Source organism: Rhizobium sp. BK275 (genome assembly GCF_014193555.1).
Lineage (GTDB): Bacteria > Pseudomonadota > Alphaproteobacteria > Rhizobiales > Rhizobiaceae > Rhizobium.
Genome location: NZ_JACHZL010000001.1, coordinates 1,087,126 through 1,288,558 on the forward strand (window position 1 = coordinate 1,087,126; position 201,433 = coordinate 1,288,558).

185 protein-coding genes, 1 tRNA gene and 5 pseudogenes are annotated in these 201,433 nt (G+C 59.5%); 90 read left to right on the plus strand and 101 right to left on the minus strand.

Annotation, left to right across the window (positions count from 1 at the left end; genetic code table 11):
- Positions 1-173: 173 nt before the first annotated feature.
- A complete protein-coding gene (locus FHT82_RS04965) occupies positions 174-1,106 on the minus strand; it encodes a bifunctional enoyl-CoA hydratase/phosphate acetyltransferase (RefSeq protein ID WP_183726846.1) in 933 nt (310 codons plus the stop codon).
- A 369-nt stretch (positions 1,107-1,475) separates the two neighbouring features.
- Here FHT82_RS04965 and FHT82_RS04970 point away from each other — a divergent pair, with 369 nt between their 5' ends.
- Positions 1,476-2,804: a trypsin-like peptidase domain-containing protein gene (locus FHT82_RS04970; RefSeq protein WP_246698053.1), complete on the plus strand. Its 1,329-nt coding sequence runs from the start codon at positions 1,476-1,478 to the stop codon at positions 2,802-2,804.
- A gap of 43 nt (positions 2,805-2,847) precedes the next feature.
- Here FHT82_RS04970 and FHT82_RS04975 read toward each other — a convergent pair whose 3' ends face one another.
- Entirely contained in the window at positions 2,848-3,084 is a 237-nt protein-coding gene (locus FHT82_RS04975) for a hypothetical protein (RefSeq protein ID WP_183726850.1), read from the minus strand.
- A gap of 144 nt (positions 3,085-3,228) precedes the next feature.
- Between FHT82_RS04975 and FHT82_RS04980 the strand changes: the two genes are divergently transcribed.
- Together FHT82_RS04980 and FHT82_RS04985 are read left to right on the plus strand one after the other, a co-directional pair.
- On the plus strand, positions 3,229-3,600 hold the full coding sequence (locus FHT82_RS04980; protein WP_183726852.1) for a hypothetical protein: 372 nt from the start codon (positions 3,229-3,231) through the stop codon (positions 3,598-3,600).
- 230 nt (positions 3,601-3,830) lie between these two features.
- Positions 3,831-4,478, plus strand: a complete 648-nt coding sequence (locus FHT82_RS04985) for a BON domain-containing protein (protein WP_183726854.1) — start codon at positions 3,831-3,833, stop codon at positions 4,476-4,478.
- 69 nt (positions 4,479-4,547) lie between these two features.
- Here FHT82_RS04985 and FHT82_RS04990 read toward each other — a convergent pair whose 3' ends face one another.
- From FHT82_RS04990 to FHT82_RS05015, 6 genes are all read right to left on the minus strand, one after another.
- Positions 4,548-5,330, minus strand: coding sequence for a sulfite exporter TauE/SafE family protein (locus FHT82_RS04990; RefSeq protein WP_246698054.1), 783 nt, complete (start codon positions 5,328-5,330; stop codon positions 4,548-4,550).
- The gene (locus FHT82_RS04995; RefSeq protein WP_183726857.1) at positions 5,327-5,758 is read right to left on the minus strand and encodes a YeeE/YedE family protein; all 432 of its coding nucleotides are present in this window, start codon (positions 5,756-5,758) and stop codon (positions 5,327-5,329) included. The genes FHT82_RS04990 and FHT82_RS04995 overlap by 4 nt, the downstream gene beginning before the upstream one ends.
- Complete coding sequence (locus FHT82_RS05000; protein ID WP_183726859.1) at positions 5,755-6,165, minus strand: YeeE/YedE family protein; 411 nt, start codon at positions 6,163-6,165, stop codon at positions 5,755-5,757. Before FHT82_RS05000 ends, FHT82_RS04995 begins: the two co-directional genes overlap by 4 nt.
- Positions 6,162-6,509 carry a sulfite-sensing transcriptional repressor BigR gene (bigR, locus tag FHT82_RS05005; protein WP_183726861.1) on the minus strand — a complete coding sequence of 116 codons (348 nt, stop codon included), beginning with the start codon at positions 6,507-6,509 and terminating at the stop codon, positions 6,162-6,164. Before bigR ends, FHT82_RS05000 begins: the two co-directional genes overlap by 4 nt.
- A complete protein-coding gene (gene blh, locus FHT82_RS05010) occupies positions 6,500-7,798 on the minus strand; it encodes a bifunctional sulfur transferase/dioxygenase Blh (RefSeq protein ID WP_183726863.1) in 1,299 nt (432 codons plus the stop codon). Before blh ends, bigR begins: the two co-directional genes overlap by 10 nt.
- Before the next feature lie 345 nt (positions 7,799-8,143).
- Complete coding sequence (locus FHT82_RS05015; RefSeq protein ID WP_183727316.1) at positions 8,144-8,977, minus strand: universal stress protein; 834 nt, start codon at positions 8,975-8,977, stop codon at positions 8,144-8,146.
- 319 nt (positions 8,978-9,296) lie between these two features.
- On the opposite strand from FHT82_RS05015, the gene FHT82_RS05020 reads away from it, so the two are divergent.
- Both FHT82_RS05020 and FHT82_RS05025 read left to right on the plus strand, forming a co-directional pair.
- Complete coding sequence (locus tag FHT82_RS05020; protein ID WP_183726865.1) at positions 9,297-9,587, plus strand: hypothetical protein; 291 nt, start codon at positions 9,297-9,299, stop codon at positions 9,585-9,587.
- Positions 9,588-10,074: 487 nt separating this feature from the next.
- On the plus strand, positions 10,075-10,524 hold the full coding sequence (locus FHT82_RS05025; RefSeq protein ID WP_183726867.1) for a host attachment family protein: 450 nt from the start codon (positions 10,075-10,077) through the stop codon (positions 10,522-10,524).
- Between the two features lie 588 nt (positions 10,525-11,112).
- On the opposite strand, the gene FHT82_RS05030 is transcribed toward FHT82_RS05025, so the two are convergent.
- The 3 genes from FHT82_RS05030 to FHT82_RS05040 form a co-directional block, all read right to left on the minus strand.
- Entirely contained in the window at positions 11,113-11,640 is a 528-nt protein-coding gene (locus FHT82_RS05030) for an Hsp20/alpha crystallin family protein (protein WP_183726868.1), read from the minus strand.
- Positions 11,641-12,075: 435 nt separating this feature from the next.
- Entirely contained in the window at positions 12,076-12,252 is a 177-nt protein-coding gene (locus tag FHT82_RS05035; protein WP_183726870.1) for a hypothetical protein, read from the minus strand.
- A gap of 320 nt (positions 12,253-12,572) precedes the next feature.
- A complete protein-coding gene (locus FHT82_RS05040; RefSeq protein ID WP_183726872.1) occupies positions 12,573-13,055 on the minus strand; it encodes a CBS domain-containing protein in 483 nt (160 codons plus the stop codon).
- A gap of 519 nt (positions 13,056-13,574) precedes the next feature.
- On the opposite strand from FHT82_RS05040, the gene FHT82_RS05045 reads away from it, so the two are divergent.
- The 3 genes from FHT82_RS05045 to FHT82_RS05055 all read left to right on the plus strand — a co-directional run bounded on the left by FHT82_RS05045 (position 13,575) and on the right by FHT82_RS05055 (position 16,871).
- Complete coding sequence (locus FHT82_RS05045; protein ID WP_183726874.1) at positions 13,575-14,006, plus strand: hypothetical protein; 432 nt, start codon at positions 13,575-13,577, stop codon at positions 14,004-14,006.
- Positions 14,007-14,183: 177 nt separating this feature from the next.
- Positions 14,184-14,936: a cyclic nucleotide-binding domain-containing protein gene (locus FHT82_RS05050; protein WP_183726876.1), complete on the plus strand. Its 753-nt coding sequence runs from the start codon at positions 14,184-14,186 to the stop codon at positions 14,934-14,936.
- Positions 14,937-14,969: 33 nt separating this feature from the next.
- Complete coding sequence (locus tag FHT82_RS05055) at positions 14,970-16,871, plus strand: PAS domain-containing sensor histidine kinase (protein WP_183726878.1); 1,902 nt, start codon at positions 14,970-14,972, stop codon at positions 16,869-16,871.
- Positions 16,872-16,986: 115 nt separating this feature from the next.
- Here FHT82_RS05055 and FHT82_RS05060 read toward each other — a convergent pair whose 3' ends face one another.
- The 8 genes from FHT82_RS05060 to FHT82_RS05095 all read right to left on the minus strand — a co-directional run bounded on the left by FHT82_RS05060 (position 16,987) and on the right by FHT82_RS05095 (position 27,929).
- Complete coding sequence (locus FHT82_RS05060; protein ID WP_183726880.1) at positions 16,987-17,820, minus strand: universal stress protein; 834 nt, start codon at positions 17,818-17,820, stop codon at positions 16,987-16,989.
- A 203-nt stretch (positions 17,821-18,023) separates the two neighbouring features.
- Positions 18,024-20,708, minus strand: coding sequence for a cation-transporting P-type ATPase (locus FHT82_RS05065; protein WP_183726882.1), 2,685 nt, complete (start codon positions 20,706-20,708; stop codon positions 18,024-18,026).
- Between the two features lie 126 nt (positions 20,709-20,834).
- Positions 20,835-21,359 carry a universal stress protein gene (locus FHT82_RS05070; protein ID WP_183726884.1) on the minus strand — a complete coding sequence of 175 codons (525 nt, stop codon included), beginning with the start codon at positions 21,357-21,359 and terminating at the stop codon, positions 20,835-20,837.
- Between the two features lie 131 nt (positions 21,360-21,490).
- On the minus strand, positions 21,491-22,459 hold the full coding sequence (locus FHT82_RS05075; protein ID WP_183727318.1) for an ABC transporter ATP-binding protein: 969 nt from the start codon (positions 22,457-22,459) through the stop codon (positions 21,491-21,493).
- A 478-nt stretch (positions 22,460-22,937) separates the two neighbouring features.
- Positions 22,938-23,465, minus strand: coding sequence for a sarcosine oxidase subunit gamma family protein (locus FHT82_RS05080; protein WP_183726886.1), 528 nt, complete (start codon positions 23,463-23,465; stop codon positions 22,938-22,940).
- Positions 23,458-26,391, minus strand: a complete 2,934-nt coding sequence (locus FHT82_RS05085) for a sarcosine oxidase subunit alpha family protein (RefSeq protein ID WP_183726888.1) — start codon at positions 26,389-26,391, stop codon at positions 23,458-23,460. Before FHT82_RS05085 ends, FHT82_RS05080 begins: the two co-directional genes overlap by 8 nt.
- Entirely contained in the window at positions 26,388-26,666 is a 279-nt protein-coding gene (locus tag FHT82_RS05090; protein WP_183726890.1) for a sarcosine oxidase subunit delta family protein, read from the minus strand. The genes FHT82_RS05085 and FHT82_RS05090 overlap by 4 nt, the downstream gene beginning before the upstream one ends.
- Before the next feature lie 12 nt (positions 26,667-26,678).
- Positions 26,679-27,929, minus strand: a complete 1,251-nt coding sequence (locus FHT82_RS05095; protein WP_183726892.1) for a sarcosine oxidase subunit beta family protein — start codon at positions 27,927-27,929, stop codon at positions 26,679-26,681.
- A gap of 88 nt (positions 27,930-28,017) precedes the next feature.
- Between FHT82_RS05095 and FHT82_RS05100 the strand changes: the two genes are divergently transcribed.
- From FHT82_RS05100 to FHT82_RS05165, 14 genes are all read left to right on the plus strand, one after another.
- A complete protein-coding gene (locus tag FHT82_RS05100) occupies positions 28,018-28,977 on the plus strand; it encodes a GlxA family transcriptional regulator (RefSeq protein WP_183726894.1) in 960 nt (319 codons plus the stop codon).
- A gap of 71 nt (positions 28,978-29,048) precedes the next feature.
- A complete protein-coding gene (locus FHT82_RS05105) occupies positions 29,049-29,732 on the plus strand; it encodes a helix-turn-helix domain-containing protein (protein WP_183726895.1) in 684 nt (227 codons plus the stop codon).
- 90 nt (positions 29,733-29,822) lie between these two features.
- The gene (locus FHT82_RS05110) at positions 29,823-30,719 is read left to right on the plus strand and encodes a glutamine amidotransferase family protein (protein WP_183726897.1); all 897 of its coding nucleotides are present in this window, start codon (positions 29,823-29,825) and stop codon (positions 30,717-30,719) included.
- Between the two features lie 55 nt (positions 30,720-30,774).
- Positions 30,775-31,461 carry a GXGXG domain-containing protein gene (locus FHT82_RS05115; protein ID WP_183726899.1) on the plus strand — a complete coding sequence of 229 codons (687 nt, stop codon included), beginning with the start codon at positions 30,775-30,777 and terminating at the stop codon, positions 31,459-31,461.
- A gap of 18 nt (positions 31,462-31,479) precedes the next feature.
- Positions 31,480-32,808, plus strand: a complete 1,329-nt coding sequence (locus FHT82_RS05120; RefSeq protein WP_037098381.1) for an FMN-binding glutamate synthase family protein — start codon at positions 31,480-31,482, stop codon at positions 32,806-32,808.
- Positions 32,809-32,889: 81 nt separating this feature from the next.
- Positions 32,890-34,197 (plus strand): type III glutamate--ammonia ligase, encoded by a 1,308-nt coding sequence (gene glnT, locus FHT82_RS05125; protein ID WP_183726901.1) that lies wholly within the window; start codon positions 32,890-32,892, stop codon positions 34,195-34,197.
- 101 nt (positions 34,198-34,298) lie between these two features.
- Positions 34,299-35,183 carry a formyltetrahydrofolate deformylase gene (purU, locus tag FHT82_RS05130; RefSeq protein ID WP_183726903.1) on the plus strand — a complete coding sequence of 295 codons (885 nt, stop codon included), beginning with the start codon at positions 34,299-34,301 and terminating at the stop codon, positions 35,181-35,183.
- A gap of 3 nt (positions 35,184-35,186) precedes the next feature.
- Positions 35,187-36,086 (plus strand): bifunctional methylenetetrahydrofolate dehydrogenase/methenyltetrahydrofolate cyclohydrolase FolD, encoded by a 900-nt coding sequence (gene folD, locus FHT82_RS05135; RefSeq protein ID WP_183726905.1) that lies wholly within the window; start codon positions 35,187-35,189, stop codon positions 36,084-36,086.
- A gap of 114 nt (positions 36,087-36,200) precedes the next feature.
- Positions 36,201-37,334: an aminomethyltransferase family protein gene (locus tag FHT82_RS05140; RefSeq protein WP_183726907.1), complete on the plus strand. Its 1,134-nt coding sequence runs from the start codon at positions 36,201-36,203 to the stop codon at positions 37,332-37,334.
- Positions 37,335-37,346: 12 nt separating this feature from the next.
- Positions 37,347-37,952: a dimethylamine monooxygenase subunit DmmA family protein gene (locus FHT82_RS05145; protein WP_183726909.1), complete on the plus strand. Its 606-nt coding sequence runs from the start codon at positions 37,347-37,349 to the stop codon at positions 37,950-37,952.
- Positions 37,949-38,914 (plus strand): PDR/VanB family oxidoreductase, encoded by a 966-nt coding sequence (locus FHT82_RS05150; protein ID WP_183726911.1) that lies wholly within the window; start codon positions 37,949-37,951, stop codon positions 38,912-38,914. Before FHT82_RS05145 ends, FHT82_RS05150 begins: the two co-directional genes overlap by 4 nt.
- Before the next feature lie 28 nt (positions 38,915-38,942).
- The gene (locus FHT82_RS05155; protein WP_183726913.1) at positions 38,943-39,983 is read left to right on the plus strand and encodes a DUF3445 domain-containing protein; all 1,041 of its coding nucleotides are present in this window, start codon (positions 38,943-38,945) and stop codon (positions 39,981-39,983) included.
- A 65-nt stretch (positions 39,984-40,048) separates the two neighbouring features.
- The gene (locus FHT82_RS05160) at positions 40,049-41,386 is read left to right on the plus strand and encodes an NAD(P)/FAD-dependent oxidoreductase (RefSeq protein WP_183726915.1); all 1,338 of its coding nucleotides are present in this window, start codon (positions 40,049-40,051) and stop codon (positions 41,384-41,386) included.
- A 117-nt stretch (positions 41,387-41,503) separates the two neighbouring features.
- Positions 41,504-42,103: a PAS domain-containing protein gene (locus FHT82_RS05165; RefSeq protein ID WP_183726917.1), complete on the plus strand. Its 600-nt coding sequence runs from the start codon at positions 41,504-41,506 to the stop codon at positions 42,101-42,103.
- A gap of 5 nt (positions 42,104-42,108) precedes the next feature.
- Here the strand turns inward: FHT82_RS05165 and FHT82_RS05170 are convergent, their stop codons facing one another.
- Positions 42,109-44,478, minus strand: coding sequence for a DUF1989 domain-containing protein (locus FHT82_RS05170; protein ID WP_183726919.1), 2,370 nt, complete (start codon positions 44,476-44,478; stop codon positions 42,109-42,111).
- A gap of 246 nt (positions 44,479-44,724) precedes the next feature.
- Here FHT82_RS05170 and FHT82_RS05175 point away from each other — a divergent pair, with 246 nt between their 5' ends.
- Positions 44,725-46,509, plus strand: coding sequence for an APC family permease (locus FHT82_RS05175; protein ID WP_183726921.1), 1,785 nt, complete (start codon positions 44,725-44,727; stop codon positions 46,507-46,509).
- 247 nt (positions 46,510-46,756) lie between these two features.
- On the opposite strand, the gene FHT82_RS05180 is transcribed toward FHT82_RS05175, so the two are convergent.
- The 5 genes from FHT82_RS05180 to FHT82_RS05200 form a co-directional block, all read right to left on the minus strand.
- The gene (locus FHT82_RS05180) at positions 46,757-47,371 is read right to left on the minus strand and encodes a DJ-1/PfpI family protein (RefSeq protein WP_112972442.1); all 615 of its coding nucleotides are present in this window, start codon (positions 47,369-47,371) and stop codon (positions 46,757-46,759) included.
- Between the two features lie 63 nt (positions 47,372-47,434).
- Entirely contained in the window at positions 47,435-48,382 is a 948-nt protein-coding gene (locus FHT82_RS05185) for a substrate-binding domain-containing protein (protein ID WP_183726923.1), read from the minus strand.
- Between the two features lie 53 nt (positions 48,383-48,435).
- Entirely contained in the window at positions 48,436-49,428 is a 993-nt protein-coding gene (locus tag FHT82_RS05190) for an ABC transporter permease (RefSeq protein ID WP_183726925.1), read from the minus strand.
- Positions 49,425-50,993, minus strand: a complete 1,569-nt coding sequence (locus FHT82_RS05195; RefSeq protein ID WP_183727320.1) for a sugar ABC transporter ATP-binding protein — start codon at positions 50,991-50,993, stop codon at positions 49,425-49,427. The genes FHT82_RS05190 and FHT82_RS05195 overlap by 4 nt, the downstream gene beginning before the upstream one ends.
- 22 nt (positions 50,994-51,015) lie before the next feature.
- Entirely contained in the window at positions 51,016-51,696 is a 681-nt protein-coding gene (locus FHT82_RS05200; protein WP_112972443.1) for a GntR family transcriptional regulator, read from the minus strand.
- Between the two features lie 211 nt (positions 51,697-51,907).
- Between FHT82_RS05200 and FHT82_RS05205 the strand changes: the two genes are divergently transcribed.
- The 3 genes from FHT82_RS05205 to FHT82_RS05215 are packed head-to-tail and all read left to right on the plus strand — an operon-like array spanning position 51,908 to position 55,473.
- Positions 51,908-53,134: an iron-containing alcohol dehydrogenase gene (locus FHT82_RS05205; RefSeq protein WP_183726927.1), complete on the plus strand. Its 1,227-nt coding sequence runs from the start codon at positions 51,908-51,910 to the stop codon at positions 53,132-53,134.
- A 16-nt stretch (positions 53,135-53,150) separates the two neighbouring features.
- A complete protein-coding gene (locus FHT82_RS05210) occupies positions 53,151-54,638 on the plus strand; it encodes an NAD-dependent succinate-semialdehyde dehydrogenase (RefSeq protein WP_183726929.1) in 1,488 nt (495 codons plus the stop codon).
- A gap of 16 nt (positions 54,639-54,654) precedes the next feature.
- Positions 54,655-55,473 carry an alpha/beta hydrolase gene (locus FHT82_RS05215; protein WP_183726931.1) on the plus strand — a complete coding sequence of 273 codons (819 nt, stop codon included), beginning with the start codon at positions 54,655-54,657 and terminating at the stop codon, positions 55,471-55,473.
- A gap of 171 nt (positions 55,474-55,644) precedes the next feature.
- Here FHT82_RS05215 and FHT82_RS05220 read toward each other — a convergent pair whose 3' ends face one another.
- The 15 genes from FHT82_RS05220 to FHT82_RS05290 form a co-directional block, all read right to left on the minus strand.
- The gene (locus tag FHT82_RS05220) at positions 55,645-56,637 is read right to left on the minus strand and encodes a dihydroxyacetone kinase subunit DhaK (RefSeq protein ID WP_183726933.1); all 993 of its coding nucleotides are present in this window, start codon (positions 56,635-56,637) and stop codon (positions 55,645-55,647) included.
- A 59-nt stretch (positions 56,638-56,696) separates the two neighbouring features.
- Positions 56,697-57,107: a hypothetical protein gene (locus tag FHT82_RS05225; protein ID WP_183726935.1), complete on the minus strand. Its 411-nt coding sequence runs from the start codon at positions 57,105-57,107 to the stop codon at positions 56,697-56,699.
- Position 57,108: 1 nt separating this feature from the next.
- On the minus strand, positions 57,109-58,689 hold the full coding sequence (locus FHT82_RS05230) for a putative PEP-binding protein (RefSeq protein ID WP_183726941.1): 1,581 nt from the start codon (positions 58,687-58,689) through the stop codon (positions 57,109-57,111).
- Positions 58,673-59,017, minus strand: coding sequence for an HPr family phosphocarrier protein (locus FHT82_RS05235; RefSeq protein WP_183726943.1), 345 nt, complete (start codon positions 59,015-59,017; stop codon positions 58,673-58,675). Before FHT82_RS05235 ends, FHT82_RS05230 begins: the two co-directional genes overlap by 17 nt.
- Entirely contained in the window at positions 59,017-59,415 is a 399-nt protein-coding gene (gene dhaM / locus FHT82_RS05240) for a dihydroxyacetone kinase phosphoryl donor subunit DhaM (RefSeq protein ID WP_183726945.1), read from the minus strand. Before dhaM ends, FHT82_RS05235 begins: the two co-directional genes overlap by 1 nt.
- Positions 59,412-60,002 (minus strand): dihydroxyacetone kinase subunit DhaL, encoded by a 591-nt coding sequence (dhaL, locus tag FHT82_RS05245; RefSeq protein ID WP_183727322.1) that lies wholly within the window; start codon positions 60,000-60,002, stop codon positions 59,412-59,414. The genes dhaM and dhaL overlap by 4 nt, the downstream gene beginning before the upstream one ends.
- A 48-nt stretch (positions 60,003-60,050) precedes the next feature.
- Entirely contained in the window at positions 60,051-61,691 is a 1,641-nt protein-coding gene (locus FHT82_RS05250) for a dihydroxyacetone kinase subunit DhaK (RefSeq protein WP_183726947.1), read from the minus strand.
- 38 nt (positions 61,692-61,729) lie between these two features.
- A complete protein-coding gene (locus tag FHT82_RS05255) occupies positions 61,730-62,737 on the minus strand; it encodes an ABC transporter ATP-binding protein (RefSeq protein WP_183726949.1) in 1,008 nt (335 codons plus the stop codon).
- Positions 62,730-63,827, minus strand: a complete 1,098-nt coding sequence (locus FHT82_RS05260; protein ID WP_183726951.1) for an ABC transporter ATP-binding protein — start codon at positions 63,825-63,827, stop codon at positions 62,730-62,732. The genes FHT82_RS05255 and FHT82_RS05260 overlap by 8 nt, the downstream gene beginning before the upstream one ends.
- Positions 63,828-63,830: 3 nt before the next feature.
- Positions 63,831-64,046, minus strand: coding sequence for a hypothetical protein (locus FHT82_RS05265; protein ID WP_183726953.1), 216 nt, complete (start codon positions 64,044-64,046; stop codon positions 63,831-63,833).
- Entirely contained in the window at positions 64,043-64,996 is a 954-nt protein-coding gene (locus tag FHT82_RS05270) for a carbohydrate ABC transporter permease (protein WP_183726955.1), read from the minus strand. Before FHT82_RS05270 ends, FHT82_RS05265 begins: the two co-directional genes overlap by 4 nt.
- Positions 64,993-65,961 (minus strand): sugar ABC transporter permease, encoded by a 969-nt coding sequence (locus tag FHT82_RS05275; RefSeq protein WP_183726957.1) that lies wholly within the window; start codon positions 65,959-65,961, stop codon positions 64,993-64,995. The genes FHT82_RS05270 and FHT82_RS05275 overlap by 4 nt, the downstream gene beginning before the upstream one ends.
- Positions 65,962-66,062: 101 nt before the next feature.
- Positions 66,063-67,388 (minus strand): ABC transporter substrate-binding protein, encoded by a 1,326-nt coding sequence (locus tag FHT82_RS05280; protein WP_183726959.1) that lies wholly within the window; start codon positions 67,386-67,388, stop codon positions 66,063-66,065.
- 391 nt (positions 67,389-67,779) lie between these two features.
- Positions 67,780-69,039 carry an MgtC/SapB family protein gene (locus FHT82_RS05285; RefSeq protein WP_183726961.1) on the minus strand — a complete coding sequence of 420 codons (1,260 nt, stop codon included), beginning with the start codon at positions 69,037-69,039 and terminating at the stop codon, positions 67,780-67,782.
- A gap of 32 nt (positions 69,040-69,071) precedes the next feature.
- Complete coding sequence (locus FHT82_RS05290) at positions 69,072-69,428, minus strand: SPW repeat protein (RefSeq protein WP_183726962.1); 357 nt, start codon at positions 69,426-69,428, stop codon at positions 69,072-69,074.
- A gap of 180 nt (positions 69,429-69,608) precedes the next feature.
- On the opposite strand from FHT82_RS05290, the gene FHT82_RS05295 reads away from it, so the two are divergent.
- Complete coding sequence (locus FHT82_RS05295) at positions 69,609-70,592, plus strand: zinc-dependent alcohol dehydrogenase family protein (protein WP_183726964.1); 984 nt, start codon at positions 69,609-69,611, stop codon at positions 70,590-70,592.
- Positions 70,593-70,601: 9 nt separating this feature from the next.
- Here FHT82_RS05295 and FHT82_RS05300 read toward each other — a convergent pair whose 3' ends face one another.
- Complete coding sequence (locus tag FHT82_RS05300; protein ID WP_183727324.1) at positions 70,602-71,447, minus strand: 3'(2'),5'-bisphosphate nucleotidase CysQ; 846 nt, start codon at positions 71,445-71,447, stop codon at positions 70,602-70,604.
- 137 nt (positions 71,448-71,584) lie between these two features.
- Between FHT82_RS05300 and FHT82_RS05305 the strand changes: the two genes are divergently transcribed.
- Positions 71,585-73,177 carry a bifunctional aminoglycoside phosphotransferase/ATP-binding protein gene (locus FHT82_RS05305; protein ID WP_183726966.1) on the plus strand — a complete coding sequence of 531 codons (1,593 nt, stop codon included), beginning with the start codon at positions 71,585-71,587 and terminating at the stop codon, positions 73,175-73,177.
- Positions 73,178-73,209: 32 nt separating this feature from the next.
- Here FHT82_RS05305 and mgtA read toward each other — a convergent pair whose 3' ends face one another.
- The 10 genes from mgtA to FHT82_RS05355 form a co-directional block, all read right to left on the minus strand.
- Positions 73,210-75,828: a magnesium-translocating P-type ATPase gene (mgtA, locus tag FHT82_RS05310; protein WP_183726968.1), complete on the minus strand. Its 2,619-nt coding sequence runs from the start codon at positions 75,826-75,828 to the stop codon at positions 73,210-73,212.
- Positions 75,829-76,236: 408 nt separating this feature from the next.
- Positions 76,237-76,953, minus strand: coding sequence for a Bax inhibitor-1/YccA family protein (locus FHT82_RS05315; protein WP_183726970.1), 717 nt, complete (start codon positions 76,951-76,953; stop codon positions 76,237-76,239).
- 20 nt (positions 76,954-76,973) lie between these two features.
- The gene (locus tag FHT82_RS05320) at positions 76,974-77,741 is read right to left on the minus strand and encodes an anti-sigma factor (RefSeq protein WP_183726972.1); all 768 of its coding nucleotides are present in this window, start codon (positions 77,739-77,741) and stop codon (positions 76,974-76,976) included.
- The gene (locus tag FHT82_RS05325; RefSeq protein ID WP_183726974.1) at positions 77,728-78,267 is read right to left on the minus strand and encodes a sigma-70 family RNA polymerase sigma factor; all 540 of its coding nucleotides are present in this window, start codon (positions 78,265-78,267) and stop codon (positions 77,728-77,730) included. Before FHT82_RS05325 ends, FHT82_RS05320 begins: the two co-directional genes overlap by 14 nt.
- Positions 78,268-78,448: 181 nt before the next feature.
- The gene (locus FHT82_RS05330; protein ID WP_183726976.1) at positions 78,449-79,699 is read right to left on the minus strand and encodes an oxalate decarboxylase family bicupin; all 1,251 of its coding nucleotides are present in this window, start codon (positions 79,697-79,699) and stop codon (positions 78,449-78,451) included.
- A gap of 31 nt (positions 79,700-79,730) precedes the next feature.
- Positions 79,731-82,847 (minus strand): efflux RND transporter permease subunit, encoded by a 3,117-nt coding sequence (locus tag FHT82_RS05335; RefSeq protein ID WP_183726978.1) that lies wholly within the window; start codon positions 82,845-82,847, stop codon positions 79,731-79,733.
- 3 nt (positions 82,848-82,850) lie between these two features.
- Complete coding sequence (locus FHT82_RS05340) at positions 82,851-84,038, minus strand: efflux RND transporter periplasmic adaptor subunit (protein WP_183726980.1); 1,188 nt, start codon at positions 84,036-84,038, stop codon at positions 82,851-82,853.
- Positions 84,039-84,378: 340 nt separating this feature from the next.
- A complete protein-coding gene (locus FHT82_RS05345; RefSeq protein WP_183726982.1) occupies positions 84,379-85,995 on the minus strand; it encodes an MFS transporter in 1,617 nt (538 codons plus the stop codon).
- Positions 85,992-87,134, minus strand: coding sequence for an HlyD family secretion protein (locus FHT82_RS05350; RefSeq protein ID WP_183726984.1), 1,143 nt, complete (start codon positions 87,132-87,134; stop codon positions 85,992-85,994). The genes FHT82_RS05345 and FHT82_RS05350 overlap by 4 nt, the downstream gene beginning before the upstream one ends.
- Before the next feature lie 8 nt (positions 87,135-87,142).
- Positions 87,143-87,976, minus strand: a complete 834-nt coding sequence (locus FHT82_RS05355) for a formate/nitrite transporter family protein (RefSeq protein ID WP_183726986.1) — start codon at positions 87,974-87,976, stop codon at positions 87,143-87,145.
- A gap of 529 nt (positions 87,977-88,505) precedes the next feature.
- Between FHT82_RS05355 and FHT82_RS05360 the strand changes: the two genes are divergently transcribed.
- From FHT82_RS05360 to FHT82_RS05370, 3 genes are all read left to right on the plus strand, one after another.
- Positions 88,506-88,976, plus strand: coding sequence for a DUF992 domain-containing protein (locus FHT82_RS05360; RefSeq protein ID WP_183726988.1), 471 nt, complete (start codon positions 88,506-88,508; stop codon positions 88,974-88,976).
- A 347-nt stretch (positions 88,977-89,323) separates the two neighbouring features.
- Positions 89,324-90,019 carry a dimethylsulfonioproprionate lyase family protein gene (locus FHT82_RS05365; RefSeq protein ID WP_183726990.1) on the plus strand — a complete coding sequence of 232 codons (696 nt, stop codon included), beginning with the start codon at positions 89,324-89,326 and terminating at the stop codon, positions 90,017-90,019.
- Positions 90,020-90,156: 137 nt separating this feature from the next.
- The gene (locus FHT82_RS05370; RefSeq protein ID WP_183726992.1) at positions 90,157-90,426 is read left to right on the plus strand and encodes a hypothetical protein; all 270 of its coding nucleotides are present in this window, start codon (positions 90,157-90,159) and stop codon (positions 90,424-90,426) included.
- 115 nt (positions 90,427-90,541) lie between these two features.
- Here FHT82_RS05370 and FHT82_RS30280 read toward each other — a convergent pair.
- From FHT82_RS30280 to treY, 5 genes and pseudogenes are all read right to left on the minus strand, one after another.
- A pseudogene (locus FHT82_RS30280) lies at positions 90,542-90,896 on the minus strand (type II toxin-antitoxin system RelE/ParE family toxin).
- A gap of 2 nt (positions 90,897-90,898) precedes the next feature.
- Positions 90,899-91,149: pseudogene (locus tag FHT82_RS30640) on the minus strand (transcriptional regulator).
- A 97-nt stretch (positions 91,150-91,246) separates the two neighbouring features.
- The gene (gene cueR / locus FHT82_RS05380; RefSeq protein ID WP_183726994.1) at positions 91,247-91,639 is read right to left on the minus strand and encodes a Cu(I)-responsive transcriptional regulator; all 393 of its coding nucleotides are present in this window, start codon (positions 91,637-91,639) and stop codon (positions 91,247-91,249) included.
- 12 nt (positions 91,640-91,651) lie between these two features.
- Positions 91,652-94,201: a heavy metal translocating P-type ATPase gene (locus tag FHT82_RS05385; RefSeq protein ID WP_183726996.1), complete on the minus strand. Its 2,550-nt coding sequence runs from the start codon at positions 94,199-94,201 to the stop codon at positions 91,652-91,654.
- A 108-nt stretch (positions 94,202-94,309) separates the two neighbouring features.
- The gene (gene treY / locus FHT82_RS05390; RefSeq protein WP_183726998.1) at positions 94,310-96,919 is read right to left on the minus strand and encodes a malto-oligosyltrehalose synthase; all 2,610 of its coding nucleotides are present in this window, start codon (positions 96,917-96,919) and stop codon (positions 94,310-94,312) included.
- Positions 96,920-97,098: 179 nt separating this feature from the next.
- Here treY and FHT82_RS05395 point away from each other — a divergent pair, with 179 nt between their 5' ends.
- The 3 genes from FHT82_RS05395 to FHT82_RS05405 are packed head-to-tail and all read left to right on the plus strand — an operon-like array spanning position 97,099 to position 98,077.
- Positions 97,099-97,482 (plus strand): type II toxin-antitoxin system RelE/ParE family toxin, encoded by a 384-nt coding sequence (locus FHT82_RS05395; RefSeq protein WP_246698055.1) that lies wholly within the window; start codon positions 97,099-97,101, stop codon positions 97,480-97,482.
- Complete coding sequence (locus tag FHT82_RS05400) at positions 97,479-97,802, plus strand: helix-turn-helix transcriptional regulator (protein WP_183727000.1); 324 nt, start codon at positions 97,479-97,481, stop codon at positions 97,800-97,802. Before FHT82_RS05395 ends, FHT82_RS05400 begins: the two co-directional genes overlap by 4 nt.
- Before the next feature lie 41 nt (positions 97,803-97,843).
- Positions 97,844-98,077, plus strand: a complete 234-nt coding sequence (locus tag FHT82_RS05405) for a hypothetical protein (RefSeq protein WP_183727346.1) — start codon at positions 97,844-97,846, stop codon at positions 98,075-98,077.
- Positions 98,078-98,441: 364 nt separating this feature from the next.
- Here FHT82_RS05405 and FHT82_RS05410 read toward each other — a convergent pair whose 3' ends face one another.
- From FHT82_RS05410 to FHT82_RS05420, 3 genes are all read right to left on the minus strand, one after another.
- Positions 98,442-99,548: an acyltransferase gene (locus FHT82_RS05410; RefSeq protein WP_183727002.1), complete on the minus strand. Its 1,107-nt coding sequence runs from the start codon at positions 99,546-99,548 to the stop codon at positions 98,442-98,444.
- A gap of 331 nt (positions 99,549-99,879) precedes the next feature.
- The gene (gene pbpC / locus FHT82_RS05415; RefSeq protein ID WP_183727004.1) at positions 99,880-101,961 is read right to left on the minus strand and encodes a penicillin-binding protein 1C; all 2,082 of its coding nucleotides are present in this window, start codon (positions 101,959-101,961) and stop codon (positions 99,880-99,882) included.
- Positions 101,958-107,438: an alpha-2-macroglobulin family protein gene (locus FHT82_RS05420; protein WP_183727006.1), complete on the minus strand. Its 5,481-nt coding sequence runs from the start codon at positions 107,436-107,438 to the stop codon at positions 101,958-101,960. Before FHT82_RS05420 ends, pbpC begins: the two co-directional genes overlap by 4 nt.
- Before the next feature lie 204 nt (positions 107,439-107,642).
- On the opposite strand from FHT82_RS05420, the gene msrA reads away from it, so the two are divergent.
- From msrA to FHT82_RS05445, 5 genes are all read left to right on the plus strand, one after another.
- On the plus strand, positions 107,643-108,353 hold the full coding sequence (msrA, locus tag FHT82_RS05425; protein ID WP_183727008.1) for a peptide-methionine (S)-S-oxide reductase MsrA: 711 nt from the start codon (positions 107,643-107,645) through the stop codon (positions 108,351-108,353).
- A gap of 228 nt (positions 108,354-108,581) precedes the next feature.
- Complete coding sequence (locus FHT82_RS05430; protein ID WP_183727010.1) at positions 108,582-109,025, plus strand: response regulator; 444 nt, start codon at positions 108,582-108,584, stop codon at positions 109,023-109,025.
- A 280-nt stretch (positions 109,026-109,305) separates the two neighbouring features.
- The gene (locus FHT82_RS05435) at positions 109,306-110,385 is read left to right on the plus strand and encodes a nucleotidyltransferase family protein (protein ID WP_183727012.1); all 1,080 of its coding nucleotides are present in this window, start codon (positions 109,306-109,308) and stop codon (positions 110,383-110,385) included.
- A gap of 20 nt (positions 110,386-110,405) precedes the next feature.
- Positions 110,406-111,671, plus strand: a complete 1,266-nt coding sequence (locus FHT82_RS05440) for a polysaccharide biosynthesis protein (RefSeq protein ID WP_183727014.1) — start codon at positions 110,406-110,408, stop codon at positions 111,669-111,671.
- A gap of 5 nt (positions 111,672-111,676) precedes the next feature.
- Positions 111,677-112,831: an aminotransferase class I/II-fold pyridoxal phosphate-dependent enzyme gene (locus tag FHT82_RS05445; RefSeq protein ID WP_183727016.1), complete on the plus strand. Its 1,155-nt coding sequence runs from the start codon at positions 111,677-111,679 to the stop codon at positions 112,829-112,831.
- Positions 112,832-112,854: 23 nt separating this feature from the next.
- On the opposite strand, the gene FHT82_RS05450 is transcribed toward FHT82_RS05445, so the two are convergent.
- The 3 genes from FHT82_RS05450 to FHT82_RS05460 form a co-directional block, all read right to left on the minus strand.
- Positions 112,855-114,243 (minus strand): hypothetical protein, encoded by a 1,389-nt coding sequence (locus FHT82_RS05450; RefSeq protein ID WP_183727018.1) that lies wholly within the window; start codon positions 114,241-114,243, stop codon positions 112,855-112,857.
- Between the two features lie 141 nt (positions 114,244-114,384).
- Positions 114,385-115,401 (minus strand): Gfo/Idh/MocA family oxidoreductase, encoded by a 1,017-nt coding sequence (locus FHT82_RS05455; RefSeq protein ID WP_183727020.1) that lies wholly within the window; start codon positions 115,399-115,401, stop codon positions 114,385-114,387.
- 84 nt (positions 115,402-115,485) lie between these two features.
- Positions 115,486-116,286 carry an acylneuraminate cytidylyltransferase family protein gene (locus FHT82_RS05460; RefSeq protein ID WP_183727022.1) on the minus strand — a complete coding sequence of 267 codons (801 nt, stop codon included), beginning with the start codon at positions 116,284-116,286 and terminating at the stop codon, positions 115,486-115,488.
- Positions 116,287-116,288: 2 nt separating this feature from the next.
- Between FHT82_RS05460 and FHT82_RS05465 the strand changes: the two genes are divergently transcribed.
- From FHT82_RS05465 to FHT82_RS30645, 21 genes are all read left to right on the plus strand, one after another.
- The gene (locus FHT82_RS05465) at positions 116,289-117,332 is read left to right on the plus strand and encodes a Gfo/Idh/MocA family oxidoreductase (protein ID WP_183727023.1); all 1,044 of its coding nucleotides are present in this window, start codon (positions 116,289-116,291) and stop codon (positions 117,330-117,332) included.
- Between the two features lie 17 nt (positions 117,333-117,349).
- The gene (gene neuC / locus FHT82_RS05470) at positions 117,350-118,513 is read left to right on the plus strand and encodes a UDP-N-acetylglucosamine 2-epimerase (RefSeq protein ID WP_210277792.1); all 1,164 of its coding nucleotides are present in this window, start codon (positions 117,350-117,352) and stop codon (positions 118,511-118,513) included.
- Positions 118,514-118,545: 32 nt separating this feature from the next.
- The gene (locus tag FHT82_RS05475) at positions 118,546-119,220 is read left to right on the plus strand and encodes a NeuD/PglB/VioB family sugar acetyltransferase (protein WP_183727033.1); all 675 of its coding nucleotides are present in this window, start codon (positions 118,546-118,548) and stop codon (positions 119,218-119,220) included.
- A 5-nt stretch (positions 119,221-119,225) separates the two neighbouring features.
- Positions 119,226-120,260 (plus strand): N-acetylneuraminate synthase family protein, encoded by a 1,035-nt coding sequence (locus tag FHT82_RS05480; RefSeq protein ID WP_183727035.1) that lies wholly within the window; start codon positions 119,226-119,228, stop codon positions 120,258-120,260.
- Between the two features lie 74 nt (positions 120,261-120,334).
- Entirely contained in the window at positions 120,335-121,663 is a 1,329-nt protein-coding gene (locus tag FHT82_RS05485; RefSeq protein WP_183727037.1) for an N-acetyl sugar amidotransferase, read from the plus strand.
- Positions 121,627-122,451, plus strand: a complete 825-nt coding sequence (locus FHT82_RS05490) for an imidazole glycerol phosphate synthase cyclase subunit (RefSeq protein ID WP_246698056.1) — start codon at positions 121,627-121,629, stop codon at positions 122,449-122,451. Before FHT82_RS05485 ends, FHT82_RS05490 begins: the two co-directional genes overlap by 37 nt.
- On the plus strand, positions 122,448-123,101 hold the full coding sequence (hisH, locus tag FHT82_RS05495) for an imidazole glycerol phosphate synthase subunit HisH (RefSeq protein ID WP_183727039.1): 654 nt from the start codon (positions 122,448-122,450) through the stop codon (positions 123,099-123,101). Before FHT82_RS05490 ends, hisH (FHT82_RS05495) begins: the two co-directional genes overlap by 4 nt.
- Before the next feature lie 114 nt (positions 123,102-123,215).
- On the plus strand, positions 123,216-124,283 hold the full coding sequence (locus FHT82_RS05500) for a Gfo/Idh/MocA family oxidoreductase (protein WP_183727041.1): 1,068 nt from the start codon (positions 123,216-123,218) through the stop codon (positions 124,281-124,283).
- Complete coding sequence (locus tag FHT82_RS05505; RefSeq protein ID WP_183727043.1) at positions 124,276-124,746, plus strand: acyltransferase; 471 nt, start codon at positions 124,276-124,278, stop codon at positions 124,744-124,746. The genes FHT82_RS05500 and FHT82_RS05505 overlap by 8 nt, the downstream gene beginning before the upstream one ends.
- Complete coding sequence (locus tag FHT82_RS05510; RefSeq protein WP_183727046.1) at positions 124,743-125,840, plus strand: DegT/DnrJ/EryC1/StrS family aminotransferase; 1,098 nt, start codon at positions 124,743-124,745, stop codon at positions 125,838-125,840. Before FHT82_RS05505 ends, FHT82_RS05510 begins: the two co-directional genes overlap by 4 nt.
- 4 nt (positions 125,841-125,844) lie before the next feature.
- A complete protein-coding gene (locus tag FHT82_RS05515) occupies positions 125,845-127,128 on the plus strand; it encodes an oligosaccharide flippase family protein (RefSeq protein WP_183727048.1) in 1,284 nt (427 codons plus the stop codon).
- A complete protein-coding gene (locus FHT82_RS05520; protein WP_183727050.1) occupies positions 127,125-128,561 on the plus strand; it encodes a hypothetical protein in 1,437 nt (478 codons plus the stop codon). The genes FHT82_RS05515 and FHT82_RS05520 overlap by 4 nt, the downstream gene beginning before the upstream one ends.
- Positions 128,558-129,181, plus strand: a complete 624-nt coding sequence (gene hisH, locus FHT82_RS05525; protein ID WP_183727052.1) for an imidazole glycerol phosphate synthase subunit HisH — start codon at positions 128,558-128,560, stop codon at positions 129,179-129,181. Before FHT82_RS05520 ends, hisH (FHT82_RS05525) begins: the two co-directional genes overlap by 4 nt.
- Complete coding sequence (locus tag FHT82_RS05530; RefSeq protein WP_348647577.1) at positions 129,105-129,950, plus strand: AglZ/HisF2 family acetamidino modification protein; 846 nt, start codon at positions 129,105-129,107, stop codon at positions 129,948-129,950. Before hisH (FHT82_RS05525) ends, FHT82_RS05530 begins: the two co-directional genes overlap by 77 nt.
- A gap of 24 nt (positions 129,951-129,974) precedes the next feature.
- Positions 129,975-131,081 (plus strand): N-acetyl sugar amidotransferase, encoded by a 1,107-nt coding sequence (locus FHT82_RS05535; RefSeq protein ID WP_183727332.1) that lies wholly within the window; start codon positions 129,975-129,977, stop codon positions 131,079-131,081.
- Between the two features lie 9 nt (positions 131,082-131,090).
- The gene (locus tag FHT82_RS05540) at positions 131,091-133,109 is read left to right on the plus strand and encodes an acyltransferase family protein (protein WP_183727054.1); all 2,019 of its coding nucleotides are present in this window, start codon (positions 131,091-131,093) and stop codon (positions 133,107-133,109) included.
- 10 nt (positions 133,110-133,119) lie between these two features.
- Positions 133,120-134,328 (plus strand): glycosyltransferase family 4 protein, encoded by a 1,209-nt coding sequence (locus tag FHT82_RS05545; protein ID WP_183727056.1) that lies wholly within the window; start codon positions 133,120-133,122, stop codon positions 134,326-134,328.
- Positions 134,329-134,341: 13 nt separating this feature from the next.
- Positions 134,342-135,373: a polysaccharide biosynthesis protein gene (locus FHT82_RS05550; RefSeq protein ID WP_183727057.1), complete on the plus strand. Its 1,032-nt coding sequence runs from the start codon at positions 134,342-134,344 to the stop codon at positions 135,371-135,373.
- Positions 135,370-136,479: an NAD-dependent epimerase/dehydratase family protein gene (locus FHT82_RS05555; protein WP_183727059.1), complete on the plus strand. Its 1,110-nt coding sequence runs from the start codon at positions 135,370-135,372 to the stop codon at positions 136,477-136,479. The genes FHT82_RS05550 and FHT82_RS05555 overlap by 4 nt, the downstream gene beginning before the upstream one ends.
- 1 nt (position 136,480) lies before the next feature.
- Positions 136,481-137,620 carry a UDP-N-acetylglucosamine 2-epimerase (non-hydrolyzing) gene (wecB, locus tag FHT82_RS05560; RefSeq protein ID WP_183727061.1) on the plus strand — a complete coding sequence of 380 codons (1,140 nt, stop codon included), beginning with the start codon at positions 136,481-136,483 and terminating at the stop codon, positions 137,618-137,620.
- An 11-nt stretch (positions 137,621-137,631) separates the two neighbouring features.
- Positions 137,632-138,867, plus strand: coding sequence for a glycosyltransferase family 4 protein (locus FHT82_RS30645; protein WP_183727062.1), 1,236 nt, complete (start codon positions 137,632-137,634; stop codon positions 138,865-138,867).
- A gap of 374 nt (positions 138,868-139,241) precedes the next feature.
- Here the strand turns inward: FHT82_RS30645 and FHT82_RS05570 are convergent, their stop codons facing one another.
- A complete protein-coding gene (locus tag FHT82_RS05570) occupies positions 139,242-140,636 on the minus strand; it encodes a hypothetical protein (protein ID WP_183727064.1) in 1,395 nt (464 codons plus the stop codon).
- Between the two features lie 180 nt (positions 140,637-140,816).
- Here FHT82_RS05570 and FHT82_RS05575 point away from each other — a divergent pair, with 180 nt between their 5' ends.
- A complete protein-coding gene (locus FHT82_RS05575; protein ID WP_183727348.1) occupies positions 140,817-141,224 on the plus strand; it encodes a hypothetical protein in 408 nt (135 codons plus the stop codon).
- An 821-nt stretch (positions 141,225-142,045) separates the two neighbouring features.
- Here FHT82_RS05575 and FHT82_RS05580 read toward each other — a convergent pair.
- Positions 142,046-142,121, minus strand: a tRNA-Val gene (locus FHT82_RS05580).
- Between the two features lie 159 nt (positions 142,122-142,280).
- On the opposite strand from FHT82_RS05580, the gene FHT82_RS05585 reads away from it, so the two are divergent.
- Entirely contained in the window at positions 142,281-142,895 is a 615-nt protein-coding gene (locus FHT82_RS05585; RefSeq protein ID WP_183727334.1) for a class I SAM-dependent methyltransferase, read from the plus strand.
- 14 nt (positions 142,896-142,909) lie between these two features.
- Here FHT82_RS05585 and FHT82_RS05590 read toward each other — a convergent pair whose 3' ends face one another.
- The 4 genes from FHT82_RS05590 to FHT82_RS30530 all read right to left on the minus strand — a co-directional run bounded on the left by FHT82_RS05590 (position 142,910) and on the right by FHT82_RS30530 (position 146,184).
- Positions 142,910-143,935, minus strand: coding sequence for an NAD-dependent epimerase/dehydratase family protein (locus tag FHT82_RS05590; RefSeq protein WP_183727066.1), 1,026 nt, complete (start codon positions 143,933-143,935; stop codon positions 142,910-142,912).
- A gap of 221 nt (positions 143,936-144,156) precedes the next feature.
- Positions 144,157-145,131 (minus strand): HEPN domain-containing protein, encoded by a 975-nt coding sequence (locus FHT82_RS05595; protein WP_183727067.1) that lies wholly within the window; start codon positions 145,129-145,131, stop codon positions 144,157-144,159.
- Positions 145,132-145,405: 274 nt separating this feature from the next.
- Complete coding sequence (locus FHT82_RS05600; protein WP_183727069.1) at positions 145,406-145,777, minus strand: hypothetical protein; 372 nt, start codon at positions 145,775-145,777, stop codon at positions 145,406-145,408.
- Positions 145,778-146,061: 284 nt separating this feature from the next.
- The gene (locus tag FHT82_RS30530) at positions 146,062-146,184 is read right to left on the minus strand and encodes a hypothetical protein (RefSeq protein ID WP_281411203.1); all 123 of its coding nucleotides are present in this window, start codon (positions 146,182-146,184) and stop codon (positions 146,062-146,064) included.
- A gap of 446 nt (positions 146,185-146,630) precedes the next feature.
- Here FHT82_RS30530 and FHT82_RS30285 point away from each other — a divergent pair.
- Together FHT82_RS30285 and FHT82_RS05605 are read left to right on the plus strand one after the other, a co-directional pair.
- Positions 146,631-146,747 (plus strand): annotated as a pseudogene (locus FHT82_RS30285) (type IV toxin-antitoxin system AbiEi family antitoxin domain-containing protein); the annotation flags it as partial.
- A pseudogene (locus FHT82_RS05605) lies at positions 146,716-146,964 on the plus strand (nucleotidyl transferase AbiEii/AbiGii toxin family protein); the annotation flags it as partial. The pseudogenes FHT82_RS30285 and FHT82_RS05605, both read left to right, overlap by 32 nt.
- A 116-nt stretch (positions 146,965-147,080) precedes the next feature.
- On the opposite strand, the gene FHT82_RS05610 reads toward FHT82_RS05605, so the two are convergent.
- Complete coding sequence (locus FHT82_RS05610) at positions 147,081-147,608, minus strand: GNAT family N-acetyltransferase (protein ID WP_183727072.1); 528 nt, start codon at positions 147,606-147,608, stop codon at positions 147,081-147,083.
- Complete coding sequence (locus FHT82_RS05615; protein ID WP_183727073.1) at positions 147,605-147,883, minus strand: DUF1778 domain-containing protein; 279 nt, start codon at positions 147,881-147,883, stop codon at positions 147,605-147,607. Before FHT82_RS05615 ends, FHT82_RS05610 begins: the two co-directional genes overlap by 4 nt.
- A 969-nt stretch (positions 147,884-148,852) precedes the next feature.
- Between FHT82_RS05615 and FHT82_RS05620 the strand changes: the two genes are divergently transcribed.
- Together FHT82_RS05620 and FHT82_RS05625 are read left to right on the plus strand one after the other, a co-directional pair.
- A complete protein-coding gene (locus FHT82_RS05620; protein WP_183727075.1) occupies positions 148,853-149,731 on the plus strand; it encodes a DUF3313 domain-containing protein in 879 nt (292 codons plus the stop codon).
- Between the two features lie 315 nt (positions 149,732-150,046).
- Positions 150,047-150,625, plus strand: coding sequence for a hypothetical protein (locus tag FHT82_RS05625; RefSeq protein ID WP_183727077.1), 579 nt, complete (start codon positions 150,047-150,049; stop codon positions 150,623-150,625).
- A gap of 83 nt (positions 150,626-150,708) precedes the next feature.
- Here the strand turns inward: FHT82_RS05625 and FHT82_RS05630 are convergent, their stop codons facing one another.
- From FHT82_RS05630 to adhP, 6 genes are all read right to left on the minus strand, one after another.
- Entirely contained in the window at positions 150,709-151,470 is a 762-nt protein-coding gene (locus FHT82_RS05630) for an ABC transporter ATP-binding protein (protein ID WP_183727080.1), read from the minus strand.
- Positions 151,467-152,507 carry an iron ABC transporter permease gene (locus FHT82_RS05635; protein ID WP_183727082.1) on the minus strand — a complete coding sequence of 347 codons (1,041 nt, stop codon included), beginning with the start codon at positions 152,505-152,507 and terminating at the stop codon, positions 151,467-151,469. Before FHT82_RS05635 ends, FHT82_RS05630 begins: the two co-directional genes overlap by 4 nt.
- A complete protein-coding gene (locus FHT82_RS05640; protein WP_183727084.1) occupies positions 152,504-153,526 on the minus strand; it encodes an ABC transporter substrate-binding protein in 1,023 nt (340 codons plus the stop codon). The genes FHT82_RS05635 and FHT82_RS05640 overlap by 4 nt, the downstream gene beginning before the upstream one ends.
- A gap of 293 nt (positions 153,527-153,819) precedes the next feature.
- On the minus strand, positions 153,820-154,149 hold the full coding sequence (locus FHT82_RS05645; protein WP_183727086.1) for a chaperone modulator CbpM: 330 nt from the start codon (positions 154,147-154,149) through the stop codon (positions 153,820-153,822).
- Between the two features lie 2 nt (positions 154,150-154,151).
- Positions 154,152-155,066, minus strand: coding sequence for a DnaJ C-terminal domain-containing protein (locus FHT82_RS05650; RefSeq protein ID WP_183727088.1), 915 nt, complete (start codon positions 155,064-155,066; stop codon positions 154,152-154,154).
- Between the two features lie 221 nt (positions 155,067-155,287).
- Positions 155,288-156,343: an alcohol dehydrogenase AdhP gene (adhP, locus tag FHT82_RS05655; RefSeq protein WP_183727336.1), complete on the minus strand. Its 1,056-nt coding sequence runs from the start codon at positions 156,341-156,343 to the stop codon at positions 155,288-155,290.
- 461 nt (positions 156,344-156,804) lie between these two features.
- On the opposite strand from adhP, the gene FHT82_RS05660 reads away from it, so the two are divergent.
- From FHT82_RS05660 to FHT82_RS05670, 3 genes are read left to right on the plus strand one after another with little or no spacing between them, the layout of a single operon-like run.
- Complete coding sequence (locus FHT82_RS05660) at positions 156,805-157,677, plus strand: HlyD family efflux transporter periplasmic adaptor subunit (RefSeq protein WP_246698058.1); 873 nt, start codon at positions 156,805-156,807, stop codon at positions 157,675-157,677.
- Positions 157,674-160,394 carry a ribosome-associated ATPase/putative transporter RbbA gene (rbbA, locus tag FHT82_RS05665; RefSeq protein WP_183727092.1) on the plus strand — a complete coding sequence of 907 codons (2,721 nt, stop codon included), beginning with the start codon at positions 157,674-157,676 and terminating at the stop codon, positions 160,392-160,394. The genes FHT82_RS05660 and rbbA overlap by 4 nt, the downstream gene beginning before the upstream one ends.
- A 1-nt stretch (position 160,395) precedes the next feature.
- Positions 160,396-161,517, plus strand: a complete 1,122-nt coding sequence (locus FHT82_RS05670) for an ABC transporter permease (protein ID WP_183727094.1) — start codon at positions 160,396-160,398, stop codon at positions 161,515-161,517.
- Between the two features lie 128 nt (positions 161,518-161,645).
- On the opposite strand, the gene FHT82_RS05675 is transcribed toward FHT82_RS05670, so the two are convergent.
- A complete protein-coding gene (locus tag FHT82_RS05675) occupies positions 161,646-162,107 on the minus strand; it encodes a universal stress protein (RefSeq protein ID WP_183727096.1) in 462 nt (153 codons plus the stop codon).
- Positions 162,108-162,384: 277 nt separating this feature from the next.
- The gene (locus tag FHT82_RS05680) at positions 162,385-162,939 is read right to left on the minus strand and encodes a threonine transporter RhtB (protein WP_183727098.1); all 555 of its coding nucleotides are present in this window, start codon (positions 162,937-162,939) and stop codon (positions 162,385-162,387) included.
- 304 nt (positions 162,940-163,243) lie between these two features.
- On the opposite strand from FHT82_RS05680, the gene FHT82_RS05685 reads away from it, so the two are divergent.
- On the plus strand, positions 163,244-163,456 hold the full coding sequence (locus tag FHT82_RS05685) for a hypothetical protein (RefSeq protein ID WP_183727100.1): 213 nt from the start codon (positions 163,244-163,246) through the stop codon (positions 163,454-163,456).
- Positions 163,457-163,857: 401 nt separating this feature from the next.
- Here FHT82_RS05685 and FHT82_RS05690 read toward each other — a convergent pair whose 3' ends face one another.
- From FHT82_RS05690 to FHT82_RS05710, 5 genes are all read right to left on the minus strand, one after another.
- Entirely contained in the window at positions 163,858-164,043 is a 186-nt protein-coding gene (locus FHT82_RS05690) for a twin-arginine translocase TatA/TatE family subunit (protein ID WP_183727102.1), read from the minus strand.
- Between the two features lie 338 nt (positions 164,044-164,381).
- Positions 164,382-164,804, minus strand: coding sequence for a hypothetical protein (locus FHT82_RS05695; protein ID WP_183727104.1), 423 nt, complete (start codon positions 164,802-164,804; stop codon positions 164,382-164,384).
- Positions 164,801-165,718 (minus strand): U32 family peptidase, encoded by a 918-nt coding sequence (locus tag FHT82_RS05700; RefSeq protein ID WP_183727106.1) that lies wholly within the window; start codon positions 165,716-165,718, stop codon positions 164,801-164,803. The genes FHT82_RS05695 and FHT82_RS05700 overlap by 4 nt, the downstream gene beginning before the upstream one ends.
- A gap of 3 nt (positions 165,719-165,721) precedes the next feature.
- Complete coding sequence (locus tag FHT82_RS05705) at positions 165,722-166,699, minus strand: peptidase U32 family protein (protein ID WP_183727108.1); 978 nt, start codon at positions 166,697-166,699, stop codon at positions 165,722-165,724.
- The gene (locus FHT82_RS05710) at positions 166,690-167,196 is read right to left on the minus strand and encodes an SCP2 sterol-binding domain-containing protein (RefSeq protein WP_183727110.1); all 507 of its coding nucleotides are present in this window, start codon (positions 167,194-167,196) and stop codon (positions 166,690-166,692) included. The genes FHT82_RS05705 and FHT82_RS05710 overlap by 10 nt, the downstream gene beginning before the upstream one ends.
- Before the next feature lie 101 nt (positions 167,197-167,297).
- On the opposite strand from FHT82_RS05710, the gene FHT82_RS05715 reads away from it, so the two are divergent.
- Both FHT82_RS05715 and FHT82_RS05720 read left to right on the plus strand, forming a co-directional pair.
- Complete coding sequence (locus FHT82_RS05715; RefSeq protein ID WP_183727112.1) at positions 167,298-168,806, plus strand: UbiD family decarboxylase; 1,509 nt, start codon at positions 167,298-167,300, stop codon at positions 168,804-168,806.
- The gene (locus FHT82_RS05720) at positions 168,790-169,428 is read left to right on the plus strand and encodes a UbiX family flavin prenyltransferase (RefSeq protein WP_183727114.1); all 639 of its coding nucleotides are present in this window, start codon (positions 168,790-168,792) and stop codon (positions 169,426-169,428) included. The genes FHT82_RS05715 and FHT82_RS05720 overlap by 17 nt, the downstream gene beginning before the upstream one ends.
- Here FHT82_RS05720 and FHT82_RS30650 read toward each other — a convergent pair.
- A complete protein-coding gene (locus FHT82_RS30650; RefSeq protein WP_348647582.1) occupies positions 169,383-169,847 on the minus strand; it encodes an NnrU family protein in 465 nt (154 codons plus the stop codon). The genes FHT82_RS05720 and FHT82_RS30650 overlap by 46 nt on opposite strands.
- Between FHT82_RS30650 and FHT82_RS30290 the strand changes: the two genes are divergently transcribed.
- Positions 169,829-170,392 (plus strand): hypothetical protein, encoded by a 564-nt coding sequence (locus tag FHT82_RS30290; RefSeq protein ID WP_246698059.1) that lies wholly within the window; start codon positions 169,829-169,831, stop codon positions 170,390-170,392. The two genes, FHT82_RS30650 and FHT82_RS30290, sit on opposite strands and share 19 nt — an antisense overlap.
- Positions 170,393-170,497: 105 nt before the next feature.
- Here the strand turns inward: FHT82_RS30290 and FHT82_RS05735 are convergent, their stop codons facing one another.
- The 3 genes from FHT82_RS05735 to nirK form a co-directional block, all read right to left on the minus strand.
- Positions 170,498-171,193, minus strand: coding sequence for a Crp/Fnr family transcriptional regulator (locus tag FHT82_RS05735; protein ID WP_183727116.1), 696 nt, complete (start codon positions 171,191-171,193; stop codon positions 170,498-170,500).
- Positions 171,183-172,145, minus strand: a complete 963-nt coding sequence (locus FHT82_RS05740; protein ID WP_183727124.1) for an SUMF1/EgtB/PvdO family nonheme iron enzyme — start codon at positions 172,143-172,145, stop codon at positions 171,183-171,185. Before FHT82_RS05740 ends, FHT82_RS05735 begins: the two co-directional genes overlap by 11 nt.
- Positions 172,146-172,227: 82 nt before the next feature.
- Positions 172,228-173,376: a copper-containing nitrite reductase gene (gene nirK, locus FHT82_RS05745; RefSeq protein ID WP_183727126.1), complete on the minus strand. Its 1,149-nt coding sequence runs from the start codon at positions 173,374-173,376 to the stop codon at positions 172,228-172,230.
- 200 nt (positions 173,377-173,576) lie between these two features.
- Here nirK and FHT82_RS05750 point away from each other — a divergent pair, with 200 nt between their 5' ends.
- Positions 173,577-174,794: an NnrS family protein gene (locus tag FHT82_RS05750; RefSeq protein ID WP_183727128.1), complete on the plus strand. Its 1,218-nt coding sequence runs from the start codon at positions 173,577-173,579 to the stop codon at positions 174,792-174,794.
- 245 nt (positions 174,795-175,039) lie between these two features.
- Here FHT82_RS05750 and FHT82_RS05755 read toward each other — a convergent pair whose 3' ends face one another.
- The 5 genes from FHT82_RS05755 to FHT82_RS05775 form a co-directional block, all read right to left on the minus strand.
- The gene (locus FHT82_RS05755; protein WP_183727130.1) at positions 175,040-175,477 is read right to left on the minus strand and encodes a CBS domain-containing protein; all 438 of its coding nucleotides are present in this window, start codon (positions 175,475-175,477) and stop codon (positions 175,040-175,042) included.
- Positions 175,478-175,771: 294 nt separating this feature from the next.
- Positions 175,772-176,077 carry a metal-sulfur cluster assembly factor gene (locus tag FHT82_RS05760; protein ID WP_183727132.1) on the minus strand — a complete coding sequence of 102 codons (306 nt, stop codon included), beginning with the start codon at positions 176,075-176,077 and terminating at the stop codon, positions 175,772-175,774.
- Positions 176,064-176,591 (minus strand): DUF2249 domain-containing protein, encoded by a 528-nt coding sequence (locus tag FHT82_RS05765; RefSeq protein WP_183727134.1) that lies wholly within the window; start codon positions 176,589-176,591, stop codon positions 176,064-176,066. The genes FHT82_RS05760 and FHT82_RS05765 overlap by 14 nt, the downstream gene beginning before the upstream one ends.
- Positions 176,575-177,948: a hypothetical protein gene (locus FHT82_RS05770; RefSeq protein ID WP_183727136.1), complete on the minus strand. Its 1,374-nt coding sequence runs from the start codon at positions 177,946-177,948 to the stop codon at positions 176,575-176,577. The genes FHT82_RS05765 and FHT82_RS05770 overlap by 17 nt, the downstream gene beginning before the upstream one ends.
- A 15-nt stretch (positions 177,949-177,963) precedes the next feature.
- Entirely contained in the window at positions 177,964-178,248 is a 285-nt protein-coding gene (locus FHT82_RS05775) for a DUF2249 domain-containing protein (RefSeq protein WP_183727138.1), read from the minus strand.
- 260 nt (positions 178,249-178,508) lie between these two features.
- Between FHT82_RS05775 and hemN the strand changes: the two genes are divergently transcribed.
- A complete protein-coding gene (gene hemN, locus FHT82_RS05780; protein WP_183727140.1) occupies positions 178,509-179,861 on the plus strand; it encodes an oxygen-independent coproporphyrinogen III oxidase in 1,353 nt (450 codons plus the stop codon).
- Between the two features lie 148 nt (positions 179,862-180,009).
- On the opposite strand, the gene FHT82_RS05785 is transcribed toward hemN, so the two are convergent.
- From FHT82_RS05785 to FHT82_RS05810, 6 genes are all read right to left on the minus strand, one after another.
- Positions 180,010-181,896, minus strand: a complete 1,887-nt coding sequence (locus FHT82_RS05785; RefSeq protein WP_183727142.1) for a VWA domain-containing protein — start codon at positions 181,894-181,896, stop codon at positions 180,010-180,012.
- A gap of 7 nt (positions 181,897-181,903) precedes the next feature.
- The gene (locus tag FHT82_RS05790) at positions 181,904-182,716 is read right to left on the minus strand and encodes a CbbQ/NirQ/NorQ/GpvN family protein (protein ID WP_183727144.1); all 813 of its coding nucleotides are present in this window, start codon (positions 182,714-182,716) and stop codon (positions 181,904-181,906) included.
- Positions 182,717-182,743: 27 nt separating this feature from the next.
- Entirely contained in the window at positions 182,744-184,084 is a 1,341-nt protein-coding gene (locus FHT82_RS05795; RefSeq protein ID WP_183727146.1) for a cbb3-type cytochrome c oxidase subunit I, read from the minus strand.
- An 18-nt stretch (positions 184,085-184,102) separates the two neighbouring features.
- On the minus strand, positions 184,103-184,555 hold the full coding sequence (locus FHT82_RS05800; protein ID WP_183727148.1) for a cytochrome c: 453 nt from the start codon (positions 184,553-184,555) through the stop codon (positions 184,103-184,105).
- A 205-nt stretch (positions 184,556-184,760) separates the two neighbouring features.
- Positions 184,761-185,042 (minus strand): cytochrome C oxidase subunit IV family protein, encoded by a 282-nt coding sequence (locus FHT82_RS05805; RefSeq protein ID WP_183727150.1) that lies wholly within the window; start codon positions 185,040-185,042, stop codon positions 184,761-184,763.
- Positions 185,039-185,581 (minus strand): cytochrome c oxidase subunit 3, encoded by a 543-nt coding sequence (locus FHT82_RS05810; protein WP_183727152.1) that lies wholly within the window; start codon positions 185,579-185,581, stop codon positions 185,039-185,041. The genes FHT82_RS05805 and FHT82_RS05810 overlap by 4 nt, the downstream gene beginning before the upstream one ends.
- Before the next feature lie 160 nt (positions 185,582-185,741).
- Between FHT82_RS05810 and FHT82_RS05815 the strand changes: the two genes are divergently transcribed.
- Together FHT82_RS05815 and FHT82_RS05820 are read left to right on the plus strand one after the other, a co-directional pair.
- Positions 185,742-185,897: a hypothetical protein gene (locus FHT82_RS05815; RefSeq protein ID WP_183727154.1), complete on the plus strand. Its 156-nt coding sequence runs from the start codon at positions 185,742-185,744 to the stop codon at positions 185,895-185,897.
- A gap of 217 nt (positions 185,898-186,114) precedes the next feature.
- Positions 186,115-186,366, plus strand: coding sequence for a hypothetical protein (locus FHT82_RS05820; protein ID WP_183727156.1), 252 nt, complete (start codon positions 186,115-186,117; stop codon positions 186,364-186,366).
- Positions 186,367-186,428: 62 nt separating this feature from the next.
- Here FHT82_RS05820 and FHT82_RS05825 read toward each other — a convergent pair whose 3' ends face one another.
- The 3 genes from FHT82_RS05825 to FHT82_RS05835 all read right to left on the minus strand — a co-directional run bounded on the left by FHT82_RS05825 (position 186,429) and on the right by FHT82_RS05835 (position 189,806).
- On the minus strand, positions 186,429-186,881 hold the full coding sequence (locus tag FHT82_RS05825) for a pseudoazurin (protein ID WP_183727157.1): 453 nt from the start codon (positions 186,879-186,881) through the stop codon (positions 186,429-186,431).
- Between the two features lie 253 nt (positions 186,882-187,134).
- Entirely contained in the window at positions 187,135-189,060 is a 1,926-nt protein-coding gene (locus FHT82_RS05830) for a PAS domain-containing sensor histidine kinase (RefSeq protein ID WP_183727159.1), read from the minus strand.
- Positions 189,061-189,077: 17 nt separating this feature from the next.
- Positions 189,078-189,806, minus strand: coding sequence for a helix-turn-helix domain-containing protein (locus FHT82_RS05835; RefSeq protein WP_183727161.1), 729 nt, complete (start codon positions 189,804-189,806; stop codon positions 189,078-189,080).
- 234 nt (positions 189,807-190,040) lie between these two features.
- Here FHT82_RS05835 and ccoN point away from each other — a divergent pair, with 234 nt between their 5' ends.
- The 13 genes and pseudogenes from ccoN to FHT82_RS05895 form a co-directional block, all read left to right on the plus strand.
- A complete protein-coding gene (gene ccoN / locus FHT82_RS05840) occupies positions 190,041-191,663 on the plus strand; it encodes a cytochrome-c oxidase, cbb3-type subunit I (RefSeq protein ID WP_183727163.1) in 1,623 nt (540 codons plus the stop codon).
- 8 nt (positions 191,664-191,671) lie between these two features.
- Positions 191,672-192,406 carry a cytochrome-c oxidase, cbb3-type subunit II gene (gene ccoO, locus FHT82_RS05845; RefSeq protein ID WP_183727165.1) on the plus strand — a complete coding sequence of 245 codons (735 nt, stop codon included), beginning with the start codon at positions 191,672-191,674 and terminating at the stop codon, positions 192,404-192,406.
- 8 nt (positions 192,407-192,414) lie between these two features.
- Positions 192,415-192,567 carry a cbb3-type cytochrome c oxidase subunit 3 gene (locus tag FHT82_RS05850; RefSeq protein WP_112546975.1) on the plus strand — a complete coding sequence of 51 codons (153 nt, stop codon included), beginning with the start codon at positions 192,415-192,417 and terminating at the stop codon, positions 192,565-192,567.
- Between the two features lies 1 nt (position 192,568).
- Positions 192,569-193,432, plus strand: coding sequence for a cytochrome-c oxidase, cbb3-type subunit III (gene ccoP / locus FHT82_RS05855; RefSeq protein WP_183727167.1), 864 nt, complete (start codon positions 192,569-192,571; stop codon positions 193,430-193,432).
- Positions 193,433-193,444: 12 nt separating this feature from the next.
- Positions 193,445-193,630, plus strand: a complete 186-nt coding sequence (locus FHT82_RS30295; protein ID WP_246698060.1) for a hypothetical protein — start codon at positions 193,445-193,447, stop codon at positions 193,628-193,630.
- A gap of 262 nt (positions 193,631-193,892) precedes the next feature.
- Positions 193,893-195,461 (plus strand): cytochrome c oxidase accessory protein CcoG, encoded by a 1,569-nt coding sequence (gene ccoG, locus FHT82_RS05860; RefSeq protein ID WP_183727169.1) that lies wholly within the window; start codon positions 193,893-193,895, stop codon positions 195,459-195,461.
- Positions 195,458-195,943, plus strand: a complete 486-nt coding sequence (locus FHT82_RS05865; protein WP_183727171.1) for a FixH family protein — start codon at positions 195,458-195,460, stop codon at positions 195,941-195,943. The genes ccoG and FHT82_RS05865 overlap by 4 nt, the downstream gene beginning before the upstream one ends.
- The gene (locus FHT82_RS05870; protein ID WP_183727173.1) at positions 195,940-198,222 is read left to right on the plus strand and encodes a cation-translocating P-type ATPase; all 2,283 of its coding nucleotides are present in this window, start codon (positions 195,940-195,942) and stop codon (positions 198,220-198,222) included. Before FHT82_RS05865 ends, FHT82_RS05870 begins: the two co-directional genes overlap by 4 nt.
- A complete protein-coding gene (gene ccoS / locus FHT82_RS05875; RefSeq protein ID WP_132658459.1) occupies positions 198,219-198,377 on the plus strand; it encodes a cbb3-type cytochrome oxidase assembly protein CcoS in 159 nt (52 codons plus the stop codon). Before FHT82_RS05870 ends, ccoS begins: the two co-directional genes overlap by 4 nt.
- 343 nt (positions 198,378-198,720) lie before the next feature.
- On the plus strand, positions 198,721-199,458 hold the full coding sequence (locus FHT82_RS05880) for a response regulator (protein WP_183727175.1): 738 nt from the start codon (positions 198,721-198,723) through the stop codon (positions 199,456-199,458).
- A 63-nt stretch (positions 199,459-199,521) separates the two neighbouring features.
- Positions 199,522-200,691 carry a c-type cytochrome biogenesis protein CcmI gene (gene ccmI, locus FHT82_RS05885; protein WP_183727177.1) on the plus strand — a complete coding sequence of 390 codons (1,170 nt, stop codon included), beginning with the start codon at positions 199,522-199,524 and terminating at the stop codon, positions 200,689-200,691.
- Entirely contained in the window at positions 200,688-201,212 is a 525-nt protein-coding gene (gene ccmE, locus FHT82_RS05890) for a cytochrome c maturation protein CcmE (protein ID WP_183727179.1), read from the plus strand. Before ccmI ends, ccmE begins: the two co-directional genes overlap by 4 nt.
- Positions 201,209-201,433: pseudogene (locus FHT82_RS05895) on the plus strand (heme lyase NrfEFG subunit NrfE); the annotation flags it as partial. The gene ccmE and the pseudogene FHT82_RS05895, both read left to right, overlap by 4 nt.

The window sequence follows — 201,433 nt, forward strand, 5'->3', positions numbered from 1 at the left end:
GCTTGCTGAGACCCGCAAGCCAAACGGCCCTGCAAGGCAAGCTCCGGTTACGGATGCCAGCCCGGAGGATCGAAGTCAGCCTCTGTCTTGCCTTCCAACCAAAGAAGGGTCTTCATTCGCACGTTTGCGATAAGGGTGGAGGAAGCGGGGGCTGCGCCATCGCTGATCCTGCTTCAAGGACTGTCTGATCTGGCGGCGGCCAGGAGTTTAGCCAAGGCCGCTGAAGCGGTGCGCACTTTGAGCGGATCGGCTCGGCTGGTCACGATGATGGGAACACGAGCACCAAGCACCAGGCCGGCGGCATCGGCCCCGGCGAAATAGATGAGCTGCTTGGCCAGCATATTGCCGGCCTCCAGATCCGGTACGAGGAGAATGTCTGCCTGACCGGCCACCGGAGAATCGATAGATTTTGCCCGGGCGGCTTCGGCGCTGATCGCATTGTCGAAAGCGAGGGGGCCATCGACGACCGCACCATTGATCTGGCCGCGTGCCGCCATCACAGTCAGTGCAGCGGCGTCAAGCGTCGCCTGCATCTTGCTATTGACCGTTTCGACCGCCGCAAGCACGGCAACACGGGGTTTTCCGATGCCGAGCGAGCGCAGGAGATCGACGGCATTTTGACAGATGTCGCGCTTCTGGTCGAGATCCGGCTGAATGTTGATCGCCGCGTCGGTAACGACGAGGAGTCTGTCATAAAGCGGAATATCCATCACATAGACGTGGCTCATCCGCCGTTCCGTTCTCAGTCGCGCCAATGCCATGACTGCCGACAGAAGCTCATCCGTATGCAGACTGCCCTTCATCAAGGCTGCGACCTCGCCCTCGCAAGCCAGCGCTGCGCCTCGTTCGGCGGCGGCATGGCTGTGTTCGACCGGGACGATTTCAATGTCGTCGAGCAGTATGCCGGCTGCATCCGCGATTGCCCGGATCTTGCGTTCAGGGCCGACCAGAACCGGCGCCAGAAGCCCCTGCGCCTTCAACTCCGCTGCAGATCGCAACGTGTCGGCAGAACATGGGTGGACCACGGCCGTACGCATCGGCGCAATGGTGCTGGCCAGGTGGATATAGCCTTCGTAGCGGCCGTTATGTCTTAGCGTCGTTTCCACGATGACCTCCTGGATACCGATCGGGCCTTCTCTAAACCGCTGGCGGTCACTGTGCTTTGATGCAGCGCAATCTGTGCCGTTTTGTGCTTGAGGAAACGTGAGGAAACCGCGCGCGGATCGAATGCGTGCGTCGGTTCGTGCAAGCGGGCACCTGATTGTACGCCGCCCCCATGCCCTGACGTTGAGGGCATCGTACTTTCGGCGATGCTCCACTGTCTTGCAACGAAGGATAACCGAGATTGCGCTTGGTCAATGTCGCGATGTCGGATCGCCTCTTATCCTCGGCGAAGCTGCAAGGAAAGTTGCTGGGGAGGACCAGTCATGCCGGCGCCTGCAAGTCATTGTCCGAATATTAGTCGCTATGCGCCTATGGTTTATGGAAAAGCCCTTCTCAGACTCCTGCAGGTCGCCGTATTTCTCGCCTGGGCATCCAGCACTGCAGCATCCGCCCAGGGCCAGCCCTCCTTGGCGCCGATGCTCGAGCGCGTCCTTCCAAGCGTGGTATCCATCAATGTCCAAGCGTCCGCCGGTGCCGACAGCGCGTTAGAGGAGGACGGGGCGTCCGATCCAACCCAGACGACCGGCTCGGGCGTCATTATCGACGCCGGGCAAGGCTTTGTTCTGACGAGCTATCATGTCGTTGCAAATGCGACGAAGATTACCATCCGGCTTTTCAACGCCGACACCTATGATGGCGAACTTGTCGGCAGCGATCCTCAAACGGATCTCGCCGTCGTAAGGATCAGGGCCTCGGGTTTGACGGCAATGGCGCTCGGCGATTCCGGCGCGCTGCATGTCGGTGACTATGTCGTGGCGATCGGTAACCCATTCGGCCTGGGAGAGACTGCCACCCTTGGTATCGTCGGCGCTCTCGGGCGCGGGGGATTCGGTCTTGAAGGCTATGAGGATTTCATTCAAACCGACGCCTCGATGAACCCGGGAAACTCGGGCGGCGCTTTGGTCAACCTCGACGGCGAACTGGTCGGTATCAACACGGCGATCATGGGACCATCCGACACGAATGTCGGCGTCGGTTTCTCCATCCCGGTCAACATTGCCGGCGGTGTCGTCAAACAACTGGTTACCTATGGGGAAGTTCGCCGTGGACAGCTCGGCGTTGCAGTTCAAGACAATGATCGTGACTTCGAACGGGCGCTTGCCATCAGGACTTCAACCGGGGCTCTCGTCGGCGAGGTTGTACCGGGTTCGCCTGCGAGCCGGGCAGGTGTCCAGGTTGCCGACGTCATCGTCGGGATCGACGGTGCTCCCGTTCATACAGCGCGCGAGTTCCGGACGAAGGTTGCCTCCTATCCACCCGGCGCCACGGTGACCGTTTCCGTCTTTCGGCGAGAGGGGAAATTCGATCTGCGCGCCACGCTCGCCGCTGAAAGCGAACCCCCTCCAGCTCCGCTTCCCTTGACCATGGAAGGCGACGGCCTTCTTTCCCTCGTCACCCTACAGGTTCTCGATCAAGCTTCGGATGCTTATGGCAAGGTTGAAGGGGCGTTGGTGAAATCAATGAGCGATCGCAGCCGCGCCTCAATTGCCGGCCTCGAAGCCGGAGACGTTATCGTCAGCGTCGACCGCAAGCCGGCAAAATCACCGCAAGCCGTCGTGGACCTCACCCGGCGTGCAAAGGATCTTCTACTGCTTGGAATTTACAGGGACGGGCACACGCGCTTCATCGTGATCAGATAAACCGCCCAAGTCATCCCGGGATTTGTCAGGTCGAGACCACAGATCAAAAGCCGTTGCCTTTTGTCGGCGGAATGAAAAGGTTCGGATAGCCCGTCTTCGGAGGTTTCTTGTCGGTCTGGCTGTCGGCGTTGGCTTGCTTTTGGCCAACCGGTTTCGTTGCGCCGGCATAGCCAATCAGAACGGCCGCCGCGATCATAACCCCTGCTGCAAAAACCCTCAGCATTGTTCCGCTCCTTTCATCTTCGAAAGGATAGTTCCACAAAGTATTGGCGCATTTCATTGCGGCGGATCAAAGTGGCGTGTGAATGTGCGGATATATTTGCATGTGCAACGCCACGCTGGCTCGGCCCTTGACAGGAATCTCGGTTGACCGAGATCAATGATCTTTGGCCTTTCGCGTCAACCTTGTTTTGGAGGATTGTCGATGTCTAAAACCGCCTTTCCACTTTCTGCACAAATGGACACCCCTCTCGCGGTAAATCCTCTTGTCGTACAGGCGAGACTTTTCGTTCTGTCATACAGGATCGGCTTGCGCTGTCAGGCCGAGCTGCTGGGATTCCTGCAGCATCGAACGAAGCTGTTCGACACCTGTCTGCGCGACTTGGTCGAGAGTATCGAGTTGAACGACTCATTCGATGTGCTGACGGACTATTTCCAGAGCGCTTTTGCGGACTATCCGCGCGCGTTTGCGAAGATGGCTGCTGTTACTTCAAGTATGGAAGCGGAAGGCGCTCGCTTGGCTCGAAAGCTCGCCGATGATGTCGCCGATGACATTGGAGCAAAAACGGTATCGTGATGCTCTTCCATGAACGGCACTGGGTGCCTCTTCAGCGCTCGCTTCAGTTATCGGGTATCGTCTCATGCGCACCGTTTTCTGGCTCGGCTGGAGTATCTTTTCGCCGGTCATGTCGCTGAGCAACCCTCCTGACTGTATTGCGCTATTGGTCCTGCCGATCTTGATAAGGGTCAACGACGCCGGCTCTGCCTATGGCACTATAGGGCGTCGACCATTCCAAGGAGGGCGTTATGAACGATCTTTCACTCCGTCAGCATATTCTGGATGAACTGGAGTTTGATCCCAGGGTCAACGCCGCCGAAATCGGCGTGATCGTCGAGAAGGGCATCGTTACGCTGACAGGCCATGTTGGCAACTATGCCGAGCGGGAATCGGCCGAGCGGGTCGTTAGCCGGGTCAAGGGCGTCAGGGGGATCGCGCAGGAAATCGAGGTGCGGATATTCGGCGCGGCCGTGACTGACGACGATGACATCGCCGCCAGAGCCGTCAAGATGCTCGATTGGGACGTGTGTGTGCCGAAGGACGCCGTCCAGGTGAGGGTTTTCAAAGGCTGGATCACGCTCACCGGCAAAGTTGAGTGGCAGTATCAAAAGGACGCGGCCTACGCCTCCGTGAAGAGCCTTGCCGGTGTTGTCGGCGTCTCCAATCTCATCGAAATCAAGCCGAAACTGAGCGCTACGGACGTAAAGAAACGCATCGAGGATGCCTTCGAACGGGACGCGGAAATCGAATCCAACCATATTAGCGTCGATGTGCAGGGCCGAAAGGTCATCCTGTCGGGCAAGGTCGCCACCTGGTCCCAACGCCGCGCGGCCGAGCGTGCCGCTTGGTCGGCACCCGGTATCAGCACGTTGGAAGACCGCCTGACGATCGCATGATCGGCCTCGGCAAGTGGTCTCCCGTCGGAATGCCGCGCCAAGCGCCGCCATTCCGACGTCGGCGCCTGCTCAGCTGTGCATCAGCGTTCCCCAGTTCCGATAGAAGATGTAAGCGGCGACTGCGAAGATCAGCACGGCGAACAGGCGGTTGAGGATGTTCTTGTAGCCGCTTAGTCGTGTGGCGACCAGCATGCCGAGCAAACCGCCGGTGATGCCGCCCCCGATGAACTCCGCGGCAAGCCACCAGTCCACCAGTCCTGAACTAGCATAATTCAACGCCGTCGCTAGTCCGAACGCACCGACGGAGAGCAGAGATGTCGCGATCGCGTTGATCATCGGCATGCCTGTCGCCAGCATCAGGCCGGGAACGATCAGGAAGCCGCCGCCGATTCCGAAGAAACCGGATGCAGCGCCGGCGGCGAGTGCCACGGCCGCAGTGGCGAGGCACATCTTGAGGTCGACCGGCCGGCATTCTGCCGTCACCGCCTTGCGGGGCTTGAGCATCAAGGCGCCGACGACGACCATCAGGACTCCGAACAGGAAGATCAGACGGCCTCCGTCCATCGCCTTGCCGAGGCTGGATCCGGCGAGCGCTCCGAGAACGCCAAGTGCCGAGAAGACGGCTGCGCAGCGCCACCAGACATGCCCCTTGATCGCGTGGCTTGCAAAGTTCGCGAACGCGTTCACCGAGACCGCAAGCGCGCCCGTTCCGATTGCGATATGAGGCTGGCTCACACCAACGACGTAGAGGAGCAGCGGAGTGGCCAGAATGGAGCCTCCGCCGCCGAGCAGGCCGAGCATGAACCCGACGATCCCGCCGGAGCCGACTACCGTGAGGATGGAGGTGCTCATGCCCGTCTGCTCCATACTCTGTCGTACAAGGTCATCCCGACCAGCATGGCGATGACGAACAGGACGGTTTGCGGAATACCGACCGACAGGGAGGCGACGGCCGGGCCGGGACAGAAGCCGCCGATCCCCCAGCCCAGGCCAAATAAGGCCGAGCCAACGACCAGCGGCGCGTCGATCCGCCGGCTCGTCGGAACATGGAAGCTGTCGTCGAAGGCAGGATGCCGTATCCGGTTCATCACCTGCACGCCAACGAAGGCGATGGCGACGGCGCCGCCGAGAACGAAGGCGAGGCTCGGATCCCATGCGCCGAAGACGTCGAGGAAGCCTTGGATGCGAGCCGGGTTCAGCATGCCGGAGAGCGACAGGCCTAATCCGAAGACGACGCCGGAGACGAGAGCGGCCGCGAACCGGTAGATGTTCCTGTTCATATTCCAAGGCTCCGCAAAACTGCGACGGCGACCACGCCGGCCGTCAGAAAAGTAGCGACGGCCACCATGGAGCGCGGCGACAAGCGGGCGAGACCAAGCACGCCGTGCCCGCTCGTGCAGCCGGAGCCCATCCGCGAGCCGAAGCCGACGAGCAGCCCCGCGACGATGATGAGCGGCCAGCCTGCGGTGATTTCGACCACTGGCCAATCGCCGAAGACGAGCAGGTAGGCAATCGGCCCGAGCAGCAGCCCAAGCACGAAGGCAAGATTGGTGGTCATTCCGACGCCCTGAGCGAGATGCCCGACAATCCCGCTGATCCCAGCGATCCGACCGTTGAGAAGCAGAAGCATGGCAGCGGATAAACCGATCAGCATGCCGCCGGCCAGAGATGGGAGATAGGTGTTCATTCTTCTTCCTTCACGCAGAAGATGTCATAGAGGGCGGCGACCAGTCGGGCAGCCTTTGCCTCGGTCAGGCGGTAGAAGATCTGCTTTCCTTCCCGCCGCGTTTCGACGATGCCGGAGCCACGCAGCACGGTCAGGTGCTGCGACAGATGCGGCTGGTGCACGTCGAGTTTCTCTTCAAGTTCGCTGACCGAATACTCGCCCTCAATGAGCGTGCAGACGATCATCAGGCGGGCCGGATGGGACAGCGTCTTCAATAGATCCGCAACTTCGCCGGCCCGGCTGGCCATTTCGGCGCGGCCAAGCCCCGCCTTCATCACCGCCTTCAGATCGGACGTCATTCCCATGCTGCTCCCTCCAATGCATCGAGTGGAAATTTGAGGTAGCGCTTGCCGTTGGCTTCAGGCTCCGGCAGGCGGCCGCCGCGGATGTTCACCTGCAGGGCGTGCAGGATGAGCTTCGGCATTGGCAGCGTCTTGTCCCGCTTCGTCCTGAGCGCCACGAATTCTTCCTCCGTCACGCCGGCAAGATGCGGGTTGGACTTCTTCTGGTCGGCCACCGTGCTTTCCCAACGGGGTGCACGGCCCTTTGGCTGATAGTCGTGGCCCGTGAAGATCCGCGTCTCGTCGGGGAGGGTGAGGATCTCCTGGATCGAGTTCCATAAAATGCGGGCATCGCCCCCGGGGAAGTCGGCGCGCGCCGTGCCGCTGTCGGGCATGAAGAGCGTGTCGTGCACGAAGCCTGCGTCGCCGATCACATAGGTGATGGAGGCGAGCGTATGTCCGGGCGAGAACAGCACCTTGGCATCGATCGAGCCGACCTTGAAGGTTTCACCGTGGGCGAATAAACGGTCCCATTGCGAGCCGTCGGTCGCAAGTTCAGGCCAGTTGTAGATGCCCTTCCACAGCTTCTGGACGTCGACGACGCGCTCGCCGATGGCTGTCGGAGCCCCGGTCTTCTCCTTAAGATACTGGGCGGCCGAGAAGTGGTCGGCATGCGGATGGGTATCAAGGATCCACTCGACGGTCAGCCCCCGGCTGCGGACGTACTCGAGGATTGCGTCGGCATTGGTGGTCGCTGTCGCGCCCGCCTTCTCATCGAAGTCCAGGACCGGATCCACGATGGCGCACTTGCCGGTCGCCGGATCGGACACCACGTACTGGACGCTCCAGGTGCGCTTGTCGAAAAAGCCCTTCACCTGCGGTCGGCGCGCGGCATGTGACTTAAGCCAAGCTGCGGCGCCGCTTGCGTCAAAACCCCGGACGCGTCCGAACTCGACGACCGCGTCTGCAGACATCCGGCCGTCAAGAACCTCACCGATCAGGTAGAGGCTGAGCGATCGGGTGCCGGTCTTGCAATGGGCGAACACCGGCCCTTCGGATTCGTCGACTGCGCGCTGAAACGCACGGACGTCCGCCTCGGTGATCGTGCCAAGTGTGACCGGAATGAATGCGTAGGACAGGTTGCAGTGCTTTGCTTCCAGGCTTTCGCACTGCGTTCCCGGCTGGGCAGAATCGTCATCGTCCGGCCGGTTGTTGATCAGTGTCCTAAAGCCTCTGCCATAAAGCGACTGGATGGTCTCGATGCTCGGTTGCGGCGAGACCGACAGTTTCTCGGATATTGCGGTGACAGGCATTGCCAACTCCGTGTTAGGCTTCATTATATATTATAATAAATTATATAATGAGACATCTTCAAGGTCGGGCGCGGAACTTTTTTTGTCGCCTCGTGATTCCCATGCGCCGAGAGGAGAAACCGGCCGAACTTGTCGTCCCAGTGCTCAAGGTCGCTAGGCGATGCCGTCCTTTGTCAGTAAGAGCGACAGTGCAACCACGCCATGTCAGCGTGTTAGGAGCGATTTCGTTTAAGACGACGATGTCGATCCGCTGGCGCACACGACAAAGCAGCCCCCGTAGAATTCGGTGGTTTTAGTCTTGTCCATCGCGACGATGCCGTGATCGAACTTTCTTTCCGGCCCGCCTCAGTGCGCCATGAGAATTGGGATGCGGGTCTCCTCGATCATGCTACGGGTCACCCCGCCAAACAGCGTTTGCTGCCAGCGTGGATGGCTGAAGGCGCCCATGACGATAAGATTGGCGGCAACATCGACCGCGTGTTGCCTTAGGACTTCGTCCGCGCTCCGCCCGCCGCTGGCCAGGCGATCCACCTGCACTTTGACACCGTGGCGGGCAAGGTAGGCTGCAATGTCGGCTCCCGGCTCCTCGCCATTCGCCCTCATGCTGGCGACCGGGTCGATCAGCGTGATGTAAACCACGTCCGCCTGTTTCAGAAGCTCGAGCGATTGGCGCGCCGCACGAGAGGCTTCATTGCTGGAGTCCCACGCGACGAGGATTGATTTTGCAGCTGAGGAGATGGCGCGCGGGCCGCGATTGATGAGGATGGGAGTTGGCGTTTGGAAGAGAGCGCCGTCGAAGACCCGCTTGCGAAGGTCTTCGTCATCGGCGGCCTGCCGACCGACGAGCACGACATCCGCGTAAAGCGCCCGTTCCGCTATGTCCTGGTCGGCCCATGCAAATTCCGTATAGACATGGTCGACATCGCAGGACAGGTCCGCGCGGCCAAGTATGTCTTTCACCCTGTCTGCGGCTTCTACAAGTTCCTCGATCTCGCGCTGCCGTTCGTCGAGCCAGACGGTCGACATGGCATTGTATTCGCTTATCGCCCCCGCTGAACCCATTGAAATGACGAGCGCGCTGAGATGCGCTCCGTAGATCTCACAGAATGCGGCCGCCGCCTTCAGATCTTCATCGAAATGTTCGACGTTGAGAATGCTCAATACCGTCTTGATTGTCATCGCGATCACCTCTTGGCTGAATGCGATGAGAATATTCTCTTCTGCTGGACGGTCTTTGACCTTCATCAACGTTTGCGCGCCGCACTACGGATATCGTTGTGGGACTAAGGAAGCGATGTCGTATCGCCATCTGAAGGCTGGACGAACCCAGGTTTCGTCAAAAGTGCCTCTCGCTCGCGCATCTGAAGATCGAGGTGCGCGGTGCCAGGTGGAGATTACAGGATCATTGTGCCGTGTCGAAAGCGATTGCCGGCAGCCGAGCCAGCAAGGGGCTTGCAGATGCAGGATTCGATCATCGCCGGACAAAGGGAGATGCGCTATGCTGACTGTTGAACGAGACAACAAGCGCGGAGGCGAGTGCTTCGCGGTGCCGACAATCGGAGAAATCGAGGGCAAGCTGCTGGTCTACGAAACGATTACCGTCGCCTGCCTGCAGGAAATCCTCAAGCACCCGGACACGCACGACCTTTCCGCCTTCCGCGAAACGATCGCCCGGAAGGTTTCCTCCGGATGCAAGAACTTGAAGCTTTGCGGCGACGACATGAGCGCCACTTGCGAATATGCGCTCCAGGTGTTTGATGAAGCTGCAAGGCGGGCGGCTGGCAAATGATATGAAGAGCGCGGGGTGAAGCACGTCGGCCTGACAATTGCTGCGACGGCTTCGGCTAAACGCGCTGGCATCTAAGCGGCGCGCCGCCGGGGTCTGTCGTCTTTCGAAGATTCACGCCCGGCGGAGGCACTGGCGCAAGATCGGCGGCCGGATCGGTTGAGATTGACTGCAATCCTCAGCTTGCGTTTTCGGCCTCGAGTTGCGCGGCGGCCTCGAACATCATTTCATTCGTCACCGCACGAAGCTCCTCTTCGTCAACGGCTTGGCGTGGGAAGCTGGATGGAGCGGTGTCATCACCGCTCAGTATTGGTCGGTTCAGGGACGGGAAGCCCAAAAGAGCAAGCCGAACAAGCGGCAGTAACCAGAAAGAGCCTCGTCACATAGCCTTAGCCAAACGCTGCGAACTTCGTCCCCTTTTTGACGCTGGTCAAACTGCGTTTTTCCTGCACGTCTACAATAAAAAAATACTCAAAGGCAGGAGGGCTCAATGAAGAGCGAGATCATTCCCCACGACGCATGTGTTTTGGTTGCCGACGGAAAGAAGGCTCTTTTGTTGCGCAACATCGGGACAGCTTATCAGCTGATGCTCGAAGTCGAGCAGGTCATTGAAGCGAGCGCCAACCCGCCCAGCCATGAACAGGGAACGGACCGGCCAGGTCGGACCTGGGCGGGGAGCCATCGCAGCAGCGTCGATGAGACCGACTTTCACGACTTGGAGGAGCAGCGTTTTTCGACAATCGTAGCAGAGCGGCTTGAGACCATCTGCGCGGAAGGGGCTATCGGCAAACTCGTCATCGCCGCGGCTCCCAAGTCGCTGGCCAACCTGAGACACGCCATGTCTGAAAGCCTCAGCAAGCGCGTCATTGCCGAATACGACAAAGACCTCGTCAATCTGCCAATCGACGAAATTCAGAGGCACCTTGTCTCAGAGCGCTGACGAACGGAATAACGGCTCGTCGGCGAGTTGTCGGGGGCGCCAATAAGGATGCTGTCCGCTTGGCGAGGTTGCCGGTCGGCGGCAGATGGTCGTGTGATTGTTGACGGATCTTCCGAACGAGCTGCATCTGGCTCCGCTGCCGGTTTCAATCTGACAAGAGCAGATGCTAACTCGTTGGAAATGCGTGCTGGCGCGGACCCGCTCCGTTTCAAACGGCGGCGGGAATTTCCAGCCATGTTTCAGCGGACTATTTCTCAGGAATCCGGCTTGGGTCTCGACATCGACGCCGGATATTGTGGGATAAAGCCAAACGGCAGGCCGCAAACAACTTCTGACGGTGAGTACTTTCATCGCCCGCGCCTTGTCCGGCGCGTGATTCTACCGGTGTTGCCACCTTGCTGGATGAGCTCTCTTAAACGATCGACAGCAACGCTGGCGCGTTTGCGTTTCTCGGTTGATAGCATATCGATTCCGGAACGCCGCCGAGTGCCCTGCTTTGGTGCCACCATGCTCGATTGCGTGTTGATGAGCCTCCTCGGCTAAAGCGGCGCGCGATATCTGTGCGCCGCCTTCGAAGGCACTATTGGATCACGAGGCCTTGATCTCGATCTTCCGCTCATTCTTTTTCGCTTCGGCACTCTTCGGCAGTTTGACCTTCAGGATGCCCTTGGCAAAGCTCGCTTCCACTTTTTGGGCATCGACGCCGTCAGGAAGTTGGAAATTGCGCTGGAATGAGCCGAAGCGGCGTTCGGAGATGTGATATTCTTTCTCTTTTGTCTCCTTTTCTTCCTGCTTCTCGCCGCGGATCGTCAGCATGCCGTTGGACAGCTTGACCTCGATGTTCTTCTCATCGAGCCCGGGCACCTCGGCGGTGAGCTCGAACGCATCGTCCCTCTCGATGACATCGACCGCGGGAACCGTCGGCCAGGCGCCAAGCGCCGGCAGAACGCGCCCGAACAATGGGCGGTCGGACGAACGGCGCGAAAAAGGCGTGAAATCGTCAAACAAGCGGTCGATCTCCGAGCGAAATGCTTCAAACGGGGACCAGAGGTTGCCGGTCGGCAATGCCGACTTTTCCTCGTTCTTGACCGGAAGCTTCGTTGCTGTGTCAGCCATGATTTTCTCCTACGTTTGGCAAAGGAGACTGCATCAAAGCGTCCCAAGGACCTGGTGCAGTCCATGTTCACTCATTAGCGAGCCATTGCATTAGAGCGATGGAATGGGACAACGACATTGACGCGCATCAAACTGTTTGAATAAGACCACACGGCAAACGGGCTCCGAGCGGTCAACCTCCAGCGGAAAGCGATTTTGCATCTTTGGCGGGCATCCCGGTTCCGGCATCGTTCCCGGCGCTCGCCTTCTGCTGGAGCGGGAGACGATCACACCCGCCGATTTTCCCGCAATTCGGCGCGAGGCGGCGGCGATCCTGCCCGTCCAGGGCCAATCTGTGGCATCAAACCGACCGTGACCGAGGAGATGCCATCGGATTGGGTAAGCCAGCCCGCTGTCGGCTCAACGGCTTTCATCAGCATCGGCGTCGACAGGCCGTCACCGAAAGCGCGGTGGTAGCTCCACATTGGATAAGAATTCCTGCCTCGTGAGGAATTCGCCGAAAAGCGTCTTCAACTCTTGTTCCTGTTCATCTCGGATATGCAGCGCGCGGGCGAGCTCGGTAACCTTATAGACCTTCTGAGCGGGCATGCGGGCGATATGGTCCATTTGCATGTCAATCTCCCTCGAAAGAACACCTAAAGTCACGACGCGTATCGCTGACCAGCATGAATCGCGTCATGCAATCTCATTGGGAAATTGAGCTAAATCGTTTGCGGGGGGGCGTCGTTGATCGATCTCAAAGAGCCGGCGCTATCTGACGTATTGTCGATTTGACCGGCATCAATGCTGTCGGCGTCATCGAGCGCAACAGCCGAAAAGACCCGCACAGGCTCATCTAAACCGGTAAAGCCAAGGACTCGCGGCCTCAGTGATCAGGAAAAACTGGAGAAGAGATGATGGTCGAGTAGGTTTGCCTATAGCAGCTTCCGGCGCTAGTCCGTCGGCTCAAGCAAGTCGTCCAGTTTTTCAACCACGGCCCGAACCACATCGGCACGGCTGACGATGCCAACCAACACGCCGTCACGCAGGATAGGAACGCGCTTGATCCCATGTTTCAGCATCAGATCAGCCAACTCTGCAAGAGAGGTTTCCTGATCAGCGGAGATGATGGTCGTGTGCATAATCTCGCGGACGTGCTGCTTGTTGAGGCGGATTTCGGCAAGAAACTCGGGCGCGAGTGTCTCGCCTTCCGCCAGCAGGCGTAGCCATTGCGCTCGCTTACTTTGAAACTGCGCGCCGAAGTGGCGCATCACGTCGCCTTCGCTGACCAATCCAAGCGGCCGGTTATCGGGATCCACCACCGGTACAGCGGTGACGTGATGGATCAGCATGCGCCGAGCGGCTTCGGCCACGGTGGTTTCAGGCGACACCGTAACTAAATCCGTTGTCATTACCGACTTGGCGGGGATCGTCATGTGTACGGCTCCAGCTAAAAGAGAATGAAGGATATCGGATCGGATCGGCGGCCGCCTTGACATACCTCAATGTGCGATGACATGGCGCCCTTCGCGACCGTCGCGCTCCTGCCAGTCCTCGCAATCCGTGGATTGGCGTGCCGACTTTGATGCGGGTCAACGCAGTAGGCTCACCGTCGGTCTAACGTCCTTGTACTGCTGTTGGCAAAGTCTCACAGGTGCAATGAAAGGAGCCTCCGGAGCATATCGATCTTAGCGAGATTGGCCGCCTCGAACGGGCTGGGATGAGGCTGATCGAAGGGACGAACCAGGCAGACGCTTCGGCATGTGGTTCAATCACGCCGATAAAACCTTATGAGAAAAGGGAGGGTTATCACCTTCAAGACATTAGAGGTGCTGCAGTTGGTGCTGGCGATGTTCTTCGGCAGGTGGCGGCATTTTTCAGACCATCGAAAACGGAGCGTCACGTCCATCACCGGCAAAGCGCCAGGGTGTAGTCCAATGTAACGGAGACCTCAGATGACGCCTAACAATAGCGGTTTTGTCATCGGCCCTCTGCGGAAAGACCAGATTGACCGTACTTACGTCATAGCGCAGGCGGCAATGCCTGATCTGACACTTGATTCCTGGCGCCGTGTAAGCGGCGGCTCGGAGCGGCGCAACTTTATCGTGGCGACCGACACCAGGGGGTACTCTCGCGGCCTTTGCCATATTCGCCTCGAAAAGCACCCTGTTGCCGGGCCGCTGTTCGACGTAGCGATCTTCATTGTCATAAGCCCGCTCCACGAACATGAAATCGCGGCAGCCTTGTTTGCATGTATCGAGAGACAGGCGATCGATGAGAAGAGCAAATATCTGCGGTTTTGGACCCTTCGACCCGAGACTTGGAGCCTGCTCGACGATCAGGAGTTCCGTCATCGATGGGACCACGGCGTCATCTATCGCCTTTGATTGCCTTTCCGGGCGGTTCTGATCGTCTGGCAGATGGGAAGGTCGTTACGGCAATACATCGTTGCGCCGACACTTGTTACAAACTGTTACAAATTCGCATTGTCTTTTACACACGCGGCATCCGCATGTCACCCTGAGCCCTTTTATTGGCCTCATCCACAGCGCGGAGGGACGAAGATGCTGCAGAGCGCCACTTTTCATCACGACAAGCAGATCAACAATGCGGTGCTCCTTGGCTCCGAGCCGAATTGCATTCAGGAGCTCTTCAGGAGACAACCTGTCGAGCGTCTGGTCGCCGGCCAGTCCCTTTTTTTCGAAGGCGACGCTGCCAAGCACCTTTTCGAGGTCGTCGAAGGAACCCTCCGCATCTTCAAGATCATCTCGGATGGCCGCCGCGTCATCACAGGATTTCTGCACGCCGGCGACATCGTCGGCGTTTCACTGAAGGACCACTATCTCTACAGTGCCGAAGCCATTACCAACACGAAGGTACGACGTTTCTCGCGCAAGGCATTCGATAGCGAAGTCGCCAGTTCGTCGGAGTTGCGGCCGGAGGTCTTCGCCCGTCTTTGCGACGAAATGGCCGCTGCCCAGGACCAGATGGTCCTGCTGTCCTGCAAGAGCGCCGAAGAGCGGATTTGCACTTTTCTTCTAAGAGAGCTTCTTCGCGCGGTCTCGGAAGGGCAGGCCGATTTCGTGATCGAGCTGCCAATGACCCGACTGGACATCGCCGACTATCTCGGCCTCACCATCGAGACGGTTTCCCGTTCCATCACGAAGCTGACGAATAAAGGCGTGCTTGCGCCTGTGGGACGTCATTCACTTCGTGTCGTGAAGCGGTCTGCGCTTGTGCAACTGTCAGGAAGTGACGACGAATCAGCGGGGGACGGGTGGAAGCTGGCTGCATGTGAAAGGCGGCCGCGCCACTGAGAGCGTCAGCGATGAAGGGAGAACGGCGAGGAGATGACGACTGAGACGGAGCTTGACCAGATTGCCCTGATGTTCGACGGGGCAAACGTGGTCGTTCACGGTTTCGACGGGATAATCGACCGCTGGACCAGTGGCTGCGAGGCTCTCTACGGCTGGCCACGAAAGGAGGCCGTCGGAAAGGTCGTCCACGAACTTCTCGCAACGCAGTTTCCGACACCCTTGGAAGAAATCCGCGAAACCGTTCGAAGGCAAGGGGCGTGGGAAGGGGAGGTGACGCACCGACACAATAACGGGCAAACGCTTTTCATTGCCACGCGCTGGTCTCTCTTCAACCCATCGCTCGGCACAAGAGCGATGATTATCCAAATCAACAACGATGTAACCGGCATGAAGAGAATGCAGGATGATCTGGCGGGGAGGGAAGCACATCTGCGCTCCATCCTGGCTACGGTTCCCGACGCGATGATTGTCATTGACGATGCCGGCAGGATCTCCTCCTTCAGCGCTGCGGCAGAGCGGCTTTTCGGTTATCCCTCCGCGGAAGTCTGCGGGCGCAACGTCAAGATCCTGATGCCGCAGCCGGATCGCGACGCCCATGACGGTCACCTCTCCCGATACTTCATGACCGGCGAGCCCCGGATTATCGGTTATGGCAGACTGGTGACCGGGCAGCGTAAGGATGGTTCGGTCTTTCCGATGGAGCTTTCCGTCGGCGAGGCGGTCACCAATGGCAAACGCATCTTCACCGGCTTCATCCGCGACCTCACGAGCCGCCACAAGACCGAGGAGGAGTTGCGCCAGTCGCAGAAGATGGAAGCGATCGGCCAACTGACCGGCGGGCTTGCGCATGACTTCAACAATCTGCTTACCGTCATCAGGGGCAATCTCGAGATGATCGAGGACAAACTGACCGACGAAAGGCTGCGGCCGCTGCTGCGTGAGGCGCAGGAGGCGGCGGAGGACGGGGCGAAACTTACGGGCCAGTTGCTCGCCTTCGGCCGGCGCCAGCCGCTCAATCCGAAACTCGTCGAGGTCGGGCAGCTTATTTCCGGTTTTTCCGACCTGCTGCGTCGTACGCTCGGCGAGGCGATCGAATTCCGCACCACCGTGATTGGCTCGTCCAATAGTGCGCTGGTTGATGGATCGCAGTTACAGAACGCTCTTTTGAATCTTGTGCTCAACGCTCGAGATGCCATGCCGCGCGGCGGCAAGCTCTCGATCGAGATCTCGCGCGTCAAGCTCGACGCCGATTATGCGCAGATGTATCCACAGGTGCGCACTGGCGACTACGTGCTGATCTCGGTGACGGACACCGGCAGCGGCATGACGGCGGAGGTCAAGCAGCGGGCCTTCGAACCCTTCTTCACGACCAAGGGCCTTGGTTCCGGCACGGGGCTCGGCCTTTCGATGGTCTACGGATTCGCCAAGCAATCCGGCGGCCATATTCAGCTTTACAGCGAGGTGGGCCAGGGAACGACTGTGCGCATCTTTGTTCCGGCAGTTCCCAAGGTGGCAGAGGATGGCGCGGATGAGGAATCGCAGGCTGAACGGTCCCACCCCAACATTCCACGCGGTGTTGAGAGGATCCTTGTCGTGGAGGACGATGCGCGCGTGCGCCGCGTTGCCGTTTCACGCCTCATCAGTGCCGGTTACGAAGTCGTAGAAGCGGCAAACGGTCACGAGGCACTGGACCGGCTTGAGAATTATCCTGATGTCGCGCTGCTGTTCACCGATATCGTCATGCCCGGCGGCATGACCGGCGACGAGTTGGCGGATATCGTGCGGACGCTGAAGCCGGGTATCAAGATCCTTTTCACATCTGGTTATGCCGAGCCGACGATCGCCGGCCGCGAGCTTTCCCTCGCTACAAGCTTGCTGAAGAAGCCCTACACGGCCCGCGAACTTGCGATCCGTCTGCGCGAATTGCTTGATTAATCTCATGGTGAGCATCGGCGAAGGCTCGGTGAAGATCGGCTAAGACTTCCGGTGCAACGGCAATTTTCCGCCTGAGCCGCAAAGGGTCGGATAGGGAAACCTATCCTCCCGTTCGTCAATGGGACATGAGAACTGGCAAGGCCGGTTCGTCCAAGACCCCACCGGTTGCTCCGCCCAAGACAAAGTCTCGCAATCGAGAATGCCCGAATGCTCCCATGACCAAAAAATCGCCGCTCAGATCCAGCGCGGCCTGCTGGATGCTCTGGCCGATGGATGACCCGCTACCTTGGGCAAGCGTTGCCTTGGCATTGATGCCACTCGACCTCAAGATTTCAGCAAGGTGCGTTCCGCTGTCGGCTGTAAGCGATTTTTCGCCAGTGACCGACAGGACCGATACGGTCCGGGCCATCCGGATGAGCTGGTTCGCATCGCTGACGGCGCGAGCGGCTGCGCGGCTCCCGTCCCATGCAATCACCAGATGATCGATCTTGCCGGCGACAGTCCTATTGGGAAAAATGACGGCCGGTCGGCCTGAGCCGAATATGACGGCTTCAGCGACGATGCGGGTGTCCGGAATACTGGCGATACATTCGAGGGTTGCGAGATCGAAGAAACGTGCTTGCGTGGCCGCTGTTTCGTGCAGCGAAGGCAAAGCAGTCTTCAACATTCGAGTAAACACCTTAATTTCCGTGCCTGCGCTCAGATTTTCCGCCGCGGCGATCAGCGTTGCAGCACGGTCACGGCTCAAACTTTCGGCTTGCTCGATCATCTTCGGCGTATCGAGCAGCAGCGACGACCAGGCGTCGGGGATGTGCGGAATCTCAATTCTTTGGGCGCAGACGTGAAGATTTGCGCCGCAGAACTCGGCGAACGCGATGGCATTCGAAATGATCAATCCCGAACTCGGATCGGGATACGTCGCCAGCGGAAGAAAATACTGTGGTGTCATGTCTTCTCCACCTCTCCATCTTTCGCAGTATAATATCTATTTCTCTTCGTTGTCCGCATTGATCTAACGCATGCGCGGACGCCGGTTATGTGTGACCATGGGAGCAATACGGAGCGCTGGAAGCGCGCGCAGTTGCCCATTGACAGGGCCAAGCTCACAATGCCGTTCAGCATGAGCTCGACCCGGAAATACGGCCTGCCAGCTCAGGAGCGATTGGGTCTCGTTCCGGATCGTGCGAGCATGACGATCTGTGTCGCGATCAGCGGCGCGGTGCTGGAAAACAGGACGACAAGCCACATCTGAGCAGTTGGCGGGACGAGTTGCAGTAGGTGAGCTGCCGGACCCACATAAGGGGGGAGAGCCAATAATAGGGTGCAAAGGCCAATGGCAGACCAGAGCCAACGGTTCCCGGTCATCTCATTGACAAAAATGCTCGTTCCACGACTGCGCAAGTTGAAGACATGCCATAGTTGAGCAAAGGCAAGGGTTAGGAATGTCACGGTCACGCTTGCGCGTTGATCGAAGCCTAGCCATTTTCCTATGCCGAGAGCTGCAAAGGTGGCGGCGCTCAGCGCCATCGCGTGGAGGATGACTGCGCGCCATTGGGTGCGGCCAAGAATAGCCTCCTTCGGATCGCGGGGCGGTCTGTTGAGCACTCGGTGCTCTCCTTCGCCCATCGCGAGCGCGAAGGCCGGAAACACGTCGGTCACGAGGTTCAGATAGAGAATCTGCAGCGGCAGCAAAGGCAGTGGCAGAGATCCGGCAACTGCCAGACCGATCACCATCAGTTCACTGAGATTGCACGATAGTAGATAGGCGACAAGCCGGCGAATATTGGCAAAGATAATGCGGCCTTCACGGATTGCCTTGACGATCGTCGAAAATTTGTCGTCAAGGAGGATCATTGCCGCCGCTTCGCGGGCGACGTCTGTGCCGCGCAGTCCCATCGAAACGCCGATATCGGCCTGCCGCAAGGCTGGAGCGTCATTGACGCCATCCCCCGTCATCGCCACGATATCGCCGGCATTCTGATAGGCTCGCACGAGAGTGAGCTTTTCAGAGGGATCGACCCGAGCAAAGATGCCGACATCGCGTAGAGCAGGTGTCCCTGTTCTCAGCATCTCGTGGAGTTCTCGCCCCTCAACCACATTGCCTTCAGATGTGTCGAGGCCTACGGCGCGACCAATGCTTCTGGCCGTTGCAACATGATCGCCGGTCACCATGACCACCCGTATTCCGGCATTCTGGCAGTCTCGGATCGCTTCCGGTACGTCTGCACGAGCAGGATCCTGAAGGCCGATCAGGCCGACCAGGACCAGTTCATGAAACGGATCATCGGGCTCTTGAGGCGGGTGTCTGACAGCGCAGGCGAGCACGCGCAGGCCGTGGTCGGCGAGACGTCCGACGTAATTGTTCCATTTCGAACGCGTTTCTTCGTCAAACCGGATTTCGCTTCCCTCGTGCAGCACCCCGGTTGCAGAATTGATAATCGGCTCCGGCGCTCCTTTGACTGCGATGAGAATGCCATCTCGACTGGAATGGATCGTTCCCATCATCTTCGTAGAGGGATTGAAGGCGTGTTTGCGCAGAAGCGGGTATTTGAACAGGAGGTCGGACCGGCTCATATTCGCTGACAGACCGGCGCGCAAAAGTGCGATTTCCATTGGATCGCCTGTCCCCTCGGCGTCGGCATTCTCAAGATCTGCGTCATTGCACAGCACAGCCACCGTCAACAACAACGAGAGTTCCTGATCGGCGCCGGCTCGCGAAAGAAGTGCGTTGTCCGGCGGATTCGCGCTGACCACGACTTCTCCAGAAGAGGTCAAAAGCTGCTGGACGGTCATGCGGTTTTCCGTCAGCGTTCCGGTCTTGTCCGTCAGGATGACGGTCGTGGCGCCGAGCGTCTCCACAGCCGAAAGGCGCTCGATTAGGGCGTTCTGCTCCGCCATGCGCCACATTCCTCTCGCCAAAGCGAGCGTTGCGACAATCGGAAGTCCTTCTGGAATAGCGGCGACCGCAAGAGCAATTGCGGCCTCAATGACCAGGAGTTCATCCTGGCCAGAGATGAGGCCAAGAGCTGCGATTACGGAGGCGACAACCAGTGTGGCTCCGACAAGCTGTGTCGAAAGACGAGATAGCTTTCGCTCCATTGGTGAGTTGCCGGCGTCAACCTCCATGATCAGTCGCGATACCTTGCCGAGTTCGGTGGCGAGCCCCGTCGCCGTCACGACGCCTCGGCCGCTTCCTCGCGTGATAGTTGTTCCTTTGAACAGCATCGACCGACGCTCCGAAAGCCGTGCGCCTTGCGAGACGGACTGGACATCCTTTTCCACAGGCACAGATTCGCCTGTCAAGGTCGACTCATCCACGGCCAGCCTGGAAGCTTCAATCAGCCGGAGGTCGGCGCAGACCGCTTCGCCCGCTTCAATGACCACAACATCACCTGGGACCAGATCCTCCGCCGGCACACGGCTGACAACTCGGTTACGAAGTACCCGGACGGTATGGGCTCCCAGGGCACGTAACGCTTCGATTGAACGTACCGCTTTGAGCTCGGTATAAAACCCGATGACAGCATTGACGGCAAGGACGGCAACGATGGCGCCGCCTTCTTCCAGCTCGTTGAAATAAAAGGCTAATCCAGCTGCACCCGCCAGCAAATAAACCACAGGGGTCTTGAACTGGTGCAAAAGAAGTGCGAACCACGTTGCGGCAGGTCGCGCTTCAATGGCGTTCGAGCCAACGGCTCGCCGTCTTTTCTCAGCGTCTTCACGAGACAGCCCCACCTCTTCCGACACGCCAAGCATGGCGGTCAGCGCCTCTGGCGGCAATGCGTGAGGGGTTTCGGGCAACCTTAGTGGTCCATTGGCGAAATGAACGTTCACCATGCGGGCCTCCTGATGCACCCGACGCTATCGCGGCATCAAGATGCCCCGGATTGAGATCGAATGCTGGTCTCTTCTTTCGATCGACCTGGATCCGTCGCAGATTGTGTGGAGCCGACGCGATCACCATCAGCGAACCGTGACGCAGGTCACAGGGCAAAGCTGCGCGATCTTGTTGGATACGCTGCCGAGGAGCAGCGCCGAGAACCTGGAAAGGCCGCGAGCGCCACAGATAACGACATCGGGCTGCACGTCGGTGATCGAGTTGAGGATTTGCTGCGCAGGATTTCCTTCCAACAGCAGCGTTGAAACCTGATCAACGCCTTCCGCTTTGACGACCTTAATGGCCTGCTCAATGATTTGATCGCCCAAGATGCGAAAAATCCGGTAGGAGGTCGCCCGATGAAGAGAAATATCAAAACGCGGCGCTGCCAGCCTCGTGCTCATGATGTCATCGGCCGAGCCCAGGGCTGGTTCTGCTCCCGGAAATTCAGCGTCGATCATCCGCTGTACATCGGTATCGATCTCTCCGACGAGGAGAACATGCACGAGAACGACCTGCCCGCCACTCCCCGCCGCAAGAGACGCCCCTAACTCAACGGCTTTTTTCGAATGTTCAGAGCCGTCAGTTGCTATGAGAATGTTCTTGAACATGTCAGGTCCCCTCAACGCCGCCGCGATGGATTGCGATAGTCCCGCCGAGCATCTTCTATCTTTTGGCGCGGTCGTCTTTGAGCTTCATCAAAGCAGCGTCCCGCGAGCGCCATTATGACGAGCTTCCAGAGCTATGTGATCGTCCGTTGCTTCGCCCCGGCATCATTCTGATCCTTTGACGCCTCCTGATCGGCGTTTGCATCACGGATCATCGCGTATTTGACCTGAGTAACCGTGAGGTCGCGGTACCAGTCGATCAGAGCCCCCCAAGGGTCGGTTATCTTCGACAGGCCTGACACGAACGCAACGATCGTGCCGATCTCGGTCTTTCCGGTGACGACGTAATAGCCACCGAGCGCGAAAATGCCGGCGTAACCCAGCTGCGTCATCAGGTTCATCAGGAAATTCATCGAAAACTTGAATTTGTAGATCGTCATGTTGGTGACGAAAAGCGATTGCACGCGATCGGCCTGGACATCACTCAGATCGCTGCCAGTGACATGCTCGATCATTCCCTCGCTGACATGCCGCATAATAGCGATCTTGCTTGCAACGAGCCGGTTAATGGCGTGCTGCATGAGCGGCACGAAGCCGACCTGCGGCAAGAAGACAACGGCGACGGCAAGTGCCATGAGCGGCTGCAGGAAGATCATGTAACCTCCGACCGCACAGAGAATGCCGACCTGTAAAAGCGGCTCGGAAATACTCGTGCCGACGAAGCCGCCGACCGGCTCGGCTTCGGCCAGAACGATTGATAGCTGCACGCCCTCTGCCAATGCGTCCGGAGGACGCCTGCGCGACTGATCGGAGGCTGACAGTACCGTCATCCGCAGCCAGCGGATCGCCACCTCACCGATCCAGCCGCGATAGAGGTTCAAGCCGAACTTAGTCAGTCCTTCCAGCAAGACGAGGCCGAGATAAGCAAGGACAAGAGCGAAGATGGTCGCGTAGGCGCCGCCCTGCGTTGCCGCATTGATCACTCGCCTCTGAATTTCCAGGGGCGCTGTTCCGGCAAGAAAGAGAAGCACCGAAATTGCAGCCAAAGCCAGTTGATGGGATCGGCCCATCAGAAGCACGAAACCGAGCAGGTTCCGCGGCATCGACTCCTTGGGAGGGATTTCGACATAATTGTCAGGATTGGCGTCCATGAAGCATGTCCGCGGACGAAACCTGCAGCCTGTCGGTGTAGCGGGTGACGCCGCGCATCCCGTCCGTCGTGCGAAAGCCTACATAATGCGAAGGCGTCAGTTTGGTCACATCTCGAGTCGTCGCTCCGGTCCTGTTTGCGGAATGATTGTACGCCATTATTGACTGGGCCGGCATGACGTTTCCTTTCCTCCAGTGTGATCCTTCACTCTTCATGGCCATTTTCGCACATGCCAAGGATGATGCTTTGACCAGCATCAATCTTCGACGCGATCAGATAAAACCGGCTGCGCTCATTTATGCCCTCGGCCGGTTGATTTGCAGCCGAAAAGCCCCTTTTTCATAGCTGACAAATCGAGATGCAATAACGCAGCCCGCGCAGGGCTGCTGAGCCTTATCGGAGGGCTGTCGTCATCGATCCGACCGCTGGGCTTACGCTGAGGCGAGGGCGGCACGTTCGAGCATGTCGTAGAGATTTTCGGCAAAGCTGCGCAGCACCGCGAACTCGAAGCGTGTGGCATGCGTGCGCGTCAGTTGCACCGAGATATGTCCGAAGAGTGTGACTGCCGAGTGTCCGACGGGGAAGGCTGTGGGGTCGAGATCGACTGCGGTCCCCTGGGAAAGCAGTTCTTGGGCGCGGAAACCGGACAGAGCGATGCGGACGCGGCCGTGGCTCTGGTCGCAGACGAAACCCTTGCCTCTCAAGTGATCGGCAAGCAGCGCGATTTGCGCGGGTGGGAGGCTTTCATCACCTGTTACGCACCATTGTTGATAGCCCGCCCGTTGGATCGCGCTCTTTGCTAGTCCAGCCGCAGAGAGCGATTCTGCAAGCGTGTCGCCGTCGAATGCGCCCATGACATGCAGAAGGTGGCCCTCCGGCAATGGCTCCAGCCGGATGCCGGACCCTTCAGTTGTGGCTTTGCCGGCAAGGGCCGGCTTGTGTTCGGGGTGTTCAGACATGGAGTTTCTCATTGCCGGGATCGACGAAGACGGGATCGCAGAGCACCGCTTCGGTGAATTCATTTCTGAGGCCGTTCCAAACCACGACCTTTTCCCCCAACCGCTCCGGCCCGCGCCTGACGAGCGCAAGGCCGATCGTGTGGCCAAGGCTTGGCGAGAATGCGCTCGAGGTCACGTAACCCTGGTCGTTTTCAAGGGTCGCAGTGGCATGTTCGGCAAGGATATGCGAACCGGTGCGGAAGCTCGTCGCCGGATCGAGTGGCTTGACGCCGACGAGGCGGGGGCGGTCCTCGGCCTGCAAACCTTCGCGGGCGAGCATCGCCTTGCCGATAAAGTCAGGCTTGGTGGTGGAAACCATGCGGGCGAATCCGAGGTCGCCAGGCGTCACCGTGCCGTTGATCTCGGCATGGGTGACATGGCCCTTCTCTATGCGCATGACACCGAGGGCCTCGGCGCCATAAGGGCAGATACCGTGTTTTTCACCAGCCTGCATGATCCGATCGGCGACCCATTCGCCGTAGCCGGCCGGCACGGCAAGTTCATAAGCGAGTTCGCCAGAGAAAGAGATCCGAAAGAGCCGGCCTTCGAGCGCGCCGCCGAAGAGCGAGACCGTGCGAGCACTCATGAAGGGAAAGGCGGCATCGGAAATATCCTCGTCGACGATCTCGGAGAGGATCGCGCGCGATTTCGGGCCGGCAACCGCCATTTGCGCCCATTGGTCGGTCGAGGAGGCAAGGCGGACGTCGAGCTCCGGCCAGAGCGTCTGGGCGCAGAATTCGAGATGGGTCAACACGCCGGCGGCGAGCGCCGTCGTCGTCGTCATGAAGAAATGGTCGTTGGCGAAACGGCTCGTCGTGCCGTCGTCATAGATCATGCCGTCCTCGCGCAGCATGATGCCGTAGCGCGCCCGGCCGACCGGCAGTTTGGCAAAGCCGTTGCAGTAGACGCGGTCGAGGAAGGCAGCGGCATCCCTGCCGAAGATCTCGATCTTGCCGAGGGTCGAGACGTCGCAGATGCCGGCATTCTGTCGGATGTTCAACACCTCGCGGTCGACGCTCTCGCGCCAGTTCGTCTCCCCGGCGCGTGGAAACCAGGAGGAGCGGTACCAGAGCCCCGTCTCGACGAAGACGGCGCCATTCTTCTTGGCCCAGCCGTGTAATGGCGACCTGCGCACTGGCTGGAAATCGCGGCCGCGCGAGGCGCCCGTCAGGGCGCCGAAGGAGACAGGCGTATAGAAGGGACGGAATGTGGTGGTGCCGACTTCGGCAGGCGACACGCCGCGGGCCTCGGCCAGGATGCCGATCGCGTTGATATTGGAAAGCTTGCCCTGATCGGTCGCCATGCCGTTGGTCGTGTAGCGTTTGGCAAGCTCGACATGCCCATATCCCTCGCGAACGGCAAGGCCGAGATCCTTGAGGTGTACGTCGTTTTGATAGTCGACAAAGGCCTTGCCCTTTCCGCCCTTGACGAACCAGAGCGGCTTCGATGCCGCCGCTGTTTCCTCGACGGGCGCGAAGGCGGCCGCGACCTTGACAAAGCCGATCGCCTGTAGCGCCTCGACTGCCTTGGCCGCGCCGTCGCCGAGGCAGACTTCCGTCGAGCCGCGCCCCGCCGCAGAGCCGGCGATCGACAGGCCCTGCTGGCGTTCCGGCGCCAGGAAGGCTGCCCTTTCGTCCGACCAGACCGGCCTGGCGCCGCGATGGCAGGCAAGGTGGATGATCGGGCTCCAGCCGCCGGACATGGCAAGCGCATCCGCCTCGATGCGCTGTGTTGCCGAAGCGGTCTCGATCGTGACATGGCGCAGGCGTTTGCCGCCATGTGCGTCGCGCACCCGGCTGCCGTTCAGCACGCGGGCGCGTCCCGACCAGGTTATGTCGGCCGCATCGCGGCTATCGACGATGGCGGCGACATCGACACCGGCGGCTTCGAGTGTTGCCGCCGTGCGATAGCCGGACGCATTGCTGGTGAAGACCACGGTGCGGGCGCCGGGCGTCACCGCTTGCCGGCTGAGATAGCTGTGCATCGCACCGGCCACCATCACGCCGGGAATATCGTTGCCGCCGAAGACGAGCGGCCTCTCTTCTGCACCCGAGGCGAGGATTGCCTGTTTGGCGATGATGCGCCAGAGCCGCTCGACGGGCCGATGCGGATCCGGCAGTGCCACATGTTTTTGCACGCGCTCGACAGCGCCGAAGACATTGTCGTCGTACCAGCCGACGACGGTGGTGCGCGCCAGGAGACGGACGTTCGGCAGGCCTTCGAGCTCATTGAGCATGTCCTGCAGCGCGGTGCCGCTCTCGAGAAGCAGGCTGCCGCCGAGCGCGAAACCTTCGTCGGCGAGGATGACGCGGGCACCGGCGCGTCCAGCCGTCAGCGCCGCGGCAAGGCCGGCAGGCCCGGCGCCGACGACGAGCAGGTCGCAGTGAGCCCAGCGTTTTTCGTAGGAATCCGGATCCGGTTCGTAGGAAGCCTTGCCGAGGCCGGCGGCCTTGCGGATCAGCGGCTCGTAGAGCTTTTCCCAGAGGGCGGCCGGCCACATGAAGGTCTTGTAGTAGAAACCGGCGCTCAGGAACGGCGACAGCAAGCCGTTGATGGCGCCAATGTCGAAGCCGAGCGAGGGCCAGCGGTTCTGGCTGCGGGCGATGAGCCCCTCGTGGAGTTCGATCATCGTCGCGCGCGTATTGGCTTCCATGCGGCCGCCCGTACCCGTCGTGACCAGCGCGTTGGGCTCGGCCGCGCCCGCCGTCAGGATGCCGCGCGGCCGGTGATACTTGAAACTGCGGCCGACGAGCTGGATGCCGTTGGCAAGAAGGGCGGAGGCGAGCGTATCACCGGGATGACCGGTCAGTTGTCTGCCATCGAAGGTAAAGTTCAGTGTGCGCGACCGGTCGATCCGGCCACCGCTGGGAAGCCGCGAACTCGTCATGCCGCACCTCCAAGCTTGGCAAGCGCGGCATCGCAGACGGTGTGAACGGCGTGGGTGACGGTGTCGCGCTCGACAATCAGCCAGCGCCGACAGCCGGAGGAGTGGTGCCAGTACTCCTTGTGCCGCCCCCTCGGATTGTCGCGCAGATAGACATAGTCGTACCAGGCGTCAGCGCCGGCATCGGCTGCCGGCCGGGTCAGGCTCGCATCACCCCGGATGGTGAATTCTTCCTTTGGGCGGATGCCGCAATGAGGGCAGGAAATCAGGCTTGCCATGGCGTCAGGTCCTTAATGCAGGTTGGGCTGGGCGCCGACGCCCTTTTCGTCGATCGGATAGCCGCGCCGGAAGCGGTCGAGGCGCAGCTCGCGCGCCGTCTCGTGCGGCTCGTTGCGGGCGATCAGATGGGCGTAGCAATAGCCGGAGGCGGGTGTCGCCTTGAAGCCGCCATAGCACCAGCCGGCATTCAGATAGAGATTGTCGATATGGGTTCGGTCGATGATCGGCGAGCCGTCCATGCTCATGTCCATCACGCCGCCCCAGCTGCGCAGATATCTGACCCGCGTCAGCGAGGGAATCATAGCGACGCCTGCTTCGGCGACGTGCTCGACAGTGGCGAGATTGCCGCGCTGGGCATAGGAATTGTAGCCGTCGATATCGCCGCCGAAGACGAGGCCGCCCTTGTCCGATTGCGAAACGTAGAAATGGCCGGCGCCGAAGGTGACGACGGTATCGATGAAGGGCTTCAGCCCCTCGGTGACGAAGGCCTGCAGCACATGGCTCTCGATCGGCAGGCGCAGGCCCGCCATGTCGGCAACCACGGTGGAATTGCCGGCGGCAGCAAGCGCCAGCTTGCCGCAACCGATGAAGCCCCTGGTGGTCTCGACGCCTGTCACCCTGCCATTTTCGCTGCGAATGCCGGTGACCTCGCACTGGGTGATGATGTCGACGCCGCGGCTGTCGGCGCCGCGCGCATAACCCCAGGCGACCGCATCGTGGCGCACCGTGCCGCCGCGCGGCTGACGGAGGCCGCCCATGACGGGGAAGCGGGCATTGTCGAAATCGAGGAACGGCAGCATCTTGCGGACCGCAGCCCGGTCGAGGAGTTCTGCATCGACGCCGTGCAGGCGCATGGCATTGCCGCGCCTTGTGTAGGCATCGCGCTGCGCATCGGAATGGAAGAGGTTCAGCACGCCGCGCTGCGAGACCATGGCGTTGAAGTTGAAATCCTGTTCCAGCCCTTCCCAGAGCTTCATTGAAAGCTCGTAGAAAGGGTTATTGCCGGGCAGCAGGTAATTGGAGCGGATGATCGTCGTGTTGCGGCCGATATTGCCGGAGCCGAGATAACCCTTCTCCAGCACGGCGACATTGGTGATGCCGAATGCCTTGGCGAGATAATAGGCCGTCGAAAGGCCATGGCCGCCGCCACCCACGATAATCACGTCATAATGTGGCTTCGGCGAAGGCTGGCGCCAGGCGGGCGCCCAGTCCTTGTTGCCGCGAAGTCCGTTTAAGAAGATGGAAAGAGCGGAATAGCGCATGGGTGGATCCGGTGGGAGCTGGTGCCATGATGCCAGAAAGGCGAGACGCGACTTGCCTGTTTGGGACATTTATCGATAAGAATGGGACATGGCATTGATCGAAGCAAAAAACCTGCATTCCATCGGTTTCATCCTTCTGCCGGGATTTGCCCTGATGTCCTATGCCTCGGCGAGCGAGCCGCTGCGGGCCGCCAATCTGCTTGCCGGGCGGGAAATCTACCGCATCTCGTGCTTTTCGCCTGAAGGCGGGTCGGTGTTGTCTTCCGGTGGCGTCCCCGTTCCGGCCGCACCGCTTCCCGGTCGCGGTTTTGGGCTCGGCACTGTCTTCGTCTGCGCCGGCGGTTCGCCGCGCGACTGGCACTATCCGACTGTGCTTTCCTGCATACGGCAGCTTGCACGCGAAGGCGTGCGCATCGGCGGCATTTCGGGCGGCCCCTATCTGCTGGCCGAGGCCGGGCTGCTGACAGGCCGTGACTTTACAATCCATTGGGAGCATGCGTCGGCGCTCCTCGAAGCCTTTCCCGACCTGTCGCCGCGTCAGGCGCGTTTCGTCGTTGACGGCAACCGCATCACCTGCGGCGGCGGCATTGCGCCGCTCGACATGATGCATGCGCTGATCGCAGAGCGCATGGGGCCGGATTTCGCCCGCCGCGTCAGCGACTGGTTCCTGCATACCGAGGTCGGACAGTCGACGGCACCGCAGCGCGCTTCCCTTGCCGAGCGTTACGGTGTGCATCATCCGGGGCTGCTCAGCGTCCTGGAAAAGATGGAGGAAACCATCGAGATGCCGCTCAACCGCGCAGCCATGGCCCGCATTGCCGGGGTGACGCCGCGCCATCTCGACCGCCTGTTCACCGCCCATCTCGATACAACCTTTATCGAGCAATACAGACGCATCAGGCTGCAGCATGCCCGAAGGCTCATCGAGCAGAGCCCGCTGTCGATTTCCGAGATCGCCATTGCGACAGGTTTTTCCGGCGCCGCGCATTTTTCACGCCTCTTTCGCGGCTTCTACGGCACCAGCCCGAGTTCAGTCCGCAAGCTCTGACTTTCTTCAGGGTTGAGAAGATTTCACTCTGGCGATAGGGTATTTGCAAAGAAGCCACCGAAGGACCGTGAATGAAGACCAAGCTGGATGAAACGTCGAGCCAGGAGCATGCCCATGCGGTGCGTCAGGCCCTGTCCCAGAATCCGCATGCGGTGCGCGAGCCGAAGGAAAACAATCTCGAAATGGCGATCGGCCATGAGGTGCGCGCCTATCGCAAGAAGCTTGGCATCACCGTCACCGACCTTGCGGCAGCGACCGGCATTTCGCTCGGCATGCTGTCGAAGATCGAAAACGGCAATATCTCACCGTCGCTGACGACCTTGCAGTCGCTCTCGCGTGCCCTCGGCGTGCCGTTGACGGCCTTCTTCCGCCGCTACGAGGAACCGCACAACGCCGTCTTCGTCAAGGCGGGCCAAGGCATCGAGCTTGAGCGGCGCGGCACGCGCGCCGGCCATCAGTATAATCTGCTCGGCCATATTGACAACAACAGCAGCGGCGTGGTCGTCGAGCCCTATCTCATTACGCTGACGACGGATTCGGATGTTTTTCCGACCTTCCAGCACGAGGGCATGGAGCTGATCTACATGCTGGAAGGTGAGGTCGTCTATCGCCATGGCGACCAGCTTTTCCCGATGCAGCCGGGCGACAGCCTGTTCTTCGATGCCGATGCGCCGCACGGGCCGGAAGAACTCGTGAAACTCCCGAGCCGCTACCTTTCCATCATCAGCTATCCGCAGCGCGGCAAGAATGACTGACTTGCCTTAAAAGAAAAAAATATTCCTGCAGGTTGAAAACACAAAACAGACCTGATAGTCATTTTGCAGACGCGAAATGGAGGGTCTGTCATGTGCGGAATTGTGGGTCTCTTCCTGAAGGATAAAAGCCTGGAGCCGGAGCTCGGCGCGATGCTGTCGTCCATGCTGGTGACGATGACGGACCGCGGGCCTGATAGCGCCGGCATTGCGATCTATGGCGCAAGCAGCGGCAATAGCGCCAAGATCACCATCCAGTCGGCCAGACCGAAGAAGGATTTCTCCGGTCTTGAAGCCGAGCTCATGAAGGAACTCGGTGCAGGGGTCTCAATCGATATCAAGAGCACCCATGCCGTCGTCACCCTGCCGAAGGACATGCTCGAAGAAGGCCGCACTGCCATCGCCGATCTGCGTCCCGACATCCGTATCATGAGCAGCGGCGACGCGATCGAGATCTACAAGGAAACCGGCTTGCCGAAGGACGTCGTTTCCCGTTTCGCCGTCAATACCATGGCCGGAACACATGGTATCGGCCACACCCGCATGGCGACGGAATCGGCAGTCACCACGCTCGGTGCTCATCCTTTTTCCACCGGCTCCGACCAGTGCCTTGTCCACAACGGCTCGCTCTCCAACCACAATAACCTGCGCCGCGAATTGAAGCGCGAAGGCATGACTTTCGAGACCGAGAACGACACGGAAGTCGCCGCCGCCTACCTGACCGCCGAAATGGCCAAGGGCAAGAATCTCGGCGAGGCGCTCGAGGGTGCCGTCGACGATCTCGACGGCTTCTTCACCTTCGTCGTCGGCACGAAGTCCGGCTTCGGCGTCGTGCGCGATGCCATCGCCTGCAAGCCGGCCGTCATGGCCGAGACCGACCGTTACGTCGCCTTCGGCTCGGAATACCGCGCGCTCGTCAATCTGCCCGGCATCGAGGCCGCACGCATCTGGGAGCCGGAGCCTGCGACTGTCTACTTCTGGGAACGCTGAGGGCTGCTTTTTCTGCCTTCATCCCATCGGCTCGATTTCATTTCAGGACGATTTCATGCCCACATTCGATCTTGCGGTGACCCCGCTTCGTGACCTCAACCAAGCCCTGCATGACGTGGCGTCAGGCGACAACGACCTGCAGTTCGATGTCGTCAATCCGCGTGGCCACCATGCCGTCGCCGCCGGCGTGCATGCGCCCGTCAGCATCGATATCCACGGCAGCGTCGGCTACTATTGTGGTGGCATGAACGAGGAGGCGGTCATCACCGTGCATGGCTCGGCCGGGCCGGGCGTTGCCGAAAACATGATGTCCGGCCGCATCACCATCAAGGGTGACGCCAGCCAGTATGCGGGCGCCACCGGCTGCGGCGGCCTGCTCGTCATCGAGGGTAATGCCTCTTCGCGCTGTGGCATCTCGATGAAGGGCATCGATATCGTCGTGCGTGGCAATATCGGCCACATGTCCGCTTTCATGGCGCAGGCCGGCAACCTCGTCGTGCTCGGCGACGCCGGCGATGCGCTCGGAGATTCCCTTTACGAAGCCCGTATCTTCGTACGTGGCAAGGTCGAGAGCCTTGGTGCTGACTGTATCGAGAAGGAAATGCGGGCAGAACATATCGAGCTTCTGTCCGCTCTGCTCAAAAAGGCCGGCATCACCGATGCGCGGCCGGAGGAGTTCAGCCGCTACGGTTCCTCCCGCAAGCTCTACAATTTCAACGTCGACAATGCCGACGCCTATTGAGTCTTATCGAGGTTTTCCATGAGCTATCACAACCCGCCCACAAAGCCTCGCCTTTCGGCAACCTTCGACGAATACACGATGTCGGAAATCCGCCGCGCCGCGGCGACCGGCATCTATGATATCCGCGGCGGCGGCGCCAAGCGCAAGCTGCCGCATTTCGACGATCTCCTGTTCCTCGGCGCCTCGATCTCGCGTTATCCGCTCGAAGGTTACCGCGAGAAATGCGGCACAAACGTCGTGCTCGGCTCGCGTTACGCTAAAAAACCGATCGAGCTCAAGATCCCGATCACGATTGCCGGCATGAGCTTCGGCTCGCTTTCCGGCCCGGCCAAGGAAGCGCTTGGACGCGGTGCCACGATTGCCGGTACCTCGACGACAACAGGCGACGGTGGCATGACGGAGGAGGAGCGCGGTCATTCTGAGACGCTCGTCTACCAGTATCTGCCGTCGCGCTACGGCATGAACCCGCGGGATCTGCGCCGCTGCGACGCGATCGAGATCGTCGTCGGTCAGGGCGCCAAGCCCGGTGGCGGCGGCATGCTGCTCGGTCAGAAGATTTCCGACCGCGTCGCCGAGATGCGCACGCTGCCGAAGGGTATCGACCAGCGTTCGGCAAGCCGTCATCCCGATTGGACCGGCCCCGACGACCTCGAGATCAAGATCCTCGAACTGCGCGAGATCACCAACTGGGAAAAACCGATCTATGTAAAGGTCGGCGGTGCGCGCCCCTATTACGACACGGCCCTTGCCGTGAAGGCCGGCGCCGACGTCGTCGTGCTCGATGGCATGCAGGGCGGTACTGCGGCAACGCAGGAAGTCTTCATCGAGCATGTCGGCATGCCGACGCTCGCCTGCATCCGCCCGGCCGTGCAGGCGCTGCAGGACCTCGGCATGCACCGCAAGGTGCAGCTCATCGTTTCGGGCGGCATCAGGAACGGCGCCGACGTGGCGAAGGCGCTCGCGCTCGGGGCCGATGCGGTCTCCATCGGTACGGCCGCCCTCATCGCCATCGGTGAGAATGACCCGCGCTGGGCGGCCGAATATGAGGCGCTGCATACGACGGCGGCAGCCTATGACGACTGGCACGAAGGCAAGGACCCGGCCGGCATCACCACGCAGGATCCGGAACTGATGAAGCGCGTTGATCCGATTACCGCAGGTCGCCGCCTCGCCAATTACCTCAAGGTCATGGCACTGGAGGCGCAGACGATCGCGCGCGCCTGCGGCAAGAATCATGTCCACAATCTGGAACCGGAAGATCTCTGCGCATTGACGATCGAGGCTTCCGCGATGGCACAGGTACCGCTCGCGGGAACGAGCTGGATACCGGGCAAGGGAGGTTACTGATTTCTACCGGCCGGGCAAAAAAGTCCGGCCGCTTCGCATCCATAACCAAAGTGTCTCTGAGAAATCCAAAGGGGAACGAGAATGACACTGGACCTTGCTGCTTTTGCGAAAGACAAAGGCATCAAATATTTCATGATCAGCTATACCGACCTCTTCTCCGGCCAGCGCGCCAAGCTGGTGCCGGCGCAGGCGATTGCCGGCATGCAGGAAGAGGGCGCGGGTTTTGCCGGGTTCGCCACCTGGCTCGACATGACGCCCGCCCATCCCGATCTCTTTGCCGTTCCCGATGCCACCTCCGTCATCCAGCTTCCCTGGAAGAGGGACGTCGCCTGGGTAGCCGCCGATTGCATGATGGAAGGCACGCTCGTGGCGCAGGCGCCGCGCAATGTGCTGAAGAAACTTGTCGGTAAAGCCGAAGCGGCTGGCAAGCGGGTCAAGACCGGTGTTGAGGCCGAATTCTTCCTGATCACCGCCGACGGCGAACAGATTTCCGATGGCCGCGACACGGCTGAAAAGCCCTGCTACGACCAGCAGGCGGTCATGCGCCGCTACGACGTCATCGCCGAGATCTGCGACTATATGCTGGAGCTCGGCTGGGGCGCCTACCAGAACGACCACGAGGATGCCAACGGCCAGTTCGAGATGAACTGGGAATTCGACGATGCGCTGAAGACGGCCGACAAGCATTCCTTCTTCAAGTTCATGGTCAAATCGATCGCCGAAAAGCACGGACTTCGCGCCACCTTCATGCCGAAGCCCTTCAAGGGCCTGACCGGCAATGGCTGCCATTGCCATATCTCGGTCTGGGACAATGATGGCAAGGTCAACGTCTTCGCCGACAGGACAGCCGAATTCGGCCTGTCGGCGGAAGGCAGGCACTTCCTCGGCGGCATCATGAAGCACGCTTCGGCGCTTGCCGCGATCACCAATCCCACCGTCAATTCCTATAAGCGCATCAACGCGCCGCGCACGACCTCGGGCGCCACATGGTCGCCGAACACGGTAACCTGGACCGGCAACAACCGCACCCACATGGTGCGCGTGCCAGGCCCCGGCCGCTTCGAGTTGCGCCTGCCTGATGGTGCGGTCAACCCCTACCTGCTGCAGGCAATCATCATCGCCGCCGGCCTCGACGGTCTCGAGGATCGGGCCGACCCAGGCCCGCACCACGACATCGATATGTATGCGGAGGGACATCTCGTGAAGAATGCGCCGCGTCTGCCGCTGAACCTGCTCGATGCGCTGCGTGCTTATGATGCCGACGAGGGTCTGAAGGCTGCGATCGGAACCGAGTTCTCCGCCGCCTATCTCAAGCTCAAGCACCAGGAATGGAATGCCTTCTGCTCGCATTTCACCCAGTGGGAACGCGACAGCACGCTCGATATCTGAGCCGACCGGTTGAGGTTTTGACATCATGCGCCACGGGCCGGAGCACTAACGCACCGGCCCGGCTGGTGGCCTATGCTTCAAGTGACGAAGGAAGAGATGGCATGAAGAGTTACGTACTCACGGTATCCTGCAAGTCGACGCGCGGCATCGTTGCGGCGATCTCGGGTTATCTCGCCGAACAGGGCTGCAACATCGTCGACAGCTCGCAATTCGACGATCTGGACACCGGCCAGTTCTTCATGCGCGTCTCCTTCATTTCCGAAGAAGGCATCTCCGAGGCCGATATCCGCGCCGGCTTCACCAGCATCGCCACGCGTTTCGGCATGACTTACGATCTCTATGACAGCGAGAAGCGCATGAAGGTGCTGCTTATGGTGTCGCGCTTCGGCCATTGTCTCAACGACCTGCTCTACCGCTGGAAGATCGGCGCGCTGCCGATCGATATCGTCGGCGTCGTCTCCAACCATTTCGATTATCAGAAGGTCGTCGTCAACCACGACATTCCCTTCCACCATATTCCCGTCACCAAGGCCAACAAGGTGCAGGCGGAAGCCCATATCATGGAAGTGGCTGAGCAGACCGGCACGGAACTGATCGTGCTGGCCCGCTACATGCAGATCCTGTCAGACGAGATGTGCCAGAAAATGTCGGGCCGGATCATCAACATCCACCATTCGTTCCTGCCGAGCTTCAAGGGTGCCAATCCCTATAAGCAAGCCTATGAGCGTGGCGTGAAGCTGATCGGTGCGACGGCGCATTATGTGACGGCCGATCTCGACGAAGGCCCGATCATCGAGCAGGACACCGCCCGCATCACCCATGCGCAGAGCGCCGAAGACTACGTTTCGATCGGCCGCGATGTCGAAAGCCAGGTGCTGGCGCGCGCGATCCACGCGCATATCCATCACCGTACCTTCATCAACGGCAACCGTACCGTCGTCTTCCCGGCAAGTCCGGGCAGCTACGCCTCCGAGCGCATGGGCTGAGCCATGGTCGAGGTCATCGACGGCAAGCAGGTTGCCGCTTCCTTAATCGAAACCGTGAAATCGGCAAACACCGCACTGGAAGCCGCCAAAGGCATCAAGGCCGGGCTTGCCGTCATCATCGTCGGCGATGATCCGGCGAGCCACACCTATGTCAGCTCCAAGAGCCGCATGGCCAAGGAATGCGGTTTCAAATCCGTCCAGCACACGCTGCCGGCCGAGACGACGCAGGAGGAGCTTGCCGCGCTCGTCGCTTCGCTCAATGCCGATCCCTCGATCCATGGCATTCTCGTGCAGCTGCCGTTGCCCAAACATCTCGACAGCGAGCCGATCATCCAGTCGATCCTGCCGCAAAAGGATGTCGACGGCTTGAGCGTCGTCAATGCCGGAAAGCTTGCGACCGGCGATTTGAAGACCGGCCTCGTCTCCTGCACGCCAGCCGGCGCCATGGTGTTCGTCCGCCGCACCCACGGCGAGGACCTCTCGGGCTTGAACGCTGTCGTCATCGGCCGCTCCAACCTGTTCGGCAAGCCGATGGCGCAGCTTCTGCTCACTGCCAATGCGACGGTCACCATCGCTCATTCGCGCACGAAGAACCTGGCCGAAGTCTGCCGCAACGCCGATATCCTGGTGGCGGCCGTCGGCCGTCCGGAAATGGTCAAGGCCGACTGGATCAAGCCCGGGGCCACCGTCGTCGATGTCGGCATCAACCGCATCGATGCGCCGGAGCGGGGTGAGGGCAAGACCCGCCTTGTCGGCGATGTCGCCTTTGCCGAGGTCGCCCCGGTTGCCGCCGTCATCACCCCGGTGCCGGGTGGCGTCGGCCCGATGACGATCGCCATGCTGATGGCCAATACGGTGATTGCCGCCCATCGCTCGGCAGGGCTTGCGCCGCCGGCATTCTGAGGAAAATGCCGTTGGGACAGCCGACAAAAATCACCGGGATCGGCTTGCCACAGCGTGAAAGACGAATATAGTCAGGAAATAAATATTCCGTAGAGGAAATAAGAGGGAACGGAAATGGCATTATCTTGGCGTTTCTCCGCCTTGGCGGATCGGCACCGCGCTCTGGGATCGAAGCTTGAGGACTGGAGCGGCATGGGAACCGCCTGGACCTACGACAAGAACATGTCAGACGAGCATGTCGCGGTCCGCACCAAGGCCGGCATCATGGATGTCTCGGGCCTGAAGAAGGTGCATCTGGTCGGCCCGCACGCGATCGCCGTGCTCGACTATATCACCACCCGCGACATGACGAAGATCTATCCCGGCCGCTCGGTCTACGCGACCATGCTGAACGATCGCGGCCACTTCACCGATGATTGCATCGTCTACCGCACCGGCCCGAATTCCTGGATGCTGGTCCACGGCTCCGGCTCCGGCCACGAGGAACTCGTCAAGCAGGCGACCGGCCGCAATTGCGCCGTGCTCTTCGATGACGACCTGCATGACCTCTCGCTGCAGGGGCCGCTCGCGGTCGACTATCTCGCCAAGTATGTGCCCGGCATCCGCGACCTCAAATATTTCCATCATATGCAGACGACGCTGTTCGGCGCTCCGGTCATGATCTCGCGCACCGGCTATACCGGCGAGCGCGGCTACGAGATCTTCGTGCGTGGCCAGGACGCCGTCATGGTCTGGGACCGCATCGTCGCAGAAGGCGAAGAGATGGGCATCATTCCCTGCTGCTTCTCGGTGCTCGACATGCTGCGCGTCGAGAGCTACCTGCTCTTCTATCCCTACGACAACTCGCAAATGTATCCCTTTGCCGACCAGCCGCCTGGTGACAGCCTGTGGGAGCTCGGCCTCGATTTCACAGTCAGCCCCGGCAAGACCGGCTTCCGCGGCGCCGAGGAACATGCGCGGCTGAAGGGCAAGGAACGCTTCAAGATCTTCGGCATGCTGATCGATGCCGACGGTCCGGCCGATCTCGGCGACGAAGTCTATGCCGACGGAAAGAAGGTCGGCGTCATCACCTGCCCGAGCTATTCTGCGCTGACGAAGAAGTCGATGGCGATCGCTCGTCTCGACGTCGACAAGGCTGTGCAGGGCACGAAGCTCGAGGTGCGCGGCAAGACCCTGAAGACCAGCGCGATCGCCCATGCGCTGCCCTTCGACGATCCGGAAAAGAAGAAGAGGACGGCGGTCGGTTAAGGAGGTGCAGGCATGCTTGTCGAAGGCATCAAGAGCCGGCCGGTCTACAAGGGTCTGACGATCCAGCCGCAGGCCCGGCATCATATCTTCGCGCTGGAGGGAGAGGGTGCGAATGCCCTTCTCGACCAGGCGGCGGGGCTCGATACAGGCATCCTTTCCCGCAGCGAGATCCTCTATGTCGCCCGCGGTTCACAGGGAAAGGGCCATGACGAGGCACTTCGCCGCCTCGACGCCGACATGTTCTTTGTCGCCCCGACGATCCCCACGCTGCTCTTCCGGCTGAAGGGATCGCTGACGACTGCCCGCATGGGTACGCGGCTCTATCTTGCAGGCACCGAAGGCTTCATCGGCCAGGCGATGATGGTCGCTTTAGACTATGGCATGGATTACGCATCGATCATCACGGAACATCGCGGCTCGTTGGCGCGGCGGGTGCAATGCGTCCACTGCAAGGGCATCACCGAGAACGTTACGCATAGCCCGTTCACCTGCAGCCATTGTGGCCTGCCGCTCCTCGTGCGCGACCATTATTCCCGCCGGCTCGGCGCCTTCCAGGGCGTCAATATCGATGCTGAAGAGCCGGGCAGCGCCCCTGATCCGGAGGAATTGTTCCTGTGAGCGGTGGTACAGAAATTCCCGTCTGCGTGACGAAGGTGACGCCTGTCGCCGACCGCATCAAGCGCTTCCGTTTCGAACGCCTCGATGGTCGGCCGATGCCCTATTTTTCCGGGGGCGCGCATGTCATCGTCTCGATGAATGACGAAGGCCATATGCGGCGCAACGCCTATTCGCTCATGTCGCCGCCGCAGGATTGCTCGGCCTATGAGATCAGCGTGCTACATGTCGAGAATTCGCGCGGCGGCTCGACCTTCATGCACGAGAAGGTGCGCGAAGGAGACGAGATGAAAGTCTCCTATCCGGTCAACCTCTTTCAGCCGGACTGGCGTGCCCGCAAGCATCTTCTGATCGCCGGCGGGATCGGTATCACACCCTTCATCGCCATGATGGAGCAGTTTTCCCGCGAGGGTGCCAATTTCGAGCTGCATTATGCGGTGCGCTCCCACGATCGCGGCGCTTATTGCCGGGAACTGATCGACCGCTACGGTCCGCATCGGGTGAAGATCTATTGCGATGCCGAGCGCAATTTCATTCCGATCGCCCGCCTGCTCGACAGCCAGCCGCTCGGCACGCACCTTTATGTCTGCGGCCCCTCCGGCATGATCGACGGCGTGCTGAAGGCAGGGCTTGAGGCCGGCTGGCCGGAGCAGAACCTGCATTCGGAACGGTTTCTGTCCTCCCAGCCCGGCAAGCCTTTCGACATCGAGCTGCTTCGCTCCGCCAAGACGGTCCATGTGGGGCATCACGAGAGCATGCTGGAGGCGATCGAGGCGGCGGGGGTCGACGCGCCCTTCCTTTGTCGGGGCGGCGCCTGCGGACAATGCGAGACCGCGGTTGCGGCCTGCGAGGGCAGGCTCCTGCATCACGACGTCTATCTGAGCGATGAAGAAAAGGCCTCCGGCCGCAAGGTGATGATCTGTGTCTCCCGCTTCGAGGGGAACAGGCTCAGCCTCGACCTCTAGAGCTGAAAGCGGAACAAGGAGAACGGACATGGCCATCGTCTTCAAACAAGAAACCTTCCGCGACGATTTCACCTATCGCAACAGCCCGGAAAACATCCGGCGCTTTCCGTTTCCCTTCGATCGCGACGAATACATGTATTCGGTCAACATGGAGCCGCATGTGAAGGGCCGCGAGGGCACCGTGTTCGAAAGCCTCATCGATGTCGACGAGCATTACGTCGCCGAGATGCAGGACAGGGCGCTGGTGCTGAAGGAGGATCCGCTGCGCTACCAGGCGCTGCCGCATATGATGACGGCGCAATGGGATACGCTGGAACTCCTGATGGAGGAGCAGGCTGCCGGCTATCCCGAGCATTTCACGCTGATCAGGAACGGCGACCAGTGGCGCTGGATCAACCGGCCGCTCGGCATTGACGACACATTCACCTTCGGCGACCGTTCGACACTGCCATATGAGCCGCTCGAATACATCACCCGCCAGGCTCAGGGAGATTTCTGCATCGTCGACCAGCGTGACGGCAATCTCTGGATGGATGCCGGCATGGTGACGACCCAGGCCGACTGGTCGCTCGATTTCGATATCGGCATGAATTTCATGGAATGGCACGGTCCGGTGCCGCTCGCCCACCAGATCGGCGTCTTCGACCGGGCTTTGAAGTTCCTCCTGAACCTGCAGCAGGGCAAGCCGACGCGCCGCTTCAACTGGACGATGACCATCAACCCCAGGCTCGATACCAGTCCGGAGAACTATCACAAATGGGGCCCGGACCGCACGACGGTGACATCGGAGAATGTCGGCGAGAAGGTGCATCTTCGCGTCGAGCTGCAAAGCCTCTGGCGCCTGCCGCGCTCGAACGCGATTCTCTTCGTCATCCGCTGCTACCTGATGAACATGGATGAACTCGTCACCGTGCCGAAATGGGCGCGCCGCTTTCCGCGCGTGCTGAAAACCCTGCCAGCAGAGCTCGTCGACTACAAGGGACTGACCCGCTACCGCCAAACGACCATCGACTGGCTTTCCGGATATGACGACGGCGCGCCGACGAGCCCCGGCATCTTTCCGGACTGATGCCTGATGAGTGGCGAACGACTGCATGAGATAAAACGTCGATACAATCGAAAGGGGAATGCTTCATGACAAGAGTTGCCGTCATCGGCGCCGGTCCTTCCGGGCTTGCCCAGTTGCGGGCCTTCCAGTCGGCCGCCCAGAAGGGTGCGGAGATCCCGGAGATCGTCTGCTTCGAAAAGCAGTCCGACTGGGGCGGGCTCTGGAACTATACCTGGCGCACCGGGCTCGACGAATATGGCGAGCCGGTTCACGGCAGCATGTATCGTTATCTCTGGTCGAACGGACCCAAGGAATGCCTGGAATTTGCCGATTATTCCTTCGAGGAACATTTCGGAAAGCCGATCGCCTCCTATCCGCCGCGCGCCGTGCTCTGGGATTATATCAAGGGCCGCGTCGAAAAGGCGAATGTCCGCCATTGGGTGCGCTTCAATACGCCGGTGCGCATGGTGCGTTTCGATGAGGACACGAAGAAATTCACGGTCACCGCACACAACCGCCTCGAAGACCATATGTACGACGAGGAATTCGACTATGTCGTGGTGGCGAGCGGCCACTTCTCGACACCGAACGTGCCTTATTTCGAGGGCGTGAAGACCTTCAACGGCCGCGTCCTGCACGCCCACGACTTCCGCGATGCGCTGGAATTCAAGGGCAAGGATATCCTCATCGTCGGCCGCAGCTACTCGGCCGAGGATATCGGCTCACAATGCTGGAAATACGGCGCCAAGTCGGTCACCACGAGCTATCGGTCAAAGCCGATGGGTTTCAACTGGCCGGATAATTTCGAAGAGCGTCCGCTGCTCACCAGGCTCGAAAACCGCACCGCCCATTTCCTCGACGGTTCGACGAAGGAAGTGGATGCGCTGATCCTGTGCACGGGATACCAGCATCACTTCCCCTTCCTGCCCGATGAGTTGAGGCTCAAGACTGCCAATCGTCTCTGGGCCGACCATCTCTACAAAGGCGTGGTCTTCGACAGGAACCCTCAGCTTTTCTATATCGGCATGCAGGATCAATTCTACACCTTCAACATGTTCGACGTGCAGGCCTGGTGGGCACGCGATGTCATGATGGGCCGCATCAAATTGCCGCCGGAAGAGGAACTGAAGGCGAATTTCGACATGTGGCGGACCCGCGAGGAGATGCTCGAGGATGCCGAGCAGATGATCTGGTATCAGGGTGACTATGTGAAGGAACTGCTCGCCGAAACCGACTATCCGAGCTTCGACATTGAAGGAACCAACAGGACCTTCATGGAATGGGAGCACCACAAGGCGGAAAACATCATGGGCTTCCGCGATCACGCCTATCGTTCGCTGATGACCGGCAACATGTCGCCGACGCACCACACGCCTTGGGTCAAGGCGCTCGACGATTCCATGGAGGAATATCTGCGCAACTGATCTTTCCCAAGCTCCCGTGTAACCGAGAAGGGTCGTCCGTCGCGGCCCTTTCCGGCGTGTTTGAAATGAGACGAAGCAACCCCGATCTGCAACTCATTTTCTCAAGGCGTGGTCCTCATGGATTTTCAGAGCAGTGTTCTCGGCCGTATGAGCGGTTTCCTCTATCGCTGCCGTGCGGACGAAAACTACACGATGCTGGAGATGACCGATGGCATCGAACGCATTTTCGGCTATCCGGCCGAAGAGATCATCGGCAACAGCACGCGCACCTTCACCTCGATCATGTGCGAGGAGGACGTGCCGCTGATGGACAAGGTCGTCGGCATCGCGCTGGAAAGCCGCACCGACTGGACGATGGAATATCGTATCCGCCACCGTGACGGGCATTATGTCTGGGTGACGGAGACGGGCGGCGGCGTCTGGAACGAAAATGGCGAGCTGCTCTATCTCGAGGGCAGCATCATCAACATCGAGTCGCTCTACCAGCGCATCGACGAGCAGACTGCCGGTATGCGCATCACTGCCTCGAAGACCAACGAGATCCTGCACTCGCTGCGCTACCTGAAGCTGCTCGCCGTCAATGCCGGCATCGAGGCGGCAAGGGCAGGGACAGCGGGATCCGGCTTCGCCGTGCTCGCCGCCGAGATGCGTCAGCTCGCCAATTCCTCCGAAGAGGCCGCAAGGGCGATCACCAGCGCCCAGCGCAGGGCGGAATAAGGTTTCTACGAACGCGGCCGGGTCTTCTGCGGGTCATAGTGTGACAGAGGCACCACCACCGCCGGCAGGCGCTTCTGCTGGCCATCGAGCTTGCCGATCTCGACCTCGGTGCCAACGGTGGCATGGGTGACATCGATGCGGGCGAGTGCGATCGTCTTGCCGAGGATCGGAGAGCGCGTCGCGCTGGTGACGACGCCGATCTGGGCGCGGCCGAGATGGATGCAGTCGCCGTGGCCGACAGCTTCGTTTGCCTGCACGTCCAGGCCGACCATCAGGTGGCGCGGATGTTCCTTGCGCCGCTGAAGCGCCTCGCGGCCGATGAAATCGTCCTGCTTGGATTTCAGCGGCACGGTAAAGCCGATGCCGGCCTCGAACGGATCGGTCTGATCGTCGAATTCGTGATGGGCGAAGACGAGGCCCGCCTCGATGCGGACCATGTCGAGCGCTTCAAGCCCCATCGGCTTCAGCCCGTAGGGCTCACCGGCCTTCCAGACAGCATCGAAGACGGTCAACGCATCCTTCGGATGACAAAAGATCTCGTAGCCGAGTTCGCCGGTATAGCCGGTACGCGAGACGACGACGGGAGCTCCTTCGAAGCCACCGACGCGCCCGACAGTGAAGCGGAACCATTCGAGCTCGCCGATATCGGGCTGGCGCGGGGCCGTCCAGATGATCTCCTTGAGGATGTCGCGGCTCTTTGGTCCCTGCAGGGCGATATTGTGCATCTGGTCTGTCGAAGAGCGAACCCAGGCCTTGAAGCCCTTCTTCTCGGCCTGTTCGCGCAGCCATATGCCGCTGTAGTCGTCGCCACCGATCCAGCGGAAATTCTTGTCGCCGAGGCGAAAGAGCGTGCCGTCGTCGATCATGCCGCCGTGCTCGTAGCACATGGCGGAATAGACGACCTGTCCGGTCGACAGCTTGCGCACGTCGCGCGTCAGGCAATATTGCAGCAATTCCTCCGCATCCGGACCCGTGACCTCGAATTTGCGCAACGGCGACAGGTCGATGACAGCAGCTCTTTCACGGCAGGCCCAATATTCTTCGACCGGACCTTCGGAGGAAAACCGGTTCGGCAGCCAGTAGCCGCGATATTCGGTGTAATCCCGCGTCAGTGCCGCAAGGCGAGGGTGAAAGGCGGTTTCCCGCGTCAGTTCTGCATCGGCGTCAGGGGTCATGCGATAGGCTACCGCTCTTGAGAAATTTTCTTTTCCGGAGAAGGTGCGGACATGGATGTCGGTCGGGTCCCAGCCATTGGCCGCATCGATATCGTCGGGGCAGGAGGAGGAGACGCAGACGAGATCGGTCAGTGCCCGCATCAGCACATAATCGCCCGGCCGAGACCATGGCTCGTCGAGGTAGAGCTGGTTGTTGTGGTCGATATTCGTATTGTAGAAATAATTGAGCGCCTCCCAGCCCTTGCGGCCGGGTATGCCGTAGGGCGCGAGCGCCGCATTGAAATTGTCGGTGCAATTGACATGGCCGGGATAACCCATGTCGTCATAGTAGCGCGAATTGCAGGCGGTCGCGAATGCGTCATGGCGGCCGACCGTGTCCTGGACGATCTCCACCAGCGGCTCGAAGTCGCGGTCGAAAGCCTTGGACGGCAGACCGGGGGCAGGATAGCTGCGGCCAAGCAGGGTGCGAGTGACGGTGGAATCCAGCGCAAGATCGAGGCCCTTGTCGACCTTGCGGGCGGCAAAGGCCTGGAAATCAGTGCATTGCCTCCCGTAGACGTCGATGATCTGGATGAACTCTCCGGCACGGACGAAATAGGCCGAGGCGGTCGCCGCCCTGATGCGGATGTCTTCGATGGGATCGGCCATCGGCTCGGGGAGGGCCGCGGCATAGTCGCGGATCAGCCTGCTGCGCCGGATACGGATCTCGATCGGTGTTGCCGTATCCTGGGCGTCAGGCGACATCGCTGCTGCAGGGGCGGCGGCAATCAGCAGACCCTTCATCGTGATCGCAAACTCCGCCCTGCTGCCCGCAATGGAAGCTTCGCTGAAAATGCGGATCGCTCCTGCCGTGCCGAGGTCGGCACCGCGTCGCTCAATCGCCGTGCGGGTGCGGGCGGCGCCCTCATCGCCCGAAGAGAGAATGGCCTTCAGTCCTTCGGCCGAGCCGGTGAAGGCTGCGCCGAGGCCGGCCGATTGAAACCGGCCGTTTTCGTCGAGGAAGGAAAGCTCGCAGGCTTGTCCACCTTCGCTGTCGATCAGGGTGACGTGGTCGCCTGCCTCGACGCGAACAACAAGGGATCCGCCGCCCTTGCAGCGGTAACGCTCGACACCCTCGGGCAGCGTGGGGATACCGGGATAGCGGATGATGCTTGCCGACACCGGTCGCACCCCTGATATCCCGGGATGGAGATCTCGCATGTGGTCCTCATGGGATTGATGTGCCCTCCGGCACGCAAATCATGCTGACAAAATGCCACCCGAAAGTAAAGGGATATTGACTAAAAAGAAAATATCTTCACTATGCATAAAGGGTCGAGACTCGGAAATCCGCTCGGGAACGCGGATCGAGAAAATGCCGGGCAGCCCATGCATGCCACGGGAGGCGCGTTCAGGGAGACGTACGCAAAGCTACGTCCCGAACAAATAGAATGGGGAATTTCATCGATGACGGATATCGTGGACGCCGGCGTTGCCGCCGGCACCGAAGGTAAGCTTATACGCGCGCTTGACTGGAAGGGCGCGTTCTGGGTGGCAGCCGGCGTGCCGCCGCTTGTTCTCTTCTCCATCGGCGGTATTGCAGGCACGACCGGCAAGCTCGCCTTTGTGGTCTGGATCATCTCGATGATCATGGGCTTCCTGCAATCCTTCACCTATGCCGAAATCGCCGGCATGTTCGGTAACAAGTCGGGCGGCGCATCGGTCTATGGTGCCACGGCCTGGCTGCGTTACTCGAAATTCATCGCGCCGCTGTCCGTCTGGTGCAACTGGTTTGCCTGGTCACCGGTGCTTTCGCTCGGTTGCGCCATTGCGGCCGGCTATATCCTCAATGCCTTCTTCCCGATCCCGGCAGCGGATTCGCAGGCGGTCCTCGCCTGGATCAGCACGCATGCCGCTTCGATTACGGCCGATAGCCCCCGCGTCGCCGAATATATTGCCGCCCACGCCGGCACTTCGCCTGAGGATGCAGTCAAGGCGCTGCTGAGCGCGGACGGTGTCGCCGCGCTGACGCCGGCAATCCGCAGCTGGTCACTCCTCAGCTTCAGCATTCCTTTCCTCGCCACCGCCAATATCAACGCCACCTTTTTTATCGGCGGCATCCTGATGCTGATCATTTTTGCGATCCAGCATCGCGGCATCTCCGAAACGGCGAGCGTCCAGAAATGGCTGGCAATCATCGTGCTGGTGCCGCTGCTCGTCATCGGTCTCTATCCGATCATCAGCGGCCAGATCGTCAGCGCCAACGTCACCGGGCTGGTTCCGCCAACGGCGGCCTATGCTGGCACTGACGGTACCTGGAGCAATGGCGGCTGGACGCTCTTCCTCGGCGGTCTCTATATCGCCGCCTGGTCGACCTACGGTTTCGAGACTGCGGTCTGCTATACGCGCGAACTGAAGAACCCCAAGACGGATACCTTCAAGGCGATCTTCTATTCCGGCCTTGCCTGCTGCCTGTTCTTCTTCCTCGTGCCTTTCGCCTTCCAGGGCGTGCTCGGTCATGCGGGCATGCTGGCGCCCGGTATCGTCGACGGGACGGGTGTCGCCGAAGCACTCGGCGGACTGATCGGCGCCGGCCGTGTCGTCACCCAGCTTCTCGTCGTGCTGATGATCATGGCGCTTTTCCTCGCCATCATGACGGCGATGGCAGGCTCCTCGCGCACGCTCTACCAGGGCTCGAAGGATGGCTGGCTGCCGAAATATCTCGACCATGTCAATGAAAACGGCGCCCCGACCCGGGCGATGTGGACAGACTTTGCCTTCAATCTTTTCTTGTTGGCGATCGCGTCCGATGCCGGCGGCTATTTCTTCGTGCTCGCCGTCTCCAATGTCGGCTACATCATCTTCAACTTCTTGAACCTGAATTCCGGCTGGATCCATCGCATGGATTCCGGTCATGTCGAGCGCCCCTGGAAGGCGCCCACCTGGCTGATCGGCGTCAATACCGTGCTTGCCTTCGTCAACGCTCTCTTCCTCGGCGCCGGCGCCAAGGTCTGGGGCTATGCCAATGCGCTCTGGGTCGGCTTCATCTTCGCCGCGCTCATCCTGCCGGTCTTCGCCTATCGCCACTATGTGCGCGACGGCGGCAGGTTCCCGCCCGGCGCCATGGAAGACCTCGGCCTCGTCGGCCAGGACCTCGGCGTCAAGAAGGCTGGCATGCTGCCGTACCTCGCACTGGCCGCGGGCCTCGCCATCGTACTGATCGCCAACTGGATCTTCCAATTGCCGGCTTAAAGACCGCCAGCCCGGGCATTCCGACGGATGTGTTGGGTACTCGGGCAAACCATATGCGCGCAGATCGGCGTCAGTTTGAAAGGACTGACGCCTTGCGCTTGCGCCGCCGCCATGACTTTGCTGCCGGCAGATGATGCAGAGCATCTATCTGCTATCTGCCTCCGCGGGCAGGAAAGTCGTTCCTGGAAAGGCAACCCCCGCGTTTGGCGAGCGTTGCCTGATCATAAGCCGTCGCAGGAGTGAGAGCTCAGGCAGCCTTGGCGATATCATCGCTGTGGCGGATTTCCGTGCCCAGCACCTTCAGGCATTCGCGGATGAATGCTGCAAGTGCGGTCCATCCCTTCGCAGAGACCATGGTGCCGTCGACATAGGCTTCCGTCGGCGACAGATCGATATAGGTGCCACCTGCAAGCGTGACTTCCGGCTCGCAAGCCCCCAGGGCACCGACCTTCTTGCCGCGAACCACACCGTCAACGGCAATCAGAATCTGGACGCCGTGGCAAATCGTAAAGATCGGCTTTTGCTTCTCGTGAAAATGCCGCACGATTGCCTGGACGCGTTTATCGGTGCGGATATATTCGGGGCCGCGACCGCCTGCGCAATAGACTGCGTGATATTGATCGAGCTGCGCCTCGGCCTCCGAGAAGGTCTTGTTGATCGTGAAGAAGTGCCCGAGCTTCTCCGTATAGGTCTGATCGCCTTCGAAATCGTGGAGCGAGGTCTTGATCAGATCGCCAGCCTTCTTGTCGGGGCAGATCACGTGGACCGTATGGCCGACTGCCTCCATCGCCTGCTGATAGACATAGATTTCGTATTCCTCGGTAAACTCACCGGTCAGCATCAGTATCTTCTTACCAGGCATGATTTACTCCTCTTCTTCATGCAATGGGGCGGCGGCTGTGGCCGCCCCCGGTTTCAGGTTTTGTCAGAACGGAGAGTCGGGGAAATAGTATTCCTTGGCATTCTCCTGCGTGATCAACGGCGCATCCAGCTTGACAGTGCCTCGCACCGGCGCCTGGCCGACAATATTGGCAACGGTCATGTAGATGGCGGTCTTGATCATGGCGGGCGGATAAGGTGTCTCGACCGGCGTCATCTGATCGCCGTCGATGACCTTCTTGACGATATCCTTCATGCCATTGCCGCCGAGGGCGAGCTTGATGTCCTTGCGACCCGATTCCTTGACGGCCTCGAGCACGCCAAGAAGCATGTCATCGTCATTTGCCCAGACAGCGTCGATCTGCGGGTATTTGGCAAGATAGTCCTGCATCAGCTTGAAGGCGTCATCACTGTTCCAGTTCGCATACTGGATGTCCAGAACCTTGAGATCGGTTCCCTTGATGGCATCCTGAAAGCCCTGGATGCGCTCATCGTCGATGACGGTCGGAATGCCGCGCAAGATGACAAGGTTGCCTTTGCCGCCCAGCTTGTCGATCATGAATTTCGCCGTATTGCGGCCAACCGCGATGTTGTCGCCGGCAAGGTAGAGGTCCTGGATGGACTGGTCGTTCAGGCCACGATCCACGACGGTGATGAAGGTGCCGGCATCCTTGACCGCCTTGACCGGCGTCGTCAGTTCCTCCGACGTATAGGGCAGGATGACCAGCGCATCGAGCTTGCGTCCTGCGGAAAGATCTTCAAGCGCGCTCACCTGCGCCGTTGCCGAGGGCGAAGTCTTGACGACGACCTCGACATTCGGAAAGGCGGCATTGACTTCCTTGGCGGCAGCCTGTGCGTGATAGACGATGCCCGCCGTCCAGCCATGATCGGCTGCCGGGATCGACACTGCGACAACCTTTTTGTCTGCCGAAAGGGCTTGGCCGGCGAGCAGCACCGTACTGACGGCCAGGGCCGCAATCCATTTTCTAGACATTCATTCCTCCCAGAATCGGACCACAAACATCAATCCGCGCGGTCCGGACGCGGTTACTTCGAGAACCTCTGAATGAGCATGGCGATGATGATGATGACGCCCTGGACACCGGCGACGAGATATTCGGATACGAAATCCGAGAGCACCATCAGGTTGGCGATGAGTTCGAGGATGACCGCTCCGGCGACCGTGCCCCAGACATGGCCCTTCCCACCCCGCAGGGCAGTTCCGCCGATGACGACCGCAGTGATGACCTGCAATTCCCACAGCACGCCGGTGGTCGGAGTCGCCGCTCCGAGGCGCGGCACATAGCAGATCGCAGCGATCGCAACGCATACGCCCTGGATCGCGTAGGCAATCGTGCGCGTCTTGATGATGGAAATGCCTGAGTAGCGGGCCACGTCCTCATTCGCCCCAACGGCAGCGCATTTGCGGCCATATTTCATCTTGTAGAGGATGAAGGATGCGATGGCGGCAACGGCAATCGAAATGAGGATCGGAAAGGGAATACCGCCAAGGGTCCCGAAATAAACAGGCCGATAGGCGTCGCGGAGGCTGCGATCGATCGGGATCGTTCCACCATCCGACATATAGGTGATGAGGGCACGGAAGATCCCCATGGTACCGAGTGTCGCGATGAAGGGCTCGATCTTTCCGACGGTAACGATGAGCCCGTTCATCAGCCCGCAGAGGAGCCCGACGACGAGCGCGATGGCCATGCCGGCGGGAATTGCCAGGACACCCCAGTCGGGAGCCATCCTGTTCATGAACATGATGGTTATGCCGGTGATGAAGGCGGCCATCGAACCGACTGAAAGATCCAGTCCGCCGGACGAGATGACGAAGGTCGCACCCACAGCGATGATTGCGATGAAGGCGCTTCGTGTGATCACATTGCCGAGATTGGTTGCCGAGAGAAAATCCGGGTTGATCGAAAAACCGATCAGCAGCAGCGCCAGAAGCGCAAGGAACGGACCGACATCCGACCAGCCGATGTTCCATTCCCGCTCCGGCCGAACCGGCGTCGAACCCGTAATCACAGTCATTGTCTTCCTCCCTGCTTCGCCGCAACCTTCGTTTCGCTGGTGGCAAGAAGCGCAATCTCATGTTCCGTCATTTTCTCGCCCGTCACCTCTCCCGTGATGCGCCCCTCCCGCATCACAAGAATCCGGTCGCAGATCCCGATCAGTTCCTGCATTTCGGACGAGATGACGATGCAGGTCCTGCCCTCTGCGACGAGGCGCTCGATGAAGGCATAGATCTGGGCCTTGTTGGCGATGTCGATCCCGCGCGTCGGCTCGTCGATGACCACGACCGAAGGGTCGGTGAGAAGCACCTTGGCGAGCAGAAGCTTCTGCTGGTTACCGCCGGAAAGCTGGCCCGCCTTGACTGCGTAACTTTTCAGGCGGATGTCGTAGGTGTTGACCGCTTCGACGAGCGCGCTCTGCTCACGACGGCGGCGCATCATAAGGCCGGGGTGAAATCTGCCGAGGGCGGACAGCGTGAGGTTCGGGGCAAGTCGCTCCTGCAGCAGCAGCCCCTTGCCCTTGCGATCTTCGGTCAGGTAACCAATGCCGGCATCCATCGCCGCCCGAGGGCGCCTGATGTCAATCGCTCTGCCCTGCAATTTTACGGTTCCGGCAGCAGGGCGCAGACCCATGATGCCCTCGAACACTTCGGTGCGTCCGGCACCGATCATGCCGGCGAATCCGAGGACCTCGCCTTTGTGGGCGTTAAACGAGATATCGCTTGCGAAGCCGGGAACGCTGAGATCCTGGACTTCAAGCATCGCCTGCAGGGCTGGCTTTACGGTCTTCTCGGGATAAAGTGCGGCGAGATCGCGCCCGACCATCAGCCGCGCCATGTCCATCTGCGTGAGGCTGTGACCGGGATATGTGCCGACCATCTTGCCGTCTCTGAGCACCGTCACCTTGTCGGCAAGCCGTTGGACTTCATCGAGGCGATGGCTGATGTAGAGCACGGCAGCACCCTGCTCCCTCAGCTGCAGGATGATGGCAAGCAGTCGCTCGACCTCCTCACCCGTCAGCACTGCCGTCGGCTCATCGAAAATGACAAGCTTGTAATCGTCGAGGAGTGCACGCGCGATCTGTACGAGCTGGCGATCGGCAAGCGAGATGTCACGTACCAGGGCGTTTGGCGATGCGTGGCATCCAAGGTCGTGAAGTTTTTCGACGGCCAGACGCCGCATCGTCCGATCATCGACCAAGCCATGACGCATCAGTTCGCGGCCGAGGAAAAGATTTTCGGCGACGGTCAGGGCGTCCGCAAGCAGGATCTCTTGGTGCACCAGGACAATACCCGCCTCCTGCGCCTGCTCGGGCGTTGAGAAGCCGACCTTGCGGCCGCCCATCGACAGCGTTCCTGCAGTGGGTTCGGCATAACCGGAAAGGAGCCGCATGAATGTCGACTTGCCGGCGCCGTTCTCGCCGATGATGGCATGGATCTCGCCGGCCAAGATATCGAGCGTGACTTCCGAGAGTACGGTGACCGGTCCGTACTGCTTCGACATGCCCTCTGCACGAAGGACCGGATGAGAGACAAGGCCGTCGGTCTCGGACACCACGCTCCTCCCCTTCCTCTCGATGGTCATGACGCTCGACATTGCCCGCCTCTCAATCGAAAGCCGGCACGAGCCGGTCCCGTGAATGTTCGAGATGGGTTCTCATTGCCTTCTCGGCAGCCGATGGGTCACCTGCGGCAAAGGCGGAGAGAAGCGCCTCGTGCTCATCCAGCGCTTCTTCGGTGACGCGGGAATGGAACATCAGTCGAAAGATGTGAAAATGCGTGTGCTGGTGGCTGAGGGTTTGGCGAATGAGCTCGTTGCCGGCAAATTCCATGATCCTGTCATGGAAAACGGCGTCCTGCCGCGCGAAGGTAGAATAGCGTAGCCGTTCATCGGCTCCTTCCCGGCGCCCCATGACACCGGCCGCCTCCCTGAGGATGGCGAGCTTTTCATCGTCCATGGCCTTTGCCGCCCTCGCAGCACCGTCGGGCTCGAGCAGCAACCGCAAGTGATAAAGCTCATCGAAGCGCCGGTGGGTGATCTGCGGGGCGGCGCTGTAACCGATGAGGTGCGTCTTGACGACAAGCCCTTCTCCTTCGAGGCGGCCGAGCGCTTCGCGGATAGGGGTCTGGGAAACATTGAATTCCTTGACCAGATTATCGACGGTGATGCGCGCACCTGGAGCGATCTTCAGGGACATCAGCTGCGCAAAGATCACCTCGTAGACGCTGTCCGCGAGACTGTTGCTGCGCTGTATGAAACCACTCGGATCAGGCGTGGCATTGAGCATCATCGTATTCCGGCCCTGTATTTCTTTTGCCTCTTGACAGGAACAATCGCTAACACGATGCTCGGCGATATGCAATCCCATATCCTATAGGATTTTATATCGGAGGTTTCATGAGAGTCATTTGGATGAGCGCAAAAGAAATCGCGCGCCAATTTTGCGACGCTTCCTCAAGGTCTTTCTTCATCCCACAACTGGTGAGAAGGTCAGCACAATGACCCTCTTTGCAGCTATCCGGCTCCCGAAAGAAATCCTGTTCGGCAAGGGCCAACGTTTTGCGCTGCCGTCGGTCGCCAAACGGCTTGGCCAAAAAGCGCTGATCTGCACGGATGAACGCTTCGCAGGAACTTCCATTTTCGCTGAGCTCGTCACCGCGTTGAATGCGGCATCGATCGAAACACTGGTCCATGACCGGGTCCTGCCGGATGTCCCGCGCGACACCGTTGCGCTATGCGTTGAGGAGGCGCGGAGCTTCGCGCCCGACATGGTGATAGGGATAGGCGGGGGGAGTTGCCTCGACATGGCAAAATGCGCCGCCCTGCTTTTGAGCCATGGCGGAAGCCTTGCGGACTACTATGGCGAGTTCAAGGTTCCCGGTCCGACAATCCCGATCATCGCTGTCCCGACCACGGCGGGAACCGGGTCGGAGGTGACGCCGGTTGCCGTTATCTCCGATCCGGACCGAACGCTGAAGGTCGGCATATCGAGCCCTCATCTCATCGCCGCAGCGGCTATCTGCGATCCGGAGCTGACGATGTCCTGCCCGCCGGGTCTGACCGCTGTCGCTGGCGCGGACGCATTGACCCATGCAATCGAGGCATTCACGGCCGCCCGGCGCGGCACCGACCCGTTGCTGCCTCAAAACCATGTCTTCATAGGTAAGAGTGCGCTTACCGACCATTTCGCGCTTCTCGCCGTCAAGCTCCTGGGACGCAGCCTGGAGACGGCGTGCAAGGAGGGAGCGAACGAGGATGCGCGCGCCGACGTCATGATGGGGGCGCTGGCTGCCGGCTGCGCATTCGGCACGGCCGGCACGGCAGCAGCGCATGCCATCCAGTATCCGGCAGGCGCATTGACCCATACGGCCCACGGGCTCGGCGTTGCGACGATGATGCCCTACGTCATGAACTATAACCGCGCCGCCTCGACGGCCGAGCTGGCCGAGATCGGCCAGGCGCTGGGCCTCGATTCAATGGGCAGGACGAAGCAGGAGATGGCGGGGGCGGCGATTGAGGAGATCCGCAGGCTCTTTCAGGCCATCGGCATCACGCCGACACTCGCCGATCTCGGGCTTTCCGCCGACAAGCTCGACTGGACTGCCGAACAGGCGCTCAGCATCGACAGATTGATCAAGAACAACCCGAGACCCTTCGACATCGACGCCATGAAGCGTCTCGTTCGTGCAGCCTATGACGGCGATCTTGCCGCCTCCGCCCTTTAAACACTCGAGGAATAAAATGACCATTGCCCAGCAAATGCAGCAGATCGACCCCCACCTGCCAGACATTGAGGCCGCAGCCCGCGGCCTCTATATCGATGGGAGCTGGCGGCAATCGAAAAGCGGGCGCAAGATCGATGTGACCGACCCCTCGACCGGGATGCTTCTTGCTGTTGTAGCGGACGCCACCATCGAGGATGCGCAGGCGAGCGTCGAGGCCGCATCCCGGGCTGCGCCTGGCTGGCGGTCGACACCGCCGCGCAAGCGCTCGGAGATTTTGCGACGCTGTTTCGAACTGATGATCGAGCGTTCCGAAATGCTTGCCACCTTGATCTCCCTGGAGAACGGCAAGGCGCTGCGCGACGCCCGCAGCGAGGTCGCCTATGCCGCCGAGTTCTTCCGCTGGAATGCGGAAGAGGCCGTGCGTATAACGGGAGAATTCGGTATCGCTCCGTCAGGAGCCAACCGGATCATTGTCGATTACCAGCCGATCGGCATCTGCCTGCTGATCACGCCCTGGAATTTCCCGGCTGCAATGGCCACGCGAAAGATCGCCCCGGCGCTTGCTGCTGGCTGCACCGTCATCCTGAAGCCGGCAAGCGAGACGCCACTGACGGCCTACGCACTGGCCTCGATCTATGAGGAGGCCGGCGTGCCGTCAGGCGTCGTCAACGTCTTGACGACAAGCACTCCCGCCCCATTCAGCGCCGCCATTCTCGCGGATCCGCGCGTCAGAAAACTCTCGTTTACAGGCTCCACAGGCGTTGGCCGCCTGCTTCTCGCTGAAGCGGCCAAGCATGTCATCTCGTGTTCTATGGAACTCGGTGGCAACGCTCCGTTCATCGTGTTTGACGACGCCGATCTGGAGGCAGCACTCGACGGCGCAATGGTTGCGAAGATGCGCAATGCCGGCGAAGCCTGTACCGCCGCAAACCGTCTCTACGTCCAGTCGGGAATCTACGAGTCTTTCGCAGAGGGGCTGACCAAAAGAATGGCAGCTCTCAACGTCGGTCCCGGTGTCGATGCCCTCACCGAATGCGGGCCGATGATCACGCCAAAGGCGGTGGAGAAGATTGATCGCCTGGTGGATGATGCGAAAGCAAAGGGTGCGCGCGTCACCTGCGGCGGCGAGACCCCTGCCGGGCCGGGTTACTTCTACCCACCGACAGTGCTCGTCGACATGCCCGATGGTGTCGAGATGTCGCATGAGGAAATCTTCGGACCGGTTGCACCTCTTTACAGGTTCAAGACCGAAGACGAAGTGATAAGGCGTGCCAACGACACCGAATACGGTCTTGCCGCCTATGTCTTCACGCGCGACATAGCACGGGGATTGCGTGTTTCCTCCGCTTTGGAGGCAGGCATGATCGCGCTCAACCGGGGTCTGGTTTCCGATCCGGCAGCGCCCTTTGGCGGCGTCAAGCAGAGTGGTCTCGGCCGTGAGGGCGGGCAGCATCATGGCATCGCCGAATTCATGGAAGCCAAATATATCGCAACGAGCTTCTGACGCGGAGGAGACATTTTTGGAGACCGATCCGTTTCGCATACGGGGACATGTGCGCGAATTCGACGCCATCGTGTCGGAGATCAGGGCAAGGAGTGCTTCGACGCGGGCGAGGCTCCGCATGAAGGAAATCTCCTACGGAGACGATGCAAGCGAAACCCTGGACATCTTCTACCCGGAAGGCACGCGTGACGGGCTGCCGGTGCACATGTTCATCCACGGCGGCTACTGGCGGATGTTTTCCAAGCGCGACTACTCCTATGTCGCCGACACCATTACCGGCACAGGCGCGATCGCCGTCATTGTCGATTACGCCCTGATGCCGCATGTCCGGATGGAGGTGCTCGTCGATCAGGTTCGGCGGGCCAAGCAATGGGTGCTCGAACACATCGCGAGCCACGGCGGTGACGCCTCGCGCTTTACGGTCAGCGGTCATTCCGCCGGCGCGCATCTTGCGAGCTTCCTGTTTCATCGACAGGAGGCTTTCTCGGGCGTGTCGGCAGCCCTCCTGCTTGGGGGACTTTACGACCTGAAGCCCCTGCAATCATCGTTTCTGCGCTCCGAGATCGCCATTACCGATAGAGAGGTTACTGACTTTTCCCCGATGCTGCATTCCTTTGACGAGGGCTGTCACACCGTCATCGCGGTGGGTGCCGAAGAAACGCCGCCGTTTCATCAGCAGGCGGACGCCTTCTCATTGCGCTTGCGACAACAAGGACTGTCGGTCGCCAGCGAAAGGCTCGAAGGCTCCAATCATATGAGCAGCGTTCGCGATCTTGGCCTTCCCGAAACGGCTATCGGTCGAATCCTCGGCAAAACGATTGCATATACCCGTTGACGTCCAAAAACCGATCTTGATCGGGATCACGAGATTTCCGCACCGGAAAACCGGCTGATCGCGGGACGCCTAAAGCGTGTCGCGATCCCCAGGATTCGCTTGCCACGCTTTAAGCTTTTGTTTTCGCATGTCGTTATCGCGAAACCGCTGCACAGTTTTGCGCGACATGCATTAGCACCTCCAGCGCAATGCCGCTGTAGCAATGGGCGAATCCCATAGAGAAAGCTCCTCGTCCGTGAGGAATGCGAGCGTGATGGAAAGGCCCTGCATGTCGAGCGAAGTGGCATAGGTGCCAACAAGGGAACGCTCGATGTGAAGGCCGTATTCCGACATGATGCGAAGGGCTGAATTATAGGCAAGATAGAGTTCAGCAGGCGGTGTGCCGCCAAGTCCGTTCACGAAGAGAAATGCTCTGTCTGTGCTGCGGCTGGTATCGTTGAGAATTGCCTCGCTGAGATACCTGACGATCGTGTCAGCATTGGAGAAACGCTCTCTCGAATGGCCAGGCTCCCCATGAATGCCGACGCCCATTTCCACCTCGTTCGGCCCGAGTGCGAAGGTCGTGCGCTGGGTGTCCGGCACCGCGACACCGGTCAGGGCAACGCCCATCGACCGGATGCGTGAGGAGAGGCTGTTGCCGAAGGCTTTTAGTTCCGAAAGGGACCGGCCCTCCTCGGCGGCCGCTCCAAGCAGCCTTTCTACAATCAGAGTACCGGCAACCCCGCGTCGCCCACGACTGTCGCCGCCCCTCGTCGTTTCGATGTCGTCGCAGGCAAGGACCATTTCAATTCTATGCCGGTGCGACGCCATCTCTGACGCCATTTCGAAGTTCATGACGTCGCCATCGTAGTTCTTGACGACAAGCAGGCAACCGGCGCCGGTGTCTGCTTCCTCTATCGCGCTAACGATCTGGCTGGGCGTGGGCGACGTGAAGATATGCCCTACGCAGGCGGCATCGAGCATGCCGCGACCGATGAAGCCGATATGCATCGGCTCATGGCCTGCCCCGCCACCCGAAATGATGGCGACCTTGCCAGGAACCAGCTCACGGCGGCGGATACATTTGCGGTCGGTGCCGAACACAACGAACTCCTGATGGGCGCGCACAAAGCCTTCGATGCTTTCGGCGACCATAGTCTCCGCTGTGTTCATGAATTTCTTCATCAAGCCCCTCCCAAGGCGATGATCATGCCAATCCTTTTGCGTCCGCCACAAGGGCTTGCTTAATCCGACAGCCCGGAAATTGCGGCAATCTTCTGCACCAGATCGCCAATCGCTTCCTCCAGCAGCCGGTTGCGTCTCTCGTCGCCGAAATCGGGCACCATCAGCGAAAGATGCCGCAGTTTTTCCGAGGCGCCAAGTTCAGGCAGCTTGCCCGGATGTGCAGCTTGATAAGCATCCAGAAAGCGCTCCTGTTCAGCAGCACTGAAATGGCACACCCGGAAGATCGTGGCGAGATGGCGCGCAGGAAGAGGTGTCGCGTAGGTCGGGCTTGTAATTTGCGTGACGAAACTGCGATGCTTGCCAAGTTCCGTCGCGAGCCGCTGGCGTGTTCCAGAAGGCCTGTTGTCGATGATTTGCGCCAGAATGGACTTGTAGGCGATAATGGCGTCTTCCGTGTCTTCGCGCGCCATCCTATTCTCCGGCTGCCTTTGTCCCATCTGCCTTCAGGCCGACGATTGCCGATCTTATCGCGGGAAGTTGAGCGGGTGCCACGGAAAAATGCCGTATGCCTGCGGCAAGCAGATCCCCGGTCAGAGAGGGATCCCCTGCCATGTCGCCGCAGATGCTGACCGGTTTGCTTCCGGCGAGTCTCATGGCCTGGGTCAGCAGGCGCAGTACGGCCGGCACTGCCTTGGCCTGATAAAGCGCGAACTCGGCATCCTCGCGCGGCGATGCGACGAGATATTGCGCGAGGTCGTTCGTCCCAAACGAAAAGAAGTCGGCGCTCCCGAACTCGTCCAGCATGAGAGCGGCGGCCGGGACCTCTACCATGATGCCGACGGGAGGCATGCGATGCGGCACGCTCCGTCGGGCGAGCGCATCGGATTCTTCGCGATAGATCTGCCTGATCTCGTCGACGTCGGACGGAAACATCACCATCGGCAGCATGACGCGAAGATTACCGAAGACTGCCGCGCGCAAGAGCGCGCGGGCTTGAACACGCGCGATCTCCGGCCGGGCAAGCAGAAGACGGATACCGCGTAGCGAGGGTACTTCGGTCAGTCCGGCGAGCGGCTTGTCGCCGCCTATATCCAGCATGCGAATTGTCGTTGACCGGCCATCTGCCCAATCCAGCAGACGGCGATAAATTGCAAACTGCTTATCTTCGTTCGCGGCATCCACAAGCGACGTCAGGGCAAATTCCGAGCGCATCAACCCGATGCCCGCGGTTGTCGCGACGTCGATCGGATCGATCTCCTCAGGAGCATTGACATTGATGGTCAGCAGGACCTGGCAACCGTCTGCCGTCTGCAATATGCCGTTGTCGGCTGCCGATGCCATGCTTGTCAGGCGATGGTCGAGCGGAGCCGCCGTCGCGCTCTGCTTGGCTACCTTAAGCATGACGATACCAGAATCGCCATCAACCCCGATCTGTTGTCCCTTCTCCGTCGCGAAGCGACCGGCGCCAATGACCATCGGGACCGAACGAGACCTGGCAAGCAGTGCCACATGGCCGACTGCGCTGCCCGCATAAAGAGCGATACCCCCACCAGCCGACCAGTCATGGGCGAGGAATCGACTGGGCTCCATGTCTTTTCCAACATAGATGGAGCCGGCCGGAAAGTCGTCGATCGGCGCCCCGGTTAGGATCGACAGCACACGATTCTTGACATCGAGAATGTCGACGGCACGTGCCTGCAATTGGTCTTCCTCTGCGCATTCCAGTTCGCGAATATAGCCGTCGAGTGTCCCGACCCACGCAAACACTATATTTTCGCCCGCGTCGATCCGCGCCCCGGCCATCTCCATCAACGTCGGGTCTTGAAGCACTTCGATCTGGAACTCGATGATTTCACCACTCTCAGGGTCTTTCCCGGCCGCAAGGTCGCGTAGTTCGCGGATAGCCTTCTCGATGGCATCGCCGAGTTCGGTATGGCCGGAAAGGCTTGATGGCGGCGATGCGGCAGCGGCCATCGGCTTTGCGACATAGGCCGGTCCAGTCGCAACGCCTGGCGATGCACTCGTGGCTTTCAGTCTAGGCGGTGCGGCCATGCTTCTTTTCCTCATCGAAGTTACGTTCGACGAGACCCTTCAATGAGCGAATCGCTTCCTCGGCGAGAATCCCCTCGGCGCGAATCTTGAGCAACGATCCCTTGCGGATCCTGGCACCCATGATCTTGATGATGCTCTTGCCATTCAGCCAGGCATCGCTGCCGTCGATCGCAACTTCGATCGAGCAGGGAAACGACTTTGCAAGCCGCGTGAATGTAACCGAGGGCCGAGCATGCAGTCCAACAGCATGCTTGACCTCGACTTCCGTCTGGCAGCTGTCATGCATCTGCTCGCCCTCACGGCTCCCCATGCGCAATCCGCCGCTCATCAGGGTGATAGCTCCTCTGCCGTTGCAATGACCTTGGTCAGCGATGCGCCGCCGGAGGCCTCGGCCGCCGCGATAACGGCTCCCTCCACGACGGGTGCATTGCAGATCGATACCTGTTTCGACCGCGGCAGCCCGAGCATCTCAACCGCCATTTCACTGTTGGTTTCAGCTCCCCCAAGATCGACGAAGACGGCAACGCCTGCGTCCGACCAGGCCTCCTCGATGGCTTTGAGAATGCCGCGGGCATCCGTCCCAAGTTCGCCATGACTGTTGCCGCCCGACCAGGCAAGCGGCACACTGTCGCCGACCATCTGCCGCACCATGTCGGCGGTGCCGCGTGCAACCAGAGGCGAGTGGGAAACAATCACAATCCCAACGTTAGGCCTGTTCCCATTCATACCGGTCGGTACTCCTCGAGGTAGCGGCAGATCGCAGTTGTCAGCAGCGCACAACTTGAGGCGCCCGGATCGACATGGCCGATCGACCTGTCTCCGAGATAGGAGGCACGCCCGCGCATCGCCCTCATCGCAGCAGTCAGCTCGGCAGAAAGTTCGGCCTGGCGTGCGATGTCCGTCAAAGGCAATCGATGTGCGAGCGCGTTCTGAACGGGATAGAGAACATCGAGAAGCGTCTTGTCCCCGGCATGTGATCGGCCACGACGGGCGACGGCGTTGATCGCCTGTTTTAGTGCCGACGGAAAATCCTTCTCCTCGTCCTGGGCACGGAGCTCGCGGCCCATCTCCATAAGCAGCGTCCCGTAAAGCGGACCTGCCGCTCCGCCGATGTTCATCACGAGCGTAAGGCCAATTTTCTCAAGCGCGTCAGGCAAGGGAGCGGCTGAAACCGAGGCCTCCTCTGCGCTCACCGCTTCGCAGCCACGTCGCATGTTCGTTCCATGATCGCCATCACCGATGGCGCGATCAAGCGCGCACAGGTGCTCGCTGTTTGCCGCGATCGTCGCACGGCAAGCTTCGATCAATCCCATGAGAAGTACCGGTTCTGCCTGCACCCGAAACCCTCCCGCGTTCAGAGCTCATACGAGCGCTGCCGCCACTTCGAAAACGCCTGCCACGGCGACAGCACCGGGATCGGGCACGCCTTCAAGATCCTTTTCGCCAACGTAGGAGGCACGACCGGCCTTTGCTTGTCGCATCGCCCTTGTCGACTGAGCCCCTGCGGTCGCCGCTCTTGCCGCGGCTGCAACACCCCCCGATGAAAGGGCGGCAAGCGCGGGAGCCAGTGCGTCGACCATTGTGCGGTCGCCCACAACAGCGCCTCCATAGAACGTCATCCGATCAAGACCGGCAAGCAGGGCAGCGGCAAAATCGCCCTTTTCGGCCATGGACTTGGATGCGGCCGTGAAGAAGATAGAGAGAAGGACACCGCTGGAGCCGCCCATGCTCGTACCCAGGATTTCACCGATGGAGCCCATTGTCGCGGCAGGATCTTTCAGCGGAAGTGTATCGATGCGGGCAAGAATGCTGCGGGCTCCGGTCGCAACGGTGGAGCCGGTATCGCCATCACCAACCCGGCCATCCAAGCGGTTAAGCTCGCTCTCGAGGGAAATCAGATGCTCGCAAAGCGCAGTCAGGAGGCGACGATTGTTCCTGTTGTCGCTGGCGGGTGCCGCTTCGCTCTGTCGCGACGCCCGTTGAGGCACAGGAAGGATAGCGATCTCGTGCCGTTCGGTCGCGGGCGGCCAAGCATGGGGTTCGACGGCGGCCCTAAGGGCGGCTTCACGGTCGGCGTCCAGTCGAATGAGCGACAGGGAAAAGCCGTTCATGTTGAGAGCGGTCATCATCGGTGCCGGCCCGATGATCAGCCGGACACGGTTGGCGATCTGAGACGACAGCACAGCATTGGCGATGACGCCCATTTCGAGCGGGGGCACGGCGCCGAGATTGTTGATCAGCAGCGCATGATCTGCCGCCCCCTCGAGTTTCGCCGCCAGTCGCTCGGTCATGGTTGCGACCAAATCGGCAATCGGCTGTAGGGAAATACGCTCGACCCCGGGCTCGCCGTGAATACCGAGACCGAGTTCGCCTTCATTGGCGCCCAGTCGATCCTCATGCGTTTGGCCAGGCACGCTGCACGTTGAGAGCGACATGCCGAGCGAGACGATGCTGCCCGCTGCGGCGCTCGCTAGTTCCGCCACCGTCTTGAGCCCGGCGCCGGCCTCGGCGTGATAGCCGGCGATCTTGTGCACAAACAGCGTACCGGCAACGCCGCGGGGCTGGATGATGCCGGGGATCGCGATATCGTCGGCAACGATGACCATCTCGACGTCGAAACCTTCGGCACGTGCCTTTTCGGCGGCGAGACCAAAATTAAGGCGATCTCCCGTATAGTTCTTGACGATTAGCAGGACGCCCTTGGGGCCGGTTACGGCGCGGATCGCCATCAGCACCGCATCGACGCTCGGCGAGGCAAAGATTTCGCCGGATACGGCCGCAGTCAGCATGCCCCTACCGACGAAGCCCGCATGTGAGGGCTCGTGCCCCGCCCCTCCGCCCGAGATGATTGCCACCCTCGACTTGTCCCAATCGGCCCGCAGGATCACCTTGATCTCCGGAAACGCGTCGAGACGGGCTAGCCGACCGGCGCTGCTCGTTTGGAGCAGGCCGTCCAAGGCTTCGGTAACAATGGTTTCCCGGCGGTTGAAGAAGTGTTTCATGGAGACAGACCCGTCTTTTATGCCGTTTCGTTTGCTGCTTATCCAAGGCGCTGGCCGCTTGCGTCGAAATAGAGTGGATCGCGCAGTGTCAAGCTTATTCGATCACCCGGCCGGATCGCGAGATATGGATCGGCAAGCGTAACCAGCTTGTAGTCGCGCACCTTGATGTGAAGGTGGTTCTGGTCCCCCAGATGTTCGATCCAGTCGATCTTCGCACTGGCGTTCTGATCGACGACAATATCAAGGTGCTCGGTTCGCGCGCCGATCGTCTTCGTTCCCGGCGGCGGATTGGCACCGGGAAGAAGATCGGCGGGCAGCAAATTGATGTGTGGCTGGCCAAGGCGCGCGGCGACATGAAGGCTGGCCGGATTGCCATAGATCTCGCGCGGCGTTCCGACTTGCAACAGCCGTCCTTCCGAGACAATGCCGATCCGATCCGCCATGGTCATCGCCTCGACCTGGTCGTGGGTTACATAGAGCAGGGTCGAGCCGAGTTCTGTCTGGATGCGCTTCAGTTCCAGGCGCAGTTCTGCGCGGAGTTTCGCATCAAGCGATGAGAGTGGTTCGTCCATCAGATAAATGGCAGGCCTGCGCACCAGCGCCCTGCCGATCGCAACGCGCTGCATTTCGCCGCCCGACAGACGCGTCGAACGGTTCTCCAGCTTGTGATCGATCCGGACCATGCGCGCAATTTCCCGGACACGGCGGTCGATTTCTTCGCTCGCAAGCCGGCGCGCCGGGGCTCGCAGCGGAAAGGCAAGGTTGTCGTAAACCGTCATATGCGGATACAGCGAATATTGTTGAAAGACGAAGGCGACATCCCGTTCAGCGGGAGCTTCGCCTGCGACATTGCGGCCGCCGATTTCGATGCGCCCACCGTCGGGCTGTTCCAGCCCTGCGATAAGGCGCAACGTGGTCGTCTTGCCAGCACCCGTCGGGCCGAGCAGAACGACGAATTCACCGTCACGGATGGAGAGGTTGAGATCGGCCAGAGCCTGAGTGTCGCCGAAACGCTTGTCGAGCCCCTTGAGAACGACGTCAGCCATGTCGAGCCTCCGAATAGAGTGCCGAGGCAATAGCGCGGCCCGACTTGCAGTCGAACAGCGCGAGCTTGCCCGGATTGAATTCAAGGCCAACAGTCTCGCCAATACGGAAATCGCGGTTTGCCGGAACGCGTGCCTTGATCACGCCGCTCGATGTCTCGATTGCCACGACCTGATTGGTTCCGAGATATTCGCTGCCATAGACGGCTCCGCGCAACGGTGACGCGTCGCTGAGGCGGATATGTTCGGGCCTGACGCCGAGCGCAAGCTCCGACTCGGCCATATCCTGGTGCACCTCGGGAACGCTGACGTCGACACCGTTGAGCGATATCGACTGCGCTCCCGATTGGAGGCCCGACGTGAAGCGCATGAAATTCATTGGCGGCGAGCCGATGAAATCCGCGACATACATGGTGGCCGGCTTGGTGTAGATTTCCTGCGGCGTGCCGAATTGTTCGATAACGCCATGGTTCATGACCGCGATCTTGTCGGCCATCGCCATCGCCTCATGCTGATCATGGGTCACGTAAACCGTCGTCGCGTGGATGCGATTATGCAGTTCGCGCAGCTCATGGACCATCACCTCGCGGAATTCGGCGTCCAGCGTACCAAGCGGTTCATCCATCAGGAAACACTTCGGACGACGCACGATCGCGCGGCCGAGAGCCACGCGCTGGCGGTCGCCGCCTGCAAGCCCGGAGACGGACCGGTTCAAGATATGATCGATCTGCAGTAGCCGCGCAGTCTCCTCGACGCGCTGACGGATCTCAGCCTTCGGCATGCCTTGTGACAGGAGTGGGAAGCCGATATTCCTGCGCACATTCATATGGGGATAGAGCGCAAAAAGCTGGAAGACGAAGGCAATGTCGCGGGCACTGGCGCGATTGAAGGTGACGTCCTCCCCATCGAGGTAGATCTTGCCGCTGGTCGGCAATTCCAGGCCTGCGATCATCCGAAGCGTCGTCGTCTTACCGCAGCCAGAGGGGCCGAGCAGTGCCAGGAATTCGCCGTCATGAATGACGAAACTCGAATCCTGCACCGCCACGAAGCTGCCGAATTGCTTGCGAAGATGTTCTATCCTGATGTCCGCCATGGTTCACTCCGGAAACTTCGAGACGATGATGAATATGGCAGTGCCTGCGAGCAGCGTTACCAGCGAATAAGTATAGAGCACGAGAAAAAACGGCTGGAAGAGCATGAGGAAACCAACGGCAATCAGGGCGGTCGCGATGTTCTCCATAGGCCCTCGGCGTAAAAAGAAGGGGCGCTTCGGGCGGGAGGATGGGCGCGGGGTCTCGATGAGATGGGTCATTTGCGAACCGCTCCGAAAGTGATGCCGCGCAGGAGCTGCTTGCGCAGCAGGATGGTAAAGACGAGGATCGGGATCAGGAAGATCGTCGTTCCCGCAGCAACGGCGGGCCAGTCCTGGCCGCCTTCGCCGATGATGGTCGGAATGAATGGCGGTGCCGTCTGGGCTTCGCCCGAGGTCAGCAATGCCACAAAGGCATATTCGTTCCAGGCAAAGATCAGGCAGAAGATAGCAGTGGCGGCGATGCCGGTGGTTGCCTGCGGCAGGACGACTTTCAAGAAGGCCTGCAGTCGGGTGTAGCCGTCGATCATCGCAGCCTCTTCGTATTCGCGCGGGATCTCGTCGATGAAGCCTTTAAGCAGCCAGACGGCGAGCGAGACGTTGACTGCCGTGTAGAGCAGGATCATGCCCAGCGCCGTGTCGGAGAGGCCAAGCTCGCGGTACATCAGATAGATCGGTATGGCGACCGCGATGGGCGGCATCATGCGCGTCGACAGGATGAAGAACAGAAGGTCGTCGGCGAGCGGCACCCTGAAACGGGAGAAACCGTAGGCGGCCAAAGTTCCCAACGATACGGCCAGAAACGTCGAGCCGAAGGCAATGACCAGAGAATTGGCAAAGCGCGGCAGGAAATTCGAGGGACCCGCAATGACCATGTTTCGTTTGCGAGTCACCTCATCACAGGTGCCGGTCGGCGCAGGCAGGGAGGCGATGTATTCCGGCGTCTGGCGCGTTCTCGTCGTCAGCAGATTGCAGTAGCCTTCCAACGTCGGCGCAAAGACGATCTTCGGAGGATAGCTGATGGAATCCGGCGGAGATTTGATACTGGTCAGGAAAATCCAGACGAGCGGGATCATCGTGATCAGAGCGTAGAGGATCACGATCGTGCCGGCGATCCGCTTGCTGGTCGGGCTCGGCTCGACGACCGAATGGGCTGAGGTAACCGAGCTCATCGCTGCTTCACCTTGTTGAGTGCCTTGACGTAGATGTTCGCGAGACCGAACACGGCAACGAAGAGGACGATGGCAAACGCCGACGCCCGTCCGGTTGCCCAGCTCTCGAAGGCGGCCCGCTTCAAGGTGATGGAGGCAACCTCCGTGGTCGAGCCCGGGCCACCGCCTGTCAGCAGTGTCACCATGTCGAACATCTTGAAATTCTCGATGCCGCGAAACAGCACCGCAAGCATGATGAAGGGCAGCGCCATCGGCACGGTGATCGACCAGAATTGCCGCCAGGCGGAAGCGCGGTCCACCTCGGCTGCCTCATAGATATAATCGGGGATGGAACGCAGGCCTGCGAGGCAGATCAGCATGACGTACGGCGTCCACATCCAGGTATCGACGATAATGATCGCCCATGGTGCCAGCGATACGCTGCCGAGCATCTGGATGTCGGCTGTCGGAATACCGGTGACCAGGGAAACGGCATAGGCGAAGAGACCGATCTGCGGCTCGTAAAGGAAGCGCCAGAAGTTGCCGACGACGGCTGGAGACAGCATCATCGGAATGAGGATCAGCGTCGTCCAGAAGGCGTGGCCGCGAAACTTGCGGTCAATCAGATAGGCGAGCGCAAAACCGATGACCGTCTGCAGCAGGATCGTCCAGAAGACAAAATGCGCCGTCGTCTGCATTGCCTGCCAGATGTCTGGGTCGCTGAGCACCCGCTCGTAGTTGCCCAATCCAACGTTCTGGACCGGCGCGTTCGGTCGGTTGGCGCGATAATTCGTAAAGGACAGATAGATCGCCCAGATCAGCGGAAAGATGTTGATGGCGAGAAGCAGGATAATGGTGGGCGCGATAAACACCCAGGCGATCGCTCGATCGGACAGTCCGCGGACGCGGCGGGCAACCGATGTCGGTGTCGCCCTGGCAGTCGCATCTGCAGCTTTCTCGACCATGGAGGAAGAGGAAATGTTCAAGGTATCACCTGGTCCTTGCGTATGTGAGACATGTGGCGGCCCGGTAGTCTTGGCGATCCGGGCCGCCATTCTGGCAAGAAATTTGCGCATCCACCCGGACACTAGATCTTGCCGTCGTCCTTAAAGACTTCGGTCCAGTCCTTCACCAGGCCATCAAGCGCCTCCTGCGCGGTGCCGTTGCCGGCCACGACATAGTTATGAACGCGCTTCTGCATGTCCTGTAGAAGGGTCGCGTAGCTTGGCTCGGCCCAGAAATCCTTCACGATCGCCATCGAGTCCAGGAATGCCTGGGCATATGGCTGGCTAGACGCAAAGTCAGGAGCGTTCACCACCGATTTCAGGCAGGAATAACCGCCGAGCTGCCACCATTTTGCCTGAACCTCCGGCTGGGCGAACCATTTGATGTATTGCAGGGCGGCATCCTTCTTGTCGGAATAGGAAACGACCGAAATGCCCTGTCCGCCGAGCTGAGCAAAATGTTTCTTTTCAGCAGGGTTGGGGAAGAAACCGATCTTGTCGCCACCCACTTTCTCATCCTTATAGAGGCCAGGCCAGGTGAAGGCGAAATTCATCTGCATCGCGACCTGGCCGGATTTGAAGGCATCGGCCGACTCGACCATGTAGACATTGGAGCTGCCGGGCGGAGTGCAGCAATCATAGAGAGACTTGTAGAATTCCAGGCCCTTCACCGCATCGGGAGAATTGACGAACCCCTGCATTTCGTAGGGCTTTTCAGGGTTGTCGTACTGGAAACCCCAGTCATACAGCACGTTGGTTACCCCCATCGTGATGCCTTCGGAACCGCGCTCGGTATAGATCGAAGCACCGTAGACGGTCTTCCCGTCAATTTCGCGCTTCTGGAAGAACTCGGCAATCTGCTTCAGTTCGTCGTAGGTCTTGGGTGCTGTGAGCTCGCGGCCGTACTTTTCCTTGAATTCCTTCTGCAATTCCGGCCGCTCGAACCAGTCTTTGCGATAGGTCCAGCCGACCACGTCGCCCATGGCAGGCAGCGCCCAGTAGTTCGGCGTATTCTTCGGCCATTCCGAATAGCCAACCACCGTCGCCGGCACGAAGTCATCCATCTTGATGCCTTCCTTGTCGAAGAAGTCGTTGAGCTTGACGTAGTGGCCGTTTTCCGCCGAGCCGCCGATCCACTGGCTGTCGCCGATGATCAGGTCGCAGAGCTTTCCGTGAGAGTTCAGCTCGTTGAGAAAGCGGTCGGCATAGCTGGTCCACGGCACAAACTCGAACTTCATTTCGGTGCCGGTTTTGGCGGTGAAATCTTTCGAGAGTTCGACCAGCGCGTTGGCCGGGTCCCAGGCCGCCCAGCAGAGTGTCAGTTGGTCAGCTTTTGCGAGATTGGGCAGCGCCGACGACATGACGAATGCCGAGGCCAGCCCGAGAAGGGCTTTCGATTTCTTTTGCATACGTTCCTCCCAGAACCAAAGCCGGCTCCCCGCCGACATGAAAGTCCACCAATTTCAGAAAATGCCTACATGAACTCCTCAACCCTCATGTTTAGCAATATGTTTAGTAATAGACGTTTTTATAAACATTGCAAGTAACAATCGTCGCGGTCCGGTCATCCACCTCGTGATGATGCAGATTGCCGGCCTGCCGAACAGTTCAGGACCCTGACGTGCCGCGCCGGCGGGCTGCCGACATGATGCCTCGAGGTCGGAACGACGCTATGGGCAGGAGGGAACGCGCCGCATATGATCAATCAATTGAAGGGAGATCGACTGGTGTGCGCGCAGATGGATCGCGGCCGGGATTGCGGGTTGAGAGAGAAACGGGCCGCAAGGTCTGTGTCCGCGCTCATACCAAAAGAAAGCCAGCCATTCCGGCAAGAGCGGCGACGATCGTTGCGATCGCCAGTCGGACTGCAAAGGCGAAACTGCCGATGCTTGCTGCAAGCACTGCTTTCGCAAGAAGATTGGCGAAGGCGGCGACCGCGATGGCGTAAGCAGCCGCATCCGCGGACAGTTGGCCCGATGACAGTTTTGCGACCGAGAGGGTTATTGCGTCGAGATCCCCGAGACCGGTGATGAAGGCAAGGGCAAGCAGCGATTGCGTTCCAAAGACGATAAGCGTCGCCCGCGTCAAGATTATTACAATGGCCAGAACAAGGGCAAAACGCAGCGCGACCATGATCTCCAGCGGGTTTTTCGGTGAAAAATCGGGAGTATCGTCGCTACGCCGCAACGATCCGATAAGGCCACCGGCGATGGCGAAGACGACGGCCGCTGGAGCGACCAACGGTGCAAGCTCCTTCAGAACGGCTGGCCCAACGACGCCGCAGATCAGAAGCGTGCGGGTGAGGGAGACCGCCCCCGCCAGCATTGCGCCGGCCGAAAGCAGATGGGATAGTCCAGGCGTCTTCGACGACTGGCGGGCGAAGGAAAGCGTCAAGGCTGTCGAGGAGACGATGCCGCCGCTTGCGCCCGTCATCAAGATGCCGGCACGTGCGCCGGTGAGCCTGATCAGCACATAACCGGCGAAGGATACGGCTCCGACGAGGATCGTCATCATCCAGAGCTCGAAAGGATTGATCGTCTGCCAGCGATCGATCGGGGCGTCGGGCAGGATTGGTAAGACGACGACCGTCATCGTCAGCAGGATCAAGGCCGCCCTGAGCTCAAGCCAGGTCAATCGTCGAAGGAACCCATGCAGCGGTTCGCGCGCCGCAAGAAGGGCCGTTATCGCAACGGCACCTGCCGCGGTCACCGTCATGTCGGCAACGACGGCGGAAAAACCCAGTACGAAGACCATGATTGCCGCAATGGCAGCCGTTGCGCTGTAATCCTCGTCGCGGGAGGACTGCAGGGTGCTGAACACGAGGATCGTGATGCAGAAGAACGCAAAGATGGCAACGGGCAGGATCGGTCCTGTCATAGGCTGGAGGAATCCGCACAGGCCGCCGAGGAAACTTGAGAGGCCATAGGTTCTGATGCCTGCGACCCTTTTGCCCGGCGCAGCCTCGCGCTCCTGCCAGCCGCGCTCGATGCCGACGAGGATTCCGATCGCAAGCGCCAGACTGAGGCGCTGAAAAGCTTCCATCATTACCAGTGCCGACATGTCTGAGGGTCCGATCGCCGCCGTACGTTTCTTCAGAGGTCTTCTCGCGCCTTCGCGTTGCGAAGAACGGATATGCCGAGAACCATAAGAAAGAGGCCGCAGATCACTGCATTCCAGACGAAGAGCGGCCTTTCGGCGTTTTGCAGCATCCATGGCGAAACAACAAGCCAGATACCGATCAGGAGATTACCCCACTCCTCCCATAGACGGTAGGAGGCGAATGCTGCAGCGCTGAGGATGGCGACGGCGATGCCGCAGACGAGGACATTCCAGGCGTCAACGCCAAGCGGCACGGAGTCCGGACTGAAGCTTCCAAGTGCCCAAGGGGAGGCGATAAGCCATACCCCGATGATGAAGGCGCTGTGGTCTTGCCAGCGACGACGGTCCATTTCTCGATCTCCCTGTTTTTCACGAAAGCCAATCACACCTGGCGGCCTGCCTCATTGCGCCGGATCAAAATCTTCGCGGTGAAGAATTTCTATGGGCGCAAATGGCCTGTTTTTGACAACCGTCAATGACCGTTTGCCGTGGTTTCAGGATCATGACATCCTCAAGATAAGGAGCAGCTTATGAAGGCAATGATCCTGGAAGCGATCGGTGTGCCCCTGCGTGCGGTGGACCGGCCTGATCCGGTGCCGGCAGCGGGGCAACTGATGCTGAAGGTCGAGGCCTGCGCCGTGTGCAGGACGGATCTTCATGTCTGCGATGGCGATCTCGTCAACCCGAAGCTTCCGCTCATTCCCGGCCATGAGATCGTCGGCATCGTCGAGGCGGTGGGGGAGGGGATCGCGCCGTCGCGCATCGGTCAAAGGGTCGGCGTGCCCTGGCTCGGCCACACATGCGGTTGCTGTTCCTTCTGCCGGAGCGGAGAGGAAAACCTCTGCGATGAGCCGCAGTTTACCGGCTACACGCGTGACGGGGGCTTTGCCACCCATGTCGTTGCGGATGCCGATTATGCCTTTGTGCTCGATAGTGCAGCCGATCCCGTTGCCCTTGCTCCGCTCCTCTGCGCCGGCCTCATCGGCTGGCGTTCGCTGAAGAAGGCCGGTGACGGCAGGAGGATCGGGCTCTACGGGTTCGGCGCGGCCGCGCACATCATCGCGCAGATCTGCCGCTGGCAGGGCCGCGAGGTCTACGCGTTCGCACGTCCGGGCGACGAGGCAGCGCAACGCTTCGCGCTCGAACTCGGCGCCGTCTGGGCAGGAAGCTCTGATGAGCCGCCGCCGGTCACGCTCGATGCGGCGATCATCTTTGCGCCCGTCGGCGAACTCGTGCCGGCCGCATTGAAGGTGGTGCGGAAGGGAGGCCGGGTCGTCTGCGGAGGCATCCACATGAGCGACCTGCCGGCAATGCCTTATGCCCTGATATGGGGCGAGCGAGCCGTGGTTTCGGTCGCCAATCTGACGAGAAGGGACGCTGAGGAATTTTTCCCCGTCGCTTATCAGGCAGGTGTCCGGACCCACACGAAAACCTATCCGCTTGCCGACGCCAATGCGGCGCTCGACGATTTGCGCGCCGGTCGTTTGAGCGGGGCGGCCGTCCTGAAGCCTTGAGTGGCGGCGCTATCGGGATGTGGCGACGCCGGTTCCGGTTTCGAGCGCCTTCATGGCGGCAACCACGCGCGCCGCAAGCTGTGGCGTGCGTGCACCAATGAAACCGTCCACTTTTGGTGCGCGATTGGAGCGGTAGGCGAGCGACGATCCGTCAGCCTGCAGGACCGTGCCGCCCGCCGCCTCGATGATCGCCTGGCCAGCAGCGCAATCCCAGATCATCGTCGGACCGAGTCGCAGATAGAAATCGGCCTCGGCGGCAGCCACCAGCGCGAATTTCAGCGACGATCCCATTGCTTGCACGTCGCAGGGCTGCAGTGCCGCGAGAAGGGCTTCGGTCCGTGGATCGCAATGGGAACGGCTGACGAGGGCAATCGGCTGAAGCCTTGGCGCGAGGGGGTACGGGAGCTTGCGTCGAAGGCCTGCGGCTGTCTGTTCGAAGGCAAGCCCGGCACCCCAGGAGAAGAAGAGCCGGTCGCGAGCAGGCGCGTAGATCAGACCGGCGCTGACGCGCCCGTCTTCAACCAGAGCAATGTTGACGGCAAATTCGTCGCTGCCTTTTATGAACTCCTTGGTGCCGTCGAGCGGATCGATCAGGAGGATTGCGGCATTCGTATCCTGACCGGCCCCGGCGGTAGGAGTATCCTCCTCGCTGATAACGGGGATTGCCGGGAATGATGCCAGGCATGCTGCGCGAAGGATCGCGTGGCTGGTAAGATCGGCGGTGGTAACGGGCGTGCCGTCTTCCTTGGTTCTGGTGGCAAGGTCATCCTTCTGCAGCTCGAGCGCTGCCTTGCCCGCCTTCCGAATGATCGGGATCAGTGTTTCGACAAGCTGCCTTCTTGAAGACAGGTCCATCATATCTCCCCGCCAGCTGCACGATGTCGATTCTTTCCTATTCTGCGACGACGATCCGATCATTGATGCGGGTCAATGCGTTGTCCCGGGAGGATCGCAATGCTGGCAAGGCTATATGGCGATTGAAAGGTCTGCAGATGATCACCGAAGACCAGTCGGCAACCATTTCCTTTCTGAAGGACGCGTTGTCCCGGAATGCAGCGCCCGTCGAAACGATCGAGACGCATATATCGCGGATCTTCCTGGCAGGAGAGCGGGCCTACAAGATGAAGCGCGCCGTGAAGCTGCCCTATGCCGATTTCTCCTCCCCGGAGATACGGCTGGCGGCATGCCGCAAGGAAGTCGAATTGAATACGCCGACCGCGCCCGGCATCTATCTCGGCGTCAGGACGATCACGCTGGAGGGTAGTGACAATCTTGCGCTCGACGGCCAGGGCCAATTGGTCGACGCGCTGGTGGAGATGCGGCGTTTCGATCAGTCGCTGTTGCTCGACCGCATCGCCACGTCAGGCGGACTGACACCATCGATGGTGACCTCGCTGGCGAAGGCGATCGTCCGGTTCCACCGTCTCGCCCCGGTCATCCATGATGGTTCGGGCGCGGCCAATATGGCTGCCGTCCTGAAGGTCAACGAGGCCGGTTTTGCGACCAGCCATGTTTTTTCACCCGACGAGGTTGGCGAACTGACAGCGGCCTTCGACCGCCGTCTGACCCAGCTTGCCGGCCTGCTGGACCAGCGTGAACAGGCGGGCAAGGTTCGGCGTTGTCATGGCGACCTGCATCTTCGCAATATCTTCCTGCTCGATGGCGAACCGTGCCTGTTCGATTGCATCGAGTTCAACGATCAGATCGCAACGACCGATATCCTCTATGACCTCGCCTTCCTGTTGATGGACCTCTGGCATCGCGGGCATCCCGAATTCGCAAACCTGGTGATGAACCGTTATCTCGACGAGATGGATGAGGAAGACGGCTTTGCCGCGCTGCCGTTCTTCATCGCCGTGCGCGCTGCCGTGCGGGCGCATGTCACCGCCACCCAGACGGAAGACGCGGGCGAGCGGGCGGCGATGCTGGCCGGCGAGGCGCGCTCCTATTTCCAGCTTGCCCGCTCCTTGCTGCAGCCGGTGGCAGGACGGCTCGTGGCCATCGGCGGCCTCAGCGGGTCGGGAAAGACGACGCTTGCAGAAGCGCTGGCGCCGCGCATTGGTCAGGCGCCGGGCGCGCGCATTATCGAAAGCGACCGCATTCGCAAGGCGATGCATGATGTTCCAGCCGAGACCAGGCTGCCGCAGGCCGCATATCGGCCTGAAATTTCCGCAAAGGTCTATGAGGAGATGGCCTGGCGAGCCCGCCTCATCCTTGCGGAAGGCGGTTCTGCGGTGGCCGATGCGGTCTTCGACAAGCCGGCCAACCGGCGTATGATCGAGGACGCGGCAGAAGAATGTCACCATCCCTTCTCAGCCTTCTGGCTCGAAGCTGATCCGGCATTGCTGCTGCGGCGCGTTGCGGCACGGAGCGGCGGCCCCTCCGACGCGACGGTTGATATCCTGGCGCATCAGCTTGCGCATGATACAGGTGCCGTTGCATGGCCGCGTCTCGATGCCACTCGGCCTGCGGAAAGGATCGTCGATGAGATCATCCATCTCATCGGGACGAATGGCTCAGAACCTGCCCCCGCAAATGCCGAAGCCCGCGCGGTTTCTCCAAGCCATCCGAATACTGTTCTTTGACCGGCTGCAATGAGGATCCGCAGGGGTCGGCTTCACGTCGTTGGTGAACTATGCAGCGGCCCCCGCCGTGAGATATGTTTGCCGTCGCTCCGGTGAAAAAAGAGGCGCTTGGCAATTTCGAGGGTGACGGCAAAGGCCAACGAAATGCCGAGCAGGCTGCCAAGCAGGGGCAGCGGAAGGGGTACGAACCCGAAAGTGCCGGCAAATGGCATATAGGGCAGGGCAATGGCGACAATGCCGATGAGCATCGTCGTTCCGAAGAGCAGCCGGCTCGGCCGGCTCTTCCAGCTTGCGGCAGCGGTGCGCACGATCAGCATGGTTGCAAGTTGCGTGACTAGCGATTCCACGAACCAGCCGGTGCGAAACTGATCGACGGTCGCCCCGATGTAGAACATCAGGAAACCGAAGGTCAGGAAATCGAAGAGCGAGCTGATCGGGCCGAAGCAGAGCATGAAGCGCTCGATAGCGGCGATATTCCATCGCTTCGGGCGCAGCACGTCGGCATGTTCGACGCGGTCCGTGGCAATTGCCATGGAGGGCACGTCGGCCAGAAGATTGTTGAGCAGGATCTGCTTGGCGAGCAGCGGCAGGAAGGGCAGGAAAAGCGAGGCGACCGCCATGCTGATCATGTTGCCGAAATTGGCGCTGGTGGCGATCGAGATATATTTCAGCGTATTGGCGAAGGTCCGCCGGCCGTCGTCGATACCGCGCGCCAGCACGTCGAGATCACGGCGCAGGAGCACGATATCGGCCGCCTCACGGGCGACATCGACGGCGCTGTCGACGGAGATGCCGATATCGGCCTCGTGCAGCGCCGGCGCATCATTGATGCCGTCGCCGAGATAACCGACCACATGGCGGGCGCGGCGCAGGGCCTTGATGATCCGCTCCTTCTGATTGGGATCGATCTCCACGAAGAGATTTGTCTTCTGCGCCCGGGCAAAAAGCGCGTCAGTGCTCATAGCGGCGATCTCGCTGCCGGTCAGGAGATGGGTCGATTTCAGGCCGATGGTTTCGGCCAGGTGCCGGACAACGTAACGATTGTCGCCGGAAATGATCTTGATGTGGATGCCGCGGTGCTTCAGACCGGCAAGAGCCTCCTTCACGCCGGCTTTCGGCGGATCGAGGAACAGCAGGAAACCCTCCAGGCAAAGCTCGGCCTCGTCGTCCTTGCCGAACCCCGTTTTTTCCGACGGGAACCGGCGTGTGGCGATGGCGATCACCCGGATGCCGTCCTCGCTCCAGTTCCGGTAGCGTTTCTCGATGGCGTCGCGCAACGGCGCGTCAAGCGGCCGTGTCATCGCGCCCGCCTTGGCCGATGTGCAGGCGGCGAGGACATTGGCGACGGCACCCTTGCAGATGAGGTCGGTCCCGTCTTCTCCTCCGGTGACGACGGAAAGTCGCTTGCGGGCAAAGTCGTAGGGAATTTCGTCCACCTTGCGGTAGTGCGCCATCTCGTCCGGAGCATTGCCCGATGCAAGGATCGCATCGTCGAGCGGGTTTTTCAGGCCGGTCTGCAGGCTTGCATTGAGGGATGCGAGCAGGCGCACCCGGGCGGACGCCTCCCCGGCAATGTCGACGCAGCTGTTGAGCTGGATGACGCCTTCCGTCAGCGTCCCTGTCTTGTCGGTGCAAAGCAGGTCCATGCTGCCAAGATTTTCCATCGCCTCCAGGCGGCGGATGATGACGCCTTGCCTGGCCATCACCCGGGCCCCCCGCGCCAGCGTGACGCTGATGATCGCCGGCAGCAGCTCCGGCGTCAGACCGACGGCGAGCGCCAACGAAAACAGCAGCGAGTCGATCAGTGGTCGATGCAGCAGGAGATTGGCGACGAAGACGACGAGGACGATCGCCAGCATGATCTGTGTCATCAGATAGCCGAAGCGGCGGATCCCGCGGGAGAATTCCGTCTCCGGCAGCTGACGCGTCACCGCGTGGGCGATCGTCGCGAATTCGGTTCGGCCCGCGGTGGCGACGACGAGGGCGGTCGCCGTACCGCTCCGCACGGAGGTGCCGGTAAAGATGCAGTTGAGGCGGTTGCCGATCTGGGCTTCCGGCGGCGAGATGCCGGGAGCCTTGCCGACCGGAAAGGTCTCGCCGGTCAGTGCTGCCTCGCTGACATTCAGATCCCGAGACGACAGGATCACCGCATCCGCCGGCACGAGACTACCAGCCGAAAGACTGATGACATCGCCCGGCACGACCGCTGCGGCCGGAACTGCCCGTTCAGTGCCGTCACGCAGCACGGCCGCCGACAGCGATATGCTTTTCCGCAGGGATTCGACGGCACGGCTTGCCCCGTATTCCTGGGTGAATCCGAGCAGGCAGCTTGCGAGGACGATGCAGCCGATGATCAGTGCATCATGCAGTTCCCCGACGCTTGCCGCGACGATAGCGGCAAAGATCAGGATGAGGACGAGCGGACTGACGAATTGCTTGAGCAGTGTGCGGAACGCGCCCGCGTCGCCGGCGGCATCGACGGTATTCGCTCCATATACCTGCAGCCGCGCTTTCGCTTCCGCCGATGTGAGGCCGGAGGGCTTCGATTTGAGCTCTCGAAGAAGCTCCGGCAGCGGCAGCGCCCAGTAGGGCCGCTGATTGCCTGTGCTCCTGTCGAGATAAGTGGTGCCGGAATCAGCCGAATTGTCCATGTCGCCGCTCCCTGGATCGCCGGGAGAGCTTGCCCTCAGCACAGGTTGCGACATTGACCCGCGTCAATTCTACGATCACGGATCGTGCGGCATTTTACCCTTGCCGCACCGCTTGCGGGCGCTCCGGCATTTGTCGGCTTCCAGGAACACGAAAAGCGGACAGGCGAGTGCCAGAAGCGTCATCCACGAATCGTTAGCGGAAAATCGACCTTGATCGCGGGAGCCGTGATGGCGGCAAGACCGCGTCCGAAAAATTCTCGATCCCCGCACCAAAGTCGGGAGACAAACGAAAACGGCCGGACATCCAGCCCGGCCGTTTTCGTTTAGGGTAAGCACCCGATCTGCCATCCTGTCACAGATTTCAGACCGGGCGCTCTTGCGCTTCCATTGCCCCCAGAAGCGCAGTCTTTATTCCCGCTCGCCCGTGAAATTGAGCAGAAGCTGGAAGAGGTTGACAAAGTTCAGGTAGAGCGAGAGCGCGCCGAAGACGGCCAGCTTCTGGTTCGATTCCTGATCGTAGTTTTCCGAATACTGTTCCTTGATGTTCTGCGTGTCATAGGCGGTGAGACCGACGAAGACGACGATACCGATCACCGAGATCGCGAACTGCAGGGCAGACGAACCCAGGAAGATGTTGACGATGCCGGCAATGATGATGCCGAACAGGCCCATCATAAGGAATGAGCCCATCTTCGAGAGGTCACGCTTCGTGGTGTAGCCGTAGAGGCTGATCGCGCCGAACATGGCAGCAGTGATGAAGAAGGTCTGCGCGATGCTCGTCTTGGTGAAGACCAGGAAGATCGAGGCGAGCGAGAGGCCCATGACGGCGCAGAAGGCCCAGAAGGTCATCTGTGCGGTGCTTGACGACATGGTCTGGATGCGGAACGAGAAGAAGAACACGAAGGCGAGCGGCGCCAGCATCACCACCCACTTGAGCGGTGTGCTGAAGATCGGCACGTAGAGCGCCGGCGTCGAGCCGACGATGAAGGCGACGATGCCGGTGATGACGAGGCCGAGCGCCATGTAATTGTAGACGCGCAGCATGTGCTGGCGCAGGCCCTCATCGAAAAGGGCCTGTGTTTGGGCGCCGGAGCCGTAGCCATAGCGGGGATTGATCGGGTTCATGACTGATCTCCTCGGTTGAACTAGTAGAGCGATCGGGCAAGCCGTTCGGCTGCCTGATCGAGGTTGGCGTCGCTGTTGTCGGCGATCAGCGCGTAAGCAACGTCGCCGATTTGCCAGTAGGCGGCTTCTGTCTTTTCAAGCGCGATATGGCTGACCGGCTTCACCTCGAAGGCACCCGGCCGGACGGCGAAGAGCGACAGGCGCTTGCCGTCGGTCTCCTCGATTGCCATTTCGACGCTCGGGCCAAAATCCGACGGGAAGATCTGCAGATCGGCAACCTTCCAGCCTTTTGGCAATTCGGGCATCACGATTGCGGTCGCAGCGCGGATTTCCTCGGCGCTGTAGGCCGGCGCCGTCTGCGACGGGATGGTTTCGCGAAGGGCTGCCGTGCGATAGGCGCGCACCGCATCCTCGACATACGCTGGTGTAGGAACCGAAGCGGCGACTTCCGTTGCCGTGAAGGCGCCGAAGGAATTATGCGCCACCCAGCCGGCGGCGAGCAGCACACCAACGGCAGCGATGCGCTGCATCGAATGCAGGATGCGGCCATAGGAAAGGCCACGTTCCAGCCTGCGGGCGGCATCGCGCGTCTCGGGGTGGCCGAAGGCGCTTTCGCCGGCGAGCGCCAGGCGCAATTCGCCCTTCACGCTGAGATCGGCCATGACCTTTGCGGCAATCGCCGGGTTCTCGGAGAGGTAGGATTCCACCTGAATGCGCCGTGCGACATCGAGCTCGCCGTCCACATAGGCGTCGAGATCGGCATCGATGATTGGATCAATCGCCTTCATTGCCGTTCCCTCCAACTAATTTCAGATGCGCAATGCGCGGCATTTTCTCCTCGAACTCCCGCAACTGGGCGCGGGCGCGGGAAATGCGCGACATCAGCGTGCCGACAGGAATGCCGAGCGCATTGGCCGCTTCCTGATAGGATAGGTCCTCGATCGCCACGAGATGCAGCGCTTCACGCTGCTCTTCCGGCAGATCGAAAAAGGCGTTGCGCACCTGCTGCAGGCGCACCGCATGCTCCTGGCCTGCGGGCAGCGACTGCTCCGCCTCGACTGCCGCTTCATCATGGCGGCGTGTCAGCGAGCGGGACTGCCGCACGCGGTCGATATGCGCGTTGTGCAGAATGGAAAGCAGCCACGTGCGCAGGTTTCCGCCGCTGCGGAAGCTCTTGCGCTTCTCGAAGGCCCGCACCAGTGCATCATGCACCAGATCCTCCGCCTCGTCCGAATTGCGCACCAGCGAGCGCGCGTAGCGACGAAGCGCTGCGAGCTGACCGATGACATCGAATGGGCGTTCTTTCCGTTCCATGATTGAGTATACGAAAGCATCGCAGATTTTATTCCGTGCCGATGCGGAATTTTTTTCGAGCGGCCGGAAAGGGCATGCCGGTTTTCCGTAAACGCCAAAAACCTCCGCCACTTGCCATGGCGGAGGTGGTGTTTTGCAGCCTCAATACAAGGGATCAGCCCTTGGGCATGATATTCCGGGGTCAGCCCTCGGGCATGATCCCCGGCTGGTCGGCGGGGAATTTCGCAATATCCTGGACGCTGACATTGAGGTGCTGGGCAACGAGGGCGGCCGGCGTATGGGTCAGCCACGAGGAGAGCCCGACTTCCTGATATTCGGCGACCTTGAAGACGGCAACGAATTGCAGGTCGGTCTTGCCGGTATTCTCGATGATATGGCCCTGGCTTCTTTTGACATAGCCAATGTCGCCGGGCCGGAAATCGGCGGTCTGGCTGCGTGGTCCGGCATCGAACACCGTCATGCGGCCTTCGCCCTTGATCCAGTACTGCCATTCGTCGGCATTCGGATGCCAGTGCATTTCGCGCACGCCGCCGGGCTTGATCGTTTCGATCGCAGCGGCAATCGTCTTGGAAACCTTGAAGATGCTGCTGTCGGCAAGCTGGATCGTGCCTGATGCATTCTGCTTCAGCGGCGCCGATGCCGCCAGCCGATAGGTGAAGGGGTAGGGCGGCAGGCCGGCGGAAGCTACGGCCTCCTGGTCGGCCGAAAGCGGACCTGGCTCCTTGCCCTGGAAGATCCAGAGATCCTGCAACGGGATGTTCTTGAACGTGTCCTGCGGCACGCCGAAATTCTTGGCGAGCAGTTCCGGCGAGGTATGCGCCAGCCAGTCGGTCAGGAGCAGGGTGCCATATTCGGACTGCTCGCCCTCATCGAAGACGAGGACGAATTCGGCGCCTTCAGGCCCGAGACCTTGCAGCGAGTGCGGGTAACCTGCCGGAAAATACCAGAGATCGCCGGCCTCGACGTCCTGCACATAGGCCCGCCCCTGCGGATCAAGCACAGTCACCCGGCAGCGGCCGTTTGTCATGATCGCCCACTCGGCAGCCCGGTGCCAATGCATCTCACGGATGCCGCCGGGGCCAAGGCGCATGTTGACGCCGGAGACCGCTTCGGAAATTGCAAAATCGGATTGCGTCACTTGCCGTGCCCAGCCGCCGTTCTGAATGCGCTTCGGCGCATTGTTGAACGACCCCCAGAAGAGCTGCATATCGCCGACATCGGTTGCCGGCGGATTGCCGAATGAGGGGAACTGGTCATTAAGGGCGGGGTTCTTCGGACCGGGATCGGAGAGCCCGGCAGGATTGGCGTTGATTGCGCCTTCTGCCGGCTGATCGGGATTGCCGAAGCTCGCTGCGTGCGCCGCACCCGCCGCAAGTGCCGTTCCGCCCATCGCTCCGAGCGCTAGAACCGTGCGTCTAGAAAGAGGTTCCATGGTTTTAATCCTTTCGTGTCGATTGGGAGGGTTATTCCGCCGGGGCTTGGGTTGGGGCGCCGGTGGTGGCGTGCCGTCTGCGGCTGACGAATTCGCTCAGTTTTTCCAGGTAGAGGTAGACGATAGGGGTGGTGTAGAGCGTCATCACCTGGCTGATGAGCAGGCCGCCGACCATGGCATAGCCGAGCGGCTGGCGCAGCTCCGAGCCGGTGCCGTGGCCGAGCATCAGCGGCAGGCCGGCAAGAAGTGCCGCCGATGTCGTCATGATGATCGGGCGGAAGCGCAGGAGACAGGCCTGGCGGATCGCGTCTTCCGGCGACAGTCCCTGCTCGCGCTGGGCGGCGATGGCGAAGTCGACGATCATGATGCCGTTCTTCTTGACGATGCCGATCAGCAGGATCACGCCGATCAGCGCGATGACGGTAAAGTCGAAGCCGAAGACCCAGAGCATGGCGAGGGCACCAAGACCGGCAGAGGGAAGCGTCGACAGGATCGTCAGCGGGTGGAAATAGCTCTCGTAGAGCACGCCGAGGATCAGATAGATCACGGCAATGGCTGCAAGCACGAGCAGCGGTTCGCTTGCAAGCGAACTCTGATAGGCCTGCGCATTGCCCTGGAAGGTGCCGATGACGGTTGCCGGCTTGCCGAGATCGGTCTCCGCCTTTCCGATGGCGGCGACCGCCTGGCTGAGTGCGGTACCCTTTGCCAGGTTGAACGAGAGTGTGACGGCCGGGAACTGGCTCTGGTGGTTTACGGCAAGCACAGCCGTCGGCTCCGTCGTCTGCTTGACGAGCTGGTTCAAGGGAACCTGCTCGCCGGTCAGCGGCGATTTGATATAGAGACCGTTGATCGCCAGCGGCGACTTCTGGAACTCGGGGGCGAGTTCGAGAACCACATGGTAGCTGTTCAGGTCGGTGAAATACTGGGTGACCTGGCGCTGACCGAAGGCATCGTCAAGCGTGTCGTCGATTGTTTGCGGCGCAATGCCGAAGCGCGATGCTTGGTCACGGTCGATCGTAAGCGTGACAGTAGCGCCACTATTTTGCTGGTCGGTGGCGACATCTGTCAGTTCCGGCAGCGTCTTGAATTTTGCGAGCAGCTTTGCTGCCCAGTCGTTCAGCTCGCCGGCATCACCGTCCTGCAGCGTATATTGGAACTGCGTGGCCGATGCGCGTCCGCCGACATTGATATCCTGCGCCGGCTGCAGGAAGAGTTCTGCACCCTGCATCTGCGCGAGTTTCGGACGAAGCCGGTTGATGATCTCGCTTGCCGAGGCATCTCGTTGATCTTCAGGCTTCAGCGTGATGAACATGCGGCCGTTATTGATAGTCTGGCCTGCGCCGCTGCCGACGGCCATGCCGACGGTCGCAACCCCGGGATCGCTGGCAACGATATTGCCTGCCTCGAGCTGGTGACGCGACATTTCGGCGAAGGAAATATCCTGCGCGGCTTCTAGTGTACCGGTGATCAGGCCGGTGTCCTGGATTGGGAAGAAGCCCTTGGGAATATTGACGAACAGGAAGCCGGTTGCCGCAAGCGAAGCGATGAAGACTGTCATGGTCAGCCGGTGATGGCGCAGCGCTATATCGAGCGTGTAGCGGTAGGCGGCAAGAAGCCCGTCAAACGCCTTCTCGCTCATTGCATAAAGCCTGCCATGGTTGGCGTCTTTTTCCGGCTTCAGGAAGCGTGAGCTCATCATCGGTGTGATGGTCAGCGAGACGATTGCCGAGACGACGATCGTCATCGTCACGGTGATTGCGAACTCCCGGAATAGGCGGCCGACAATGCCGCCCATCAGGAGTAACGGAATGAAAACGGCGACGAGCGAGATACTGATCGAAATGATGGTGAAGCCGATTTCGCGCGCGCCGTCGATTGCCGCCTGTTTCGGCGTTTTGTCCATCTCCATATGGCGATGGATGTTCTCGACCATCACGATCGCATCGTCGACGACGAAGCCGACGGCGATGCTCAAGCCCATCAGCGAGAGATTATCGAGGCTGAAGCCAGCGACATACATCAGCGCCAATGTCGCCAGGAGCGCCAGCGGCACGGTGACGCTCGGGATCACCGTCACCCAGACATTGCGCAGGAAGATGAAGATCACCATGACGACAAGGGCGATGGTAATGACAAGCGTCGTTTCGACATCCGCCACCGAGGCGCGGATCGTGGTCGTCCGGTCGCTGAGGATGGAGAGGTGGATGGCGGCCGGTGCGATCGCTTGCAGCTGCGGCAGGGCAGCGCGGATCGCACCGACCGTATCGATGATGTTGGCGCCCGGGAGCTTGAAGATCGGCAGGAGGATCGCCCTCTTGCCATCAGCCCAGGCCGCCAGCTGATCGTTTTCCGGTCCATCGATCGCCTGGCCGATATCGCTGATGCGGACCGGAGCGCCGTCGTGATAAGCGACGATCGAATCGTTCCAGGGGGCGGCCTTCAGGAGCTGGTCATTGTCATAGATCGTGTAGGTGTGCTCTCCACCCTGCACGCTGCCTTTCGGTGAGTTGCTGGTGATGCCGGTCACGGCGCTGCGGATATCCTCAAGAGAAAGTCCCATCTCGGCGATCTTGCCGGGATCGATCTGCAGGCGCACAGCCGGCTTCTGCTGTCCGAAGATCAGAACCTGCGAAACCCCGTCGATCTGGCTGACATGCTGGGCGAGCACGCTTTCGGCAAAGTCGTCGACTTGCGTCAGCGGCAGCGTATCTGATGTGAGCGCAAGAACCATGACCGGCGGATCGGCGGGATTGACCTTGCGATAGGTTGGCGGCGAAGGCAGGTCCGTCGGCAATTGCCCTCCGGCTGCGTTGATTGCGGTCTGCACGTCCTGGGCGGCGCTATCGACGTCGCGCGACAGATCGAATTGCAGAGTGATCGCGCTCGAGCCGAGCGTGCTCGTCGAGGTCATCTGGGTGACGCCCGGGATCTGCCCGAACTGCCTTTCCAGCGGCTGGGTTACCGCCGATGCCATGGTCTTCGGATCGGCGCCGGGAAGCTGTGTCGAGACCTGAATCGTCGGAAAATCGACTTGTGGGAGAGGTGCCACCGGCAGGAGAGGGTAGGCGACGATACCGATGCCGAAGAGGCCTGCCATCATCAGCGAGGCGGCGATCGGCCGCTCGATGAACCAGGAGGAGACGGACATAGCCTACTCCTTGCTGGCGGCTTGCGCAGCGGCCGCCTGTTGGATGCTGACATGGGTGCCGACGTCCAGGCGATACTGGCCCGATGTCACGACCTGTTCGTTGCCGGTCAGGCCCTTTTCGATGACGGCGCGGCCATTCTCGATCGGGCCGGGGGTGACCTTGCGCACGGCAGCCGTACCGGCAGCGTCGATGATGTAGACGAAGAAGCCGTCTTCTCCGCGCTCAAGTGCTGCGGAAGGAATGGTCACGGCCTTCTGGAGCGTCTGCTGCTTGACCCTCAGCGTCACGAATTGACCGGGCCACAGCGCATCGTCCTTGTTCTGGAAGATCGATTTGATGCGGATCGTGCCGCTTGCCTGATCGATGACGTTGTCGATGAGTGAGAGCGTGCCTGACGCAAGCTGCTGCGACTGATCCATCGACATCGCCGTCACCTCGACCGGGCCGGCCTTCAGCGCGTTGCGTACTGCGTCGAGATCGTCCTCACGCAGCGTGGAGATCACAGTGATCGGCTGCGTCTGGGTGATGGTGACGATCGGTGTCGTATCGGTCGTCTGGACTTCGTTGCCGGGATCGACCCGACGTATACCCGTGCGGCCGTCGATCGGTGAGCGGATCTCGGTATAAGAGAGCGACACGTCAGCGGCCTCCTTGGCCGCCTGATCCTGCGCGAGCTGTGCCTGTGCACTTGCCACCATGCTTTGCTGCTGCTCGACGGTTTCCTGCGTGACGATCTGCTGCTGGCCCAGTTTCTGGTCCTTGCCGAGCAGATATTGGGCATTGGCGAGATCGGCCTGGTCCTGCTTGATCTTGGCGGCCGCCTGATCGTCGGCTGCCTGGAAAGGGCGAGGGTCGATGATGGCGAGCACATCGCCCTTCTTGACGGCCTGTCCCTCGTCAAACATCACGCTCTGGAGTTCGCCATCGACACGTGTCGTGATATTGACCGTATAGTTCGCCTGCACCGTGCCGAGACCGTCGAGATAGACAGGTACGTCGGTAACGGCAGGGGTGGCGACCTCGACCGGCACGGCCGGCGAGCTGGGCTCCGAGGCGGCAATGGTTGGCTCAGTCCCTGCAAGCCAGAAGGCTGCGGCCGATCCGCCCGCAATGGCGAGAATGGCGGCAGCAGCAAGGATCGCCGGTTTCCGGCGACGACGGGGTTCAGTCACGATGCGAATGGATGTCACTGCCGGCTCCACGGGCTAAAGGGCGAACTACGCTGCAACGGCCACCGGCGTTGGGCGGCCTCTGTATCTGTGTCCTGAATTGAAGGGCTGGTGCTCAGGCCAGGGGTCAGTCTACCGATTATCGGCAGGCCGACCGGCGCTTCTGTGTCCTGCCGGATCAATTCAATGCGAGAAGGCTACGTCCGGGCGGGCATTGGCGCATCTATACGCAGGTCTAGTTGCCGTTCCCCATAGGTATACGCCTCGCATCCGGGTAGCCGGCGGCACGCGGAAGGACCGGCGTGAAAAGCACTCGCACCGGCTCTCTGCGCCTATTCAAAGGAAAATCGAGTGTGGCCGATCAGCCGGCTGTGGCCGGCTGCGTTTCGGCCGTTGATGGGTTCTTCCGGAAATCGGGATGCAGCGGTCCGAAGGGCATGGCGCCCATGCAGGCCACAAGGGCAATGCCGGCAATCGCAAAGCAGAAAGAGAGGATGAAGACGTCGGCATAGGCGAGCACGCTCGCCTGCGCGTGGACTTTTGTCGCGATGGTGGCGAGAGCCTCCAGGTTTCCGTGATGGCCGGTGCCGAATAGCGTCTCCAGTTTCGCCAACGCGGTCCGAAGACTGTCCGAGGATGACGAAATCGGCCCGGTTAGGATATTGGAATGATACTGCTCGCGTTGCCGCAGCCAGGTGTTCAACAGGCTGAGCGCCAATTCGACACTGCCGAGCCGGATCACCTGGATATAGGCGGAGACCGCTGTCGAGCGCTTGGGATCGGAGTTGGCGATCAGATAGACGACTGTCGCAAAGAAGGCGAAGGATTGCCCGGCCGTATGCAGCAGGACGACCGGCAGGAAATTCCACGGCGCCCATGAGATGGAAAGATGCGCCCCCCAGAGGGAACCGAGCGACATGGAGGCCAGTCCCATCATGATGCAGAGCCGCGCATCGATCCGGCGCAGCAGGAAGATCGCAAAGGCAATGAACAGAAAGACCGGGATGACGGCGCCGAAGATGTAGAGTTCGGAGATGGCGATCGGCCGCAAACCGACGACCGTCTGCAGGAAACCCGGAATGGAAATCGCGGCGCCGGAACTGGAAAACGTGAAGGCGATGATGATCGCGTAGCCGATGCCGATGTTGCGCGACAGGATCACGCTCGCATGCGCCCAGGGGTTCGCGACGACGCTCTCGTTGATGAGGAAGCCGATGAAGAGGATGGCGCCGCCTGCGAGCAGCGAGGTGACGATGCCGGAGTTGAACCAGTCCAGCCGGTTGCCCTGATCGAGACCGACGTAGATCATGGTCATCGAGCATCCGAGCAGCATCATGCCGCCCCAATCGGCGCCTTGGAGCAGGCTGAGATTAATCTCCTCCCTCGGGGCGCCGATGATGAGGAGCAATGCGATGATCGGCGTGACGATCACATCCTGCCAATAGACCCACTGCCAGCCGAGATAATCGTCGTAGAGGCCGACCAGCACGAAGCCCAGATTCTGCGACAGCGGCACGCGAAGCGCGTAGATCGAAAGGCCGATCAGCCAGTATTTCATATCCAGATTGCGGAAGATCACCATGATCGTGGCGGGTATGAAGACGCCGAGCAGCAGGGCTCTCGCCGCATGCAGCGCAAACAGCGGGACGCTGTCATGGACCATGGGAATGGCAAACGAAATGCAGGCATAGACCAATGTCGTCGGGATCATGACCCGCCGCACGCCGAAGACGGTCGCAAGCCAGGCCACGGCAGACGAGATCAAGATCTGCGGTGCGTTGGCGACGGTGCTGAGCCATGAGGCTTCATCGAAACCAAGCGAATAGGCGCCGCGGATATCCGGCAGACCGACGGCGAAAACGCGGGTGTCGAAGCCGACCACGAAGGAGGCGAGCAGCAGTGCTGCGACGATGAGAACAGGGTGGCTGGTCGTCGTGCCGCTGGTCAGCGGACCAAAGGCGCGCGGTGTCGCGCTCATTGCTCTTGGTCCGACTTCGTATCGACCGTGACGACGGCAGACATTCCGGGCTTGAGCCGATCCAGCAGCGGCTGGCCGGGATCGAAGACGATCTTGACCGGGATGCGCTGGACGACTTTCGTATAGTTTCCGGTCGCGTTGTCGGGCGGCAGCAGCGCAAAGATCGAACCGCTCGCCGGAGACAGGCCGCTGACGGTGCCGTGAAATATCTGACCGGGGAAGGTGTCGATGGTAACGTCTGCCGTCCTGCCTGGGGTCATGCGGGAAAGCTGCGTTTCCTTGAAATTTGCGGTCACATAGACGCTCGGAAGCGGAACCTCTGAAATGACGCTCGTTCCGGCGGCCACCAGGTCACCTTCGTGGACGAGCCTGCGGCCGATGACGCCATCGAAAGGCGCGTAGATCCGCGCATAGCCCTGATGAATGAGAGCCGTGTCGAGCGAAGCCTGCGCGGCGTTGACCTGCGAGCGCAGCAGCGGATATTGCCCGTTCAGCACATTAAGCTGCGCCTTCTGCTGCTCGATCGAAGCGGCTGTCGATTTCACAGAGGCCTGGGCTTGCAGATAGGCGGCTTGTGCCTGCTGCAATAGCTGCTGCGAGGTCGCTCCGCCAAGGCTTGTCTGGCGGTGGAACTCCTGTTCCGTTTGGGTCTGCTGCGCCTCGGCCGATGCGTTCTGTGCCTCGGCCACCTGTACGACAGCCCTTTGTAGCTCGATCTGGTTCGCCAGATTGGCAAGCGACGCGTTTGCCGCGGCAAGATTGGCTTTGGCACCCTCGACCGCCGCATCATATTCACGCGGGTCGATCTCGGCGAGCAGCTGGCCTTTCGTCACCTTCTGATAATCGGTAACCGGCGTGCTGCGGACGATGCCGCTGATCTGGGCGCTCAAGGTGGAGACGTCGGAGCTGACGACGGCGTCGTCGGTCGATTGCGATGCCGCACCTGCGACCCATCGGTTCCAGTCGACGGTTGCCACGGCCACCCCACCACTGACAAGGGCAATGGCGAGAAGCGGAATGGCAAGGCGTCTCAGCGAGATCACGGTTGCCGGCGGAGAGCGGACCGGGTCGGCCGGAATGTCCGGCAAAGGGGACGGTTGTAACGGGCTAAGGCTGGTGATGGTGATCGGATCGGCCATGAGACGCCTCATTTCTCATTGCGGTCGGTGGAGATCTTTGCGCGGACGCGAACCGGGGCCGGCGAGAACGAGACGTGGCCGCTGCCATAAAACTGCAGCCAGTAGCCAAGCGCCATGAAAACCGCGCCGCCGATGAGGTTGCCGATCGTCACCCAGATGAGATTGTGGATTGCCGCGGCAAGCGTGATGTTGGCCGGATGCTCGCCCATCAGCGCCATTGAGAAGGTGAACATGTTGGCGACGCTGTGTTCGTAACCGGCTGCCACGAAGATGGTGATCGGCCAGAAGATCAGCATGATCTTGGCAGCGGCATTTTCCGTGCGTCCCGCCATCCAGATGGCGAGACAGACGAGCCAGTTGCAGAGAATGCCGCGGGCGAGAAGCTCGAGCGATCCAGCCGACATCTTGGCGGAAACAACGGAAAAGAACGCCTGGCTTCCATCGCCCAGAAGCACGCCGCCGCCGGCCAGGTGGAAAAGGCCGGCGAGAACGACCGCGCCGATCAGGTTGCCGATCCAGGAACTCGCCCAGACGAGCAGCATATCCGAAATACGGCTGCGCCGGGTCAGTACCGCAAGCGGCATGTACATCGCCGTTCCTGTGAAAAGCTCGCTGCCGGCAAAGACGACGATTGTCAGGGCGGACGAGAAGACGATCCCCATGACGAGATGCGCCCAGGCCGGATCGGCATGCGCGCCGGCGGTGAACATGATAATATCGCCGAAACCGATATAGGCGCCGGCCATGGCTGCCCCGATCAGGAAGGCAGGAAAGTGGCTACGGACCGCTTCGGCTTTCTCTTCGCCGGACTGGGCAAAGTGATCAATCGAATCCTGATACATGACGGTACCTCGTCTCTCTGGTGATCGAACCGGGCTTCGTCCCGGATGCTCGAGACGTTAGTCGCGCATGCCGCATTGCTGAATCATACCTACGTCTAGGCTGTCTTCAGCCAGGTCCAGACATGTGTTGTCATGCTGGCATGCCGCTTCGGTCGTGACGGATAATCGGGCAATACTGAAAAAAAGAGGCCGCCTCCCGAAACGGAAAGGCGGCCATGTGCGGATCCTCGGGCAATCCGTGGCTTCGGGCGGAGGGGAGGGACACCGGGAAGCCCTAACCGAGATTTCTATCGCCTGTCAGGAGGAGGCTTCAGGCGATGGAATGGAAGATACGCCCATCCTGAAGCAGGCGGAACTAAACTTACGTATTGGCCCGCCTAGACCAGCGCGCGATTTCATCCGGTCGGGCGGCTTCCCTATTCTTTTCGTCGATCGGCGAGCCCTCGTCGACGATGTCGGGCAGCATCCGCGGTTCCCTCGGACACGCTATGCCGCCGATAGCGACCTTAAACTCCGAATAGGATCTATCATGAAAACCATTCTTCTTTCCTTCTTCGCAGCCGGCATGCTGGCCGCCCCTGTCGTTGCAAACGCCGCCCAGGCCGATGTCGGCAAGCTGGACTGCGACGTTTCCAAGGGCATCGGTGTCATCGTCGGCTCCAAGCAGGACGTCGACTGCACCTATACGCCGAGCGCTGCCGGTGATGCCAGTCAGCATTATGTCGGCACGATCACCGATTTCGGTCTTGACGTCGGTAGCGTAGAAAAGGGCCGGATGGTCTGGCTGGTCTTTAGCGCCACGCGTGAACCGGTTGCCGGGCTGCAGGGCACATATGCCGGCGTGACGGCTGATGCCAGCGTCGGGATCGGCGGAGGGGCCAATGTGCTGGTCGGCGGAACGCGCAAGACCGTCTCGCTGCAACCGGTTTCGCTTGAAGGCGATGTCGGTGTCAATTTGGCCGTCGGTGTGGCGGCACTGAAGCTGCGGCTCGCGGACTGAATCTGGTGAACCGAACCTGACAGGTCGGCTTCGCGGGTAGCGCCTGGGAAGCCGGCAAAGTGTAAAAAGCCGGGATCCCGACGGATACGGCTGGATGACCGGTTCTGCCGTCTTGAATCCAAATGAATGATCCGCTTCCGCGCGTGCCCTCCGCTCAGTTCCCGCAGCAGGGGCATCCCGAATGACCAGGCAACGACGGTCTGAGACCGCTTTTCCATTCTCCTGCATCTGGCGCGGGCGGGCCGAAGAACTCGCCGCTCAGGACGAGTTTCTTGACATCTGAGCAATCAGAAACCTTGCCGTCGCTGGTCCGGGCACTGTAGGGAAGAGCCTGCACGGAGAAGGTCATGAGCAGAACCACGAAACGAGAAGCAGATCTCCTCATCACCGACGAGAAAGAACCGGTAAAACGCAGGCTTCGCGAGCGGAGCGCCGCGGAGCGTCCGGCGGAGCTCGAAAACTTCCTGAATCTGCTGGCTCGTGCGATGCTGCATCCGTCGGCCTCGACGATGGCGAGTTTTGTCGCCGGGAAGGTTTTTCAAAAGCTTGAACGCACGGGAACGCTAAGCCACAAGCAGCTTCAGGATAGCGGTATCCCTACGGGCCTCGAGGCGGCCCTCCAAAACGCAATCGCGACCAGAGGCATTTGCGCCGAGGTAGCGCAGTGCGTTCAGCGTCTCGCTCACTCGCTTGTGTGGATCAGAGGCAGAAGCGGACCATTTGCAAGCCTGAACTTCGAGACAGCTCATGCCCACAGCGTGATCGTCGGACCCGGTGGACTGGAAGACCGGACGGATATCCGCATTGGCCTCACCTATATGGAGCCGTACAGCCGGTTCCCCGATCACGTGCAGCGGTTCTCACGGGCTTTTTTGTTGCTGTCACCCTGCGAACTTTCGATTGCCGGAGCGAGCTGGTTTTCGACCGGAACAGGCGGCGTCTTCGCGGCCGAAGCGGGACAGTCGTTCGCCATGCGTTGTACCACGACACCGCTATTGGCGGTCTGGTGCCACGTCGAAGAGCCCGGACGTGCGCGGAGTTGAACGGAATTGGGTCCGCCAAAGTACCGTTTTCCACGGTTGCACAGCTGTTCAATCGTCGACACATGGTTTCGGTCGGTTGTATATGACAATTTCATGACCGAGTATGTGCCCCGCTGATTTGCAGGGGAATACATAGAATGAAAGAAAAGAAGCGGGTCTACGAGGCCCTCGTGGACGGCGCCATGGAAGGCCTGGTGGGCGATGCGCTTTACGATTTCGTCCGCGGGCGCTGTCCGAAAGCCTCCAGCAAGAAGATCGTTCGCGCCTCGCTGCTGGCGCTGAGCGATCCTCATCTGAAAGACCGCAATATCCTCGATGTCATCTATGCGCTGGCGATCAAGCACCGGCTGGATGACACCACCGCCGAGGATGAGCAGGAAGAGGAAGTCGACGTCTCGGGGCGGTAGGCGGTTTCCCCAGCGAACCTCTTTTACGTGGGCAATGGAGCAGAAGAAACGGACGGACGTCCAACTTTCGGTTTGCGAACAGCCCGGCCCAATGCATGCAGCCTGTCGAATACTTCTAAGAGGGCTCTCTGGATGAGAGAGCTGCCAAGTCTTCTCTTAGCCGAACGGCTAAATCCATCCGTTCGTGAAGAATACTCATTATACCGATATCGCCGTTATCGAGTTCGCGGAAGAAGACATAGGGATGCTCATAGCGGCCGAAGTAAAGCCTTCCGCCTGATATCTGCCGGAACCGTGAGGCGCTGCCGAAGCTGTCGCCATATCATTCGATCCTTGCGCAGCCGCTGCAAATGACCGTGCAAACCAAGGATATCGGCGTCCGCCTGTTTTTCGCCCCACGCCTCAAATGTGTCGCGCCACATCTTGTCCTGCGCTGCATCGGCGCGGGGATAAAATCGATAAGTCACCATGACTAGCGGCGCTTGTTGCGACGGATAACATCCTCGGCGCTGATAGCGACAAATTCACTGTCAGCGGCTCGCATCGCGGGGGCGAGCTCCTTTTGTAGGGCATCCCATGCCTCGTCACGGGTCTGCAAATCGCGCCGGATCAACGCGCGGATTATTCGCTTGCGTTTTCGTAGAGGCCGTCGTCGCCGATCTGCTGCCGAATATGATCTTGCAGCGCGCCACTGACCTTCACATGGATGCTACCTGATGCCATCACCTTGACCTTCCGTTCTTCTTCCAATGTGGTCAGCGTGGCATATATTGTCGATGTTCATCACCATGTCGACTTACTGGAGACTTAGTGACAAGCGTCAGGTGGCGGTGTCCGAAAGTTCTTCGAGGATCGGACAGTCCGGACGATCATTGCCGTGGCAGGCATGGACGAGATGTTCGAGCGTATGCCGCAGCTCCGTCAGCTCGCGGATCTTCCGGTCGATTTCCGAAAGCTTCGCCTCGGCGATCCCCTTGACGTCGGCGCTCGCCCGGCTCTTGTCCTCGTAGAGTGCGAGCAGCTGACGGCATTCCTCCACCGAGAAGCCGAGGCCGCGCGAGCGCTGCAGGAAGCGCAGCTTGTGCACGTCCGAGGCCGCATAATCGCGGTAGCCGTTTCCGCCCCGGCCGGGGCGGATGAGGCCGATGTCTTCGTAGTAGCGGATGGTCTTTGAAGGCAGGCCGGACCGTTCCGAAGCTTCGCCGATATTCATCACTTGATTCCTTTACAGCTTTTCGACCCTCAGCCTCAGCGCATTGCCGATGACCGAGACGGACGAGAGGCTCATGGCGGCGGCCGCAATCATTGGCGAGAGCAGCAGGCCGAAGATTGGATAGAGCACGCCGGCGGCCACGGGGATGCCGAGCGCATTGTAGCCGAAGGCAAAGCCGAGGTTCTGGCGGATGTTGCGCATCGTCGCTTCGGCGAGCCGCCGGGCGCGGACGATGCCGTTGAGATCGCCCTTCACCAATGTAATGCCCGCACTTTCCATCGCAACGTCGGCACCCGTACCCATGGCGATGCCGACATCGGCAGCGGCGAGTGCCGGCGCATCATTGACGCCGTCGCCGGCCATGGCGATGACAGCGCCTTTCGCCCGGAGTTCATCGACCAGCGCCTTCTTGTCCTCAGGCAGAACATCGGCGCGAACCTCGTCGATCCCAAGGCTTCTTGCCACCGCACGGGCCGTCCGCTCATTGTCGCCGGTCGCCATGATGATTTTCAGGCCGCTGTCGTGCAGCGCCTTGATGGCGGCAGCCGTTGTCGGCTTGACACGATCGGCAACGGCGACAAGGCCGGCCAGCACGCCATCCACGACCACGAACATGACGGTCTTGCCTTCGCCGCGCAGCGCCTCGGTCTTCTCGGAGAGCGGCGAGGGATCGATGCCGAGATCGGCAAGCATGGCGGCATTGCCGAGCGCGACGGATGTGCCGCCCGCCTTGCCTTCCACGCCTTTTCCGGTCCTTGCCTCGAAACCCGTCGCGTCGCGGAAGGTGAGGCCGCGTTCTTCGGCACCGGAGACGATTGCCTCGGCGAGGGGATGTTCCGAACCGCGTTCCAGGCTTGCAGCAAGCGCCAGCAGATGGTTTTCATCAATATTGCCCAAAGCCACAACCTCAGTCAGCTTTGGCTTACCTTCGGTCAGCGTGCCGGTCTTGTCGACGATCAATGTATCGACCTTCGAAAAACGCTCCAATGCTTCCGCATCCTTGATCAAGACACCCTCCTGCGCGCCACGGCCGGTGGCAATCATGATCGACATCGGCGTCGCAAGGCCGAGTGCACAGGGGCAGGCGATGATCAGCACGGCGACGGCGGCAAGCAGGGCATTGGCCAGGCGCGGCTCCGGCCCGACGAAGGACCAGACGAGGAAGGCAGCGATGGCGGCCGCGACGACGCCGGGAACGAAGATCGCCGAAACGCGGTCGACAGCCCCCTGGATCGGCGCGCGCGAGCGCTGCGCCTTCGCCACCATGTCGACGATGCGCGACAGTGTTGTGTCGGCGCCGACCTTTTCGGCGGTCATGATCAGCGCGCCGTTCTTGTTCATGGTGCCGCCGGTCAGTGTGTCGCCCACAGCCTTTTCCACCGGCAGCGATTCGCCCGTGATCATCGATTCATCGATGGTCGATTGCCCTTCGGTGACGGAGCCATCGACCGGTATACGTTCGCCGGGGCGTACGCGCAGCCGGTCGCCGGCTTGGATATCATCGACAGGCACGTCGCGCTCACTGCCATCGGTATCGATGCGGCGCGCGGTTTTCGGAGCAAGGTCAAGCAGCGCGCGGATTGCAGAGCCGGTGCGTTCGCGCGCCTTCAATTCCAGCACCTGCCCGGCGAAGACCAGTGCAATGATGACGGCGGCTGCCTCGAAATAAACGGGAACAGAGCCGCCATGGCCGCGGAAACTATGCGGGAAGAGATCGGGCGCCAAGGTTGCCACGACGCTGTACACATAGGCCGTGCCGACGCCGAGGCCGATCAATGTCCACATATTCGGACTGCGGTTGACGAAGGATGCCCATGCCCTGCGAAAGAAGGGAAGGGCTGCCCAGAGGACGACCGGTGTCGCCAGCAACAGTTCGACATAACTCGCCAGCGGTTCCCCGAGCGCTTCGCGCGGCCACGACAGGCCAAGCATCGGACCCATGGTGAGGATCAGGAGCGGGATCGAAAGAACCGCACTGACCCAGAGCCGCCGGATAAAATCCACGAGTTCCGGGTTCGGGCCTTCATCCTCGGGCGGAATGCCCATCGGCTCCAACGCCATGCCGCATTTCGGGCAGTCGCCGGGATGGTCGCTGACGATCTCAGGATGCATGGGGCAGGTATAGAGCGTTCCCTTCGGCATGGCGGCTGCCGCGGGTTTCCTGCCATTGCGATAGGTCTCGGGATCGGCCTCGAACTTCGCCTTGCATCCTGCCGAGCAGAAGTAGAATTTTTCGCCCTCGTGTTTGAGGAAATGCTTGGCGCTGGCGCGATCGACGTTCATGCCGCAGACCGGATCCTTGGCCGTAAGATAATCCTGTGGTGCCGCCTCGAATTTCTTTCGGCAGCCATCGCAGCAGAAGTGATAGGTGTGACCCTCATAATCCAGGGAAGGCTTGCCGGCATTCGGATCGATCGTCATGCCGCAGACGGGATCGCGCACCACCAGCTCTTCAACCTTTTCGTCGTGGCCGCAGCCGCATTGCGCACCTGCATGATGGTGATGGTCGTGACCATGTCCATGATGGTCGTGGCCGTGATGATGATCGTGCTTGGTATCCATATGCTTTCGCCTTTCATGCCCTTCTGGCATCCGGACGGCTTTATGAACCTTCCAGCAACTGGAAGGTCAACAGCTTTTTTTAACGGTGCGGATTTTTCAAGGTTACCGTCAGGCCGGCACGATCAGGGCCGCCGGCTGGTCTCCGAGAAGGGCGGCAAGCGCGATCTTCGTTCCCGGCTCCAGCATCTTGCCAGTCAGGAGATCGGCTTTGAGACCGTGAAGCGGTGAAGGCACGGATATTACCGTATCCTCCCAGAATTCCGGTCCGGCAAAGAGCACGCCGGGATCGAGCCAGCCAAACATCAGTCTTGGCACGATGGTGATAGCGAAGTCGTTATGGTGCAGGCGGGCAAAGGCGACGACATGGCTGCTTCTGATGCCGCTGACGGCCAGCGGCAGATATTCCCCCTTAGTGAAAAGCTGGCCGTGCTCGAGCCGGAGTCCCAGGCCGATCTGGATGACACGCTGTTTCAGCGCCGCCGCCTGCAATCTTGCCAGCGGACCACCCTCGGCAAGCCAGCCTGCGAGTGTCTCGAAATCTGGCGGCCGTCTGTTGTCGGGGTCGACGAAACTGAAATCGAAACCTTCGGCCCCTTGATAGATATCCGGAATGCCCGGTGCCGTCAGCTTGATCAATGTCTGCGACAGGCTGTTGACGTAACCGGCCTCGATGAAGGGCTGCAGAACACGGGCGAAAGCCTCGGTGAAGGCGTCGTTGTCGGGTGAGACGAGTGCTGCCGCATAGGCGCGGACCGCTTCCTCATAGTCATTGTTCGGCGCCGTCCAATCGGTACGCAGCTTGGCTTCGCGAATAGCCTTTTCCGCATAGGCGACGAAACGCTCGCGCAGCCCATCCGCATGATGACGGTCGAAATCCTCAGGCCACGCGCCGGTAAGCGCCTGATAGAGCATCCATTCCAGATCGGGCTCGGGTGCTGCACCGTCCGGCAGCTCAATACGGTGACTTTCATTCAGTCTGCGCCAATGTTCGACGGCGTTGGCAAAGACGTCGGCGCCTTCGCTGACAGTATAAAGCCGCGCCCGCGCATCCTCGCCGCGCTTTGTGTCATGCGTCGATGTTGCCGAAAGTCCCGAGGGCTGGGAGCGCGCCCGATCCTGCATGTGTTGGTGAAACGCTTCGATGCCGCCGGGCACATGCTCCGGCTCGCCACCGACCTCATTTACCGCCAGCAGCCGGTTGTAGCGATAGAACAGCGTATCCTCCATTGCCTTGGCCATGACGGGGCCGGAGAGCTGCTGGAATCGGTGGCGGAATTCACGAGCCGCCTCGTTGTCGACCTTACCCTCCAGGATGGCCACGATGCTTTGCAGCGACTGTGCATGGTCCAGATATCCGGCAGCCGCCAGCTCGGCTTTTTTCAGCAGGTCCGCATCCCGCGCATCGAGAGGGCCGTCGGTCCCGTAGGTGCGGTAGACGGGAAAGGCGATCAGAAGCTCGCGGATCGCCTCGGTCATTTCCCTGTTCGACAGTTCGGGGAGGAGGCCGGCTGCTATGCGCGCAAGGCGGGCCGCCTCTCCGGCGAAATTCCGCTCGACCATCAACCGCTTGGCCGTCCGTCGCCCGGCTTCGAAATCGCCATTGCCACCTGCCAGCCGGCGATAGGCTTCATCGAGTTTCTGCAAGCCATTGCCCTCCACGAAGAGCCCGCTCAAGGCGGCAACGAACTCGTAGCCCGTCGTTCCATGCACCGGCCAGTCGGCCGGCAGCCCTTCGCCGGGGCCAAGGATTTTCTCGACGACGATATAGGTGTCTGCGCCGACTGCTTCCCGCAAGCGGTCGAGATAGGCTCTCGGTTCCGCCAGCCCGTCGATATGGTCGATGCGCAGGCCCTGCACCTGGCCCTGACGCACGAGATCGAGAATCAGCCGGTGGCTCTCTTCGAAGACCCTGATATCCTCGACCCGCAGCCCGACCAGCCCAGTCACCTCGAAAAACCGCCGATAGCTCAGATGCTCCGAAGCCTCCTGCCAGCGCTGAAGCTGCCAGTGCTGCGCCGCATGCAGCCGCGTCATGAAGGCATGATCCTTTGAAAGCTCCGCAAGCTTTCTGCTCAGGCTTGTGAGATCGCCGGCCTCGAAGATTATGTCGCGCAGCCCTCGATGCAGGTCATCGCCACCGATGGAGCCTGCCAGTTCGGCCATCCCAGCGAGAACAGGATCATCCAGTTCCGTCGAGAGCTGGGCGTAGCTTTCCATGCTCAGCGGAAAGAGGGCGTCATAGTAGCCGATCGCCAGATTGCCATGCGCCTCGTCGATGGTGATCGTCAGTTCGCCGGCAGAAACACTTTCATCGAAGCTCTTACCGAGCTGGGGCAGGGTCAGTCGTTCGCTCCATTCTATATCGAAGTGGCCTGCAAACGGGCTATGCTTGCCGAATTCCAGGACGCTCCGCCACCAGGCGTTCTCCAGCGAAGCAGCCATATGATTCGGCACGATGTCGAGCATCAGGCCCATGCCCGCTTCTGACAGCGCCTCCGTCAGGCGATCGAAACCCGCCCTTCCGCCAAGTCCCGGATCGATCTCGTTGGCGTCGGTCACGTCGTAACCGTGCGTCGATCCTGTCGTGACGGTGAAGACCGGCGAGGCGTAGAGGTGGCTGATGCCAAGCGACTTCAGATAGGGGACAAGCCCGCAGGCACGATCGAAGGTCATGCCGTTGCGGAACTGGACCCGGTAGGTCGCGGAGGGAAGCGTCATGGGGTCGTTTTTGCCGTTCGAAGGGGACATCTTGCAACGGTTGTGAAGCGCTTTTGTTCCCGTTCTTTAAGGGTAGGTTCGTTGATGGGGTGCTGTCACATTGATTTTTCGCCAATCGAATTGCGGTAGTCGGGCTTTCGCCGCGGGCGGCAGAACGGACGGCTACGACGTTATTTTCATTGACGAGTGTTGATAAATATATCAACATAGACCATATGCCAGACAATGGCCGTACAGTATCGTGGATTAAGGCCGCCCGGAAAGACTTTGAAGATTTTCCGCCCGGCGCACAGGTCGAAATGGCGCGGGCGTTGACCGTGGTTGCCGCTGGCGGCCATCCCGAGATCGCAAAGCCATTGACGGGCCTCGGGTCGGGCGTACTCGAGCTGGCATTGAAGCACCGGGGCGACGCTTTTCGTGTCGTCTACGTGCTGCAGATCAATACGGACATATGGGTTGTCCATGCGTTTCAGAAAAAATCGAAGTCGGGCATTACAACACCGAAGGCCGAAATTGATCTGATCCGCGAAAGCCTGAAACGACTGAAGGAGGCTTTACGATGAGCGACGAATTTGAACTTGTTCGCGGCAGTGGCAACGTCTTCCGCGACTTCGATATGCCGAACCCGGAACTGGAGCATCTGCGGGCTACGCTGGCGGCACAGATTATCAAGACGCTCGACAGGCGGAAGCTGTCGGTGCGGGAAGCCGGAACGCTGACCGGAATCAACTATACCGAATTCTCGCGCATCCGCCGCGTCAAGCTGGACGGCTTCACCGTCGACCGGCTTTGGAAGATGCTCGATCTCCTCGGCCAGACGGTGGACGTGAAGGTGAAAGTCCATTCGGCAAAGCCGCCGCGGGCTGCACACGCTCATGCGTAAGATCTGCAGCCGCTGAAAACGGCTGTCCAGGAAACGAGAAAATGACCGTCCTGCTTTGGAGATCGGAACCGGATGAGCGACGCCTATCTCCAGAGGATACTGGCCCGCGAGGCCGAGGCGAGGGACATGAGCGCCGCTTCGTCAATGACGCCCTCATTTTCCTGCAGGCGCGGCAGTTGGGTGCGAGCGTATTGACCGGCAACGTGCGGGATTTCGACTTCCTGTCGCAGATTGTACCGAGTGCTCGCGTCATCCTCTATCGAGTGCCTCTGTAGCCGCGCTCATGGGGAACGCTGGGCTTCCTACTGATGGGCCATTGTCCGGGAGCCAAGGTCACGTTTCGTGCTCTGCCAACAGAACGCTTCAATCAGGCTAGGTAAGGCTCTAACGCGTGTCGCGTTTAATCGGCCTCATATCCGGCAGCCCTGAAGTAGTTTCGGCATTCGATCACGGAGAAGAGGTTGCAGATGTCGCCAAGTGCCTGGGCAATGGTGTCGAAGCTGCCTAGAAGACGCGCCGCAATGAATCGACAGCGGTCATAGTGGGTTCTTCCTGGCAGAAAAGACCGATACCTTGGCGGAAGCTCACCACCGAGACCCATTCAGGCAACCGTTGCACATGATCAGGAAAGTGCGACAGTTAGGGACTATGCTGTTCGAAAAACCGACGCGCGATCTGCTGAATGACATGCTGTTGCTGGGAGAATGATGTTCGCTTCAACCTCAGCGCACGCTTTTCTAAAAGATGCCAGGATAGCCAACCGAGTAACATGGCAGTAGGCAGGGAAACGGCGAAGACCGCCCACCATGTGCTATACTCACCTAGAGCATTGTTCACCACTTGCTCCACTGGCCAGCCATACAGATAGGTCCCATAGGAGACGTCGCCAAACCGGCCGAGAGTCGGCAGGCGTATGCCCGGCGAGGTCGCGATCTGGACAAGCGGATAGGCGAATAACATTGGCCCATAAGGATAGGCGGGCCAGAGGACGAGGCAGAGCACACCAAGCACCACGAAGATCAGGGCCAGTACAATGCTTGGCTGCCATTTTGCCGCGACGAACCAGAGAAGTGAACCGCAGAAGAAGTAGGGAGCGATATAAGTGAAGTCCGTTATCAACTTTCTATCTGGCCACGGACTATCGAAGAAAAGCTCCAAAATCACGCCGACGGCGACGGAAGATGCGATGAGCGGGGCTCGCAGAAGCCCGATGGCCATCAATGCCGCAAGGATGAGGTAGCAGAATATTTCCTGCGGGATCGTCCAAAGAGAGCCGTTGACGAAGGTGGCAAGCCAGGAGATCGCAGGATCATAAAACTGTACATGGGGCAGGATCATACCATAGTTCGGATCGAGCACCGCATGCACCGTCGTCTTCACATGAAGCGAGTTACGAAGATAAGCGCTGATGCCTAACGGGCTGAAAAAGGGACCCAAAACATAGACGCTGAGCAGGGTGCAGACAACAAGCGCCGGATATATCCTCAGCGCACGCCGCCAGAGAAAACCACTCGCGCTGCATGACTGCGCGCTCTGCGTGACGAGGAAGCCGCTTGTGATGAAAAACACATAGACCCCGAAGATGCCAAGGATATTGCCCCCTCCGATCAAACGCTCGAAGGGTTCGTTCGCCGAGGTTTTCTCCGAGATAAGGAAGGCATGCGAAAAGATCACCGTGGAGGCTGCGACGAGCCTGATCAGGTTGAAATTTGGGTAATATGCCTTCTTTATCTCGCGCCTATGCATGCGAGCCCCCCGCGCTTCCAAAGCTTAATAAACCATTAAGGTGAGTTTCCAATGTTGTCACGCGCCGTTGCAAATCCGGGGTTAAGCCGAGATACAAGCGATCTTTACTGATGCGGCCTATGCGTGGGCCACTGTCCTTGTCCATCCGGACCTGATTTTTAACGCGATTGCCTGGCGGGCGCTGCAACGGGACACCTGATCGAGAACTTCTTCTGCAAGCTCAAAGAGTTTAAGGCCATCGCCATGAGAAGCGATAAAACCGACAGAAACTTCTCCGCCATGATCTACGCTTGCGCCGCTGTCATAAACTCAAAATGAATCTCAACAAGCCCTAGTCGACGAAGACGCCGACGCTTGCCGCTCGGCCCATGGAATCGATGACCGTCAGCTTTGAATACCCGCCGCCATCAGGCATCCAGCTCTGCGTGCGCCGGCGTGAAAGTTCGGGCAGCGGCTTGCCGTTGGCAAGCCAGCGGAAGGGCGCGCGGCCGCCCTGCAGTTTGAGCATCAGTGGCGAAAGATCGCCTGCTTTTGCTCCAAGATCGACATGAGCGCCCTCCGGCGGATAGACGATCTGGGGTGACGGCTCGCGGCCGGACGTGACCAGCAGTCCGTTGGCATTGACGGCAAAACGGCGCTGGCTGATCGGCAGATCGGTCTGTGCGATGCGCACGGCGCCTGTCGGCGGGCGCGGCAGTGGTGTGGTGGCGATGCCGGATTTCGCAAGCGCCTCGAAGAGGATGGGTGCAGCCGTGCCATAACCCGTCAAACCGGGTACGGCGCTATTGTCCGGCCGTCCGACCCACACACCAAGCACATAGCGTCCGTCGTAACCGACCGACCAGGCATCGCGATAGCCATAGCTCGTGCCGGTCTTGTAGGCGATGCCGCGCTGCGGCGCGCCGGCCGGCGGTATGACGCCCGAGAGAATGTCGGCGACATTCCAGACAGCAACCGGGTCCAGCAAGGGCTCGGCGTCGATCTTGCCCGGCTCGTTGGTCACACCATCGCCGATCCTGACCGGCTGGCCGCGATTGGCAAGCGCCGTATAGAGCTGCACGAGATCCTTCAGCGTGATGCCGACGCCGCCAAGGCCAATCGCCAGGCCCGGCGTCTCGTTCGGCGGCAAGACCGGACGAACATCGGCGCGGCGGAAACGCACCATGAGCCGCGACGGGCCGACCGCATCGAGCAGCTTGACGGCCGGCACGTTGAGGGAGAGCTGCAGGGCCTCGCGCACGGTCACGTCACCCTGGTAGCTCATATCGAAATTGCGCGGCCGGTAGCCGAAGAAATCGGCCGGCCGATCCTCGATGATGGTCTCCTGGCTGACGAGCCCCTGCTCGAAGGCAAGGCCGTAGATGAAGGGTTTGAGTGTCGAGCCGGGTGAGCGGTTGATACGCGTCATATCGATCCAGCCGGAGCGGCTGGCATCGAAATAATCGGCCGATCCGACCTCGCCGACGATCTCGCCGGTCTCGGCGTCCGCCATCACCATGGCGAGCGACAGCTTCGGCCCAAGCTTCAGTGTCGCGGCGCGCGCGACGGATTCAAGACCGGCCTGAACCTGCTTCTTCAGTGTCGTCTGGTGCTGGACCACGTTCGGGTCCTTGCGGAGTGCGGCTTCCGCAACATGAGCGGCAAGGGCTGGAAGCTGCAGCCGGCGGGCAGGGATTGCAACCCCTTCGGCGCGTTCGGCCTCGCCGTCACCCACCACCTTGGCCACGGCGATGCGGTCGAGCACGCGTTTGCGCGCCGCTTCGGCGGTCTTCAGGTTCCGGTCCGGCCGGCGCTTCTCAGGCAATTGCGGCAGCGCGACCAAGAGGGCGGCCTCCGCCACCGTCAGCCGCTTCGGCTCCTTGCCGAAATAGGCAAGGCTTGCGGCGCGCACGCCTTCCAGGTTGCCGCCATAGGGCGCATGGGTGAGATAGAGATCGAGGATATGTTCCTTCGAAAGCCGCCGCTCGATCTGCACGGCGCGCACGACCTGCAGGAGTTTTGCCGAAAGTGACCGGCTCTCGCGCGGCTCGATCAGCCTTGCCACCTGCATGGAGAGCGTCGAGGCGCCGGATACGATGCGGCCGTTGCTGACGAATTGCAGCGCCGCACGCCCGAGCGCCCAGACATCGATGCCGGAATGCTCGTAGAAGCGCTGATCTTCATAGGCAATCAGCATGCGGATGAATTGCGGATCGACGTCGGAAACGCGTGTCCTCAGCCGCCAGCGCCCCTCCGGCGTTGCAAAGGCGCGCAGCAATTGCCCACCGGCATCAAGCACTTCGGGCGAGACGGCTACTGCCTGTTCAAGTGGCGGCGGAAAGGCCCGGTCGGCGGCATCGAGCGCGAAAAGACCTGCGCCGGCAATGAAAATGCCGGCCGCAGTCCCGATCGCAAATTTCTGCCACCGCCTCATTGTTGAGCCGCAACGACCTCCATCTTGCCGGTCGCCGTCCGCGCAGACAGATCGGCACGGTACATGTCCTCGACGGTTGCTGCCGGATGATCGTAGACGCCGGGGGTGACGGCGCGCACCACGTAGGCGACGTTGAAATCGCGCGCTGAATTCTCATCGCGATTGAAGGCGGCGACGAAACGGTCGTAGCGGAATTCTGTATGGGCGGCGGACATTTCGCCGACCCAGTCGAAATTCGTCATCTGGGCGCTGTCGACGAGGCTCGGATTGTCGATCTCGAAGCCGGCCGGCAGCAGGTCGGTGATGACGATGCGCGAGGCCCAGTCGTTCTGCTCGGTCACATGCAGCACGACGACGTAACGCTCGTTCTGCTGTGCCTCGCTGACATTGGCCTGCTCGCCATCGAGCGTGTAATAACTCCGCTCGATGGTAAAGCCGTTGCCCCCGGCCGGCAGCGGCTTGACGGGGGAGGCGACCGTCGTGACGACGGCCGAAACCGTATCGCTCGTGGCACTCGTCAATGTCAGCGGATGGTCGATCAGCGCGTCACCCGTCATCTTTGCCATATAGGCGCCGGTTCGATCAACGCCGTTGACGTTGATCTTCAGATCGTCGTCGCCGTTCTGCAGGGCACGCGCCGCCAGAAGCATCCATGCCTGTTCCTGGGTGCTCGTATATTTGCTGCGATCCCATTCCCGAGCGACCGCCTTGGCAAGTTCCGGAATGACGGGCGGAACCGGCCGGCTTTCGGCCGCAAGCGCCAGGATTGCTGCGCCATCGCGCAGCACCGAGCCGTAATCGGTGCGCGAGAAGTTTACCCGGGTCACCATCGACTGCTTCGACATCTGCAGCGCATCGACAAAGATGTTCTTCGAGCGGGTCGCATCGCCATAGAGCGCCAGTGCCGCAGCGATATGCGCCTTGGCAAGCGGTGTCGGGAAGTCGTTGATCATCGTGTCGGCATAGTAGCGCAGGTCGCTGACGGCAGCCTTCTTGTTGCGGGCGAGCACGTAGAGAGCGTAGGCGATTTCGTCGCCTTTGCCCTTCACGTCCGTCGTATAGGAGAGCGAATTCTGGAGATTTTCCAGCGCCTGCACCAGGGCGCGATCCGGCACGTCGTACTTCTGCTCGCGTGCCCGTGTCAGGAAGTCGGTGACGTAGGAATCGAGCCAGAGATCGCCGGAATCCGGTCCCCAAAGGCCAAAGCTTCCGGCATAGGCCTGATAGGAGAGTAGTTTGTAGATGGCATCCTGCACGCGCTTGTGGATGTCGTCGTCGGTCTCATCCATACCGGCCTGCTTGGCGACTTCGGCCAGATAGAGCAGCGGCAGGGCACGGCTGGTCGTCTGCTCGGCGCAGCCGAAGGGGTAGCGGTCGAGCGTCATCAGGAGAGCGGGAATATCGAAGGCGGCCGAGCGGGTGACGTTGACGGCGATCGAAGCGCCCGGAAGCACGCTGTCTGCCAACAGGTTCTTGTCGATGGTGAGGTTCTTGCCTGGTGCCAACGCAATGACGCGCCGTTCGGTGACTGGCAGTGAGGACGGCCGCACCGGGACGTCGACCACCTGGTCGAGCGACAGGCCGGAGGCATTGGACAGGTTGATTGTCACACTGCCATCGCCCGGCGCGCCGCCGACGAGCGTCAGCGTCAGGTCGGACTTGGCGCCGGCTTGAAGCTTCAATGTCTGTTCGGCTGGCCCGTCGATGTTGAGCGCGCTGTTGCCGGTGAGCGTCAGCTTGTAGTCGCCGGCGGGTGCATCGGTATTGGCGATGTCGAGCCTGAGGTTAGCCTTATCCCCGGGCGCCAGGAATTTCGGCAGGCTTGCCGTGACGACGACAGGGTCGCGGATGATGACGTCTCTGGCGCTGTGGCCGACACCGGCCTTTGTCCAGGCAACCGCCATGACACGCGCCGTTCCGTTGAACTGCGGTATATCGAAACTCACCTTGGCCTTGCCTTCGGCATCGAGTTTGACCGGACCGGCGAAGAAGGCGACGAGCTTTTGCGTCGGCGGGCTTGCCTGCAATGCGATCGCGCCGCCGTCGCCGCCGGTGCGCAGCTTGCCGGTCGCGCCCAGCGAGCCGTCGATCAGCCGGCCGTAAAGGTCGCGGATCTCAAGGCCGAGCTGGCGTTGGCCGAAATACCAGTCTTCCGGGTTCGGCGGCTCGTAACGGGTCAGGTTAAGGATGCCGACATCGACGGCGGCAACCGTGACGTAGGCTTCCTCATTCGCGCCGGCGCCTGCAACCTGCAGGCCGATATCGAGCGGTCCGCGCGGCAGCATCTTCTCAGGCGTGTCTATCTTGACCTGCAGCGCCCGCTCGGCCGGATCGACCTTCAGCCATTTGATGCCGATCGAGCGCGCCGGCATGTGGGTGTCGAGCGAATCGCCCGGCCGGAAGAGGGTGGCGGTCACATAGGCGCCGGCACCCCAGTCTGCTGTGACGGGAATATCGACCTCGCCGCCGGTGTCGCCCATCGTTGCATTCTGCACGGCAATCAGCTTTTCCGTGCCGGCGGTGATCATCAGCTCGCCGCCATAACGCGACGTGACCTTCAGCTTGGCCGTTTCGCCGACATGATAGCTGTCCTTATCGAGAGCGATTTCGAGGCCATCGGGCGTTTCCGTCGAGGTCGAGGCGACGAACCAGCCGGCATCGAATTCGACGCTTGACGCCGGGCCGTCGGCGTCAGGGCTTTCGACCTCGAGACGGTAGCGGCCCCACTCGACCGGTGCCTGGATCTTGCCGCCGTTTTCAGCCGTCGCATCCACCGAGCCGGAGGCGACTTCTTCGGGCGTATAGGTCGGCTCGTATTTCCAGGCAGTGCCTTCGCGATACCACTGGTAGTCGCGGCGCAGCTTGTAGAATTTCCAGCGCAGGCCCTTCATTTCCTGCTTTTGGCCCTGGGTATCGAGGCCGATGACCGTGAAATTCGCTAGTGCATTCTCCGGCAGGTCGCCATCGAATTCCGGTTTAATGCCGATTGCGGCCGCGTCGGTCTTGACCGGGATGTCCAGCGAGCGCTCGATGGCGCGGCCGCCGGGCTCCTGCATGCGCAGATAGACGGTGGCGTTGAGGAGCTGGGTTGTTGCCGGCAGTTCGCCGATCGTCAGGTCGGTGGAGGCTTCGCCATTCTCGTCGAGTTCCGGCAACCCGTCGATCGGCTGGCGCGAATCCTCGCTTGCCTCCTCGTCTGCAAGGCCGAACTGGTAGCCGGGATAGGCAGCATTCGTGCGCGTCGGCTTGACGACGACATCGCCTTCGATGGTGAGGCCGGCAGCCGGGGCGCCGTAGAGATATTTGCCGGAAATAGTGATCGTCGCGGCCGTATCCGTGCCGATTTCCTTGGAGTCGGTCTTGATCTCCATGTCGGTGCGATCAGGCACGAAGTCGTCGACGAGGAAGGTCTTGGTGGCGATCGCCGAGCCCTTCGGATCCGTATAGACATTCATCGTCCAGGTGCCACGCATGGCGTTTTCCTGCGTCTGCAGGTCCACCTGATAGCCGCCGAGATTGCTTGTCTGGCTGACGATGCGCCGGTCTTCGACGCCGTCGGGCCGTGAGAAGATGAAGGTGAGCGGCAGGTTCTCGATCGCCTTGCCGTCCGTGTCGCGGGCAAGGGCTGCCGCATGCACCGTCTCGCCGGCGCGGTAGATGCCGCGCTCGGTCCAGGGCAAGACGTCGATCGCGCCCGGCGCGGCGCGGCCGGTGACACCACGGTCAGAAAGATCGAAACCGGCCCGCGTCATGTCGAGGAAAACATAGTCGGACGCGCCGTTCTTGGCGGTGACGACGGCAGGCGTAAGGGCTGCCGTGCCGCGCATCAGGCCGGCCGTGAAGCTGGCGCGGCCGGCCTGATCGGTCGTCGCCGTGCCGAGCACTTCATTGTTCTTGGCAAGCAGCTGCAGCTCGACACCGGCCATCGGCTTGGCAGACGCCAGTGAGCGGGCAAAGACGTTCAGACCATCGGTGCCGGCATAGGTGGAAATGCCGATATCGGAGACGAGGAACCATTGTGTGGCCTGCGAATCCCAGTCCTGCACCGGACCGGTCGGCGGGGTTGCGACGAGCACATAAATGCCGGGCTTGCGCTCGGGCAGCGCCTCGTCGACCGGGAAGGAGGTGACGACATCCTTGTTGAGCTCGTTGGCGATCTCGATCGACCCTTGCCAGACGAGCTCGCCGCTCTGGTCCTGGATGTTCTGGGCGCTGTAGCCGTCGAGCTGCGTCAGGAACTGCGAGCTCGTCAGAAGCGGTGCGATGCCGCGATCACCGATACGGTAGAGCTTCAGATTGGCAGACGCCATGTTGACGGAGACGACGGGCACGCCGCGGCGCGCCGTCGACGGCAGCACGAAGCTGTCGCCGGTGAAACGCACCATCTGGCTGCGATCCTTGATATAGACGTCGATCGTCACAGGTGCTTCCAGAACCTCGTCGACCGAGGAGGGCAGGCCGGTGCGCAAGCCGATCTTGTAGGTCTCGCCGTGGGTGAGGCCCTCGACGCAGATCTGCTTGTCCTTGGCTTCCAGCGCCTTGGGTGCAGCCCCGTTCAGTGTCACGAAGGGCGTATAGTCGACCGTCTTGACCAGCGCCTCGGAGAAGGTGACGCAGGCGCGCGGTGTGGCGCTGTCGGCATCGACGGTATGTTCGGTGATGCGGAAGCCCTGCGTTTCCTTGAGCTGCAGGTAATCCGCCTGCACGTCCTTGGCACCGACGAGCGCCAGGCTCGCCTTGTAGCTGTTCAGCGCATCGCGATAGTTTGCATTCTTTTCCAGAGCCTTGGCAAGCACGGCCAGCGCATCGGCGCGTTTATTGGTGGTGCGTGTCAGCTGATAGCCGTTCAACGCATCGACCACCGCCTGGCCGAAGATGCCGCTGTCAGGCGCGCCGAGCGAGGTGGCGGCGCGCGCCGTCTCGATCCAGAGATCGCCGTCATCAGGGGTGATCGACAGGGCGCCATGGAAGGCCTTCAGTGCATCGGAAAGATTGCCGCCCGTCAGATCGAGGCGGGCACTTGCCGTCAGGCTGTCGACGCCCTGGCCCTGCTGGTCGTCGGCGAGCGCCAGATCGTTGCGGAAATTGCGGGCCTGCTGGACGAGATCGTCGGAGAGGAAGGGCAGGCGGGGGGCAGCGCCAATATCCGGCTCTTTCGGGGCGCTGGCTGCCGTCGTTTCGACGATCCGGCCGGCAATCGCGCCGGGGGCGGCGTTCATCGTCTTGAAATCGGACTTCAGGAAGCACCACTTCACTTTGGGATTATAGGTGAAGGCCTTGCAGCTCTTGTCGCCGATGCAGGCCGCCTTGCACTGATCGAGCGAAAGGTTCTGCTCCGTGCGCAGGTCGAAGCCGTAATAATCGGCATCCTTGACGGTGACGATATCGCGCTTGGCCTCGGCGGCAAAAGCCGGCGAGCCGGCAAAACTCACGGATGCTGCGATGACGGAAAAAGCGAAGAACGAGCGCACAGACATTGGTTCCCCCCGGATGCTGGCTCTGAGCCGGGCGGCACTGTCCCCACTCCCCGGGGAATTGTCAACTCACCTTGCCGCCTGTTCCGGCTTCGCACATTCGCTTTCGTATAATCGTCACATCGGCGTGAGTGAACAGCTTGTGATTTGCGGCTTTTTCGTCGATCGGCAAGAATTTCGCGATGTTTTTCCCGGAGGTAACCCCCCATGCCGATATCCACGTCAGGCAAGGTCCTTGCCGCGCTTTTCGCAACCGCAGTCCTTTCGCTTGGGCTCGGTTCCGTCGCCACCAAGGCGGCGGAAGATGCCGTCGTCATTCCAGCTCCTGCCATCGACGAGGCGGGCAAGTCCGGCACGGAGACGGCCGTCTTCGCCGGCGGCTGTTTCTGGGGTGTCCAGGGCGTCTTCCAGCATGTGAAAGGCGTCAAAAGCGCCGTGTCCGGCTATGCCGGCGGTGAACGGGCAACCGCCCAGTACGAAACGGTCAGCACCGGCACGACGGGCCATGCCGAATCCGTAAAGGTGACCTTCGATCCGAGAGAGGTGAGCTACGGCAAGCTCCTGCAGGTGTTCTTCTCGGTCGCACACAACCCGACGCAGCTCAATTTCCAGGGACCGGACCAGGGCACCCAATACCGCTCGGCGCTGTTCATCTCCGACCCGCAACAGCGCAAGGTGGCCGAAGCCTATATTGCCCAGCTCGACAAGGCGCATGTCTTCAAACAGCCGATCGTCACCAAGGTCACCGACTATACCGGCTTCTACCCGGCCGAGCAGTATCACCAGGATTTCCTGACTCTGAACCCGACCTATCCCTATATCGTCTATAACGACCTGCCGAAGATCGAGAACCTGAAGCAGATCTTTCCGGCCGATTACAGCAAGGATCCGGTTTTGGTGCTGAAGGCAAAGGGCTAGGAAGCCTCCAAAGTCAGAATTTGAGATGGCGGCTAAAGGAAGCCGCCTTTTTATGATCAGCTCAAAGTTTTAAGAATTTATCAATATTAACAAAAACTTAATCGGAAAATACTGCGTTTCATTCCGGAACATATCGTCGCATCGCCCGTTTAAGCTGCGAGCCTCGTCGAAGCAGTCTGTCTTCAACGAAGCGGAGTCTCCTAAGGTACAGCGTAAAGGGGATCTGTCATGGCCACGAATGTCATGCGTAGCTGGCAACGGGAACATCTCATGGAACAGCGAGTGCTGATTGTCGAAGACGAATTGCTGATCGCCCTCGATCTCGAAATGACGATCGAGACCATGGGCGTGCATGTCGCAGGCCTCGCATCGGATCGCGAGGGGGCCTTCAGGCTCGCCCCGCTTGCAGACATCGCCTTCGTCGATGTCAATCTCTCCGACGGCGCAACCGGCCCTGAGATCGGCCGGCAGCTCGCAGAAGACCACGGCATTTCCGTCGTCTTCATGACTGCCAATCCGGAAGTCGTCGCAGATGGTGTCCGCGGCGCGGTTGGCGTGGTGCAAAAGCCTGTCATGCCGAGGGTAATCGAACAGCTCCTCAGGTATGTCGCCGCTCGCCGTGCCGGCATCCTGGCGGTGGTGCCACCGCAGATGACGGTGTTTGCGTCATAGAGTGAGGCAGTTGGCTCCTATCCAGCTGGTATTGCGTTTGAGAGTCCGAGCGTGGCGTGGGGCCGGTGTAAAATCACTGAAATTCTATTTATAACGCAAAGAGCACCAGTGAAATGGGTCGCTACATCCGCTCATACCCGCACACATTCTGACGCGTTGCCCTGGGTCCTACGACGCTTTTGAAGACTATGAATCGCCAGATTACTGAGCTAGAGAGTACCGCCAACAAAACCGTGGGGCGATTTTGCCGTCTGCGATTTCGTCGGAGTAGTGGATCGGAATGACTTACATTGACATTTCCAGGGTCGTGATAGCGAAGGACGCGGTGATGCGCCTCGCAATCGAAGTCATCGACAGCAATGGTCTGAAGATCGCTGTCGTTGTCACCGATGAGGGAAAACTGACTGGAATCATTACCGACGGAGATATCCGACGGGCGCTGCTTTCAGGTCATGGATTGGATACGCCAGTTCAAGAATTTATGAGACAAAATCCTCGTTCGGCAATGCTAGGTACTGAAAAGAGCATTTTGCTTGGACGCCTCCGCCACGAGCAAATTCTTCACCTTCCTATCGTCGACGAGGCTGGCATACTGCGGGATTTGGCGTATCTCCCAGCGTTTGAACAGCTCTCGTACCAAGAGAACCAGGTGATAATAATGGCGGGAGGGCTGGGGACTCGACTTCGGCCGCTAACCGAAAATGTTCCCAAACCGTTGATATCGGTCGGCGGCAGGCCACTCATCGATATTATTGTTGATAATCTGGTGGCACAAGGCCTCACAGATATTACGCTGTGTGTGAATTATCTTGGGCATATGCTTGAGGATCATCTCGGTGACGGTTCCAAGTTTGGAGCGCGGTTCACTTTCGTGCGGGAAAAGGAGCGGATGGGAACTGCGGGAGCATTGTCTCTTCTGCCGGGGGCTCCGACAAAGTCCTTTTTCGTGATGAACGGTGACATACTCACGACGGTTGATTTTCAGGCTATGCTTGACTTTCATAGAACATCGTCTGCGGTGGCGACCATGGCGGTCAACAATCACAGCTATGAAGTGCCATTTGGTGTCGTTGAAGTTTCCGGTCGCCATCTGACCAAGTTGACGGAAAAACCCAAATGCAACTTTCTGGTCAATGCTGGGATCTACCTGCTTGAGCCCCAGGTTCTGGAGTATGTCCCGGACAGACAGTTTTTCGATATGACAAACCTCTTTGAATATCTGATCGAGCGTCAGTTGCCGGCTGCTGTTTTTCCAGTCCGAGAGCCCTGGCTCGATGTTGGGCGCCATGAGGATTTGATTAGGGCGAATGACAGTTTCGGGGATGGTGATCCCAGCAAACAAGCACCGAAATGGCCGTGATCTTAAAGCAGGAAATTTAGATGCCCATTGAAGCTCATAAAAGCGGCAAGAACAGCGAACTCGCGTTTATCGCGACCGGAAGAGAGAATTCTATCTTCTCTGAGGATATGAGGCGTTTTGAAGGGCAATTGCGAGATAAGCTCAAAGGCAAACGAGTACTTGCTATCGGAGCTGCCGGATCAATCGGTTCCGCTACGATATCCGTCATTTCGGGGTTCGAGCCATGTGCTCTTCACGTGATCGATCAGAATGAGAACGAGTTGGCGGAGTTGGTTCGGACACTCCGCTCCAGCCCAGGAGGCTTTGCCGTTCCGGATTTTCGGACCTTGCCGCTGGATTTTGGCTCTCCAGCGATGAGACTTCTTATTCATGACCAATCTCCCTACGACTTCGTTTTGAATTTTGCGGCAATTAAGCACGTGAGGTCGGAGAAGGATTCCTTCTCAATGCTGCAGATGTTTGACACGAACTTGCTCAAACAGGCTCGCCTATTACGGTGGTTGAGCGAAGTGCAGTTCAAAGGCAGATATTTCTCCGTTTCTACTGACAAGGCAGCCAATCCAAGCTCCTTTATGGGCGCGAGCAAACGCCTCATGGAGCATGTGATGTTCAGCGGCGAGGCTGTGAAGGATCTCGGCGCGGAAATTGTCTCTGCCCGCTTTGCAAATGTCGCGTTCTCAAACGGTTCGCTTCTTCAAAGCTTCCAGCGGCGCATCGAACAGGAACAGCCGCTGGCTACGCCAGTCGATACACGGCGCTATTTTGTCTCCATGGAGGAGGCCGGTCATCTCTGCACTTTGGCAGCAGTGTGCGCGCCGGGTCAACACATCGTCGTTCCCAAGCTTAGTCCCGATGAACATCTCGTTTTGCTCGAAGACGTCGCAAAGGCATTCCTCGAGCATTTGAAGCTGAAGCCAGTGATTTTCAGCGATGAAATCAAAGCGGTGCGGGCGACGAGCTTGCTTCGCGGCTCCGGTTCTTGGCCACTTCTGCTGACGCCACTCGATACCGCAGGTGAGAAGGCCTACGAGGAATTCGTCGCAAACGGTGAAAGCGTCGTGGACGGCGGGTTTGCGGGACTTTCCCTCGTCAAGTACAAAAGTGCTGCTAGCGGATCGATTGGAAGATTGATCAACAGCCTAGAAGCCCTTTTCGCCGCAGCCAGTATGCCGACTTGGCCACAGCAGATCGACAAGGATCGGTTGAAGGAGCTTGTGGCTGCGGTCGAACCGTCCTTTCTGCAGACCCACAAGCCAAGTGAAAAAACTCTGGATTCACGGATTTAGGCTCAATGATACCGCTCGCAGTACCGAACCTGGCCGGCCATGAGGCCGAATATTTGCAGGAATGCATAACGTCGACATTTGTCTCGACGGTGGGACCATTCGTCACCCGTTTCGAAGAAATGGTGGCCGCTGCGTCCGGTGCCAAATACGCCGTTGCGACATCCGCAGGGACCACCGCGCTTCATGCGGCCTTGCTATCGGTTGGCGTTGGGCGCGACGATTTGGTCATTGCGCCATCATTCACGTTCATCGCTTCGATTGCCGCAATTGCCCATTGCGGAGCGCTTCCGTGGCTTTTCGATGTCTCTCCCGAAAACTGGTCGATAGACGTAACGTTGTTGGCTAACAAACTGGAGAATGAGACGCATCGTCGCGCGGACGGCGTGTTACTTCACACGGAAACGGGGCGCAGAGTTTCGGCAATATTGCCGGTTTTCACGCTCGGTATTCCCGCCCAGATGGATGAGATTAACGAGTTGGCGAAGGCCCACTATTTGCCGGTTGTTGTTGACGCGGCCGCCGCACTGGGTACCATCTACAAAGACCGTCCATCGGGAAGTCTGGGCGCAGACTTCACGATGTTCTCATTCAATGGGAACAAGACTGTCACCGCCGGCGGCGGCGGAATTATCGTTACGGATGATCCGGAAAAAGCACGCCTCTTTCGTCATCTGACGACCACCGCCAGAGTCGGAGCCGATTACGATCACGACATGGTCGGCTATAATTACCGAATGACAAACCTCCAGGCGGCGGTTGGTTGTGCTCAGATGGAAAATCTGGGCAGATTTGTCGAAGTCAAGCGGAATATAGCACGGAAATATAGGGAGGCCTTCTCTGACCTTCCTGGAATCGCGCCTTTTCCGGATCCGGAATATGCGCGAAGCGGGCATTGGTTTTCCGGGATCGTCGTGAACAGCAGAGACCTAGGACAGTTGGCCGATATCCGCGTTCGTTTGCGGGAGGCCGGCATAGACGCCCGCCCCTTCTGGAAACCAGCCCATCTGCAGGCGCCCTATGTAGGGGCGCCGAGGACGGAAATGACGGTATGCGACAACCTCTGGCAACGGATCATGACGCTGCCATGCTCAACCGGTCTGTCGGTCGCCGATCAGGACTTCGTCGTCGACAAGGTCAGACGACAGTTCGCCAACAACTGACGAAGCTGCAAATTTTTTCGGATTTATTGCTGCTTGTGGTCCTCATGGAAGGCGTTTCCTCCGCGGCCTATGATCAGGAGTGCGAGCACGAATATCGCATTTGTCGGATGAAATATGCTACCCCATGTCATCATAAGCCAGATAAGTAGCGACAGCATCGACACCCCCCAGACGTCGTTTTTTTTTGCGTGAGTGTAACAGCGCTCGCCGAGGAAATAGAAAAATCCCAGGGCCGGTAGACCATATGTAGCGAGCAGACGCGTCGGTAGGGATACAGAGTCAGATCTTATTTGATTTGCGTTTAGAAGTTTTTCTGTTGCGCTCTGAGCCAAGCTACTTCCGTATCCCATCAGGTAGTCGCTTTGCCAAAAGATCTGCAGGTGTTGAAGCCACAGCCAGGGCCGGTAAGCTTGTCGGTAGATCGCTTCCAGCGAAAGCCCGCTCTGATTGCGCAGGAGTAACCGGGATATGAGGGGAATATCTTGTAGATGATAAAGGACGAACGGGGATAGACCGACGATGAGGATAAGTCCCAACGTCATAGTGAACGCCACCGTAACACGAAGCCTCGCATTATCAGGAAGTAGCGTCAAAACAACGGTGGTGGCGCTGAAAAGCACGAGACCGATCAGCGCTGAACGCACGAAAGACAAGATAGTGAAATAAGCTGCGGCAACAACGGTTGTGATGTTGAGCCATCGAAAACGCAGATGCTTCAACACAATCAGAAAAGCGAAAAGTGAGATGATGCCGGAAGTCGCAATGTTGGGGACCATCGAAATGCGCCATGGCCCGTAAGCGGGCGCAGTTTGGCCAGGCAAAATGCCCCAGGCATTGATATCAATTCCCTCTCGGTCTTGTGGCGGTAGCGCAATATCGCCAGAGCCGTCAGCGCCCAGTGGATCCCCGTGGTATTCGTGCATCAACCAACTGTACTTTTCGAAAGGCGGCTGCAGGACAAAGCTCAAACTGCCGAGCCCGTAAAATACCAGGATGATCACGAATAACCATCTGACGTTGATGCGCACCTCCGAGCGGCTCGCCCATGCGCTAACCCACGCGAGCAAGACAATTGGGGGAACGACACCTAAATCCCCTCTTGAGCCGAACCAGATAGACGCCGTTACACCCATGACGGCGATAGGCCTCGCACAACCAAATATGAGGTTTTCTACTGTTTGTCTGAGTCTAGGTAATGGTGCTGCAACTGCTGGCAGTGTAAGCAGCCAATAAAGCGGTTCTCCTCGCGAGACGATCCTTTCCTGCCCCATGTAAATTGTGAGTAGCAGCGAATAAGCCAGGAACAGAAGGATGTCGCCGCCGTTCTTGTACCATGCCCAGACCGATTGGGCCTTAGGGTGCATTAAGATGTCCGCGAGGGCGTTCAGTTTTCTGATACCGGTATTTTCCACTGGCCTGTCGTCCCTATCTCATCGCCAATGCGGGAATTGCGTCTCTTACGCAGATTGGTCGCGGTGCGTTTTCTACTTCTCCCCAAGGGCACTCCGAACCGAGAAGCTGAGGCACTATATGGCGGCGGTAACCCCCGACCCTCATGCAATCGGTAGGGTGTAATCTCCCGCAATGGGCTCGCCGCGCAAATCGATCGTCGCGCCCCCACGTTCGTTGGAAAGGTGGGCAGCGATAAGTAATTTCATGGCAAGCAGGCCGTGCTCCCCTGTCGGGTAGTCAGCGCCCGCAAGAAGAGCTTCGAGAACGGAGCGAGTAGGCGCGACAGCATCGGCCGGAGTAATTGTTATAGATTCGGATTCGTAAGGCATGCCATAGCGTGTTGTTGGTTCATTTCTGTATTCCTCTTTACGAACGACGAAAGAGAGAGTACCGGCCAATTCATCAACTGAGATGCGTCCATGGCGGCAATTATAAGTCACGTTCATGCCGTGCCCCTGATCGTGGGAGCAGTCCATATAGAAGCGCTTCCCAGACGGTGTTTCCAGGCGGATGCTTCCGGAGGCATCCCTAAACTGGGGGCCACGAGGATTGGCGAGTTCGTCCTTCGAAAACCAAGCAGACACTTTAACCGGATCTTCGCCGCACAGATAACGAAACATTTCAAAATAATGCGTGCCGTTCATCGCCATGCCAAAGTTTCCGGCACTTACGATAACGCTCCCAAGGCCGCCAAAAGCCTCAGACTCGATCATGGACTTCGGGAGCGTGTATTGTTCCATGAAGCGCATCTGATGATTGATTGCCAGTTTCACACCTGCGGAATTACAGGCGGAGATCATCATTTCACAATCACGCAAGTTGGTCGCCATAGGCTTCTCGCACAGGATCATTTTGGCGCCATTTCGCGACGCCCTGACGACAAGCTCACAATGCCCGGGAGCCGTTGTTGCAATGATCAGAAATTCCGGTCGGATCTGATCGATGAGTTCAATTGCCGATATGAAGCGGCGCTCTTCCGGGATCCCATACTTATTTCCGGCGGCATCGCAAGCTTCACGATTTATATCGCTTATCGCCACGATCGGAAGTTGGCATTGTTCCAAGACGCTGGCATGCCGCATTCCCATTCGTCCAAGGCCAATGAGGGCTGTAATCATGGTTTTTTCTCAGTCCGCTTTCGTGTTTGTCTGCGATCTTTACTTCACTGGATAGATACCGAAATCGAGATCTAGGCGAAAGACTTAGCGTGTTTCGGGCCATCCGAAATGATGGGCGGCAACGAAGGCAGCGACTGCGAAATCAAGTGGCGTATCGATATCGAAGCTGCATTCATCAGCCATAAGCCAGAACCCTGTCCGTTCAGTGATAGCGGGCCTTTCATCAACGATGGGTTGCCGACGCCAAGCATAGATGGATCCGTTGAGCTCATAACAATTGGGCAGATCTTGTCGACGTCCATATTGCATCCCGGGCTTTGAGAGCTCGATGCGGCCATCTACAGTTTCCTCAACAAGTGTGTAATAAGGCGAAGCCTTTGCGCGCGCCACGGACACAACGTTGAGAAGGTCGGCATTCGCTTCTAGCTTCTGGGCGGCCCCAGGAATATCCGCAGGAGTCCTTAATGGAGAGGTCGGCTGAAGATCGAAGAACATCTCGATCTCCCGCCCGGCTTCCATTTCTGCTGTGCGAAGAGCATGACTGAGAACGGGGGGCTTCGCGACAAAGTCGGTGGCAAGCTCGTCCGGCCTCTTGACGAGCAGATTTGCGCCGGCCTCCCGACCGATATCAAGATAACGATCGCTGTCGCTGGAGATCGCGACAATATCAAAAATTCCTGATTGGACAGCCTGTTCAACTGTGTGCGCAAGAAGCGGCCGACCGGCAAAAGGTTTGATGTTTTTGTCTGGCAACCCCTTAGACCCTGAACGAGCCGCCACGACACACATTTTCATTTCAATGAACCTCAGGTTGACTTGTGCCGCTCTCATAGCAGAAACGGAATAGCATTGTCCCGTGTTGATTTGTCTGACGGAAATTGACAAGGATGACGCGATCCAATCGGGCGAGGCGCCTATTCCAGATCGCCGGGAAAGATCCGGACAATTACAAAGGTATTCATGTGAACACTAAAATATGCCGTATCGCCCTCGTCGGTGCAGGAAGCATGATCGCCGAGCATGCAAAGGCTTTTGTGTCCCTGCCAAATGTCGAGCTCGTCGGTATCAGCAACAGGACAAAGGCCAAGGCTCAGGCGATCGCCAACAATTGGAACATTCCGATTGTGAGTGATGACCTTGATGAAATGCTTGCCAGCACCCGGCCCGATTTGGTGGTGATGGCAGTATATGAGCCGGCCATTTTTGAAGTTGCAACTCGAATATTGGCGCATCCCGTTGACGTCTTCATGGAGAAGCCGATCGGCTTGAACCTTGAAGAAGCGCGTGCGCTTCACGGGCAGGTAAAATCTTCGGGCCGGCGTGCGTGGGTTGGTCTCAATCGGCGCACACTTGCTTCCACACGGACCGCGCTTGCAGATCTTTCTGCAAATCCTGGCCCTCGCTTTATCTATGTTCAGGACCAGCAAAGTCTCGAAACCGCGCGGGCCATCGGCCACAATTTGGCGGTGGTCGACAATTGGATGTATGCTAACTCAATCCATCTCGTTGATTACTTAATGACTTTCGGCCGCGGTGGCGTGACTGACGTAAAGATATTGCAACCGTGGAAGGCCGGCGAGCCGGGGGTTGTGCTTGCGCACGTCAGTTTCGCCACGGGAGATCGCGGTATCTATCAGGCTGTATGGAACGGTCCAGGACCTTGGGCCTGCACGGTTTCCGCGCCGCATAGGCGATGGGAGATGCGGCCTCTCGAAAAGGCGATATTTCAAAATGCAGGCGAGCGCAGCCTAAATGAGGTTCAGGCTACAGAAGCAGACCTGCAATTTAAGCCAGGCTTTCGAGTGCAAGCTGAAAAGGTGCTGGGTGCCTGGCGCGGGGAAAATACGGGAGCAGCAACGATCGACGACGCATTGGCGACGACTGAACTCGTTGCCACGATCTACGATCTCGGTGACGAGGTGATACGGTGACTAAACCCCGGATATGTGTGACGACCGGTACAAGGGCTGATTACGGCCTCTTGTATTGGCTCATGCGTGATCTGCACGACGATCCGGATTTCGAGTTGCAGATTGCCGTGTCCGCCATGCATCTGTCGCCGGCATTCGGAGAGACCGTTCGCTTCATTAGGGCCGACGGTTTCAAAATCGACGCTGAAATACCTTGTCTTGACGATGATGATAGCGACGCCGGCATGGCACGCGCCTTCGGTCGCGCCATTGACGGCTTTCGCGGCGCATTCGAACAGCTCGAACCCGATTTTCTGGTCATACTGGGGGACCGATTTGAGGCGCTTGCGGCTGCGACTGCTGCAACGTTTCTTCATATCCCTATTGGCCATATTCATGGCGGCGAAGTAACTCTAGGTGCCATGGACGATACCTTCCGGCATGCGATTACAAAAATGGCGCATGTTCATTTCACGGCTGCCGGACAGTACGCTGATCGAGTGATTCGGATGGGTGAGGCGCCGGAACGAGTATTCAACATTGGTGCGATCGGCCTCGATAATTTCAGGCGGCTTTCCATACCCGATAGATTGGAACTGATGCGAGAACTCGAAATCGAGCCGGAACGCGATTATGTGTTGATGACCTACCATCCGGCGACGATGGATTCTGCGTCGCCTGTTGCTGCCCTGGAGCATGTCCTTGAGGCACTGCAGTCTTTTCCGGATTTGGCCGTGATCATTACGAAAGCCAACTCCGATCCAGGTGGCCGGAAAATTAATGCGAGGCTTGAGACATTTCATTCCCAACACCCGGATCGGGTCAGGTTGGTTGCATCACTAGGCCAGTTACGCTACCTCGCGGCGATGAAACATGCGAGCGTAGTCCTCGGTAATTCATCAAGTGGCCTCATTGAGGCTCCCGCAGTGGACGTCCCAACTGTTAACGTAGGCCCACGGCAGCTGGGCCGGCTGAAAGCGATGTCCGTCATCGACACGCTCGAGGAAACCGGGGCAATCGTAAGGGCCATGACCGAAGCAATGTCGCCCGCTTTTCGCGATGCCATTAAAGACAGCGCCCCTCCTTATGGCAGGCCGGGTGACGCTACCGGTTTAGTATTGTCAGCTCTTCGCAAAATCGATTTTGCCCGGCTGCTACAAAAGCCCTTCTATGACCTCCCCGACCAGGCCCCGAAGGAGTAGTTTTTGATTGTTCATCGGATCCGTCAACGTCTATGAAGCTTCCATTGCCAATATTCTGGAAGAAGAAAAAGCCTTCGCTGCTCGTTGTGGGGGGAGGCGGACATGGTCGAGTTGTCCTTGAAGCAGCCTTAATGAACAATCATTTTGCTCGTGTGGTGGCCGTCGATCCCAAGGAACATAAAAACTGGTCGCTACAGATTGCGCGCTGCGTCGAAGACGAGAAGGAAGTTGTGCGCGATAATGAAACGTGGGTATTTGTTCCGGCGGTAGGAAACGCTGTCCTGCGCCAGAAATTGTTCAATGCCTATCTGGCAAAGGGATTTGCGCCCGCTTCGATCATCCATCCGGCCTCCACAATCAGTGCTTCAGCGCGGTTGGGTCGAGGGGTCGTGGTGCTCGCAGGTATTGTTGGTGTTCAGGCAACGATTGGTGATGGCGTCATCGTTAACAACGGAGCAATCGTCGAACATGACTGTGTGGTGGGCGATTTCTCGCATCTTGCACCGGGCGCCGTGCTAGCTGGAGGTTCATCCTTGGGCAGCGGTTGCTTTCTCGGAGCAAATAGTTCTGTCCGGCACGCGACGGCTATCGTAGGCAATGTAACTGTCGGACACGGAGCGGTGGTTACGCGCGGTATTGCTGCTCCGGGTGTTTACGTGGGTAACCCGGCAAAGCTTATGTCGGATTCGAAAAAAGTCTTGGAGTAAAAGCAGTGACGGTGAAGAATCGTTGTTTCATTATCGCTGAGATTGGCGTCAATCATAACGGTAACCTGGATCTCGCCCGCAAACTTATCGATGTGGCGGTGGAGGCGGGCGCAGATGCTGCCAAGATTCAAACGTTTAAAGCTGAGGATTTGATCGTCGCAGGTACCAAAACCGTCGAATACCAGCGCCGGAACGGTGCCGAAGATGATCAGTTCAGACTACTTAAATCTCTTGAACTGTCTCACGATCAGCATCGCCAGCTTGTCGAGTACTGTGCCCTGAGGGGTATCGAGTTCATGTCGACCGGCTTTGATATTGCGTCGCTTCAATTCCTCGTCGAGCTGGGAATTAGGCGGATAAAAATTCCATCCGGCGAAATCACCAACACTCCGCTTGTAGAGGTTGCTGCCCGGACTTGCCTTCCGATCATCATATCGACTGGAATGGCGACTCTTGACGAGGTGCGAGACTGCATTCGGGCTGTAAGGGATGTGTGGCAAGCGCTAGGGCACGACGGCGATCTATGCGTTTTGCATTGTACGACAGCGTATCCGACCGCGTTGTCGGACGTAAACCTGGCGGCCATGCATACAATGCAGAAGACGCTCGATGAAAAGATAGGTTACTCCGATCATACCGCTGGGATTCTTGTGCCGCCTCTTGCTGTGGCGGCAGGCGCGCGCGTCCTAGAGAAGCACATTACACTAGATCGCAGAATGCAAGGCCCCGACCATGCGGCATCGATCGAGCCTGGGGAGCTCAAGCGAATGGTGTCTGAAATCCGTCTGATTGAGACCGTTTTGGGCGATGGCGTCAAAGCTCCGAAGCCCGTCGAACTGGCTACGCGCGCGCTTGTGCGCAAGGGGCTGAAATTTGCGGCGGAGTTTCCAAAGGGTCATGTTGTCTCGGCGGCCGATTTTGTCTCGCTTCGTCCCGAAACCGGTTTGCCACCGGCTCGCTTGAAGTCTCTCGTCGGCAAAACACTCGTCAAGGCGGTCGCCATTTACGATGCTGTGGAAGAAGAGCACTTCGAATTTTAACCGAACTTACCTTCTTGCGCGAGCAATTCATAACCGTTAACCAACCAGCAATTCGAAATAATAGGATGACGGCAATGCGTTTTATCCACTCAGATCCGCGCACCGACGAGCTGGACCTTTCGAAATACCGATTGGACAAAAGCAATCCGGACACCCTTTACGGATTGCCCCAGCATGTCGCGTTCTGCTCTCGATGCGTGATCTCCAACCAACGCCCTAACTCCACGATTGAGCACAAGCATACCAAGGACAGCAAGAAACAGACGATCAATTTTGATTCCGACGGTGTTTGCGACGCATGTCGGGTGGCGGAGCAGAAGGACGGCAATATCGATTGGGAAGCGCGGCGCCGGGAATTGCAGGTGCTGTGTGACAGATATCGCTCGCGGAATGGCCACTATGACTGCCTGGTGCCCGGTTCGGGCGGCAAGGACAGCTTCTACCAATCGTGGATGCTGAAATACGAATTCGGCATGAACCCACTCACGGTAACGTGGGCGCCCCACGTCTATACCGAATGGGGCTGGCGCAATTTCCAGCGCTGGATCCACTCGGGTTTTGACAACTACCTTCTGACGCCCAACGGCCGGATAAAGCGCTTGATCACACGCCTTGCGGTGGAGAACCTGTTCCATCCATTCCAGCCGTTTATTTTCGGCCAGAAGTCATATGCGCCGAAAATGGCGGCGCGTATGAACATACCTCTGATCTTTTACGGTGAGAATGAAGCGGAGTACGGGAATCCGATCGCGGATATGACATCTGCAAAACGCGACTATTCCTATTTTTCGACTTCGGATGACAGTGAGATCTTTCTCGGCGGCACGTCCATTCAGTCGCTGATCAACGACTATGGTGTTCGAGCGCCGGATCTCGATGTCTACCGTCCTTCCAATCCGGACGAACTGCGGGAGAAGGGTATCGAGGTTCATTATCTCGGTTACTATCTTAGGTGGCATCCGCAGTCGGCTTACTATTTCGCTGTCGAGCATGGTGGTTTTGAAGCGTCGCCCGAGCGGACGCCCGGCACCTACTCGAAATACAATTCGATCGACGATCGTATCGATGATCTTCACTATTATACGACGTTCATCAAATTCGGTATTGGTCGCACGACCTACGACGCTGCGCAGGAAATTCGATCCGGTGACCTGGAACGCGAAGAGGGCGTGGCTCTCGTCCGACGCTACGACGGCGAGTTCCCCGAGCGTTTTGCCGATGAGCTGATGGAATACCTCAGCTTGCCGGAGAAGGAATTCCCCGATGCCTCAAAGCAGTTTGAAGCGCCGATCATGGATCGTGCCTATTTTCATGCGCTGTCGAACCGCTTCCGGTCGCCTCATCTTTGGGCCTATGACAATGATGGATGGAAGCTGCGCCGCAGCGTATTTACCCAGAACTGAGTGTCGGGAATATGAACATTCGCCTTATCGCACGTCTTGATGTCAAGCTGCAGCACCTGATTAAGGGTGTGCAAATGGAGGGCTGGCGTAAGATGGGCAACCCTGGTGAACGAGCGAAGCTCTATTATCATCAGGGCGCTGACGAGCTCTTGTACATGGATGTTGTTGCAAGCCTTTATGAGCGCAACAATCTGACGGACATCGTTCGTGAGGTGGCACAGGAGGCGTTTGTGCCGATCACTGTCGGAGGCGGAATAGGCGATCTCAAGTCGGCCAAGCAACTGCTTGACGTCGGTGCCGACAAGGTGGCGGTAAATACGGCTGCGACCAAGCGGCCCGCAATATTACAGGAAATTTCCGATACCTATGGCTCCCAGGCGATGGTTCTTTCCATCGAAGCAAAGCGGCTGCCGCAAGGTGGTTGGGAAGCGATGACGGAGAATGGGCGCAACCATACCGGGCTGGACGTCGTCCGGTGGGCTGTGAAGGGTGCGGAACTTGGCGCAGGCGAGATCCTCATCACGTCGATTGATCGCGACGGTACGATGAAGGGTATGGATACCGAACTCATCAGAGCCGTCACGCGAGAGGTCGACATTCCCGTAATTGCTTCCGGAGGCGCAGCAGTCGGCACCCATGCAACCGAGGCTGTCCGGTCGGGCGCGACGGCTGTCGCCTTCGCGAAGGCCCTTCATTCCGACTCAACTGATTTTGGGAAATTGCGGCAAGAGCTAAAGCAGGTTGGAATACCGGTTAGAACACCAAAGAAGGTAGTGGTCGGCGTATGAACCAATCAGTAGTTGTCGTTGATTACGGCATCGGTAATGTTTTCTCCGTTTGCAACGCTCTCAAGCAGATTGGCGCTGAGCCGCAGTTGACGCGCGACATCCCCACAATTCTGCAGGCTGAACGAGTAATCCTGCCTGGTGTGGGCGCCTTTGGCCGTGCCATGGATGCATTGCGGGGCTTTGGTCTCGACGAGGCCCTCGGCAGTTACGTCGCGACAGGCCGTCCTTTTCTTGGGATCTGCATCGGCATGCAAGTCCTGATGGATTCATCGCTGGAGTTCGGAGCCCATGCGGGTCTGGGTTTTATTCCGGGAACGGTAGAACGCATTCCGTCGGTGGATAAGGCTGGCGATCCTTTGCGTGTGCCGCATATTAGCTGGAGCAAGGTGAAACCGGCGACGGGCGTTCTCCCGGAACAATGGCAATCTACGCCGCTCTCTGGCGACGAGGATCACCAGGAGTTCTATTTCGTTCATTCTTATCATTCGAAGCCGAGCGATGCTTCGAACCTTCTCGCCGTCGTTGATCACGGAGGCAACGACGTGACCGCGGCAATTACGAAGGACAATATTGTCGGCGTGCAATTTCATCCTGAGCGCAGCGGTTTGGCGGGCCTGAATCTCCTCGGAAGGTTTATGGGATCTCTTTAACCACAACAACTCTACGAAAGATCGCGCCTGGCATGCTCTATCAGGTTGCGAAACGCTCAGACGGTGGCTAAGGCAGTAACTCTCAAGAGGAAGTCTCTAGAATTGGATAGGCGCATGCTCAATTTCGCTCTCGTCGGATGTGGTCGGATTGCTGTTCGCCATTCAGAACTCCTGGGCCTCAACCAGATTGAGGGGGCACGTCTCGCCGCAGTCTGTGACATCGTTCCGGAAAAGGCCCGTGCCATCGGAGAGCGGTTCAATGTCCCCTATTTCACCGATATGCATGAAATGATGCGTGAGATTGACGTCGATGCAGTTTCAGTCCTGACTGAAAGCGGCAATCACGCCACCGACGTCATTGCACTTGCAAAATACGGCAAGCCTATCATTGTCGAAAAGCCGATGGCCTTAACTCTTGAGGACGCGGATGCGATGATTGCCGCCTGCGATGCAACGGGGTCGCGATTGTTTGTCGTCAAGCAGAACCGCTTTAACGTCCCTGTGGTCAAGCTTCGCGAAGCGCTTGAAGCCGGCCGCTTCGGTAAGATGGTCATGGGTACGATCCGGGTCAGGTGGTGTCGCGATCAGAGCTACTATGATCAGGATCCGTGGAGAGGGACTTGGGCTATGGATGGTGGTGTTCTGACCAATCAGGCCAGCCACCATATTGATCTGCTTGAATGGATGATGGGCGATGTCGAAAGTGTCTTTGCGAAAAGTACGACCGCGCTTGTCGATATAGAGACGGAAGATACGGCTGTTGTGCTTCTGAAGTTCAAGAACGGGGCACTGGGTCTCATTGAAGCAACCACCGCAACTCGACCCAAGGATCTTGAAGGCTCGATTTCGGTTCTGGGCGCAACAGGAACCGTTGAGATCGGTGGCTTTGCCGTCAACAAGATGAAGGTCTGGAATTTCACAGATGGCCGAGACAATGTCGATGAAATCATGGACAAATACTCGGTCAACCCGCCGAACGTCTATGGCTTCGGCCACCAGATGTATTACGAGCATGTTGTTGATTGCCTGGTGAGTGGCCGGCAGCAGGATGTGGATGGGCGCATTGGTCGCAAGAGCATTCAACTGATCCACGCGATCTACGAATCCATCGAGACCGGCAAGGAGGTATTCCTCCCGGTGGTGCCGCGTCATTCCAAACTCGGGCGCGGCAAGAATGGCTGAACTGACACGCAGAACGGTTGGTATTGCTTCTGACGTCCAGTTCGGTGGCAATGTCACCGTAGTCGAACCCGTCAATTTGTACGGATGCGAAATCGGCAGCGACGTTTTCATCGGCCCTTTCGTCGAAATTCAGAAAAGCGTCTCCGTCGGCTCTGGAACACGCATTCAATCACACAGTTTCATCTGCGAGTTCGTCGATATCGGCAGCGATTGTTTCATCGGTCATGGTGTGATGTTTATAAATGACCTTTTTGCTTCCGGCGGACCGGCCCGTGGTGACAAATCGAAGTGGAAAAGCACCCGGATCGGCGATCGGGTGTCGATCGGGAGCAATGCCACAATTTTGCCAGTTGCCATATGTGATGACGTCGTCGTCGGCGCGGGAAGCGTCGTGACACGCGATATCTCTCAGCCGGGAATCTACGCTGGAAACCCATGTCGTAAACTGCGGAATCTACCATGATAAAATTCCTCGACCTGCACGCACAATATCTTTCGATCAAGTCCGATATCGATAATGCAATCGCCAAGGTCCTGGCGAGCAGCGCTTTCATCGGCGGTCCGAACGTCAAGGAATTCGAGCAGGCCTTTGCCGATTATGTCGGGACTGAATTCTGCATCGGTGTGGCAAATGGGACGGATGCGATCGAGATCGCGCTCGAAGCCCTGGCACTTCCTGGTGGCTCGGAGGTCATCATTCCCGGCAATACCTTTATCGCCAGTTCGGAAGCTGTCACGCGAAGCGGTTTGAAAGTAGTTTTTGCCGATGTCGATCCCGGCAACTATACGCTGACCGCAGAGACGGTGCGGGCAAAGCTCACGCCGCGTACCAGCGCCATCATGGCCGTCCACCTCTATGGTCACCCGTGCGATATGGTTGCCCTTAAGAAGGTTGCGGACGAGCATAGTCTGAAAATCCTTGAGGATTGTGCGCAGGCGCACGGCGCGACGTGCCACGGCAAGACCGTTGGCACGATCGGCGACATCGCCACGTTCAGCTTTTATCCCGGGAAGAATTTGGGCGCCTACGGCGACGCAGGCGCAATCGTGACAGGAGATGCCGATTTGGCAAAGCGTGCCCGCATGATTGCCAATCACGGGCGCGTTGCGAAATATGACCACGACTTCGAAGGGAGAAATTCCCGCCTCGACGGTCTCCAAGCGGCAATTCTGTGTGCAAAGCTGCCGAACCTGCCGGCGTGGACGGAAAGACGTATTGCAATTGCCGATCGCTATATCGCTGAGCTTTCCGACGTACGTGAGATAGTCTTGCCGCGTCGCGCAAATTGGGCCAAGCAAGTCTACCATCTCTTCGTTATCCGAACCGATAGACGAGACCAGTTGAGCGCGTGGCTGGCAGAGAAGGGCATTGAAACAGGCGTCCACTACCCGGTCGCCTTGCCGAAGCTGAAGGCCTACGATTATCTCGGCCAAGGCCAGGAGGATCTTTTCGTCAATCAGGCTGACAAGACGCTTCTCAGCCTGCCGATTGGTGAACACATGTCCGACGCCGACGTTGTGACTGTGTCGACTGCGATCAAATCCTTCTTCGGTTGATTTGATGTTCAACCTGCAGGTCATTCGTTCGGTATTCGTATTCACCGCCACGAATGCATTGGCCTCGGGGCTTCCACTGCTTCTTTTGCCGATCCTAACGCGTGTGCTCTCGCCAGAGGACTACGGCCTCGTCGCTATGTATTCCGTGTTCTTAACTGCACTTGGAGCGCTGACCGGACTGAGCGTTCACGGCGCTGTCGGGATGCGTTACTTTGATCGTGCCGAGATTGATTTCCCCAAATATGTGGGTTCGTGCCTGGCAATATTGGTTGCGACGACGAGTATCGTTTTCGTTTCAGTCACCCTTCTCCAGGTTCCCTTAATCGCTTTGACCAATCTGCCGGGAAAATGGCTGCTGATCGCGGTGTTAACCTCTGGGATGCAGTTCCTCCTGCTGACAATGCTTTCGATCTTCCAGTCTGCAAAGCAAGCCGGCATGTTCAGCCTGCTTCGAATTGGTCAGGCTGTAATTGATGCCTTGTTATCTCTGGTGCTTGTCGTTTCTTTTGGGCTTGCGTGGGAGGGACGGCTCATCGGTATGTCCTTGGCGATCGCCATTCTCGGCGCAATATCGCTGGGGATGCTATTTTACGGTCGCTGGATCGATCTCAATATTCGCGTCGACTACGTGCGGAACGCCTTGAAGTTCGGTGTTCCCCTCGTCCCCCATGTTGTCGGCGGCATGCTTATCGCCATGGTCGATCGGTTGTTGATCACCAATTTTCTCGATCTCGCGAGCACTGGCATCTATATGGTCGCTATCCAAATTGGATTGGGTGTGAATTTGCTTTCGGACGCTTGCAGCCGTGCCGTGTCTCCGTGGCTGATCGAGGCGATTAAGGACAATAGACATCAGAAGAATGTACTCATTGCGAAATTCTGTATGATCTACTTTGCTGCTCTTCTCATCTTAGCGATGATGGTGGGGTTTCTCGCTCCCTGGATCCTTCCGTTCCTTGTTGGCCAGGCGTTTATGAACGCGTCTTCTTTTGTAATGCTCATTGCACTGGGTCAGGCTTTTGGAGGTATGTATCTGGTTGTCGCCAATGTGGTCTTCTATCGCGAAAAGACGGCATATCTTGCGGGCATTACAATATCTTGCGGCATATTGAATCTCGCCCTGGCTTATTTGCTCCTGCATGTCGAAGGCCTGCAGGGTGTCGCCCAGGCCTATGCCGTTGCTCAGCTCTTGATGTTCTTGTCAGTCTGGATTTTTTCGCAAAAGTTGCATCCACTACCATGGTTCGAAGCAGCGCGGACCCTGTTCCGGGGGAGGCGGGTCGCGTGACCAAGGACACTAATCTTACGGAAGCCGAGGTCAGCGCAATCGTGCGCTCATTTGAAGAGCGATGGGATCTTTTCTCGAAAGTCGTTGATGGTGTATGCCTGTGGCAGCTGATCCGCTTTGAAGTATCGTTGCGGAAGCAACGGGGCGGGCTAATTCGCGCTCCCTTGTCGCGCAAGCGACTGGTCATTGGCGTACTTTTCGGTATCCTGCAGTATCTTTTACCGGGCAGACGGTACCACTACCTATGCAAGACCTATGATTCAGCTCATCGCGGAATCCAAGCAGACCAAGCGGTGGACATCTACTTTGACGCCTTGTGTGACGAGATCCATGGAGGGGCTAAGATGTCTTCATACGATGCCGCCGGCTTTGAAGACAGAACCTCTATTGCAATACGTCGTCCAGTCTTTGACGATACGTCTATCATCGTCTTAAGCGCAATTCTCGGGCGTTATTTCCCGTTTAAGTCAACGGATCCGGTCTTCAATCTGCTTGCCGAAGCACTTGGCCAGGAGTTCGGCTACAGTGATTATACGGCTGGACGCTTGGCAAGGCACTACAATGTGTTTCGTTGGCGATCCTATCTTTACGGCTTAGTCCTCAGAAAATTTGCGCCAGCTGTTGTTCTGGTGCCTGACAGCGGGCAATTTGCATTGATGGATGCATGCCGAAACCGGGACGTGGCATTTGTTGAGCTGCAACACGGTGTATTCACCGCGGTTCATCCCAATGTTCTTCCCAAGGAATTGTCGTCTAAGACGGATGTTATCAAGCCTTCGATCCTAGCGGCCTATGGCAATTTTACCCGCGAGGTGCTTCAGGGGACGGCATTGGAAGCGGAAGGCCGGATCGAGGCTGTCGGCGCGCTTTCCATCGAGCGTGCAAGGCTACTGCGCGATTCGATGTTCCAACCGTCTGAAGAGATCAAAGTTACAATCACCACCCAAGGTGTTGCAGCGCAGCAATTATGTCACTTTGTCATTGTATTCCTGCAAAACGCAAGTGTGCCGATCAAGATCCATATTAAGCTTCATCCCGCCTATGACGTCGAAGAGGAACTGTATGCTCAATATCTCGGACACGAACCACGTGTGGAGATCATTTCGGGAAAGTCAACTCGTTCAACCCATGAGTTGATCGCTCTTTCTGATCTGCATTTGAGCATATCCTCAGCTTCGCATTACGATGCACTTGGAATTGGTACGCCGACTGGGATTATTCCTTTTGAAACCTATCAATCGGTTGCCGCGATACTGCAGCATGACGGTGCGTTTCTGGTAGACAATCCCGAAAGGTTTGCGGCAATTGTCTCCAGAAGAGGTTGGCCAATAGTTCCCGTCAAGACAAAGGATCACTTCTTTGCGCAAGGTTTCTTGGGGAATATGACACGGTTGCTGCATCCACAGGCAGAAGGTTACGAAGCGACGAAATGATCGAAATCACCATCATCGACTACGGCACTAGTAATCTTGGTTCCATGCAAAACATGCTCAAGAAGCTGGGTGTCGGTTCGCGTTTCGCAACTACTCCGGAAGATGTGCTTGCTGCGGAGAAGATTATCTTGCCAGGGGTCGGCTCCTTCGATGCGGGCATGCGGACGCTGAAGGCTACCGGAATGATCGAGAGTTTAAATCACGTGGTTCTCGAGAAGCGGGTTCCTATTCTGGGGGTCTGTCTCGGCATGCAGATGTTGGGCGCCGGGAGTGAAGAGGGCGTGGAGACTGGCCTGTGCTGGATCGATGCTCGTGCGATTCGGTTCGACAATGCAAGCAACCCCGAGATGCGCGTACCTCATATGGGCTGGAATGAGGTCGATGTAAGAAAAGTCTCGCCACTGACGGAGGCAACTCCCGGGCGGCCGCGGTTCTATTTTGCCAACTCCTACCACGTCGTTTGCAATGACCCCGCAGACGCCCTGTTGGAAACCGAATACGCTGGCCTGCGCTTTACATCGGGCATCGAAAGAGGCCACATTCGTGGCGCGCAGTTCCATCCTGAAAAGAGCCATCGCTACGGAATGTGGTTGCTCAAGAATTTTGCAGAAAATTGCTGAGGTTGAGATGCTCGCGACAAGGGTAATTCCCAGTCTGCTCCTAAAAGGTTCCGGGCTCGTCAAGACGACAAAATTCAAGAACCCCGTTTACATCGGCGATCCGATAAACGCGATCAAGATCTTCAACACCAAGGAAGTTGATGAATTGGTGCTTCTGGATATCACCGCGTCGAAGGAGGGCCGGGGGCCTGCGTTTGAAACGATCAGGAACATTACAAATGAGTGTTTCATGCCGCTTTCCTATGGCGGCGGCATTCGATCGATCGATGATATTCGCGCGATCCTGAAGGCAGGTATCGAGAAGATTGTCGTCAATCATGCAGCGATCGCTGACCCGGAGCTCATCAAGAAGGCCGCAACGGAGTTTGGAAGCCAAGCCGTCATTGTCTCCATCGACGTGAAGAAGTCACTGTGGGGAGGTTACCAAGTCTATTCCTCAAGCGGTGCAAAGGTTTCGGAAAAAGATCCGGTTCGATGGGCCAGAATGGTTGAAGGACTGGGGGCCGGCGAGATCTACCTCACCGCCGTTGACAATGAAGGCACAATGAAAGGTTACGATCTGGAACTTATCCAGTCTGTTTCCAGTGCGGTTAGAATTCCGGTTATTGCCTCGGGTGGCGCCGCTACGATAGAAGACTTTCGAATGGCAAAATCTCAAGGCGGAGCTTCCGCTGTGGCCGCTGGTGCCATGTTTGTTTTTCAGGGGCCGCATCGTGCGGTTCTCATCACCTATCCGCCTCGCGATGCGCTGGAGCGCGCGCTCGGCTAAGCTGCTTTCAGGAGATCCGTGCCGATGATCGTTTGCACGCGTTGCATCATGGACACGACCGACCCCGACATCAAGTTTGACGCTGATGGGGTCTGCAACCATTGCTATCGGTATGACACCGTTTCCAAGACCCGCCTCGTCGCAGCGGAGGAACGCGAAAGCCGGTTGAATGCCTTGGTGAGCGAGATCAAGCAGGCCGGTGCCGGCAGGGACTACGATTGCGTCATTGGTGTGAGCGGCGGCGTCGATAGCACCTATGTCGCCTGGCTCGTGAAGGGCCTTGGATTGCGTCCGTTGGCCGTTCACCTCGACAACGGCTGGAATTCCGAGCTTGCTGTCGCCAATATCGAAAAGACCCTGAAAACCCTGAATATCGATCTGCACACACACGTGCTCAACTGGGACGATTTTAAGGATCTACAGCTGTCCTTTCTCAAAGCCTCAACGCCTGACGGAGAGGTGCCGACCGACCACGCGATATTTGCGCTCCTTTACAGATTTGCCGCGAAATATGGGTTGCGCCACGTTATTACTGGCACGAATGTAATCTCAGAGGCGATTCTTCCCGAGAAATGGGGCTACGGCTACTTTGATTGGCGCTATGTTAAGAGCGTCCACCGCAAGTTTGGTAGTGCGAAACTCAAAAACTATCCTCACTTCTCGCTGTTGGATTTATTTTACTACGTTTTCTTAAGAAAAATACGGATGGTTTCCGTCCTGAATTTCGTTGAATACGACAAAAAGAAGGCGATGAGAGTTTTGGGGGATGATCTTGGTTGGGTGTATTATGGTGGAAAACACTATGAATCCATATATACACGCTTCTACCAAGCGTATATTCTCCCGCGGAAATTCAATATTGATAAGCGGAAGGCTCATTACTCGAATTTAATACTGTCTGGACAAATGACTCGCGACGAAGCCATCGAGGCGATGCTGCAGCCCGTCTACCCGGCACACATGCTGGAAGAAGATCGGGAGTACACGATCAAAAAGCTCGGCATGGCGGAGGAGAGCTTTGAGGCGATGATGCAGGCTCCGTGCAAGACGTTTGAAGATTATCCGAACAGTCACGGCTTCTTCGAGTTTGCCAAGAAGGTGGTGAACGCGACGCGTCAATATATCGGCTGATCCGTTCCGATGCGCTATAGACCCGAAATCGACGGCCTGCGGGCGATATCCGTTGTCGCAGTCGTTATTTTTCATGCAGAATTCTTCTGGCGGGGCAAGCAAATTCTCCCGGGAGGATATCTCGGGGTCGACGTATTTTTTGTCATCTCCGGCTATCTGATTACCAGCATTCTTCTCGATGAGTTGGCTGGCGGTCGAGTGGATTTCTCGCGTTTTTATATGCGCCGCATTCGACGTATCTTGCCCGCTCTTTACGTCGTTATCGGCATTTCGACACTGGGTGCTATTTGGCTTCTTCCACCGGATTCGCTGAAGGAGTTTTCGCGAAATGGCTTGGCCGCTCTGTCTTTTGTCGCAAATATATATTTATGGCTGACGCAGGATTATTTCTCTGAGGCGGCTGGTCTTTCAAGCCTCCTCCATCTCTGGTCGCTTTCTGTCGAGGAGCAGTTCTATGTCGCCTACCCGCTGTTGCTTGGTCTCATTTATGGATTTAGTCTTGGGAAGCCTGCAAAATATCTGATCTGTCTTAGTGCATTTTTGCTTTTTCTCGCGCTTGGATTTCAACATTCGCAACCTGCGGATGTGTTTTATCTTGTCCAATTTCGCGCATGGGAGCTGTTAGCCGGCTCTATAGTCGCTGCTGTTCTTCGGCATCGGGCGCCACTCGTTCTAACTGGGTTGTCGGGGAGCTGGCTTTTTCCGCTGCTTGGAGGCATGGCACTCCTGGCGGCTTTCGTTTTCGGTCAACCATTGGGCCTTACCGGTTACGCCTTTACCGTGCTTTCAATTTTCGGCGCCTGCAGCATTATAGCTTTCGCAGGGAGCGGCGATTTGATGAGCCGCCTGCTCTCATCCCAGCCTTTCGTTGGCATCGGGCTCGTTTCCTATTCCCTCTACCTTTGGCATCAGCCGATATTCGCTTTTGCTCGTCATTACGCCATCGGCGAAATTTCGTATTTCCAGCGAGTTCTGTTAATCGCGACCGCAGTGGCCATGGCGATTTTGACCTGGTTGCTTGTTGAAAGGCCGTTCAGAAAACCGAGTTCGTTCAGCAATATGACTGTGCTGGTGACGTGCGCCGCGACCACTGTGGTCCTTGCGATCGTCTTGTCGGTAAATCTGATCACCGACGGGTTGCCACAACGCTACACAGCAGATCAGCAAGAAATGATTTCAGTGTCAGCTGAACGCGGGACATTGAGCCTCAAGGGGCAAGACTGCAAATCGGCATCGATTGAAAAGGCTTGCATGATTGGCTTACGGAGCGTTCCTCCTACGTGGGCGGTGCTCGGTGACAGTCATGCCGAGACCCTTTCGGACGCATTGTCGCGGCTTTTTGAAACGCTTGGTGTGTCCGCCGAAATGCTCACCTATCCTGGCTGCCCGTATGTATTGGGCGTCGATCCTGTCTATACGCCGGAGCACTGTGCGAATTTTGCAAGCGCCGTTTTGAATAAGCTAAGGCACGACCGCATCACCACCGTCGTGATAAACGATCGGATCAACGCCTATATGGAAGGGACTCGGTTTGACAACCGTGAGGGTGGCGTAGAACCGGGTCAGCCGATCCCGGTGGAGGTAAAGGGGGTAACGCCAGCAAACGAACTCGACCGTATCTTTGGAGTCCAAGGCGCGCTTTCGAGCACGATACAGACCTTGCTCGATAATGGACTGACCGTGATCTACATCGCGCCAGTACCGGAGGTCGGCTGGAACGTGCCCCATACAGTACTCAAACTGACAGCGACAGGAGCATTGCCGCTTACCACGGCGCGGCAAGCCTATCTTGATCGCACTCGAAGAGTGTACGACGTTCTGCAGAGTTTTGACGGCCGCTCGAACTTTCTCGCAGTCTATCCGGACGATGTTTTCTGTAGCAAGGAAAGCGGGCGCTGCATCACCCATACCGCCAACCGATTGCTGTACACGGACACGGACCATCTTAGCCGGGAGGGCGCTACCATGCTCGTTGATTATATGACAGAGCAGCTACGGAAGTCTCGCATGATTCCAGCGGAGCGATAGGACGGCAGACGTGAAAGTCCTCTTCATACATATGATCGGCACCTTCGGCGGTGCCTCACGCAGCCTCACGGAGGCTGTTCGGGCATTTCCGTCGACTGTCGAGCCGCACTTCGTCACCCCCCGTGGCACCGTCATGCCGTTTTTCAGCAAGCTGGGAAAGGTTATCGCTGTCCGTGGTTTGAGCCAGTTCGACAATACCCAGTATGGCTATTATCGGGGCGCGCGATGGATTGTCCTCTTGAGAGAAATTCTCAACATTCCCGCAACCATCGCGGCAATCAGGAACGCTCATCGCCAATGGCCTGACATCGATCTGATCCACATCAACGAGTTTACCGGCATTTTCCCGATGTGGATTGCAAAACGACTCTATCAGGTACCAGTCGTGGTCCACGTCCGTTCTGTAGCACGTAGCGATGATCGTTCCTGGCGCACCAGGTGGGTGAATTCGTTTTTGCGGCGAAACGCCAGTGCTATCATTGCAATTGACGAAACGGTTCGTCAAAGCCTGCCCGCAGACTTGGACGTGGAGGTTATTCACAACGCCTTCACGCCGAAGCCAGTTGCTGATCCCGATCCCGCCTTTCGAGCTGCTATAGCCAAAACGCGATCGGGCTCGCTGAAAGTTGGCTTTGTTGGCAACCTTTTGAAGGTGAAGGGTATCCTCGATTTGGTCGAGGCGGCGCGGATCATCAGAGATAGCGGCATTGACGTCGAATACGTCGTTATCGGCGATGACGCTCGTTCCTCAAAAACGCTGCGTGCAAGGATCCTTAGCGTTCTTGGAATCAACCAAAATATCCGGGCAGAAGTGGAGCAGCGGCTGCATAGCTACGATTTGGCCAAGGACTTTCATCTGGTTGGGTTCATGTCGGATATCGCTCAAGCCTATCGGTCCATTGATGTGTTGTGTTTTCCATCGCACTACAACGCTCCGGGTCGTCCGGTATTTGAGGCAGCATTCTCCGCCATTCCGAGCATTGTTGCCGTGACGAATCCGACCAAGGACACTCTGGTCGACGGGAAAACGGGATTGGCTGTTCCGCCACATGATCCCAAGAGGCTTGCGGCTGCGATTTCCACTCTCGCGAATGATCGTGACCGGTCGAGAAAAATGGGTTTGGCGGCCTTTGAACTCGCGAAGAGTAATTTCAGCGTGGATCAAAACGCTTTGAAGCTATATGCGGTATTCCGTCGATGCCTAGGATTGTCTGAATAGAGAAGTGGAAGAGATGTTTACAGACGCTTGTCTCCTGATCACCGGTGGCACTGGTTCGTTCGGCCATGCTGTGATGCGCCGTTTCCTGGACAGCGAAATACGTGAGATCCGCATATTCAGCCGTGATGAGAAGAAGCAGGATGACGTTCGCAAGGCGTTCAATAATGACAAGCTTAAGTTCTACATCGGCGATGTGCGAGATTATTCAAGTGTTCTGAACGCTACGCGCGGCGTCGATTATATCTTTCACGCAGCAGCGCTGAAGCAGGTCCCGTCATGTGAGTTTCATCCGCTTGAAGCGGTCAAGACGAACGTGCTCGGCACCGAAAATGTCCTGGAGGCTGCTATCACCAACGGCGTCAAGCGTGTTGTCTGCCTAAGCACGGATAAGGCGGTCTATCCGATTAACGCCATGGGAATTTCCAAGGCGTTGATGGAAAAGGTCATGGTTGCCAAGTCGAGAAATCTCAACAACGGCACCGTCATCTGCGGCACTCGTTATGGCAATGTCATGGCTTCCCGCGGATCGGTTATTCCGCTTTTTGTCGAGCAGATCTTGGCGGGAAAGCCGCTGACGATCACGAACCCCGCGATGACGCGGTTTATGATGACGCTCGATGATGCCATCGATCTTGTTCTCTATGCATTCGAGCGTGGCAGCAACGGTGATATCTTCGTCCAGAAAGCGCCGGCAGCCACGATTGGGGTACTTGCGGAAGCTATCAGGGCGATCATGAATATGCAGTCCCATCCCGTGCATGTCATGGGAACCCGCCACGGCGAGAAACTCTATGAAACGCTTCTAAGCGCCGAAGAGATGGCCTCGGCGGAGGATCTTGGCGATTATTTCCGCGTCGTACCCGACCTTCGGGATCTGAATTACGCGAAATATGTCGAAGAGGGCGAGGCGAAGATTTCCGAAAGCCAGGATTACAATTCACACACGACGACACGGTTGGATGTCGACGGCATGATCAAGCTGTTGCATAAGCTCAGCTTCGTCGAACAGATGCGGGCAGGCAAACCGGTAAGGTTTGATGTATGAGTGCGACAGTTACCATCACCGGTGCAAACGGCTTTATCGGCGCAAATCTGGCTGTGCGGCTTCGAGAACTGGGTTTCGGCGTCAGAGAGCTCGCCCGAGATTTTGATGTTGCAAAAATGGCAAGCGTACTCGATGGGACCTCTATGGTTTTTCACTGCGCCGGGGTCAACCGGCCGGTAGATGATACTGAATTCGAGAGCGGCAATGTCGGTCTGACGGAACGTCTGTGCCAAGCGCTCGAGTCCCTCGAAACCGCAATTCCGATCATCTACACCTCATCGATCCAGGCCATGAGGGACAACCCTTACGGACGCAGCAAACACGACGCAGAAGAGGTCATTCGTGCTTATGCCAGCAGATCGGGTGGGAGATACGCCATCTATCGTCTGCCGAACGTCTTTGGCAAATGGAGCCGGCCTGCCTACAATTCTGTAGTGGCGACATTCTGTCACAATATTATTAATGGCGAGCCGATTGCGATCCACGATCCTGAAGCAGTGATCCATCTAGTCTACATCGATGATTTGGTTGCAGACTTCATCGATCGCTTGGAGAACGGTCTGCCTACAAGCGGATACGCGACTGTTGAGCCAGTGTATTCGACAACCGTTGGGAAACTGGCAGAACAGTTGGAGGCGTTCAAGGCCAGTCGAGAGACACTGACTCCCGGCGGGGTCGGCAACGGGCTGCAGCGAGCTCTTTATGCCACGTTCCTTTCATTCATGAAGCCCGAGCATTTCGCATACGATCTCGTCACTCACCGCGATCCGCGGGGCGAGTTTGCAGAAATGCTTCGGACGGAAAATGCCGGCCAGTTTTCATTCTTTACGGCCCATCCTGGCGTGACCCGCGGCGGACACTACCATCATACAAAGAATGAGAAGTTTCTTGTTGTCCAAGGCAAGGCGCAGTTTCGGTTCCGCCACGTCTTGAGCAATGAGACGGCGGAGCTTTTCACTGACGGCAGCACTCCTCGTATTGTCGAGACTGTCCCAGGCTGGGTACACGACATTACCAATGTCGGCAGAGACACAATGATCGTCCTATTATGGGCGAACGAAACCTTCGATCCGCAAAAGCCAGATACAATCGTCAAGCAGGTCTGAAATGCCAGAGAAGAAATTGAGAGTTCTGACGGTTGTAGGGACGAGACCCGAAATTATCCGGTTGTCGCGCGTCATCGCCAAATTGGACGAGCACTGTGATCATATACTCGTCCATACTGGGCAAAACTACGACTACGAATTGAACGAGATATTCTTCAACGATCTCGGTGTTCGCAAACCAGACCATTTCTTGAACGCTGCAGGAAAGAACGCGGCCGAGGCCATTGGAAAGATTATCGCTACCTGCGATGACGTCCTGGAGACCGTCCGGCCCGAAGCCCTGTTGGTTTTAGGGGATACCAATAGTTGTCTGTCCGTGATTGCTGCAAAAAGGCGAAAGATCCCGATTTTCCACATGGAGGCCGGAAATCGATGCTTCGATCAGCGCGTACCCGAGGAGATCAACCGCAAGATTGTTGATCATACCGCCGATATCAATCTGACCTATTCGACCATCGCGCGCGAATACTTGCTGCGCGAAGGCTTGCCGCCCGACCGTGTGATAAAGACGGGCAGCCCGATGTATGAAGTTCTCAATCATTATATGCCTTCAATTGAAAAGTCTGATGTCTTGAGCCGGTTTGGATTGGAGCCGCGGGGATATTTTGTGGTGAGCGCTCACAGAGAGGAAAATATTGAGCCCGAAGTCAGTTTTAAAAAACTGGTTGAGGTCTTGAATGCAGTTGCGGAGCGCTATGCCATACCGTTGATCGTCTCCGCCCATCCACGAACGCGAAAGCGCATCGACGCGGCCGGACTCCCGTTTCACCCTCTGATCAATATATCAAAGCCACTCGGCTTTTTTGACTACGTCAACCTTCAGCAGAATGCGCGCGTCGTATTGTCTGATAGCGGCACGATCAGTGAAGAGGCATCAATTCTCAATTTTCCTGCGTTGAATATTCGCGAGGCGCATGAGCGGCCTGAAGGAATGGAGGAGACCGCCGTAGTTATGACGGGGCTGTCGCAAACTCGAATTCTGCAGGCGCTCGATGTGGTTGAAGCACAGCACTCGTCCACAAGTCGGGCGTTCAGACTTGTGTCTGACTACAGCATGCCAAATGTCGCCGACAAGGTTGTCAGGATCATTTATAGCTATACGGATTACGTGAATCGTGTCGTCTGGCGTACGGCTGAGTAGCCCGGACCGCTGTGAAGATCCTCGTCGTCACACAGTATTTCTGGCCGGAAGGGTTTAGGATCAACGATCTTGTGACTGGCCTCGTTGATCGCGGGCATGAGGTCACCGTGCTGACTGGAAAACCCAACTATCCCTCCGGCAAAATCTTTCCAGAATATCTGCAGGATCCTTCCGCATTCGCCAGCTATAACGGGATTCCGGTTGTCAGGGTGCCTATGTTAGCAAGGGGCGTGCGGGCGATCACTTTGTTATTGAATTATGCAAGCTTCGCGCTCTGTGGCTCCTTTTTTGGCGCGTTCAAGCTGCGGGGGAGGAAGTTTGACGCAATATTCGTCTTCGAACCGTCGCCTATTTCTGTTGGCTTTCCCGCAATAGTTCTGCGGTGGTTGAAAAAAGCACCAGTTGCTTTTTGGGTATTGGATTTGTGGCCTGAGAGCCTGGAGGCCACCGGCGTCGTTCGCTCTAAATTCGTTCTGAAGCAAGTCGGGAAGATCGTCAAATTCATCTATGACCGTTGCGATTTGATACTTGCACAATCACGCAGCTTCATCCCCGAAATTGCTCGCTTCGATCAATTGCCAGACAAAATAACCTATTTTCCAAGCTGGGCCGATAAAGTTGACCGCAATATTGAGGAGGAGCCAGCTTCCGAAATTCCTGCGGATAGAGAAAAATTCACCATTGTCTTCACTGGGAACATTGGGGAGGCTCAAGATTTCGGCGCCGTTCTCGATGCTGCGGAATCGTTGAAACATAACAAGGCGGTTCGCTGGATCATTGTCGGTGACGGAAGGATGGCTTCTTGGGTCCGCGAGGAAGTAGAGCGTCGCCAATTACAAGATTCCGTTCTGCTTCCGGGCCGTTTTCCGCTTGAGCGGATGCGATCCTTTTACATGCATGCCGATGCATTGCTCGTTTCGTTGAAAGCAGAGCCGATTTTCGCGATGACTATTCCCGGAAAAATGCAATCGTATCTTGCCGAAGGGCTACCCATCCTTGCCATGCTAAATGGTGAGGGCGCGGATGTCCTAAGCCGCGCCGGTGCTGGACTCGCTTCTCCCGCGGGCAACGGGGCAGCGTTAGCTGAGTCTGTGCTCAAGATGATGAGCATGAGTAATCACGATCGGTCTCAGATGGGTCGCAATGGATTTATGCTCAGCGAAAAGGATTTCAACAGGGATAGTCGTATCGACGAGTTGAGCGCTCTCTTGGAGAGTCTACGCTTTGCTCAGCACACCATGCATTAAATAGCTCGTGACGGCCGCCGGCGTCGGCAAAAAAAGCTCGCCGAAGCGGGCTAGTCTCTGGGGGAATTAACAGGGAGTGGATCGCACGCCCCGGCCGGGGCGAGCAGTATGCGAAATACATTGCTGCGCAATCCTTGCTCTCAACTTCGACAGGCGGGCAAGGTTCCGAGGAGTTCAATGATGTCTCCGTTTAAGGCGATTCAGAAGGTGTATCGAGGGCAGGCACCACGTTAACGAGCCGGCCTGTTTTTGGGGCGTGAATTTCGGGCCACTGAATTGGTTCGCCTATGTCGGCGGTCAATGCTAACATGAGGCCGACAACGCAGGCACCTACGACAGCGATAGCAGAGATGCGAACCATAATCGTCCTCCGGCTAGGTTTCCGTTTTGTATAAGCGTTGTTCCTCGTCTCCGCATGCTTTGCTGCATGAGAAGACTTGAGACCCGTTACTGATGAAAAGGAATGCGAGGGCGAACATGCCGTTGCTGGGGTGGAAGATACTGCCCCAACTCATCATAAGCCACACCATTACGGACAGGACTGCGACACCCCAAATGTCGTTCTCTTTGGCGTGGCTATAGCACCGCTCGATCAAGAATATGATGATCCCGAAAGCGGGGATGCCGTATGTCGCCACCATGCGGGTGAGGAATGAGACGGAGTCCGACCGCATCTGTCCTGCGTTGATAATATTCTTGAGCGCGCTAACCGCTAATTCACTGCCTTGACCCATAAGGTAAGGGCTGCTCCAGAACAGTTTCAGATGCTCGCTCCATAGCCATGGACGGTACATCTGGCGATATATATCCGCGACAGACATGCCGGCCTGTCCGCGAAGAAACATTCGGGACACGATGCTCCAGTCTTGCAGCGCATATAAGAGGATTGGCGATAAGGCAACCAGGATGGTAATTCCGATGGTCATAAAAAGCGCAACAGCAACTCTGAGGCGCGGGCGCTGCGGCAATAGGCTCATTATTGCTATTGTTGCGGAGAATAGTGCAAAACTTACGAAAACAGCTCGAACGAATGACAATGTCGCGAAGTAGAGTGCGGATGCCGCCGTCGCGACCTCCAACGGGTTTGGACGGAAGCGTCTGACAATCACCAGGAGGATCATGAGCGAGAATATTCCAGATGTGGCGATGTTTGGAGTGGCCGAGATGCGCCACGGCTGGAATGCGACTGCAGTTTGATTCGGTAAAATACCCCACGCGTTGATGTTTAACCCATCTCGATCTTGTTCGGGCAAAGCAAGTTCAGAACTACTCCCTTCGGCAGCTTCAGGCGGATCTAGTGGCTGCATCAGCCACGGGTGATCCTCATAGGAAGGCTGCATCAAAAAGGAGATGCAGCCGGCGCCGTAGAATATCAAGGCCAGAGCGAGAAGCGCTCGGGCGCTGATTCTCACCTCATCTCGGCACGCCCATCCTGCGACCCACACGATCAGAAAGATTGGTGGGACGGCTCCAAAATCCCGCTGGATCATTAACCAGACGGCGCTGACAATTCCGAAAAAGGCTATTGGCCGCGCCTTCCCGAAAAGCAGGTTCTCGAGTGTCTGCCTGAAGCGAAGCAACGGCATTAAAAGACTGGGACCAACAACTAGCCAATAGACAACATCGCCGCGCGAGATGATTTGTTCCTGCCCAATGAAGATAGCCATGGATAGGGAGATCGCGATGAAGGCAAGAACGTCTCCGCCTTGCTTGTACCAAGTCCATACGCCGGTCGCTGGACGAGGAAGATAAATTGCTAGATCTGCCACGATGTCTCCCAAAGGTGCGTAACAAATTGCATTCAGCTGTGCTCGACGAACGCCACTGCACGTTGTTATCGCAAATGCTAACTCTCGCTGCAAGCGTAGATATTAGATACCGCTTAAGCGAAGCGCTCTGCAGAACTTCGCAGCGATATCTCAACTCGACGGTGGACGGAGAAAAACACCATGGGGTTGAAAAGCTGGCTACGGACAGATCTGAAGGGGCGGGTGGGGATTCTGCCGGCAGCAGAGGATGGGCCAGACCCTTTGCCATACAGCCCAATGTTCAAACGGCGAAACCTCGACAATGCTCCGGCCGTTTCTCGCAATCATCCGGATCGTTCTTTGTGCGGCCTTTTCCTTCAGCATGCCGAGGCGAGTGCGCCGGTGAAACTGCATGGCATTGAGAGGGCAGGAACAAGGATGGCAGACGACATGAGCAACAACAATGATGCCCACCGTGTCTATGCGGATGCCATCACCGCCGAGCTTGGCGAGTGGGTCACCAACCTCGGGTGCCGGCAAACGGGCCTTGAGTCGGAGGTGCGATCCGGCTTCAAGAACATCGATTGCATTTGCAGCTGCATTCAGTGAAAGTTCGGAGTTCTCGTGAGGCGCTCCTACACTGACAAGGCTGGTTCTAAGGATCGTGGCGCTCTTTAAGACATCCGGTCCTCCCAACACAGACAAGCCAAGTTCGGAAAATAGCGCCAGTGGTTGAAGGCCATGCGATCGCTTATCTGAAATGGGCCTCTCTCAGCTTGTTGTAGTGCGCCTCGGCCGCTCGGGAAGCCTCCCGCGCGGAGTCTGCCCAGCGCCGCTGCGACGTAATTCTGTGTCGGACCCAACACGCAAATCCGCCGTTCTAGCGCCTCAGGTCGGTTCTGTTTGCTGTGCCGGTGTCCAGCCGGATCGGCCGATGATCGCCTCCCCCGTCATAACCGCAGAAATCCTGCTTCGTCGGCCCAGGTTTCGAGCCACGCTTGTTTCGGCCGATGGTCGGAGGACATTTCGTTATGCAGCCGCGCAGCGCTCTTCGGTGGTTAACAAGGAGGTCACCGCGCGGCCCATCCGCCTGGGCGAACCGAAAATTAGAGGGCGTAGCCCTGGTCGCGGGATCTCTCGTACAGATCCTCAGAGGCCGTATCGAATATCGCCGCCGAAGTAGGTTCCGATGCTCATCGAGCTGTCGGCTTCCCACGAGATATCGTTCGGCATGGTGTCCATTGCCGTCATCTTTCCGCGGTGCGTTTTAGAAGTTCTGGTTATGTTCTCATCGGCAAGGAGTAAAGCGGGCACCGAGGACTAAAGAAAACTCTTCCCCTTCAGGACTTTTAGCGCCGCCTCGACCTCTGCATTGGATGAATGGCTCACGTACCAAATTCAAGGCTAGAAGACTTTGGATTTCAAGGGAATGGTGGGCGATGAGAGACTCGAACTCCCGACATCCTCGGTGTAAACGAGGCGCTCTACCAACTGAGCTAATCGCCCTCGATGCTCTGTGTCATCGTTCGGTGCAGCGTCTCTAACGATATTGAGAAAGAACCGCAAGTCTCTTTTTGAGTTTTTGCGCAATTTGCTTGGAAGCGCTGCTCTTCCCCATAGCGGGCATTCTCTGTAGAGGTGCGGTTGAAAAAAATCGGAGCGAAAATGACGACGCGAGAGCAGCGAGCGGCCCTTCGGCAAAGCACCCCCCGGACCTTTTTGGATTACGTCCACACCGAGCATGCCAGATTGCTGCCCGATCGCGGCAAGCTTCTCGACAATTTACCGAAAGGTGGGATCGTCGCTGAATTGGGTGTCGCTGAGGGCGCCTTTAGTGAGCAGATCCTGGCGCGCAACCAGCCACAGCAGCTCAACCTCGTTGATCCCTGGAATATGGACCGCTATTCCGAAGGTCTCGAAATCATCAATCACAAATTCGGATCCGAGATCGCCGAAGGTCGCGTTATGATTCGACAGGGCACGTCGCTCGATATGCTGTCCCAGTTCGATGACGAGACCATCGATTGGATCTATATCGATACCGATCATTCCTTTGCGCTGACATGGGACGAGTTGCTGCTCGCAAACCGGAAGGTGAAGCAGGATGGCCGGATTGCCGGGCACGATTTCTGCACGGGGAACACCGTCAAACCCGTGATCTACGGGGTTGTCGAGGCGGTCAACAAGTTCTGCGTCGAATATGGCTGGCGCTTCGAGTTTCTGACACTCGAGCCGGATGCTCACTTTTCTTATTGCCTCAAGCGGATTGGTGCATCGTAACTGCCATCAGCAGCTTATATATCAATCGCGCCGAGTCCTTGCTTGGCTTCCAGATACCACTCGACGAAAGCCCTCGTGCCCGTTTCTAAAGGGGTGTTCGGCTGATAGCCTGTCAGGGCATGGAGAAGATCGGGGCTCGCGAAGGTGCGCGGCACATCGCCTTTCTGCATGGGAAGCATGACGCGTTTTGCTTTGTGCCCCATCGCATTCTCCACCTTCTCGATGAAGTCCATGAGGCTCACCGGTTGCCCGCCGCCAATATTGACGATCCGGAAGGGCGCCTTATGCGAAAGGGTTTCAATTCCGTTGTCAGTAACGCGGTTGCCTTCTGACGGAATGACGTCTGACAACCTGACCACGGCTTCAACCAGATCGTCGATATAGGTGAAATCGCGGCTCATATTGCCCTTGCCGTAGATCTCGATTGGCTTGCCCTCGATCATGTTCTTGACGAATTTGAAGAGGGCCATGTCCGGCCGGCCCCACGGGCCATAGACGGTGAAGAAGCGGAAGGCCGTGGTCGGAATCTTGTAGAGATGCGAATAGCTGTGCGCCATCAGCTCCATCGACTTCTTGCTGGCGGCATAGAAGCTCAATGGTTCGTCGGCACGGTCGGTTTCGTGGAAGGGGACGGTCGGATTTGCGCCGTAGATCGATGAGGTCGAGGCAAGCATGAGATGACGCAGGTCAATGCGGCTCGCCAGCTCCAGAATGTTCCAGGAGCCCTCGATGTTCGAACGCAGATAGGCCTGCGGGTTTTCGATGCTGTAGCGCACTCCGGCTTGTGCTGCCAGATGAATGAGAACATCCGGTTTTGCCGCTAAGACCGCGGTTTCCAGCGCTGCCTTGTCTTCGAGCATGGCGATGAAGGGGCGGAAGGCAGGATATTGCGCCAGTGCCGCATGGCGCATCTCCTTCAGCCTGACATTGTAATAGGGTGTCAGTCCGTCGAAGCCGGTTACTTCATGCCCATCCTGCAGCAGTCGGCGGGCCAGATGAAAGCCAATGAAGCCTGCCGTTCCCGTAATGAAGTAGCGCATTTCTACCTTTTTCTCGGGTCTCCCGCCGGTGGCAAAGAACCGAATCCGTATTTGATCGCTTCCCTTACCGGATAGATGCTCCTGAGATCAACAAAGACCCGAATCTTCGTTGTTTTTTAGGAAATACCAAGAACTCAAACAGTGCCACTGGCTATATCGGTCGGGCCTGGCACAAATCTGACGATAATATCGTTTGAGCAGTCGGCTCGAGCGCGTAATCGTTAATTCTTTGGCAGTGTCCCATCACCTTCGCTCGGCGGGAGTCCGAGCAGGCGTTCCTCACAGATTGATGCGACTGCTGCCTGCAGTGCCCGCACTCGTTCCGCCAGCCATCCAAGCTCCTCGGTAGTAATCGCATAGTTCGGCGAATAGCGTGCCTCAACGTAGGCGCGGGAGAGAAGCTCGAAACGACGACGGGCCATGCGATTGTCTCGCGGCCAGGCATCGACCAATCTTTTGTCGAGATCTTCGGCCTTCGAACGCAGCACTTTTATGCGATGCGACTTGGGGCTGTAGAGGGTTAGCGTAAGGAGGAGGCAATGATATGCTTCTTCAACCGCCTGATGCAGCATAAAGGCACCGTGCCGCCAGATGTTTCGCTCGAGCATCAGTTCGGCTCCAACGAGTGCCTCCTGCGACAGCTGGTACCATCGTTCGAAATTTTTCTGCGCCTCAGCTTTCGCCTCTTCCATGGTGAGCGGTCTGGGGTGGGCGAGGGGATGGCCTTCTTCCTCGTAGAGGACCTTCCCGTCTCTGGCGATATCGACAAAGAAGGGCCGGCCGCGTGAGAGCTGGTCGTTGACGTCATGCAGGCTGTGGACGATCGGGATGACCGGTGTTTCGATCCGGTGGGCGATCTGCTCCTGCAATAGCCGCTCGTCGAGCGAAAGCCACAATTCCTGCTCCTGCGCGAAGGCCTCGGAATTGACGATAACAAGGATATCGTAATCGGAGCGGTAACCGCTCGAACGGTCCTCCACCCAGTCGCCGCGCGCATAGGATCCGTAGAGAATAACCTTCAGGACCTGGCTATTGGCCCGCTTGGCCGACAGCTTGGTGGCACGGAACTGCTCGACCTCGGCAAAGATGATTTCAAGCACGCGGGCAAGCTCGCGCCGCTTGGCTGCCGGCAGATGGTCAAGGGGATCGGTCAAGGTCAAAGCCGCATCAAAGCCTTCGGTAGGAATCGTGTCCATCGTAACGGCTCACCTGATGTTTCGCACGCGTAATTTTTACGTGATTTTGTGGCAACCATAGATAGAGAATCGAAATGATGTAATCCTAGCTTTCGCCTCTGGGTTTTCGGAAGCTGGAGCGTGCACCGGAAGCGTCGGGAACGATGCGAGCGTATCTGTCCTCATCCCAACATCCCTGGCAGGTTTCGCCGGTTCCGGTCGACGGAATGGAGCGCCAATGGCGACGCGCTCCGTCCCGCCATCAGCACCGAAATCCGGATTGCCCGAGTGTGCTTCATCGCTTCAGCACCCAAACGGTCTTGCCGTTCTGCGATGCTTCGATGCCGGCCTTGGTCCGGGTCAGTTGAAGGCATTTTTCAGCCTCTTCCGGTCGCGGCCTTATGCAAATCCCGCCTGGAGCGGCCCTCCACGTCGGGTTTATGCTCACGAGACTATCACTGATTGTTCCGCCGCCATCCGGACGGAACACGAGGATGTTTGAGGCCTTTCGTTTGACGACGATCATTTCCCACGGCTTGCCGTCGGCGATTACGCTGGAAAGAGGTTCTTCGGCTCGCGCCGGTGCGCCGGCGAAAACCGCAAGGACGATCAATGGCATCAAAAATCGGCAAGGGGAGCGGTCGCTTGGTAAGCGAGCTGTGCGCATTATGTATTCCTTTGGATTGGTTTGACCCTCAAATGGCAGGTCGCGATCGAGGGATTAAATTCAGTTGGGGGAACGTGGCCATGCCCGTCTGCCGGTGGTGATGTTGTTGCGATATTCTCCAACGCGTTCGGTAATGTCATCATGAGATTTATTTTGATTTGTTAAGGGCGCCGGCCATATCTCGGCATCATCATCACGCGGTGGGATCATACGGTATATCGGCAGCAGCGTAGCTCGGCACAACCGCCGCGCACCGAGAATATCCCACCTCGGTTTAGACATGGTCACAGCGCAAGCCGCTCTGAAACCAAAATGAGCATCAGGATCGGACCGCCGAGCAGCGCACCAAACAGGATCGTCACGAAGAACAGGTTTGCGAGCACACGAGCAATGGTCTTGCGCGTCATGGGTGCTCACCGACCCGTCTTGCCGGTTCGAACCGCACGGGACGCCTTTTCATCTCGACCATCGGCACCTTGCTGGCCCGGGTATGAACGATCTTTCTGTTCCTTCTGACGATGAGGATGACCGGCCATTGCCTGGTGCCGGGTTTCGCACTGGCAGCATCAAAGGTCAGGACGGCAGTTTGAATGGATTCGACAACCACCAGCGCCGCAGCTGATCCTGTCGTTCGTTTTGAAGCCATTGCTCTGTTCCAGATGTTGAGGGCGGATGAGGTCGTGCCCTGCCGGTTCAGGTTGGATGTCTTTCCATATGGGCTCCGACAATTGCGGAAGCATGACCGGATTTGTTTTTCCGCATGTAGTGCTGCCGCAACGCGAAAGGAAAAGACTCGCTGCGCGCATCAAACACATGAGGATCGCCGCACTACCGGACTGATGCCTACTTCGGCCGGCTCGATCTCAAACGTATCGACCTCGGTCATGGCAAGCGTCAGATCGTGGTCGGCGGTCGACTGGACAGTAAGTATCAGATCACTGTGCCGGCGGCACTCGACGCCGGCGTCTGAAGCTTACCGCGCGCAAGTCAGTCTCCTCGTTCGGGTTCTGCCACTCGTTGCTGAGGAGGATGTCTTCGCATTGAAGCGCGGCACGGCCATCAATGTCTTCGTCAGAGATCTTCCTCGCCTGTCGGTCGATATCGATCTGACCTATCTGCCGGTTGAGGACCGTGCAATGTTCCTCGCCAACATCGACGCCGTCATACGGCGGATTGGTGCTCGCATGGGGTATGCCGCGCAGCCGCACCCAGGTCGTGTCGCTGCATAGCGAGGCTTCAATTCTGGATGAAGTACGGTCGGTCGCATTAGCAAACCCTGAAAGAACGAAACTGCGAACGACCGTCAGAGAAGGCCCTTGGTCTTGAGGTCGGCGGCGAAGGTGGCAAGCGGCATGACGAGCGTGAACGGGTGGTTCTCCAGCGGCTCGGCCCCATAGCTGGCATACCATTGGGCCGCGCGCTCGCCCTTGGCGTCGATAATCAGCAGCACGCCCCCAGCCTCGGACGCGATCCGGAGGCAGCGAAGCGCCGCGGCGACGAGGAGCTGGCCGCCCAAACCATGGCCCGCGACGGAGACATCGGTTGCGATCCGCGCCAGCTTGAAGCCAGGAACTTCGTGTTGGGTCAGCCCCTTTGTCATCGACGCCGGCACGCCTGCGTGCGCCACGGAGGAAGGGGCGACAGTGTAGAATCCCAGCACGCGGTTGGGCGTAGAGGCGTCGATTGCACAGAAGGTCTTTGAGGCGTTCTGTTCGTGACTTTGACGGGCGTAGCGTCGGAAGAAATCGTTCATCGCCGGATCGCCGCAGTCGAAGGACTGGCGACCGTGCGATTTCGCGATTGCTTCCTCTCTCCAGGCGGGCAGCGTCATAGAGTGTCGGGCAACGCCGCCATCGCTGCCCGCAGCTTCGCGTTGGGCTTGGGCGGATTTTCCAGCAGTTCGAGCACGCGCGCATGATCGCGCGCCGTCAGACGAACGACCTCGGCCGCCTCGATCACAGCTTCGGCTTCGCGCAAGGCGGTCTGCGTAACGAAGTTGGTCAGGTCGGTGTTGCGCAGCGCGGCGGCGCGCACGAGCTTAGCCTTCGTTTCCGGCGAAACCCGCAAATTCATGCGCTTGTTGTCATCTATGGCAGCCTGGGGCATCTCCGTCTTCCTCGCAATTTGTACATGTTCAAGATGTACGCGATTATGTCGATCTTTTCAAGATCGTGTGTCTTGATGGCGTACACTATCCGCCTTCACCGCCAATGGGGGTGTTGCGGGGTTCTCCCCGCAGAAGGGGTCGGCCGAGACCGTCGCTCTCCGCGTTGGGGGGAAGGTTCACATGGCTCAATTCTCAATGGAAATTATGCGCCTAACCGCGTGTCGCCGGCACAGCGTCGCGCGTTCGAGGCGATGCAGGACCGCTTGCAGGTCCTGCAGCAAGCGGTCCAGGCACAGAGTAGCCACGAGATCATTTCGGAACGCCGGCGGCGCGCCATCGATCGCTCTCGCGGTGTCATTGGCTGAGCATTAAAGAGAAACGAAAGGAAAAGCACATGGCGGAACAGGAATCCTCTTACGACGCGGCGTCCGCGCCGAGATCGCGATCGAGGTCCTCCGCGCGGTGCCCAGTTCGAGATCCGGCGGTAATTGCCGGCTCGCTCATTGGCTCCCAGCCATCGGGCGTTTCATCTTGCCGTTGCTGGGAGTGCCTTTGCTGATCCTGCGGAATGGGATCCCGTCAGCAGGAAACCACTTAATGGCTTTCGGGGAGTTGGGGCGAATCTTAACAGCGCGCCATCAAGTAGCGTTCTAATCCCACGGAGCATTACGAGGTTCTGGGCGAAATCCCGAAAGAGCAAACCATCATCGATGGGCCGAGTGATCGCGCATCCATCCTCAAGGTCGAGAATACCGCGTGGTGCCGAAGAGCAGTGCGCGGGTCTGGGGCTTAGCCTTGTCACGCAGATTGCCGAAACCATGGCGGAAAAGTCGGTATCGAAAGTGGTCCGTCGGGAACGAAGGTATCGATCCAGCTCCAAAATGCAGCAAGCGGCGGACCACGTAATTGTGTGGCAATTGTTGCCCCCGAGTGTCCGGTCATCGCCATGACCGGAGCCAACGAGACACATGCCCAGCAATTCGTTTTCAAATCGTCGATTTTTCAATCATTCTTCCAGGGCATCGCTCCTGGGGGTTATTGCTCTGCTGATAACGGTAACCGTTTCCGGCTGTGCTGCCGTGCCGCTCAAGGAGGCGGGAACGCTCGCCTCCTACAGCAATCTCGGTCCGTCGAAGGGGACGCTCGCCAAGAAACGGCTCTACGTCGACGGGCAGCAACTGGCGCGGGTAAAGACCGTCGCCATCGTCCCGACCGTCTTTTCCTTCAGTGCCGCGTCCAAAATCAGGTCCGAGGCCGACCGGTCCCTGGTTTCCAATGCTCTCGACCGGGCGCTGTGCGTGGCGCTGAGCGACAAATACCAGATGGTCCCGGCCGGCCAGCCGGCGGATCTGACCGTGCGTTCGGTTGTTGCCGACATCGTTCCGACCAACAAGGCAGCTGCCGGGGTCGCGACCGTCGTCAGCGTCGGTTCGGGCTTTGCCCTGCCTGTGAGCGTACCGCGCCTCCCTTTCGGCCTTGGCGGCCTGGCGATCGAAGCCGAAGCACTCGATGCCACGGGAATGCAAAATGCCGCAATGCTGTGGGCGCGGGGCGCAAACTCCATTCAGGACAAGCCGCGCGTTTCCGAGGTCGGGGACGCCTATGGTCTTGCAACGAAATTTGCCGGCGATTTCTCACGGGCGCTGATCGCCGGAAAGGAACCGAAGGGACTGAATCTTTCGCTTCCGTCGAGACAGCGCGCCCGCTCCTGGCTCGGCGGAAAGCCGAAATATGCTGCCTGCGATGCGTTCGGCCGCGCACCCGGGCTGCTTGGTGCCCTCGCTTCGAAGTATGGCGCTCCGCCGCAATGGACGGAAAAGAAGCCGAAGCCTGCAATGACGCGTTGACGGAAAGCATGCCCAGGCGCCGTCTAGCCGCTCCGCGAAGACATGGAACAGACGTCAAGGAGATCGACCGGCTTTGCCGGTCGAGGACGGGCGGAGACAGTGCCGGAACCCCGCGGCATTGCTCTGCCCGCCTGCCCTTCGCGTGCAGGGAGTGTCAGTCCTGACGATCTCGCCGAACGGCGGCTTATCTCCGTCGACAGTATTCGATCCGCCCCAGGAAGACGTCGCAGGGGACGATCTGATGCAACATTCTTCCCTTTGCATAGGGACGCTGTATTCTGATGTCGCCAGACACACTTCGATTTGAGGAAGAGTATGCCTGTCGATCATCTTGAAATTCGTTCGCAGACGGGATCTGGCCTGGCGGGTTCGCTTGGCGACACGAAGCGTCAGGTCACGACATGCCGGAACGGTTGGTACCATCTGAGGTGCGTGGCGTTCGGCGCGATCATTGTTGCCACACCATTCTTGAGCGCACCGGCATCCGCCGCCAATGTTCTCGAACGAGCGATCGAGGCCGCGCAGCCCTGCAAGCCATTGAAGGTCAGGCAATCGGTTTTGGGTGTGAAGGTCGAATTGGGCATCGACAAGCTCGACTTCGTTAAAGTCGATACGCTTGAAATCCGCGTTATCGGAGATCTGGCCGAGGCAAGCGCACTCGGAACGCTCGCCTGCAGGACGTCGGACGATGCCCCTCTTCAGGGTGGTTTTTCGGCAAAGGCTCGAATTCACCTGCAGACCAATCTCGTCACCTGTGTCATGAGCGGAAGTTCGATCGAGATCGTCGAGGCCGGCGGTGAGTTCGGTGACGTTGTCACGGCACTCGAACCCGAGATTTCGGCCGCCCTTCGCAAGGGCGTGGAGAAGGCACTGAAGAAACTCTGCGCGAGCTGAAATCGCGGCGGATAGGTGAAGGGTGATCGGTCTGCAGGCTGGCGGCTTCCCATGCGCGTCTGTGCCTCATCGACACGGCGTCGTCACCGGAGATAGTGGATGTGCGGTCGGGCGTGATAGGGCGAGGCTTCGACGCGCGCATCCACCGAGAAAACATCCCTGAGGACTTCTTCGGTCAATACCTCGGCCGGTGTACCGGACGCAACGATCTTCCCGCTTTGCATGACGATCAGCTCGTCGCAAAACATGGCCGCATGGTTGAGGTCGTGCAGCGCAATGATGCTGGTGACCGGCAGACTGGAGACGAGCCGCATGAGGCTGATCTGGTGCTGGATATCGAGATGGTTGGTCGGTTCATCGAGGATCAGTTCTTTCGGCGACTGCGCCAAGGCCCTTGCGATCTGGGCGCGCTGCTTTTCCCCACCGGACAGGCTCTGCCAGCGATCATGCCGTTTGGCGGACATGCCGGCCCGCTTCAACGCTTCTTCAACAGCCTGATCGTCGGCGAGCGTCCAGCTGGAAAACATCGAGCGGTGCGGAAAGCGTCCGAGCTCGACGACATCCACGACCCTGAGATTGGCGTTGGTCGTCGCATGCTGTTCGACGAAGGCGACGCGCTGCGCGATCGTGCGACGCCCGATGGCCCTTATGTCCCTCCGGTCGAGCCAGATGCGCCCGGAATTGGGTCGCTTCAGGCCGGCAAGAAGCCGCAGCAGTGACGTCTTGCCGGAACCGTTCGGGCCAAGAAGGCCGAGCATCTTTCCCGGTGTTGCTTCGAAGGAGACGCCATCGAGTATGGTCTTCTTGCCAATTTTCCAGACGAGGTTTTCGGCTTTGATGCTCATGATGCGCGCTGGAACCGGTAAAGGATGACGGAGAAGAAGGGGACGCCAACCAGCGCCGTGACGACCCCGATCGGCAGGACCTGCTGCGGGATGAGCGCGCGTGAGGCGATGTCGGCAAGCACCATGAAGATTGCGCCAACAATGGCGCAGGCTGGGAGAAGCCGGATATGGAGCGGCCCGACGACGAAGCGCGCCGCATGCGGCACGACAAGACCGACGAAGCCGATCGAGCCGACCATGCTGACGATCGTCGCCGTCATCATTGCGGTCAGCGAAAACAGCGCGATGCGGGTCCTGCCGACGTTGACACCAAGGGATGCGGCCGCTTCATCACCGAAGGCAAAAGCATCCAGAACCCTGGCATAGAACAGACAGGCGACAAGCCCGAAGCCGACGATGACAGAAACCAGCATAAACTCCGGCCAGCGCACGCCGCCGAAGCTGCCGAGCAGCCAGAACATGGCGTCGCGAGCCTGCTGCGCGTTGCCTGATGTCGTAACCACGTAGGATGTGGCGGCGTTGAAGAGCTGCGAAGCGGCAACGCCGGCGAGGATCGTCCGGTCGGCGCCGCCGCGCGTGCCGTTGGACAGCAGCGCCACGAAAAGAAAGGCGGCAAATGCGCCGGCAAAAGCCCCGGCCGACAACGAAACCGCACCTGCACCAACGCCGAGAATGATGATGGTGACCGCGCCGGTGGACGCGCCGGCGGAGATACCAAGCACATAGGGCTCGGCCAGGGGGTTGCGAAGCAGCGATTGCATGATCGCACCCGACAGAGCCAGTCCCGCGCCGCAGAAAGCGGCCACGAGCGCGCGGCTGAGACGATAATCCCAGATCACGGTCTCGTGGATGCGGTTGAGTTCCACCGCCGTCCATCCCAGCCTGTTCGTGACCGCGGCAAACGTCGTGGTCAGCGGGATCGGCAGGTCGCCGATCCCGACACTGATGCCGACGACCAGACCGACCGCCACAAGGGAGGCCAACAGGAGGAGGCCGAAGGGGGCGGCCCGCTGCAGAGAGCGGTTCGAGGCGGTCACTTGATCAGGCCGAGTGCTTTCAGTTGCTCGGCTACCTGTTCCGCGCCGTAGATCGTGCGGATCGTCGGGTTCATGGCCTGGCCGTCCATGACGACGATTGCCTTGTTTTTCACCGCCGGCATCTGGCTGACGGCCGGATCGCTGTTCAAGAACTTGATCTTGGCCTCCGGCTTGTCGAGTTCCCAGCGGTTGCGGTCGAGATTGGCCACGACGATGACATCCGGATTGGCGGCGATGATGCTTTCCCACCCGAGCGTCGGCCATTCGGCTTCGGCGGTGACGGCATTCTTGCCGCCGAGGAGATCGGCGATGAAGCCGGATGCCGCGTTCTTTCCGCCGAGATAGGCGTCTGCGGAAGGCGACTGGCTGGAGAACCAAAAGACGTAGGAAAGCTGCTTGCCATCCCTGGACACGCTGGCGCGCAACGCCGCTTCACGCTTCTTGAAGTCGGCAATCAGCGCCTGGCCACGATCGGCGACGTCAAAAATCTGCGAAAGCTCGTCGATCTCCTTGTACAGCAGATCCATGTTCCAGAGCTGGTCGCGGCTGCCATACTCGTTCTTGACCTTCTCGGTGCTGAGGCAGGTGCTCGGCGAAATGTAGCTTGGTATGCCGATTTTGTCGAAGTCCTCGCGCTTGGCGACCTTGCTCGTCGGGCCGATCAGGCTTGGCAAGGCCGCCGCCACGAAATCCGGGTCTTGCGCCAGAATCGACTCGAAGGTCGGAAACTCGACAGACAGAAGCTTGACCTTCGCGTTGGCTTCGGCGAGCTGCGGCAGAACCTTGCTCGGCCAGAATGCGGTACCGGCCATTTTGTCTTCCAGACCGAGAAGCAGCATGATCTCCGCGCTGTTCTGGCCAAGTCCGATGGCTCGTGCTGGAGCCTTGGCGACGGTCACCTTCGCACCGCAATTGTCGAGCGTCAGCGGATAGGTGGTCGGTGCGGACAATACCGGTGTTGCGATCAGGCCGAGCACGGCGACGAAACCTGGAACTGCGAGGGACTTGAAAACTCTCATGAGAACTTCCTGTTCTTCGAGCCCCCAACATGGGGATTCTAAGGGCGCGGGCGGTATAACCTGCTTGCCCAAGGAAAAACAAGAGTAGTGTAGTCATCTTTTACAGTGACAGGTGCTGGCTGAATACGCCCGCAATCATGAGAGGATAATCAACAGAAGTCCGCGCAACGCTGTTTCCTGGCAGGGCGGAGAACCAGCTCTGCCAGAACAGGTGAGCCGGCTTGCCCGTCCCGCCATCCTCCATGCCGTACAAAGCCTGATCTTGATCGCCATGAAAGTCCGGAACGAAGCTATCAGCGGCCGCTATCGTCAAGCTCTTCGAGCGTGCGGAGCAGGCGTTGCTGGATCTCGGCCTCCTGCCGGTTCACGGCCGCGACAAGCCTGCGCATCGCGCCGCGCATGCCGTGGAGCTGGTCGATGAGCTCCATGACGACGTCGACGCCGGCCTCGTTGACGCCCATTTGGCGCGTGAGGTCCAGGATCAGGCGGGCGCGGGCAAGATCGGCATCCCGGAACCGACGCCGGCCCTCGGAAATATCGGGGGCCAGCCAGCCCTGCTCGACCCACAAATCGAGCTCGGTCACGTCGATTTTGAGGTAGAGTCGGAATTCGCGATCGTCCATGGTCAGGTCTCCATGTTCTTTCTCGGATCCTGTGTGTCGGCTGCCGCCCAGTCCTTGACGAAGGCGGTCAGCTGTTCGTCCGGCTGTTCGGGCAGCATGATCTTCAGCGTCACATAGACATCACCGGCGTCGCCGCCGCGCTTCACAACACCCTTGCCCTTGAGGCGCAGGACCTTGCCGCTGCTGGAATTTGCCGGCAGCGTCAGGTTGACCGGTCCTGATGGTGTCGGCACGCGCACCTTTCCGCCGAGTACCGCTTCTCTCAACGTGACGGGCAGATCGAGGCGGATGTCGTCGCCGTCGCGGGTGAAGAAACGGTGCGGGCGCACGCGGACGTCGATCAGCGCATCGCCGGCCGGGCCGCCGCCGAAACCGGGTTCTCCCTTGCCGCGCAGGCGCAGCGTCTGGCCGTCGCGCGTGCCGGGCGGGATCTTGACGTCGAGCGCCGGGCCGTCCGACAGTTTCACCTGGCTCTGCGTGCCATTCACGGCATCGAGGAAATCCACCTCCATCGAGAAGCGCCGGTCCTGGCCCTTTGCGCGGAACTGGCCGCCGCCAGCGCGGCGCGAGAAGAAACTTGCGAAGAGATCGTCGGCGTCTCCAAAATCGGCAAAGCCGGCGCCGTTATGATAGGCGCCGCCCGGGCCGCTCGAGGAGGCATAGTCTCGATAGTAGCTGCGGGGCGCCTGTTCGGCTCCGGTGATGTCGATCTCGCCACGATCGAAGCGGCCGCGTTTCTCCTCATCGCTCAGGATTTCATAGGCGGCAGAAATCTCCTTGAACTTTGCCTCGGCCTTCTTGTCACCGGGGTTCAGGTCGGGGTGGAGCTTCTTGGCAAGCTTGCGGAATGCCCCCTGAATGTCCTTCTGGGTGGCATCCCGTTTCACGCCCAGAAGCTCGTATGGATCTTGGCTCATACATGTCTCCGTGTAAGGGCAGCGAATACTGCGGATTGGAATCCGCCTTCATATAGGTTGCCGGTCGGATGTCGGGGAGGGGACGAGGGCCGCGTCCTGTCATTCGGCCTGGCCAGAAGGGACGGCACCAGCCCGTACGGTGGGCAGGAGCGCTGGCCCCGGCCACTCCCCCGCCCGACACTAAGTGCCTTGATCAACGTCAAAATTGACGTGCCTGTATCTCATGCCGCCCCCGCCTCTTTCTCTTCAGCGATATCAAGCACCATCCGGCCTTCGATGGTTCCCGCTTTCAGGCCGGCAAAGATATCATTGATATCGTCGAGCGGCGCCCTGGTGATCTCGGCCCGGACGCGGCCGTCGGCGGCAAACGCAAGCGCTTCGTCGAGATCGCGGCGCGTGCCGACGATCGAGCCGCGCACGGTTATGCGCTTCAGCACGACGTCGAAGATCGGTGTCTGGAAGTTGCCCGGCGGCAGCCCGACAAGGCTGACGGTGCCCTTCCGGCGCACCATGGAGAGCGCCTGCGAGAAAGCCGGCGGGGAGACGGCAGTGACGAGCACGCCATGTGCGCCGCCGCTCGTCGCCTTCAACACCTTTTCGACCACGTCTTCGGAAAGCGCGTTGAGCGCAAGATCGGCGCCAACCTCGCGAGCGAGGTCGAGCTTGGCGGCAGCGATATCGAGGGCGACCACCTTGAGGCCCATCGCCTTGGCATATTGGATCGCAACATGGCCAAGGCCGCCGATGCCCGAGATCGCTACCCACTCGCCGGGCCGGGCTTCGGTTTCCCTGAGACCTTTGTAGGTCGTAACCCCGGCGCAGAGGATCGGCGCGATCTCGGCGAAATTGACGCCATCGGGAAGGCGTGCGGCAAAGGCTGCCGAGGCGATGACATATTCGGCAAAGCCGCCATCGCAGCTGTAGCCGGAATTGTGCTGGTGTTCGCAAAGCGTTTCCCAGCCGGTCTCGCAATATTCGCAGCGCAGGCAGGCGTCGTGCAGCCAGGCAACGCCGACGGCATCGCCTTCCTTGAATTCGGTGACGCCGGGGCCGAGGGCGGCAACGACGCCTGCCGCTTCGTGGCCGGGAATGAAGGGCGGCCTTGGCTTGACGGGCCAGTCGCCGTCGGCCGCATGCAGGTCGGTATGGCAGACGCCACAGGCGACCACCTTCACCAGGATTTCGCCCGGTCCGGGAACTGGCACCGGCACGCATTCGATTACAAGCGGCCTGCCGAATTCACGCACCACCGCCGCCTTCATCATCTTGCCCGTCATGATCTTCATCCTTTCGCAATGATTGTCCGGCGTGATGATGAAGGGCACGCCCACCGGCGCATTGATCCATCGCAAGACACAAGCGTCCGGCGTCGCAGGTCGGGGCGCGCCCGTTGGGATGCTGCCTGAAAAACTCCATGCCGCCTCTGAACTGGCGATGCGCCTGCGGCGTTCCTCGATCAGGCACGACCGCTGCAGATGCTTGCCCTGTCCTTCATGACATATGTCAAGGATGGCGGACGGGATTGCCAATAGAAGGACGAACATCGGCAACGTCCGCACAGGTTCGATTGGAGGCTCCGTCATTGAGAAAGCATCAGCTTTGTGTCCTGGTTTCCTTAGCTTTTCTCCTTGGCCTCGGTCAGCCGGTTCTCGCGCAGGATCGCTCCTCGGTCTTCTCGGCTCGATTCGAGGCCCTCTGGAACAAGATGACCGGCCGAGGACTGCCCGAAAATATCTCCATGTCCAATGGACGCATCGAGGCCCAGCAGGTGCTGATTTCGGCGAAATTCGCTGGCCGGCTTGCCGATGTCCTCGTCGATGAAGGCCAGATCGTCGATGCCGGTGCGCCGATCGCCCGGATCGATACGGCCGATCTCGATGCTCAGCTTGCTGGCGCCAAGGCCCAGGTTCGCCGCAGCGAGACGAGCCAGGTCGAAGCCGAGGCCTCAATTGCCCAGCGCCAAAGCGAATTGATACTCGCCAGGCAGGAATTCGAGCGCGCTCAATCGATGAGCAGCACGGGCAGCGGCACGATGCAGCAGCTCGAACTGCGCCGCAGCCAGCTGAGCGTTGCCGAGGCCGCACAAAAGGCGGCGCTCGCAAGCCGTGACGAGGCGGAAGCGACAACGGAAGCGGCGCAGGCGGAAGTGGTGCGCATTCAAACCGTGCTCGACGATGCCGTGCTGAAGGCGCCGCGCCGGGGCCGTGTCGAATATAAGCTCGCGCAGACCGGCGAAGTCGTTGCCGCCGGTGCGCCGGTCGCGACGCTGCTCGATCTCTCCGACGTGTCGATGACGATCTTCCTGCCGGCCCGCGCCGCCGGCACCTTGGCAATCGGCGACGAGGCGCGCATCATTCTCGATCCGGCGCCGCAATATGTCGTGCCGGCAACGGTATCCTTCGTCTCCTCGCAGGCACAGTTCACGCCGAAGACCGTCGAGACACAGGACGAGCGCGAGAAGCTGGTTTTCAGGGTGAAGCTGAAGATCGCCCCCGATCTGCTCAAGGACTATGAATCGCGCGTCAAGACGGGTGTGAGGGGGATCGGCTATGTCCGCACCGATCCCAAGTTGGCCTGGCCGGCGGAGCTGCAAGTGAAGCTGCCGCAATGAGCGGACCGGCCGTTCGCTTCACGGTCGTGACGCATCGTTACGGCCGGATTGCCGCACTCGATGGTGTCGACCTCGCCGTTCCCGCCGGCTGCATGGCCGGACTGATCGGCCCCGATGGCGTCGGCAAATCGACGCTGCTCGGTCTTGCGGCGGGTATTACCCGCATCCAGCACGGACATGTCGAGGTGCTTGGCGGCGACATGGCCGATCGGCGCCATCGTCGCGACGCCCGTGCCCACCTTGCCTTCATGCCGCAAGGCCTCGGACGCAATCTCTATCCGACGTTGAGCGTCGCGGAAAACCTCGATTTCTTCGGTCGCCTCTTCGGCCAGGACGGTCTGCAACGCCGTGCACGCGTGGACGAACTATTGCGAATGACCGGCTTGCTGCCCTTTCGTGATCGGCCCGCCGGCAAGCTTTCGGGTGGCATGAGGCAGAAGCTCGGTATCTGCGCCTCGCTCCTGCATGATCCCGATCTGCTGATCCTCGACGAACCGACGACCGGCATCGATCCGCTCTCGCGGCGGCAGTTCTGGGAGCTCGTCGATCACATTCGCGAGCGGCGGCCGCAGATGAGCGTGATCGTCGCCACCGCCTATATGGAGGAGGCCGAACGCTTCGACTGGCTTGCCGCATTGCACGCGGGCAGGCTGATCGCGACCGGCAGCCCTGGCGATATCATGCGGCAGGCTCGGCAGCAGACCCTGGAGGCGGCCTTCACGGCGCTGATGCCGAATACCGGCAAGCTGGATCGCGGTCCACTGATCGTCACGCCGCGCGTGATCGTCGACGGACCGCCGGCAATCGAGGCGGAAGACCTGACGTGCCGCTTCGGCGATTTCGTCGCGGTCGATCATGTCAGCTTCCGTATTGCGAAGGGCGAGATTTTCGGCTTCCTCGGTTCGAACGGCAGCGGCAAGAGCACGACGATGAAGATGCTGACGGGGCTGTTGCCGGCGAGCGAGGGTGTCGCAAGGCTCTTCGGCCAGCCGCTGAAGGCCGGCGACATCGAGACCCGCAAACGCGTCGGCTACATGTCGCAGGCATTCTCTCTGTATGGCGAGCTGACCGTTCGACAGAACCTCAGGCTGCATGCGCGTCTTTTTGGTTTGCCGGCGGTAGATATCGACCGGCGCGTCGGCGAGATGCTCGCGGAATATGATCTCGGCGAATTCGCTGACCAGCGGCCGGAAGACCTGCCGCTCGGCATTCGCCAGCGTCTCCAGCTTGCGGCGGCCGTCATGCACAAGCCGGAAATGCTGATCCTCGACGAGCCCACGTCCGGTGTCGATCCCGTGGCGCGCGATGCCTTCTGGCGATCACTGATAACGCTGTCGCGGCGCGACGGCGTCACCATTTTCCTGTCGACGCATTTCATGAACGAGGCCGAGCGCTGCGACCGTATCTCGCTGATGCATGCCGGCAAGGTGCTGGCGATCGGCAGCCCGGCCGAACTCTGTGCCGAGCGGGGCGGGGCGACGCTGGAGGAAACCTTCATCGAGGTGCTGACCGAGGCGAGTATGGGTGAGGGCGCCGGGGCCGATGCGGGGGGCACCGCGCTCGCCGGCGGCACCGCCATGCCCACGCGGCTCTTCGACCCCCGCCGGCTCTTTGCCTATGCGCGGCGCGAGACGATCGAAATCCTGCGCGACCGGGCGCGGCTCGTCTTCGCTCTGCTCGGGCCGGTCCTGTTGATGCTCACGTTCGGATACGGCATCTCCTTCGATGTCGAGCATCTGCCTTTCGCCGTCTACGATCAGGATCAATCTTCAGAAAGCCGGCAGCTGGTGGAGAGCCTTCAAAGCTCGCGTTATTTCCAGGAGCAGCCGCCGATTGCCTCGACCGAGGAGCTGCAGCTTCGGCTGCAGGATGGTGAACTGATGGTGGGCATCGAGATCCCGCCCGATTTCGGCCGCGACCTTATGCGGCAGGAGGCGCCGGAGATCTCCGTATGGCTCGACGGCGCGATGCCGTTCCGTGCCGAGACAGCGCGCGGTTATGTTTCCGGCCTCGTCTCCTCCTATCTCGCCGATGTCTCGGCGCGGCACTCAGGCCGCTTCGAACAGCTCTATCCCGTCAATATCGAAAGCCGCTTCCGCTATAATCAGGATTTCAAGAGCGCCAATGCGATCGTGCCGAGCGTCATCATGCTGATGCTCGTATTGATCCCGGCGATCATGACCGCGCTCGGTATCGTCAAGGAGAAGGAGACCGGCTCGATTGCCAATTTCCAGGCGACGCCGGTCACTCGTATCGAATTCCTGCTCGGCAAGCAGCTTCCTTATGTGGCGATCGCCTTCGTTAGTTTCCTGGTGCTGGTACTGATGATGCGCCTCGTCTTCGACGTACCGATCAAGGGCTCCATCGGCCTGCTTGCTGCAGGCTCGATCCTCTATATCCTCGCGACGACGGCCTTCGGTCTCTTCGTTTCGAGCTTCGTGCGCAGCCAGGTGGCGGCGATCTTCGCGACCGCGATCGTTGCGATCGTCCCGGCCGTGAATTTTTCCGGCCTGCTGGTGCCGGTCTCGTCGCTCTCCGGGGGCGGGCGGTTCATGGGGCTGCTCTTTCCCTCGGCCTGGTACCAGCCCCTGAGCGTCGGCGTCATCACAAAGGGTCTCGGCCTTGCCGAACTCTGGCCAAACCTCATCGTCCTTGCCGGTTTCGGTGTCGTGTTCGTTGGTGCCGCACTCGTGGCACTCAGAAAGCGGAGTGCCTGACATGTGGGGCAAGCTCAACCGGATTTTCCGCCTCGGCGTCAAGGAACTCTACAGCCTGAAGGCCGACCCTGTGATGATGGTCCTCATCGTCTACACTTTCACCATCGCCGTCTACACGGTTTCGACCGGCGCCAAGCTCGAGGTCGAGAACGCCTCGGTCGCCGTCGTCGACGAGGACCGTTCGATGCTCTCGACACGGCTACGGGATGCGATGCTGCAGCCTTTTTTCAAGGCGCCGGTATTGATCGGCGCTGATGAGGTGGATGCGGCAATGGATGCCGGTCGATTCGTCTTCGTGCTGGAGATCCCGCCCAAATTCGAGGAGGATGCGATTGCCGGTCGCAAGCCTTCGCTGCAGCTCGATATCGATGCGACGGCCATGGCGCAGGCCGGCAACGGAGCCTCCTATATTCAGAACATTATTCTGCAGGAGATGGCAACAGCCTTGCCGAACAGCGCCGCCGCGTCACCGATCAATCTCGTCGTCAGCGCACGCTTCAATCCCAATCTGCAATCGACCTGGTTCACCGCGGTCATGCAGGTCATCAACAATGTGACGATGCTTTCGGTCATCCTGACCGGCGCAGCGCTGGTCCGAGAGCGGGAGCACGGCACGATCGAGCATCTTCTCGTCATGCCGGTCACGCCGGCGGAGATCATGATGTCGAAGGTCTGGGCGAACGGGTTGGTCATCATCGTGGCGGCGGTGCTGTCGCTCGTCGTCGTGGTCGAAGGGTTGCTTTCGGTGCCGATCGCCGGTTCGATCTGGCTTTTCGTCTTCTGCGCGGTGCTCTACCAGTTCTCCGTCACGTCGCTCGGCATCCTGATCGCGACTGCCTCAAGTTCGATGGCGCAATTCGGGCTGATCTCGATGCCGATCCTGATTGCGATGAACCTGCTTTCCGGCAGCACGACGCCGATGGACAGCATGCCGCTCTGGCTGCAATATGCGCTGGTGGTTTCGCCCGCGCCACATTTCGTGTCGCTGTCGCAGGCGATCCTTTACCGCGGCGCCGGCTTCGATGCGGTCTGGCAGGAGATGGCGGCGCTCATGGTGATCGGCGTGCTTTTCTTTTGCGGCGCGCTCATGCGGTTCCGCCGGGCGCTGGCGGATGCGCGGTAGGTGATGATGGCAATGCCGCGACGTCGTGCGGAGGCCGCCCGTACCTAGCAATCCCTTTGCATCATGTGCAGGGAGAAGGTCGGCGCGAAGGCAAAAAACAGCGCGCCATTGCCGAGGGCGCCCTGTTATCAGCGCGCCGCCGTCTCCACCGCGCGGCTCAGCTTATGCACCGGACTTTGCTTGCGATCGACGAGGACCGAGCATTTGGCATGACGCACCACGCGGTCGACCACGGCCCCGAAAATATAGTCGGTAATATCTGCGACATGGGTCGACAGGATGATGAGGTCCGCCTGCTTCTCCCGCGCGGCGGCCAAAAGCACCCTGGCTGCGCTACCGGTATGGACCTCGACGACGGCAGGGATCTTCATCTGCCGGCAGAGCAAGGTGAGCTTCTCCTCGGCATCCTTTATGGCGGCGGTCTCGAAGTCCTCCGGCAGGCTCGTCGTCATGTAATGTGGCATGGTTTCGACGGCGTGGATGACGAAGATCGAACCATCCTTGTCGAGGAGGCCGGCTGCCCTGTTCAGGATGCGCTCGGCCGTTTCGCGAGGGCCGTTGCCTATAGCGCAGACTATCGTTCGGTACATATCGGATCACTACCCTTGCCCGCCAGATCGTTATGCGATTCTAGCCTCCCGCATGGATCAGACATTGACCGACATCAAGAAACGGCCTGCATCACATTTGACGCAGGACAAGGCGGCTGCGGCAGGCGGCATCAAATTTTCCGGTCGCCGTTTCCAGGGCCGACATCGATCTTGCCGGCCTGGACTCAGCGCAATGGCATAAGGCGGTTTGCGAGGGCAGCCATGCATGCCATCGAGGAAGTCAGCCGAGCCAGTGTCGTGAAAATCTACACAAGTCTCAGGTCCAAAGGGCGCTGATGGCAAGGGTCAGGGAAAAGGCGACAAGCACGGCGCAACCGCAATGCCGCACAAGAGGTGGCATTTGCGCATGGCGTCCGACCAGCAGGCCGCCAAGGCCAAGCCAGATCGCCGACGTCACCGTCGCGCAGCAGACGAACGCTACGGCTATACCCGTCTGGACGGAGGGTACAAGGGTAAGGCCGATGATGATGGCCTTGGGATTGAGCAGCGTGGTGATGAAGAGCTGACCGACGCCGAACGTGCTCTGGCCGCCCACCGGGACCGGCACCCATAGTTTCAGCGCAAGATAAAGAACCCAAATTGCCGAAATCAGCTTGACGGCGGCTGCGATGGCCGGCTGGTCTTCAAGCAGCGGTGCGGCGATGCTCGACACCGGAATGATGATTGCGAGATAGCCGAATAGGACGGTGGTGACGAGCGACAGGGACCGCCTGACGGTCAGCGCCGTCGACGCCAACGCCAAAACCGCATTGGTCGGGCCTGGAAGGATCAGCAGTGAGAAGACGGCGATAACGAATGTCGGCAGGTTCATCAGATCCGATCCTTGCGATTGTCTGCCACCCTTCTCACGAATCCGGACGGACGGTTTTGATCTGTATCATTTCAAGCACTGCATCGGCCTCGACAGATCGCGGCAGACAGCGATGACCGTTGGGTGCCGATCAGCCGTAGGCGGCTTGCCCTCTTGCCTGTATGAACTCCGGTCAGATTGAGCTTTGTCAAGGACGAGCAGGGCGAGGGGCGATAGCAACGACATGCGATCTGCGTCTGTCACGCGCAACCCTCGCATCACGATAGGGTGTGAAATCCATGTTCGAAAAGCTGCCCGTGCTGCCATGCTTCTGAGAGATCTCGATCCAGCCACCGCCAGGCGCGTTCTGCGCATCTATGACCGCATTGCAGAAACGTCATGGTTCAATCGCAACCGCGCCACCGAATGGGAGCTGTTGAAGCTCGTGCTTCGTCATGTCGCGCGCGATCAGGACGAGGAATATCTCCAGAAGCTATGCACCCGCGAAGCGTTCGAGCGTTTCTGCCGAAGCGCGTAGCCCAGCCGACGGGTCAATTGGGTGGGGAACGGATGTGATGGTGCTGCCGATACCCTGCCACGTCCACAGCGGTTCTGACTGTGTATGACCGCGACGCCAGCGTCTTACGTCGGTTGCGGTGACCACCAGGGTCTCCGCATGCCTCGGATCGCATCTGCCATAGGCGAGCGCGATCTCGCAAAAGCTATGCAGAAACTGGAAAAGCCGCGCCTCATTCGCACGCGGGGGCGATGCCACACTCAACAGCGATCGCCTTGTGACAATCACGGTCCTCGTTTGGCCAGCCAGCTGAAGAGCTACGCGACCGCATTTTTCCGCGTCGTCGAACCACGCCGAGATGATCGAGTACTCCATTTTGTTCCCCTCTGGACGTTCACCCGTGGCCTGCGCATCGATCCTGATCAAGACCGATCTGCATCTGCGCCGTCCTTGTCCGTTTCGCCGGTGGCCTTGCCATCGATACCCTTCCTGAAGGCCCGGATCCCCTGCGCGACATCGCCCATCAACTCGGGGATCCTGCCGCGTCCAAACAGGATGAGGACGATCGTAAGGACGATCAGCCAATGCCAGGCGCTAAAACTTCCCATTCCAACCACGCCTTGAAACGCGATGAGCTTAGACCTTCCTGCTCGATCGTGATTGATCTGGAGCAAATGCAATGATGTTGGTGAAACCGGCCGCGACTGATGCGGCCGCCGCAGTTTCCGACGATAGGCCCGTTACGGATATCGATGTCCGCCCGCTTGCCCGTCGCCGTGCCCATGCGGCCCGGTCGCTCGCTCGCCGGCAGTCGGCTCCGGCGCGAGGGTCGGCCGGGTCTGCAGGAGAAACATTTCGAGAACTGCGCGCGATTCCCCATCGGCCGAGCCGCCACAGCTTATGACCTCGAGCATGTCGACGTGCCGATCCCGGCGGTTCTCTGCCTTCACGATGGAATTTCCCCAGCCTCTTTCGCGATAGAAGTTTGCTGGGCACCAAGAATGTCGCGCTGATTGGCGACGAAGGCTCTGAGAAGCTGAGAGCCCATTTTAGCCTGTTTTGCCACATCGTCGAAAATCAGAGCCGCTTCCTCGACCTCGCCGATTTCGGAGGCAGGTCCAAACTGCTCGAGTTCCTTCAGAAGTTCCAGAAGCGTGGCGACCTTCGTTCTCTGGCGCAGCGCCGACATGAACAGTTCCTGCACGACGGCGGCTCTTTGTCTTGGAACCAGATGCGCGAGCAATTCGTCGATGATGAGGGTGCAGCTGCAGTCGGAATCCGGGTCCTTCGCAAAGGCCTTTATCTGACGCAGAGCAGAGAAGATCCGTCTATCGCCGGGAGCATCGCTTTCCGACAGTCTCATCTTCATTGTGCCAAATCCTTTGCATTTTTCAGGCGCGCGACCCATTCCGCGCCGGTCCTGCCGTGGTAAAACCCGTTCGATAGCGGAACGTCCGGATAGACTTCGCGCAGCCTTGTCAGCGCCTGCGCAGGCTCGATCTCTCCATTCAAGACCCTGCGAAAAGTCTGGGACACCTCGACCATGTCGCAGATCTGCGGTGACAGCCGAAGTGAACTGACCCCTTGTGCCGTCCATTCGTTGGATCGCTCGATCAGGGCCTGGCATGTATGCGAGAGCGTTTGCACGCCGTTCAGGGCAAGGAAGGGCTGACCTGAAATGGTGTTGACCGTGATGCCATCAGGATCATCCTGGCAGACGAACTGGCAATTGTCCTTGGTTCGCCCTTTCGAGCGGGCGTGAGCGCAGCGCGCGGAAATGGCGAGCGGCACGCGGCCGAAGGCGAAGACCTCCAGATCGAGATTCGGACAGGTCCTGGCAATGGCGGCGACGGACGAGGCCGGAAGTTCCGGCGGCAGGCAGATCGCCGTCGCACCATTGGATGCCAGAACGCGTGCGGTCGCTGCGTTATAGACATTGATGAACGGTCCAACGGCGTGCGGCCGGCCCTTCAGGAGATAGAGGGCAGAGAGATCATTGGCCTCGACGAGCCTGGCATCCTCTTGAGCGAGCGCCCTTTGATAGTTCGCCTCGCGATCGAGCGTGACGAGCGCCAGTGTCGAGAGCCTGACCTCTTTTCCTGCGGCCTCCAGCCGCTCGATGACAACAGCAAGCTCGGCCTCCATGAAATGCAGGCGCTTCGAGCAGATCGTCTCGCCGATGACGACGACATCGACAGGCGCTTCGTCGGCGATCCCGAAATAGAAGTCGCGCCATCGGTCGCTCGGCCAGAGATATTGGAGCGGGCCAAGTGTCAGCTTCATCTCTTACCTCCACTGCTTCTCATAGGCGCCATGCGTCGTCTCCAGTCCCTCGCTGAGGGCCTTGAGACGGGCCATCAGCGCGGGGCGATCGGCGGGGGCGACTTCCATCGTGGCGCGGAGCGTCGAGACGACCTGCGAGATATAGGCTTTGCCGCGTTGGCGCCCCTCCACCTTCAGCGCCGTGACACCGGCCGCCTGAAGTTCGTCCAGCTGGTCCATGACATCGAGAGAAACCGGGTCCTCGAAGGCGTAAGTCTTGCTCTTGCCGATCGCAAAGCGCCCCTTGCACAGGGTTGGATAGCCGGCCGGCTCCTTCTCGGAGAACCTGTTGATCGTATACCCGCCCAGTTCCGATATCATGTCGGCGCCTTCCTGCCGGTAGCGGACATGGCTTGCCGGCGAGCAGACGCCGTTCATGTTGGGCGATTTTCCGGTGGCGTAGGAGGAGAGCGAGCAGCGCCCCTCCGCCATCACGCAGAGGCCGCCGAAGACGAAGACCTCAAGCTCGCAAGCTACGCGACGGGCGATGCGGGCAATATCGGCGACCGTCAGCGTTCGGGGAAGGACGACGCGCGCTGCGCCAAAACTTTCGACCAGATAGGCAAGAGCATCCGGATTCGAGGCCGAAGCCTGCACGGAAATATGCAGGCGCTGATGTGGGTGACGTTCGGCAACATGGGCCATCAGCCCGAAATCGGCGACGATCAGCGCGTCGGCCCCTGCATCGGTTGCTTCCTGCGCCCGGCGATACCAGAGATCCTCCCGCCCTGCCGTCATGAATGTGTTCAGTGCCACGAACGTCTTGACGCCTCGGGTGCCGGCATAGGAGACGGCTTCCCGGAGCTCCTGCAGATCAAAATTCAAACCTGGGAAGTTTCGGGCGTTCGTTTCGTCGCGAAACCCGCAATAAACCGCGTCCGCACCTGCATCGACGGCCTCTCTGAAGGACGAGGGGGTTCCGGCTGGGCATATCAGTTCCATCTGGCACCTTCTCCCTTGAGTGCACGGCGCCGGATGGATGAGAGTGCCGCCATCACGGGGCGGCGGATCGGCCCCGACATGTCTCCGGCCAGTTTCACCAGATCGATTCCGCTGTCATCGAGCGCATTTCGAAGCGCGAGCACCGCTTCCATATTGCCTGTCACGGCAAGCTTACGGGCAAAGAAGACGGCATCACCATCCAGGCGGCCCTCGGCAAGCCCGAGCATCAGGAGCAGGGGGCCGCTGATCCTGGCGTCCGCCTCCGGCGCGCGCCCGCGCCGGAAGGTTCGGATACTGCCTCCGGCAGGCCGGATCACGAACTCGAAGGCAAGGTCGGAGGGGGCAAAGCCGAAACATAAATATCGATAATCCCCGAGCCGGTCGAAGAGCCGGGGGTGGGATTTGAGCACTTGCTGAAACAGCAAGGATGCGGCGCGGGCCGCGATCGGCAACGGCACGATGCCGGCCGCAGCCATCAGGCGGGATGGAACAAGCATTGGGGCCTCTTCTCGTGAGAGTGGCACCCTAGAGCCTGCTGCATTCGCCCTGTTTGTTTTGAGACAAAGACAGGAGCGGTTTCCTCGCCGATTGCATCCCCATGCTGAACGATGCACCCAAGATCAAACGTCATGCCGACCTGCAATCCTTCATTCGTGAGCTCGAGCAGCGCAGGCTGCTTCTGTCGGTCGACGAACCCGTGTCGCTCGTCCACGAGCTGACGGCCCTGCATCAGCAGGTCCTCGAGGAAAACGGGCCGGCTCTTCTCATAAAGGCACCGATAGACGCCGATGGACGGCGCAGCCCTATCCCCGTGCTCGTCAATCTGTTCGGCACCAGGGAGCGCATAGAGCTTGGCTTCGGTGTCGGGCAGGGCGGTCTCGGGCGACTGGCAGAGGATCTCGCTGATCTTCGAAATCCATCTCCGCCAAAGTCGCTTGCAGATGCTTTGAGCAAGCTCTCCCTGCTCACGGCCGCAAGTCGCATGCGACCGAGGCATCGGCGCATAGGCCTGTCGCAGGCGGTGGTCTACCGGGGAGCCGAGATCGATACCGGCATGCTTCCAGTCCAATGGTGCTGGCCAGGCGAGCCGGCCCCCCTGGTAACCTGGCCGCTGGTCATCACCTGCGATCCCGACGATCCCTACGACGTCAACGTCGGCATCTACCGGATGCAGGTTCGCGACCGTTCCTCGCTGATCGTGCGCTGGCTTGCCCATCGCGGCGGCGCAAAACACTTCCGTGAGTGGCAGCGACGCGGTCAGGACATGCCGGTGGCGATCGCAATCGGCGCCGACCCTGCGACCCTGCTTGCCGCCGTCATGCCCCTGCCCGAAGGCGTGAGCGAACTGAACTTCGCCGGTCTTCTGCGTGGCGCGCGCACGCAAGTCGTCAGCGCTCTGACCGTGCCGCTCGACGTGCCGGCCTGCGCCGAGATCATTCTGGAGGGGCACGTGTCGATCGATGAGACTGCGCCTGAGGGTCCCTACGGCGATCACACCGGTTATTACAACAGCGTCGAACCCTTTCCGATCGTCCGGCTGAGCGCCATCACCACCCGTCGCTCGCCGGTTTACCTGTCGACCTATACCGGCCGCCCGCCCGACGAGCCTTCGAGGCTCGGGGAGGCGATGACGGAGCTGTTCATCCCGATCCTGCGGCGACAATTTCCCGAAATCTGCGATCTCTGGCTGTCGCCGGAGGCTTGCTCCTACCGCACGGCGGTCGTCGCGATCGACAAGCGTTATCCCGGACAAGCCCGCAGGGTGATGATGGGGCTCTGGTCGATGCTTCCGCAGTTCAACTACACCAAGCTGATCATCGTGGTCGATGCCGATATCGGCGTGAGGAGCTGGGAGGATGTCATGTGGGCCGTGTCCACGCGGTTCGATGCGTCACGCGACCTGATGGTCCTCGAAAATACGCCGATCGATTATCTCGATTTTGCATCGCCCCGAGCGGGTCTCGGAACAAAGATGGGCCTCGACGCCACCCGCAAAATCGGGCCGGAGAGCGACCGCGAATGGGGTCGCGAGCTGCGCATGCCGTCAGACATTGCGGCGCGCGCGGCAACAACATGGGAAAGGATCAAACGTGACATCGTTTCATGAGCAGCGCGACGTCGTGCTGGCGGTTACCGGAGCTTCCGGCGCGGCTCTCGGCCTTGCCGTCCTCGATCTCTTGTGCGGGCTCGGCATGCGGGTGCATCTCGTCGTCTCGCAAAGCGGCAAGCGGACCCTCCTGCACGAGGCTGGGGCCGACGCCCATGACCGGATGCTGCCGAAGGCTTACAGAAGCTATGACAATGGCGATATCGGCGCGACGATCGCCAGCGGCTCGTTTCCTGTCGCGGGGATGATCGTCGCGCCCTGCTCGATGAAGACGCTGGCTTCAATTTCAACCGGCCTTTCCGCAAGCCTCGTGGCACGTGCCGCCGATGTCCAGCTCAAGGAAAGACGGCGGCTTGTGCTGATGACGCGGGAAACGCCATTGCATCTCGGGCATCTGCGCAACATGACATCAGTTACCGAAATGGGCGGGATCGTCATGCCGCCGGTCCCCGCCTTCTATAACCGACCGCAGTCGGTGCAGGAGATCGTGGATCACCTTGCCCGCCGCGCCGTCGATCTTCTGGGCCTGCCGGTCGCGCCGCTGGCAAGCGCCTGGTCCGGCGAGGCGGACTTCGATCAGCCGAAGACGGAAATCGGGTCGGCGCCGAAGAGCAGGGCGTGACCGCCCGCAAGGAGCAGCCAGACGACCAGCGCGATCGTGGCCATCGCTGCTGCTACAAGCGCTGCGTCCGATTTCGGCCGGACCCCGGAAACAAACGCCGCCAGGGGCCAGACGGACGTCTGCGCGGCGTAGATTTCCCAGTGATCGCCGAGACGCTTTCTCGCCCGGCGCTCGGCCATCGGAATGCCGGCGAGTGCGAAAAGCCCAAGCCCACCGAACAGCAGGAGCGACGCAAGTCTACCCTCTAAGATACGCGTCTTGCCAGGAGAACGTGTGCGGCACTGATCATGGCCGTTCCGATTACGTCTTTCTCGATCGCCTGGATTGCCGCCTTTCTGAGTTGAAGCGTCGGTCCGGTCACGATGCCAGACCCGGGGTGTCTGAACGGAGGGAGGCGAAATTGACGGGCTTGTCGGTATCGGCCTTGTCCGCCCGGCTCCTGGGGAGGTCGACGAGACGAGCCGGACGGCGTCGGCGGCGTCTTTTGATTTCGACGATGAAGGGCTTTTGCGATGTGCGCATCGGCATTCCTTTCCTTATGTCCGCGGTCACCTGCCGCGAACCACAGAAAGATCCTTATGGCCTGAGGCTTTCGTTCTCTTTGATGGAGGTCAAAGACGTCGAAATGCTACCCGCTATGCTCCGGTCCATTATCGATGAGAGGGGAGGAGCCCGCATGTTCCCGAGGTTCATCACAGCATTCCTGAAATCTTCCGGAGAAACAGGTGTCGTGCTGATGGAGCACGAGGGCGCACAGCGCGTGGTCATCATCGATCGCGACGCCCTGCAGGAGATCAGCAATCCACCGCGCGCCGATGAGACAAGGCTGCAGGAGCATGTGGGAACGATATGCGAAATCGCCGCCTCCAAGATACTTCTGCAGCCGCAGTCGTCATTTTCCCGGATACGGATATCGAGGGACGACGTCGAGGCGTGGAAGGCGTCGCACGATACGCTCCACTAGGACAAAAGCTGAGCCGTGATAGGGCCGGCTCGGCTTGAGTTCGTTCCAGGCAGGTCGTGGCCGCGGGCCGGTTTCCTTGGGATGTGACCGTGCAGAGTTCGGCGACTAATCGCCTTCGCCTTCAGCAAGTCTAAGAAGACGCTGCGGATCGGTGACCGTCAGCTTCTGCCTGCCGCCCTCGACAATGCCCTTGCCCTCCCAGGCGCTCAGGATTCGCGACACCGTGTGCAGTGTCGTGCCCGTCATTTCAGCAATATCCTGCCGCGAAATCGGGAAATCGATTTTGATCGCGGTTCCCACCGCCTTGCCGGCCTGTTTGGACAAGCGCAGCACCGCATGAGCGACCCGCTTTTCCACCTCTTCGGTCGACATTTCGCGGATGCGGGTGTGCGCCTCCTCGAGCCGCTGGCCGATCGTCTGCATCGCACTCATTGCCAGGCGAGGATTTTGCTCGACGAACCGCGACCACATGTCGGTCGGCCATCCGAGGATGAGGCTTTCCGCTGCGGCAGTGGCCGTGCCCGGATAGTCCTGTCGGCGCAATGCCATGGCGAAGCCGAACAGGTCGCCTGGATGCACCATCCTGACGATGATCTGCTGGCCGTCATGCGTGACCTGCGTGACCTTGAGCCTGCCATGCAACAGCAGGAAGAACGATTTCGCCGGTGCTCCCTGCTCGAAAACAGCATCGCCCTGGGTGATGCGGCGCGGTGTGGCATGCTCGAGCATGGCGTCGAGGTCGGCATCGGTCATGCGTTCGAAAAGCGCCAGTGACTTCAAAACTGTACGGTCAACCTTCATCGTCGTCCCGCCGAACTCCCTTGGAAATGGCACCGGCGAGCATATCGGCTGCGGCACGGCGCGTGAAGTCTTCGATGCTCTCGATGAAGCTTGGCTGCCGGACGAGCCGGAAACCGAGATTGTCGGGCGGGCTGCCGACCGAGCATCCGCCGCCCTTGGGATTTCTCACAAAGGTACTCATCGGGGCGCGGTGCCTGCCGGCGGCGATCATGATGCCGCAGCTGGTCGGGTCGGGCTCGTCGACACCGGCTTGCTTGTCGAGGTCGATGCGCTTGTTGCAGGTCGAGGTCCATTCCCAGACGTTTCCGCCGAAATCGGCAAGGCCGGTCTGGCTCACGCCGAACCATCCCCTTGGTTGCGGCGCCGGGTCGATCGAGGCGGTGCGCCGTGCCTCGCGTTCATAGTCTGCAAGCCAGCGCAGCGCAGGATTGTTGCTGTCTGCATCGATGCCGAGCGCATCGTCGGGAAAACGATCGGCAGCGGCGTAGGCGAGTTCGAAATCGGTCGGAAGCCGCCAATGTTCGCCCGTCTTTTGCGACAGCCAGTGCGCGTAGCGCAGCGCGTCCTCGTAGTTGACGCCGGTAACCGGCGTGTAGTCGCCGGAGGTCGCGCTTCGCCCTTCCGGCTCTGTGCAGATGCCATCGGCCACGCAACGGTCATATTCGGAAAGGCTGGTCTGATATTTCATAACCGTCAGGGGCATCCGCACGTTGGCCTCGCGCTTCGGCGCATCGACCGCCAGGCCCCTGCGGAAATATTCGGTAGCGTCGCGATACTCAAATTCATGGGGTGCGATGGTTATGACCTCGGGAGCGGCAAATGCGGCATCGCGCCGCCCGATGTTCATGAATTCGGTCTCGACCGCAAGCGCTGCGGAAAGGACCCCAAGAAGCGCAAGCGGAAGTGCGATCGAAATGCCGGAAACTCGTGCCGTTTCGGCGTGCGGTGTCATGTCCTTGTCGCAGCATGCGCCCCCTTTTTAAGAAAAGATACTGTGCAGGCCGCCCTCACGGCCTGCACAGTCCCACCCCAAGTCAGCTGGCCGACGGCGACTTCACCGAAGTCATCAGATCGTCGTTCCAGTCCCCGGTGACCTTGAAGTGGGCAGCCGCACCGAGTTCGAACGCCTCGATGAGGTTGTGGTTGACATAGGCGTAGATGCCCGGCTGCGCGAAGGTGTAGAGCGCAGCACCCGCCGTGCCGCCCGGGATGAACCAGGTCTCCTGGTCTATGTCAGGCACGTTCGCAAACTTGCCGGTCGCCCAGACATATTCGCCGTGGCCGCCGATGAGATGCGGTCGTGTGTCGCGGTTGGCCTGCGAATGCACGATGAGCACGGTTTCGCCAACCTTGGCGGTCATCGCATTGTCGCCCGTCAGCGCGCCGACGGCGCCGTTGAAGACGATGTGGGTCGGGGTCAGCGTCTTCATCACGGCGAGCGTATCTTCATAGGCCTCGCCGGGGCTGTCATATTTCTTGAACTTGCCGTTCTCATCGCGCGGGATGTAGAAATCCTGCTCGCCGACGTAGTAGATCTTGTCGTAGACGAGGGGCTTTCCGTGGCCATCGGTGAGACCTTCGCGCGGAAGAACCATGATTGCGCCGTTCATCCCCGACGTGACGTGCCAGGGTACCATGCCGGGAGGTGCGCAGTGATAGACGAAGACGCCTGCCTTCGTCGCCTTGAAGCGCAGGACGGTGCTTTCGCCGGGGCCGACGACCGTCAATGCACCGCCGCCAAGCCCGCCCGTTGCGGCGTGGAAGTCGATATTGTGCTGCATCGTGTTCGTTTCAGGATTGACCAGCGTCAGTTCCACATAATCGTCCTGGTGAACGACCATCAGCGGGCCGGGTACCGAACCGTCGAACGTCATCGCGTTCACCTCGGTCCCATCCTTATCGAGCACCATTCTCTTTTCCTGGATGGTCAGCGTGAATTCCTTGATCTTCGGGCCACCCTCGGCTTTCTGGCTGTGTGGATGGACGAAGGGCGGCTTGACCAGTTCGATCTTCTCGCGCCGAAGCTTGGTGAAGTCGGCTGTCGGCGCCTTCCTGGGCGCGTTCACTGCCACCACCTCGTCGGCATGGGCAGCGTTATTTGCGATGATGATGGGGGTCAGCGCTCCTGCGACAGCAGCGCCCGTAAGCATCGTGCGACGGGTCATTTGCAGAGTATTCGTCATTTCTAATCTCCTGTAGTCGAAGCGCGAGCGTGAGCCGCCCGGTCGAGAAGGAAAGTAGTAGAAACCCCGCTGGACTGTTTGATTTGGAGCAAACTGACTATTTGTGTCAGCGCAAAGTTCTGCCCCCGCTCTTTGCGTAATCTCAACGACTACCTCGACAATCTCCAGCATTGCTGTGTCGTCAATTTGGAGACACGGAAATGAAAAACACTTCGGATGCCAGGCGAGATTTTCCGCGCGGCATGTCGCGAACCGGACCTGTCCTCTTCTCCTATGGCTTCCGGCCATTCTTTCTGGCATCGGCGCTCTGGGCCATCGCAAGCCTCGACCTGTGGGTGGCCTATCTGAGCTTCGGCATCCCTGTCGCATCGGACTACGGGACACTGTACTGGCATGCGCATGAGATGCTGTTCGGTTTCGCACCGGCGGTGCTGGCCGGCTTCTTGCTGACGGCGATCCCGAACTGGACCGGCCGCCTGCCGATCGCCGGCAGGCCGCTGGCAATCCTGTTTGCGATCTGGTGTGCCGGCCGCATCGCCATGCTGCTCAGCGGCTCGATCGGGATTGTCCTTGCGAGCGCCGTCGATAGCCTGTTCCTGCCTGTCATGCTCGTTATCTGCGCGCGTGAGGTCGTGGCTGGCAGGAAATGGAAGGATTTAAAAGTCATCGCGGGGCTCTTTATCCTTTCGCTCGCAAACCTGGTCTTTCACATCCAGGTCATCGAGGTAGCAGGCCCGGAACTCGCGATCCGTCTCGGAATCGGTGCCTACGTGCTGCTCGTGACGATCGTCGGAGGTCGGATTCTGCCGAGCTTCACCCGCAACTGGATCAATCAGTTCGGCCGTACGGACTTTCCGGTGCCATATAACAGCTTCGATGCGGCCACCATCATCGTCGGTGCGGTCGCGCTTGTCCTGTGGGCGAGCGTTCCGGATTCCACGGCAACCTGCGGGACGGCGGGCGTCGCTGCGATCCTGAACACGATCAGGCTGGTCCGCTGGCGCGGCTGGACCACCTGGCCGGAGCCCATTCTGTTCGTCCTGCATGCGACCTTCATATTCGTGCCTTTCGGTTTTGCCGCCATCGCACTTCAAGCATCCGGATGGCTGCCCGAAGTGGGTGTGTTGCATATATTCGCGATAGGCACGATTTCGATGATGATGCTCGCAGTGATGACGCGGGCAACACGCGGCCATACCGGGCGGAAACTGAAATCGAGCCGGATGACCAATATTTCCTACCTCCTGCTTGGCTGCGTTGCACTCGTCCGGCCGCTTGCCGAACTCGTTCCTGCGCTGAGCACCGGGATCCTTGCCGTGGCAGCGATCGGCTGGACGGCGGCTTTCGGATTGTTCGTGGTGGAACATGCGCCGCTCCTATGGTCGGGACGCAAGCCTCTGACGATGAAGGGAGGGTGATTATGCCCGAAGCGCTCAAGCTGGCAGCCTGAAGGCGAGAGCCCTTTGGCTGTGTGACCACCCGTCACGTGCCCCACCGACACTGAGAGCGGGACCGATCATCCTGTGCACATGAGAAAATGTCAGCCATCCCCAAATGGTCGCGTGCGCCTATAAAGCGCCCGCGCCAAGGCTATGGCGCGAGCGACTGAATGAGGGATGGCGGCCAGCAGGCCGACAGTTTTGCTATGGAGCTGCGCGGACCGTCAGTGGGCTGTCTGCGAATGAGCGCCGCCGCGTTGTGAGATGCCACCCAGCGCCTTGCCTGTTTCCTTGGCACTGCCTTTCATGGCGAGATCGCCAAGCGAGATGATGCCGATGAGCCGCTTTTTTCGGTTCAGCACCGGCAAGCGCCGGACTCGAAGATCGCCCATGTTATGAAGAACGTCTTCCACGTCTTCGTCCTCGAAGCAGTATTTGACATCGGTACTCATCACGTCCCGTACCTTCGTCTTCGGGCCTCTTCCCTCTGCCACGCCACGGATGGCGATGTCACGATCGGTGATCATACCGACCAACCGGTCATTCTCACCCACCGGCAGAACCCCTGTGTCGAGACGCCCCATCATTAAGGCGACATCCTGCAATGTATGCTCCGGATCGGTGATCTGGACGTCTGTCGTCATGCAATCGCTGATTTTCATGATAACCTCCCTCGCACTGCCCACGCCGAGTGGCTTGGGCTAACAACAATCAACGCGCATCGGTCGGAAACGTTCCGGACACGAGCCCAGTGGATGACCGTCGTGGAAAGCTCGCTTCGCGACTATGGTGGAATATCAAACCGGCCATTTGCCGGGGCAGGGCAAGTCGGTTCGGGAGCGGGTCGATCATCTTCGATGATGTCGGGCGCGCATCGTTCTTCCGCGAGCCGATTGCAGCATCTCCTCGGGGCGCCTCGATGCAGGGAGGACCGACTGACCGCCCTTGGCAAAGGGTCACGTCTTCGGCAGGCCGAAGAGCGATACCATGTCCGGCGACCAGGCCGGCTCGTAGACGAGGTCGACAACGGCCTGTCTTACGCCGGCAATATCCTCAACACGCTGACGTGCGGCGTCGGCAATATAGCCGGAGGCCGGACAGAAACGGGTTGTCGTCGTCATCTTGATCTTCACGACAGCAGGCTCGGTGACATTGATTTCGTAGACCAAACCGAGGTCGACGATACTCGTTCCCATCTCGGGGTCTTCTATTTCGCGCAACGCATTGCGAACGTCCTGTTCCGTGACCTCAGACGCCGGCATCGTTCTGGCCTCCCGTGGTTGTCCTGATCATGATCCGATAGGTCTTGCCGGACGAATCGAAATTGCCGATCCATTCGTGGCCCCGTGCCTTCAATTCGTTGAACAGGAAGACGGGTTCCCGGTTGAGAAGGGCAAACAGAACCTCGCCGTCCTCCATCGTCTCCAGCCGGGACAGAATGCGCTCCATCGGCTCGGGTGGCGCAAGGTCGGTCAGGTCGAGGTTCCAGACCGGCTCGGGCCAGACCGCCTCGGTCACCGCGACTGCCGGTTCAGATTGCTGGATGGACTTGTTCGGGATGAAATCGATTTCCCAATCATCATCGGCCAGACGCTTTGTGACATGTGAATAGCCGCGCTTTTCGAGCTGGCGGATCAAGGGGACGGGCTCGAATATTGCACGCAGTTTCAGACCTTCATCGGGATCGAGACCGGCGAATGCGTCCATGATGAGCTGGAACGGCATGCCGCCGTCACGCAGGATCTGTCGGACGTCGAGTTCACGGAACTGAACCATTGGCGTTACCTCTGTGGTTTGCGGCGACGAATAGCGCCGGCTTGTGAAATGGTGCGGTCTTGATCTGGGGTTCTACGTTCGCGAGCGTGCGGGCGAGCACCAGCTCGACGATAAGAGCAACGGTCGATGCGGTTTGAAGGACCGCGAACACGCGAAAACCCATGTCGGATCCAAGGCAGAGTGTGGTCGCAGCGCCGACGACCGAAAAGTAGAAGAGGCCAAGCCAGAGGCCGGCCCGGCGTCCGTTGATGAGTTCGCCGAGCTTGGGCGTCGGCTTGCGGCCAAGAAGCGGGCCGAAGGCCTCGATCCAGGTGAGAAATGGAACGATTTTCAGGAGTTGGGCGAGACCGAAGCCGGTGAGCCAGCCGAACACGAAGAGATAGACGATCGCCGACAGGTTACGCGTCTCGGCATGCAGGAACAGGGACAACGCAAGAAGGGAGACGGAGAGGCCGAGCATCGCGAAGGCCGGCAATGATCCCAACGTATTCAGCTCGAGCGCCGGACGGCGCCTGGCGCGATATGTTCTGTAAATTTCGAAGAGATAGGTGGCTACGATCAGCCCAAACAGCACCGCGGCCGACAGGAAAACGGCGTGCGCAAAATCGGGTTCGACGACGGCGGCGATCGCTGCCACCGACAGGAGCAGAACCGCCAGCGTGCTCGACCGGCGAACGAACTGGACCTTGCGCATATCGTCGGACAGCAGGAACATCGGAAGCAACTTGTAGCTGACGCCGATCGCCGCAAGGGTCATCCATCCGCCGAGGCCGAAACTCGCATGGTAAGCCACCGCATCCATGCCATAGGCAACGATTGCCGGTGCTTCCATCTGACCGGAGATCGTCAGCGCGAAAAGGGCGCCGAAGGCCGTTGTGACGAGTAGGCATCCGATACCAACGAGGACGATAAGGGAGGCGGCATGCACGCGTCTTCCCCGCCAGAGTAAGGCAGACAAGGATAGCGAAACAGCAGCGATGGAGGTTGAAATCGCGGCGGACGCTGCAATCATCACCGAACCGGCCGCGGAGGAACCGAGGCCGATCAGATGAAATCCCAGCATGAGAAGTGCCGGACCGACGACCATGCCGGCGAAAACTATCGGATCGAAGCGGCTGGCGGGTCTGTCATTACCTGTCAGGACCGGCGCGAACTGAAGCAACGAGCCGATCATGAGAAGCAGAAGCCATCCGAGCGTCACGGCGTGCACGATGGCAAGCGCTCCAGGCTCGGCGATACCAAGGGAAGGGGTCCAAACGCCGGCTGCAAGCAGGCACTCCGCCAGCAGCAGGTAAGACAGCGCCGCGCCGAAATACGACATCGTCCACCGCGACAGGGTCGTGCCCACTGGCATCATGGCACGTCCCCGGCGCTAGTGGCTGCCGCAGCAGCAGTCGCAACCCGCATCGAGGCGGATGATCTCCACGCGCCAGACGTCCGGTCCCTGTTCCAGATATTCCCAGGAGAATTTTCCGGGCAGGGCGGTGTCGAGCTGGTACTGCAGGGGGCGGGGCTCGTGATCGCTGGTGATATGGAGGCTCTGGCCCGGCGTCAGCGAGTGCAGCGTGCCGAAGATCCGGGGATGGCGCTCGACGGGTGGCAGGATCCGCACGTCGATATGCGCAATCGCGGTCTGTGTGGCTGGCGCGTCTGTCATTATGGCTGTTTCCTTCTGCCGCGGGATGACTGATGACCGGACCGCGACGCATCCTGTGTCAGGGCGGAAGATAGCTGGGCGCAGACCGGCCAACTTTGACAGCGAGCAAACAGTCGGGCGATTGTCGGTTGTCCTAGGCGCTGGCCACCGCCCGGCTTGCTGTTTGTCAGCGTCACGCGGGTCATTATTGATCCAGGACAAGGAAGCCTGCCCCTTCGTCGGCATATGCACATCATGACACTCTCATGAAGGAAGCCGAAATGTCCGATACTCTGGTCGCCAAATATGGCGAGGCCCGCCTGCCACGTTACACCAGCTATCCGACCGCACCTGCGTTTTCGCCGGTCGTCGGGCCGGAGCAATATGCGCACGGTCTTTCCGACGTCGCAGCCGCCGGACCCGTCTCCGTCTACCTGCATGTTCCCTTCTGTCGTTCCATGTGCTGGTATTGCGGCTGTCACACGACGATCACGCGTCAGGACGCGCCTGTTCTCGAATATCTCGACGTCTTGAGCCAGGAGATCGAACTCGTATCGCAAGCAGCCCGAAACGAGGTTCCGGTCAAGAATGTTCATTTCGGTGGCGGCACGCCGACAATCATGAAGCCGGACGAATTTTCGAGCCTGATGAACAAGCTCAAGAGTGCGTTCCAGTTTACGAGCGACTGCAGCGTTGCGGTGGAGATCGATCCGCGGACGCTATCGGGCGCAATGATTGCCGCTCTCGGCGAGAACGGCGTCGACCGCGCAAGTCTCGGCGTCCAGAGCTTCGACCCGGTGGTTCAAAAAGCGATCAACCGGATACAGAGCTTCGAGCAGACTCAGGCCGCCGTGATGGGGCTGCGAGCCTATGGTGTGACGAGCATCAATTTCGATCTTATCTACGGACTTCCATATCAGACCATTCAATCCTGTATCGAAACGGTCAGGACGGCTGTCGAGCTGCGACCGGAGCGTTTCGCCGTTTTCGGCTATGCCCATGTGCCGGCATTCAAGAAGCACCAGCGGCTGATCGATGAAGCCGCACTGCCCGATGCCACCCAACGCAACGAGCAGGCCGAGGCGATTGCCGAGGAGCTGGAGAGCGCCGGATATGTGCGTGTCGGCCTCGACCACTTCGCATTGCCCGACGATCAGCTCGCCATTGCCTCGCGCTCGGGTACCCTGCGGCGGAACTTCCAGGGCTACACGACGGACGAATGCGAAACCCTGATCGGCCTCGGCGCCTCGGCAATCGGACGGCTGCCTGATGGCTACGTTCAGAACCATGTCGCTCTTGGACGCTATGCCGAGCGGATCGCTTCCGGAATCCTCGCAACGGCCAAGGGGTACGGGCTGACCGGTGAGGACAAATTTCGCGCCAGAGTGATCGAGCGTCTGATGTGCGACTTCAAGGTCGATCTCGCAAAGCTCGGCGCGGAAGACGGCTATGATGTCGGCTTCCTCATCGAGCGGAACGACCGATTGGACAGTCTCCTGTCGGATGGCGTGGTGACGGTGGAGAATGGCTGCATCACCGTCTCGAAGGAGCATCGCTTCATGGTCCGCGCCGTTGCGGCGGCCTTCGATGCCTATTTCGGTTCGTTCGGCCGGACGCACAGCAAGGCGGCATGACCTCCGGTTGACCGTTGACACAAGCGGCAGGGGACCAATGGTGATATTCCTGCCGTTTACTCCTCCCCCTATTAGTGCGAAAAACCGGGCCGGAAACAATTCCGCCTGGTTTTCGACGTGCGAAAGGGGGGCTTGGTCTTTCACGCCGTTATGCCGTCAAGCTCCTGTAGATGGCCGGCAGCGCACTCGGCAATTTCGAAATGTTCGACACGAGGGCAAAACCGGATCTGCCGAAGATCGCCGGCAGGTAGTCGCCGGCGCTGCGATCGACCGTCACGGCAAAGACCGCCTGTCCTTTCGTGCGTGCTTCCATGACGGCCTTGCGGCTGTCTTCAAGGGCGAAACGACCCTCATAGTGATCGACGTCGTTGGGTTTGCCGTCCGTCAGAATAAGCAGCAGCTTCTTTCTTGCGCCGTCGCTTTCCAATTGGCTGGAGACGTGCCGGATGGCCGCCCCCATGCGCGTGTAGTAACCGGGCTTGAGGCTTGCGATGCGGCTGGCAGTCCTGGCCGAGAAACTCTCGTCGAAATCCTTGACGGTATCGACACGAACCCAGTTGCGTCGCCTGGACGTGAAGGTCTTGATGGCAAAGCGGTCGCCGCAAGATTGCAGGCCGCGGGCAAGGACGTTGAGCGCCTGCATCTCCACATCGAGAACCCGGCGGTTGTCGACCCAGGAGTCGGTCGAAAGGGAGACATCGACAAGGATCGAAGTCGCAAGCTCGTGGCGGGCAGGGCGCGCGCATCCATAGATCCGGTCGTCCGGCTGGCCGGTGGCGATGAAGTCGATGCGGGAGCGGATAACCGCTTCGAGATCGATCTGATCCCCGTCCAGTTGCGCCCGCCGCAGCTCACGCTTCGGGCGCAGCATCTCGAACTGACGCCTGACCTTGCGAACGAGAGCCGCGTCGCTGGCGATCACCTGGTCCACCCTGTCAGGCGACGAACCAATCACCACGCGGCAATGCTCGGCGAGATACTGGTTTTTCCGGAAATCCCATTCCGGATAGGTGAATTCCCCGTCTATCATCGTCGGGTCGACGGCCTCAGGCGAGAGGTCCAAGTCGAAGTGAAATCTGGACTTCGGCCGTTCGCGCGTTTCGCTGAGCGTGATTTCCTCGAGTTCCTCGGCCGCCGACGGATCGTGCTCCTCGCTGTCATCGCTCGGGCGATCGACATTGACCATCTCCGCCATGGCGAGGATCTTTTCGAAGCGGTTTAAGATGAAGGGGTCGCGCTTGCGGTCGTCAGCGGCGCGTTTGCGTGTTGCCTCATGCGATGGCCGCGCCTGCCGGTCGTCACCCGACTGATCGGATGGAAGATCATCGCGCTCTGAGGAGTGCATCTCGCTGCGGCCCCTGAAATCCGGCCAGATCGGCAAAGGCAGCATCGGCAGATAACCGGCAGGGGCGGCACGTATCTTCGGGCGGACGGCGTCGGGAAGGGGATGATGCAAGGGAACGGTGAGCGCCAGCTGGGCGAATTCCTCGATCCACCGTTCGGCTTGAGGAAGCGTCCCGCGCCTGCGGCAGCCAAGCAGCGCCCGGGTGAGCCGCGCGTAGCGCGCCGCCATTCCAGGAAACCTCTGGATGACCAGGGCGGAATTTTCCCGGCCCGTTTCGATCCGCCACAGGTCGGCAAGGGCCGGATCGGCAGGGGATGAAACGGACGGTGCGGTCGCCACATAGGCAGCCAGCCAGGAATAAAGATCGCGATTGAGCGAGCGCTCGTCGAAAAGATCGACGACGGCAGGCAGATGGATTGCCGTGCCATCCCAGCTCGGATGGTCAGATCTTTCTTCGCCGAGGCCGATGACTTGTCTCAGCCGCAGCCTGTGCATCGAGGTTTTCTGCCTTGCTCTTTGAACCTGCAGTGTAGCGTCTCCGCCGAATGCCCTGAAGCAGACGGCAAGCTGCGGTCTGAGTTCGGCAAGGTGAACGGCCGCCGCAGGGTGATGCGGCCATGAACTGGTGTCGCCGACCAGTCGATGCCAGGCGCGCCCCACCGTCTCTTCGAGTTCCAGAAATTCCAGCATGCTTCACCTATCCGATCGAGGCCCTGGCGACCTCGACGAGGGCGGCCTTGACGTCCGGTTCGTCTGTCAGCGGTTCGATGATGGCTGCCCGCACAGCCTCGATCGTCGGCAGGCCGGCGTCGATGAGCGAGGCGCAGTAGATCAGCAGGCGCGTCGAAACACCTTCCTCCAGATCCTGACCCTTGAGCGCGCGCAGGCGCCGGGCAAGCTCGACGAGCGGTGCGACCCTGGCCTCGGCAAGGCCGCTTTCGAGCGACACCGTGGCGATCTCCCGTTCGCGCGGCAGGAAATCGAATTCGATCGAGACGAAGCGCTGACGCGTGCTGGGTTTCAGCGCCTTCAACAGGTTCTGGTAACCGGGATTGTAGGAGACGACGACCATGAAACCGGGGCCGGCTTCGAGCACTTCGCCGGTCCTTTCGAGCGGCAGGATGCGACGGTCGTCCGTCAACGGATGAAGGACGACCGTCACGTCCTTGCGCGCCTCGACAATTTCATCGAGGTAGCAGATGCCGCCATCCCGAACGGCCTTGGTGAGCGGCCCATCCATCCAGACCGTTTCGCCGCCCTTGAGAAGATATCGGCCGGTAAGGTCCGCGGCCGTGAGGTCGTCGTGGCAGGAGACCGTCGACAAAGGCAGGCCGAGACGGGCGGCCATGTGCTGCACGAAGCGTGTCTTGCCGCAGCCGGTCGGCCCTTTCAGAAGGATCGGGAGTTGTCGCGTCCAGGCATGCTCGAAGAGTGCGCATTCGTTTCCCTGAGGCGCGTAGTGCGGTATTTCCACATCAAGATTGTGCGGATGGTTGAAGGCTATGGTCATCGTTGTTCTCCAGGAAAATGGCCCGCCTCACTCGGCGGGCTGGACCACTGGGCTTGGGACACGCGTCCGTCCGGGGACGAGCAGCGACCAGATGAACATCAGGGCGCTGATGAACACGAAGATGCCGGAGCCGAGTCTCACCCAGTAGAAGAGAGCGAGCTGATCCTGGACCTCCATGTAGGACTCGCCGAGGACCCGCTGCAGGTGCACCTGGATGATGCCGGCAAATGTGAGCGCGAAGGTCATGACCGACATGGCAGTGCACATGATCCAGAAACTGGCGATCGACAGCCATTGATTGTAGGGCGCGCGGCCGTGGATTTGCGGGACGGCATAGGCCATCGCTGCGAGATTGAGCATCACATAGGCGCCGAAGAAGGCCAGATGCCCATGGGCTGCGGTGACCTGCGTGCCATGGGTGTAATAGTTGACCGACGACAGCGTGTGCAGGAAACCCCAGACGCCTGCGCCAAAGAAGGCCATGACCGAGCAACCGATCGACCAGAGAAGGGCGGCCTTGTTTTCGTGCTTGCGGCCGGCGCGCCAGGTCATGACGAAAGTGAACACGACCATGGTGAAGAAAGGTGCTACCTCAAGCGTCGAGAAAAGCGATCCGATCCACTGCCAGTAACCGGGGGCGCCGATCCAGTAATAGTGGTGGCCGGTGCCGAGGATGCCGGAAAACAGCGCCAGTCCGATGATGACGTAGAGCCACTTCTCGACCACTTCCCGGTCGATGCCGTTCAGCTTGATCATCAGGAAGGCGAGCACCGACGCCATGATCAGTTCCCACACACCCTCGACCCACAGATGGACGACATACCACCAGTACATCTTGTCAAGCGCCAGATTGACGGGGTTGTAGAAGGCGAAGAGGAAGAAGATCGCGACACCCCACAGGCCGAAGAGCAGGATGTTGGTGATGGTCGTCTTGCGTCCCTTGAGCGCGGTCATGGTGACGTTGAAGAGGAACATCAGCGCCACGATCACGATCCCGACCTTGATCGCGAAGGGCTGTTCCAGAAACTCACGGCCTTCATGAATATGGAAGAGATAACCGACGACGGCCACTGCCGCCGCGATCAGGAAGATCCAGAACTGCGCGATTGCGATCCTGGTGCTGTAAAGTTCGGTTTCGCATTCCTCCGGCAGCAGGAAATAGGTCGTCCCCATGAAGCCCATGAGCAACCAGACGATCAGCGCATTGGTGTGGATCATCCGCACGATGTTGAAGGGCAGTTCGACGGATAGCGTATTGGGCAGCACGTAGATGGTGCCGGCGAGCACGCCGAACAGGAGCTGGGCCATGAACAGGCCGAGAGCTCCGTAAAAATAGAGCATTGCGACGCTCTGGGTCTTGTACTTCATTTCTATAGCCTCTCGCTGTCAGCCGGCCTGGTTCGGGGGCCAGTTCTGGGTGTTGGTCTTGCTGACCCATTCGAGGAAATCGGCGAGGTCATTGACCTCCTGGTCCGTCAGGTTGAATTGCGGCATCTGCCGTCGACCCTCGATGCCGGAAGGTTGCGCCGCCATCCACGCGTGAAGCGCCTCGCGGGCACTTGCCGGATCCTTGTCCCCACCCCAGCGGATCCAGACATTCGACAGTTCCGGCGCAAAATAGGCGCCTTCGCCATCAAGGGTGTGGCAGTTGATGCAGGCGTTCTTTTCCCAGACGTGTTTCCCGCGGGCGACGCTTTCCGTCAGCGTGGCCTCATTGGTGGAAACCGTGCGGATGTAGTAGTGACTGTGGGCAGTGAGACCCACGAATATGGCGAAGAAAAATGCCGACCCGCCGTAGAACACGTTTCGGGCCGCGGTTTTTGTCAGGCGTTCAGCCATCGATCATCCTTTCATGTCAGTGGCGGTGCCGCCGTGACGTCGGAATCGAGCCAGCGGGCTCGCTGGAAGGGAATGGCGGAATTCGACCGGGAGCTCTTTGCTCATTCGCAAGCAAGCCGACGAATGTGCGGCATGCCGGAGAAGCTGCACGCCGCGGACAGTCGGCACTCACGCGGGGAGCTTTTTTGAAGAGCGGAGCGAAATGTCAGACGGACAGTTGCAAGGCGGCGCGCGCGACCGCGATCAACAGCACGAGTGCCGCCCAGGACCACAAGGCCGCGATCAAGGGCGTCTGAGTTCCACGAAGTCCGAGAAAATCCAGCACGACAAGCCGGACCTTGGTGACGGTAATGACGGCGATCGTCATAGCGACGAGAACCGGAGGTACGCTGTCCGGCAGAGCGTGTGTCAGGATGAACGTGCAGCCTGTCAAAGCAAAGAGCAGCAGCAAAGCGCGCGAGCAATTCGGACGACCGGAGTGCTTCATAGCAGATAGACCACCGGAAACATGACGAGCCAGACGATGTCGATCACATGCCAGAGCGTGGTGATCAGATGGACATTTTCCCGCGTCGGAAAGACCGCGACGAGGACGAGGATCATCGATCCGAAAGCCACATGCGTCAGATGAAACCCGGTGATGAGAAGATAGAGCTGCGAGAAGGGATCGCCGGACAGAAGGGACGCGCCCTCGAATGCATATTCCAGGCCTTTGAGCCCGCCGAAAACGACCCCGCCCAATGCCGCCGCAAGCAGCATCATGCGCCGGCGAGAGATTGCGCTCTGTTCGGCTGCCTTGGCAGCAAGCCAGCCGCTTGCCAGAAGCACGATCGTGTTGGCGATCGGCAAGGCATGATCAAGCCTTGCCTTGCCGGCTGCGAATGTTTCTGGATGCAGCACGGAGGCGACGACGAAGGCCGTCAGCAGCGCCCCGAAGGCGACCAGCTCGCTCCAGGCAAGGATCCATACCAGGAGATCGCCATTGTCCGTATCGCGCGCGTCCTGGCTTGAGATTATCGAGGTCATGTTCTCAAGCTTATGACGAGGCCGAGCACCCGTCTTTGTGAAACCGCAAACAGCCGTGCGTCCCCTTCGGACGGACCGCTCGCCGAGCGGGAATTCTCTTTGATCGATCTCAAAGAAGCGCCCACCGCGACTGGCTATCCTGCGCCGCAAAGGAGACCTCATGAGCGACGCGCAAATCGGACTTTCGATAGCAACACCTGTCATCGTGATCTTCGCGATTACGCTTTACCGGATGGGCGTGCTGCAACGGACGGGTGTCGTGACTGCGGTCATTGCCGCCATTGCCATTGCCGCAAGCCTGTTCCTCCAGAGGTGAGCGATGAACCGCACGACATCTGACCCGTTCAAGGAACTCGAAGCCCGATACAGTGAGCTATTGTTCTGGGTGCGATCTTCCGAAGGCGATTGCCGATTTCCTGCCATGTCATGCAAATGAAAGGCTCTGCGGCACGGTCGCCGAAGGGCGCTTGTGCCTTGCTTCTGAGTACCATCGACTGGAAGAACAGATCGCTTCGGACTGGTTGGGGGCTATCATGGATGGCAGCGAGCGATCCGTCGATCTGCATCTGGCGTCCGCGCTCAGCCTACAATGTCTGCAAGCCACCGATTGCTCGCGGCCGAGGTCCCATCCGGGCGCCAGCCAGCGCCGGAGCGGCAAGCCAAAGATGATTGAAATGCGCCAATATGCGCAAGATTGCGTGAAAAACCGACCGCAATGGCCAGCGCACGTCAACATCGACCACCATGCCAGATCGTGCGGCTATTTCCATCGCTGCTGGCAATAGCGTCAAAGCAAATGGGAGGTACAGGCGGGGCGCATGACGCCACCGCCTGTGAGGGCCTTACGTTATTGGGTGAGCTGCGCGACCTGTGCGAGATCGGCATCAAGGCGCTTGCGCACCATGTTCGGAAGCTTGGCGGTCTTGATGGCTTCGAGGTTGGCGGGGTTGTCGCCGACCTGGATCAGCGCCACCATGCCCATGCCTGCGTGCGGCGTGCACTTGATGACATAGGCGCCGGGAACGTCGAATTTGGCCTGGTATTGCTCGCTCGGCTTGGATTTGAACTCCGCAGCCCCATCCGGAATAAGGCCTTTGTAGGTCTCGGCATTGTGGCTCTTGTCGGTGGGCACGAAGGTGACGGTGTCGCCGGGCGCGATCTTGACGAATCCCGGCTCGAAGACCATTGCGCCGTCAGCGCCCTTGTTGAGCATCTGGATCTGATGGTCGGCGGCCATGAGCGGCGCTGCCGATGCCATCAGAACCGCCGCGGCAGCGATCAGGCCAAATTTCAGACGCATTGCATTTCTCCTATCGTTCGGGGCCGATTTTGGCCTCGGCTGCGGTTCTAGGACATGCACGCGGCGCACTCTTTGATGCCCGTCAAATTGGCGGCGCCAATTCAGGCGATTGGCGGCTCTCCCGGTCCGGGTTCGACGACGTACAGCGAAAGGGCGGGGCAGGAGAGGGTGGGGATTTTGCGTACACGGAACCCTGCAGGCTCCGGCGCACGATCGGATTTCGGGATTCATTGAGAAGGCCAGCGCCCTCGCGTCACCGGGCGTCGATGAGCTCGCGCATTTTCAGGGCGAGGTCGCGGGCCGTATAGGGCTTGCGGAGCCATTGCGCGCCGGCGATGACCTCGTTTGCTGCCAGCGCGGGCTCCGAGTATCCCGACGTGAAGAGCACGGCGAGGTCAGGCCGTTCGACGCGGGCGGCCCTTGCCAGCTCATCGCCGGTCATGCCTCCAGGCATGACGATATCGGTGAACAAAAGCGCGATATCGGGCTGGTCTTTGAGCAGTTCAAGTGCCCTTCGGCCATTGTCGGCCTCAAGCACTGCATATCCCATCGCGGCGAGCCTGGCGACCGCAACCCTGCGGACGCGTGCGTCGTCCTCGACCACGAGAACGCGTTCGTCGCCGCCCGGCAAAGCTGATTCGCTTCTTTCGCCAACAGCGGCCTCGTCCCTCGTGCTGGCGCTTGAGAGCGCCGGCAGGTAGATGCGGATCGTCGAGCCGCGGCCGACCTCGCTATAGATCTGCAGATGGCCGCCCGATTGCTTGACGAAGCCGTAGACCATGCTGAGGCCCAGTCCGGTTCCGGATCCGACTTCCTTGGTGGTGAAGAAAGGCTCGATCGCGCGCTTCTTGACCTCCTCGCTCATGCCGCCCCCCGTATCGCTCATGGAGACGAGGACGAAATTGCCGCTACGAACCTCCGGATACATTTTCGCGTAGTCCGCATCGAGCTGCACGCGTGAGATCTCGGTGGTCAGAGTACCGCCTTTCGGCATAGCGTCGCGTGCGTTCAGGGCGATGTTGAGGATCGCGTTCTGCAGCTGGGAACTATCGACCAGCACGTTGAAATCGGATCCCGAAAGAACGGTCGACAATTTGATGTTTTCCCCGAGCGTCCTTCGCAACAGGTCCGAAAAGCCGGTGACGAGCTGGCCGAGATCGGCCTGCATCGGGTTCAGCGGCTGGCGTCTTCCGAAGGCCAGCAACTGTCCCGTGAGCTTTGCCCCGTCTGCTGCGGCATCCTGCGCTTCCCGCAGCATGTCGCGCAGCGGGCCTGACGGAAGCTTGTCCTCGATCATTTCCAGATTGCCGCTGATCACGGTGAGGAGATTGTTGAAGTCGTGCGCCAGCCCGCCGGTCAACTGACCCACGGCTTCCATCTTCTGGGCCTGGCGAAGATCCTCCTCGATCTTGAACCTGCTGGTCAGATCGCGAACGAAGCCGGTGAAAATCCGTTCGCCGTTTGCCGTCGCCTCGCCGACATGAAGCTCCATCGGAAACTGAGTGCCGTCAGCGCGCTGACCCGTCACGACGCGACCATAACCGATGATCCGCTTCTCGCCTGTCTGCATGTAATGGTCGATATATCCGTCATGCGCTGCGCGATAGGGTTCGGGCATCAGCTTCTTGACGTTCTGGCCGCAGATCTCGTCGGAAGCGAAGCCGAAGAGCGCCTCGGCGGCCTTGCTGAACGACATGACTTTGCCGTTCTGATCGATGACGACCATGGCATCGGGTACGGTATCGAGGATGGAAGACAGGTGCGCCTCACGCGCCCGTACGGCCTCTTCCGCCCTGCGTAAGGCACTGACGTCGCTGTTTGCCTCAATGATCACGGGATCGCCGTCGGGAAGATTGACGAGCACGCAGCGGGTTGCCACGTAGATGTCGTGACCGTTCTTGTGGCGATGCACGACCTCGCCCTGCCAGAAGCCTCGCGTCGTCAAATGTGCGCGTATGGCCTCCATCGGCTCGGGAAAGCGGGTATCGAGCAAAGCGTAGACGGTCTCGCCCACGGCCTCTTCACGAGACCAGCCGTACATGTTCTCGCTGCCGATCGACCAATGGGTGATCGTGCCTTCAAGCCGGTGCACGATGATATCGGCCGCGTCAAGAACATGCACGATTGCGTCCAGTTCCTGGGGTGATGCGATGCGCGGCGAGATCAGACGATGAGGCATAAACATTGGTTCCGTATTCAGTGGACGCTACTCCTATGGCAGGTTCCGTCCGAGAAATCATCCACATTGCCCGAGAGTTGCGCGAGGCGGCCAAGGTTGACGATGCGCAGATTGTGTCGTCCGTCCGGAACGACGATTTTCCTCTGGGCGAGTTTGCTGATCGAGCGCGAAACGGTCTCGATGGTCAGGCCGAGATAATCGGCGATATCCTGCCGGCTCATCGGCACCTCGAGCAATCCCTGGCAGAGCGTATCGCCGTGACGGGTCGCAAGCTTCATGAGAAAGGTGCAGAGGCGCTCCTCGGCATTTTTCCTGGACAGGAGCACGAGCTGGTCGTGGGCCGACGCGGTCTCCCTGCAGAGCAGGTTGATATAGGCCGGCCGCAGAAGCTCCGAGCGCTCCACCTCTTCCTGGAACTGTTTGCGCGAGAGGCGGCGAATCCTGCAATCCGTCACGGCTTCGGCGGTAAAAAGGAAATCCCCTTGCAGAAACGAGCCGACGACGTCGCCGGCGAAGTGAAAGGCGGTTATGACCCGGCGTCCATCGCCAATGATGCGATGTAGACGCACGACCCCTTCGGTGATCTGGAACAGATGCCGTGCGGCATCCCCCTCCCAACAGATCGCCTTTCCCGCCTCGATCGTCTCGGTCGCCGACATCTGGAAAAGCGACGACAGGCAATTGCCCTGAACCGCCTTTGCGCCAACATCGACGTTCTCGAATGCCTGGTGGCCTTGCATCAACATCCCAATGATCCCCGTGCCTTGATTGAGTGTGAAGCCAATAGAAAAGGCGTTCGGTCACAGCGGAATGAGCGGACGGTGCCAAAAGGTAAGAAACTGTAACAGTCTGTAACAACGGGCAAAGCCCGGCCTTCGTTGACCTGGATCAAGGAATGGGTGAGCTCTCCATGACAGTCGTTTCTCAAAGTACGAGAAAGGCGATCGCTCTGTGGTCGTCTGCGCACTGGGGACGTCATCATGAACTATACTACGGAAACCATGGTGGTCGCCGTGGCAGCATTCCTGGCATTGCTTGGCGCTGCTTTCGCTCACGACCAACTATTTTCAATCCACATGGGGATATTGAGCTTTTGCCTTTTGGCAGGAACGCTGCTTCTCGTCAGAAAGGTGGATTTCTCGCCGGCGGGGCGCCTGAAGAAGGCCGATCCCTCGGGCTATTTCGACGAGGTGATTCGCTATGGCTTGATTGCCACCGTGTTCTGGGGCGTCGTCGGCTTCCTCGTCGGCGTTGTCATTGCGGCGCAGCTGGCCTACCCGGATCTCAATTTCGCTCCTTATCTGAACTTCGGCAGGCTCCGGCCCGTCCATACCTCCGCGGTCATCTTCGCCTTTGGCGGCAACGCGCTGATCATGACGTCCTTCTACGTCGTCCAACGCACTTGTCACGCGCGCCTGTTCGGCGGCAGCCTCGCCTGGTTCGTCTTCTGGGGCTACCAGCTGTTCATCGTCATGGCGGCGACCGGCTATGTCCTCGGCATCAACCAGGCGCGCGAATATGCCGAGCCTGAATGGTACGTGGATTTGTGGCTGACGATCGTCTGGGTCGCCTATCTCGCCGTCTTCCTCGGCACGATCCTGAAGCGCAAGGAACCACATATCTATGTGGCGAACTGGTTCTACCTGGGCTTCATCGTGACGATCGCGATGCTGCATGTCGTCAACAATCTCGCCGTGCCGGCTTCCTTCCTCGGCTCGAAGAGCTATTCGCTGTTTTCAGGCGTTCAGGACGCGCTGACACAGTGGTGGTATGGCCATAACGCCGTCGGCTTCTTCCTGACCGCCGGCTTTCTGGGGATGATGTATTATTTCGTGCCCAAGCAGGCCAATCGTCCCATCTATTCCTACCGGCTGTCGATCATCCACTTCTGGGCGCTGATCTTCATGTATATCTGGGCCGGGCCGCATCATCTGCACTATACCGCGCTCCCCGACTGGGCGCAGACGCTGGGCATGGTCTTCTCGGTCATGCTCTGGATGCCCTCCTGGGGCGGTATGATCAACGGCCTGATGACGCTCTCGGGCGCCTGGGACAAGATCCGCACCGATCCCATCATCCGCATGATGGTCGTCGCGATCGCCTTTTACGGCATGTCGACCTTCGAAGGCCCGATGATGTCGGTCAAGACCGTGAACTCGCTCAGCCACTATACCGAATGGACCATCGGTCACGTGCATTCGGGCGCGCTCGGCTGGGTCGGCATGATCACCTTCGGGGCGATCTACTACATGACGCCGAAGCTTTGGGGGCGCGAACGCCTCTACAGCCTGCGCATGGTCAACTGGCACTTCTGGCTCGCAACGCTCGGCATCGTCGTCTATGCGGCGGTCCTGTGGGTCGCCGGCATCCAGCAGGGCCTGATGTGGCGCGAATATAATTCCCAGGGCTTCCTCGTCTATTCCTTCGCCGAAACCGTGGCTGCGATGTTCCCCTATTACGTGCTGCGCACGCTTGGCGGCGGCCTCTACCTGGCCGGCGGCCTCGTGATGGCCTGGAACGTCTTCATGACCATCCGCGGCCATCTGCGCGATGAAGCCGAAATTCCTTCTGCCTATGTGCCGCAGGCACAGGCTGCCGAGTGAGGTGACACATGGCATCAATCCTGGACAAACATCAGATCCTCGAGAAAAACGCGACCCTGCTTCTGGTCGGCTCGCTGCTCGTGGTCAGCATCGGCGGTATCGTCGAGATCGCGCCGTTGTTCTACCTGCAGAATACGATCGAGAAGGTGGAGGGAATGCGTCCCTATACGCCGCTCGAACTGGCAGGCCGCAACATCTACATCCGCGAAGGCTGCTATCTCTGCCACAGCCAGATGATCAGGCCGTTCCGAGACGAGGTGGAGCGCTACGGTCATTATTCGCTGGCCGCAGAATCCATGTACGACCATCCCTTCCAATGGGGGTCGAAACGCACTGGTCCGGACCTGGCGCGCGTGGGCGCGCGCTACTCCAACGAGTGGCATGTCCAGCACCTGTCGAACCCGAGGGCAGTCGTGCCGGAATCGATCATGCCGAGCTATGCCTTCCTCAGCGCGCGCGAGGTCACCGTCAAGGATGTCGGCATGGACCTCAAGGCGAATGTGGATGTCGGCGTGCCCTACAGCGAAGACATGATCGCCAATGCCGAGGCGGACATGAAGGTGCAGGCCGACCCGAATGCCGATACGACCGCGCTTCTCGCGCGGTATCCCAAGGCCAAGGTTGGCGACTTCGACGGTGATCCTTCGAAGCTCACCGAGATGGACGCCCTGGTGGCCTATCTGCAGATGCTCGGCACGCTCGTCGACTTCTCGACCTATGACGACGCCACCGGCTACCGATGAGGGGAAACATGGAAACCTACACCGCAATGCGGCACTTCGCCGACAGCTGGGGCCTCCTGGCAATGACGGCCTTCTTCATCGGAGCAGTGATTTTTACGCTCCGTCCCGGCGGCAAGCAGGCTGCCAAGGACGCGGCCAACATTCCCCTGAAGGATGATTGAGATGTCGGAAAAACACATCGATGAAATCAGCGGCGTCGAGACGACCGGCCATGAATGGGACGGCATCCGTGAACTGAACAATCCAATGCCCCGGTGGTGGGTGTGGACTTTCTACGCGACGATTCTATGGGCGATCGGCTATGCCATCGCCTATCCGGCCATACCGATGATCACATCGGCCACGAAGGGCTATTTCGGCTTTTCCAGCCGTGCCGAGCTGCAGCAGGACCTTGACCTTGCCAAGGCGTCGCAGATGAAGTTCCACGACATGATCGCCGCCAAGACCGTGCAGGAAATCGACGCCGATCCCGGCCTTCGCGAATTCGCGATCGCCGGCGGCGCCTCCGCCTTCAAGGTCAACTGCGCTCCGTGCCACGGTTCGGGTGCAAGTGGCGGACCGGGTTTTCCCAACCTCAACGACGACGACTGGCTCTGGGGCGGCGACCTTGATTCCATCCAGACGACGATTGCTCACGGCATCCGCTTCGACGGTGATTCAGACACGCATGTTTCCGAAATGCCGGCCTTCGTCGACATGCTCGACAAGGATCAGATACGGCAGGTCGCAGCCTATGTCTGGAGCCTGACGAACAAGCCATCGGACGAAGCCCTGGTGGAACCCGGCAAGCAGCTGTTCATCGACAATTGTGCGGCTTGTCACGGCGAGGATGCCAAGGGCAAGCCGGATATGGGCGCGCCTGATCTTGCCGATGCCATCTGGCTTAAGGGCAGGGGTGAGGACGCCATCGCTCGCCAGGTCGCGGCTCCGAAGCATGGTGTCATGCCGGCCTGGTCCGTGCGCCTCGGAGACACCACCGTCAAGGAGCTCACCGTCTTCGTCCATGCGCTTGGCGGCGGCAAATGAGGGGCGGGCACGATGACGAACCATGATCATAATGCACTCCTTGAGCTCTACGGCACGCCACGCGCGGTGATCCACTCGCGTGTGTCGATACGTGCAAGGTCCGCCCCGCCGGCCTGTGAGCAGGAAGATCCCGCAAGGATCGGCAGTTCGATCGTAAGCTTGATCTGCCTCAAAGATCACAACCCGACGAGCCGCTAGACCTGCAGACGAGGACGTCCCAGCGGCTTCTCCCCGTTGTCCTCTACGGCCGTGCCCCCTCTCCCGGGCGCGGCCTTTCTCTTTGATCAAACGCAAAGAGCGACTGAACGCAATTGCCTATGCCTATCGATTGCCCGGCTCCTTCAGGGCTGCATCTCCTGCCCGGGCAGGGCCTTCCTCCTCGCGGACCACGTCTTGACATGAATCAAGGATCGCGTGTCGGAAACGGAGGAGAAGGGCAGTCACAAACCGGAATAGGCCCATGAACCTCTACACAGCCCCCGATCCCGAATCAGTGGAACGCGTCAACGCGGAGCCGGTCAACGCCCGCCGCAACCGTCAGCCGCTTTATGCGGCGCGCAAGAAGGTCTTTCCCAAACGGGTCGAAGGACATTTTCGCCGGTTCAAATGGATCGTGATGCTGATCACGCTGGCGATCTATTATCTTGCACCCTGGATCCGCTGGGATCGCGGACCCTATGCGCCGGATCAGGCGATCCTGATCGACCTGTCGTCGCGCCGTTTTTTCTTCTTCTTCATAGAGATCTGGCCTCAGGAATTCTACTATGTTGCCGGATTGCTGGTCATGGCGGGTTTCGGGCTGTTTCTGGTCACCTCGGCCGTCGGCCGTGCCTGGTGTGGTTATGCCTGTCCGCAGACGGTCTGGGTCGACCTCTTTCTCGTCGTCGAGCGTGCCATCGAAGGCGATCGCAATGCGAGGATGAAGCTCGACGCCGGACCGTGGACGTTCGACAAGCTCCGCAAGCGCCTGCTCAAGCATGCGATCTGGCTTGTCATCGGCGTCTTCACCGGCGGCGCTTGGGTGTTCTATTTCGCCGATGCGCCGACCCTCGTCAAAGGGCTCTTCACCGGGCAGGCTCCGGCTGTCGCTTATGCCACAGTGGCTATTCTGACATCGACCACCTACGTCTTCGGCGGGCTCCTGCGCGAACAGGTCTGCACCTATATGTGCCCCTGGCCGCGCATCCAGGGCGCCATGCTCGACGAGAACTCGCTGGTCGTAACCTATAATGACTGGCGCGGGGAACAGCGCTCGCGCCATGCCAAGAAGACGCAGGTGGAGGGACAGGCCGTCGGCGATTGTGTCGACTGCAATGCCTGCGTTGCGGTCTGTCCGATGGGCATCGATATCCGGGATGGCCAGCAGATGGAGTGCATCACCTGCGCGCTCTGCATCGATGCCTGCGACAACGTCATGGACAAGATCGGCAAGCCGCGCGGCCTGATCGCCTATGCGACGCTCAGCGAATATGCGAGCAATATGAACATCGCCACGGACGGGGGCAGGACATCCGTCCAGCCGGCACGCGTCAGAAATCCGGACGGTTCATTTATCGACGGCATTCGGCATTTCGACTGGCGCATCATCTTCCGGCCGCGCATCGTCTTCTATGCAACCGTCTGGACCTGCATCGGCATTGCCATGCTCGTGCACCTGTCGATGCGCGAACGGCTGGAGCTCAATGTCGTCCATGACCGCAATCCGCAATATGTGCTGGAAAGCGACGGATCGATCCGCAACGGATACACGCTGCGCGTCCTCAACATGGTTCCCAAACCGCGCACGATCGAACTGACCCTGTCGGGCATCGAGGGCGCAACGATGCGGATTCCTGAACTCGGCAAGGAGGAAGGACGTCGGTTCACGATCGACGCCGCGCCTGACGCTGCCACGACACTCAAGGTATTCGTCACCCGCAAGCCGACGGGCGATGCCGTCAACGAATTCCTCTTTTCGATCGAAGATGCCGACCATGCCGATCGCGCGGCCTATCGGGCTGCATTCAACGCCCCAGGAGATGTCAGATGAGCCCCCGTACGCAAGGATTTACCGGCACGCATATGCTGCTGACGACGGGTGCATTTTTCGGCGTCATTATCGCCGTCAACTTTACGATGGCCTGGTACGCCTCGTCGAGCTGGAGCGGGCTCGTGGTCGAAAACACCTATGTCGCCAGCCAGCAATTCAATGAGAAGGCGGCCGCCATGAAGGCGATGGCTGCTTCCGGGATCACCGGCAAGCTCTCGCTGAAGAGCGATGAAATCCACTACGATATCAGCAACAGGGACGGCTCGCCGGCCGCTGTCGACGACATCGTGGCCAATTTCAAACGGCCGGTCGGCGATCATGAGGATTTTCGCGTTGCCCTGACCAAACTCTCTGAAGGCCAGTTCGAGGCGGATCACGCGGTCGCGACGGGGGACTGGATCGTCGAGGTGACATCGCGCCGAAGCGGCGAAATCGTCATGCACGAGGCCGTGCGCATCGACACTGCGGAGTTTGGCCAATGACCTGCTGCACCATGAATGCCGACGGCGTGCTGGCGATGAGCACGACCTCCTTCAGCGCCGAGGAGATCGGCCTCGCCAGCCATGCGCTCGGCGGTGGCCTTCGTCAGCTCGATCTCAGCGTGCCCGACGTCCATTGCGGTGCCTGCATATCGACGATCGAGCGAGCCTTGTCGGCTTTGCCCTACGTGCGAAAGGCCAGAGTGAACCTCACCTCCAGGCGCGTGAGCTGCGTCTATGCCGAGGAGATGGATAACAAAACGGTCGATCCCACCGGCATTACCACCGCAATCAGCGCGACCGGATACAGGGTTCATCTCTTCGCGCCGCTTGCACCGGAAAACGACAAGACAAAAAACCAGCTTCTCCTTGCGGTCGGGGTTGCGGGCTTCGCCGCGGCAAACATCATGCTGCTGTCGGTATCCGTCTGGTCGGGCGCAGATGCCGCGACGCGTGACATGTTCCATTGGATCTCGGCAATGATCGCAGCCCCTGCGCTCATCTATTCGGGTCGGTTTTTCTTTCGATCAGCCTGGAATGCATTGAAGCGCGGACGCACGAACATGGATGTGCCGATCTCACTTGCCGTGACGCTCTCCTATGCCGTTTCGCTCTGGGAGACGATGCATCACGGCGAGCATGCCTGGTTCGATGCGACCGTATCGCTGCTGTTCTTTCTGCTGATCGGCCGCACCCTTGACCACATTATGCGCGAGAAGGCGCGCGCAGCGATCAACGGGCTGGCGCGGCTTGCCCCGCGAGGGGCGCTGGTGGTAGCGGCCGACGGATCGAGACGTTACGTGGCGATAGAGGAAATCGCCGTCGGTGACGAGATTGCCGTGGCGGCCGGCGACCGCATTCCGGTCGACGGTATCGTCGCCAGCGGCGAGAGTGATCTCGACCTGTCGATCGTGACCGGTGAGAGCAGTCCGGTCGCCGTCAAGCCCGGCACGGAAATCCATTCCGGGGCAATGAACCTGACAGGCTCGCTCACCGTGCGCGCAACCAAGCTCGCACGCAACTCGCTGCTTGCCGAGATCATTGGCCTCATGGAGGCCGCGGAAGGCGGACGGGCGCGCTATCGGCGGATCGCCGACAGGGCCGCGGCACTCTATTCGCCCGCCGTGCACCTGCTCGCTCTGGTGTCGTTTCTGGCTTGGGGGATCATCGGCGGCGACTGGAAGCAGGCGATGCTCGTCGGCGTCGCCGTGCTCATCATTACCTGCCCATGCGCTCTTGGGCTCGCCGTTCCGGTCGTGCAGGTCGTCGCAGCCGGCGAGCTTTTTCGCAGGGGCGTCATGGTCAAGGACGGTTCCGCGCTCGAGCGGCTTGCCGAGATCGATGCCGTTGCCTTCGACAAGACGGGGACGCTGACGCTTGGGCAACCGAGGCTCGTACGGACCGAGGCCGACAATATCGGGAGCATCGCGATCGCCGCGGGACTTGCTCAGCATTCCAGGCATCCGCTCTCGCGGTCGCTTGCCCGCCATGCTGATGTAGCCGAGCAATTCGAGCGCGTGGTGGAGGTCGCAGGTGGCGGTCTTGAAGCCTCGCGTGGGGATGTCGTCTACAGGCTCGGAAACGCATCCTTCTCCTGCGGCAAGGCCGAGACCGCGACATCAGACAGTCCGCTTTCCGAAGTCGTGCTTTCGGCAAACGGGGTGGCGCTGGCATGTTTCTTCTTCGATGATACGCTTCGTCCGGGAGCTGGCGAAGCGGTCACTGATCTGGAGTCGGCCGGCCTCCAGACGCTGATTTTTTCGGGGGACCGCCAATCCGTCGTCGACAGCACGGCACGCAGCCTTGGCGTCGATCGCGCCCTCGGCGCACTGACCCCGAAGCAGAAGGTGGAAGCTTGCGAAGCTTTGCGGGAGGAGGGGCGCCGCGTTCTGATGGTCGGCGACGGCATCAATGACGCGCCTGCGCTGGCCGCAGCCCATGTCTCGATGGCGCCATCCAGCGCTTCCGACATCGGGCGCCAGGCGGCCGACCTCGTCTTCTTCAACGAGAGGCTTGATGCAGTACCCGACGCGATTCGGATCGCCCGGCGCTCGGCTGCGCTCATCCGGCAGAATTTCGCGCTGGCGATCGGCTACAACATCCTTGCCGTGCCGATAGCGATCGCCGGCCTTGCGACCCCGCTGATCGCCGCCGTGGCGATGTCGACCTCTTCGATCATCGTCGTCACCAACGCCCTGCGTCTGAACGCCTTTACAGCGCGAAGCACTCCCCTGGCGGCTTCGCAGAGGCCGATCCGCAATCAGGAGGTCGAAGCCGCATGAACATGCTCATCTATCTGATCCCGATCGCGCTTTTCATGGGCGGCCTCGGGCTGGCGGCGTTCCTCTGGTCCCTGAAGAGCGGTCAGTATGACGATCTGGAGGGCGCTTCCTGGCGGGTGATTGCCGACGATGATTCCGATCCGACCGCTAAGTGATCGCGTCAGCCGGAAAAAAGATGCTCTTTCACCAATGAAAGGCTTTTACGGTCATACCATTCATGGGCTGAGCGAGGATGCTGCAGGATGACTTGCCGCCCTCGCACGGTGCGGGGTCTGCGTGAAGGGCTCAACGCTCAGCATCGAAAATGTCATTCTGCTGCACGAGGTCTGTTCGCGACGATCACGCAGCCTGCTATGCTGTCGGACGCTATCGTGATGAAGCCCACCAGGCGAGCCAGTCATCACAAGGTTTCTTTGGGAACTATCGTATAAGGCGCTGAGAGCGGTGGCGCTGGCCGGATTCCTGCGCTATCTCATTGGCAGGTCGAAAACGAGCTCAATGAGGACAATGGAACCGGACCGTATTCTGGTGGTCGATGACGACGCGCGGATCAGGCAGATGCTGGTGCGTTACTTCGAAGATAACGGATTTAAGGTGAACGCGGTCGCGAACGGCGCGGCGATGCGTTCCGAACTTGCCAAGAACTCATACGCGGCAATTTTTCTCGATCTGGTGCTCCCGAACGGCGAGAATGGTCTCGAGTTGCTTCGGGAGCTTCGAAGCACATCTGACGTGCCGGTTCTCATGCTGACCGGTCAGGACGATGTCACGGACAAGGTCGTCGGCCTCGAGATCGGCGCCGATGATTACATCGCCAAGCCCTTTCACCTGAGGGAGCTGCTGGCTCGTCTCAGGACAATTCTGCGACGCCGCACGTCCTCGGACGCCACCCGCGCCTCCAATGGAGAAGACGAAACGCTCGCCTTCGAAGGCTGGTGCCTCGATGTGTCTCGGAGACGATTGACCTCACCCCAGGGCGACGACGTTGCCTTGACGACGGGCGAGTTCGACATGCTGCTCGTGTTCGTGCGTAATCCCGGCCGCGTTCTTTCGCGCGACACCCTCATGGATCTGACGAGAAACCGCAATCTCGAAGCCTTCGATCGCGCAATCGACGCCCAGATCGTCCGTTTGCGCAAGAAGATAGAGGATGATCCGAAGAGCCCGGATCTCATCCAGTCGGTGCGCGGCGTCGGTTATGTCTTCACTGGGCGACCGGGACGAACACCGAAATAATTGATCCTTGTCAATGTCCGGTCCGCTGCTGCGGCTATGTGTTGAGCCATTATGGCTGCAACAATGACGATCTGGATTCTCTTCGCGCTGATGACGACCGCAGTGACTGCCATCCTGCTTCATCCACTTTCGACGGGCGGCCGCAAGGCGGCGAGCGCCAAAGCGGATGCCGGCAAGGTCTACCGCGACCAGCTTTTCGAACTCGACGAGGATATCGCCTCCGGACGCATCTCGCCGGACGAATACGAATTGGCTAAAGCAGAAACGGCGCGGCGTCTGTTCAAGGCTGTGGATAACCGCCGGCCGGCGCAGAGCGCGCAACGCTCCGGCAGATGGCTGAAGCACGGGATAGTCGCGTTCTTGCCCTTGCTCAGCATCGCTCTTTACATCTCGCTCGGTTCCCCCGACCTCCCCTCTCGTCCCTTGGCGGCAAGGCTTGCGGAGCCGGGCGAGGATCTCGCAATCCTGGTGAGGAAGATGGAAGATCACCTGGCCGGTCATCCCGAGGACGGGCGGCTATGGGACGTTATTGCCCCCGTTTACCTTAGGATGGGCCGGGTCGATGATGCGGCAAAGGCGTATCGAACCGCACTTCGCCTGGACGGAGCCAATGTCCCCCGCCTGGAAGGGCTGTCGGAAGCGCTCATGGCCACCTCAAATGGCATAGTGACGGCAGAGGTGCTCGATGAACTCAAGCAGATCCTCACGCTTGAGCCGAACAACCCGCGAGCGCGTTTTTATGTGGCGCTGAGCCTGGAGCAGGCTGGCCAGCCGGATGCGGCACGCAGCGCCTTCGAGGATCTGGCCAAGCAGTCGCCGGCCGACGCGCCGTGGCTGCCGCTGGTCAACGAGCATATCGCCAAAAACGGCGGCGCGGCGGTTGCACCGGCGGCCGAGCCTGCCGCACCACCGTCAGTTCCGGGCGGCCCGACGGCGGAGGATGTCGCTGCGGCCGAGAATCTGAGCGCCGGCGACCGTCAGCAGATGATCCGCACCATGGTGGAAAGCCTGGATGCCAAACTGTCTGCCGAACCCGACAATTTCGAGGGCTGGATGCGTCTCGTCCGCTCTTACGCCGTCTTGAACGACAAGGATCGCGCCGCGGATGCCCTGAAGCGCGGGCTCGCCGCCTTCCCGGCCTCCGGCGATCAGGGCAGGCAGTTGCTGGCTCTGGCTAGAGAACTCGGCATCGCCACGGAAGGCTCGGTGGCCACGGAAGGATCGGTGGAATGACGCGCAAGCAGAAACGCCTGGCGGTGATTGCCGGCGGCATGAGCTTCATCCTTGTCGCCGTGCTGCTCGTCATGTTCGCCTTCAGCCAGTCGGTCGCCTATTTCTATATGCCGGGCGATCTGGCCAACAACCCGGTGGCGCCCGGCACCCGCATCCGCCTCGGCGGCCTTGTCGGAGCGGGCAGCGTTGTGCGCGGCGAGGGTTCGGTGGTGCGCTTTGCGGTGACCGACCCGAGCGGTGAGATCGTCACTGTCCGCTACCAGGGCATCCTGCCGGACCTGTTTCGCGAAGGGCAGGGGGTGGTGACAGAAGGGACGTTCGAGACCGGCAGCAATGTTTTTACCGCCGATACCGTGCTGGCCAAGCATGACGAGACCTATATGCCGAAGGACGTGGCCGACAGGCTGAAGGCGCAAGGCCTGTGGGAAGAGGGCAAGGGAGCCGGACAAGGCGAGGCGACCAAGGGCGAGGCAGCAAAAGGCCAGGAGGCCCAGGCCCAGCAAACGAAGGCAACGCCATGATCATCGAGATCGGCCATTATGCGCTGGTTCTGGCGCTCGCAACGGCCATCGTCCTGTCGCTCGTGCCGGTGATCGGTGCCAGGCGCGGCGATCAGGCGATGATGGATGTGGCGCCACTTGGCTCCATCCTGCTCTTTGCCCTCGTCGCCTTCTCCTTCGGCGTCTTGACCTATGCCCATGTCGTCTCCGACTTCTCGGTTGAGAACGTCTGGGAGAACTCG

What these genes read in the sequence shown, in the direction of transcription:
- FHT82_RS04970 (WP_246698053.1), top strand. Translation starts at nt 1,476, where the DNA reads ATGGTTTATGGAAAAGCCCTTCTCAGACTCCTGCAGGTCGCCGTATTT.
- FHT82_RS04975 (WP_183726850.1), bottom strand. Translation starts at nt 3,084, where the DNA reads ATGAAATGCGCCAATACTTTGTGGAACTATCCTTTCGAAGATGAAAGG.
- FHT82_RS04980 (WP_183726852.1), top strand. Translation starts at nt 3,229, where the DNA reads ATGTCTAAAACCGCCTTTCCACTTTCTGCACAAATGGACACCCCTCTC.
- FHT82_RS04985 (WP_183726854.1), top strand. Translation starts at nt 3,831, where the DNA reads ATGAACGATCTTTCACTCCGTCAGCATATTCTGGATGAACTGGAGTTT.
- FHT82_RS04990 (WP_246698054.1), bottom strand. Translation starts at nt 5,330, where the DNA reads ATGAGCACCTCCATCCTCACGGTAGTCGGCTCCGGCGGGATCGTCGGG.
- FHT82_RS04995 (WP_183726857.1), bottom strand. Translation starts at nt 5,758, where the DNA reads ATGAACAGGAACATCTACCGGTTCGCGGCCGCTCTCGTCTCCGGCGTC.
- FHT82_RS05000 (WP_183726859.1), bottom strand. Translation starts at nt 6,165, where the DNA reads ATGAACACCTATCTCCCATCTCTGGCCGGCGGCATGCTGATCGGTTTA.
- bigR (WP_183726861.1), bottom strand. Translation starts at nt 6,509, where the DNA reads ATGGGAATGACGTCCGATCTGAAGGCGGTGATGAAGGCGGGGCTTGGC.
- blh (WP_183726863.1), bottom strand. Translation starts at nt 7,798, where the DNA reads ATGCCTGTCACCGCAATATCCGAGAAACTGTCGGTCTCGCCGCAACCG.
- FHT82_RS05015 (WP_183727316.1), bottom strand. Translation starts at nt 8,977, where the DNA reads ATGACAATCAAGACGGTATTGAGCATTCTCAACGTCGAACATTTCGAT.
- FHT82_RS05020 (WP_183726865.1), top strand. Translation starts at nt 9,297, where the DNA reads ATGCTGACTGTTGAACGAGACAACAAGCGCGGAGGCGAGTGCTTCGCG.
- FHT82_RS05025 (WP_183726867.1), top strand. Translation starts at nt 10,075, where the DNA reads ATGAAGAGCGAGATCATTCCCCACGACGCATGTGTTTTGGTTGCCGAC.
- FHT82_RS05030 (WP_183726868.1), bottom strand. Translation starts at nt 11,640, where the DNA reads ATGGCTGACACAGCAACGAAGCTTCCGGTCAAGAACGAGGAAAAGTCG.
- FHT82_RS05035 (WP_183726870.1), bottom strand. Translation starts at nt 12,252, where the DNA reads ATGCAAATGGACCATATCGCCCGCATGCCCGCTCAGAAGGTCTATAAG.
- FHT82_RS05040 (WP_183726872.1), bottom strand. Translation starts at nt 13,055, where the DNA reads ATGACGATCCCCGCCAAGTCGGTAATGACAACGGATTTAGTTACGGTG.
- FHT82_RS05045 (WP_183726874.1), top strand. Translation starts at nt 13,575, where the DNA reads ATGACGCCTAACAATAGCGGTTTTGTCATCGGCCCTCTGCGGAAAGAC.
- FHT82_RS05050 (WP_183726876.1), top strand. Translation starts at nt 14,184, where the DNA reads ATGCTGCAGAGCGCCACTTTTCATCACGACAAGCAGATCAACAATGCG.
- FHT82_RS05055 (WP_183726878.1), top strand. Translation starts at nt 14,970, where the DNA reads ATGACGACTGAGACGGAGCTTGACCAGATTGCCCTGATGTTCGACGGG.
- FHT82_RS05060 (WP_183726880.1), bottom strand. Translation starts at nt 17,820, where the DNA reads ATGACACCACAGTATTTTCTTCCGCTGGCGACGTATCCCGATCCGAGT.
- FHT82_RS05065 (WP_183726882.1), bottom strand. Translation starts at nt 20,708, where the DNA reads ATGGTGAACGTTCATTTCGCCAATGGACCACTAAGGTTGCCCGAAACC.
- FHT82_RS05070 (WP_183726884.1), bottom strand. Translation starts at nt 21,359, where the DNA reads ATGTTCAAGAACATTCTCATAGCAACTGACGGCTCTGAACATTCGAAA.
- FHT82_RS05075 (WP_183727318.1), bottom strand. Translation starts at nt 22,459, where the DNA reads ATGCCGCGGAACCTGCTCGGTTTCGTGCTTCTGATGGGCCGATCCCAT.
- FHT82_RS05080 (WP_183726886.1), bottom strand. Translation starts at nt 23,465, where the DNA reads ATGTCTGAACACCCCGAACACAAGCCGGCCCTTGCCGGCAAAGCCACA.
- FHT82_RS05085 (WP_183726888.1), bottom strand. Translation starts at nt 26,391, where the DNA reads ATGACGAGTTCGCGGCTTCCCAGCGGTGGCCGGATCGACCGGTCGCGC.
- FHT82_RS05090 (WP_183726890.1), bottom strand. Translation starts at nt 26,666, where the DNA reads ATGGCAAGCCTGATTTCCTGCCCTCATTGCGGCATCCGCCCAAAGGAA.
- FHT82_RS05095 (WP_183726892.1), bottom strand. Translation starts at nt 27,929, where the DNA reads ATGCGCTATTCCGCTCTTTCCATCTTCTTAAACGGACTTCGCGGCAAC.
- FHT82_RS05100 (WP_183726894.1), top strand. Translation starts at nt 28,018, where the DNA reads ATGGCATTGATCGAAGCAAAAAACCTGCATTCCATCGGTTTCATCCTT.
- FHT82_RS05105 (WP_183726895.1), top strand. Translation starts at nt 29,049, where the DNA reads ATGAAGACCAAGCTGGATGAAACGTCGAGCCAGGAGCATGCCCATGCG.
- FHT82_RS05110 (WP_183726897.1), top strand. Translation starts at nt 29,823, where the DNA reads ATGTGCGGAATTGTGGGTCTCTTCCTGAAGGATAAAAGCCTGGAGCCG.
- FHT82_RS05115 (WP_183726899.1), top strand. Translation starts at nt 30,775, where the DNA reads ATGCCCACATTCGATCTTGCGGTGACCCCGCTTCGTGACCTCAACCAA.
- FHT82_RS05120 (WP_037098381.1), top strand. Translation starts at nt 31,480, where the DNA reads ATGAGCTATCACAACCCGCCCACAAAGCCTCGCCTTTCGGCAACCTTC.
- glnT (WP_183726901.1), top strand. Translation starts at nt 32,890, where the DNA reads ATGACACTGGACCTTGCTGCTTTTGCGAAAGACAAAGGCATCAAATAT.
- purU (WP_183726903.1), top strand. Translation starts at nt 34,299, where the DNA reads ATGAAGAGTTACGTACTCACGGTATCCTGCAAGTCGACGCGCGGCATC.
- folD (WP_183726905.1), top strand. Translation starts at nt 35,187, where the DNA reads ATGGTCGAGGTCATCGACGGCAAGCAGGTTGCCGCTTCCTTAATCGAA.
- FHT82_RS05140 (WP_183726907.1), top strand. Translation starts at nt 36,201, where the DNA reads ATGGCATTATCTTGGCGTTTCTCCGCCTTGGCGGATCGGCACCGCGCT.
- FHT82_RS05145 (WP_183726909.1), top strand. Translation starts at nt 37,347, where the DNA reads ATGCTTGTCGAAGGCATCAAGAGCCGGCCGGTCTACAAGGGTCTGACG.
- FHT82_RS05155 (WP_183726913.1), top strand. Translation starts at nt 38,943, where the DNA reads ATGGCCATCGTCTTCAAACAAGAAACCTTCCGCGACGATTTCACCTAT.
- FHT82_RS05160 (WP_183726915.1), top strand. Translation starts at nt 40,049, where the DNA reads ATGACAAGAGTTGCCGTCATCGGCGCCGGTCCTTCCGGGCTTGCCCAG.
- FHT82_RS05165 (WP_183726917.1), top strand. Translation starts at nt 41,504, where the DNA reads ATGGATTTTCAGAGCAGTGTTCTCGGCCGTATGAGCGGTTTCCTCTAT.
- FHT82_RS05170 (WP_183726919.1), bottom strand. Translation starts at nt 44,478, where the DNA reads ATGCGAGATCTCCATCCCGGGATATCAGGGGTGCGACCGGTGTCGGCA.
- FHT82_RS05175 (WP_183726921.1), top strand. Translation starts at nt 44,725, where the DNA reads ATGACGGATATCGTGGACGCCGGCGTTGCCGCCGGCACCGAAGGTAAG.
- FHT82_RS05180 (WP_112972442.1), bottom strand. Translation starts at nt 47,371, where the DNA reads ATGCCTGGTAAGAAGATACTGATGCTGACCGGTGAGTTTACCGAGGAA.
- FHT82_RS05185 (WP_183726923.1), bottom strand. Translation starts at nt 48,382, where the DNA reads ATGTCTAGAAAATGGATTGCGGCCCTGGCCGTCAGTACGGTGCTGCTC.
- FHT82_RS05190 (WP_183726925.1), bottom strand. Translation starts at nt 49,428, where the DNA reads ATGACTGTGATTACGGGTTCGACGCCGGTTCGGCCGGAGCGGGAATGG.
- FHT82_RS05195 (WP_183727320.1), bottom strand. Translation starts at nt 50,993, where the DNA reads ATGACCATCGAGAGGAAGGGGAGGAGCGTGGTGTCCGAGACCGACGGC.
- FHT82_RS05200 (WP_112972443.1), bottom strand. Translation starts at nt 51,696, where the DNA reads ATGCTCAATGCCACGCCTGATCCGAGTGGTTTCATACAGCGCAGCAAC.
- FHT82_RS05205 (WP_183726927.1), top strand. Translation starts at nt 51,908, where the DNA reads ATGACCCTCTTTGCAGCTATCCGGCTCCCGAAAGAAATCCTGTTCGGC.
- FHT82_RS05210 (WP_183726929.1), top strand. Translation starts at nt 53,151, where the DNA reads ATGACCATTGCCCAGCAAATGCAGCAGATCGACCCCCACCTGCCAGAC.
- FHT82_RS05220 (WP_183726933.1), bottom strand. Translation starts at nt 56,637, where the DNA reads ATGAAGAAATTCATGAACACAGCGGAGACTATGGTCGCCGAAAGCATC.
- FHT82_RS05225 (WP_183726935.1), bottom strand. Translation starts at nt 57,107, where the DNA reads ATGGCGCGCGAAGACACGGAAGACGCCATTATCGCCTACAAGTCCATT.
- FHT82_RS05230 (WP_183726941.1), bottom strand. Translation starts at nt 58,689, where the DNA reads ATGGCCGCACCGCCTAGACTGAAAGCCACGAGTGCATCGCCAGGCGTT.
- FHT82_RS05235 (WP_183726943.1), bottom strand. Translation starts at nt 59,017, where the DNA reads ATGAGCGGCGGATTGCGCATGGGGAGCCGTGAGGGCGAGCAGATGCAT.
- dhaM (WP_183726945.1), bottom strand. Translation starts at nt 59,415, where the DNA reads ATGAATGGGAACAGGCCTAACGTTGGGATTGTGATTGTTTCCCACTCG.
- dhaL (WP_183727322.1), bottom strand. Translation starts at nt 60,002, where the DNA reads ATGGGATTGATCGAAGCTTGCCGTGCGACGATCGCGGCAAACAGCGAG.
- FHT82_RS05250 (WP_183726947.1), bottom strand. Translation starts at nt 61,691, where the DNA reads ATGAAACACTTCTTCAACCGCCGGGAAACCATTGTTACCGAAGCCTTG.
- FHT82_RS05255 (WP_183726949.1), bottom strand. Translation starts at nt 62,737, where the DNA reads ATGGCTGACGTCGTTCTCAAGGGGCTCGACAAGCGTTTCGGCGACACT.
- FHT82_RS05260 (WP_183726951.1), bottom strand. Translation starts at nt 63,827, where the DNA reads ATGGCGGACATCAGGATAGAACATCTTCGCAAGCAATTCGGCAGCTTC.
- FHT82_RS05265 (WP_183726953.1), bottom strand. Translation starts at nt 64,046, where the DNA reads ATGACCCATCTCATCGAGACCCCGCGCCCATCCTCCCGCCCGAAGCGC.
- FHT82_RS05270 (WP_183726955.1), bottom strand. Translation starts at nt 64,996, where the DNA reads ATGAGCTCGGTTACCTCAGCCCATTCGGTCGTCGAGCCGAGCCCGACC.
- FHT82_RS05280 (WP_183726959.1), bottom strand. Translation starts at nt 67,388, where the DNA reads ATGCAAAAGAAATCGAAAGCCCTTCTCGGGCTGGCCTCGGCATTCGTC.
- FHT82_RS05285 (WP_183726961.1), bottom strand. Translation starts at nt 69,039, where the DNA reads ATGTCGGCACTGGTAATGATGGAAGCTTTTCAGCGCCTCAGTCTGGCG.
- FHT82_RS05290 (WP_183726962.1), bottom strand. Translation starts at nt 69,428, where the DNA reads ATGGACCGTCGTCGCTGGCAAGACCACAGCGCCTTCATCATCGGGGTA.
- FHT82_RS05295 (WP_183726964.1), top strand. Translation starts at nt 69,609, where the DNA reads ATGAAGGCAATGATCCTGGAAGCGATCGGTGTGCCCCTGCGTGCGGTG.
- FHT82_RS05300 (WP_183727324.1), bottom strand. Translation starts at nt 71,447, where the DNA reads ATGGACCTGTCTTCAAGAAGGCAGCTTGTCGAAACACTGATCCCGATC.
- FHT82_RS05305 (WP_183726966.1), top strand. Translation starts at nt 71,585, where the DNA reads ATGATCACCGAAGACCAGTCGGCAACCATTTCCTTTCTGAAGGACGCG.
- mgtA (WP_183726968.1), bottom strand. Translation starts at nt 75,828, where the DNA reads ATGGACAATTCGGCTGATTCCGGCACCACTTATCTCGACAGGAGCACA.
- FHT82_RS05315 (WP_183726970.1), bottom strand. Translation starts at nt 76,953, where the DNA reads ATGAACCCGATCAATCCCCGCTATGGCTACGGCTCCGGCGCCCAAACA.
- FHT82_RS05320 (WP_183726972.1), bottom strand. Translation starts at nt 77,741, where the DNA reads ATGAAGGCGATTGATCCAATCATCGATGCCGATCTCGACGCCTATGTG.
- FHT82_RS05325 (WP_183726974.1), bottom strand. Translation starts at nt 78,267, where the DNA reads ATGGAACGGAAAGAACGCCCATTCGATGTCATCGGTCAGCTCGCAGCG.
- FHT82_RS05330 (WP_183726976.1), bottom strand. Translation starts at nt 79,699, where the DNA reads ATGGAACCTCTTTCTAGACGCACGGTTCTAGCGCTCGGAGCGATGGGC.
- FHT82_RS05335 (WP_183726978.1), bottom strand. Translation starts at nt 82,847, where the DNA reads ATGTCCGTCTCCTCCTGGTTCATCGAGCGGCCGATCGCCGCCTCGCTG.
- FHT82_RS05345 (WP_183726982.1), bottom strand. Translation starts at nt 85,995, where the DNA reads ATGAGCGCGACACCGCGCGCCTTTGGTCCGCTGACCAGCGGCACGACG.
- FHT82_RS05350 (WP_183726984.1), bottom strand. Translation starts at nt 87,134, where the DNA reads ATGGCCGATCCGATCACCATCACCAGCCTTAGCCCGTTACAACCGTCC.
- FHT82_RS05355 (WP_183726986.1), bottom strand. Translation starts at nt 87,976, where the DNA reads ATGTATCAGGATTCGATTGATCACTTTGCCCAGTCCGGCGAAGAGAAA.
- FHT82_RS05360 (WP_183726988.1), top strand. Translation starts at nt 88,506, where the DNA reads ATGAAAACCATTCTTCTTTCCTTCTTCGCAGCCGGCATGCTGGCCGCC.
- FHT82_RS05365 (WP_183726990.1), top strand. Translation starts at nt 89,324, where the DNA reads ATGAGCAGAACCACGAAACGAGAAGCAGATCTCCTCATCACCGACGAG.
- FHT82_RS05370 (WP_183726992.1), top strand. Translation starts at nt 90,157, where the DNA reads ATGAAAGAAAAGAAGCGGGTCTACGAGGCCCTCGTGGACGGCGCCATG.
- cueR (WP_183726994.1), bottom strand. Translation starts at nt 91,639, where the DNA reads ATGAATATCGGCGAAGCTTCGGAACGGTCCGGCCTGCCTTCAAAGACC.
- FHT82_RS05385 (WP_183726996.1), bottom strand. Translation starts at nt 94,201, where the DNA reads ATGGATACCAAGCACGATCATCATCACGGCCACGACCATCATGGACAT.
- treY (WP_183726998.1), bottom strand. Translation starts at nt 96,919, where the DNA reads ATGACGCTTCCCTCCGCGACCTACCGGGTCCAGTTCCGCAACGGCATG.
- FHT82_RS05400 (WP_183727000.1), top strand. Translation starts at nt 97,479, where the DNA reads ATGAGCGACGAATTTGAACTTGTTCGCGGCAGTGGCAACGTCTTCCGC.
- FHT82_RS05405 (WP_183727346.1), top strand. Translation starts at nt 97,844, where the DNA reads ATGACCGTCCTGCTTTGGAGATCGGAACCGGATGAGCGACGCCTATCT.
- FHT82_RS05410 (WP_183727002.1), bottom strand. Translation starts at nt 99,548, where the DNA reads ATGCATAGGCGCGAGATAAAGAAGGCATATTACCCAAATTTCAACCTG.
- pbpC (WP_183727004.1), bottom strand. Translation starts at nt 101,961, where the DNA reads ATGAGGCGGTGGCAGAAATTTGCGATCGGGACTGCGGCCGGCATTTTC.
- FHT82_RS05420 (WP_183727006.1), bottom strand. Translation starts at nt 107,438, where the DNA reads ATGTCTGTGCGCTCGTTCTTCGCTTTTTCCGTCATCGCAGCATCCGTG.
- msrA (WP_183727008.1), top strand. Translation starts at nt 107,643, where the DNA reads ATGCCGATATCCACGTCAGGCAAGGTCCTTGCCGCGCTTTTCGCAACC.
- FHT82_RS05430 (WP_183727010.1), top strand. Translation starts at nt 108,582, where the DNA reads ATGGCCACGAATGTCATGCGTAGCTGGCAACGGGAACATCTCATGGAA.
- FHT82_RS05435 (WP_183727012.1), top strand. Translation starts at nt 109,306, where the DNA reads ATGACTTACATTGACATTTCCAGGGTCGTGATAGCGAAGGACGCGGTG.
- FHT82_RS05440 (WP_183727014.1), top strand. Translation starts at nt 110,406, where the DNA reads ATGCCCATTGAAGCTCATAAAAGCGGCAAGAACAGCGAACTCGCGTTT.
- FHT82_RS05445 (WP_183727016.1), top strand. Translation starts at nt 111,677, where the DNA reads ATGATACCGCTCGCAGTACCGAACCTGGCCGGCCATGAGGCCGAATAT.
- FHT82_RS05455 (WP_183727020.1), bottom strand. Translation starts at nt 115,401, where the DNA reads ATGATTACAGCCCTCATTGGCCTTGGACGAATGGGAATGCGGCATGCC.
- FHT82_RS05465 (WP_183727023.1), top strand. Translation starts at nt 116,289, where the DNA reads ATGACGCGATCCAATCGGGCGAGGCGCCTATTCCAGATCGCCGGGAAA.
- FHT82_RS05475 (WP_183727033.1), top strand. Translation starts at nt 118,546, where the DNA reads ATGAAGCTTCCATTGCCAATATTCTGGAAGAAGAAAAAGCCTTCGCTG.
- FHT82_RS05485 (WP_183727037.1), top strand. Translation starts at nt 120,335, where the DNA reads ATGCGTTTTATCCACTCAGATCCGCGCACCGACGAGCTGGACCTTTCG.
- FHT82_RS05490 (WP_246698056.1), top strand. Translation starts at nt 121,627, where the DNA reads ATGGAAGCTGCGCCGCAGCGTATTTACCCAGAACTGAGTGTCGGGAAT.
- hisH (WP_183727039.1), top strand. Translation starts at nt 122,448, where the DNA reads ATGAACCAATCAGTAGTTGTCGTTGATTACGGCATCGGTAATGTTTTC.
- FHT82_RS05500 (WP_183727041.1), top strand. Translation starts at nt 123,216, where the DNA reads ATGCTCAATTTCGCTCTCGTCGGATGTGGTCGGATTGCTGTTCGCCAT.
- FHT82_RS05505 (WP_183727043.1), top strand. Translation starts at nt 124,276, where the DNA reads ATGGCTGAACTGACACGCAGAACGGTTGGTATTGCTTCTGACGTCCAG.
- FHT82_RS05510 (WP_183727046.1), top strand. Translation starts at nt 124,743, where the DNA reads ATGATAAAATTCCTCGACCTGCACGCACAATATCTTTCGATCAAGTCC.
- FHT82_RS05515 (WP_183727048.1), top strand. Translation starts at nt 125,845, where the DNA reads ATGTTCAACCTGCAGGTCATTCGTTCGGTATTCGTATTCACCGCCACG.
- hisH (WP_183727052.1), top strand. Translation starts at nt 128,558, where the DNA reads ATGATCGAAATCACCATCATCGACTACGGCACTAGTAATCTTGGTTCC.
- FHT82_RS05535 (WP_183727332.1), top strand. Translation starts at nt 129,975, where the DNA reads ATGATCGTTTGCACGCGTTGCATCATGGACACGACCGACCCCGACATC.
- FHT82_RS05540 (WP_183727054.1), top strand. Translation starts at nt 131,091, where the DNA reads ATGCGCTATAGACCCGAAATCGACGGCCTGCGGGCGATATCCGTTGTC.
- FHT82_RS05550 (WP_183727057.1), top strand. Translation starts at nt 134,342, where the DNA reads ATGTTTACAGACGCTTGTCTCCTGATCACCGGTGGCACTGGTTCGTTC.
- FHT82_RS05555 (WP_183727059.1), top strand. Translation starts at nt 135,370, where the DNA reads ATGAGTGCGACAGTTACCATCACCGGTGCAAACGGCTTTATCGGCGCA.
- wecB (WP_183727061.1), top strand. Translation starts at nt 136,481, where the DNA reads ATGCCAGAGAAGAAATTGAGAGTTCTGACGGTTGTAGGGACGAGACCC.
- FHT82_RS05575 (WP_183727348.1), top strand. Translation starts at nt 140,817, where the DNA reads ATGGGGTTGAAAAGCTGGCTACGGACAGATCTGAAGGGGCGGGTGGGG.
- FHT82_RS05585 (WP_183727334.1), top strand. Translation starts at nt 142,281, where the DNA reads ATGACGACGCGAGAGCAGCGAGCGGCCCTTCGGCAAAGCACCCCCCGG.
- FHT82_RS05590 (WP_183727066.1), bottom strand. Translation starts at nt 143,935, where the DNA reads ATGCGCTACTTCATTACGGGAACGGCAGGCTTCATTGGCTTTCATCTG.
- FHT82_RS05595 (WP_183727067.1), bottom strand. Translation starts at nt 145,131, where the DNA reads ATGGACACGATTCCTACCGAAGGCTTTGATGCGGCTTTGACCTTGACC.
- FHT82_RS05600 (WP_183727069.1), bottom strand. Translation starts at nt 145,777, where the DNA reads ATGCGCACAGCTCGCTTACCAAGCGACCGCTCCCCTTGCCGATTTTTG.
- FHT82_RS30530 (WP_281411203.1), bottom strand. Translation starts at nt 146,184, where the DNA reads ATGACGCGCAAGACCATTGCTCGTGTGCTCGCAAACCTGTTCTTCGTG.
- FHT82_RS05610 (WP_183727072.1), bottom strand. Translation starts at nt 147,608, where the DNA reads ATGACGCTGCCCGCCTGGAGAGAGGAAGCAATCGCGAAATCGCACGGT.
- FHT82_RS05615 (WP_183727073.1), bottom strand. Translation starts at nt 147,883, where the DNA reads ATGCCCCAGGCTGCCATAGATGACAACAAGCGCATGAATTTGCGGGTT.
- FHT82_RS05620 (WP_183727075.1), top strand. Translation starts at nt 148,853, where the DNA reads ATGCCCAGCAATTCGTTTTCAAATCGTCGATTTTTCAATCATTCTTCC.
- FHT82_RS05625 (WP_183727077.1), top strand. Translation starts at nt 150,047, where the DNA reads ATGCCTGTCGATCATCTTGAAATTCGTTCGCAGACGGGATCTGGCCTG.
- FHT82_RS05630 (WP_183727080.1), bottom strand. Translation starts at nt 151,470, where the DNA reads ATGAGCATCAAAGCCGAAAACCTCGTCTGGAAAATTGGCAAGAAGACC.
- FHT82_RS05640 (WP_183727084.1), bottom strand. Translation starts at nt 153,526, where the DNA reads ATGAGAGTTTTCAAGTCCCTCGCAGTTCCAGGTTTCGTCGCCGTGCTC.
- FHT82_RS05645 (WP_183727086.1), bottom strand. Translation starts at nt 154,149, where the DNA reads ATGGACGATCGCGAATTCCGACTCTACCTCAAAATCGACGTGACCGAG.
- FHT82_RS05650 (WP_183727088.1), bottom strand. Translation starts at nt 155,066, where the DNA reads ATGAGCCAAGATCCATACGAGCTTCTGGGCGTGAAACGGGATGCCACC.
- adhP (WP_183727336.1), bottom strand. Translation starts at nt 156,343, where the DNA reads ATGACGGGCAAGATGATGAAGGCGGCGGTGGTGCGTGAATTCGGCAGG.
- FHT82_RS05660 (WP_246698058.1), top strand. Translation starts at nt 156,805, where the DNA reads ATGTCCAATGGACGCATCGAGGCCCAGCAGGTGCTGATTTCGGCGAAA.
- rbbA (WP_183727092.1), top strand. Translation starts at nt 157,674, where the DNA reads ATGAGCGGACCGGCCGTTCGCTTCACGGTCGTGACGCATCGTTACGGC.
- FHT82_RS05670 (WP_183727094.1), top strand. Translation starts at nt 160,396, where the DNA reads ATGTGGGGCAAGCTCAACCGGATTTTCCGCCTCGGCGTCAAGGAACTC.
- FHT82_RS05675 (WP_183727096.1), bottom strand. Translation starts at nt 162,107, where the DNA reads ATGTACCGAACGATAGTCTGCGCTATAGGCAACGGCCCTCGCGAAACG.
- FHT82_RS05680 (WP_183727098.1), bottom strand. Translation starts at nt 162,939, where the DNA reads ATGAACCTGCCGACATTCGTTATCGCCGTCTTCTCACTGCTGATCCTT.
- FHT82_RS05685 (WP_183727100.1), top strand. Translation starts at nt 163,244, where the DNA reads ATGCTTCTGAGAGATCTCGATCCAGCCACCGCCAGGCGCGTTCTGCGC.
- FHT82_RS05690 (WP_183727102.1), bottom strand. Translation starts at nt 164,043, where the DNA reads ATGGGAAGTTTTAGCGCCTGGCATTGGCTGATCGTCCTTACGATCGTC.
- FHT82_RS05695 (WP_183727104.1), bottom strand. Translation starts at nt 164,804, where the DNA reads ATGAAGATGAGACTGTCGGAAAGCGATGCTCCCGGCGATAGACGGATC.
- FHT82_RS05700 (WP_183727106.1), bottom strand. Translation starts at nt 165,718, where the DNA reads ATGAAGCTGACACTTGGCCCGCTCCAATATCTCTGGCCGAGCGACCGA.
- FHT82_RS05705 (WP_183727108.1), bottom strand. Translation starts at nt 166,699, where the DNA reads ATGGAACTGATATGCCCAGCCGGAACCCCCTCGTCCTTCAGAGAGGCC.
- FHT82_RS05710 (WP_183727110.1), bottom strand. Translation starts at nt 167,196, where the DNA reads ATGCTTGTTCCATCCCGCCTGATGGCTGCGGCCGGCATCGTGCCGTTG.
- FHT82_RS05715 (WP_183727112.1), top strand. Translation starts at nt 167,298, where the DNA reads ATGCTGAACGATGCACCCAAGATCAAACGTCATGCCGACCTGCAATCC.
- FHT82_RS05735 (WP_183727116.1), bottom strand. Translation starts at nt 171,193, where the DNA reads ATGAAGGTTGACCGTACAGTTTTGAAGTCACTGGCGCTTTTCGAACGC.
- FHT82_RS05740 (WP_183727124.1), bottom strand. Translation starts at nt 172,145, where the DNA reads ATGACACCGCACGCCGAAACGGCACGAGTTTCCGGCATTTCGATCGCA.
- nirK (WP_183727126.1), bottom strand. Translation starts at nt 173,376, where the DNA reads ATGACGAATACTCTGCAAATGACCCGTCGCACGATGCTTACGGGCGCT.
- FHT82_RS05750 (WP_183727128.1), top strand. Translation starts at nt 173,577, where the DNA reads ATGAAAAACACTTCGGATGCCAGGCGAGATTTTCCGCGCGGCATGTCG.
- FHT82_RS05755 (WP_183727130.1), bottom strand. Translation starts at nt 175,477, where the DNA reads ATGAAAATCAGCGATTGCATGACGACAGACGTCCAGATCACCGATCCG.
- FHT82_RS05760 (WP_183727132.1), bottom strand. Translation starts at nt 176,077, where the DNA reads ATGCCGGCGTCTGAGGTCACGGAACAGGACGTTCGCAATGCGTTGCGC.
- FHT82_RS05765 (WP_183727134.1), bottom strand. Translation starts at nt 176,591, where the DNA reads ATGGTTCAGTTCCGTGAACTCGACGTCCGACAGATCCTGCGTGACGGC.
- FHT82_RS05770 (WP_183727136.1), bottom strand. Translation starts at nt 177,948, where the DNA reads ATGATGCCAGTGGGCACGACCCTGTCGCGGTGGACGATGTCGTATTTC.
- FHT82_RS05775 (WP_183727138.1), bottom strand. Translation starts at nt 178,248, where the DNA reads ATGACAGACGCGCCAGCCACACAGACCGCGATTGCGCATATCGACGTG.
- hemN (WP_183727140.1), top strand. Translation starts at nt 178,509, where the DNA reads ATGTCCGATACTCTGGTCGCCAAATATGGCGAGGCCCGCCTGCCACGT.
- FHT82_RS05785 (WP_183727142.1), bottom strand. Translation starts at nt 181,896, where the DNA reads ATGCTGGAATTTCTGGAACTCGAAGAGACGGTGGGGCGCGCCTGGCAT.
- FHT82_RS05790 (WP_183727144.1), bottom strand. Translation starts at nt 182,716, where the DNA reads ATGACCATAGCCTTCAACCATCCGCACAATCTTGATGTGGAAATACCG.
- FHT82_RS05795 (WP_183727146.1), bottom strand. Translation starts at nt 184,084, where the DNA reads ATGAAGTACAAGACCCAGAGCGTCGCAATGCTCTATTTTTACGGAGCT.
- FHT82_RS05800 (WP_183727148.1), bottom strand. Translation starts at nt 184,555, where the DNA reads ATGGCTGAACGCCTGACAAAAACCGCGGCCCGAAACGTGTTCTACGGC.
- FHT82_RS05805 (WP_183727150.1), bottom strand. Translation starts at nt 185,042, where the DNA reads ATGAAGCACTCCGGTCGTCCGAATTGCTCGCGCGCTTTGCTGCTGCTC.
- FHT82_RS05810 (WP_183727152.1), bottom strand. Translation starts at nt 185,581, where the DNA reads ATGACCTCGATAATCTCAAGCCAGGACGCGCGCGATACGGACAATGGC.
- FHT82_RS05815 (WP_183727154.1), top strand. Translation starts at nt 185,742, where the DNA reads ATGAGCGACGCGCAAATCGGACTTTCGATAGCAACACCTGTCATCGTG.
- FHT82_RS05820 (WP_183727156.1), top strand. Translation starts at nt 186,115, where the DNA reads ATGGATGGCAGCGAGCGATCCGTCGATCTGCATCTGGCGTCCGCGCTC.
- FHT82_RS05825 (WP_183727157.1), bottom strand. Translation starts at nt 186,881, where the DNA reads ATGCGTCTGAAATTTGGCCTGATCGCTGCCGCGGCGGTTCTGATGGCA.
- FHT82_RS05830 (WP_183727159.1), bottom strand. Translation starts at nt 189,060, where the DNA reads ATGCCTCATCGTCTGATCTCGCCGCGCATCGCATCACCCCAGGAACTG.
- FHT82_RS05835 (WP_183727161.1), bottom strand. Translation starts at nt 189,806, where the DNA reads ATGTTGATGCAAGGCCACCAGGCATTCGAGAACGTCGATGTTGGCGCA.
- ccoN (WP_183727163.1), top strand. Translation starts at nt 190,041, where the DNA reads ATGAACTATACTACGGAAACCATGGTGGTCGCCGTGGCAGCATTCCTG.
- ccoO (WP_183727165.1), top strand. Translation starts at nt 191,672, where the DNA reads ATGGCATCAATCCTGGACAAACATCAGATCCTCGAGAAAAACGCGACC.
- FHT82_RS05850 (WP_112546975.1), top strand. Translation starts at nt 192,415, where the DNA reads ATGGAAACCTACACCGCAATGCGGCACTTCGCCGACAGCTGGGGCCTC.
- ccoP (WP_183727167.1), top strand. Translation starts at nt 192,569, where the DNA reads ATGTCGGAAAAACACATCGATGAAATCAGCGGCGTCGAGACGACCGGC.
- FHT82_RS30295 (WP_246698060.1), top strand. Translation starts at nt 193,445, where the DNA reads ATGACGAACCATGATCATAATGCACTCCTTGAGCTCTACGGCACGCCA.
- ccoG (WP_183727169.1), top strand. Translation starts at nt 193,893, where the DNA reads ATGAACCTCTACACAGCCCCCGATCCCGAATCAGTGGAACGCGTCAAC.
- FHT82_RS05865 (WP_183727171.1), top strand. Translation starts at nt 195,458, where the DNA reads ATGAGCCCCCGTACGCAAGGATTTACCGGCACGCATATGCTGCTGACG.
- FHT82_RS05870 (WP_183727173.1), top strand. Translation starts at nt 195,940, where the DNA reads ATGACCTGCTGCACCATGAATGCCGACGGCGTGCTGGCGATGAGCACG.
- ccoS (WP_132658459.1), top strand. Translation starts at nt 198,219, where the DNA reads ATGAACATGCTCATCTATCTGATCCCGATCGCGCTTTTCATGGGCGGC.
- FHT82_RS05880 (WP_183727175.1), top strand. Translation starts at nt 198,721, where the DNA reads ATGAGGACAATGGAACCGGACCGTATTCTGGTGGTCGATGACGACGCG.
- ccmI (WP_183727177.1), top strand. Translation starts at nt 199,522, where the DNA reads ATGACGATCTGGATTCTCTTCGCGCTGATGACGACCGCAGTGACTGCC.
- ccmE (WP_183727179.1), top strand. Translation starts at nt 200,688, where the DNA reads ATGACGCGCAAGCAGAAACGCCTGGCGGTGATTGCCGGCGGCATGAGC.